We start from the raw sequence: 230,686 nt of genomic DNA on the forward strand, positions 1-230,686 counted from the left end.
AGCGGTTCCAGATGGAGCAGGGTTCGGCGACCGGCAGGGATCGCTACAATCAGGCGGCCTGATACGTCTGTTTTTTGAAGGTCAAAACCGCTCCCGGATCGCAAGGTCCGGGAGTTTTTATTCGGCCGCTGCCCGCACCGTACTGGATATCTGGTTGATATAGGCCCGCAGCGCCGCCGGTTTGACCGGTTTGTGCTGAACCGAAATCCCGTATTTTTCGGCATCGCTGCGCACTTCCGGGCTGCGGTCCGCCGTCACCAGCAGGGCAGGGATCGTCTTGCCGTAAAATGCCCTGATGAGACGGATGGCGCTGATGCCGTCGCCATCGTCCAGATGGTAATCGGCGACGATGACGTCGGGGGCTGCGGTCAAAGTGAGGAAGGGTTCCTCCAGCGTCGCCACGGAACCTGCGGGTAAAACCTCACAACCCCATCCCGTCAAGAGCAGCGTCATGCCCTCGAGGATTTTCGGCTCGTTGTCGATGCAGAGCACCCGGACGCCCTGAAGGCGGTCGCTGGCTGCGGGACTGATTGTCCCGCCATCGACTTTGGCCGGTACGAGGCGATCTGCCTCGCGCGGCAGGTGGATGCGGAAGGTCGTGCCTTTTCCCGGGGTGGAAATCAGCTGTACCGGATGGTGCAGCATGCGCGACAGCCGGTCGACGATGGAAAGGCCGAGCCCGAGGCCGGATGCCGTTCTTGCACCCTCGTCCAATCGGGCGAACTCCTTGAAGACAGTGCGAAACTTGGATGAGGGAATGCCGATACCGGAATCCGTCACCTGAATGACCACTTCGCCGCCCCGGCGGCGCGCACCGACGACCACCTTGCCCTTCAGCGTGTATTTGATGGCGTTGGACACCAGATTCTGTATCAGACGCCGCAGGAGATTGGGGTCGGAGCGGACCGTGAGCGAGGTTGGCATGACCACAAGGTCGAGGTTCTTTTCCTGCGCCATCGGCGCGAAATCGGTTTCGATGCGTTTCAGCAGCTCATTCAGCGGCACGGATGTCATGCGCGCCTTCATCGAGCCGGTGTCGAGACGGGAAATATCGAGAACCGCGCCGAGAATGGTTTCGACCGATTCCAGCGCCGAATCGATATTGTGGACGAGATCGCTTTCTCCCGATGCGCCAAGCCGTTCGACCAGCGAGGAAGAATAGAGGCGGGCGGCATTCAGCGGCTGGAGAATATCGTGGCCAGCGGCGGCGAAAAACCGTGTCTTGCCGATATTCGCCTCGTCGGCGGATGCCCTCGCTTCCGCCAGTTCGCGGTTGACGCGGGTAAGCTCCACGGTTCGCTCCGCCACGCGCTGCTCCAGCGTCTCGTTTGCCTGTTTCAGCGCCTGATCGCTCGCCACACGCTGGGTAATATCGGTGAAGGTGGCGACGATGCCCTTGTCCGGCATGGTGTTGGAGCGCACTTCGATGATGCGCTCGCCGCCCGCCAGCACCAGCGAGAAGGGCAGGTCCATGGTCAGGAAGCTGGTAATCAGCTCGTTCGTGTCGCCGTCAGGCATGTCGCCGCGTTCCTGCAGCATCGAAACGATATCCGTCAGCGGTACGCCGACCTGCCCGAATTGCTCGGGCAAATCTAGCAGCGTGCGGAAGCGCCGGTTCCAGATGGTCAGCTGCTGCGAACTGTCGAAAACCGCAATGCCCTGATCCATCTGGGCGAGCGCGGTCTGCAGCATGTCCTGATTATATTGCAGGGCCTCGCTTGCCTGATCGAGCAGCCATGCCGTGTCCGCGCTGGTATCTTCCGCCTTCTGAAGAATAATCGAAAGCACCAGGCGGGCGGAGGAGGAGCCGATGGCGCTGCCCAGCAACTGTTCGGAGAAATGGATCAACGCCATGTCCGCCGGCTGGTCGTCATTGAGCTTCCTGCCCGCCGTCTTTTCATAGGTCGCGAGTGACCGCAGCATGCGCTCCTCGCCGAGATAACGGGCGACCGCGCTTTTGAGGTCGCCGACGCTGACACGGGTTTTCCAGCCGCGTGTCGCAAATTGCGATTTCGAGTGGCGCTTGACGAAGATGCCGGACTGGATGCGCTCCACCGGCCTCGGATTGCGCGAAAGCGAGCCGAGCACGAAAGCAAGGCTGTTGACGAGCAGGCTGAGAATGACCGCATTCACGAACGGATCGGCTTCAGGCCCGTTGAACACCGTGCTGCCGGAAAACAGGAAGCCGAGAATATTCGCCGCGACCTCGGAATTATCCGGCCCACCGAAGCTTGGCAGGAACAGCAGATAGGCCCAGACGAAAAAGCCGGAACTCAGCCCGGCTATTGCGCCGCGCGCATTGGCGCGCCGCCAGAAAAGCCCGCCGAACAAGGCAGGGGCCATCTGGGCAATGGCGGCGAATGCGAGAAGGCCGATGGAGGCGAGGCCCGTGGCGCTGTCGGCGGCACGATAATAGCCATAGCCCAGAAGCAGCACCGCAAAGATTGCCGTTCTGCGGATGTTGAGCAGCGTCTTGGCGAAGTCGTCCCGATGCGGAGAACGGTTCAGCAGCTTCTGCCGCAGGAAGATCGGCATGACGATGTCGTTGGAAATCATGATCGATAGCGCCACCGAGGCGACGATCACCATCGCGGTCGCCGCCGAAAATCCGCCGATGAAGGTGATCAGCGACACGACCGGCATTTGGTGATTGAGCGGCAATTGCAGCACGTAGAGGTCGGCATCGCCATTGGCGCCGAGCGTCAGAATGCCGGCCAGCGCAATCGGCAGCACGAAGATGTTGATCGCGATGAGATAAAGCGGCAGCAGGAACCCCGCCATGCGCAGCTCCTGCGGCGTGCGGTTTTCAACCACGGTGACGTGGAACTGGCGCGGCAGCAGGATGATGGCGAAGCCGGAAAGCAGCGTCATCACGATCCAGCGGCTGACGGGCGTGTGATAGGATATGGCCCGCATGGCCTGTTCGTTATCGGAGGCGAGCTGCCATAGGTGCACGGGACCGTCGAAGAGCACGAAGAGCACATAAAAGCCGACGGTGCACATGGCGACGAGCTTGACCAGCGATTCCATCGAGATCGCCAGAATGAGCCCGTCCTGATGTTCGGTGGCATCGGTGTGGCGGGTGCCGAACATGACGGCAAACCCCGCCATGACGATGGTGACGACCAGCGGCAGATCGAGGAAATAAAGATTACCGCTGCCAATGCCGTAATCGCCAGGATCGACCATCGTCGCCACCGAGCTGGAAACGGCTTTCAGCTGCAGAGCGATATAGGGAATGGCGCCGACGAGAGCGATGATGGCGACGATCATCGCCACGGTTGAGTTCTTGCCGTAACGGGCGGCAATGAAATCCGCAACGGACGTCAGCTTTTCCGTTTTCGCCAGTTCGACGATACGGCGGATGATCGGCATGCCGATGGTGAAGGCAAGGATCGGACCGGTATAGATGCCGAGAAATTCCAGCCCCCTGTCTGCCGCAAGCCCCACACCGCCGAAATAGGTCCAGGAGGTACAATAGATCGCCAGGCTGAGCGCATAGACGAACGGACGCCCCTTGTTCGGAGCGTTTCTTTTGCGGCTCTTCCTGTCCCCATAGCTTGCAACCGCAAACAGCAGCAGGACATAAGCGAAGGCCGAACCGAATATGATCCACCCAGGAAGCACGCATCCTCCCCATGCAAGAATTCCCTGATATCAAGCATAGGCGAATTCCACGCCGTTGAGAATGAGCGCGGTCTGAGCATAAAGTTCAAGGTGAGCGTGCAAAAAAGCTAATAAATGCAATCCCGCGGATTCCAAATGAAGCCCGGACCCTATATGGTTCGACCCGTAGGGACAGTCACATAGCTTCAGCTCGCGAAGCAGGAGAGAGGGACAATCTGAATGCTTAACGAATTTAAAACCTTCATTGCCCGCGGCAATGTCATGGATCTGGCCGTGGGTGTTATTATCGGTGCGGCTTTCAGCAAGATCGTCGACTCCGTCGTCAACGATCTCATCATGCCGATTGTCGGCGCCATCTTCGGCGGGTTCGATTTTTCGAACTACTTCCTGCCGCTGAGCTCCAGCGTCAACGCCACGTCGCTCGCCGCCGCACGCGATCAGGGCGCCGTCTTCGCCTACGGCAATTTTCTGACGGTTCTCATCAACTTCCTTATCCTGGCCTGGATCATTTTCCTGATGGTCAAGGGCGTCAACAAGCTTCGTGATTCCGTTGAGCGCAAGAAGGTCGAGGAAAAGCCGGAAGCAGCACCGCCGCCGGAAGACGTCAAGCTCCTCACCGAAATCCGCGATCTGCTGAAGACGCGTTGATTGCCGCCATCGTCCCCGGCCTGATGTGCCGGCCCATGAGGCCGGCGATCTCCTGCCGGGGATGACCCATAAAGAAAATCCATGATCGCCTCACGGAATATCATGCACATGGCTGGTTCGATGCGATAAGAAGGCACCAAACGGAGTGTCTTTAATGTCCATTTTGAACAGTCTGAGTGCGCGCTCTCTGGCGGCTCCCGAGAGCGGCATTGTTGAAGTCGTGAATTATGCCCGGGGGCGGGACAATCTCCTGCCGCTGTGGGTCGGCGAAGGCGATCTGCCTAGCCCGGACTTCATCAATCAGGCCGCCATCGATGGGCTGAACAACGGCGAAACCTTCTATACCTGGCAGCGCGGCATTCCCGAATTGCGCCAGGCGCTGAGCCGTTATTATCAACGTCATTTCGCAGCATCGCTGCCGCCGGAACATTTTTACGCGACCGGTTCCGGCATGCAGGCCATCGTGCTTGCCGTGCAGGCGCTGACCTCGCCGGGCGACGAAATGGTCTATCTGTCTCCGACATGGCCGAATATCGTGGCTGCCATCGGCGTGGCGGGTGCGAAGGCGGTTCCGGTCGGTATCGATTTCCGCGACGGCCGTTGGGATCTCGATATCAACAGGCTGGAAAGCGCGATCACCGGCAAGACGAAGGCGCTTTTCATCAATACGCCCTCCAACCCGACCGGCTGGACGGCGACGCTCGACAATCTCCGCGACGTTCTGGCTCTCGCCCGCAAACACGATCTGTGGATCGTCGCCGACGAGATTTATGCGCTTTATCACTATTCCGGCAGCCGTGCGCCGTCCTTCCTTGACGTCATGGAGCCGGACGACAAGATCGTCTTCGCCAATTCCTTCTCGAAGAACTGGTCCATGACCGGCTGGCGCGTCGGCTGGCTTGTCGCCCCGCCGGCCATCGGTCAGGTGATCGAGAATCTCATTCAATATTCCACCTCAGGCGTGGCGCAATTCATGCAGCGCGGCGCTGTCGCCGCCCTCGATCACGGCGATGGTTTCGTCCGCGAAAATTACGAACGCGCTCTAACCTCCCGCGACATTCTCTGCGATGCGCTCATCGCGACGAACCGTGTGGAAACCCTGAAGCCCGACGGCGCCCTTTACGCCTTTCTCAAGATTGATGGCGTGACGGACAGCCGGGCGACGGCGCTCGATATCGTCGACAAGACCGGGGTTGGTCTTGCGCCCGGCACGGCCTTTGGCCCGGGAGGGGAATTGTTTCTCCGCGCCTGTTTCCTGCGCAACCCCAGGCAGATAGAAGACGCGGCCGAGCGGCTGGCATCCTATATCCTCGGCAGGTAAGCGTCGGCTTTCCGTTTAGTGGTTTCCCCTGCCGTGCCGGGATCGCGCTGCGGTAGGGAAATCGACAACAAAATCACAGCGAAGACCTAAAACTGCAACCCCACGGCGCAACCATCGACGTGGGGCATTTTCTGTGATATGCGCTCCTTGTTCCATTTATGAGAACATTTTCACTAATAGATAAAAAGCACTTCATTGCGCTAACCAATCGTAAGCCACCTTTTTAATGGGGCGGTGGATTGGCCGCGTAATCGCTGTGCAAGTAATCAATGATGAAGAATTATTGGCTTTGATGAGCTCAAGAAAAGCAAACAGGGAAGTAGTGTCATGGCTGTTCTGGTCACGGGTGGGGCCGGTTATATAGGAAGCCACATGGTGTGGGCTTTGCTCGATGCCGGGGAAGAGGTCGTTGTTGTCGACCGGCTTTCGACGGGGTCGCGCTGGGCAGTCGCGCCGGCGGCGCGTTTTTATCTGGGCGATGCGGCGGACCGCGCCCTGCTGGACCAGATTTTCGAAGAAAACCGATCGAGACCATTTTCCATTTCGCAGGCTCTGTCAGCGTTCCTGAATCGATCAGCCAGCCGCTCGAATATTACGAAAACAATACGGGCACGACCCGCGCCCTCGTCGCTGCGGCGGTCGCCCATGGCATCCGCAATTTCATCTTCTCCTCGACGGCCGCCGTCTATGGAAACCAGCCCTTTGATGGCCCGGTTCCTGAAACCGCGATCCTCAGCCCGGAAAACCCCTACGGCCTGTCGAAACTCGCCTCTGAAATCATGCTGCGCGATGTCGTGCAGGCGCATGATTTCAACTATGTGGCGCTGCGTTATTTCAACGTCGCCGGAGCCGACCCGCAGGGCCGCGCCGGGCCTTCGCCCACGGGCGTGGCAAACCTCATCAAAGTCGCCTGCGAAGCCGCAACCGGTCGCCGCGACCGGGTGGAAGTTTACGGAACGGACTACCCGACCGCCGATGGCACCGGCGTCCGCGACTATATTCATGTCAGCGACCTGATCGACGCCCATATGCTGGCCATGGCGCATCTGCGCGCCGGCGGCGGCACCCGCACGCTCAATTGCGGTTATGGCGTCGGTTATTCGGTTCTGGACGTCCTGCAGGCCGTGCAGCGGGAATCGGAACGCGATTTCCCGATCATCCATTGTCCGCGCCGCCCTGGCGATATTGCGACCATGGTGGCGGATTCATCGCGTATCCAGTCGGAACTGGGCTGGCGTCCCCGCTTCAACGATCTGGCGACAATCGTTCGCACCGCGCTTCAGTGGGAGGCCAAACGTCAGGCCCAGCAAAGCGACAGGATTCCGCCGGTGCGGCGCAAGCTGGCTGCAATAGGCTGAGCGGCCTACGCCTCACCGGACACGGTCTTTCTTGACGGACGCATAGAGCGCCGGCCGATCCGGTGGAGCGGCTGGGCTAAGCCAGCGATCCCGGTCGAAGAAACTGCGTGTCAGCTTCAACCCCGGCGATTGTTCGTTTGCGAGCAAAATCACGTTCAGGCGATGCGGCGCCGTCGGTTCCGGTTTTATGGAAACCGAAATACCGAAATGTTGTGCCTGATAGGGCTGCATCCGGCGTGCCGGCTCAAGCATGTCCGCCAGATCGGCCCAGCGTGTCTGTCCGATAATCATGGCGAGCGCTTCATCGAGCTTCGTCAGAACGGCCGCGCCGTCCGGTGTCTTGGGCGCAACGGCCTTCATCCGGATGGAGCGAATTTCTCCCGAGGCTTCCCCCCTGATTTCAAGAAAGAGCGATGCCCGCTCGGCCGGGTCCGATGCGTTTCCTGCCGCAAGATCGGCCATGCATTCGAAATTGCGGATGTTGACCGGGCTCGCGTGCCAGCCTCGCGGGTTGGAGAAACCTGCGGCGGTAAAGCGGTCGCAGAGCTCCTTGCCGGAAACAACGAAATCGCGGGCGAAAGATGCTCTGTCGCCCACTTGCTCGAACTTCAGCAGATGCGGCGGCAGAGAGACTTTTTGGACGGCGAGTTTCTGCCGCTTGACGGGCTTCATCTTCGGTGGCGTGGCGGATTGTATGGCGGGCGCCAGATTGAGATAGGCCAGCAGGCTTTTGAGGTGCTTCTTGTCATTGGCCAGCAGCACCGTCGCGCCTATGGCAAGGCAAACGGCCAGCACCGCAAACAGCAGCGCGCCATGGCTCACTCTCTTTTGCAAGCCTGCGTCCATCGCAAGACCTTAAGGGGCTGGCGGAAAAAGGCGTCAGCCGGTTCTGATATGGTTTTTCGGGCTGTCGGCAACCCGGTGAATATGTGGTGTGAGCGGTGGCTCTGAAAATCTTATGCAATTCACCGCCGAGGTTTCCGGCGGTGCACGGTCTCATTCGGCGTTATTTTTAGCGCCGTCCTGTCCGCCGGCGCTGCTCTCATCGTCCGCAACCGGAATGGCGTAGGAGCCGTTCAGCCAGCGGGCGAGATCGAGCGAGCGGCAGCGATCCGAACAGAAAGGATAGTCTTCGCGCGTCGAGGGCCGCCCGCATTCCGGGCATGGCTGGGATTTGCGAAGCGGGGTGACGTTTCCAGCGCCTTCGGTGGGGGACTTTGCCATGGCCTATCCTTCGAGCCAGCCCGAAGTCACCTCAAATCCTTCTCCGGAAAGAAGCGACATGGTTTCATAAAGCGGCAGGCCGACGACATTGGTATAGGAGCCGGTCAGTTTCTGCACGAAGGCGCCGGCAATGCCCTGGATGCCATAGGCTCCCGCCTTGCCGCGCCACTGGCCCGACGCGATATAAGCCTCGATCTCCCGCGTGGAGAGGCGCTTGAAGCGCACCTTGGTCTCCGCCACCTTCTGGCGGATCTTGCCGCCGGGGGTCACAAGGCAGATGCCGGTATAGACCCAATGGCTGCGTCCCGAGAGAAGATGCAGCGCCGCCGAGGCCTCTTCCGTATATTCGGCCTTGCCGACGATGCGGCGACCGACGGCGACCACCGTATCGGACCCCAGAACATAGGCGTCTTTCCACGTCTGTTCGCTTTTCAGCGCCACCTGCGCGGCTTCCGCCTTCTGCAGTGACAGACGACGGCAGAGCGTGCGCGGATGTTCGAGCTTGGCCGGCGTCTCGTCGATATCCATCGGCATCAGACGTGCCGGTTCGATACCGATCTGATGCAGCAGCTCCAGACGCCGCGGCGAGCCGGATGCCAGAACGAGCTTTTGTTTTGAATTGGTCATTGCGCTGCCCGGGCGTCCGATGCGGAAGGTGGATTACTTGAAGCGATAGGTGATGCGGCCCTTGGTGAGGTCGTAAGGCGTCATTTCGACCAGCACCTTGTCGCCGGCCAGAACGCGGATACGGTTCTTGCGCATGCGGCCCGCCGTGTGGGCGATGATTTCGTGGTCGTTCTCAAGCTTCACGCGGAATGTTGCGTTCGGCAGCAATTCGGTTACGATGCCCGGGAATTCAAGGACTTCTTCTTTTGTCATGTAAGGGTTTTCTTCCTGTTGATAGTGCCGGACATATCGAGTCCGGGAAAATTGCGCGGAAACTACACAATCCCGGCACATTTGTGAACCTCTAAAGCATCGGCTTGAAAATCGCGATTGATTTTAACAGGCCGAGGCAGTTTTCAGTCTTTTGAAAGCGTATCCGCCACCGGCTGCTGCCGCCTCGGCAGTCGTTCAGAGATCAGCTTTGCCAGATGGTCCCGCACCTCGCGATAGGCGTCGAGAATCTGCTCGCGCGTGCCTGTGATCACCGTCGGGTCCATGGTCGGCCAATAGACCACGTCGAGCGAATTCGAGCGGGTCAGCTCCAAGGCTGCGTGGTGGGCTTCCGGCGTCAATGTAATGATCAGATCGAAAAAATCATCCTCGATCTCGTCCAGAGTGCGCGGTTTGTGCTTGCCGAGCGAAAAACCCTGTTCCTCCAGCACCGCATCCACGAATGGATCGCGCTCGCCGGCCCGCACCCCGGCGGACTGGATGTAGATGCCGGGCGCCACCAGCCGTTTGGCGATGACCTCCGCCATGGGGGAACGGATGGAGTTCATGCCGCACATGAAGAGGACCGATTTGGGCGCTCGTCCCTCGTTTGGCGCTGCGGCAGGATCGATCATCTCTAACCCCGCCAATAAAGCACGCAGACAAGGGTGAAGAGGCGGCGCGCCGTGTCGAAATCTATCCTGATCTTGCCCGAAAGCCGGTCCATCAGCGTCTGCGAGCCATCATTGTGAATGCCGCGCCGGCCCATGTCGATCGCCTCGATCTGGCTCGGCGTAGAGGAGCGGATCGCTTCGTAATAGCTTTCGCAGATCAGGAAATAATCCTTGATGATGCGGCGGAACGGCGTCAGCGACAGAATGTGGGTCGCGACATCCTTCTCGTCTTCGGTGCGGATCGAAAAAACCAGCTTGGCATCGACCAGCGATATATGCAGCCGATAGGGGCCGCCATCATGGCCGAAAGGTTCGAAGCTGTTTTCTTCGATCAGGTCGAAAATGGCGACGGCGCGTTCATGCTCAACGTCGGGCGTGGACCGGCCGATGCTGTCGTCCAGTACCACGTCGCAAAGCCGGAAATCGCCTGAAGCCATCGCTTAACTTTCCGGATTGAGGCGAATGGAGACGGAACGCGCATGCGCGTCCAGTCCCTCGGACCGGGCAAGGGTGATGGCCGCGGGTGCAAGCTGTCGCAACTGCTCCGGCCCAAGCCGCAGGATCGAGGTGCGCTTGACGAAATCCAGCACCGAGAGGCCAGAGGAGAAGCGCGCCGACCGGGCCGTCGGAAGCACGTGGTTGGAGCCGCCGACATAATCGCCGATCACTTCCGGCGTATGGCGTCCGACGAAGATCGCGCCCGCATTGCGGATATGCGCCATCAGGGCATCCGGGTCATCGACGGCAAGTTCCAGATGCTCGGCGGCGATGCGGTTGGCGAGCGGAATGGCGTCGGTGAGCTTTTCGACCAGAATGACCGCGCCGAAATCGGCCCAGCTTGCCGCCGCCGTCTCGGAGCGTGACAGGCGCTTCAACTGTCGCTCGACAGCGGCTTCAACGGCCTTGCCGAGTTCGGCATTGTCGGTGATGAGGATGGATTGCGCGCCGCGATCATGCTCCGCCTGCGCCAGAAGATCGGCGGCAAGCCAGTCGGGATCATTGTCCCTGTCGGCAATGACAAGCACTTCGGAGGGACCGGCGATCATGTCGATGCCGACGGTGCCGAAGACCTGGCGTTTTGCGGCCGCCACATAGGCATTGCCGGGACCGACGATCTTGGCGACCGGTGCGATGGTTTCCGTGCCATAGGCAAGTGCGGCGACGGCCTGTGCGCCGCCGATGCGATAGATTTCTTCGACGCCCGCAATACGCGCCGCAGCCAGCACCGCCGGATTGACCGCGCCGCCATTGGCCGGCACGACCATGACGATGCGCTCCACACCGGCGACCCTGGCAGGCACGGCGTTCATCAGCACCGAGCTTGGATAGCTCGCCGTGCCGCCGGGCACATAAAGGCCCACAGCTTCGATGGCGGTCCAGCGCGAGCCGAGGCCCACGCCGATATCGTCCTCGTAAATATCATCCTTCGGCATCTGCCGCGCATGGTGTTTTTCGATACGCCGGGCAGCAAGTTCAAGCGCCTCGATGACGCTCTTGTCGACGGCGGCAAAGGCCGCATCGATCTCGTCCGCCGTGACACGCATCGAGACCTTGGTGAAATCGATACCGTCGAATTTCTGGGAATAATGGGCAAGGGCCGCATCGCCGCGATGGCGGACATCGTTGATGATGTCGCGAACGGTTGCGTTGACGTCTTCGGAAACTTCTCTCTTGGTTGTCAGGAAGGCCGCGAATTTCTGTTCGAAATCCGCCGACGCCTGCTCCAGCCAGATTGCCACGCCATTACCCTTTCATTGTCCCCGCGGGCGATCCCGCGAGGTGCACGAACTTACCGCAGAAAAATTGCGGCTCTGGTATGTGGCATAAATCGAAACGGTGACGAAAGGCAACCGTTGCAATGGCGCGGTGTGCCTATTCGCTGTCTGGATGGTGCGGTTTGGCAGCGGTTTCCCAGGCGCCGCTCACATCGGTCAATTGCGCCTCGATGCATTCGACATCGAGCGCGATGGCGCCGCCGCCCGAAAGCGTCAATTCCACGGCTCCATCAGGTCCTTCGCCGTTCTGCACAAAGCGGATGGCAAGAAGCGACAGCACCTGTTCCCTGTCGGCGCGGTTGATGCCGTGCGAGCGGACGGCCGAGACACGTTTCAGGAAAACGACGCTGCGGCAGCGTTCCGGCGGCAGGTTCTTTTTGTCAGTGCTTTCCCAGACGAAACGGTTGGCGGAAAGCGTGAATTGGCCGTGCTTCGGCTCGAAGGCAACATCCTTCAGCTTGAAGACACTGTCCTGCATATGCGTCGAGATGACGGAGAGATCTTCAGTATCCAGCGCGAGCAATTTCAGGCCGCTCATCTTTTTCTTCCTTCTTCTGCGGTGCGGACCGCTATTTCCATGACTTACATTGGAAATAGGCAGTCCGGGCCCACTCTGCAACGGGTAGAAAACGGATGAGCGGCAAAGACAGGATCAATCGCTGACGCGTTCGACCAGCGCACCGCAGCGGGTGAGCTTTTCCTCGAGGCGTTCGAAGCCGCGATCGAGGTGGTAGACGCGCGACACCATGGTCTCGCCTTCCGCCACGAGGCCGGCAATGACCAGCGACACGGAAGCGCGCAGATCGGTGGCCATGACAGGCGCACCCTTCAGGCGGGAGACGCCCTCGATGCGGGCCATCTGGCCGGAAAGCGAAATCTTCGCGCCGAGACGGGCGAGTTCCTGCACATGCATGAAGCGGTTTTCAAAGATGGTTTCGGTGATATGCGAAACACCCTGCGAACGGGTCATCAGCGCCATGAACTGCGCCTGCAGGTCGGTGGGGAAGCCGGGGAAGGGCTCGGTGACGATATCGACCGGCTGGATGCCGTTGCCGTTGCGCACGACGCGAAGGCCTGTCTCCGTCTCGCTGATCGTGGCGCCTGCAAGCCTCAGCGTGTCGAGCGCGTTGTCAAGCAGCGCTGCGCGCGTGCCTTCCAGCACCACATCACCGCCGGTCATTGCCACCGCCATGGCATAGGTGCCGGTCTCGATACGATCCGGCAGAACGCGGTGGCGCGCGCCGGAAAGCGAGGTGACGCCTTCGATGGTGATGGTGGAGGTGCCGGCGCCTTCGATCTTCGCGCCCATGGCGATCAGGCATTGCGCCAGATCCACCACTTCCGGTTCGCGGGCGGCATTGTGGATGACGGTGGTGCCGCGGGCAAGGCTTGCGGCCATCAGCATCACATGCGTCGCGCCGACGGAAACTTTCGGGAAGGTGTAAACCGCGCCGATCAGGCCGCCCTTGGGCGCTGTGGCGTTGATGTAGCCGCCATCGATCTCCATCGTTGCGCCGAGCGCCTCGAGGCCCTCGATGAACAGGTCGACCGGGCGCGTGCCGATGGCGCAGCCGCCGGGCAGGGAAACGCGGGCGCGGCCCTCACGCGCCAGAAGCGGGCCGATGACCCAGAAGCTTGCGCGCATCTTGGAAACCAGCTCGTAAGGTGCGGTGGTATCGACAATGGTGCGGCAGGTGAAGTGCACGGTGCGGGAATAGGCTTCGCCCTGGCTTTCGCGGCGGCCATTGACGGAAATATCGACGCCGTGATTGCCGAGAATGCGGATGAGCTGCTCCACGTCCGCCAGATGCGGCACGTTTTCGAGCGTCAGCGTGTCGCTGGTCAGAAGCGATGCGATCATCAACGGCAAGGCGGCGTTTTTCGCGCCGGAGATGGGAATGATGCCGTTTAGCTTGTTGCCACCCGTAATTCTGATGCGATCCATGCGTCCCTACGGGCCTGTGCCCGCCTTTCTTTATCGTGCCTTGCGGAAAGGCGCGTCCTTAGACGAATTTCCGCGGCGTTTCAATTTATGCTTGGTGAATTCTCTATGAGGATGATTCGTCCGTTTTTGCGGCAGGCAGGCCAATCGTCTCGTCCTCTTCGCCGGCACGGCGCGCGCGAACCTGCTGTTTGCGCTTTAAAAGATTTTCACGAAGCTTTTTGGCCGCCCGCGCTTTGCGCTCCGCCTCGCGCTGCCGCGCCTTTTCGCCGGGGCCCGCCTGCGGCTTGCCATCGGCCACCGGGGCGGATGCTTCCGCGGAAGCGCCGGCGGAAACCGCTGCCTTTGCCTGTTTGTCATGATGTTCGTTCATAGATTCAGCAATATCTGAAAAATGTATTTTTCAACAGGGGGCACGCTTTTTTGCCCCGCTTGATGAAGAATATCGTTTTGCGACTTGCGCTCGTCAAAAACCTATGGCAATAGGCCGCCACGCTTGATGCTGAAGCAAACGCTTCGGCACCGGATGCTGCTATAGCTCAGGGGTAGAGCACTCCCTTGGTAAGGGAGAGGCCGAGAGTTCAAATCTCTCTAGCAGCACCATTTTTTCCCAAAATATATCAATTCGTTAGCCAAAATTGGCGTTCTTTTTCTGCCGACCCGAAACGCCGCGACGCGACAGAACAAGTCGTGAATACTCGTCGAAATCCGTGCAGTATGTTCCTGTCCCGTTCTGCTCTAGGTGGGATATTGATGTCGTTAGCTTGGCAGGATAGCAGGGTCGATGCCTCGGACCACGTAGGGACGGGACGCGCGGGTCAGTCAGACTAGGCTCGTGATGGATAGAGGACTATGGCTGGTTGTGCCCCAAGCCGGGCCGCTGATTTTGAACGAAATCAGCGGCTTGTTGCGCTGTTGGACACGCCGCTTTTCCATGTGCTTATTATGGTTTTTCAAAAAGTGTCCAACACCATTTTAATGGTCTCCCACTTCCGATGCAGTTACGCCACGCATCTATTCGGTGGATAAGTCGCAAGCGTTAACGCGAATGTACATAAGCCGCCTAAAATTCAAATTGACCATGCGCGGGCCTTCGGCGCTGATAGCTCCAGTTCACAAAAATGGAGCAGCCCGTGTCTACGAATAAGCACATCGACAATCTCAACAGCTTGCGCGAACAACTAGTCGAACTGCGACGAGCCCGTGCCGAGTACGGAGTGAAAAACGATCCCGAGAATGCCGCACTGCATATCGCGGAAGTTCAGAAGCAGATTGACGCTCTGGATAAAGCTATCGAGGATGAAGCGGCGCTTTTGCCCGCTAAGGTCACCGTCAAAAAGATAAAATTATAAGAGACCGGCTCGTGGGTGGCACCGCGAGCCGCGCACTTCGTCCTGCTTTATGTGGCAGTAAAATTTATTCACCCCGAGAAACACGCCTACAACATCAAGCACTTGGGGCGCCTTATTTCTTAGAACATTTGGTGTTTTTGTTCTTCCTCATGAAGGGCGGCGCGTTGACTCCCTTGTTCACTTCGCATTGACTCAATATTGTTTTGAGATCGATATTTTGAGTACGTACTATGCCAGAACCGATAGCTGTATACGGTCTCAATCGAGTGATTTTCGACAATTCGATCTCTTTGAGCGACAATATCATACTCGATCAAGGAAGATGGTCTCTGGTGGCGCTGGTTGAGGCGATTGATCGCTTGTATTCGATACTAGCTGGGGACAGGTTGCTCAGCAATATGTACGTTGATCCCCAAATCGCAGACATGCTCCACGTCATTACCCATCACCATGGGCTGGCTGCATCCATCCTTCTAAACACTACGCCGCGAGGCAACAAGGAAACCAAAACGATCTATGATGCGAGGATCAGGCGACATCAGTACATTCAGTCCCGGCTAGGCGGCGTCCAGTTTCCTACTTTGCAAAACAGGAAGCTCCGAAATATCTTGACGCATATGGAGGATCATTTGGCTCAAGAGCTTCAGCGGCCAAATACCGCTTGGGCAATTGACATGGCCATATTAAGCGAAGACCAATTTGTAATAGAAAAGAGACCCGGAACCCTCATAGAATATTGCCGGACCTATGTCGCGAGAACTAACACGATACGCCATTTAGGCTATACAATTTCCCTCACCGATCTGCGTGAGGAAGCATCAAAGTTCTTGTACATGGTATGGGGAATGTCCCAAAAGCCGCCGCCTGAGCGACCGGAAATCCGCTACAACTTCATTGAAGGGTTTTGGGAAAAGCACTACGAAAACCTGCCATCGCCCGGTTAAGCTGCCGTTTATTTTGGGAAAAATTAGCGGTGCGTGAACTAGTTTGACACCATGCAAATGTTCAGTTTTCACCGAAACGTTCAACGCTTGACTCTCTCCTAAAATAAGAACATTCACAGAACAAAAGAGAGCAAAGAGACATGTCTGACGCTGAGAAAATCATCGTGGTGCAGTTTAAGCAGGCTCGCGGTGGCATTGCGCCGGGTGATATGCGGCCCGCCACGAGCGCAGCATCCGCTGAAAAAATGGCGAGCGCCATGGCACCGCGTCACATCGGCGTAGCGGCAAATGGAAAACCGCGCCCCTTGCGAAGCGCGGTTTCCATATCCGAATATTCTGTTGCTGCCAGAGCGGGACGAAACCGCCCGTAGCCATCGGGCGCCGCTTACTGACGGAATAGCGACAGGATATTTTCGGAGCTGGTATTGGCGATGGAGAGCGACTGGATGCCCAGCTGCTGCTGTGTCTGCAATGCCTTGAGGCGGGTCGATTCTTCGTTCATATCCGCATCCACAAGGCGACCGATGCCGCTGTCGATGGAGTCGGTGAGCTTGGAGATGAAATCTTCCTGCAGGCCGATGCGCATCTTGATGGAGCCGAGGGCGGAGGAGGCGCTGCTGAGCGACTGAAACGCGGTTTCAACGTCGGTGAGAAGATTGCCGATCGTGTAGGTCGGCGGCGTTGCACTATCGAAAAGTTTGAGATCGATGTCCCATACGGAAATGCCCGAGGCTACGCCGGCCTCTCCGATGATGCCTTTCGTGGTGTCGACCGTTGCCGGCGTGCCGGTCAGTCCAAAAATCACATTGGGTGTTTCTGTCGCGGTCGTCGTATCGATAAGCGTATAGTCGGTTTTCGTAACGTTGACGGAACCGCTGCCGTCACGGACAAAGCCGGAAACGACGGTCTTTGCGCCGGTACCCAGCAACCAGTTTTCACCGCTGAAAGACGCGCCCTGCGCAATCGATTCCAGCTGCTTTTTCAGCTGGTCGATTTCTTCCTGGATCTTCGTCTTGTCGACGCCCTCTTCGGTTGCCGCAACGATTTTCGATTTGATTTCTTTCACGACTTCGACGGCGCTTTCCATTGCAGAATAAGCGACATCGATCTTCGCCGCGCCGAGTCCCAGTGCATCCTGAACCGCGGAAAGGGCCATATTGTCCGAACGCATGGTGGTCGCGATCGACCAGTAAGCGGCGTTGTCGGAAGCCGTTTTAACGCGCAGCCCGGAAGAAACTCTGGATTGGGTGTCTTCGAGCTGGCCGCTGATCGCACGCAGGGTCTGAAGCGCCGACATGGCGGCGGTGTTTGTCAGAATACTTGTCATAATTGCCCCTCTGAGCTGGCTAAATGGGAAGGGACATTCCGGGATCGCCGGAAACGACAACGCGGCGTGATGCCTGTTAACCTCTTTTTCGTCTTGGTTAACGAGTCGTTTCGATGGCTTGATTTAGCGGTGATTTGGTTAATGAAGTCTTAATCAAGAAATTCATGAATTTTGCAGTCAATTGCACAAACAAAAACCGCGCCTTTCGGCGCGGTTGATTTTTTCGCTTTCGGTCTTCGATTAACGGAAGAGCGACAGGATGCTTTCGGAGTTGCTGTTGGCGATCGAGAGAGCCTGAACGCCGAGCTGCTGCTGGGTCTGCAGGGCCTTGAGGCGGGTGGACTCTTCGTTCATGTCGGCGTCCACGAGGCGGCCGATGCCCTTGTCGATGGAGTCGGACAGCTTGGAAGCGAAGTCTTCCTGCAGGCCGATACGCATGGAGAGCGAGCCGAGCTTGGCTGCGGCGCTCGTCATTGCCTTCAGGGAGTTTTCAACCAGCGTCAGTGCTTCGGCCATGTTGGTGGCGCGGTCTGCGGCTGCATACTGGGTGATGTCCAGTGTGTAGACGGACTGGGCGGCGACGGTCGTGAACGTTCCGGTCGTGCCGAGAATGCCGGTCGTATCGGGAACGCCTGCGGAGTCGACCGAACCGAAAAGAGTGTTGCCGGTAGCGGTGCTGTCGAGGGCGTATTTCGTGGTCGTGACGTTAACCGCACCGCCGGTGGAGCGAACGAAGCCAGCAACGACCGACTTGTCCGGGTCCGTGCCGGGCGTGGTAGCGCCGAGGGTCGAAGCGCCTACGAGCCAGTTTTCGCCGTAGAAGGATGCGCCCTGTGCGATCGATACGAGCTGGTTCTGCAGCTGATCGATTTCTTCCTGAACCTTGGTGCGGTCGACGCCTTCTTCAGTTGCCGTGACCAGCTTTGCCTTGATTTCCTTAACGACTTCGATTGCCGATTCCATACCGGCAGAAGCGGTGTCTACCTTGGCAGCGCCGAGGCCGAGAGCGTCGGAAACCGAGGAAAGCGCCATGTTGTCGGAGCGCATGGTGGTCGCGATCGACCAGTAGGCAGCATTGTCAGCAGCTTCGCCAACGCGGAGGCCGGAAGAAACGCGTGCCTGGGTGGATTCCATGTTCTGGCCGATGGTGCGCAGAGTCTGGAGCGCAGACATTGCTGCGACATTGGTAATAATGCTCGTCATAGTAGTGTGCCCCTTGAATGGCTGATTAAAGAAGGGACATTCCGGTTTCACCGGGAACGGCGCACAGCATCATGCCTGCTAACTGGCTGATTTTTAACGTTAGCTCGCCGTTTCGATGAGCTTAGGTAACGCCAGTTTGGTTAATGAATTGATAAGCGGGAAAAGAAAATCAGCATTATGAAAATTCAAAATTACAACTCTCGCGCGTGCGCGCGCGTATCCCGAAATATTTAAAAAAAAGATAAGGCCGCATCCTTATTCGGGATGCGGCCTGTCTGGTGCATTCGGTTCGATTCAGCCTATCGAACCTTTATGCTTTCTGCCCGGATATGCATTTGGTCAGCCCCCGAATGCATGTGGGAAGAAAATGGGTCCCCCAGCCCCGAAGGGCTATGAGAAGTTCAGCTCTTAGCGGAAGAGCGACAGGATGTTCTGCGAGTCGCTGTTGGCGATCGACAGAGCCTGGATTGCCAGCTGCTGCTGCGTCTGCAGAGCCTTCAGCTTGGTGGACTCTTCGTTCATGTCGGCGTCGACGAGGCGGCCAACACCCTTTTCGATGGAGTCGGACAGCTTGTCGGCGAAGTCGGTCTGCAGGTCGATACGTGCAGACAGCGAGCCGAGCTTGGCGCCGGCGCTGGTCATCTTCGTCAGGGCCGTTTCAACGGAGTAAAGAGCGTTGTCCAGGTCATCGGTGCCGACGTTGAGGTCGAGAACGGAAATCTGGGTGTAGGTCTTGGCGCCGACGGTGGTGGTTGCACCGGTAGCGTTCAGGATACCGGAGTTTGCATCGATCGTGCCCGGCGTCGCTTCGGTGTAGAGCATGGACGATGCATCCAGCGCGTAGTCCGTCGTCTTGACGCTGACATTGCCGTTGTCGTCACGGACGAAGCCGGATACGACCGTCTTGGTGGCGTTGGCGGTGGAAACGAGCCAGTTTTCACCGTTGAACGAAGCGCCCGTGCCGATCGACTTCAGCTGATCGAGAAGCTGGGTAACTTCTTCCTGAATCTTGGTCTTGTCGACGCCTTCTTCCTTTGCGGCAACGACCTTGGCCTTGATCTGGGTAACAACATCGATAGCGGCTTCCATACCGGCAGATGCGGTGTCAACCTTGGCAGCGCCCATGCCCAGTGCGTCAGATACTGCGCCGAGAGCCTTGTTGTCGGAACGCATGGTGGTCGCGATCGACCAGTAAGCAGCGTTGTCCGAAGCCGAACCAACCTTCAGGCCGGAAGAAATGCGGTCCTGCGTGGTCGACAGGTCGGAAGCGATGGAACGCAGGGTCGAGAGAGCGGCCATTGCGTTGGTGTTGGTGAGAATGCTTGCCATAATAAATGTGTCCCTTGTTTTTACGAGATACTGGAGTGGGGACATACCGGGTTTGGTATTACCGGTCGCAACGTTTCGGCTTCATGCCACTCGGTTCGGAAATGCTTAGTTTCAGAAACCAAACCCGCTGCGTGTAGAAAGAAATTCGCAGCGAAAAATTGCCCAATTATTAATTTGGAGGCCAAGAAATATTGGAAAATACTTATGGTTACTTTTTGATTTAGTTAAATGGTAATTTTTTTATTTAAAAAGATAGTTACCAAGTCGCCAGAAAAACTGGTAACCAAAGCGTAAAAACGCGCAAAACCCGCGCACCTGGGCACGCGGGGTTAAAAAACAGGGTTAACGGGTGTCAATCAGGCACAGAGGCCGTCAGTTGAACGATCTGACGAGACTGCCGACCAGCAGGTTCCAGCCGTCGATCAGCACGAAGAACAGGATCTTGAACGGCAGCGAAATCGAGGTGGGCGGCAGCATCATCATGCCCATCGCCATGGTGATGGTGGCGACGATCAGATCGATGACCAGAAACGGCAGGATGATGAGAAAACCGATCTCGAAACCGCGCCGGATTTCCGACAGCATGAAGGCCGGAACGAGCACGCGGTAATCGACGACATTGTCGGTCATCACTTCCTGGCCGCGCTCGCGGGCGATATCCACGAAAAGCTTCAGATCCCTGTCACGCGTATTGGCGTTCATGAAGGTGCGGAAGGGCTCGGCGATGCGCTGCACGGCCTGCTGTTCGTTGATCTGGTTCTGCAGAAGCGGCTGCACGCCGTCGGTCCAGGCTTTGTCGAAGGTCGGCGACATGACGTAGAAGGTCATAAACATCGCCATCGACAGCAGGATCATGTTGGACGGGGTCGAAGCCAGTCCCATGCCGGAGCGCAGGATCGAAAAGGCGATCACGAAGCGCGGAAAGCTCGTGACCATGATCAGGATGCCCGGCGCGACCGAGAGAACCGTCAGCAGGCCGAAGGTGCGGATGATCCATGCCGCGACGGAGCCGTCTATCTGCGTGTTGAACAGATCGGACGGAAATTGCTGGGCACTGGCAAGACCCGGCAAGGCAAGGAGGACGGCGATGGTTACAAGAAATCGAATCATTCGATGACAAAGGTCCGGAACATGACCTTGGATACGCGCCCTTGAGAGCGCAGGTCAACTCGTTCCTGAATGTCATCCTTAAGATATTGAAAGCCGCGCGGCCCTTCCAGCTGCTGAAGGGAAACGGTGCGGACATAGGCCATGATGTCCTGGTGGATATCTTCCGCCAGACCCACCTCGACCGGCCCCTTGAACATCAGCGCCACTTCCAGCCGCACCCAGTTCGTCGAGGGATAGGCGAGGTTGGTGGTGATGGGATCGAGCTGGACGATGCCGTTCGCCTCGGCCGAGATTTTCTCGATACCCTCTTCCTTTTTTTCGCCGTGTCCGCCGGCGGCAGCCGGGGCATGCGCCTCCGCGCCGGCGATCTTCGGCGCGATCATGCCGCCCACCAGCCAGCCGCCGCCCGCGCCGAGCAGCGTGAGGATCGCAACGCCTGCGATGGTCATGACCAGAGGGGAGGATTTTTTCTTGCCCTCAGCCTGTTCGTTTTCCATGGGTCAGTCCCGTTCCCGTGTGCCGAGGTCAGAGCGGCGAGAACAGGTCGACGACCTGTTGCCCGACCGGGGGCTGCTGCACTTCCGTCAGACGTCCGCGACCGCCATAGGAGATGCGCGCTTCGGCGATGCGCTCGTAGGAGATCATGTTCTGCGCATCCACATCCTGCGGCCTGACGATACCGCCGACATTGAGGATGCGGATTTCGTGGTTCACGCGCACTTCCTGCGAACCGCTGATGATGAGGTTGCCGTTTTCCAGAATGCCGGTCACCACGGCGGCCACCAACAGCGTCAGCTTTTCAGAACGCTTGGTCTTGCCCTTTGCCTGGGTGTCGGTGTCGGAACCGTAATTGATGCTGGAATCGGCCTTCGGGTTCCAGCCGAACACCTGCGCATCCGCCTTCCAATTCAAACCGCTGGAATTGGTGCGATTGCGCTCGGTCTCGTTGTCGAAATCGGCCTTGTCGTTGATCTGGATGTTGACGGTCAGGATGTCGCCGATGTTGAGCGCGCGCAGATCTTTGAACAGGGCGCCCTGGCTGTCGCTCCACAGCGAATAGCCGCTCGCCATGTGCTTCGGCTGCTTCGGATACATGCCCATTTGCGGCGTCTGGCTGAATTGCAGGCCGCTGCCGATCGGGCTCATCGCGGGTGCGTTGCCGATTTCCTTCAGGGTCTGGTTGTTCTGGCAGCCGGCAAGCAAAGCGAGCGGCAGGAGGAGGGCCGGAAGACGACGCGTGCTCATGAAGGATCCTTCGAAGTGTTTTTATCGGTTGCCTGCGACATGATGCCGGCGACGACAGCGGCCTTCTGCGCATCCATCTCGCTGAGGATGAGGCCCGATTGGCGCGGCGGCAGCTGCATGATGATGGCGGCCGCTATTTCCACATGCATCTTTTCGAGCTGGGGTGCGGCGGCATCGGCCTTCATCGTCTTGTAGATATCGACGAGATTGCTTTTCGCCTGATTGAGGAAGTGTTCGCGGCGGGCCAGCCAGTCCTCATATTCCGCCTTGCGGTCTTCCAGCACGGCAATGCGCTCGTTGACGTCGGACTGCAGCTTTTCCAGCTCCTGCTTTTGCAGCAGATAGCGCTGGTCGCGGGCCGCATCGGCGATGTTGGTGCAGAATTTCTGGATTTCATCCTGCGTGCTGAGTTCCGAAACCACGTTCTGCTGGCTTTCGGCGCCAGCGGCGGGAAGCAGGAAAAGCAGCGAGGCGACGGCCGCGAAGCGGACAAGGCCATTCGGGAAAGCGTTGTTCTTCCGAGTTTCCATCATTGCAGCACAAGCTCCGCCTGAAGGGCGCCGGCGGATTTGATGCCTTGCAGAATGGCGATGATACCGTCCGCCTTGAGCCCGATGCTGTTGAGACCGGCAACCAGCGTGCGAAGGTCAGGCCCTTCGACGATGGCGACCTTGCTGCCTTCCTGCAATGCCATGATATCCGTCTGCGGCTGCACGGCCGTCTGGCCGCGCGAGAAGGGCGCCGGCTGGATGACCTGCGGCGATTCCGTCACCTGCACGGTCAGCGTTCCGTAGCTGACGGCGACGCGGGAAATGCGCACATCCGCGCCGATGACGATCGTGCCGGTGCGCTCGTTGATGACGACCTTGGCCGGCGTATCCGTTTCCACGGTCAGGTTTTCGATTTCCGCCATCAGCCGGGTGAGATCCGCGACACGGGGCTTCTGCACCGCGATTTCCTGCGAATCGCGCGGTTCGGCAATGGGATCGCCATAACGGGCGCGGGCAAAGGCGTTGACGACATCGGCGACGCGCACCGCCGTCGAAAAATCCGGATTGCGCAGCTGAAGGACCAGATTGACCGAATCCTTGAACTTGGACGGCAGCTCCCGCTCGATGATCGCGCCGTTCGGCACGCGGGCGGAGGTGGTGACGCCTTGCGTCAGCGTCGCGGCATCCCCCTGTGCGGAAAAGCCGTTGACGATCAGCGCACCTTGGGCGACCGCGTAGATCTGCCCGTCCGCGCCGGAAAGCGAGGTCATGATGAGCGTGCCGCCGCGCAGCGACGAGGCGTCGCCCAGCGAGCTGACCGTCACGTCGACACGGCTGCCGGGGCTGGCGAAGGGCGGCAGATTGGTCGTCACCATCACGGCGGCGATGTTCTTGGCGTTCGACTGGCCGCCCTGCGTGGTGATGCCGAGATTTTGCAGCATCGCGCGCATGGATTGCTCGGTAAACGGCGAGGAGCGCAGGCTGTCGCCCGTGCCCTGCAGGCCGACCACGAGACCGTAACCGATCAGCTGGTTGTCACGCCCCGCCTGCAGCGATGCGATATCCTTGATGCGGGATGTATCCGCGTGGGCTGCCGGAACGGGAAGGAAGGGCTGGGCCGAAAACAGAATGGCCGCGGCCAGGATACGAAGCACTCTCATTTCGCCATCACCTGAATGGTTCCGTCCTTCATGACCGTGCCGTTGACGATGACGCCGGAATCGATGTTGCGCACCCGCACGATTTCGCCGAGCGAGCCGTCGGTCATCGGCGTTCCCGAAGCCATCAGCGTCATGTTGCCGATGGTGAAGACGAGTTTGACGCTGGTGCCGCGCACCACAAGCGAGGGTTCGCGAAGGGCGGCAACGGGGATCGTGCGTCCGGGAAGCAGGGTCTGCTTGGAGATCATGCCTTCCACTTCGCTGATGTCGCTCGCATAACCCGAGGAAATATTGGGATTGGTCACTTCCACCGGCTTTACCTGTTCGGGCGTGATCGTCTCGCCCGGATAGATCGTGCGGGTGGGAACCAGCGCCATCGGCGCCTGGGCAAGAGCGGGCGTCAGGACGCCCAGTGAAAAGGCAGACGCAAGGCATATACGGACGAGTGCCGTTCTGCTGCTGCTATGTTTCCGGCCAAACCTCATGTTCGCCTGCCTTTCCGTTCTTACTTCAGGTTCTTGCTGACAATCGAAGCCATTTCGTCAGCGGTGGTGATGACCTTGGAATTCATCTCGTAGGCGCGCTGCGCCGTGATCAGGTCGGTGATTTCCTTGACGGCGTCGACGTTCGAGCCTTCGAGATAGGACTGCTTGATGTAGCCGTAGCTCGGATCGTCAGGCACGCCGATCACCGCGTCGCCGGAGGCCGGCGTCTGGGCGAAGAGGTTGTCGCCGAGCGGCTTCAGGCCAGCTTCGTTCGCGAAGTTGGCGATGGTGAGCTGGCCGAGTTCGGTGAATTCCGTGGCATTGCCGATACGGGCGGTCACCTGTCCCGTGCGGGTAACGGTGATGTCCTGTGCATCGGTCGGGATATTGATGTTCGGAATGACGTTATAGCCATCGATCGTCACCAGATTGCCGTCGGCATTCTTGTTGAAGGCGCCGGCGCGGCTGTAGAGCGTCGAACCGTCCGCCGCCTCGATCTGGAACCAGCCCTGGCCGATGATCGCGACGTCCAGCTTGTTGCCGGTCTCGATCAGGTTGCCCTGGGTGTGGATGTTGCGCACGGCCGAGGTCTGCACGCCGAGGCCGATATTGGCGCCTTCGGGCACGATCGCCTGGTTAGCGCGGTTCGGCACGCCCTGCATGCGCTCGGTCTGGTAAAGAAGATCGGTGAACTCCGCACGCGCGCGCTTGTAACCGGTGGTGTTGATATTGGCGATGTTGTTGGCGATGACTTCCAGATTGGTCTGCTGGGCGTCCATACCGGTGGCAGCGATGGCAAGAGCTCTCATGTCAATATTCCTGCTGGGCTAGATCTGCATCTTGGTAATGTCGAGATAGGCCGACACGATCTTGTCTCGGAGTGCGATGGCGGTCTGCAGCGACTGTTCGGCCGAAAGCATGGCATCGACCACTTCACGCGTATTCGCCTTGCCCTGAATGCCTTCGAAGGAAGCGACTTCCGCCTTCTTCAGATTGTTCATCGCATCCACCGAGATATTGCCGAGAACGCTGGCGAAGCTGGCGCCCGTCTGCTGGGCGGGCGTCGTCTGCTCGCTGCCGAAAACGCTTTCCGTCAGTGAGGAAATGCCGCTTGCGCCGCGGGTGAGCGAAAGGGAACTGACTTGCTTGATACCGTCGATCATTGCGATGCCTTCAGAAGGTCGATTGTGGAGGCGACGAGGTCGCGTGTCTGGCGGATGACCTGAAGATTGGCGTCGTAGCTGCGGTTGGCTTCGCGCATGTCCGCCATTTCGATCAGGATATTGACGTTCGGCATCTTCACCATGCCGTTGCTGTCGGCGGCCGGATTGCCGGGATCGTATTCGTTAATGAAATCGCCACGGTCGACGCCGAGCTTCTTCACCGTCACGCGCTCCACGCCGCTGACGCGGTCGAGCTCGGAACCGAAAGTGATGGTCTTGCGGCGATAGGGGTCGGCGCCGGGGGTGTCGCCGGTCGATCTGGCGTTGGCGATGTTTTCGGAGACGATGCGCAGTCGTGTGGACTGCACTTCCAGGCCGCTGCCGGCAATCTTGCTCGCCGCACTCAAGGGATCCATGGCTTACCTCTTAACCGTCATCAGCATCATGCGATGGAAGGATTTGACGAGATTGGCGTTCAGCTCGTACTGCCGCTTGATCTCGCCGGTCTTGGTCATTTCTTCCGCAAGCGCGACCGAATTGCCCGATTCCTGCATGCCGATCTCGTTATTGACCGGGTTGTCGCGCACCGCGATATTGTCGCTGAGGGTGCTCTCGCCGAAGTGGGCAGGGTTGGTCCTCGCCATGCCGACCTGCTGGCTGGTGGCCTGCATGACCGCTTCGAAAGGGCTGACATCCTTGGCGCGGAACTTGGGTGTGTTGGCGTTGGCGATGTTGGTCGCCACGACTTCCTGCCGCACGCTCAGCCATTCCGCTTGGCGGGATGCCAGATCGAACAGTTGAATCGGTTGCATAGACTTCTCCATCTCGTATGGCCCGAACCTACGGGGCTAATCTTGCGTCAGACTTGCGGGGAGGGGAGAAGGCGCGGAACGGCGCAAGACGCGGATATGGATGCGGCCTGCCCAAACAAAAAAAGGCGCGCCGGCAGATGCGGCGCGCCTTTCGAACCAGAGAAAAATCTTCTATTTTTCAGGGCGATAGGTTTTCCCGGAAGACGTCTCTATCAGCCATTCGCCGTTGCGCTGCTCGATCTTCGTCAGCAACGCATTGTCCGGCAGGGTAGAGCCGACCCTCACCATATACATGCCCGAACCGTCCTCGATCAGGGCGCGCCCGTTGGAAACATGCAGCAGACGGAAGGAAGTCTGACCGGGGAAAGGCTGATCCTCGATCCCGGCTGCCAGATTGTTCTGTTTTTCCTTGCCGCCTGCGTTCACGGTCGCCGTCGTCAGCATGTCGGGCAGCTCCGCCGGCGGCGGGGTGTCTTCCTTGTTGCGGTTGGTCATGGCCATTGGCGAAACGCTGAAGACTTCCCGCGGGCCGGTATGGGGCAGATCGCGGGTGCGGTCGCCGCCCGCCACCTTCATGCCGAATTTTTCTTCGTTGAAAAACACGTACCAGGGGAAAAAGGCCGCTGCAGCGGCAAGCCCGATGCCCGTCCATGCGAGAATACGGTCGGGCGTAAAGAAAACGGGCCTGGGCAGCACGTCTTCATCGTGGCTAGTGTCGTTCCGCTTCTTGTTCACGGGTCAGCCTCTCATTCTCGGGTTTACCTGGGGCTGGCCATTCTGTGCTCCCCCGCGCAATGCGGTCGCCAGATCGGCATAGGCATCCTGCGCCGCCGGTTCGCTCGGCAGCTGTTTCAGCGTTTCATAGATGATCGGAACCTGCTTCACCGCCATGTCGAGATCAGGATCGGTGCCGGGCCGATAACCGCCGATGAGGCGAAGATCGCGCGTTTCCTCGAAGCGATGCACCAGCGCCTTGAGGCGCGACACCAGCTTTTCCTGATCCGGTGTCCAGGCCTTCTTGGCGAGACGCGAGATCGAGGCGAGCGGGTTGATCGGCGGGTAACGACCTTCTTCGGCAAGGCTGCGGTCGAGCACGATATGGCCATCGAGAATACCGCGCGTCGAATCGGCAATCGGGTCGTTGTGATTGTCGCCATCCACCAGAATGGAGACGATGGCGGTGATGGTGCCGGTGCCTTCCGCGCCCGGTCCCGCCCGCTCCAGAAGGCGCGGCAGTTCGGTGAAGACCGAGGCCGGGTAGCCGCGCGCCACCGGCGGTTCGCCCGAAGCGACCGCCACTTCGCGGATCGCATGGGCAAAGCGCGTCACACTGTCGATGATGAGAAGAACATTGTCGCCCTGATCGCGAAAATGCTCGGCAATGGTGACGGCGGAAAGCGGGGCCATCTTGCGCAGCATCGGGCTTTCATCGCTTGTCGCGACGACGGCGATGGACTTGCTCATATTCTCGCCCATCGTGTCTTCGATGAATTCGCGCACTTCACGGCCGCGTTCGCCGACAAGCGCAATCACCACCTTGTCGAAGGCGTCTGCCTTGGCGAGCATCGACAGCAGCGTGGATTTGCCCACACCGGAACCGGCGAAAATGCCGAGGCGCTGGCCGAGGCAAAGCGGCGAGAAGATATCGATTGCCCGCACACCGGTTTTAAAGGGCGTCTCCACCCGCTTGCGCGTCATCGAGGGCGGCGCATTGTTGGAAATCGAACGGCGCTCGATGCCGGAAGCCAGCGGCCCCTGGCCGTCGATGGGTTCGCCGAGCGCATTGATGGTGCGTCCGCACCAGCTGTCGTCGGGCGAGACGCGGAAGGCGCCCTTGCGGATGACGGTGTCGTGAATGCCGATCGGCTCACCGGGCTCAATGGGGCAGACATAGCAAATGTCCGGTTCCACACGCACCACTTCGCCGAGATGAATGCCGGTCGCGCTGCGATGGGCGACGAACTCTCCGAGCCGCACATGCCGTGACAGCCCGGAAACCGTATAGTGCCCGGCGGCGATGGTGCGGACATGCCCGCCATGCGCCACCGAAAACTCCGGATCGGCATAATGCCCGGCGAGGCTGGCCAGCTGTGCGAGCTTCGGTGAAATGGCGTCAGCCGAGAGCATGGATTCCGGCATTGTCATTACTCAGTTCCTCAACGCGCGCCGCCAAGCGTCTTGATGCCTTCGCCGAAGGTCGATTCGGTATCGCGCATCAGCGAGGAGATGCTTTCAAAGGCGCGGTTGACCTGGATGAGCTGGGTCATCTGGGAAATGCCGTTGACGTTCGACTGTTCGAGATAACCCTGAACGACGCCGACTTCATGATTGTTGACCACCGGAACCGGCTGGGCCACCGGCTTCACGCCGCTATTGGGATGACGCAGGAACCCTTGCGAGAAATCCGCCTGGAAGATGCCGAGGGTAGCGACGATGTTTTCGTTCTGCCGGATGGCGCCGTCGAGACCGACGGTGATCGGGCCGCCATTCGGATTGAGCTGGATCGGACCGCCGCCGGCATCGAGAACGGGATAACCGTTCGAGGAGATGAGCGCGCCGTCCGGACGCATGGTGAAACGGCCGTCGCGGGTCAGAATCTGGCCGTCGGGCGTGTCCAGCGAAAACCAGGCGTCGCCCTTGATGGCGAAATCGAAGGAATTGCCGGTTTGCTCGAAAGCGCCCTGACGGGTGGAAAGATAGTCGTTGCCCTGCGAAACGAAGGCCACCCGGGCATTCATGTCATTGTGGTTCTTGGCGACCATTTCGTCGAATTTCACTTCGGAGCCGCGGAAGCCGACCGTGTTCACATTCGCCATATTGTCGGAAATGGTGGTGAGACGGCGCTCCAGCGCGATCTGCGAGGACAGGGCGACGTATAGTCCGGATTGCATATCATTTGCCTCCGAGTTTCAGGGAGTTGATGGAGATCAGCAGGTCCGGGGAAATGCCGTAGCCGCTGGAGGAGCCGAAAACGGCGAGAGGGTCATAGGTCGTCGAGGGGTTTTGCATTTCCCACATGATGGTGAAACGCTCGAGCAGCTTGCCGACCTTTTCGGGATCCTGCAGATCCTTGATATCGATGGTTTTTTCGATGAGCGCCGCCTGTTTGTCGACATCGGCGGCGGCAAACTCGTCGGGAAGGTTGTAGGCCGTGCGAAACACCTGGGCGAGCGCGTCGTCCGCCAGAAAGTCGAGGCCGGATGTGATGGTTGACGCTTTGCGTTCGAAATAAAGGGCGAGCCGGACGCCGTTATTGTCGTCGCCCGCTTCCTGTTCCAGCGTCTGGCGGGTGTATTTGCCGATGACGCCCGATTTGGCGGCCTCGGTGGAGGTTGCCGCGGCCCCCAGGCCGGCAAAATCCAGCGACTTCGCAAAATCCGCATAACGGCTGTCGGAAAGCTTGTTGGCGAAGGCGTCCTTGTCCGAGGTGCCTTCCGTCAGCACCTTGCGGATGAAGGCCTTCGCATAGGCCATGTCCTCGAGCCCGTGGGCTTTCAGCGCGTAATTGTAAAGGCGCGTATCGGCCATGAAGTCGTCGATGGATTTCACATCGCCGATCTTTGCGCGGTAATATTCGGTCTCGCGCGCCACGTCGGGCTGCTCCGACACCCGCTCAAGCGATTTGCCGATATCCTGACTGATCAGTCTGTAGCTGGTGTAGGTGGAAGTCACTGAACCGCCGCTCTCGTTTGATCCCGATCTCAAGGCGCACGTCCGCCTTTGCCGGCATAGTGCCGTGGCTTGCTTGTGCGAAACTGGCTGGAGGCGGCAGCGCGGGAGAGGCTTTGCGGACAGGTTCACGCAAGCCACATTTTTTAGACATGGCGGCATGGAACACTGTTCGGGCGTGGTCGATCAATGAATATTGTAATTGGACTTATAATCACCTTCGGCTGCATCATCGGCGGCTATATGGCGATGGGCGGTCATCTGGACGTGCTGATTCAGCCGTTCGAATTGATGATCATCGGCGGCGCCGGTCTCGGCGGCTTCATCATGGCGAACCCCATGAAGGTCGTGAAGGACTCGGGCAAGGCGCTCGGCGAGGCCTTCAAGCATTCGGTCCCGAAGGAGCGAAACTATCTCGACGTGCTCGGCGTGCTTTATTCGCTGATGCGCGATCTGCGCACGAAATCGCGCAACGAGATCGAGGCCCATATCGACAATCCGGAAGAATCCTCGATCTTCCAGAGCGCGCCCTCGGTTCTGAAAAACAAGGAACTGACCTCGTTCATCTGTGACTACGTCCGCCTCATCATCATCGGCAACGCCCGCAGCCACGAAATCGAGGCGCTGATGGACGAGGAAATCGAGACCATCCTGAACGACAAGCTGAAACCTTACCACGCGATCACCACCATGGGCGATTCGTTCCCCGCCATCGGTATCGTCGCGGCGGTTCTCGGCGTCATCAAGGCCATGGGCAAGATCAACGAATCGCCTGAAGTGCTGGGCGGCCTGATCGGCGCCGCACTCGTCGGCACCATGCTCGGCATCATCCTGTCCTATTCGATCTGCAACCCGCTGGCGTCGCAGGTCAAGATCGTCCGCACCAAGCAGCACCGCCTCTACATCATCGTCAAGCAGACGCTGATCGCCTACATGAACGGCTCGGTGCCGCAGGTCGCACTCGAATACGGCCGCAAGACCATCTCCAACTACGAGCGGCCGTCGATTGACGCCGTCGAACAGGAGATGATGAACCCCGGCGGCGAAAACAAGGCGGCATGACGATGGCAAAAGCTGCAGCGCAACAAGCACCCGCCATCGACACCGCCCTTCTCGCAAAATTGACGGGTGGGTTGTCCGACCGCAAGACGATTGCCAAGATCGGTTCCGATATCGGCCATCTCTACAGCGAATTCCTGCCTGATATCTTCCACAGCGAAACCGGCATCGCGATCGACGTGGAATATGTCGGCTCCGAATCGGGACTGATGACCGACCTGATCGCCAATGTCGGGCGCAATGTCGCGGTTGCCGATTGTTCCCTGCGCAACTGGTGCCCCAATTTCATGATGACGGTCGGCAACGGCTTCGTCATCGCGCTCATGGAGCGCATGCTGGGCGCGTCGCCGGACATGATCGGCGAACCGGACGAGCGCAGCCTGTCCCATATCGAGCTCGACCTCGCGGCCATGGTTCTTGGCCGCATCGCGGGTGTCCTGCGCTCCGGTGTCAACGCACCGGGCGGTTTTGAGGCGGCCATCGATCCGCCCTTCAATTCCAACGGTAAAAGCGCCTTCGACGAGATGATCGCCGGCCTTTACGGCGTGACCATCCGCCTGAAGATCGATATCGGCAAGGTATCGTCGGAATTCTCGCTGATCGTGCCGCAGCGACCCCTGCTCAAGACCTCCATTGTTGCCCCCAAGGCTTCGGCCCAGGCGCTGAAGAAGCAGGAGGAATGGATGGAGATGATTTCGGAGCAGGTGAAGCGGTCGCAGGTAACGCTCGAGGCGCGCATCAAGCTCGAAACGCTGACGCTGCGGACGATCTCGAAGCTGGTGGCCGGCGATGTCATTCCGTTCCAGTCTCTGAAGCAGGACGATATCGGCGTCGAGGTCAGCGCCAACGGTTCCAAGCTCTATAATTGCGAATTCGGCAAGTCCGGCGACCGCTACATGGTTCGGGTGAAGAACAATGTCAGCACGGACGACGAGATCTTACGACATTTGATGGGTTAAAATCCTGCCCGGCCTTCGGGGATTTGGGCAGGCTGACGCAAGTTTCAAAGGGAATAATCAGCGCATGGCTACGAAGAAAACACCTGTGACCGATGATGCGGCGCTGCCGTCGTTTGAAGACGGCGGCGACCTCGACCAGGCTATCGGCGATCTGCGTGGCGTCCTCAAGACGGATGCGGAAGGTTCGCTCTCCGATTTCGGCGACTTCGGCGATTTCGGAAGCACGGACGAGGTTTCGACGGATACCGACCTTTCCGCTTTCGGTGGCGGAACGGCCGATTTCGGGATGGATGATTTTGCCGCCGCCCCGCAGGTTGCGGGCGTGAAGGCGCCGCTTGGCAGCGGATTGTCCGAAAACATGGAAATGATCATGGACATCCCGATCGATGTCCAGATCGTTCTCGGCACCAGCAGAATGCTCGTTTCGGGGCTGATGAGCCTTGAAGAAGGAGCGACGATCGCACTCGACCGCAAGATCGGCGAGCCGGTCGAAATCATGGTGAATGGCCGCCGTATTGCGCGCGGTGAAATAACGGTTCTGGAAGACGACGATACGCGCTTCGGCGTAAAATTGATTGAAGTACTGAGTACGCGAAAAGCCTGATCCCTGTGGGGACGGAGAGGAAAGACCATGATGGACTTCGAGGATTTCGGTAACCCCCTGGCAGGGAAACCGTTGTCTCAGGCCGACAAGGCGGCCGCGGTGCTTCTTGCCATGGGCAAGGGCGTCGCCGGCAAGCTGCTCAAATTTTTCACGCAGCACGAATTGCAGATGATCATTTCCTCGGCCCAGACCCTGCGCGTCATTCCTCCCGATGAGCTTGCCCAGATCGTAGCCGAGTTCGAGGACCTGTTCACCGAAGGAACGGGTCTGATGGACAATGCCAAGGCAATCGAGAGCATTCTCGAAGAGGGCCTCACCCCTGAAGAGGTGGACAGCCTTCTCGGCCGCCGCGCCGCCTTCCAGGCCTATGAAGCATCGATCTGGGACCGCCTGCAGGAAGCCGAGCCGGAATTCGTCGGCAAGTTCCTGCTGCGCGAACATCCGCAGACCATCGCTTATATTCTCTCCATGCTGCCCTCGTCCTTCGGTGCGAAGGTTCTCCTGACCATTCCGGAAGAGCAGCGCGCCGATATCATGAACCGCACCGTCAACATGAAGGAAGTCAGCCCCACGGCTGCCCAGATCATCGAGAAGCGTGTGGTCAACCTCATCAACGAAATCGAAGCCGAGCGCAATGCCGGCGGTTCCACGAAGGTTGCCGATCTGATGAACGAACTGGACAAGCCGCAGGTCGATACGCTGCTCAGCTCGCTCGAGACGCTCAGCAAGGAAGCCGCAAACAAGGTCAAGCCGAAGATCTTCCTCTTCGACGACCTCATGTTCATGCCGCAGCGCAGCCGCGTCCTGCTGCTCAACGATGTTTCGGCCGATGTTCTGACGATGGCGCTGCGCGGCGCCACGATGGAAATCAAGGAATGCGTGCTCTCCAGCATCAGCCCGCGCCAGCGCCGCATGATCGAATCGGACCTTGCGGTGCCGCAGGCCTCGATCAACACCCGCGAAGTGGCGATCGCACGCCGCGCCGTCGCGCAGGAAGCGATCCGGCTCGCCAATTCCGGCCAGATCCAGCTGAAGGAAGCCTCCGCGGAGGAACAACCGGCCGCCGCTTGAGCGGAAGCCGGTTGATAACCCGCCCTTACGGCGGAAGCGGCCATTGCGATGGCCGGTCACGGACGCTAGTTTCGGGAATGACGGCCTGCCGGGATCGGCGGGCCTTTTTTTGATCCCGGGGACGTGCCTTGGCAGACGATCAGGACAAGGACAGTAAAACAGAAGCCCCGACGGAGAAAAAACTCCGCGATGCGGCGGAAAAGGGCAATCTTCCCTTTTCCCGCGAAGTGCCGATCTTTGCCTCGTCGCTTGCCTTTTATTGTTACCTGGTTTTCTTCCTGCCCGATGGCGCCGGTCGTCTTGGCGTCACATTGAAGGACCTGTTCGGCCAGCCGGAACAGTGGGACCTCAGCACCCGGCCGGATGCCCTGTCGCTATTGTATTTTCTCGGCACCTCGATGGCCTATCTGCTCATGCCGGCGATGATCATGTTCATCGTCTTCGGGCTTGCCTCGTCGTTTTTCCAGAACCTGCCGTCGCCGGTGCTTGAGCGGGTGCGTCCGCAATGGTCGCGCGTCTCGCCGGCGAAGGGCTTCACGCGCATCTACAGCAAGCAGGGTTTCGTTGAATTCGGCAAATCCGTATTCAAGATCATGATCGTCTCGGTCATCATGTTCCTTGCCCTGCGTGGCGATTTTTACAGCCTCATCGATCTGATGTTTTCCGATCCGCAGGTGATTTTCGTCCGGGTGGTCGAGATCGTCAAAAAGATGATGGTCGTGATTCTGCTTTCGACCGCGCTGCTTGCCGCCGTCGACGTTTTGTGGACGCGCCATCACTGGTTCAGCCAGCTGAAAATGACGAAGCATGAGGTGAAGGAAGAATACAAGCAGTCGCAGGGCGACCCCGTGGTCAAATCCCGCCAGCGCTCCATCGCCCGCGACCGTGCCCGCCGCCGCATGATCAACAATGTGCCGCGCGCCACACTTGTCATCGCCAACCCGACACACTTTGCGGTGGCGCTGCGTTATGTTCGCGAAGAAGGCGACGCACCTGTTGTCGTCGCCAAGGGTCAGGACCTTATCGCATTGAAAATCCGCGAAATTGCGGAAGAAAACAATATCCCCGTTTTTGAAGACCCGCCGCTTGCACGCTCCATGTTTGCGCAAGTCTCGGTAGATAGTGTGATTCCACCAGTCTTTTACAAGGCTGTGGCTGAGCTCGTTCACCGGGTTTACGCCATGAAGTCATCGAAAATACGGGTTCAATAAAACCAATGAAAAAATCCGCCTATTCCGAACAGCGGGAAATGATCGTCGCAGAGGCGATCAACCCGATCGCCACCGAACTTCGATTGTTAGACCCGGCCGACCTGATTTCGCTGCTCCGATTCGAGTGCTACGGCAGTATCGCTGACCTCGTTTCGTCGGCTGCGGAGCTTTATTATCATCCCGGAACGATCAATTTCGGCGCCGGCGGCGAATATAAGCTCGAATGGGAAGGCGCGCCGGAGATCGTCCTCGATCTCGAACTGAAGCCGAAGGGCGCCACGGTCTATGCGCGATTGACGCTCGCCAACGAACATGCGGCGATCGAGATCAATCACGTCTCGTTTCAGAACCCTTCCGAAAATCCGGACGAGAACACCGAGTTTCTTCGTCAAAGCCTGACGGCTGCCCGATTCGTGCCCACCCGTCAGGGCGAAGCGGCTTAACCGGATCACCCGCTCCCCATTTCCGTCATGTCCGTTGCGCGCGCCGAAATCGCGGGCGCAACGGCCTCGTTCCGGTGCGTTTTAACCCGAGCTTGCCTGAAGCCTGCCGGTTTATGCGAAACCCGGCTGCGAAAGCGAGGAACGCCTTGCAAATCAGTCTCGTTGTTTGTTACCTATCGCATTAACGATTTGTTAACGAACGGCAGGTCGCGGTGGTCGGTTCAGGCCATTGCCGATGCGCATGATGCCCCTGCTCGTTGTCGGCACAGCGCCGGATTTTTTCTTAAATTTTGAGTTGGGTGGACCCCATGACCAGCATTTTGACCAATGCGGCGGCAATGGCCGCGCTGCAAACCCTGCGGATGATCGACAAGAATCTGGAAACGACGCAGGCGCGCGTGTCCTCCGGCTATCGTGTCGAGACTGCGGCGGACAACGCGGCCTACTGGTCCATTGCAACGACGATGCGCTCCGACAATAATGCGCTTTCGGCCGTGCAGGATGCTTTGGGTTTGGGTGCGGCCAAGGTCGATACCGCCTATGACGCGCTTGAAAGCACGATCGAGGTCGTCAAGCAGATCAAGGCCAAGCTCGTCGCCGCCTATGGCGTGGGCGCCGACCGCAGCAAGATTCAGGATGAAATCAAGCAGCTTCAGGAACAGCTGAAGAGCATCTCCGAATCGGCCTCCTTCTCGGGTGAAAACTGGTTGCAGGCCAGTATCAGCAACGGTGGCACGCCGCCGGTTGAAGAATCGATCACCAAAAAGGTCGTTGCATCCTTCACCCGCACTGGCTCGGGCAATGTCGGGGTCACCACCGTTGACTACACGCTCGACAGCAGCACTGTGCTTTTCGACCTCAGTGGCGGAAAGCTCGGTATTCTCGACAAGAACGCCGTTTTCGTCAGCAAGACGGAATATGAAGTCACCCAGACGTCGACGACCGCCGGCACGGCGACGGAGGCGGGTTTTGTCGTACCGAAGCTCACCGACGCAGAAATCGGCGCGCTGAATGCCGCGACGACGGATACGAATACGGATCCGAATGTCTATAGCGACGGCACCGCCAATTATCTCCGCCTTGCCGAAAATGTGTGGGTCAAGGTGACGGGGACGGATCCGTCGAGCGGCGGCACCACCGTTTCTCCCGCCTATCGCGACACCAGCAGCAATGACTGGTTTTACGATACCAGCAGCGGAGCGGCTTCCGCCGATCGTTCCCTCGGCTTTTCCGTCTCCACCCTCGATCTCGGCAATCTCGATATCGTTGCCGCGGCCATGGGCGGTTTTGCCGGCGGCGGCACGACCTATACCGACGCAGACGCCATCGACATGATGATGTCCTTCGTCGACGGGCAGCTTGAGGCGATGACCAGCACGGCTTCCAGCCTGGGTTCGCTGCAGAGCCGCATCAGCATGCAGGACAACTTCGTTTCCAGCCTGATGGATGTGATCGACAAGGGCATCGGCCGTCTCGTCGATGCCGACATGAACGAGGAATCGACCAGGCTGAAGGCGCTGCAAACGCAGCAGCAGCTCGGCATCCAGGCGCTCTCCATCGCCAACGCCAATGCGGAAAATATCCTCCAGCTCTTCAAGTAACGGGTCTGGCCGGCGTGGGCGCGCGGGGATGAATGGGCGCAGGCTTCCTGATCGAGCCCGCCTTCATCCTCGCACAAGTTTGAACACCTAACGTCGGGTCAATATGGGGCGGATCGCATGGCGTGATCCGGCCGGGAAACGTGGAAGAGACGGGCAGGGTAGCAAGGATGACGGTGGTGCCGCCAAACGGCTTAGAGCATTTCCAGGAAAAGTGGACCCCGGTTTTCCGTCCGGAAATGCGGCGAGGCTTTTGCGATTCGCGCGGGCAACGAAACATGTCTGGCCCCTTTCTCCTGTTTTGCCGGGGGCAGGCATGAGCGCGTCCATTGCACGGTTTCTCAAGGACTTCGGTGAAGCGCAACCGCAACCGGCGGCGCAGGCCTTCGGCGACCCGTTGGCCGATACAGATTTCCTGTCCGGTTTTGCCGATGGCGCTTCCGGTTTCGACGAATTTGCTCCCGTCGATGTGGAGAGCGAGAAACAGGCGGCCTATGACCGCGGCCGCGAAGATGCTACCCGCGAGATCACCGAGAAGATGCAGGCGGAGCGGGAAGAGCTGATCGCTGCCCATGCGGCCGAGCTGGAGACCCTGCGTTCGGGGCACCTCGAAGAAATCGCGGCTTCCCTGTCCCATGGTCTGCGCGAGGGTATCGACGCGATTGCGGCCAATCTCAGCGAACAGACCGCCAATATCCTTGCTCCGCTCCTGACGGAAAAGCTGTCGCTCAAGGCGGTCTCGGCGCTGGCGGATGTGGTGCGTAGCGCCATGCCGGATGGCGAAGGGGTCACGCTTGTCGTGAAAGGCCCGAAAGATTTGTTCGAGCGGCTGAAGACGCAGCCGGGCTTTGAAGAAGAAACGATGAAATTTACCGAGACCACCGATATCGATCTTTCCGTCGAGTTGGGTGAAAGCGTGTTCGTGACGCGCATGTCCGCCTGGGCGTCCAGTCTTCGCAAGGTGATGAAATGAGTGAAGGCGAAAATCACCACCACGGTAAAAACGAGATCATCATCGTCAAGCGCCACAAGGGCGGTCATGACGGCGCCCATGGCGGTGCGTGGAAAATCGCCTATGCCGACTTCATGACGGCGATGATGGCGTTCTTCCTCGTCATGTGGCTGGTCAATGCCGCCAATGAGGAAACCAAGGCCTCGGTCGCCAGCTATTTCAACCCGATCAAGCTGTCCGATGAGAAACCCTCGTCCAAGGGGCTGGAAAAGCCGGTGGACAAGGAAGAGGGCGTCCAGAAGAAGGACCAGTCCAACATCCAGGCGGAAAAGGTCACCAAAGGCTCGGCCGCGGCGACAGGCGAAGACCTGACCTCGCAGACCGGTGAACAGTCGAACTTCTCCGAAGCGGACTTTTTCGAAAATCCCTATTCCGTGCTGGCGGAAATCGCCCAGCAGGTGGGCCAGCAGGCCAATGTCAGCGCCAAGGGCGAGGGCGGCGCCGCCGATTCCGGCCCGGCGACGGGCGCAAGCGGCGGTGAAGCCTATCGCGATCCGTTCGATCCCGATTTCTGGACCCAGCAGGTGAAAATCACCCGCGCCGATCAGCCGCAGAAACCGGTTGAACAGCAGCAAGTCGCCGAGAGCAAGCAGGAGGATGCGGCCGAAAACGCTCAGGCGGTCGCGCTCAAGTCGTCCGAGACACCGGCCGACAAGGCGGAAGACGGCAAACCGATGGAAGTCGCCGCCGTTGTGCCGCAGCAGCGTCCGGATGCCGCTGAGCAGGCAGCGCTCGCACAGCCAAAGCCGGACGAGCCGCGCCAGGCGAGCGATGCGCAGCAAAAGGCCAGCGACGCCGATTGGGAAAAGGCCGACACGCTGCGCGAGGAGATCGAGAAGCAGATATCGGGCATTACCGGCAAGCTTTCCGAAGGTCTGGTGGTGACGCCGGCCGAAGGCGGATTGCTGCTCACCATTTCCGACCAGACGGAAACGCCGATGTTCAACATCGGATCGGCCGTTCCCCGGCGTGAAATGGTTCTGGCCATGGAAAAAATCGGCAAACTGCTTCAGGAGCGCGGTGGTAGCGTGGTGATACGCGGCCATACCGACGGACGGCAGTTCAAGGGCGAGGCCAATGACAACTGGCGGCTTTCCATGGATCGCGCTCACAGCGCCTATTACATGCTGGTGCGCGGCGGCCTGTCGGAAGAGCGGGTAAAGCAGGTCTCGGGTTTTGCGGACCGAGATTGCAGGTGCCGGCGGACCCTCTGGCGGACGCCAACCGCCGCATCGAAATTCTGCTTGAGGCCGATCGGGGGTGAGTGTGACGAAGACCTCGAAACGCTGGCTTCTTCTTGTGGCGACGCTTTGCGGTCTCGGCTCCGAGCCGGGCAGGGCATTTTCGCAGTCGCAAGACAATCTCATGCCCTATGCCATGCTGCGCTCCCTGCAATTCGTGCAGGATTCGGTCGCCATGGGCGACCATTCCGCCTCGGAAATGCAGCGATTTCTACTCCAGACCATCGACGAGAGGCTGAAGAGCGCGCCTTCGGCGATCTTCAAGGATCCGCGCAATGTCGATGCGGCGCTTATCTATGCGATGAGCGGCGGCAATCCGGCCACGCTGGAATTGCTGGTCGCGCGCGATGTGGATGGCAATTTCGACAGCCGCGTTGCCGATATCCTGCGCAAATACCTCTCCGGCAAGGGAACGCTGGTCGCGCAGAGCATTGCGGCCATGGTGCCGGAATATCGCGGCAAGCGGATTGGCGCATATCTTGCGCTGATCGGCGGCAATGTGACGATCCCGCGCGATCCGCTGGCGGCGCTTGGTTTTTACGATATCGCCCGGCTCGAAGCGCCGGGCACCATCGTCGAGGAGGCGGCATTGCGCCGTTCGCTCGCCATCGCGGTCGAGGATGGCGATGCGGCACGCGGCGTCGATTATGCGCAGCGTTATGCGCGGCGGTTCCTGCATTCGCCCTATGCCAGCCAGTTTGCGGACCTTCTGGTCTCGCTGGTGGTCAAGCGCGCCGATTCCATCGGGGAGGAGGCGATACAGGAAACCTTCGCCATGATGGATACCGAGAGGCAGAAGGAAGCCTATCTGCGGCTTTCCCGCCTCGCGGCGATCAGCGGCAAGGATTCGCTGGCGCGCATGGCGGCTTTGAAGGCGAAGGCGCTGTCTCCTGCGCTGCCGGGTGAGCCGGAAGTACAGGCAAATCTCTATGAAAGCCTTTCCAACATCGGCACGCCCGATGTGGTGAGCGCGATCGAAACAATAGGGCAGATTCCCGAAGCGCAGCTTTCGGATCGGGACAGGGCCTTGCGGGAGGCGGCAAGGGCGATTGCCGAGCAGGTGGTTCGTCCTCCTTCCCCGCAGTCCGGTGTCGAGGCCGACACTGCGGCCACGAAGGACACCGGGCGGAATGCGCCCGAACACGAAGCGAACGCTGCCGATGCAAGGAGCATATGGCGGGTCGAAACCCAGAAGGCTGACGATGAGGGCGACAACGTGCGGCAACTCGTGACGAGCGGTCGCAGCAAGCTCGATGAAATCGACAGCCTGTTGAAGAAAGGCGAGGGGGCACCATGATCGACGCAACCATCAACGCGATAGTGAATGCGCCGCCATCCGATCCGCGCGCCGGCAGCGCCAATGCCAGGGACGACGCCAAGGGCGGCAGTTTCGGCGATGCCCTTTCCACGGTTCGGGACGAGCGCCCGCCGCAGGCGCTGCATTCGCGGCATCAGCAGGACGAGAACCCGGCTGAAGAACAGCAGGCGCAGCCCGATGGCGAGGCGGAAAAGATGGATGTCCCGGTCAAGCGGCCCGCAACATTTCTCAATGTGATCGTCAACGAGCATGCCGGCGAAGGTCGTGCCCAGGAGACGGTGGCCGAGTTTCAGAGCGCCGTGAAAACGGCCCGCACCACGCCGGAAAACGGCAAGACCGGCAAAAAGCTCAAGGACGACGCCGACAAGGACGCCGAGGTGACGGACGATACGATCGATCCGAAGCTGGCGGAACTGCAGCTGGTGACGGCCAATGCCGCCGATATGGCGACGGCCAAGACACCGCTTGAGGAAATTGCACAGGCGATTGCCGGCAAGGCCGACCCGGTGAAATCAGACCGTCCTGAACCTGTCCGGGGCAAGGTCGAGCATTCGGACAAGGACATGCCGACAGGGATCGCACCAGCCGGTAATGAGGCGGGCTCGGCTTCGGAAAACGAGGGGGATGCCTCGGCATTCCGTTTTTCGTCTCCGCGCTCAGGCGCGGCGCGGGCTCTGGATATGAGCACCGTTCAGCGTGAAGGCCGTGTCGAGTTCGATGCACGCGAAAGCACCGGCAAGGCGGCCGACACCATAACGGTTCTCGATTCGCGGCGGTTCATCGGCCTGGCGCCCTCGACCAACGCTTCGGCCCTGACCGGCCTGATCGTCAACGATCCGGAATGGGTGAGCGCCATGCAGCCCGGTTCGTCGCTCTCCAATGCGGCGGCCCAGAGCAGCACCGGCAAGGTCGTCCATACGCTGAAGCTGCACATGACGCCGATTGAGCTTGGATCGGTGACAATGTCGCTGCGTCTTGCCGGTGACGAGCTTGCCGTTCACATGACGGTGGAGAGTGTTGCGGCCTATAAAAAGCTCCAGGAAGACAGCAAGAGCATCCTCGATGGTCTCAAGGCGCAGGGTCTGACGGTCGATAACATCACCATCAGCATCGCTTCTTCCGACAAGAGTGACCAAACGGGCACACAAGGCAACAATCAGCAAAATCAGCAGGCGCAGCAGCAGGGTCAGCAGGCCGCCGCCGGGCGCAACCGTGACGAGTCCGGAGCACGGGGCGGCCGGCAAGGCAATGGCGATAATTTGGGGGTGCATAATGAAGGCATGGATGGCGTTTCTGGCTCTGCCCGCTCTTCTGCTGACAATGGCGTCTACCTCTGAGAATGCGTCCGCTTCGGCAACGTCAGGTGTCTGTGAAAGAGAGATCCAGTCGGCGGCACGCAAATATGGCGTGCCGGAGGGAATTCTCTATTCGGTGGGGCTGACCGAAACGGGCCGCAAGGGGCGTCTCGACCCCAACGCCATGAATATCGAGGGAAAACCGGTATTTGCCTCCTCCACGGAGGAGGCTTTGACCACTTTTGACGCGGCGAAGCGCAACGGCGCCAAGCTGATCGACCTCGGATGCATGCAGATAAATCATTATTTCCATGGCGAAAACTTCGCATCCGCGCGGGAAATGTTCGATCCGCGCCGCAATGTGGAATATGCCGCCATGTTTCTGCGCAACCTTCACAACAGGCATGAAACTTGGACCATGGCGGTCGCCCGCTATCATGCCGGCCCCAACAATGACCCGGCGCAGAAGAAATATGTCTGCCGTGTCATCGCCAATCTGGTGGCGACGGGCTACGGGAAATGGACCGCCAACGCGAAAAATTTCTGCGACGGTTGACAACCTGAAATTGCTTTCAGGCGCCGCAGGACTCGTATTTTGAAATGTGGCGATAGATTGATCGAAAAAAGGCATTTCAAGCGGTTTTTTCGGAATTTTGAAATTTCTACACAAAAATTTTGTGCCATATATGGTTAATACCCACTATATATAGATCAAATCGGCACAAAATGGTTAATCAATTATTAATATCTATCGATGATTTCCTACAGTTGTCCCTGAATCGCCCGATTCGTACCAATGCCACATTGGAAAACACCACACTGATTCGGAGGCGGACGAATGATCGTAGTGGTTGATGAGCGCGAGCTCGTTAAAGACGGCTATACATCTCTATTTGGGCGTGAGGGCATTCCCTCGACCGGGTTCGATCCGGTCGAATTCGGTGAGTGGGTCTCGACGGCGGCGGAAAGCGATCTTGCGGCTGTGGAAGCCTTCCTGATCGGCCAGGGCGACCGGAGCTTTTCTTTGCCGAAGGCGATCAGGGATCGCACGACGGCCCCGGTGATCGCGGTCAGCGACCAGCCCTCGCTGGAATCGACGCTGGCGCTTTTTGACAGCGGCGTCGACGACGTCGTGCGCAAGCCGGTACACCCCCGTGAAATCCTTGCACGTGCGGCGGCGATCCGTCGCCGATTGCAGGTTATCTCGAACTTCACCGATGCTGGACCGATCCGGGTTTTCTCCGATGGCCGCGACCCGGAAGTGGGTGGTGAAGTGTTCCCCCTGCCGCGCCGTGAGCGCCGCATCCTCGAATATTTGATCGCCAATCGCGGACGCCGCGTTTCCAAGGCGCAGATTTTCAATGCCATCTACGGCATCTTCGATGACGACGTCGAAGAAAACGTCGTTGAAAGCCATATCAGCAAGCTGCGCAAGAAGCTGCGCAAGAAGCTTGGCTACGATCCGGTCGATTCCAAACGTTTCCTCGGCTACAGCATTGATTGGCAATGATTTTCATTGACCCGCGTGGTCTTTTTCAAACGCGGTATTTCCGACAGCTTCACGCAAGCCAAACGCTTTACCTTCTCCCTGAAAGATGACCACGAGGGTTTTTGAATGAGTATTTTCGGCACTATGCGAACCGGTGTGTCCGGCATGAATGCACAGGCGAACAAGCTGGGGACCGTGGGCGACAACATCGCCAACGCAAGCACCACCGGCTACAAGCGCGCATCGACGTCGTTCTCCTCGCTCGTTCTGCCCTCCTCGTCGGGCAGCTATGCGTCCGGCGGCGTACAGTCCAACGTTCGCTACAGCATTTCGGAGCAGGGCAACCTCTCCTACACCACCTCGAGCACCGACCTTGCCATTCAGGGCAACGGCTTCTTCGTGGTTCAGGACGGCGCAGGCACGCCCTACCTCACCCGCGCCGGCTCCTTCCAGAAGAATTCGGAAGGTTATCTGGAGAATGCGGCAGGCTTCATGCTGATGGGTTACCCTTACGGCGCCAACCCGCCGGCTGCGGTCGTCAACGGCTTTACCGGCCTCGAGGCCATCAATATCAATGACTTCGGTCTGACGGCGTCTCCCTCCACGCAGGGCAGCTTCCCGGCCAACCTCAACCGTGATGAGGCAATCGTTGCTGCGGGATCGCGCCCGAGTGACAACCTCGCAACGTCGACGGTTGGCAGCAAGACGTCGCTCACGGCGTTCGACAGCGGCGGTGCCAAGGTTCTTTACGACTTCTATTACACGCGCATTGACAACGATGCGTCCGGCAATCCGCAGTGGGAAGTGTCGGTTTATCGTCAGGATCAGTCGACGGATGGCGGCTTCCCCTATACGGCAACCGCGCCGGCTACGCTCGTCAAGGAAACGGTCACCCTGACCTTCGATCCCGCCACCAACAAGCTCACCAGCGGATCGGATAGCTCGATCACGATTAACGACAGCAACAGCGGCGTGGCGCAGGCGATCGAGATCGACCTGTCGCAGATGACGCAGTTCTCCTCGAAGTTCACGCCTGGCACCGCTGTTCTGAACGGTAACGGCCCAAGCCAGATCAAGGATGTCGAAATCGGCAAGGATGGCCTGGTGACGGCGGTCTATCAGGATGGCGGTCGCCGCAATATTTACCAGCTGGCGTTGGCCACGGTGCCGAGCGTCGACAATCTCAGCCCGCAGAACGGTAACGTCTATCTGCCGAGCAACGAGTCGGGTGTCGTCACCATCGGCTTCGCGCAGACCGGCAGCTTCGGTTACATCCAGAAGGGTGCGCTGGAAGGCTCGAACGTCGATATCGCCAGCGAACTCACCGACATGATTGAATCCCAGCGTATCTACACAGCGAATTCGAAAGTCTTCCAGACTGGATCGGATTTGATGGACGTCCTGATCAATCTGAAGAGATAATACTTCTCACGAGGACAGATGAATGTCGCTCACGTCAGCAATGAATACTGCGCAGTCGATTTTCAATAATACAGGTAAGCAGACGGACGTTACCTCCAAGAACATTGCCAATGTCGGCAATGCTAACTACGTCAAGCGAACCGCCATTCTCGGCACGACCATGGCTGGAGCGAGTATCGTCTCCAACGGCCGTGCCCAGAATGAAAGTCTTCTCAGGCAGACGATTTCCAGCTCTTCCCTTGCTTCCGGCCAGAGCACGGTTCTGACCGGTCTTGAGGAAATGAAGAGCATTTTCGGCGGCAACGATTATGAGAGTTCGCCGGCCACCTATATGAAGGAACTGCTGAAGAGCCTGGACGCTTACGCCGCCAAGCCGAGCGATGCCGCTCTGGCCGCAACGGCCGTCACCTCGGCTACCGATGTCGCCAGTTCCCTGAACAAGGCCTCGAGTGAATTGCAGGCGATGCGTCTGCGCGCCGACAAGGAAATCGCCCTTCAGGTCGACAAGCTGAACGGGCTGCTTGCGAAGTTCGAGGAAGCCAATAACGAGGTCAAGGCGCAGACGGCGATCGGCGGCGATCCAAGCGACGCTCTCGATCAGCGCGAGACGCTTCTGAAGGATATTTCCTCCATCATCGGCATCAATGTCGTCAATCGTCCCAACAACGATGTGGCGCTTTATACGACGGATGGCGCGACGCTGTTCGAAGTCGTGCCGCGCAGCGTCACCTTCAAGACGCAGCCGGGCTTTGATGCGACGACCACGGGCAACGCAATCTATGTCGATGGCGTAGCGCTGAAGGCAGGAAGCGGCAGCAACACGACGTCTGAGGGGTCGCTTCAGGGCCTGATGCAGGTTCGTGACGATCTGGCGCCGACGATGCAGAGCCAGCTCGACGAAATCGCCCGCGGCCTCATCACCATGTTTGCGGAAAAGCCGGCCGACGCGACCAGCGGCCTGCCGGATATGCCGGGTCTCTTCACCTACGGCTCGCCGGCGGCGACGACCATTCCGGCAGACGGGATTGTCTCTCCCGGGCTCGCTGCCAGCATTACCGTCAACCCGGCGTTAATTATCTCCAAAGGTGGCAATCCGGAATTGTTGCGTGACGGCGGTATCAACGGTACCGATTACGTGATCAATACCGCAGCGTCGGGGGGAACCGGTTTCTCCGAGCTGATCCGCAGCTATGTTACTGCTTTTGACGCGCCCATGAATTTTGCCGCGTCGACACGTATCGATACGAATACCAGCATCCTGAAATACGGCACCAACTCGATGGGGTGGCTCGAACAGGAACGTTCCGGCGCGACTTCTGCGAACGAAGCGAAAAGCGCGCTTTATGAGCGCTCCGCCACGTCCTATTCGAACAATACGGCGGTCAGCCTGGACGAGGAACTGTCGCTGCTCATGGATATCGAGCAATCCTACAAGGCCGCGACCAAACTGGTGACGACCGTTGACGAAATGCTCAAGTCCCTGATGGACATGGTGAGGTAAACGATGAAAACGTCATTCATTTCATCGCTGGCGATGCAGAACAGCATGCGCAGCACCATCCTCAAGGCTCAGCTCGAGATGACCAATCTCAATACCGAGCTGACGACGGGCAAGCATGCCGATCTCGGCGTGACGCTGGGCGCCAACACCGCCCGCAGCCTCGATCTCAATCGCGATATCGACCGCATTACCTCGTTGGTCAGCGTCAATTCGATTGCAACGCAACGTCTCAAATCCTCGCAGACGGCGCTGGACGGCATGGCGCAGGCCGCACAGGAAATTCAGAAGGTTCTTGTCCCCAATACCAGCAGCGAAGCGCCGACGCTGACGACGGTGGCCAAAACCATCTCGAATGCCTTCAACAATTTCACCAGCTTCGCCAATACGGCGGTCAATGGCGAGTTTCTGTTCTCCGGCATCAATACGGATGTGAAGCCCGTCGATGACTATTTCGCTGAAGGGTCTACCCTGAAGGAAGCCTATGAGACCGAGCTGAACGCATTCATGGCGGCGCAGACGCCGGCGGTTGGTGACATCACCGGCCTGTCCAAGACCCAGGCCGAAGCCTTCATGACCCATATCGAAGGTGTCTTCAACGGCACCACGACGGTAACGAACCCGCCCCATAGCAGCCTGACGGCCGGCCAGAACTACGATTTCTGGACGACTTTCGGCTCCAAGGCGAGCGACACCAACATGACGAGCCGCATCAGCCAGAATGAGGTCGTGGAAACCTCCAGCAACAGCAATTCACAGGGCATGCGTTATTTTGCACTGACGGCGATGACGGCGATGACCTTCCTCGACGAAAAGGTGGATAGCGGCGTTCGCGAAATGGTGGCGACCAAGTCGGTGACCAATATCGGCACCGCCATCAGTGGCCTGAACCAGCAGCAAAGCCAGCTCGGCCTTTCCGAAAGCCGCGTTTCGAAGGCCAATGATTCGCTGGCAGCCCAGAAGAAGATCATCGAAACGCATCTGCTGGATATTGAGGGGATCGATACCTACGAGGCGAAGACCCGCCTCGATCTGCTGCAGCAGCAGATTGAAATCGCATACAGCCTCACGTCGCGTCTGCAAAAAATGAGTCTGGTGAACTACCTCTGATGAACAGGGGTGGCGGCAGATAAAGGATACATGAATGTACCAGTTTTCCTACGCCGAAATCATGGAGGATGGTGTCGCCAACGCGAAGGATCGCGAGCGGCAGGCGTTGACAAAATCGATCGACCTTCTGGTGGAGGCAAGGGATTCCTCTTCGCAGCGCCACACGATCGAAGCGCTTTTTTACACTCGACGGGTCTGGATCCGCTTCATTGAAGATCTCAAGCAACCCGACAACCAGCTTGCCATGGAGCTCAGGGCCAATCTGATTTCCATCGCGATCTGGATATTGAAAGAGTGCGAACTGATCCGGAAACGTCAGTCGACGAATTTCCAGGGCATAATTGACGTGACAACCATCATCAGGGATGGACTGAAATGAAAAGTACACTTCGGATTTCGCTGAAATCGGGCGAAAAGATTTTTATCAACGGCGCGGTTCTGCGTGTGGATCGCAAGGTGGCGCTCGAATTCCTGAACGATGTCACGTTCCTGCTTGAAAACCACGTTCTGCAGCCCGATCAGGCGACGACGCCGCTCAGACAGCTTTATTTCATCGCGCAGATGATCCTCATCAACCCGGAAGGGCGCGAACAGTCCACCAACATGTTCCGCAAGTCGGTCAGCATGCTGCTGAACTGCTTCCAGCATGACGAGGTTCTGGCGGAACTCAAGCGGATCGACGGGCTGGTTGCCTCGGGCAAGGCTTTCGAAGCGCTGAAGGCCATTCGCGGTCTCTACCCGATCGAGGAAAAAATCCTCAACAATCAGGAAATGACCCCCGCAACGATCGAACAGATTCGCAAGGAGATCGCACCATGGCGGTAGATGCAGTCACTTCGGCAGCGTCAAATCCCTGGGCCAATGCCGGGGCGAGCAGCTCCGACAGCAGCGCGGCGTCGCTGAACTACGACAGCTTCCTGAAGCTCCTCATCGCGCAGATGAAGAACCAGGATCCGACCAGCCCGATGGATGCCGGCGAGCAGATGTCGCAGCTCGCAAGCTTCTCGCAGGTCGAGCAGACCATCAAGACCAACACCCATCTGAAGAGCATGCTGCAGGCGGAAGCCCTGACGCGCGCCTCCGATCTGGTCGGCAAGACGGTCAAGAGCGCCGACGATACCGTCACCGGCGTGGTGAAGGAAGTCGAGGTCTATTCGGACGGCGTTGTCGCCATCACCGAAGCTGGTGACAAGGTGCTGCTGCAGGCCGGCGTGACCTTCTCCAACGGCCCGATTACGAGTACATCTGATAGCGGAACCGATTCGGATAGCGCGACTGGTTCCTGACATTGAAAAGGCGGCATGACGCCGCCTTTCCGGATTGAGGATGCGACGATGAACGAGGCCGATGCGCTTGACATCATGCAGGCGGCTGTCTGGACGGTTCTCGTCGCGGCCGGTCCCGCGGTTCTCGCCGCCATGATCGTCGGTGTCGTCATCGCCTTCATTCAGGCCCTGACCCAGGTTCAGGAAATGACGCTGACCTTCGTTCCCAAGATCGTCACGATCATGCTCGTTCTCGGCGTCGCCGCCCCCTTCGTGGGCGCGCAGATATCGCTCTTTTCCAATCTCGTCTTTTCCCGCATCCAGTCCGGCTTCTGACGCCTTCCGCTGCGGATGCCACCTTCGCGCAAGCTTCAGCCGCTAGGGATAGGCGGAAAGCATCGGGCCGAATTGCGTGCGCTTTTCGAAAACCGTTGCTACGGAACCGTGCGGCGGCTTCTCCGTCGCCCTTCTCATGAAGAGACAGGACGAATTTATGGCGCAACCACCAGTCATCTCCTTGCCCAAGGTCAGTCCGAGCACGCGTGACATCGGTTTCGCACTGGGCATCGTGGCGATCCTCTGCGTTCTCTTCCTGCCCATTCCGGTCATGCTGGTGGATATCGGTCTGGCCTTTTCGATTGCGCTTTCGGTCCTCATCCTCATGGTGGCGCTCTGGATTCAGCGACCGCTGGATTTCTCGTCCTTCCCGACCGTGCTGCTGATCGCGACGATGATCCGCCTGTCGCTGAACATCGCGACGACGCGCGTTATTCTCTCCCACGGCAATGAAGGGCCGACGGCGGCGGGCGGCGTGATTGCGGGCTTCTCCAGCCTCGTCATGTCCGGCGATTTCGTGATCGGTCTGATCGTCTTCCTGATCCTGATCACCGTCAACTTCATCGTCATCACCAAAGGTGCGACGCGTATCGCCGAAGTCGGCGCGCGTTTCACCCTGGACGCCATTCCCGGCAAGCAGATGTCGATCGATGCGGATTTGTCCGCCGGCATCATCGACGAAAAGGAAGCGCAGCGCCGCCGCCGCGAGCTGGAAGAGGAAAGCTCCTTCTTCGGCTCGATGGACGGCGCCTCGAAATTCGTGCGCGGCGACGCCATCGCCGGCCTCATCATCACCGCGATCAATATTTTCGGCGGCATCATCATCGGTTATTTCCGCCACGGCATGCCCATTGGCGAAGCGGCCGACGTTTTCGTCAAGCTTTCGGTCGGTGACGGTATCGTTTCGCAGATCCCGGCTCTGATCGTATCGCTGGCCGCCGGCCTTCTGGTCTCGCGCGGCGGCACCGCCGGCTCGACGGACCAGGCCGTCGTCAATCAGCTCAGCGGTTATCCGCGCGCGCTGATGGTCTCGGCCATGCTGATGGGACTGCTCGCGATCATTCCGGGCCTTCCCTTCCTGCCCTTCATCTTCCTTGGCGGCATCATGGCCTTCGGCAGCTGGTATATTCCGCGCCAGGCGGAGGCCGAAAGCGCGCTGCGGCGTCAGGAAGAGGAGAACAAGGTTCTCCAGACCACCGAGGCGGAAAAGGATTCGGTCAAGCAGGTGCTGAAGACGGCCGAGATCGAACTGGCGCTCGGCAAGCAGGTCTCCACCCGCCTTCTTGGGGCGCATCAGGAACTGGCCTTCCGTGTCGGCAAGATGCGCAAGAAATTCGCGACCCAATACGGTTTCGTCGTACCCGAGATCAAGGTCTCCGACGACATCATGATCCCGGAAAAGGCCTATCAGATCCGCGTTCACGGCACGACCATCGCGTCCAGCAACCTGCGCGTCGGCGACGTTCTTGTCGTGACCGGGGCAGGGCGCAAGCCGAGCATTCCCGGCGACGAAATCCGCGAACCCGCTTTCGGCATGCCCGCCGTCTCGATTCTCGAAACCTTCACCGAGGATCTGAAGCGCGAAGGCTTCCATCCGATCGACAACGTCTCCGTGGTGCTGACGCATCTGAGCGAAGTCATCCGCAACAACCTGCCGCAGCTCCTGTCCTACAAGGATGTGAAAATCCTCATCGACAGGCTCGATCCGGAATACAAGAAGCTGGCCGACGAGATTTGCTCGTCGCATATGTCCTATTCAGGCCTGCAGGCGGTGCTGAAACTGCTGCTTGCCGAACGCGTATCGATCCGCAACCTGCATCTCATTCTCGAAGCGGTCGCCGAACTTGCGCCGCATGTGCGCAAGACGGAACAGATCGTCGAACATGTGCGGGTGCGCATGTCGCAGCAGCTCTGCGGCGATCTTGCCGACAATGGCGTGTTGCGCGTCCTGCGCCTCGGCAACAAGTGGGACATGGTCTTCCATCAGGCGCTGAAGCGCGACCAGAAGGGCGAAATCGTCGAATTCGACATCGATCCCCGCCATCTCGAGGAGTTTTCCGAGCAGGCATCCAAAGTTATCCGTGAATTCATGGATCGCGGCCTGCCCTTTGTCCTTGTAACCTCGCCGGAAACGCGGTCCTATGTGCGCATGATTATCGAGCGACTCTTTGCGACCCTGCCGGTTCTTTCGCATGTGGAACTGGCCAAGGGTCTCGAGATCAAGATTCTGGGCGCCATTTCATGATAACCGACCCGCAGGGGACAATCATTGCATTGTTCCTTGCCATCTGCCGTATCGGCGCATGCTTCATGACCATGCCGGGCTTTTCAAGCTCGCGCATTTCGCCGCAGATTCGCATGCTTCTGTGCGTCGCGGTGTCCATGGCGCTTCTGCCCGTGCTGTGGGACACGATCTATCCGAAAGTTTCCGGTGCAAGCCAGGGCACGGTCGTCGGTCTCATCTTTACCGAGGTCGTCATCGGTTCGATGTATGGCCTGATCGCCCGGTTCTACACTCTCGGTTTCCAGTTCACCGGTGCGCTCATCGGCGCTTCCATCGGTCTCAGTGCGCCGGGCGGTGCCGATGTCATCGAAGACGTGCAGGAAAACCAGATATCCAACTTCATCACCTTCGGCGGCCTGCTGGTGCTGTTCATATTCGATTTCCACCACATCGTCCTCAAGGCGCTGGTGGATTCCTACACCGCCACGCCGGTCGGCGCGCTGATTAGCGGCCAGAAGATGCTGATTACGCTGACCGACACGCTCAGGGCCTCCTTTTCGATCATGCTACGGCTTGCCAGCCCCTTCGTGATTTACGGCTTGATGTTCAACGTCGCGGTCGGCCTCATCAACAAGCTCGCGCCGCAGATTCCGGTCTTCTTTATCTCGACTCCCTTCGTTCTCGCGGGTGGTCTTTTCATGCTTTACCTGTCGGTCGCGGCCCTCATCCGCCAATTCGTGGATGGTTTCGGCCCGGTCTTCATCGGCTTTTGATCGGGGGAAATGCGATGGCTTCGGACAAGCGCTCTGCCAAACTCAAGCGTCTGGTAACCGTCCAGCGGCACATGGAAAAAATGGCCGAGGTGGAACTGGCCGATACCACCCGCACACGGGCGGAAGTTGCGCAATCCATGGAGAACGTGCTGGAGGCCATGAGTTCCATGGAACCGGTGCATCAAACATTTTCCCGGCACTATTCGGACCGCTACGGCCGTCTCGTCGTCCAGGACCGCCAGCTTGAGGGCGTTCAGCAATTTCAGGAAAACAAGGTGCTGAAGGAAAAGACCAAGGCTGACCGGCTCGAGGACAGGATGCACCTTGCGCGCGATCTTGAGGACCGCGAGGCCGACGATAATGCAATCTATGATTTGTTAGAAATTACGAATGTTTCCCACACACCAGCCTCCAGCAAGGTTGGCGATCCATAGTCTGTCCCATTGTTGCATCGCGGGCGTTTTTGAGGACGTCTCCGGCGATGTTTCTTGATTGAGCGGATGCGCCGGCTTTCTGTGCCGCCCATTCGTCAGCTCGGGAGATCTGGACGTGGCGATATCGGTGATAAGTGATCTGGTGATGGATGTGGTTCGCGCTGCGGACCCCCAGGAAGTTCAGGTCGCCCAGGAAAAACTCAAGGCGAACAAGGCGGCTTTTGCCGCAACCAGCCTTGCCGATGCCGGCAAGGGTTTTGGCGCCGCGGTCGAGATGCTGGATGGCGCCTCCTCGAAGGCTGGTCTCGGCGACACCAATATTCGTGCCGCCCGCACCGAAATCCCGGAAACATACCGCAAATATGAAGCCTCGGTTCTCCAGACCTTCGTGGCCAACATGCTGCCGAAAGACAGCGAGGAAGTTTACGGCAAGGGCAATGCCGGCGAGATCTGGAAGAGCATGATGGCCGAACAGTTTGCCGACACGATTTCCAGAAATGGCGGCGTCGGCATCGCGGAACAGGCCTACAAGGATGCGCTTCGGAAGGCTGAAAGCAAAGGCATTACCGACGTATCGATGAATGAAAAAGACAATAATGCTGCAATTCGGATGGTGGCGGAGTTCGAGCGGCAGGTCCTCGGCGTTTCCAATGAGAAAACGGACGAGGCTTGAGAATGAAAAACCTTAACGAGGAGACAAGCATGGACCTTATGTCGAACGACCACCGTATCCAATCCGTTCTCGGCCGCCTTGAGATGATCATCGACAACGAGAACGACAATATCGGTAAGGACCCCCAGTTCGACTTCAAGGTCTCCAACGCCCACAAGAGCCGTTGCCTCTATGAGCTGACGATGCTGTTCCGCGATACGCCGCGCGAGGAAATCGCCGCCGGTTACATGGAGCAGGTCAAGGGCATCAAGTCCAAGCTCGCCACCAATGCCAGCCGTGTCGAGGCGCATCTGAATGCGGTTCGCGCTGTCGCGGACCTCTTGAAGAACGCGATCCAGGAAGCCGATACGGACGGCACCTATTCGCAGGAACAGTTCATGTACGGCGCAGCCTCCTGATGTTGAAACTTCTTCTCACTGGCGTCTGGGTTTGCGCCGTCACGCTCGGCGCGGTGTATTTTTCCGTCCAGTTGGCGACGGCGCCCGCGCCGGATGAGGCGGGGGCAAAAAAGGCCAATCTGCAACTGGTCAAGGGCGAAAGCATCACTATCCCGGTCATCAATGATGGCGGGGTGAACGGCTATTTCCTCAGCCGTATTTCGCTGCGCGTCGACAAGACCAAGATGGCGAAGATCGAGCTGCCGGCAACGCAGCTGATGACCGACGAACTGTTCACGCTGCTTGCGGGTTCTTCCATGGTCAATATCGCCAATATTTCCACCTTCGATCCCGAAGCCTTCAAGCAGCGCATCCGCGAGGGGCTGAACAAGAGGCTCGATGACGAGGTGGTCGAGGATGTGCTGATCGAACAGCTCGATTATCTGTCGAAAGCCGACATCCGCGAGCAGAACGGCAATGGCACGCCCCGTTCGGTCAAGCTCGTCGAGGGCGAGAAGGCCGAAGCCGGGAAAGAAGCGGCGCCAAGCCACTGACGACCAGCAGGCGAGGGGCTCTGCAGGACAGGGGATGCGGAGCATCCTTCTGGTTAATTGTCCCTTGCCGCATCCCCAAGCATTCTAGAGATTGCTTTCAAGCTAAATTCAACCTGCACCTGTATAACAAACCCATGAACCACCATCCCGCAGGCCATGCGTTGGATCGGTGGCGATGGGTTTGGCATTTGGGGGTTGGTAATGAGTTTCGCGTCAGGTTTCGCGCGGCCGGAATCGCAACGGAATATCCACGGACTGCGCGTCTGTGATCTCGACTGGAATGGGGCGCTGGAATTGGTCAGCGGCAAGGCGTCTGCCTGTGAAGGACACACGATGCTGTCCTTTCTCACCATCGAGAAGGCGAAGCTTTCGCTCAAGGACAACGCCTACCGGCAGATTCTGGAAAGCTGCCTGCTTCTGCCGCAGGGCAAAGCAATGAGGGCCGCCGCGCGCAACGAGAATGGTGAGCCTCTGCCTGCGCCCATCGATGGCGTCGCCTTTGTGATGGCGCTTCTGACCTATATGGCCGTGCCGAAGCGTATCGGTGTGGCTGGAGATGATGCCGCGCAGATCGGCGAGGTTCTCGCCAGGTTGCGGGCGCACGCGCCCTGGCACGATTTCGTCATGCTGAACCGCGATGCATCGGGCGTTAAGGTGGATGTTCTGCTGGCGGGAATGTTGAAGGAAAACCAGGAGACATGGCTGCACCGCACCGTCAGCCGCGAGAATGCACGGGTCACCATCGCGGTTGGTCCCCTGTTCAAGGTTCTGTCGTCGGAAGTGGCCGGCATGCCGGAAATTTTCCGCAAGCTTCATATGAGCTGGCTCTACAGCCTCTGCGCCGAACCCTGGCACATCGCGCTCGGCAAGAGCTGAGGCCGTTCCCGCAGGCGTTGCGTTAACCATTTGTTTGCCACGATCCTTTAACCTCTCGTAAGGTTTTGACAGTCGCCCGTTGCGGGCGGCACCGAGGGCGGCAGACGGCTTCAGATGGTTGATGACAATCCGGACATGATGGCGATCCGCCTTGACGAGGATGATGTCGCTGCGCCCGTATCGCAATGGCGCAGACATTGTCGGCGGCTCCTGACGTCCGGCTGCATCGTCGCCGCCACCGTTGCCGGGGCAGCCCTTCCGCTTCTGCTCGTCGATTCGGGCTTTCGCGGTTATGTTTCGCAGGCCCGGATCGAGGTCTCCCAGACCGCTTATGACGCCCCCGACGCCGCCCGTTTTCTCGCGATGGCGCGTCGTACGCTGCTTTCACCCTCCGGGCTCGACCGGATAACCGCCGATCTCAAGCTGAAGTCCGCCGATATGGTCGGCGTTCGCAATCAGGGCGAGCTTGGCCTGCTTTTCGACCTTCTGACCGGTGCGGATGCGCGTCCGCTGTCCGAGCGGGAGGCGCTGAACGGTGCGGTGGGCGAAGCGATCCGGCTGGAACTGACCCCGGATGAAAATACGCTGACCGTGACCGGCAAGGCCGCAACGCCGGAAACCGCCATGCGGCTGACCGATTATCTTTCGATGCGCGTGATCGCCGATGGCAAGGCCGGCACCATGACGCCCGCCATGCGTGAGACGGAGAGGGCGCGGACAAGGCTCGATGAGGCGGAAGCGGCGCTGAACGGTTTCCAGATGCGCCACGGTGACGCCGTGATGGCCGAGGCGCAGCAACTCGAACAGCAGCTTCGCGACGTAAACGACAGTCTGGCGCGAACCACCCGCCAGCAATTGTCCATTCAGGCCGATCTGACGGCGGCTTCGGCGCTGAAGCCGAATGATGTCTTTGCGAAGCCTCTGCCGGCCGGCGTGGGTTTTTCGGCGCTTGAGGATATCAGGCAGAAACACTCGACCGCCAGCATGGCGCTTGCTGCGGTTTCGGTCGATTACGGTCCGAAACACCCCCGCCGCATCGCCGCCCAGAATGCGGTGGATGCCGCACAGGCGCTTGCCGCCCCCGCATTGCGGCAATTGCTGGAAGGCCTGCGGGCGGATGAAAAGCGCATCTCTCAGGAGATCGTGACCGCCAATGGCGAGCAAAAGAAATACCTCGACCGCCTGAGCCAACTCGGTGTCGCCCCCGGCGAGTTTTCCAGATTGCAGGGCGAACTGGAAACGGCGCGAAATGTCTATCTCGAGGCAAGCGAACGCCGCGACCTGTCCGCCTCCGCCACGCCCGCAGTCGAAACCCGTTTGACCAAGAAGGCCGCACCCGGCGAGTTGACCCGCGATCTGACGCAGGCCGCCATGCTGGCCGGCGGCGGTGCATTGATCGGCCTGCTGGGCAGTCTTTATCTCCTGAGCTACCGTCGCCATGACGAGGAAGAGGAGGGCGCATTGCTCATCGAAGAGGACGTGCAACTTCCGTCCTCCGTCGAGCCGTCGTTCGAGTCTCTGCAGATTTCCGAATTCGAACCGATCGAGCCGGCTGTGTTCGACGATCTGCAGGATCTTGCCGCAGAGGACAACATCGAGCCGGAAGAAGACGGCTTTGCCGATTATTACGGCGAGGCCGTCAATGACGACGACGACATGCCGCTGGACGAGCGCGTGCGGCAGGTCCTGATGGGCAACCGCACGGTCAGGAGTGCTGATCCGGCCTCTTCCGGACTTCCACCGCTTCTGGCCGAAGCCCTCGCCGGGAACTTCGACCATGCCCAGGCCGAAGCTGAGGAACTGATGGAATTGCGACGCGAACTGGCGTTCCTGAGAGAGCGTCTTGCCGATTACGCCGATCGCCGCGAAGACTACCGCAAAACAGCCTGAAAACGCCGCATTTTCGCTTGCATTCCTGCGAAGGGGGCACCATACGGAGCCTACGTAACCCAGCAGGAGCAGGACGCATGGCAGTTGTGATTGACGGGAAGGCGAAGGCGGCTTCGGTAACGGAGGCGGTCCGCAAATCGGCAGAAGCGCTTGAGGCGGAAAAGGGCGTAAAGCCCGGTCTCGCGGTTGTCATCGTCGGCAACGATCCGGCCAGCCACGCTTACGTGAACTCCAAGAGCAAGATGGCCAAGCAATGCGGTTTCAACTCCATCCAGCACACGCTGCCGGAGGAAACCACGCAGGCCGCACTCCTCAAGCTGGTCGGCGAACTGAACGCCGACGCTTCCATTCACGGCATTCTGGTGCAGCTGCCGCTGCCGAAGCACTTCAATTCCGATGAGATCATCCAGTCGATCCTGCCCGAAAAGGATGTGGATGGCTTGAGCGTACTCAATGCCGGCAAGCTCGCGACCGGCGATCTCGCAACCGGTCTCATCTCCTGCACGCCTGCCGGCGCCATGCTTCTGGTACGCGGCATTCATGGCGAAGACCTTTCCGGCCTCAACGCCGTGGTCATCGGCCGCTCCAACCTGTTCGGCAAGCCGATGGGCCAGCTTCTGCTGAATGCAAATGCCACGGTGACCATGGCGCATTCCCGCACCAAGGATCTGGCCGGTATCTGCAAGACGGCGGATATTCTGGTCGCGGCGGTCGGTCGCGCCGCAATGGTGAAAGGCGACTGGGTGAAATCCGGCGCGACCGTCATCGATGTCGGCATCAACCGCATCCCCGCTCCGGAAAAGGGCGAAGGCAAGTCGAAGCTGGTCGGCGATGTCGCCTATGACGAGGCGAGCGCCGTTGCCGCCGCCATTACGCCCGTTCCGGGTGGTGTCGGCCCGATGACGATCGCCATGCTGATGGCCAACACCGTCATCGCCGCCCATCGCGCGCAGGGACAGGCCGCGCCGAAGTTTTAAGCCTGTCGCGTTCAATCGAACTACACGGCACAGGAATTTTTGTGCGCTGCCCCCTCACTTCCGTCATTCCGGCCTTGAGCCGGAATCCAGCCGACGCGCGTCTGCGCGGCGAGACGACTCTTTTCAGCCCAAGGACTTGGGCTGGCTGGATACCGGCTCAAGGCCGGTATGACGGCCGGGGGATGGAGGCCAGCCTTTAAGTTTTCGGAGCCGGCCCCGTCGAGGCGCGCACCACAAGTTCCGCCTTCCAGAGTTCCTGATGCGGTTCCGTCTGGTTAAGCTTGATCCGGTTGATCAGGCGTTGGCCCACGCGCACGCCCGCCGCCCGGAGTGACGAGCGGGTGGTGGTGAGCGGCACGGAGAAATTATCCGGCTTCAAAAGCGGCAGCACGTCGTCATGGGCGATCAGCGAAATATCCTTACCGGGTTTCAGGCCGCGCTGGTTGAGCGAGCGGATCGCGCCGAGCGCAAGCGCGGTACTGGCGCAGAGAATGGCGGTCGGTTTTTCCGGGCGTGACAGCAGCGCTTCCATGCCGAGATAACCTTCCTCGTCGGTCATGCTGCTGTGCCGCTTGTTGTTCGCATGCAATGTCAGGCCATTTGCCGAAAGCGCCTTTTCCACCCCGAGACAGCGCCGATAGGTGAAATCATAACCCTCCGGACCGTTCAGAAGTCCGATCCGCGTGTGGCCAAGCTGGAGGAGAAGCTGGGTCGCATCGCGGAAGGCGCCCTCGTTGTCCACGTCGAGATAGGGATAATCCTCCTCCACGCCGACAGAGCGGCCATGCACGAGGAAGGGCAGGGAGAGCGATTGCATCATGGCGATGCGCGGGTCGTTCTTCTTCATATAGGCGAGATAGATGCCATCGACGCTGCCGCTTGCGGCAAGCCCCCGCAGGGCTTCGCGTTCCTTTTCCGGCTCGGTCGGCATGATGACGAGATGAAAGCCGCTGCGCGATGCTTCCTCACCGAGACCGCTCAGGAATTCGCCGAAATGCACGTCGGAACGATGGTGTTCGCCAATCGGCATGACAAGCCCGATGGAGCCGACCTTGCCCGTCGCCAGCCGTTGCGCTGCCGCATTCGGGCGATAGCCGGTCTTTTCGGCAGCCTCCATGACGCGGCGGCGCGTTTCGGCGCTGACTTCCGGATAGCCGTTGAGCGCCCTGCTGATGGTCGTCTGCGAAATGCCCAGCAGTTGCGACAACTGTTTCAGGTTCATGTCTCTCATTTCCTCCATGCGCGCGCCCGAGAATACGGCAAAGCCTCTCCTCAATTCCCAAAGCGCTTTAGATTTTTACCAGCCTCCACCGCATTTCTCAATCGAAAAGGATAGCCGCCTTCCGAATTAAATATGACTATTCATAAGGCGCTGCAACGTTTCCGCAGAAAGAGCCTCTTGACTCCGTCTTGATGACAATGAGATGAATAGGCAGCCAAAGCGCTTTGATTGGAGAGGACGCTTTGAGCCTTTTATGTGATGGGAGGTAAATCACATGCAGAAGACTCTTTTGGCGACGGCTGCCGTCATGGCTTTGCTGTCCGGTGCGGCCTTTGCCGCCGACCTGAAGTTTGCACCCGGCGGCGACGCCAAGTTCAACTGGAAAAGCTACGAGGACTTCAAGGCGGCTCATGCCGATCTGAAAGGCCAGACGCTGACGATTTTCGGCCCCTGGCGCGGTGAAGACGAGGCCCTGTTCCAGTCGGTGCTCGCCTATTTCGCCGATGCGACCGGCGTGAATGTCCGTTATTCCTCGTCGGAAAATTACGAGCAGCAGATCGTCATCGACACGCAGGCGGGTTCGCCGCCCAATATCGCCATCCTGCCGCAGCCCGGCCTTCTGGCCGATCTGGCCGCCAAGGGCTTCCTCGTGCCGCTCGGCGACAAGACCGCCGACTGGGTCAAGGAGAATTACGGCGCGGGCCAGTCCTGGGTCGATCTCGGCAGCTACAAGGGCAAGGACGGCAACAAGGCCTATTTCGCCTTCCCTTTCAAGGCGGACGTGAAGTCGCTCGTCTGGTACGTGCCTGAGAATTTCGAGGAAGCGGGCTACAAGGTGCCCGAGAGCATGGAAGATCTGTTCAAGCTGACGGACCAGATCGTTGCCGATGGCGGCACGCCCTGGTGCATCGGCCTCGGCTCCGGTGGTGCAACCGGCTGGCCGGCAACGGACTGGGTGGAAGACCTGATGCTGCGCACGCAGCCGCTCGACGTCTACCAGAAATGGACAACCAACGAGGTCAAATTCACTGATCCGGCCGTGGTCGAAGCGATCAACGAATTCGGCAAATTCGCCAAGAACGAAAAATATGTGAGCGGCGGCGTCGCGGCCGTGGCCTCCACCGACTTCCGCGACAGCCCCAAGGGCCTCTTCGACATTCCGCCGAAGTGCTACCTGCACCATCAGGCGTCGTTCATTCCGTCCTTCTTCCCGGAAGGCACCAAAGTGGGGACGGATGCGGATTTCTTCTACATGCCGACTTACGCGTCCAAGCCTGATCTCGGCAAGCCGGTTCTCGGCGCTGGCACGCTGGTCACCATCACCAAGGAAGCGCCTGCCGCCAAGGCTTTCGTCGAATTCCTGCAGACCCCGATCGCCCATGAAGTCTGGATGGCGCAGTCCAGCTTCCTGACCCCCTATAAGGGTGTGAATGTCGATGCCTATGCCAATGAGCAGATGAAGCGACAGGGCGAAATCCTGACGACCGCGACAAGCTTCGGTTTCGACGGTTCCGACCTCATGCCCGGCAAGATCGGCGCCGGCGCATTCTGGACCGGCATGATCGATTTCGTCGGCGGCAAGTCCGCCGATCAGGTCGCGAGCGATATCCAGAAGGCTTGGGACGGCCTGAAGTAAAGATATCGGATCAGGCCCGGCGGTTTGCTGCCGGGCCCTTACCAACGGCGCTGCCCCGACGACTACATAAATCAGCGCGGCGCGGAGAGGATCAAGGGAGGGAACATGGCTCAACAACTCGTTTCGGCCATCGGCGTGATGGTGGCGGGGGTCTTTGCCTGCGCTGCCTATTACTGGCTATCCGACAAGGTGCTTCAGGCGATCTTTCCGGTCCGCTCGGGAGACGTGCTGCAGGCATCCCGCAACCTCAATCGCCGCGCGGCGGTCCGGCCCTGGCTGTTCATCGGCCCGGCTTTGATCCTCCTGCTGGTCTATCTGGTCTACCCCGTCATCGCCACGCTGATCCTGTCTTTCTATGACCGGACCGGTAGCGAATTCGTCGGTCTCGCCAATTATCGCTGGGCGTTTTTCGATGCCGGTTTCCGCCAGTCGATCTTCAACAATATTCTCTGGCTGGCCGTCGTGCCGGCCGCCTGCACCTTCTTCGGTCTCGTCATCGCCGTCATGACCGATCGCATCTGGTGGGGCAACATCGCCAAATCCATTGTCTTCATGCCGATGGCGATCTCCTTCGTCGGCGCCTCCGTCATCTGGAAATTCATCTATGAATACCGCGCCGAAGGTCAGGTGCAGATCGGCCTCTTGAACGCCATCGTCGAGTTTTTCGGCGGCAATCCCGAAGTCTGGATTTCCATGCCCTTCTGGAACAATTTCTTCCTGATGATCATCCTCATCTGGATCCAGACCGGTTTTGCCATGGTCATCCTGTCGGCAGCGCTGCGCGGCATCCCGGAAGAAACCATCGAGGCGGCCGTCATCGACGGGGCCAATGGCTGGCAGATCTTCTGGAAGATCATGGTTCCGCAGATCTGGGGCACCATCGCCGTCGTCTGGACGACGATCACCATTCTCGTGCTCAAGGTCTTCGATATCGTGCTGACCATGACCAACGGCCAATGGAACACCATGGTTCTCGCCAATCTCATGTTCGACTGGATGTTCCGCGGCGGCGGCGACAGCGGCCGAAGTGCGGTCATCGCGCTCATCATCATGGCGGCCGTCACCCCGATCATGGTCTGGAACATCCGCCAGGCGAACCGCGAGATGGAGGGCCGCTGAGATGAATATTTTCAAACGCCTTCGCCGCGTCGGCCTGCCGCGCCTCATCGTCCATGCCAGCGTTCTGGTCGTCGTGCTGCTCTGGCTCCTGCCAACGCTCGGCATTCTCGTCAGCTCGCTGCGCGACAAGGACCAGATCACGGTCTCCGGCTGGTGGACGGCCTTCTCCAGCTCCGAACAGACCTCGGCAGTGCGCCTCGCCGATGCTTCGGTGCAGAAGCAGGACGGCAACCGCTACGTGATATCGGGCAATGTTTTCGAAAGCGGACAGGGCGGCAAGGTTGCAGCCTTCGGCGTTCGCGTACAGGAACCCACGGCGTTCAAAGCCGGCGAGGCGGCCGATATCGGTGACGGCGAAACACTGCTCGTTAATACGGACGGCAGCTACGAATATAGCAAGGCCTCGAGCTTTGAAGGCTCTCGCGGCAAGCGCGTCTATATCTCCGTCGCGACGCCGCCCGTCTTCACGCTCGACAATTACCGGACGGTCCTGACCTCGGAAGGCATCGGCCAGTCCTTCGTCAACTCTCTGACCGTAGCCGTGCCGGCAACCGTCATCCCGATCCTCATTGCCGCCTTCGCCGCCTATGCGCTGTCATGGATGAGCTTCTCCGGCCGCAATCTGCTGATTGCCATGGTGGTGGGCCTCATCGTCGTGCCGCTGCAAATGTCGCTGATCCCGCTTCTCAGGCTCTATAATGAAATCGGCACCATCTTCGGCGTGCCGTCCAAGACCTATGCCGGCATCTGGCTGGCGCATACCGCCTTCGGCCTGCCGCTCGCTATCTATCTGCTGCGCAACTATATTTCCGGCCTGCCGAAGGAGATTATCGAAAGCGCCCGTGTGGATGGTGCGAGCGATTTTGAAATCTTCGTCAAGATCATCCTGCCGCTCTCCTTCCCGGCGCTCGCCTCCTTCGCCATCTTCCAGTTCCTGTGGACCTGGAACGACCTGCTCGTCGCCATGGTCTTCCTCGGCACGCAGAAGGACGAGCTGGTGCTGACCGGCGCCTTGAACGCGCTGCTCGGTTCGCGCGGCGGAAATTGGGAAATCCTCACCGCCTCGGCCTTCGTCACCATCGTTGTGCCGCTCTGCGTTTTCTTCGCCCTTCAACGTTATCTCGTGCGTGGCCTGCTCGCAGGCTCCGTCAAGGGAGGCTGATTATTCCATGAACGCCCATACCAGACAGGACACTTCCATGACCGCTTCGGTGACTTCCGCTTTGACGCCCAACAAGGACTGGTGGCGCGGCGCTGTTATCTATCAGATCTATCCGCGCTCCTATCAGGACTCCAATGGCGACGGCATTGGCGACCTCAAGGGCATCACCGACCGTCTGGCGCATATCGCCAATCTGGGTGCCGACGCGATCTGGATCTCGCCCTTCTTCACCTCGCCGATGAAGGATTTCGGTTACGACGTCTCGAACTATGTCGATGTCGATCCGATGTTCGGCACGCTTGCCGATTTCGACGGCCTGATCGCCGAGGCCCATCGCCTCGGCATCCGCGTCATGATCGACCTTGTGATGTCGCACACCTCGGACCAGCACCCGTGGTTCGTGGAAAGCCGCGCCAGCCGCAGCAATTCGAAATCGAACTGGTATGTCTGGTCGGACAGCAAGCCGGACGGAACACCGCCCAATAACTGGCTGTCGATCTTCGGCGGTTCCGCCTGGCAGTGGGATCCGACCCGCATGCAATATTACATGCATAACTTCCTGACCTCGCAGCCGGACCTCAACCTGCATAATCCGGAAGTGCAGGAAGAACTGTTGAACATCACCCGCTTCTGGCTGAAGCGCGGCGTCGATGGTTTCCGCCTCGACACCATCAATTTCTATTTCCATGACCTTGAGCTGCGCGACAACCCGGCGCTGGCGCCGGAGCGCCGCAATGCCTCCACCGCCCCGGCGGTCAATCCCTATAACTTCCAGGAACATCTCTACGACAAGAACCGCCCGGAAAATATCGCCTTCCTGAAGCGCTTCCGCGCGGTGCTGGACGAGTTTCCTGATATCGCCGCCGTCGGCGAAGTGGGTGACAGCCAGCGCGGCCTCGAAATCGTCGGCGAATATACATCCGGCGATGACAAGATGCAGATGTGCTACGCCTTCGAATTCCTGGCGCCCGACGCGCTCACCCCGCAGCGCGTCGCCGATGTGCAGGCGGATTTTGCGAAAGCCGCACCGGAAGGCTGGGCCTGCTGGGCCTTCTCCAACCACGATGTCGTGCGCCATGTCAGCCGCTGGGGTGAGCATGTCGAGGACAAGGACGCCTTTGCCAAGGTGCTCTCGGCACTGCTGATGACACAGCGCGGTTCCGTCTGCATCTATGAGGGCGAAGAACTCGGCCTCACCGAAGCGGACATTGCTTTCGAAGATTTGCAGGATCCCTACGGCATCCAGTTCTGGCCGGAATTCAAGGGCCGCGACGGTTGCCGCACGCCAATGGTGTGGGATGCCGGTCATGCCCAGGCGGGCTTCTCGACGTCGGAAAAGACGTGGCTGCCCATTCCGGCCGAGCACAAGCAGCGCGCCGTCAGCGCCCAGCAGGGCAACGAGGCTTCGGTGCTGGAACACTACCGCCGTTTCCTGACCTTCCGCAAAAAGCACCCCGCTTTTGCAAAGGGCGGCATCGAATTCCAGCCAGTTGAGGGTGAAGTGCTGAGCTACACCCGCACACTCGGCAACGAAACCGTGCTTTGCCTCTTCAATCTGTCCGCAACGCCGGCAAAGGCCACGCTGCCGGAAGGGAACTGGGAGGTTCTCGAAGGCCACGGCTTTGCAGGCGGTCTTGAAGGCAGAAGCTTAGAACTTCCGGCATGGGGCGCATTCTTCGCCCGTTACGCCTGACAGAATAGGGAGGAACACCCATGACAAGTCTCGTTCTCAAGGATATCCGCAAATCATACGGGCAGGTGAAGGTCCTGCACGGCATCGATCTTCAGATCGAACAGGGCGAATTCATCGTTTTCGTCGGTCCCTCGGGCTGCGGAAAATCGACGCTGCTGCGCATGATCGCCGGTCTGGAGGAAATCACCGGTGGCGAGATGTATATTGACGGCCAGCTCGTCAATGAAATCCCGCCCTCGCGGCGGGGTATTGCCATGGTGTTCCAGTCCTATGCGCTTTATCCGCATATGACGGTTTACGACAACATGGCCTTCGGCATGAAGATCGCGAAAGAGAACAAACAGGAGATCGACCGCCGCGTTCGCGCCGCCGCCGAAATCCTGCAACTGACGCAATATCTGGAGCGTCTGCCCAAGGCGCTCTCCGGCGGCCAGCGCCAGCGTGTCGCCATCGGCCGCGCCATATGCCGCAACCCGAAAGTCTTCCTGTTCGATGAGCCCTTGTCGAACCTCGATGCGGCGCTGCGTGTCGCCACCCGCATCGAGATCGCCAAGCTCAACGAGCAGATGGCCGATACCACGATGATCTACGTCACCCACGACCAGGTGGAGGCGATGACGCTGGCGGACCGTATCGTCGTTCTGAATGCCGGTCGTGTGGAACAGGTGGGTGCGCCGCTCGAACTTTACGAAAGGCCGGCCAATCTCTTCGTGGCGCGCTTCATCGGCTCGCCGGCCATGAACATCATTGCTGCAAAGATCACCGGAACCGGCGAAAAGACCTCCATCGAACTTGCGGGCGGCAAGACGCTCGCCGTTTATGTTCCCACGCCCGCAACCGAAAAGGGCAAGGCGGCGAGCTTCGGTGTGCGGCCGGAAGATTTGAGCATCGTCACCGGGGACGATTATCTTTTCGAGGGAAAAGTCGCGATCGTCGAGGCGCTCGGTGAAGTGACGCTGCTTTATCTCGAAGCGCCCAAGGGGCAGGAGCCGATCATCGTCAAGGTGCCGGGCATCGTTTCCGTCGGCAAGGGCGAAACCCTGCGTTTTGCCGCACCGCAGGAAAAGCTCCACCTCTTCGACGCCGAGGGCAAGACCTATCGCAACTAATTGCCGTCGATACCGAAACCGTGCCCCGGAACCTCCTCGTTCCGGGGTTTTTTCCTGATCGTTTGCCGCTGTGGAAAAATGTCGGAAATGTCCCGCTTCCGGTCTGTTTAAGCCTGCGCTGATATGAATTGTTAAAGACTATGACCTAGTCTCAATCCATTGATCGAGCATGGGAGTCTGGGCGTGCAGAGCGGTACGGGTGTCATCAGGAACCATTACCTGAGCAAGGAAGAATCCTTCATGTATGACCGCGAAAGCCGGTTTCGCATGGAAGATACCATGAACGCCGCGCGCATCGAATATACCGAAAAGGCCGTGATGCACATGGCGGCGCGCCGCTGCGATGTCATCCGCATCTCCCAGACCGAAGCGGTGCTGGCGCTGCTGACGAAATATAACCTGCCGAACCAGTTCTATCTCGATATTCCCGACGCCCGCATCACCAAGATCGGCTGCGTGATGTTGCGCGTCAACGCCAACAACACCATCCACGTCCGTTTCCTGCGCATGCTGACGCAGAAGGAACTGGACCGCATTTTTGTGTTCAGCACGCATCCGGCGCATAGAGACCGGAAGCTCGATATCCGGTCGTTCTGAAGTCCTCTCGACCATTGGCAAAAATGGTCTGGCCGGTTGTTTTAACGGTTTGCGTTGTTGTGGCCGTCTCCTGTCGTTGCTAACTATTATCATCGGATGGTATAGGTGAAGGCAGAGAGGATATCGGCATGGCAAGCAGTGCAAATCTCGGCCGTCACCTTGAAGGCTATGTTTCCGATCTTGTGAAGTCGGGACGCTACAACTCGCGCAGTGAAGTACTGCGGGAGGGCGTTCGGCTGGTTGAAGAGCGTGAAAAAAGGCTGGCGGCTCTCGATTTGGCGATTGCGCGCGGTATCGCCGATGCAGATGCCGGACGGACTACACCAGTAGACGATGTTGCCTCTCAACTCAGCGCCAAATACCGGAAGATGGCGGAAGAACGCGGACTGTGATCGTTGTTCTCACCAACGAAGCCAAGGCAGACCTGGAGCGTATCGGCGATTTTATCGCGGCCGATAATCCGCGACGGGCGGAAACATTCATCGCCGAACTGCTGGACCGCTGTCTGAGACTGGCGGAAATGCCGCAAGCCTATCCTCTGATACCCCGTTATGAGCAAAGCGGCATTCGCCGTCGTCCCTATGAAAACTATCTTGTTTTCTATCGCGTCACCCAAACGCGTGTGGAGATTTTGCACATTCTGAATGGTGCCCAGGATTACGAATCCATTCTCTTCCCGCAGTCCTAATTCGTGCCGTACCACTTAAATCGTGGCACAACCGCGCGGCAATGAATCAGTCGTCTGTGGAACAGTGAGGAGGACTGTCACCGCCTGCGGCATATGCGACCTTAAGAAAGCCCACCCAGAACCGTCTGCTTCAGCTTCACATCCGGGACCTCGGTGAACGCAAGGTCGCTGCGGCCGAAATAGGATTTCTGGTTGGTGGCGGACCAGTCGTTGCAGACCAGCTTGTAGCGCTCTTTGTTTTCCGGCTTTTCCGGCATGGCGTAGAGATAGTCGCCGGTGCGCGCGGCGAGCGGAATGTCGCCATCCTGATTGCAGCGCTCGAGGATTTGGGCGAGCGCCTCGCCATCCACTTCCGCCACCATCAGCTTGCCGTCGAAACGCAGCGAGGCGTTGAAATCGTAGCGGCGAATATCGCCCTCGGGCAGGCCGGCACCAAACGAAGTGTGGCCGATGAAGCCGACATCCGCACCGGTTTTTGCGGCGATGAGTTGCGCCACACGGCGGCCCGCCTCATCGACGGTCATTGCCTTCGCGGATTTGCCGACGATTGCCCGTTCTTCTGCGGTCAGGTGCTTTTCGAGTGTCTGTTCGATCAGGGTCTTGAGAGCCGATGAGCTGGGAGCGCTGCGATCGATCGTAACGGTCTCGATGGCCGAAGCCTTGCCGGGAGCCGCAATCGTCGCCACCGTCATGGAGGTGCACCATGAGCCGGTATGGACATAACGGGTGGCGCCCTGTTCGTGTACGAAGTTCAGATGGTCATGACCGCCGACCAAGAGGGTGCCATCCGGCAGCAGCGGCAGTATATCGCGGTCGGCGACGACGCCGGCATGGCTGAGAACGATGTTGATCGCATCCGCTTTGACGATCCCCGGCAAATTGGCCTTCGCCCATTCGACCGGCTGCGGAATATCGAGCATCTCGCGCGTGGCCTTCGGATAGGTGTTGATCGCATTGGTGGCGAGACCCGCCACAACGATCTTCCGTCCGCCGACGCTTACTTCGGCGCTGGCCGCCGCATAGGGTTTTCCGCTGCGCTTGTCGATGATGTTGGAAAGCACGGTGATGCCGAGGGCCTGCGCGCGGGTGACGAAATTGGAAAGGTCGTTGTCGATATCGGACTCATGATTGCCGATATTGATGACGGTGGGGGCGAGCTTTGCGAGCGCCGCCAGGAAGGTCCATTCGATTTCGCCGGCCGAACGGGCGGCCACCGCATTGCCGATCTCGAAAAGATCGCCGTTCAGCAAGATGATATGAGGCGCCTTGTCGGCGGCGATGCGCGTTTCGATGGCCGCGAGAAGCTGGCCGATACGCTCATAGGCCGAATGCAGGTCGGAGATGACGATTGCACGCAGCGCCACGTCCTGCGCCATAGCCGGCTTTGCCGCCACCATCAGCGGCAGCAGGGCGGTGCCCGCCATAAGCTTCAGCACATCGCGGCGTTTGCTCGAGAAAATCGTCATATCAGGTCCCATCATCCGAAACTGCACCGCCGTCCCGCGGCCGGCTGAGAAGGCCCTAAAGGGCGATCATCACAGCCGCATGACAAGTCTGACGTTTAAGACGTGGGAAATAAAGCGGTTTCTGCGTCAGCTCTCCGCGATGAGGCGTGCATTCAGGCGATGCCGCAAAGTGGGGTTGAAAGGCGAAAGCCGCATCCGGCCTTCGCCCATCAAAAATCAATGGAACAGAACGCTGGCGCCCTGATCGGCCGGACCGGCATTGCGGCGGAAGGGGGCGAAAAGCTCGCGGCCCATGCCCCATTCATTGCCGGAAAGATCGGCGCGCGCCGGTTCGCGTTTCGCGAGTTCAGCGGCCGAAACGAGCACTTCCAGCGTTCCTGAAATGGCGTCGAGACGGATGATGTCGCCATCGCGGATAAGCGAGATCGGGCCGCAATCGGAAGCTTCCGGCGTGACATGGATGGCGGCCGGCACCTTGCCGGAAGCGCCGGACATGCGCCCGTCGGTCACCAGCGCCACCTTGAAACCGCGATCCTGCAGCACGCCGAGCGGCGGTGTCAGACGGTGCAGCTCGGGCATGCCATTGGCCTTCGGTCCCTGGAAGCGGACGACAGCGATGAAGTCGCGGTTGAGCTTGCCGTCCTTGAACGCGTCCTGAAGCTCCTGCTGATCGTGGAACACGATTGCCGGCGCTTCGATGATGTGGCGTTCCGGCTTGACGGCGGAAATCTTGATGACCGATTTGCCGAGATTGCCGGTCAGCATCTTCAGACCGCCGGTCGGCTGGAACGGGGTCTCGATGCTGGAAAGCACCTTCGGGTCGTGGCTTTGCTCGGGCGAGGGCTGGCGGGTGACGGCGCCCTTTTCATCGAGCTTCGCATCCACGGTATAAGCTGAGAGCCCCTGTCCGAAGACGGTGCGCACATCGTCATGCACGAAGCCCTGTTTCAAAAGCTGCTTGATGAGGAAGCCCATGCCACCGGCGGCGTGGAAGTGGTTCACATCGGCAAGACCGTTGGGGTAAACGCGGGCGAGCAGCGGCACGATGTCGGAAAGATCGGAAATATCCTGCCAGGTGAGGATGATGCCGGCGGCGCGCGCCATGGCGATCAGATGCATGGTGTGGTTGGTGGAGCCGCCCGTCGCATGCAGGCCGACGACGCCGTTGACGACGGATCTTTCGTCGATCATCTCGCCTGCCGGCGTGAATTCGTTGCCCTGCGCGGTAATCGCCAACGCCCGCTTCGTTGCCTCGCGCGTCAGCGCATCGCGCAGCGGCGTGCCGGGATTGATGAAGGAGGAACCGGGCATATGGAAGCCCATGATTTCCATAAGCATCTGGTTGGAATTGGCGGTGCCGTAGAAGGTGCAGGTGCCGGGGCCGTGATAGGATTTCGATTCCGCTTCCAGAAGCTCGGCGCGGCCGACCTTGCCTTCGGCATAAAGCTGGCGGATGCGGGATTTCTCGTCATTCGGCAGGCCGGATGTCATCGGGCCGGCGGGAACGAAGACGGCGGGCAGATGGCCGAAGGCGAGGGCTGCGATGACGAGGCCGGGCACGATCTTGTCGCAGACACCGAGATAGACGGCGGCGTCGAACATGTTGTGGGAGAGGCCGATGCCAGCCGCCATGGCGATGGCGTCGCGGGAAAACAGCGAAAGTTCCATGCCGGGCTGGCCCTGGGTCACGCCGTCGCACATGGCGGGAACCGCGCCTGCCACCTGGGCTATACCGCCCGCTTCTTTGGCCGCATCGCGGATGATCGCCGGGAAGGTCTCATAGGGCTGGTGCGCCGAGAGCATGTCGTTATAGGCGGTGATGATGCCGAGATTGGGAACCCGGTCGCCGGCAAGGATGTCCTTGTCGGCGGGGGAACAGACCGCAAATCCATGCGCGAGATTGCCACAGGAAAGTACGGAACGGTGAACGCCTTTTGAGACCTGCAGCCGCAGCCGCTCGAGATAGGTCTCGCGGTAGGGCTTGGAACGTTCGACGATGCGGGCGGTGATGGCCTGAATGCGGGAATCGGCGGACATGGGCGTTCATCCTGTTCGTTGGTCGGCAACCGGCGTTCCGGGAGGTGAACGGCCGGTTGTCGTGTTTCAGTCTTCATGTCTTCGGGGCGCTTTTCGCGGGCCGCAGAGGCGGCAACCGCGTTGGCTTATGGCGCCCAGTATATATCCACGGGCGTTTCAGCGCGGTTCAGCACGGCGCGGATCGGCATTTCATCCTCATCCTCGCCCGACTGTGCTTTTTCCAGCGTCGCCTTCTTGGCAGCACCTTCGATATGCAGCACCAGAAACTCGGCATCGTGCAGGCTGGAGAAGTTGAAGGTTAACCGCTCCTCTCCCGCATTCTCCGCCGCCATGGTCAAAACGCCGCGCGGTTCATCGAGGTCCAGCGCTTCGTAGAGATTGTCTCCACCGGGGAAGAACGATGCCGTGTGGCCATCCGTTCCCATGCCGAGAATGACGACATCGAACGGGTCGCAGATCGCCTCGGTCTTGACGGTCGCAAGCGTCGCGGCATCTTCCGGTGAGGCCGCCGGCTGGAACAGCGGCACGAAATAGGCCGACTTCGCCTTGTCCTGCAAAAGGTTCTCGGCGACGAGGCGGTGGTTCGAACGGTCGCTTTCCGGCGGCACGAAACGTTCGTCCACCAGCGTCACGCTGATATTGGGCCAATCCAGATCGTGTTTGGAAAGCGCCTGAAAGAACAGCTTGGGCGTCGAACCGCCGGAGACGGCAATGCTTGCCGCACCGCGATCCTTCGTTGCTGCATCGAGGCGCTTGGCAACCTCCGCCGAAAGAGCGGTTGCCAGTTCGGCGGCGGTGTCGAAGACGTGGATCGTTTCGCTCATCGCCAGGCCCTCAATCGGCATCGTGCCAGGTGCGGCCGTCGCGCTCGATCAGTGCGATCGAGCCGCTCGGACCCCAGGTGCCGGCGGTATAACCCTGCACGCCCTGTCCCAGATCTTCCCAACTCTTGAGAATGGGGTCGATCCAGTCCCACGCGGCCTCGACCTCGTCGCGGCGCATGAACAGCGTCTGGTTGGAGCGAATGGTGTCCATCAACAGCCGCTCATAGGCATCGGGGCTGCGCACGTTGAAGGCTTCGGCAAAGCTCATGTCCAGCGAGACCTGACGCAGGCGCATACCGCCCGGGCCGGGGTCCTTGATAAGCAGGGACTGCTTGACGCCTTCATCCGGCTGCAGGCGAATGACCAGCTTGTTGGCTTCGATCTTGCCGGCTGCATCGTCGAAGATCGAATGCGGGATCTGCTTGAAGGTGACGACGATTTCCGAAACGCGGGTCGCGAGGCGTTTTCCTGTGCGGATGTAGAAAGGAACGCCGGCCCAGCGCCAGTTGGCGATTTCAGCCTTGATGGCGACGAAGGTTTCGGTGTTGGAAACGCCGCCTTCCAGCTCTTCCAGATAGCCCTTGACCGGGCCGCCTGCGGAAGCGCCGGCGCGATACTGGCCGCGAACCGTCTGCTTTTCACATTGCTGGTGTCGATCGGCTTCAGCGAGCGCAGAACCTTGAGCTTTTCATCACGCACGGCTTCCGCATTCATGGATGCGGGCGGCTCCATGGCGACAAGGCAAAGCAGCTGCAGGATATGGTTCTGCACCATGTCGCGCAGCGCGCCGGCCTTGTCGTAATAACCGGCGCGGCCTTCAAGGCCGACCGCTTCGGCAACGGTGATCTGCACATGGTCGATATGGGCGGAATTCCACAGCGGCTCATAAAGCGCATTGGCGAAACGCAGCGCCATCAGGTTCTGCACCGTCTCCTTGCCGAGATAGTGGTCGATACGGAAGATCTGCTCTTCCTTGAAGACGTGGCCGATGGTGTCGTTCAGTTCCTGCGCGGAAGCCAGATCGCGGCCAATCGGCTTTTCAACGACGATACGGGTCGAGCGGGTGATGAGCTTGTGCTCGCGGATCTTGTCGGCAATATCGCCGAAAATGCCGGGCGCAACAGCCAGATAGAAGGCGCGCACGCGCTCCTTGCCTTCGTCCAGCAGCTTCTTCAGCACGTCCCAGCCATTATTACCCTTGGCATCGACTGGCACGTAGAAAAGCCTGTTCAGGAAGATGGCGACCTGCGCATCGTCATATTCGCCGGCCTTCAGGTGCTCCTTCAGCGCGTCCTGCGCGAATTTGCGATATTCCTCGTGGGTCATGACCGAGCGCGACGCACCGATGATGCGGGTCGGCTCCGTGAACTGGCCTTCGACCTGCCGGTGATAAAGGGCCGGCAGAAGCTTGCGCTCGGCAAGATCGCCCGTGCCGCCGAAAACGACACAATCAAAAGGTTCAACAGGAATGATCTGACTGCTCATATCGATTCTCTCGATCTTCAAAGGTTGGGGCATCAATAATCTAATCGATTTAAAAATGCCAGACTCAGTTATGTGAAATTATGAATTTTGCTTCCGGCAACTCGTCCGCCGCCGGCAACAGTCTGTAAACATTGGCCTAAAACCTGTCTCGCAACGCGTACCAGGAGAGCGCCAGAAAAAGCAGCGGCGCGCGCAGCGACGCCCCGCCGGGGAAAGAGGGCACCTTCAGCTGCGCGAAGGGCGCCAGCATGTCCTTTTTGCCGAGAACGAGATCGGCATAGAGCTTGCCGCAATAGTTCGACAGCATCACCCCATGGCCGGAATAACCGCCGATGGAGGTGACGCCGGGCATGACGTCGCGCACGAAGACTTTGCGTGGCAGGGTAATGCCGACGGAGCCGCCCCAGGAATGGCTAATCTCTATATCTTTCAGCGCAGGATAGATTTCCGCGATCTGCCGGCGAATGTGGCTTGAAATATCGCGCGGCGTATCGGCCGTATAGGCTTCGCGGCCGCCGAACAGCAGCCGGTTGTCGGCCGTCTTGCGGAAATAGCGCACCACGAACCGCGAATCCGCCACGGCTTCCCGGTCGGGAATGATGTCGGGAAACGCATCCAGCGGCACGGTGGCACCGATGAAGGAACGGATCGGCATGATATGGGCGGCGGTGACCGGTTCCAGATTGCCGATATAGGCATTGGTGGCGATCAGTACCCGCGGCGCGGTGATCGTACCGAAAGGCGTGTCGATGATGGTCTTGCCGCCCGCCTGGCGGATGGATTTCGCCGGCGTCATTTCATAAATGCCGGCACCCGCCGCTTTCGCAGCCTTCGCCAGCCCGACCAGCAGCTTCAGCGGGTGGATATGGCCAGTGCCGGTATCGCGCGTGCCGCCGAAATAATGGGTGGAGCCGACACGTTTGCGTGCTTCTGCGCGTTCCATGTAGGAAATATGCGGATAGCCATAACGGTTGTTCATCGCATCGACACTGCGGCGGTAATCGTCCTCGTAAGCGGCCTTGTGCGCCACATAGAGCTGCCCGGGAAGATATTCCATGTCGATGCCGCGGCTGACGGCGAAGCCGCGCAGGTAGTTTTTGGCGTCCTCGGCAATGTCGAACAGCAGCTTCGATTGCTCGAAGCCGATCTCTTCTTCCATCTCGTCGGGGAAGGAACGCTGGCCGGTGCCGAATTGCCCGCCATTGCGGCCGGAAGCGCCATCGCCGAAGCGATGCGCTTCGATGAGGGCGACGGAGACGCCGTTTTCGGCAAGGTTACAGGCGGCCTGAAGGCCGGTATAACCGCCGCCGATGATGGCCACGTCCACCTCTTTCGACCCGTCGAGAGCGGGATAGTCCGGCCGCTCGCCAACGGTTGCCTGATACCAGGAAATTCCCGGCGCAATCGGGCTTTGCCATGTCATGCTCGGGGTTCCTCACACGTTGAGAAGCAGGAATTCCCGCTCCCAGGGGCTGATGACCTGCATGAAGGTCTCGAACTCCCCGCGTTTCAGACCGGCATAGAGGCCCACGAATTCATGGCCGAACACCCGGTCGAACTGCTCTTCGCCTTCCAGCAGCGCCACGGCTTCCAGAAGACCGCGCGGCAATTCGATGGAGCCTTCATTGGCCGTATCGGCGGTGGGTTCGGTCGGCTCGATATTGTTGACGATGCCAAGCCAGCCGCAGCCGAGCGAGGCGGCAAGCGCGAGATAGGGATTGGCGTCCGAACTCGGCAGGCGGTTTTCGACGCGCCGCGCCTGCGGGCCGGAAATCGGCACTCGGAAGGCGGTCGTGCGGTTGTCGTAACCCCAGGCATTGTTGACCGGGCAGGCCATGTCGGGCGTCAGGCGGCGATAGGAATTCACATAGGGTGCCAGCATGACGAGCGCGTTCGGTACATAACGCTGCATGCCGCCCACGAAGGAGAAGAATTCTTTCGAAGGGCTGCCATCGGCATTGGAGAAGATATTGCGGCCGCTGTCGATCTCCACCACCGACTGGTGGATGTGCATGGCCGAACCCGGCTGGCCCTGCATGGGCTTGGCCATGAAGGTGGCGTAGATGCCGTGCTTCAGCGCCGCCTCACGGATGGTGCGCTTGAACAGGAACACCTGGTCGGCAAGCTCGATCGGGTCGCCATGGCGCAGGTTGATCTCAAGCTGCGCCGGGCCTTCCTCGTGGATCAGCGTATCGATCTCGAGGCCCTGTTTTTCGGAGAAATGATAGATGTCGTCGATCAGTTCGTCGAATTCGTTGATGCCGGCGATGGAATAGCTCTGCCCGCCGACGATGGAGCGGCCGGAGCGGCCCTTCGGCGGATGCAACGGATAATCCGGATCGTCATTCATGGCGACGAGGTAGAATTCGATTTCCGGCGCGACAACCGGCTTCCAGCCCTTTTCGGTATAGAGCGAAAGCACATTCTTCAGCACGTTGCGCGGTGTGTAGGGCACGAAATTGCCCTCGGCATCCACCACGTCGCAGATCACCTGCGCGGTCGGATCCGTTTCCCAGGGCACGACGGAAAGGGTGGAAAGATCGGGCACCAGCTTCAGGTCGCTGTCGCGCGGCTCGTAACGGAAATTCGCGGTCTCATCAGGATATTCGCCGGAGATCGTATGGCGGTAGAGCGCGGATGGCAGGGCAAGCGAGGTATCGCCCGTGAATTTCGCCGTCGGCATCATCTTGCCGCGCGGAACGCCGGCAAGGTCGGGCGTGATGCATTCTATGTCTTCGATCCCGCGCGCCCGCAGCCATTGCGCGGCTTCGCGCCAGGAGGAAACGCCACGGGGGGAGGAAAGGTCGAGGGGAGGTGTCTTTGCCATGGTTGCCTGTTTCTTCGGGCGGAGCATGGTTTTCTTGGCGGGCATGTATCACCGGGTCTGTGTTTCGACTGGCGCCATCATAACCGTAGTTTGGCAATTGGCGAGGGGGAAAGCGCCATTGACAAGCGGCGGCACTTCGAAAAGAGGAAAGGAAACGGATCGGATGGAATGATGACAGAGAAATGTGACGTGCTGATTTTGGGGGCGGGCGCCGCCGGCATGATGTGCGCCATCCGCGCCGGCCAGCGCGGCCGCTCCGTCGTCATTCTCGACCATGCGAAGGCGCCGGGCGAAAAGATCCGCATCTCCGGCGGCGGCCGCTGCAACTTCACCAATATCCATGCCGGGCCGAAGAATTATCTCTCTGCCAATCCGCATTTCGCCAAATCCGCGCTCGCCCGTTACACACCGCGCGATTTCATTGCCCTTGTCGAAAAACACCGCATCGGCTGGCATGAAAAGACGCTCGGCCAACTCTTTTGCGATGACAGCGCCAAGGACATCATTCGCATGCTGCTTGGCGAAATGCAGGCGGTGAATGCGAAGCTGCGGCTCGAAACGTCAGTTTCGGCCGTCACCCATGATGGCGCCCGTTTTCGCGTCACGACATCCGGCGGCGTCATCGAGGCCGAGAGCCTTGTCGTTGCGACGGGCGGCAAGTCGATCCCGAAAATGGGCGCGACCGGTTTTGCCTACCAGATCGCCGAACAATTCGGCCTCAAGCTCATCGAGACTCGTCCGGGCCTCGTGCCGCTGACACTCGATCCCGCCTCGCTGGAAAAGCTGAGCCCGCTTGCCGGTGTCGCGGTTCCGGCGGAGGTCGATCACGGTAAAACCTCGTTTGAAGAAGCGCTGCTCTTCACCCATCGCGGTTTGAGCGGTCCTTCCATCCTGCAAATCTCATCCTACTGGCGCGAGGGTGATGTGGTCCGTCTGAAGCTTGAGCCGCATCGCGATATAGCTGCGCTGCTAAAGCAGGCGAAACAGAAGAACGGCCGCCAGTCGCCCCAGACGGCTCTGTCGGAAATCCTGCCGAAACGGCTTGCCCAGCACGTCGTCGAACAATCCGGTCTCAGCGGCCATCTGGCGGATATGTCCGACAAGATGCTGGCGAAACTGGCGGGCGAGGTGCAGGACTGGCAGATCAAGCCCGCCGGTTCGGAAGGTTATCGCACGGCGGAAGTCACGCTCGGCGGCGTGGACACGACCGGCCTCGATTCCCGCAGCATGGCGGCGAAGTCCGTGCCCGGCCTCTATTTCATCGGCGAATGTGTTGATGTGACCGGCTGGCTCGGCGGTTATAATTTCCAGTGGGCCTGGGCGTCCGGGCAGGCGGCCGGCGAATTCGCGTGATCGTCTCTGGCCGTGGAAAAGTTCGGACCTCTCTCCTTCGTCATGCCGGACTTGATCCGGCATCCAGCCACGGCGCGTCTGCGCCGTGAAGAGTCTTTCGCGATCAAGGACTTGATCGCGCTGGACCCCGGAACCAGTCCGGGGTGACGGAGTGCGGATGTGACCTGTTCGCCAACTCAATTTCAGTTGGTAAAGTTGTGGCCCTTCCTCGCTCTTTTAATAATCTGTTAATGGGCGTGGAGTCATCCTGACCAAATGCCAGCAAAGCCGGATCGCTCAATGATCCCGCTGCACATGAAGTCGTGCTGGAGGCCTTAACAGGGCATGGGTCGGTTGAGTTTTTCGTCAGGAACCCGCGCATGAACAGATCTGCACATCGCCGCCCTCGCGCCATTGCCATCGCCCACGTCGAAAGCGAGAGCCGACAACTGGCCTTTCGCCTGAGCCTCATCGCCGCCGGTGCTCTGGCAGCCCTGATCGCCCTCTTTCACTGATCCGCGGCTCTTTGCCTTCATTCGGCTCACAAGCGCGCTGAAAAGCCGCCACGGCCGCGATGCCTCGGCCATATCGGCATAAAATTTCTCTTCCTGCAGAATGGCTTCGTGCCGTGTGCGCGGCTGCTGGTTTTCGATGATAATGCGGGCTGCAAAAATCGCGTGCATGTCGCTCTCCTTCTAATGCGGAGGGCCATGATGCACGCCGTTTTTTGATTTATCTGCACAAGAAAATGCGCTACGTTTTTCACCTATGAAAAACGTCACCTGGGATTCCTATCAGCTTTTCCTCGATGTGTCACGCAGCGGCGGCCTGACGGGTGCTGCGGCGCTGACGGGCTTGAGCCCCGCGACGGTGGGGCGGCGCATGGTCGAGCTGGAGGAGCGTATCGGCAAGGCGCTGTTCCAGCGCAGCCAGACGGGATACGCCCTGACGGCGGATGGCCGTACGCTGTTCGACCGGCTTCAGGCGATGGAGAATGCGGCAAGGGATATCGAGGGATGGCAGAAGGCGTCGTCGGCCTCGTCTGTCGTGCGCATCGCCGTCGGCACCTGGAACGCCTGGCTGCTGACCGGAAATTTCTCCGCCATATGCACCGATCGCGACGATTTCCGCATCGACCTTTTCATCGCCGAACAGAGGGCGTCTCTGGCCCATCGCGAAAACGATATCGGCATCCGCGCTTTCGAGCCGCAGGAAAAGAACCTTGCGGCCATCCGAACGGGGGAAGTGGCCTATGCGCCCTACAGGCTGCGCAACGCCGCCGTTTCCGTCGCCGACCGCTGGCTGGCGGTGGCGGAGGAAAACGCCATTTCAACCTATCTGCGCTGGCCGCATGAAAATCGTAACAACGAGATCGTGGTAACGGTGAACCGGCCGACGGCGCTTCTCGATCTGGTGCTGGCCGGGGCGGGGGTCGCGGTTCTTCCCTGTTTCGTGGGCGATGCGGATGCGCGGCTCGCTCGGGAAGGCGAAGAGCTGGAGAGCCTTCGCCACAATCAATGGATCGTCATGAACAATGACGATCGCCACCGCCGTGATATCAGGACGGTGGCGGATCGGATGACCCGTCTGATCAAGAGCCACTCCGATCTTTATGCCGGACGCAAGAGCCGCCCGGCATAGAAAGGAGGCCGTTTCAGGCGGCGGCACTTCCCTGCGCGACGATGACGGGGATAAGCAGATCCCCCCAGTTGCCGCCGCCGCCATGGTGGCGGGCCGAGCGGACCAGCTCGACGGAAACGCCGGCCTCGACAGCTTTCATGACGGCCTGGTTGAGGCGGTGCAGATCGTTGGCCAGCATGCGGATGGCGGCCTGCTGATCCTGCGTCATGGCGGAGGATTGTTCCTCGGCGCGTTCCTTGACGTGGGTCTTGATGGGGTTATGGGCATTCATGGCATTTCTCCTCTCATTATTGGTTGGGGTTCTTGATCCGGTTTGCAAGCCCTTCCCGTCACCGGGAAGGGCAGTTTTTCGATTTTATTCGGCCGCCGGGCGGAACTGGTCGTGCTCGGTGGATTCCTTCATGGCTGTCGTTGACGACGTGCCGCCAGAGATTGCCAGAGACACGGCGTCGAAATAGCCGGTGCCGACTTCGCGCTGGTGCTTGGTGGCGGTGTAACCATTGGCCTCGGCTGCGAATTCCGCTTCCTGAAGCTCGGAATAGGCCGCCATCTGCCGGTCCTTGTAACCGCGCGCCAGTTCGAACATGCCGAAATTCAGCTGGTGGAAACCGGCCAGCGTGATGAACTGGAACTTGTAGCCCATCGCGCCCAGCTCGCGCTGGAACTTGGCAATCGTCGCGTCGTCGAGGTTCTTTTTCCAGTTGAACGACGGCGAGCAATTGTAGGCGAGCTTCTTGCCCGGATGCACCTTGTGCACGCCTTCCGCAAACCTGCGCGCCTGCTCGAGATCCGGCTTGGAAGTCTCGCACCAGATCAGGTCGCAATAGGGCGCATAGGCCACCGCGCGGGCAATGCAGGGCTCAAGACCGTTCTTGACCTGATAGAAGCCCTCGACGGTGCGGCCGGCATCGTAATCCACGAAGGGACGGTCGCGCTCGTCGATGTCGGAGGTCAGGAGCTTCGCGGCCTCCGCATCCGTGCGGGCGATAACCAGCGTCGGTACACCCATGACATCGGCCGCAAGCCGCGCCGCCGTCAGATTGCGGATATGCGCCGCTGTCGGGATCAGAACCTTGCCGCCGAGATGGCCGCATTTCTTTTCCGATGCCAGCTGGTCTTCATAATGAACACCCGCAGCACCAGCCTCGATAAAGGCCTTCATGATTTCGAAGGCGTTGAGCGGCCCGCCGAAACCGGCCTCCGCATCGGCAACGATCGGCGCGAACCAGGTGTCGACCGAAAGGCCCTTGCCTTCCGCCGTCTCGATCTGGTCGGCGCGCTGCAAAGTGCGGTTGATGCGCTTGGCAAGCTCCGGTGCGGCATTGGCCGGATAAAGCGACTGGTCCGGATACATGGCCGACGCCGTATTGGCATCCGCCGCAACCTGCCAGCCGGAAAGATAGATCGCCTTCAGCCCGGCGCGAACCATCTGCATGGCCTGGTTACCGGAAAGCGCGCCAAGCGCGTTGACGAAGTTTTCCTCGTTGATCAGCTTCCACAGCCGGTTCGCGCCCATCTCGGCCAGCGAATGGCGGATTTCGACGGAGCCGCGCAACCGCTCCACGTCGGCGGCGGTGTAGGTGCGCTCGATGCCATCGAAACGTCCCTGCGGTGCGCCCGGAACAAGTTTGTAAAAATCCGTCATACTTCTCTCTCCCATGATAAATGCGGTTTCCGTAACGGGCCCTCTTCAACATCATGTGGCGCCGTTTGATGTGACTACATTTACATTTTTCGAGATTTGAGTGCCAGAACAAACATAAAAACAGTGACTTGAAAGAGGTTATCCTGTAGTGTGCATGACAGGGTGGAGATGTAAAATTGTAAATTTTGTAAAATTCCTGCATCCCGCGAATTTGTAATAGATTTGTATGAGTCGCAGGCACGGGGAGGTGAGGCGGTGTCGGAAAACAAGATTTTTGCAGGCCCGCGCGTGCGCCGCATTCGCAACGGTCTTGGGTTGACGCAGACGGCCATGGCCGAGGCGTTGGCGATTTCGCCGTCCTACCTCAATCTCATCGAGCGCAACCAGCGGCCGCTGACGGTGCAGCTGCTTTTGAAGCTTGCCTCCGTCTACAAGGTCGATCTGGACGACCTGCAGGGCGAAAGCGCCGGTTCCGCCGGGCAGCTGCGCGAGGTCTTCGCCGATCCGTTGCTGGCGGGTGAGGTGCCGTCGCCGCAGGAGCTGATCGAGGTTGCCGATGCCGCGCCCAATGCGGCAAGCGGTGTCCTCAAGCTTTATCGCGCCTATAGGGAACAGGCGCAGCGCCTTTCAGACCTCTCCGATCTTCTGGCGCGGGAAGGGCATGAGACGGCGCTCTCCTCCACCCGCCTGCCGATCGACGAGGTGCGACATGTCTTTGAAAACCGGCCGGCCTATTTCCATGCCATCGATGCGGCGGCGGAAGAACTCCACAAACACCTGTCGGCGGGCGACGATCTCGCCTCCGGGCTGAGGGCATGGCTTCAGAAAAACCACGGTATCGTGGTCCGCACCCTGCCGGTTCATGCCATGCCGAATCTCAGGCGGCGTTATGACCGCCATTCGATGCGGCTGTTTTTATCCGAACGCCTGTCGCAGCCGGACCAATTGCGGGAAATGGCGATGGAGACCTGTCTTCTGGCGCTTCGCGAAGAAATCGGCACGGAGCTCGAAGGGCTCGGTCTGGAAGGGGAGGAGGCGAGGCGCATCGCCCGCTTCGAACTGGCGCGTTATGCCGCCCATGCGTTGATGATGCCCTATGGCGCATTCCTCAGCGCCGCCCAGCGGGCGAAATACGATCTCGAGGTTTTGCGGTCGCGCTTCAACGTCTCTTTCGAACAGGCGGCCAACCGCCTCGTCAGCCTGCAACGGCCGTCAGCCGCGGCGATCCCGTTTTTCCTGATGGAGATCGACAATGCCGGCAACCGTTTCCGCCTTGCAGGGGCCAGCGGTTTTCCAAGGGCGCGTTTTGGCGGCCTCTGTCCGCGTCTCAACATCCATGCCGCTTTTGCCCAGCCGGGACAGGTGCTGGTGGAAGCGGTGGAGATGCCGGATGGCGACGCGTTTCTTACAGTGTCGCGCACGCTGGAAGGTCCGCAGGCGGGTTTCGGCGAAAGGGTGCGGCGAACGGCCGTGCTTCTCGGCTGCGATCTCGCCCAGGCCGGAGACACCGTCTATGGCCCCGCCGCTTCGGGTGCCGCGCCCGTCGCCGTCGGCCCTTCGTGCCGGCTGTGCGAAAGGCAGGGCTGTCTGTCGCGGGCGGAAGCGCCGCTGACGCGGCCGCTCGGGCTCGATGAAATGGTCACCGGTCTCAGTGTTTTCGACTTCCAGTAGGTGTTTCCAGTCGCTTTTTTGTGGCCGGAACACATTTGGTTGAAAATGCTGTGCTGCACATTTCCCGCTTGCTCCCTTTTGTTTTCCTTTCTAGTCTCTCCCAAAAAAGGGGATCACGCTCCCATCGTGAGGATGCGTTAACAGGAGACATCATGAAAAACCGTTCTCTCCGCCTGACCTTGGCTCTCACCACCGCGCTCGTTGCAGCAGGCTCGGCAATGGCCCAGGAGAAGGTCGTCCACGTCTATAACTGGTCGGATTATATCGACGAATCGATCCTTGCCGATTTCACCAAGGAAACCGGCATCAAGGTCGTCTATGACGTTTTCGACAGCAACGAACTCGTGGAAACCAAGCTTCTGGCCGGCAGCTCCGGTTATGATGTCGTGGTGCCGACCGGGCCCTTCCTCGCCCGCCAGATCAATGCCGGCGTGTTCCAGAAACTCGACAAGTCCAAGTTGCCGAATCTGAAGAACATGTGGCCCGAGGTTTCCGAGCGTCTGGCCAAATACGATCCCGGCAACGAATATGCCGTGAACTACATGTGGGGCACCACCGGCATCGGCTATAATGTCGCCAAGGTGAAGGCCGCTCTCGGCGATGTTCCGGTCGACAGCTGGGATATTCTCTTCAAGCCGGAAAATGCCGAAAAGCTGAAATCCTGCGGCATCAATATTCTCGATGCGTCGGACGAGACCTTCGCCATCGCCATGAACTATCTCGGCAAGAATCCGGATAGCAAGGAAACCGCCGATCTCGAGGCGGGCGGCGACGTCTACATGAAGATCCGCCCCTATGTGAAGACCTTCAACTCCTCCGCCTATATCGATGAACTGGCGAATGGCGACAGCTGCATCACCATCGGCTGGTCGGGCGATATCCTGCAGGCGAAAAGCCGCGCCGAGGAAGCCAAGAACGGCGTCGAAGTGAACTACGTCATTCCGAAGGAAGGCACCTATATGTGGTTCGACAACCTTGCCATCCCGGCGGATGCCAAGAATGTCGAGGAAGCCCACGCCTTCATCAATTATCTGATGCGGCCGGAAGTCATCGCCAAGGCCTCCAACTATGTTCAGTATGCGAATGGCAACCTCGCCTCGCAGGCGCTGATGGATGAGTCCGTCGCCAAGAACCCGGCGGTCTATCCCGATGCCGAGACGCTGAAGAAGCTCTTCACCATCTCGCCTTACGGACCGAAGGAACAGCGCGTCCTGAACCGCGTCTGGACGCAGATAAAGACCGGCAGCTGACACTTCCGCCCGCTGGTTGAGGAACGGCCGGCGGGCCTGTTTCTCTGATCCTTTGCCGGCAGGTTCCGTTACCTGCCGGCGTCGCCCGCCTCAAAGCATCGGACCGAAAGTCGGAAAATCCGATGCTCAAATCTACAAGACCAACGGGATTTGAGGGTAGGGTGAATGGCGAAAACTCTGGGGCCGGTCAAACGCAAATTTAGCCCTTGGGACAATCCCGATGCGGTGCCCTTCATCCGCTTTGAAAACGTCACCAAACGTTTTGGCGATTTCGTCGCCGTCAACAATCTGACGCTCGATATCTATGAACGCGAGTTCTTCTCGCTGCTCGGCCCCTCCGGCTGCGGCAAGACAACGCTGATGCGCATGCTGGCCGGTTTCGAAGAACCGACCGAGGGCCGCATCCTGCTGCAGGGCAAGGATATTTCCGGCGTGCCGCCCTATAAGCGGCCCACCAACATGATGTTCCAGTCCTACGCGCTTTTCCCGCATATGTCGGTGGAAAAGAACGTCGCTTTCGGTCTGGAGCAGGACGGTCTGCCCAAGGCGGATATCGCCGCCCGCGTCGAAGAAATGCTGCGGCTCGTCAAGCTCACGGAATTCGCAAGGCGCAAGCCAAGCCAGCTTTCAGGCGGCCAGCGGCAGCGCGTGGCGCTTGCCCGCTCGCTTGCCAAGCGGCCCAAGGTGCTTCTGCTGGATGAACCGCTCGGCGCGCTCGACAAGAAGCTGCGCGAGGAAACGCAATTCGAACTGATGGACATCCAGACCAATCTCGGTCTCACCTTCCTCATCGTCACCCACGACCAGGAAGAAGCGATGACGGTCTCGGACCGCATCGCTGTCATGGACAAGGGCAATGTCGTGCAGGTGGCGACGCCGGCCGAGATCTATGAAGCGCCGAACAGCCGCTACGTGGCGGATTTCATCGGCGATATCAATATTTTCGACGCCAATGTCGTCGCCAATGCTTCCGATATCGGCAAGCCCGGTCTGGTGACGCTGGATTGCGAAGGGCTGAAGGTGGCGGTGGAGCAGGAATGCGCCGCTGCGACCGGCAGCCAGGTGGCTTTCGCCATCCGCCCGGAAAAGGTCCGCATCTCGCTCGACCAGCCCGGCGATAGCAGCATCAATTCCGCTTATGGCGAGGTCTGGGATATCGGCTATCTCGGCGACTTCTCCGTCTTCATCGTCAAGCTTGCCGATGGCCGCGTCATTCGCGCCGCGCAGGCGAATGTTTCGCGTCTCGTCGATCGCCCGATCACCTTCGGCGATATGGTGTGGCTGAACTGGAAACCGGATTCAGGTCTTGTCCTGACACGCTGAGGGAGGCTTTCATGGCGATCACCACTCCCGAAAACCGGCAAAGCCCCTGGCGCTGGCTGGTCGTCGCGGTTCCCTATTTCTGGCTGCTGCTATTCTTCGCAGCACCGTTTTTCATCATCTTCAAAATCTCGCTGTCGGATACGGCGATCTCCATGCCGCCCTATACGCCGGTTTTCGAAGGGTTTTCGAAGCTCGGCGCGTTCTTCTCCGAACTGGATTTCGAAAATTACCTCTTCCTGACGGAAGACCCGCTCTACATCGACGCCTATCTGTCATCGCTGCGCATCGCCTTCATCTCCACCTTCCTGCTTCTTTTGATCGGTTATCCCATGGCGCTTGCCATGGCGCGCGCGCCGTCTTCCATTCGCCCGACGCTGGTGATGCTGGTGATCCTGCCGTTCTGGACCTCGTTCCTGATCCGCGTTTACGCCTGGATCGGCATTCTGAAGCCGGAAGGCCTGTTGACGGTGCTGTTCCAATGGCTCGGTTTTCTCGGACCCGACCAGCAGGTCAATATTTTCCGCACCGAGACGGCGATCTTCATCGGCATCGTTTATTCCTATCTGCCCTTCATGGTGCTGCCGCTCTATTCGGCGCTGGAAAAGCTCGACAATACGCTGCTGGAAGCGGCGGCCGATCTCGGTTGCCCGCCATGGAAAGCCTTCTGGAAGATCACCTTCCCGCTGTCGCTGCCGGGCGTCGTGGCCGGCTCGATGATCTGCTTCATTCCGATAACAGGCGAATTCGTCATCCCCGATCTGCTCGGCGGCGCCCAGACGCTGATGATCGGCAAGACGCTGTGGACGGAATTCTTCGGCAACCGCGACTGGCCCTTGGCCTCCGCCGTCGCCGTGCTGCTGCTACTGTTGCTGGTGGTGCCCATCGCCATCTTCCAGAACCAGCAGAAGAAGGTGGGGTGAGACCATGAAGCGCGGAAAATTCGACATCACCGTCCTCACCCTCGGTTTTGCCTTTCTTTATATCCCGATCATCATCCTGATCGTTTATTCCTTCAATGCCTCGAAGCTCGTCACCGTCTGGGGCGGTTTCTCGCTGCAATGGTACCGCTCCATGTGGTCGAACCAGGGGCTGATGGATGCGGCATGGGTGACGTTGCGCGTCGGTATCCTCAGCGCTACCATCGGCACCATTCTCGGAACGCTGGCGGCGCTGTCGCTGACGCGGTTCGCGCGGTTTCCGGGCCGGGTGCTGTTTTCCGGCATGATCTATGCGCCGCTCGTCATGCCGGAAGTGATTACCGGCCTGTCGCTGCTGCTGCTCTTCGTGGCCGTCGGTGTGGATCGCGGTTTCTGGACGGTGGTTATCGCCCATACGACTTTCACCATGTGTTACGTGGCGATCGTCGTGCAGTCGCGGCTCCTGACCTTCGACCGCAGTCTCGAGGAAGCTGCGCTCGATCTCGGCTGCCCGCCGGTCAAGACCTTCTTTCGCATCACCCTGCCGCTCATCTTCCCCGCCGTCATTGCCGGCTGGATGCTGGCCTTCACCCTGTCGCTGGACGATCTGGTGATCGCCAGCTTCGCCACCGGCCCCGGCGCAACCACGTTGCCGATCAAGATTTATTCGCAGGTTCGCCTCGGTGTGACGCCGGAAATCAACGCCATCTGCACGATCCTGATCGGGCTTGTCACCATCGGCGTGATTGTCGCCTCCATCGCTTCCAAACGCACCGAATTGCAGCGGATGCGGGACGAACACGCGGCGGCGCGGAACTGATCGAATATCCTGCGTCGATTTTTACGCGTTACTGTTGAAATCGCGAGAAAAGTAGAAACTGTTAATTTAGTTTCGGCGCTTTACGGTCTCAGAATAGGAATTTTCGTCGGTAATTGATCGATTTTGGTTTTAACCGCTTGTTAATAGGAGTTGGCGGAAAGTAAACCCAACGCAGGGCCGTCAAATTTTTGATAGCCGGGACTGATAATTTCCATCTGGCGAGATTGTCCCCCTTTCTCTCGTTGAAAAGCACAACTCATCCAGGCGGCCGCAAGGCCGCCTTTCTTTTTGCCGCAAAGGCCCGTGCCACTCAGCGGTTTTCCGGATGATCCATCGATTTGGAGACGAGCAGCACGGGAATAAGCCCGGCAATGATGATGATGATCGCCGGCACGGCCGCATCCTGCACCCTTGAACGCGACGCATCCTCATAAACCAGCGTGGCCAGCGTGTTGAAACCGAAAGGCCGGAGCAGGATCGTGGCCGGCAATTCCTTCATGGATTCGATCAGGACGAGCAGAAAAGCCGTCAGCGCCGCTGGCCGCATGTTGGGCAACAGCACCTTGAACAGCGTCTGCGCCCGGTTGCGTCCAAGCGTCCGCGAGGCCATGTCGATATGCGGCGAAAGCTTCTGGAAACCGGCATCGAGCGTGCCTTCCGCCATGGTCATGAAGCGCACGGCGTGGGCATAGATGATGGCGAAGGCGGTGCCGGAGAGCAGCAGCCCGGTGGAAAAGCCGAAATGTGCGCGGATGAAGCCATCGACGCCATTGTCGAGACTGGCTAGCGGAATGAGCACCCCGATGGCGAGCACGGTTCCCGGCACGCCATATCCCATGGAGCCGAAGCGGGCGGCCACCTTCGAGGTGCGTGAGCGCTCGGTGCGGATGGCATAGGAAAACACGAAAGCAGCAACCAGCGTCACGAAGGCGGCGGAAAGCGAGACTTCGAGACTGTGTCCGAGCGCTTTCAGAAGCTTCGGCGCAAACAGCGCATCGAGCCTCCTGGCGGCGTAACCGCCCAGCACGATGACGGGAATGAAAAAGCCGCTCGCCACGGGAACGAAACAGAAAAGGCTCGCACCCCAGCGCCGCCAGCCGTTGAGCGCTTTCAGCCGGTGGCGCTGCGCCATGCTTGTCGCTTTCGGCGCGCCGAAGCGCTGTTTTTCCCGCGCATTGCGTTCGATGACGATCAGCGCACCGACGATGACGAGGATGACGGCGGCGATCTGCGTCGCATTGGCGAGATTGCCGCGATTGAGCCAGGTTTCGTAAATGGTGAAGGTCAGCGTCTGGACACCGAGATACTCGACCGCGCCGATATCGTTCAGCGTCTCCATCAGGACCAGAGAAAGCCCGATGGCGATGGCCGGCCGGGCCATCGGCAATTGCACGGAGAAGAACACGTTCAGCGGTTTTGCGCCAAGCGTGCGGGCCGCTTCGGCCGCAAACCGCCCCTGCATGGAAAAGGCGGCGCGGGCCGAGAGATAAACGTAAGGATAGAGGACCGAACTCAGAACGATCACCGCACCGCCGAGCGAGCGTATGTCCGGAAACCAGTAATCGCGGATGCTGTGATAACCGAAAGCGGCGCGCAACGCGCTCTGCACCGGGCCGGTAAAGTCGAGAAACTCGCCGAACGCATAGGCGGCGAGATAGGAGGGGATGGCGAGCGGCAGGACAAGCGCCGCGGACAATAACCGCCGCAGCGGAAATTCGAATGTGGTGACAAGCCAGGCGCAGACGATGCCGAAGAAAGCCGTCGTCGCGGCCGTCATCCCCAAGAGCAGGAAGGTGCGAAACCCGGCGCGCGGCAGGACATTGGCGAGCAGATGCTGCCATCCTTCCGTACTGCCGGTCAGCGCCAGCCAGAAAATTGCCAGAATGGGCATGGCGGCAATGGCCGCGACGATGACCGCCGTGATGGGCAACACCGAGAAGCGTCTTGATGCCGGAAGGGAAACCGTCATGGACATGCCAGTCTACTGTCGTGCAAAGGCCTCAACCGGCGACCATTGTGCCGGCGGCTTCCGCATTGCTACGCCCGCATGGCCTCAGTTGGCAAGAACCCGCTGCGACGGAAAGGTGATTTCCACCAGCGTGCCTTCATTCGGCGTGGAGGTGATGGAGAAATTCGCCCGGTTGGCGTCCACCATGGCCTTGGTCAGCGGCAGGCCGAGCCCGGTGCCGTCGCCGCGCACGCGCTTGCCGGAGGAGGCCACCTGCCGGAACGGCTTCATGGCCTGTTCCAGTTCCGCCCGTGTCATGCCGATGCCGGTGTCGCGAATGCGCAGCGATACGCTGCCATTGGCCTCGTAGGCGGTGGATACCACGATCTGGCCGCCGGACGGCGTGAAGCGGATGGCGTTCGACAGGATGTTCAGCACGATCTGCTTGATCGAGCGCAGATCGGCGACGATCTGCGGCACGGATTGCGCAAGTGCGGTGCGGATGATGACGCGCTGGTTGTTGGCCTGCGGCTGCACCAGCGAGACCGCCTCGGCCACCGTTTCATTGAGCGGCACGGCGACGAAATCCACATCCATCTGCCCGGCCTCGATCTTGGAAATATCGAGCAGATCGTTGACGATGTCGAGCACATGCCGGCCGGAACGGCCGATATCATTGGCATATTCCACATAACGCGGATGGCCGATCGGCCCGAAACGTTCGGTCGCCATCATGTCGGCAAAGCCGATGATGGCATTGAGCGGCGTGCGGATTTCATGGCTGACGCGCGCCAGGAAATCGGTCTTGTGGGCATTGGCGGTTTCCGCCGCCCGCTTGGCGTTGCGCAGTTCTTCTTCCGTGCGCTTCCACTGGGTGATGTCGCGGATCACGGCGCAATAGCCATGCGAGGATTTTAGCCGGCCGATGGTCATGAACAGCGGCAGGAAGCCGCCGGATGCTTCGCGGCCGATCACTTCGCGGCCGTCATTCAGCACGCTGGCGACACCGTTATTGGCAAGGCCGGAGAGATAATCCAGCACGGCGCGCTGGCTCTCATGGGCAAAGAGCGTAACAAAAGGCTTGCCGGCAATTTCACCATTGTCATAGTTGAACAGCGCGCTGGCGGAACGGTTGAGCGAGCGGATTTCGCCTTCGTCTCCCAGAAGCACCACCCCGTCGGTGGCCGTTTCCAGAATGGAATGAAGCTCTTCCACCTCGCCCTGCAACAGGGAGAGGCTGCCTGCCTCCGCATTTTCGGTATCGCTGGCAGCAATATTTTCGTTGGCGGCCGCAACCGGCGCCTGCTTTTCCTCAAACGGCACCAGCGACAGCATCAGCGCCTTGGTTTCTTCCCAGCGGATGGATTGCAGCCGCGCCTTGACGGGAATGATGTCGTTGTCAGAGCTGACGACCACCATGCCGCCTTCGTTGTCCGGCATGTCCTCCAGCTCCTGCCGCTGCAGCAGCGCTTCCAGACCGCCCACCTCTTCGAGTTCGGCGAGAGAGCCATAGCCCGTCAATCGCAGGAAATCCGGGTTGGCGTGGATCAGCCTGTCGCCGGCATGCACCAGAAGCGCCACGGGCATCTGGTCCAGTGTCTCGGCCGTCAAGGCATTCGCGGGGCGAACGGACGGGCTGACCATGGCGGCGGCAATATCGGCAGCTGGCCGCTCGTCGGCCGCAGGCTCCTGCTTTTCGTCGGAACCGCTTTCATCTACGGGTGCGCGAATGGCCGCAGGCCGCTCGCCACGAACATAGTCGGCGAAAAGATCGTCTTCCTCCGCCGATTCGGTTTTCCTGTCGTCATTTTCCGTATCGGAGGGCGCGCTTTCCGAAGCATCCGCATCGATATCCTGCTGAATATCCTGCATGGTCGGCTCAGCGGAAATGGCCTCCGCATCCGTTGCCCGGTCTTCTTCGGAAGCAGCATCCGCCGGCGCCAGGGCCCGGCCGATTTCGCGGAAGGCGGCCTGCTCGCCTGCGGTCAGCCCCTCGCGGGAGCGCGAGCGGCGCTCCTCCAGATGGACGACCTTGTCGGAATAGGCCGGCTCCAGCGCGGGCGCCGCAACCGGCGCTTCGAATTCCGGCGGGGTATAATCATGGTGCTGTTCTTCGGTCGAAACCACGTCCGATGCATCATCCGCCGCATCGGCCTCCGTTGCCGGGACCTCGTCCTCAGCGATGGAACCGGCGTCTTGCGCCGCGTCGTCATCTTCATCGATAAAGGCCAGCAATTCGTGGCTTTCATCCTCAATAGTGGGCTGCGGCAGGGCTTCCGCCGGATCGGCCTCTTCGCCGTTGAGGAAGGTCAGGCCGGTGGCATGCGGGTCTTCGGCGGCATCGGCAAGCCGCACGATGCCGAAACCGCGGAAACCGTCGAATTCGCGTGAGCGCGTATAGGTGGGCAGGGCGGCAAGATCAATCGGCACCATCAGCGATGTGCCTTCCACCGGCCAATAGATCGTCTTGCCCGACCATGTGTCGCGACGGCCGAGAAGCTCGCGGATCTTGCCGTCGGGATCGAGATTGAACAGGGCCGCGACATCGGCAAAGCCCATGCCTTCCACGGCAGCCGCCTTGGCGCCCACAGCCTCTGCAAATTCATGCGAGATCGAGCTGAAGCGCCCTTCCGCATCGATTTTCCAGACGAAACGGGAAGCGCGCGCACCGGCATTGAAAACAAAAGGCTGCGCTTCTGCGCCAGCGCCGATGTCCGTTTCCTCGGTCTCCGCCTCCGCCGTTATCTCCTCATCCGCCGCAGGAGCAGCTTCTGACGGCGCGGTTTCGACGATTCCATCGTCCGCGACTGCGTTTTCTTCGGCCCGGGCTTCTTCGGCAGGGGCATCGGCGATTGCCCGCTCGCTTAAGGGAGCCTCTGCTTCATCCTCATCGAGTTCGAAAAGATCGGCGATGTCGTCGGTCATCGCCACATGCGCAGCCGCGTCGGCGTCCTGGGCGGAAAGCGCCGCCGGGGTCTCCGCTCCGTTTTCCGGCGACGACAGAAGGCTGTTCTCATCCTGCTGCGCTGCCTCTTCCTCTTCGGGATCGCCCGGCAGTTCCTGCACCTCTTCCACATCCTCGATGCCAGCGACGGCATCGAGCACGGAATCGAAGGAGGTTGCAGCGGCAACAGGCGCGACCTCCGCAACCGGCAGGGCGGGCTCGGCGGCGGCTGGCGTTTCCTGCGGCCTGTCTTCTGCGAAACCGTTGACGGGATCGAGTGTGCCCAGCGCGGTTTCGACCACGAACATCAGGTTCAGTTCGGGCGATGCCGCGATCTGGCCGGTGGCGGCGGGCAGGTAACCCTTGCCGGTCGGCACCGGCCGCTTGACGAGATGGCCGGACTGTCCGGCTGCCATTTTCACCAGTGTCCGTGCGGTATGCGGCGTGATGCCCAGCGACGAAAAGCCGGGCGAGGCGGCGACGATCTCGTTCTCGCCGTTCAGAACCGCCATATGGATATCGGGGTCGTCGAAACCTTCGATCATGCGCCGGGCGCATTCCGCCGTGTCGGGTGCGACTTGGTCGGTGAGGGCGGAAAACAGGATGGCGGGCTGGCTGGGTTCGGCCTCGATGATTTCCGCGCGCGCGGTAACGGCAAGGCTGCGGAAACCCGACGTGATGCGAATGGTAAACGGCAGGCTGTCGCCCGCTTTGGAAAGCCGCGCCGCCGTGGCCGCCAATTGCCGGAAGGTCACGTCCTGCGGTTTCGGGCCCTGTTCCAGAAAATCATAGACCATCGGCGTGCCGAACAGCGCCGCGCCCCGGCCATTGGCCCAAAGGGCGTTTTTAAGGTCGAGCGAGAACAACGCCATGGCCGCGCCGCGCCCGAAACCTTCACGCACCCGTTCATGCACTGCGATATCGATAAAGGGATACTGGACGGCGGGCATGTCGAAACCTATTCTGGCACTACCGGACCTTGCGGGCTTTTCGGCTTCCTCATGAAGCTCTAAACGTAAACCCGCCGAGGCATCACGTTAACAGAATTTTAAATAACTTCACAGCGCGGTCCGGTCCACCATCCGCCGGATGAATCGCCAAATAGAGTTAACATCAACAGGCCGCTGCGGCCTCTTTATGTCAGCCCGGCCCATTGAAAAGCACTTGCCTTTCTCAGCCTTTTTTCGCAAAATTCGAAGAGGCACTTGCAAATGGGGAAAACACCTTTTATGTCACCCCCCGTGACGCCGCTTCGGCGTTTCATGTGCGGTTGTAGCTCAGTTGGTTAGAGCGCAGGTTTGTGGCACCTGAGGTCGGTGGTTCGACCCCACTCAACCGTACCATTCCCCTCTCCCGATAAGTCTATTTGTCACAGTGACTTACCGGGAGAGGGGAGTTTCCCCTATATATATATGTTGTCCATGAGCTTTGTTGGGCTCGTCGCGAAGCGAGCAGAAATGCCGTTCCCGCATTGCCTCGCTGATCGGGTCCGTCACAACGGCAGTGAATTCATCTCCGTCAACGCAACAGGTCCAATCGGCGCATCTGGCGTTCGATCAGCGTCTCGACTTCCTTCACGGCGAGCGCGCTCAGCGGTGCGCCTGGGCGGCGCTGGGTCGCGCTGGCGATGGCGCCGCGTTTTGCCAGAACATGTTTTCGCACGGCAAGGCCGAGACCGGGCTGTTGTTCATAGCGCATCAGCGGTAGATAGGCATCGAACAAGTCCTGCGCGGTTTCGTATCTGCCCTCATTGCTGAGACGGACGACATCCACCATCATTTCCGGATAGGCGAAACCGGTCATGGCGCCATCGGCGCCGCGCTGCATTTCCTCAGTCAGGAAAACACCGGCATTGCCGCACAGGATGGAGGTGCGGCGACGGCCTTTGGCCTCCGCTTCGCGCAGGTCGGTGATCTTTTGCAGGCCCGGCCAATCCTCATGCTTGAGCATGACGATGCTCGGATGGGCCTCGAAGATGACGCCGAGCGTTTTTGCGCTTATCTGAACGCCGGTGGAGAGCGGGAAGTCCTGCAGCACCACAGGCACGTCGGCGCCGACAGTCTCGACGACGTTGCGGTAATAGGCGACGATCTGCTCATCGGTCCGCAGCGCGGGTGGCGGAGCGACCATGACGCCGGCAGCTCCCAGATCCATGGCTGCCTTGGTCAGTTCGCCGATGGCGGCAAGGCCGGGCGCGGAGACGCCGACCACCACGGGTTTTCCTTCGGAACGCTTCAGCGTCAGCTTCGTGACTTCGATCGATTCCGCCTGGGTGAGCTTGGGTGCTTCCCCCATCATGCCGAGGATCGTCAGCCCGTCCGCGCCTTTTTCATAATAGAAGTCGACCATGCGGCCGATGCTTTCGCCATCGAGCGAACCGTCTTCGGCAAACGGCGTGCAGGCAATGACGAACACACCCTTGGTACTGGAATTTATGAGCGACATGACATGTTCCTATTTGAGCCGCCTGTGTTGCAAGGGTTCTGTTCCAACCCGTGGAATTGACCGCAGCGGAGCCGGGTCTGGGGTATGCCGGCCCTGCGCATGAGAGCGCGTTGGCCGGCAAGCCGTTTGCGTCAGTTACTCGCCAGCATATCCGGAACGATCGAAACGATTTCCGGGAAGACGGCGATGAGCAGGACGAAGGCGCACATGATGAAGAAGAACGGCATGGTCGCGCGGGTAATGCGGGCCATGCTGTCGCCGGTCAGGCGCTGGATGACGGTGAGGTTGAAGCCGACGGGCGGCGAGACCTGCGCCATCTCCACCACGATGACGATGAATATGCCGAACCAGACCTTGCTGTAACCGGCCGCCATGACCAGCGGCAGGGTGATCGGCAGCGTCATGACGATGCAGCCCAGCCCTTCCATCACCGTGCCGAGGATGATGTAGAAGATCAGGAGCACGATGATGAGCATGAATGGCGAAAGGCCCCAGCCCTCGATGATGCCGGCGATATAGCGCGGCATGCCAAGATAACCGATGACGGTCGACAGGAACATCGCGCCGACCATGATGAGGCCGATCATGGCGCAGGAATCGGCCGCCTGTTTCGCCGCCTGCATGAGGTTCGAAAGGTTCAGCGTCTTCTGGAAAGCGCCGACAAGGATTGCGCCGCCGACGCCGACTGCGGCTGCTTCCGTCGGTGACGCGATCCCGCCATACATCGAGCCGACCACGCCGATGATGAGCAGCAGCAGCGGTCCCAGATCCTTCAACGCCACCAGCTTTTCGATGAAGGTGGTGGGCGCGAGGGCCTCTCCGACAAGGGCCGGATTCATCAGCGCCCGGATGCCGATATAGCCCATATAGGATGCGGCCATCAGCAGGCCCGGCAGGATGCCCGCTATGAACAGCTTCAGGATCGATTCCTCCGCCATGACCCCATAGATGATCATGATCGTCGATGGCGGGATGAGAAAGCCCAGCGTTCCCGCCCCCGCAAGGCTGCCGGTGATGAGGTCGCGGTTATAACCACGCGAAATAAGTTCCTTTGCGGTGATGCGCCCGACCGTTGCCGTGGTGGCCGCGGATGAGCCGCAGACGGAGGCAAAGAGCGTGCAGCCGAGAACGGTGATATGGGCAAGCCGGCCGGGTACATGCCGAAGCCAGGGGGCAAGGCCGGAGAACAGCGCCTCTGAAATCTTCGTTCGGAACAGGATTTCCGCCATGAAGATGAAGAGCGGCAGGGCCAGCATTTCCGGCGAAACCAGCGTGTTCCAGGTTTGCTGGGCCAGCAGTTTGAAAAGCGGCAAAGCGGGGCGATAGAGTGCGGCCAGCGCCGCCCCCGTGCCGACGAGGCCAAGGCCGATCCAGACCCCCGTACCCAGAATGAGCGTCATCAGGCCGAGCAGGCTGAAGGTGATCTTTCCCATGGTTTATTCCAGTCCCGGGCCGGTTGAAAGTGTTTCGCCGCGAAGAAGCCGCAGAAACTGAGCCAGCATCTGCAAATTCAGGATGATCGCGCCGATTGCGAGTGCGCTCTGCGGATAGACGAGCGGAATGCGGATGACCGACGAGGAGGTCGAACCGCGCAGCGCGGACAGAACGGCCATGTCCGTCAATGCGACCGAAAGCGCAATGCAGATAACAAGGCCGACAAGGCATGCCACCATGTCCAGCCGTCTTGCGCCGGTTGAAGAAAGCGCCTCGCCTATTGCGGTGACGCGGACATGCGAACCGGATTTCAGCGCGCTGGCGCCGGCGAGCATGAAGCTCGTGGCCATCAGGTAAGCGGCGACATCCCAGGCGAATGGCAGGGAGTAGCCGGCAAGGTTTCTGAGAAGGATTTCGCAGGCGATGAGAATGAAAATGCCGAGGAGAGACAGGGCTGCGAGCAGGTTTGCAGCCTCCGTCAACCGGTCGATCGGCGTTATGATGGCAGCGAATGCGGGATTGGCTGGATTTCTCATGATGTTTCTCCGGAGTGCGCAGAAGGAGGCGGACAGCCGGCCGGGATTGCCGGCTGCCCTTTCATTTCCGACGGGAGAAAGTCAGTTGCGCGCCTTCAGATAGGCTTCGACATAGGGCGCGGCATCGGGCACGCGCTTGAGAAAATCGTCCCACAACGGCTTGGCGCGCTCGATGAGGGCGGCCTTGAGTTCGGGAGAAGGCGACGTGACGTTAATGCCCTTTTCCTTCAGGGTGGCGAGCTTGGTTTCGTCCTCGGCCCGGCTGACCAGCCAGAATTCGCCTTCGAGTTTCTTCGATGCCTGTTCGATCGCCGCCTGATTTTCAGGCGACAGGGCATTCCAGGCATCGAGATTGACGGTGACGATGTTGGAAGATGCCTGCCAGTTGAAGGTGCTCATGTTTTTCATGAACTCCCAGAAAGCGCCGTCGACACCGGACGAAGAGGAGGTCGTGACACCGTTGATGGTGCCGGCGGCCAGCGACGGCACGACTTCGCCCCATGGCATCTGAACGGGAAGAGCGCCAAGGGCGTGGAAGAAATTATGGCCGTTGGCATCAACGACACGGATCTTGAGGCCGTTGACGTCTTCAATTTTTTCGATCGGTTTCGGCGCATAGACGGCCTGTCCCGGCCACGGCACCATGTAAAGCAGCTTCTGGTTCATCGAGGTTGCGACTTCCTCGATCTTGGGGCGGAAGAATTTGTGCAGCAGCGCAAGGTCAGGCATCGTCGGGGCCAGATATGGCAGCGTCTCGACACCCAGTACCGGCGCTTCACCCACCTGCTGGCTCATCAGAATATCGGCGATGGGAACGATGCCGTCGCGCACGGCGGTCATGCCTTCCGGGCCCTTGATGCCAAGTGACCCGCCGGAATGCACGGTGATGGCGACCTCGCCATTCGTGACGGTCTTTACGGTTTCAGCGAATTTTACCGCGTTCTTGGTGTGAAAATTACCTTCCGGCCACACGACCGACATGTCCCAGGCCGTTTCGGCGGTCGCGGAGGTTGCAAAGCCGGCAATCGTCAAAGCCAGCCCGGCGAAAATTGCGTTTTTCATGGTTGTGATCCCCTCACTTATTGTGTCCGGCTCGCCCTGTCCCTTGGCGACAGGACGGCGCGGTTATTTTCGGTATACAGCACGTACTCCGAATGAAGGGGACTATATGGGCGTTTTTTGAGCGGCGCAATAAGGTGATTAATCTTTGTTCGATTTCGAGCGGATTCCCTTGCCGCCAGCCTTTGCGGTGCTGGCGTCAGTGGAATGCATTTCAGGGAAATTACCGAAAAGGGGCGGATCGGCAGGCAAGGAGTTGCCGCTGTGTGCCGACCAGGGGCCAGGCGTGCGGAGCCGCCGGGGGTGCGGCGGCTCGCTGAATGCGGGCTGAAAATCAGATCGCCGATGCGAGGCGGGTCTTTATGTAAAGCTCACGCAATGTCTTCGAGACCGGGCCGGGCTTGCCGTCACCGATGATGGCTTCGTCGATCTTGACGACCGGCATGGCAAAATTTGTCGCCGATGTGATGAAGGCTTCGGCTGCATCCTTTGCCTCATCCACCGTAAAGGCGCGCTGTTCGACGGCAATTCCGGCGCCCTGCGCAAGATCGAGAATGCTTCCGCGGGTGATGCCGTGCAGAAGTGCGTTGGAAAGTTCGCGCGTGACCAGCGTGCCGTCCTTTTTGACGATATGCGCATTGGCGGCGCTGCCTTCGGTCACGAAACCATCCTCCACCAGCCATGCATCGTCCGCTCCGCGTTTCAGCGCTTCCATCTTGGCCATCGAGGGGTAGAGAAGCTGTACCGTCTTGATGTCGCGCCGCTCCCAGCGCCAGTCCGGCATGGTGGCGATGGCAATGCCGGTTTCCGTGCGCGGATTGTCCAGCACGGGTTTTGCCTGGGTGAACAGGGTTATCGTCGGGGTGGCATTGGCGGGAAAAGCGAAATCGCGATCCGCCACACCGCGGGAGATCTGCAGATAGATCAGGCCTTCGTCCATGTGGTTGAGGCGGACGATTTCACGGTGAACGGCCAGAAGTTCCTCCGCTTCGAGCGGGCAGGTCAAGCCGAGTTCGGCGAGCGAGCGCTGAAGACGGGCGCTGTGGCCGGCATAATCGATCAGCTTCCCGCCGATCACGGCGGTGACTTCATAAATGGCGTCCGCGAACAGAAAGCCGCGGTCGAAAACGGAAACCTTGGCGTCGGCTTCGGCAAGCCAGTCGCCGTTCAGATATACAATGCGTGTCAATGGAACGTCCCCGGATCAGGTGTTTGGTGTGGCGAAAGGAGCAAATTGCAGCCCGTTTCGGGCGAGCGATGAACGAAGGGCGCGCGCCATATCCACGGCGCCGCGCGTATCGCCGTGAACGCAGATGGTGGCGGCTTCCACCGGCAGTTTTTTTCCGCCCGTTGTCGGAATTACGCCGTCGCAGACCATGGACAGAACCTGATCCACGCTCTGGTTGGGATCGTGGATCACTGCACCCTGCATCTGCCGGGAGGTGAGCATTCCCGCATCGTCATAGGTGCGGTCGGCATAGACTTCGCAGGCAACGCGCAGCCCCGCTTTTTCGGCGGCCTTCATGGTTTCCGAATAGGGCAGCGTAATAAAGACCAGTGACGGATCCACCGCCTTGATGGCCCGGATGCAGACCTGCGCGAGATCTTGATCGACGGCGGCCATGTTGCCCAGCGCCCCATGGGTTTTGACATGGGTGATGGGCCAGGAAAGCGCAGCCGCCATGCCCTGCATCGCGGCGATCTGGTAGATCAACTGGGCCTCCACATCCTCGGGACGTTCGCCAGATATACGGCGGCGGCCGAAGCCGTAAATATCCATGAAAGACGGGTGGGCGCCAACAGCGATGCCCCTTGCCTTGGCGGCGAGAATGGTGTCGCGCATGACAACCGGATCGCCGGCATGAAAACCGCAGGCGATGTTTGCCGTGGTAATCAGCTCCATCATCGCTTCGTCTTCGCCCATGGTCCAGGCCCCGAAGCTTTCTCCCATATCGCAGTTCAGATCGATCGTCGCCATAGCCCCTCTTTCCGGGCGAGATGTTGCCCGGTCCCGTCCAGTTTATACGCGTGATATCAGGCAGCACGCATTCATTGCATCTTTTCATTGACATACAATTGGTATACTGAAATAGCAAGGAAGGATTGGCGGGAGAATCGAATTCGCATGCGTGGACGTGAGGGAGTGTAATCGATGGGCGGCAAATTTCCGCGCATTCTTGCTTGTGGTGACAGCGCCCTGTCCGTTGAACTCGCCGACACCATCGATGAAGCGGTGAGCGAGCGCATCATCGCGCTTGCGGCAAATCTCGCTGCAACGCCCGTGGAAGGCATCGAGGAACTGGTGCCGACCTACCGGTCCCTCATGGTCATCTATGACCCATCCGTCATTCGCGGCCACGCGCTTGACCGGGAGTTGCACCGGCGCCTGATGACGCTGACGGTGAACAGCGTTCCGGCCAGACGTTTCGATGTGCCTGTGGTTTATGGCGGATCGGTCGGGCTCGACCTGCAGGAACTGGCGGACATGAAGGAAACGACGCCTGCCGCCCTGATCGAGCTGCACGCATCCGCTGAATATCGTGTCTATATGATCGGTTTCGCGCCGGGTTTTGCCTATCTCGGCGGCCTGCCAGAACAATTGCATACGCCGCGTCTTGCCACGCCGCGTCAGCGGATCGAGGCAAGTGCGATTGGAATTGGCGGCAAGCAGGCAAGCATCAATTCCGTGCCGGGGCCAAGCGGATGGCGCTTCATCGGCCGCACGCCGCTTCGGCTTTTCGACCCGCATCGCCCGGAGCCGTTTCTGTTGCAGGCCGGAGACCGGGTCCGTTTTCGGCCGGTGAGCGAAGACGAGGCCGCAGAGCTTGACCGGGCGGTCGCCGCTGGCCAGCCCGTCATGGAGGCGCAGCTTTCATGAGTTTTCTCGTCATCCAGCAGATAGGGCCGATGGCCACCGTTCAGGATCTCGGCCGCAGGGGATTGAGCCATGCCGGCGTTTCCGGTTCAGGCCCGATGGATATGCCTTCTTTCCGAATTGCGAACGCGCTGGTCGGCAATGTCGAAAACAGCGCGGCAATAGAATTTGGCGGCACCGGGGGCAGCTTTTCCGTTTTGCGGCCGGCACGCATCGCCGTGACCGGAGGCGCCGTCGATATCCGTCTCGGCAAACGAAAGCTGTCGCCATGGGAGAGCTATACTCTTTTGCCCGATGAGGTGCTTTCGATCGGCGCCCTGCGCGATTGCGTCTGGGGCTATCTCGCCGTCTCCGGCGGCGTGGATACCGTGCCTGTGCTCGGTTCGCGTGCCACCCATGTGCGAACGGGTCTCGGCGGTTACGAAGGGCGTCGTTTGCAGGCGGGTGATCGTCTGCCGCTCGGCCGGGATAATCCCGGCGCCAATCTGGCGCTCCGGCAACTCTGGCGGCGGTCCGGCGGTCCCGTCCGAATTGTTCCCGGCCCACAGGACGACTATTTCTCTGCCGAAACCCAGCGGGCTTTCCTGAAAGCCTCTTTCATCGTTTCTCCGGCCCGGGATCGCATGGCGCAGATGCTGGACGGACACGCCGTTCATGCCGAAGGCGGGCACGATATCGTCTCCGACGGAACCTGCGCGGGATCGATACAGGTCCCGGCGTCGGGACGGCCCATCGTGCTGATGGCGGAGCGCCAGACGACAGGCGGCTATCCGAAAATCGCAACGGTCGCCACCGTCGATCTGCCCCGGCTTGCCCAGGTTCCGAGCGGCCGACATGTCTCTTTCGCGGCCATTTCACGGGAAAAAGCCGAAGAGCTTCTGATTGCGGAGCGCACGGCCTTGCGCGAACGCCTGGCAAATCTGGTAGAAAAGCCGGAAAAGGATGATGTTTCAGGAGGTATGCCATCATGAATCAGCCACTTGCCAAGCAGGCTTATGGGAAGATCATCGAAATGATCCTGTCCGGTGCGCTGACGCCGGGTGACGCTTTGCAGGAAGCGAAACTGGGTGATCTGCTGGACATGTCCCGGACGCCCGTGCGTGAGGCGATCAAGCGGATCGAGGCCGAGGGTCTCGCCACGCAGGAAGGACGGTTTCTCAAGATCCGCCGGCTGAAGGCGGAAGAGGTCGAGGAGATTTTCTTCCTTCGTCAGGTGCTGGAGACCCATTGCGCCAGACAGGCGGCGATGGCCCGGCCGGAGCTTGGCGAGCTGGAAGCCCGGATACGACATTTGCAACAGCATGGCCCCGGCGAGGACGACGAGCAGCGCCGCGTGGACGATGCTTTTCACCGGACGCTCGCCCTTTCCACGGGCAGCGAGATGATGGTGAGCACGATCGAGGATTTGCGCCGCCGTACCTGCATGTTCGACCATGCCCAGGTGCCGGATCGTTTTCTGAAAAGCTGCGACGAACATCTGGAGATGATTGCCGCCCTGCGCGCCGGCGACGGGGAACGGGCAGGCTCGCTCATGGCCCGCCACATCGTTCACGCCCGCGACGCCATTCTTGAGAAACTGGAACAATTTCCCGAAAGGAACAGGGACGCATGAAATGCCTTATTGTCCAGCCTATTCATGCCGACGGCCTCGCCCTTCTGCGTGAGGCGGGGGTTGAACCGGTTTTGTGTCCAAAACCGGACATGGCGACCGTGGCCGCAATGATCAAGGGTTGCGATGCCGTCATCACGCGTGATGCGGGCCTGTCCGCATCGGCCATCGAGGCTGGCGACAGGCTGCGGGTCATCGCCGTTCACGGCACGGGCCATGATGCTGTCGACAAGGAAGCGGCGACGGCGAAGGGCGTTCTGGTCTGCAACACCCCCGGCGCCAATGCCCGCTCGGTTTCCGAGCTGGCGCTCGGTCTGGCACTCGCCGCCGCAAGACGTATTCCCGCTGCCGACCGCAGCGAAAGGGCCGGGGTTCATGGCTTTCGCGAGACGGAGAGTTTTTCCGAATTGTCCGGCAAGACCGCCCTTATCGTCGGCTGGGGGGCGATTGGCGCCGGGCTCGGCCGGATGCTGAAGGCCGCTCTGGATATGCGGGTGCTGGTCTATTCGCCGCGGGTCGCCGATCTCGATGGCTTCGAACGGGCTGACAGTCTTGAAGACGGGCTGAGGCAGGCCGATCTGATTTCCCTGCATACGCCGCTCCGTGCGGAAACACGCGGTCTGTTCGGAGAACAGGCCATTTCAGCGGTGAAACCGGGCGCGATACTTATCAACACAGCACGGGCGGGACTGGTGGATGAGGCGGCCCTTGCCCGCGCCATCGAAACCGGCCGCATAGCCGCAGCCGGGCTGGATGTTTATTCGCCTGGTGCGCCGACAGGCCCTCTGGCCGCCGGCGGCCGGGTGATTTTCACACCGCATCTCGGCGGCACGACGCTGGAAGCGCTTCGCCGCGTGGCTCTCGGCTCTGCAAGGCATGTTTTGACGGCGCTTGCGGGCGAACGCCCGGTCACCGCGCTCAACGCGCCGCAGGAGATAATGGCATGACGCAAGCCGTGATCGCAGAGACGGTCAACCGTCTGCTGGACCGCATCAATGCCATTTCAGCGGAAGGTCCCGGTTTTACCCGGCCTTCCTACAGCGCTCTGGAAAGCGAAGCGCATCAGGTGATTGCCGAAGAATGTGAAGCCCTTGGCCTCACTGTTACGCAAGATGCGGCGCTGAACCTGTTTGCCCGGCTGCCCGGCAGAGACCGGCAGGCCACGCCGCTTTATATCGGCTCGCATCTCGATACCGTGCCGATGGGCGGCGCCTATGATGGCACGGCAGGTGTGGTAGGCGCCATGGCACTCGTCACCGCATTCGTGAAAAGCGGGCAGGCCCCGCCATCAGATATTGTCGTGACGGTGACGAGAGCGGAGGAGAGCGTCTGGTTTCCAGTCTCCTATATCGGGTCCCGTGCGGCGCTTGGCCGGCTCACGGCGCCGGAAATGCAGGCGCGCCGCGCCGACAGCGGCAGAACACTCGCCGAGCACATGAAAGAACTCGGGGGCGATCCGGACGCCGTCCTGCGCGGGCCGGGACTGCCGCCGGCGCGCTTCGTCGAATTGCATATCGAGCAGGGGCCGGTGCTCGACAATGCCGGCGAGGCTTTTGGCGTCGTCGATGGCGTGCGCGGCGGCCTGCGTTACCGTGAAGCACGGATTGAAGGGGTGTGGGCCCATTCCGGCGGCGCGCCGCGTGATGCGCGTTCGGATGCCGTTTTTGCTCTGGCGGATCTCATCGTCGCCATGGACAGGGCCTGGGAAGGAATTCTGGCGGAAGGGCACGATCTTGCCGTTACCGTCGGCCGGGTGGATGCGGCAAGCAGTGAACATGCTTTCGCCAAGGTTCCGGGCCGGGTGGATTTCTGCATCGATATCCGCAGCGCCGACGATGCGGTGCTGGACCGGGTGGATGGCATTTTCCGACAGGAAATCGAGAAGATCGAAAAACGAAGGGGCGTGCGCGTCGTCACCGGCGTCCAGTCCCGCAGCAAGCCCACCCGTCTGTCCTCCGCGCTTGGCCGGCAGATAGCCGCTGCGGCCGAACGGACCGGCATCTCGCCCCGGCAGATGTTATCGGGCGGCGGGCATGATGCGGCGGCATTTGCCCAGGCGGGATGGGAATCGGTGATGGTCTTTCTGCGGAACTGGAACGGCAGCCATAACCCGGATGAGGCCATGGATCCGGCCGATCTGGCGCATGCCGTTGATATTCTGCAACAGACCTGGTCGGCTCGGTAAAGGGGAGAGAGCATGAGCGAAAAGGAAACATTGACCCAGCAGGCCTATACGGATGTCAAACAACGCATTCTGGAGGGCAAGTTCAAAGCCGGTGACGTTCTGACGGAGAGAGCCCTGGCGCTCGAATCCGGCATTTCCCGCACGCCGCTGAGGGCGGCAATCTCCCGGCTTGAAAAAGAGGGCGTGATTTCGCGGCTTGCCAATGGCGCATTGATGGTTCGGCCCGTCACGGTGGAGCAGCTGCTGGAAATCGTGCAGATACGGCGCTTGCTGGAGAGCGCTGCGGCGGCACGCGCCGCTGAGCGTCCCTTTCCCGAGGCGCTCGAACATTCGCGGCAAATCATGCAGGCTTATGCGGATGGCAGGAACGTGGCCTTCGATCAGTTCTGGCTGGACGACGACCAGTTTCACGAGGCCGTGGCCGCTGCCGCCGGGCTTGAGCTTCTGCCTGCCATGCTGACCGAAATGCGCAGTATCGCCCGACGTTGCACCATCACCCGCACGCATGACCGTTTTGCCGAGCAGGCACGCGAACATATTGCGGTTATCGACGCCATCGAGGCGCAGGATCCGCAGAGGGCTTCCGCCGCCATGGAGGCGCATTTCGAAAGCGTGAAAAGCCGTTTTCTGGGGTGGCTGAGCCGCCCCTGAAACCGGCAGCCGCCAACGCTTTTTCTTTCTTCATTCCGGTCTTGAGACGCTTTTGCCAGCTTCTCATGCAAAAGCCGAGCACGACGATATGGACAGTTTCATGCAGGAATTCGCCGATTTGCAGGGGTGTGACGCCTCTTTCCCCAGGGAGGAGTTCGCCGCGAGGCAAGATCGTGCGCGCGCCGCCATCCGCAATGCGGGTCATGAAGCGCTCGTCGTCACCGGTCCTGAAAACATCTACTGGCTGACCGGGCGGCAGACGGCCGGATACTTTGCTTTCCAGGCGCTGATCATGCCGGTGAATGGACAGCCGACGCTTCTCGTCCGGCAGCTTGAACTGGCAGGATCCATCGCCAATACCTGGCTGGACGACGTCGTCGCCTATCAGGATGGCGGAAACCCGGCGGTCGCCCTGGTCGATCTCTTGAAAAAGCGGCATATCGAGCGGCCGGCCATAGAACTGGACGGCTGGTTTGTTTCTCCGGTACTTGCCGCAAAAATCGCGGAGCAGATGGGTGTTGCGTCCATCCCGGACGGTTCCTCCATTCTTTCGCCGCTACGGACGATAAAGTCCGCAGCCGAGCTGGAGGCCATTCGGCTGGCGGCGGGTTATACCGAGGCGGGGCTTTCGGCCGGTATTGCCGCCTGCGCCGCCGGAACCGACGAAAACGCGATAGCCGCCGCCATGCTGGATGCCGCCACAAGGGCGGGCTCGGAAGTCATGGCCATGGAACCGCTCGTATCTTCCGGGCCGCGCAGCGGTTTGCCCCACATGACCTGGAGACGCCGCAAGCTTGAGAATGCGATGCGGTTTTTCTGGAGCTCGCCGCCTGCCATGCGCGCTATCACGCCGCGCTGATGCGTACCGTGTGGATCGGTTCTCCGCCCGCCGAAGCCCGGCGAATGATGGATTGCGCTTTGAAAGCCCTCGATGCGGCGCTGGCCGCCATTCGGCCCGGTGTTTCATGTGCCGAACCCCATGAGGCCGCGCAACGTGTGATCGACGCGGCAGGTTACAATGCCGCCTTCCGCAAACGCATCGGTTATTCCATGGGAACCGCTTTCGCGCCGGACTGGGGCGAAGGCGCGCTGTTGAGCCTGTTTACCGGCGTCGACAGGATAATCGAACCCGGCATGGTGTTCCACCTGCCAGCCACCCTGCGCAGCTATGGCGTTTGGACGGTTGGCGCATCCGAAACGGTCATCGTGACAGAGACGGGGGCGGAACCTCTTTCCAGCCTGCCGCGTGACCTGACCATCCGCTGATGGCCCGATAGCGGCCATTCCCCTTTAAAAATTGAAAGGAGTCCGAAATGCGTTCACTTTTTCACCTTGCCTATCACGTCACCGACCTCGACGAAACGCGTCGCTTTTATGGTGGCGTTCTCGGCTGCGAGGAAGGCCGTTCCACCGATACCTGGGTGGATTTCGACTTTTTCGGCCACCAGATATCGATGCATCTGGGCAAACCGTTCGAGGTTACCCGGACCGGCAAGGTCGGCAATCACATGGTGATGATGCCGCATCTCGGTGTGGTCCTGCCTCTCGATGACTGGTTCGCGCTTTCGAAGCGTCTGGAAGATGCCGGCGTGGCCTTCGATATTCCGCCGGTCGTCCGCTTTGAAGGTGAGTCGGGGGAACAGCGCACCATGTTCTTCTTCGATCCGAGCGGCAATCCGATCGAGGTGAAGGGCTTTAAGGATTTCGACGGCGTTTTCGCCCACTAAAATAAAAGACAAGGGCGGCGGCTGATGGCCGCCCCCGATGAACTCTGTAGCCGCATGCCGACCGTCGCCTTGCCGGAAAATTACCACCAGTGGCTGGGCGAACGGGTCAGAAGCTCGTTGCCGTCGCGCCCGACGATGATGATGTCCTCATAAAAAGCCGCGCCGACACCGTCGAGCGAAAGGAAGGATTCGATACCGAACACCATGTTTTCCTCGGCGATATCTTCAGGTTGCGACATGCTGGTTGAAATTCTCGGCTGTTCGAAGCCGAGACCGATGCTGTGACCGTAGAACGGGAAGTTCTTCATGATGGCGGATACCGAGCCGCCGAAGGCCTGCGTCAGGCGGTCGCCCTCAGCGGCAATATCGATGAGCTTCACGCCCGGCCGCATCATGTCGGAAAGACGATGAACGATATTGGCCGCAGCTTCGATCAGCCGTCGCTGGTCCGCTGTCGGTTTGCCGCATATGCCGGTGCGGCCGGGGTCGAGATAATAGCCCTGAAAAAATGCCGCATGGATGGTGCCCGTGACGATGTCGCCGGGCTTTGGTGTGTCCGCGCTATAGCCGGTCAGGGGAAAACGCTGGTCGAAACCCAGCGTTTCGCCATGGTTGCAGCCGATCATCTGCAGCCGGCCGCCGCGCCGCACCACTTCACGGGCCGCCTCTCCCGCCGCTTCCTGCTCGGAAAGGCCGCCGGTCAGGCCTTCCATCAACCTGTTCAGGCCGGCCGTCGCGCCTTCGCCGGCAACGCGATAGCACTCCAGTTCCTTCAGGCTTTTGATGCGCCGGACGGAGCGGATCAGATCGTCCTCGGCTACCCACTCTATGTCTGGAGCGTCCTGAAGCAATTGCTGGTAATATTTGACGGGGATGAACTGCGTGCCGACGATTGCGACACGCCCTTTGATACCCCTTTCGACCAGGGCTTTCGCCACGCTTCGGAAAGGATGGCTGGAACAATGCGTATCGCGGATCGAGACGAGATCGGTGCGCACTTCCGGCTCATCGATATGAAGCTGCGGCTCGCGGCCCTGCTGTAGAATGATCCCGGAAAAGGACCGGGCGGTCCATATCAGGGAATCCATGCCGCCGCTGATGGCGTAGTGGTTGGAAAGATAGAGTATGTCGCCGCAATTGTCCGTGGTGCCGCCACCGCGGCCGAAGACCACCGCTGTTTCATAGCCACGGCGCTGCATTTCCCGCAAAACCCGCTGCCAGCGGCTTTCATATTCCTCAATCGTAAAATACCGGATCACGCGTTCCACTCCATTCAATCTGCTGTTCTGCCGGGCGGTCTTCGCGCGCCGATCCACCGGGACCTGCGGCAAACTCGGGCAGCATTTCCATCAATGCGCGATCCTCCCGGAGAAGCCCGCATTTGCGGATTACGACCGAAAGACTGCGGGGTCGGATTTTTAGGTACACCAAACGTATCCCGTGATTGATGGCAGTGCAAGCGAATGATGCGGGAGGGGTAAATGACGAAATTTTGTGCATTTTGCTGCTCGATTTATCGCCGTTTAGCTCAATATATTTGCTATAAATATTTGAAAATCTTTATTGAATTCCGTTGGTATACTGAATATAAATTGTTTCGACCGAGCGGCATCGATCCGGGTCTATCGCCTGCTTGCCGCCGTCTCACCGGTTTCAGCATTCCTTCCAACGGTGTCCGATGACTGAAAATGTGCAGAATTTATTGGCAGGTCATGGCGCAGCCTATCGTATGCTGGCCGGCGAGGTCGCCATCGTTACGAATTCCCACGGAAACCAGGTCGTGGATGCGTGGGCTGTTGCGGCAGCCGATCCATCTGAGATCAGCTCGATGGATCATACGCGCTCGGTAAACAGCAATATCTTCATCGAGCGCGGCATGGGTGTCTTCAGCAACCGCAGAAGGGCCATGATGACGCTGGTGAGCGACAGTGCCGCCCTGCGGCATGATACGCTGCTCTGCCCATGCAATGCGGATCTTTACCGGCAACTGGGATGCGAGGGTTTTCATCGCAGCTGTTCCGGAAATTTCCATGAGGCGCTGGCGGAGAAGGGTCTTGCCGTCGCCCAGACGCCGGCGTCTCTCAACCTTTTCATGAATGTGGCGGTGAACGCCGATGGCAGTCTCGACCGTCGCCCGCCGGCGTCCGCGGCGGGGGATCATGTGGCGCTGAGGGCCGAGATGGATCTGCTGCTCGTGCTGTCCGCCTGTCCGCAGGACATTACCGAGATCAACGGTGTGGACCGCACGCCAAAGGATGTCGCGGTGCAGATCGTCGATGAATACAAGGAGACGACCCCATGACCGGACCGGTTTTGAACCTGCGGGATATCCGCAAGAGCTTCGGGGAAAACGAGGTTCTGAAAGGCGTCTCGCTCAGTGTCGAACCGGGTGAGGTGGTATCCATCATCGGCGCGAGCGGTTCGGGCAAGAGCACCTTCCTGCGTTCGATAAACGGTCTGGAAATGCCCCAGTCGGGTTATCTCGAATTCGAGAACCTGTCTTTCGATTTTCGGCCGGAATCGCGATTTTTCCCGACGCCCTCGCAGCTGCAGGCCCTGCGCGCCCGCGTCGGCATGGTGTTTCAGAGCTACAATCTCTGGCCGCATATGACGGTTCTGGAAAATGTCATCCATGCTCCGGTCCGGCTGCTGAAACGACCCAAAAACCAGGCTGTCGAAGAGGCGGAGGCCCTGCTTTCCCGCATCGGCCTTTATGAGAAACGCCACAGCTATCCGGCACGCCTGTCCGGAGGCCAGCAGCAGCGCGTCGCCATCGCCCGGGCGCTGGCCATGAAACCGCGCCTGATGCTTTTCGATGAAGTGACCTCCGCACTTGATCCCGAACTTGTCCATGAGGTGCTGGTGCTGATGGCTTCGCTGGCCGCGGACGGCATGACCATGCTGCTGGTGACCCATGAAATTGCCTTTGCGCGCGACGTTTCATCGCGTGTGCTCTTTTTCGACAAGGGTGTCATCGCTGAAACCGGCGCGCCCGACATTCTTCGCAATCCGCAGAGCGATCGCCTGCGGCAATTTCTTCACCGCATTTTGCATGACCAGCTTGCCCCCAGCGGCGCAGCAGATGGCGCCGGGGGAGCGTGACGACGATGGCGAATTTTATCGACGAAGTGCAGCTTTACGGTCCGGGCTTTCTGCTGGCTGCCTGGACGGTGTTCTGGCTGACGATCCTGACCATTATCGTCAGCTGGGGCTGCGGCCTGCTTGCGGCGCTCAGCCATCGTTCGCCCTGGCGCGCGGTGCGTGCCGCCTCCGCCTTCTATGTCTGGTTCGTTCGCGGCACGCCAACCCTGATCCAGGTCTTCATCATCTATTTCGGCCTGCCGCAATTCGGCGTGAAGCTCTCGCCCTTCACTGCCGGCGTGCTGGCGCTCGGCGTCAATAGCGGCGCCTATGTCGCGGAAATCATCCGGGGAGGCCTGTCCGCCATCCCGCGCGGGCAGACGGAATCGGCTCTGGCGCTGGGGTTCAGCCCGGCCGAAACCATGTGCAGCATTATCCTGCCGCAGGTATTCCGCATCATCCTGCCTTCGGTCACGAATGAAGCCATTTCGACGTTGAAGAATACATCGCTGCTGTCGACGATCACCGTCGTGGAACTGACGCTTTATGCCCAGACGCTGATTGCCGCAACATTCAGGCCTTTCGAGTTCTACATCGCCGTGGCCGTCATCTATCTCCTGCTTACGACGGTGCTGACACAGCTCGCAGCCTTGCTGGAACGCCGTTATGCCCTTTCAAGCTGAGGCCCCGACGGTTCTCAGCGATGCCTGAAATATCCGGCGGAGCGATCCGCAGGATCGACTGCGGGTGACGCCAATGCCGCCTGACGAACAGGAAAATGCAAAAAATCAATAAGGGAACGAGTCATGAAATTCAAATCTATCGCATTTGCCGTCGCCGCACTCGCTGCGACCATCACCAATGCTCCGGTCTTTGCCGCAGAGCTTGAATTGCTGGAGCCCGGGAAGCTGCAGGTTGCAACGGAAGGGACCTTTTCGCCCTTCAGCATGCGTGCCCCGGATGGAACGCTCGACGGTCTGGAAATCCGCGTGATGAAGGAAGTGGCAAAGCGCCTCGACCTTACCTACACGCCGGTTCTGATCAAATGGGACTCCCTGCTGGTCGGTCTTCAGGCGGATCAGTACGATATCATCAGCGCTTCGATGGATATAACCGAAGAGCGGCAGAAGCGCGTTACCTTTGCCAATGGCTGGCTGGAATCGGGCGGTCGCATCGTCGTCCAGAAAGGCTCGGCCATCAAAAGTGCCGCTGATCTCAAGGGCAAGACCGTCGGTGCGCTCGTCTCTTCCACCTTCGCAAAAATCGCCGAGGAAAAGGGTGCGGTCGTCAAAGGATACAAGGCTGAATCGGACGCGATGCAGGACCTCGTCAACGGCAATATCGACGCGACCATTACCGATGCGATCGCCGGTGCATGGGCGATCAAGAACTCCGGCCTTCCCCTCGAAATGACGCCGGATTTCGTCAGCCACGTCCAGAAAGGTTTCGCCATCAAGAAGGGCAAGCCCGAGCTGGTGAAGGCGGTAAACAAGGCGCTCGCCGACATCGTGGCCGACGGCACCTATGCGAAGCTGACCGTGGAACTCGTGGGTTTCGATCCGGCACCGAAAGACCCGATCAAGAGCCTCGAATAAGCGCCCGGTCGCTGCTTTTTTAGTCCCGTGCCGCTTCAGCCCTTCAAGCTGAGGCGGTGCTTTTCCCGATCATCTATCCGAAGACGGGAGATAATCGCGCCTGGGCCTTCAGCATTCCACCTGCTGGACGGCAAATTCCCTGAACCGTTCGGCAAGCGACGTCGAGACCGTTCCGTCGGTGACCACGATGTCGATGTCCCGCCATTCCGCGTAGCGTGCGGGAAATATCCTGTCGTGTTTGGAATGGTCGGCGACCACCATCGAGCGTGCCGACCGCGAAAGCATGGTCCGGTAAACCAACCCGCATTCAAGAAGCGCGTCGGTGGGACCGTCGGGGCCGAGGCCGGAGGCGCCCAGTATCGCGAAATCGGCATTGAATTCCTGAAGATACGATACCGCATGCGCGCCGATGGTGGCGCCTTCTGTCGGATGATATTTGCCCGGCAGCATCACGACGTCGATGGTGGGATTGATGGCGAGGACCGTGGCAACACCAAAGGCATGGGTAATGACGGTGATGTTCTTCATTTCCGTGGCAATACGCCGGGCGACATGAACGGTGGTCGCTCCCGAGCCGATCATCAGCACCCGTGCGTCCTTGAGCAGCGGCACGGCGGCGCGGGCAATGCGTTCACGCTCGGAAACAAACAGTGCATGTCGTTCCGTGACGGAGGGTTCGGTGCCGAGGGAGCGCACCGCCCCGCCATAGGTGCGGTTCAGCAGGCCCTGATCGGTCATCTCGTCGAGATCGCGACGGATGGTTTCGGTTGAAACCGCCAGCATCTGGGCAAGTTCGGCGACGCGCAGGCTGGGCGACTGGTCGAGTTCGCTGAGAATCCTGTTCTGCCGCGTCGATTTCGGTTTCTTCATCTATGCCTCGTCTCATCCCGCTTTGCTCAACTGCTTTTTGGCAGCATAGCGGGTGGCCTGCAAGTCCGGCAGCGGAGCGCAGGCTGTTTCAGCCGTAGCCGCTTTTGATTCAGGCCGCCATGCGCCTGCGTCGCAAGAGAGTGCCGATCAGCCCGCCACCGATCAGGAGCGCCGCCGCCGAAAGCGTGCTCATCGTGCCGAGCGCCGGCACCATCGGCGTGTAACCGGCAACCATCTTGGAATAGAGCCATTTCGGAACGGTGGAATCGACGCCGGCCGTATAGAGCGACAGCGGAAAATTGCCCCACGAGAGCAGGAAGGCGAAGAGCGCGCCGGACCATATGCCGGGCCAGAGGATCGGTAACGTCACCTCACGCAGAATGAACCAGCGGGAGGCGCCGAGGTCGCGGGCGGCTTCCTCCAGCGTCGTGTCGAAACCATAGACCTGAATGGCGATGACCAGCGTTACCACCGGCACAATCCAGACCAGATGGGCAATGACGGCGGTGATCCAGCTCGGATTGACGCCGAGCGCGTTGAACCACAGGAGCAGCGCCAGACCCAATACCGGCTGCGGAAAGAATACGGGCAGGAGAATGACCTTCTGGTAGAGTTTGCGGCCTTTCCAGTCGTAGCGGGCAAAGGCGAGCGCGCCGAAAAAGGCGAAAACGATCGAAACGAAGGTGACGATGGTTGCGATCAGCAGCGAGTTCGAAACCAGTGTCTGTATTTCGAGAGAATCGAGAGTTTTTCCCCACCACTCGCCGGAGAATATTTTCACCGGGAAAACAAAATATCGTCCCTTGGCCAAGCCTGCGAGTGCGCCGCAGAGTATCGGCAGATAAACGACGATCAGAACAAAGGCCGTCCAGAGGCGAATAGCCAGACCGGTTTGGATTTGCGCACGGGTTTCCATGGGTTACCTCCGGCCGAGAATGCGGTCGAGATCGAGCTTCGACAGCACGAAAAGCGACAGGCCGCTGACGATGACGACGAGGATGAGAGCGAGCGCCGACCCGAGCGGCCAGTTCTGCGCATAGGTGAAGGCCACCTCGATATCCTGGGCGATGGTGATGACGGATTGCCCGCCGAGGATTTTCGATTCCGCCACCGCACCCGCGCCCAGCACGAAGGTCAACAGCATGCCGATCAATATGCCGGGCATGGCGAGCGGCAGCTCGACCTCGCGCCAGATCATGAAACGGCGCGCGCCGAGATCGCGGGCGGCATCGACCAGATCTTTCGGCACCATGGCGATGCCCAGTGTCATGGGAAAGAGCATGAAGGGCAGGTAGACATAGAGCATGCCGAACAGGATGGCGCCCTGCGTGTAGAGCAGTTCCGGGCCGCCGGAAAAGCCAAGATATTTCATCAGCCCGTCGAAAACGCCATTCTTGATGAAGAACAGCACCCAGCCATAGAGCCGCACATTTTCCGACACGAAGAGCGGGAAGACGAAAAGCACGGAAACGAGACCCGCCCATTTGCCGAACAGGCGGTTGAGACCATAGGCGATGGGATAAGCGACGATGGCAAGCCCGATGACGGTGGCCAGGGCATAGGCCAGCGACCACGCGAACGAAATCCAGACGGTGTTGGCCGGATTGAAGATCGTGGTGAAATTTTCAAGGGTGAAGGAGCGGAAGGCATCGAAGCTCTTCGGTGTGGCAAAGGCATAGGCAGCAACGGCCAGAAGCGGCGCAAGAAAACCGAGGCAAAGCAAGGCGAGCACCGGAGCGGCGGCCAGAAGGCCCGGCTCCACCTTGATACGTTGCGCCGGCGTTTCCGCAAGATTGCTGCTGCCTTGTCCAACTGCGATGGCCATGGTCAGCCTCCCACCACGATCGCATCTGCCGCATCCCAGCCGATCGTCACCCTGTCGCCAGCCGCAACCGCTGCGCCGCGTGCCGCCTCGACCAGGTAGATGTGCTCGCCGGCATGGATCTGATATTGGATGCGCGAACCCAGCGAATATTCATTGTAAATGGTGCCGGCAATGGTGTTGTCGGCCGAGGCGCCGGGCGACACGAAGCGCATGGTTTCCGGCCGCACGATGACGGTTGCCTTTTCGGCCACACCCTCGGGAATGCCGGATACGGCCAGCACCTTGCCGCCGGCGGTCATCCAGCCGGTCGCGGTGCGGGTGATGTCGAAACTGTTCACCTCGCCGAAGAATTCCGCCACGAAACGGTTGGCGGGGCGGGTGTAGATTTCCTCCGGCGCGCCGATCTGCACCAGCTTGCCGCGGTTCATCACGCCGACGCGGTCGGACATCACCATCGCTTCTTCCAGCGAATGGGTAATATAGACGAAAGTTTTGCCGCTGACGCGATGCAGGTCCTTGAGTTCTTTTTCCAGCGCCTTTTTCAGCTTGTAATCGAGGGCCGACAGCGGCTCGTCGAAAAACAGAACATCGGGATCATAGGCGAAGGCGCGCGCGAGAGCCACGCGCTGCTTTTCACCGCCCGAACAGCGCATGACGTTCTTGCCATAGTAATTTTCCGGCAGCCGCACCATGCGCATCAGCGCCAGCGCACGGGTCTTGCGCTCGGCGGCGGGCATCTTGCGCACCTTGAGCGAAAACTCGATATTTTCCCCCACCGTCTTGTGCGGGAAAAGCGCCAGAGACTGGAAGACGAGGCACGTCGGACGTCTGTCCGCCGGCACGTCGTTGATGAGGTTGCCGCGCAGCGTGATGTAACCCTCACTTGGCCGCTCCATACCGGCCAGCATTCGCAGAAGCGTCGTCTTGCCGGATCCGGACGGGCCGACGATGGAGACGAATTCGCCTTCCTTAAAATCGACGTCGATGCCATCCACGGCAGCGAAATCGCCAAAAACCTTGCGAACGCCGACGAGCTGCAGCACCGGTCGCGATTTCGCTGCCGTATCGAAGGACGGAATGTCGGGGGAGGTCAATGCGAAAGCCATGTCCATACTCCGGACGGAGGCGCGCCTTCCGCTCTGGAAAACACGCTTTCCTGTTTCATTGAGAATTCAAATATCCAGTCAGCCGCGCAGGCGCTTGGCCGCGGTCATCAGTTCCAGCGCCTTGTCGTAATCCGGTACGATGTCGTATTCGACCGACCTGGCCATTTCCTCTTCCAGGCTGTCCCACTGGATGGCTTCCAGCTCATCCTTGGTGAAAAGGTCGAAGCACTTCTTGTTGCCCATCTGCGAGACCGGGTTGAACGTACCCTCGGCAAAGGCGACCGCATGCGCCACTTCCGGGTGCTGCACATATTTCAGAAAATCGCTGGCGAGCGGTGAAATGTCGGGATTGTTGACGATCGAGGTGATCTCGATCCAGGCGATGCCGCCCTTGCCCTCGATCGGCCCCTTCAGCGGCGTGACGGCGCGCAGGTTGAGATAGCCATCGGCCCGGGCCGGCGAAACGGAATAGGTGCCGCCCGTCAGGTGCAGGTCGATCTCGCCGGAAACCAGCGCCTGGTTCAATGCCGCACCGTCTCCGACCATTTTCGCACCCTTGAACACCTTCTCCGCCGTTTGCGCGAACAGTTTCATTTCCTCTTCGGTGTGGGTCTTGAACGGATTGATGCCGGCGACCATGAAGATGCCGAACACGTTCCAGTCGTCGGATTCGAGAATGCCGTAACTGCCGGCAAGGCCTTCGTCATTGAACAGGTTCCAGCCCTGTTCCTCCGCCGTGACGCGGCTGATCTTGTCGGTGTTGACGACGAAGGAATAGGGCCCGAAGCGTTGCGCCATGCCCAGCAGTTCCTTGCCGTCCTCGCTCATCGCCCAGGGATATGGCGCCTTGAATTGCGGCAGCATCTCATCGAAAAACGGCTCGAATTCCGCTTTTGGCAAAGGCTTGATCAGGCCGGCCGGCGCCATGACCTTGCGCGCCCAGGGATTGTTGACGTTGATGAGGTCCCAGATTCTGGTTTCGCCGGCGCGAAGCCGGTTGATCATCGTCGGATCGTTGGTCAGCGACTCCGCCTTGACCGTCGCGCCCTTGGCCGAACGGTAGGGGTCGAGCACCTGGGCGGAATTGTACCCCTCCCAACACAGGATATTGAGTTCCTTGTCCCGCGTGGCGGCGAAAGCGCTGCCGGCGTTCGCGAAGGGGGCGGTCAATGTCGCCGCACCCATGGCCTGCATGAAATTGCGTCTCGTCAGTTCCATTTCGCTTCCCCTTTTATTGCGCTGTCGGCACCAACTTTTGATGTTGGAAGTGTGTCGTAAAAATGTGTTATTTACAACATTTATTTTTTCCTTCATTTTGTTTTCGAAGATGTGGCGCTCATGAGAATAGGCGGATATGTGCCGGGTATCCGAGAATGACAGGGACATAAAAGCCATGTTTTTCAGGGAATTTCCGGGGGTTTGAATTGACTGACGAGGTTTTGTGCAAACGCGGCATTGTCGCAAAGGCAAATGCTGCAAATATTGGCAACTGCCACAGGAAGGTACATAAAAATGTTGAAGTCTCTACAGGGCAAAACCGTTATTGTCACCGGCGCCAGCCGCGGCATCGGCAAGGGAATTGCCAGACGTTTCGGTGAAGCCGGGCTCAATGTGCTGGTCGTCTCGCGCAGCCAGGCGGATGCAGACGGGGTGGCTGCGGAAATCGGTCCGAACTGCGCCGGTTTCGCCGCGGATGTGTCGACGCCGGAAGGGGCCGAGGCGATGGTGCGGGCGGCGGTCGAGCGCTTTGGCGGCGTCGATATTCTTTGCGCCAATGCCGGTATTTTTCCAGCCGCAAAGCTTGGAGAGATGACGCCTGCCGATTTCGATCACGTCATTTCCACCAATCTGAAGAGTACGTTCCTTTCGGTCTCGGCGGTGCTGCCGGAAATGACAAGGAAGGGAGAAGGCTGGATCGTCATCACCTCATCAATCACCGGGCCGGTTACGGGTTATCCCGGCTGGTCGCATTACGGCGCCTCGAAGGCCGGCCAGCTTGGTTTCATGCGCACCGCCGCCATCGAACTCGCGCCGAAAGGCATCACGGTCAACGCCGTCCTTCCCGGCAACATCTTCACCGAAGGGCTGGAGGGCATGGGCGCGGATTATATCGCCTCGATGGAAAGCTCGATCCCTTTGAAGCGGCTGGGCACGGCGGCCGATATCGCCAATGCGGCGCTATTCTTCGCCTCTCAGGAGGCGGCCTATATTACCGGCCAAACGATCACCGTCGACGGGGGCCAGATCCTGCCGGAATCGCCCGGCGCTCTGGCAGCCATGTAAAAACGAAAACCCCGCAAAACCTTTGCGGGGTTTTCCTGTCGATCCCATCACGGCACGTTCAGCGGTTGCCGAGAATCTCTGACAATACCTCTGAAAAATAATCGGCATCTGCTTTCGAGAAGCAGAGCGGCGGGCGGATTTTCAGCGTTGCGCCGTGCTTGCCGGCCGCGCCGATCAGGATGCCCCTTTTCTTCATTTCGTTGATGACGTGGATGGCAAGCGCCGTATCTGGCTCGCCATTATCGTTGCTGACAAAATCGAGGCCGATGAACAGCCCGGCGCCCCGTATATCGCCGATTGCCGCATGGCGGGACTTGAGGTCGCCGAGACTGCCGGCGAAATACGAACCGACACTATCGGCATTGCCCATCAGTCCCTCATCCGCGATCACGTCGAGAACCGCAAGACCCGCTGCGGCGGCAACAGGATTGCCCCCGAATGTATTGAAGTAACCGGTCTCCTCGCAAAAGCGTTGGAGCAGATCAGGGCGAGTGACGACGCCGCCCATCGGGAAACCATTGCCCATGGGTTTGCCCATGGTGACGATATCAGGGGTTATGCCGTGGCGCAGGAACCCCCAGAGCCCGAAACCGGTGCGGCCGAAACCGGGCTGAACCTCGTCGGCGATGAACAGCCCGCCGGCATTGCGCACCGCCTCCACGGCGGGTTTCAGAAAATCGGCCGGATCTGCATAGATGCCGTCGCTCGAGAAGATGGAGTCGACGATCAGCGCCGCCACACCGTAACCCGCTTTCTTCAGGTCGGCGATGGCTGCTTCGACATTTGCCGCAAAGGTCGCTGCGACCGTGGACGGGTCCCCGCCCGATGGGGCCGGAACGGTGCGCACGAAAGGCGCGGGCTGGCGTTTCCTCAACGCTGAAGGCGAGATTTCCGTCACCAGCGCCGTGTTGCCATGATAGGCGGTCTCGGTGACGATGAAGCCTTCGGCGCCTGAGCCGATGCGTGCGATACGCAGGGCGAGATCGTTGCTTTCCGATCCGGTGCAGGTCATCACCAGATTGGAAAGATCCTCGGGATAGGTCGCAAGCAGCCGCTCCGAATAGGTCTCGACAATACGGGTAAGATAACGGGTGTGAATATTGATCCTGGCCGCCTGTTCGGCAATGGCGGCGACGACGCGCGGATGACAATGCCCGACCGAAGGAACATTGTTGTAGACATCGAGATATCTACGTCCGCTGGCATCATACATATAGGTGCCTTCCGCCCGCACCATCTCGATAGGCTGTTCGTAGAACAGCACGGAAGATGCGCCGAATGTGGCGGAGCGGCGTCGGACCCGTTCGGAAAGATCTTCAGGAAAGCCATCCATGCGGCCGGCGTCGAACCTGTTCAGCGCCAGGATTTCTTTGAAGGGAGCGGCGGTCATGGGGATCCTTTCACAGCGATGCGAGATAACGGTCGGCGAGCGCAACGGTGCCATCCGTATAGGCGGCGCCCAGCGATTGCGCCGTCGGCGTTTCCGAATGTGAGGCGATCCACGCCGTCAGTTGCATGCGCCTCAGCATGATGAACATGGGTAAGGCCGCCACCTGTTCCGCAGCCAGCGGTGCGACTTGGCGATAACCCTCCAGCCAGGCATCCATCAGTTCGGGAATGTAAGGCTCGTGCTCCATGAAGCTGATGGCTGCGGCGAAGTCGTAGGCGAACCACGAAAGTCCGCAATCGTCGAAATCGATGACGCCGAGCCTTTCCCCTTCGACGAGCAGGTTCGCTGCCCGCATGTCGCAATGAACGAGGCCGAAACGATCGACACCGTAGCCAAAGGCCGCCGTGCCCCTTTCCAGTTCGAGATAGGTCCGTTCAAGTGTCGCGCTGCCATCCGCCGTCAGGCCGAGGGCTGCGCGCCAGTCCCCCCACCAGGCGGATGGGCCGATAATATGTTCGAAGTCCCACAATTTTCGAACGAAACCTTCGGGCCTTTTCCAGCGGCGGCTATGGTCGTGGAGGCGGGCATTTATCCCGCCCAGCACGCCATACCATTTCACGAGATCGGTTTCCGCATCCGGTTCCCTGCCGGACATGAAATCGAAGGCGACGGCAAAACGACGGGTCTCGCCGTCGGAAAAAGATTGCAGAAGCCTGCCGTTACGGGACGCCATGACTTTCGGCGTCTTCACCACCCCGTCGCTGCGCAGGGCCTCGGTCCAGGCGAGTTCGGAAAGGATCTCCGCCTCGCTGTGATAGTCGGGCCGATGGACCCGCACGATCACATGACGTCCCGCCGGATCGGTGACCCGGAATGTTGCGTTTTCCGATATGGTCAGCAGCTCGACCCGCGCATCGGGATCAATATCCCAACTCGGTATAAGGCTGGCGACCCCGTCAGCCAGACGCGTCAGGAATTGATCATCATACAACATATGCGTGATTCCAAGCTTCGTTAATGTGGAAATCCAACACTAAAAATGTGGAACATGCAACATAATTTATAATCTGAAAAAGTCCGCCTCCCGGTTTGCCAGGGCAAGGAGCGTTCAGGGTCGAACAGGCGAAGATAATATCGCCTGTTCGATCTGGCGTCTCCGATGCCCGGAACGGCGATTGCGATGAAACCGGACTTAGCCGTTTCGACGTCCTCGGCCCCAATACATTCCGGCTCGCGCAGTCAAAAGCATCACCGTTGCTCGCCGGAGGATGCCCATATATTTTGAGAAAATGTCACGCATGGCTTTTCCTTTCTTCTTGTTTGATCGACCGGATATAGGCGCGCCACCCTCCAAGGCCTGTCACTTCCACAGCACCCTTGAGCGCATAGGGTTCGCACAGGAAGCCGGAGATTTGTGATCCGTCGTCCAGCGTCACCTTGCCGATGCCAAGGGGAGCGGGAATGTTCTGCACGAAACGTCCGAAGGCTTCGGGCGTCACCCTCCAGACCTCCACCTCCAGCCCCGCGCCTTCGAAGCCGGGCTCCCGCAGCAGGCCGGGTTTCGGTGGAACGGTATTCGGCAAGACGAACAGCCGGTAGTCGCCGGCCGTGCGGCAGGATTTCATCAGCCGGCCGCCGGGGCCTGTGAGTTCGCGATTGAGCGGCATGCCGGTGAGATGGGCGCCGACAACGACAATCGGCACCAGCCCGTCATCGGTATCCGCCACTTTCGAAGCTTCCGGCAGGGCAGCCCTGCGGTCCTTGCCCATGCCCGACTGCAATGCGCGGTGCAGCATATCGGCAAATGGTGCCAACGCATCGTCGGAAAAGGCCGGGCCGAACAGGGTGACACCCGCCGGCAAATGATCCGCGGCATCGAAGCCCGCGGGAACAGCGATGGCCGCATAACCGAACAGATTGGCGAAATTGGTATATCGCCCGAAATGGCCGTTCTTCGCGATCGGATCTGCGCGCATCTCCTCCACCGTGTAGGTGGTCGGCGATGTCGGCAGCATCAACACGTCGGCTTTCGCCCATTCCGCCGACGCCTTCTGGCGAAGCGTCTCAAGCCCGTATAGTCCCTCGAAGGCGTCGACGGCATCGTATCGCCTTGCCCCCTCGATGATTGCCCTTACGGTGGGATCGAAATCGCCGGCATTGGTCGCCAGGAAATGCTTCACCGCCGCCAGACGTTCGGCCACCCATGGGCCGTTATAGAGCAGCTCGGCGGCCTGACGGAACGGCGCATAGTCGAAGGGGACGATGTCTGCGCCGAGCATTTTTGCTTTTTCGATAGCCGCGTCATAAAGCGCCTCGAAAGCGGCATTGCCGAAGAATTCCCGTTCCCCGGGCTCAAGCACACCAATGCGCAGCCCGGCAGCCGGCAGGGCGGCCGGCTTTGCCCTGCGCGAGAAGGGATCGCCGGGGTCATAACCCTCCATGACCCTGCGCACCTCCACGCCGTCGCCCACCGTGGCGGAAAAAATGGTCACGACGTCCACCGAGCGGCATGCGGGTACGACGCCGACATTCGGCACCAGTCCGGGTGTTGGTTTGATACCGACAATATTGTTGAAGGCGGCGGGCACGCGGCCGGAACCGGCCGTATCCGTGCCGAGCGCGAAACTGGCAAGGCCAGACGCCACCGCCACGGCGGAGCCGGAGGACGAGCCTCCCGACACATAGGCCCTGTCGAACACCGATCGCGGCGCGCCGTGAGGCGAGCGTGTGCCGTTCAGCCCGGTGGCGAACTGGTCGAGATTGGTCTTGCCGATGACGATTGCACCTGCGGCCTTCAGCCGGGCGATGACGGTCGCATCCTGCTGCGGCCGGTAGGCAAAGGCCGGGCAGGCGGCCGTCGTCGGCAGGTCGGCCACGTCGATATTGTCCTTGACGGCAAAAGGCACGCCCCACAGCGGCAGGCTGTTTGCTCCGGGCGCGCGGGCCAGGAGGTCGCGGGCGGCGGCGCGCAGATCCTCGTCCGGCGTCTTCGTTATGAAGATCGCCGGATCGTCTGACGCCTCGATGCGAAGAATTATCTCCTCGACGAGATCGAGCGGGCTCAGCCCCTTTGCATAGGCGGCTTTCAGCGAGGCGATATCGAGAATGATCGGCAACATTACATGGCCTCCAGAACGACCAGCACGTCGCCGGCCCTGACATTGCGGCCCGGCCCGGCGCGGAGATCGCGCACCTTGCCCGCGGCGTGCGCGTTGACGGTGATTTCCATCTTCATGGATTCGATGATGGCGAGCGTTTCTCCGGCCGCCACCTTCTGCCCTTTTTCCACCAGCACCTTCCAGACATTGCCCGGCACGGCACTTTCAATGCCGAAGCAGCCGTCGGGAATATCGCCCCCGAGGCCGGGACCGACGCCTTCATCGACAACGAAACTATCGAGCCCCTGATCTTTCCAGCGTTGGCGTTCCGCCTCGAAGGCGGCCTGCTGGCCCGCCTTGAATGCGCCGATTGCAGCGGCATTCTTCTGAAGCTCCGCCTCGTAATCCGCATAGGAAAACTCGCCCTCTTCGATACGGACGGGATAACCCCCATGGGGAAAGGCGGCGCGGGCTTCGGTCAATTCGCCGTGGCTGACGGGAAAGAAACGGACCTGATCGAAGAAATCGAGCAGCCAGGGTTTGTCCTTGCCGAAGACCGGGGTTTGCCGCCACGTATTCCACATCTGGATGGTGCGCCCGAAGAGCTGATAACCGCCCGGCCCCTCCATGCCGTAGATGCACATATAGGCGCCGCCGATGCCGACGGCGTTTTCCGGCGTCCAGGTGCGCGCCGGATTATATTTTGTCGTGACGAGGCGATGGCGCGGGTCGAGAGGCGTGGCAACCGGGGCGCCGAGATAGACATCGCCAAGCCCCATGACGAGATAGGAGGCGTCGAAGATTTTGTCTTTGACCGCCTGTTCGTCATCCAGACCGTTGATGCGGCGGATGAATTCAATGTTCGAGGGGCACCAGGGCGCATTGGGGCGCACCAGCTCCTGATATTTGCGCATCGCCAGCGCCGCATCCGGATCGTCCCACGACAGCGGCAACCAGACGGTGCGGCTCGGCACCTTCACCGAGTGAACGGAAGGCATGCCGCTTTCGATTTCGGAAAGAAGGCCGAGCAACCGGCCACGCGTCACATGCGATCCATCGTAGTGAATTTGCAGCGAGCGGATGCCGGGGGTCAGGTCTATCAGGCCGGGAACGCCGGCTTCCCGCACCGCCTGCATCAAAAGATGGCTGCGAAGGCGCAGGCTGACATCGAGTTGCATCGGCCCATATTCGACCAGCAGGTTGTCATCGCCCTGCCGGCGATAAACGACCGGAACCTCGCCGTCATCGCGACGGCCGAGAATGGGGGAGCCGGCATTGTCGCCAATGCGTTTGACGATGGGACCGGCAATGGGATCTTCCGCCCGCGCAACCGGATGAAAGCGGATCTTGTCGCCCGGTTTGAACTGTCCCATCTTCCATTGCTCATCCGCGGCAATCACCGCCGGGCAAACGAAGCCGCCGAGGGACGGGCCGTCTGGCCCGAGAATGATCGGCATGTCGCCCGTAAAATCGATGGCGCCGATGGCATAGGCATTGTCATGGAGGTTCGAGGGGTGAAGCCCGGCTTCCCCGCCGTCCTCGCGCGCCCATTTCGGCGCAGGGCCGATGAGGCGTATACCCGTGCGGGCAGAATTGAAATGCACCTCATATTCGGTCGCAAACAGGGTCTCGATATCGTCCTCAAGGAAAAAATCCGGCGCGCCATGGGGCCCGTAGAGCACGCCCACCGACCATTCGCGGGTCAGGTCGGCAGGTTCGGAGGCGGCTTTCGCATCGGCCTGGGGGGCGCGGGCGATGCGAAGAACGTGGCCGGCGCGCAAGGTGCCGGTGGCGTTGCCGCCGAACTGACCAAGCCCGAATGTGGCGCGCGAGCCGAGCACGACTGGCGCGTCAAAACCGCCGGCCACCGCCAGATAGGCCCGCTGCCCCGCACCGCCGATCTGGCCGATGGTAAGCGTCTGCCCGGCCCTGACCGTGATCGGGGTGTTATGCGGAACGGGTTCGCCGTCGCATGTCATCGGCATTCCCGCGCCGGCAAGCGCTACTGTCACATCCGCAAAGAACTTGAGCACGGGACCGGAAACGGTGATTTCCAGAGCCGCGGTGTGGTCGTGATTGCCGACCAACCGGTTCGCATGACGGAAGGAACGTTCGTCCATCGGTCCGCTCGGCGGCACCCCGACATGCCACAGGCCGAGACGGCCGGGCAGCTCCTGAAGGCTCGATTGCGCTCCCGGTGCAATGACCTCGACGACATCCGGCACGAAGGGAAAATCCTTCAGCGCCGTGGTCGCGACATTCCCGGTCCGGAAAAGGCTGGAGCCGGCAATCGCCCTGAGATAGTCGAGATTGGTCTCGATGCCTGAAATCGCGGTGTGCGACAGGGCGGCGCCGAGACTAGCGATCGCTGCGTTGCGATCCGCGCCCGTGACGATGATCTTGGCCAGCATGGGGTCGTAAAAAGGCGTTACCTCCGTGCCGGTCTCTATCCAGCCGTCGACCCGGACATCTTCGGGAAAAACCACCTCGGTCAGAAGACCGGCGCTCGGGCGAAAATCGGCATGCGGCATTTCCGCATAGACACGCGCCTCGATGGCCGCCCCCTTCGGTATCAGCTCCTCTGCGCCGGTCAGGACATCGTCGCCGGCGGCCTGACGGATCATCCATTCCACCAGATCGATGCCGAAGACGGCTTCGGTCACCGGGTGCTCCACCTGCAGCCTCGTATTGACCTCCAGGAAATAGAATTCCTCGCGGGTCGGATCGTAAATGAACTCGACCGTGCCGGCGGAGCGATAATTCACCTGTCTCCCCAACGAGACGGCCGCCGCGTGCAGGCGCGCCCGAACCTCATCGGAAAGCCCGGGGGCGGGTGTTTCCTCGATGACCTTCTGGTTGCGGCGCTGAAGCGAGCAGTCGCGTTCGCCAAGTGCGATCACCCGTCCCTTGCCGTCGCCGAATATCTGCACTTCGACATGGCGGGCCTTCGCCACGAACCGTTCCAGATAGACGCGGGCGTCGCCAAAGCTCGCTTTCGCCGTGCGCTGCACGCTCTCGAAGGCCGCTTTCAGCGCGGTGTCGTCGGCGCAGAGCTGCATGCCGATGCCGCCGCCGCCGGCGGTGGATTTCAGCATGACCGGATAACCGACGCCTTCCGCGGCGGCGAGCGCCTCTTTGACCGAGCCAAGCAGGCCGGATCCCGGAAGCAGCGGCACACCGCTTTTCTGCGCCAGTTCCCGGGCGGTGTGCTTCAGGCCGAAATCGGCGATGTTTTCCGGTGTCGGGCCGATGAAGACGATGCCTTCAGCCGCCAGCCTTTCGGCAAAGCCGATATTTTCGGAAAGAAAGCCATAACCGGGATGGACTGCTTCCGCGCCCGTCTTTTTGCAGGCGGCAATCACCGCTTCGACATCGAGATAACTTTCTGCGGAGGGCGCCGGCCCGAGGCGTATCGCTTCGTCGGCCGTCAATGCCGCCCTGGCGAAGCGGTCGGCATCGGAATAAACCGCCACGGAGGCAATACCCATGTCCCGCAGCGTTCTGATGATGCGGACGGCGATTTCGCCACGATTGGCGATGAGAACTTTCTTGAACATCGGCTCAATCCTCCCCGTTCCAAACGAGCACCCGGATCGGCGTCGGATCGAAACCATTGCAGGGATTGTTGATCTGCGGGCAGTTGGAGATGACCAGCAGCACATCCATCTCGGCCACCAGTTCGACGTAGTCGCCGGGCGAGGAAATGCCGTCCACGATGGTCATGCCGCCATTGGGCGAGATGGGCACATTCATGAAAAGGTTGATATTGGAAACGACATCGCGTTTGCCCATGCCGTATCTGGCGACCTCGGCGATGAAATTGTCCCGGCAGGCATGAAGATATTTCGTCCCGTGGCCGAAACGCACCGTGTTGCTTTCGCAGGAGCAGGCACCGGCAGAGGTATCGTGACGGCCGCAGCTGTCGGCGGTCACGGTCAGCATCACACGGCCTTCGCTCGACATGATTTTCGTGCCGGTCGAAATATAGGCCGCGCCCTGCGCCCGCACCGTATCCTGACTGGAGTAGCGTTCGGAAAAGTCTCGAGCATTGTAAAACAGCGTATCGATGGCCTGCTGGCCGTAAGTGTCCTCGATGCGAACCGTGGCGCCCTTGCGGATGAAGGTGGAGAAGGGTTTTTCAGCCGGGACGTAGTGGTTTTGCGCTGCATTTTCAGATGTGCGCGACGAAACGGTTTCAATGAAATCGGTCATGTTCGTTTCTCCCGGCTCAAAGGTTGGAAAGCGCGTTGTTCTCGAAACCGCGCACGGCCTCGGCGGTGGCGGTCCGGCACAGGTCGTCGGCGGCAACCGGAGCGGCCGCAAGGCGGGTGACCGTCACCGGGTTCGGCGCATAGGCCGGGTTGGGATCGAGCGGATGCGGGCAATTGGAAAAACCGACCAGCATGTCCATTTCCGCACGCAGCTCAACATAGTCCCCGCCATTGAGGAGGGCCGGGTTCCAGAAAAACCGGCCTTCGGCATCAACACGCACGGGCGCGAAAAGCGTCAGCGCGGCGGGAATGTCACGGCGCTCGAGGCCGAGCTTCATCGCCAGCTTGATGAAGTTATCGCGTGTGTCGCGCAGATGTTCGCCCTCATAACGGGCGTTGCTCTGCGCGTTCGAGCCGCCGACAAGGCAATCATGCGCGCCGGAACTGTCCTCGGTAATCGAAAACATCACACGCCCCATGTCGGAAAAGATGACGCGGCCTTTGGAAAGCCCCGTCGTCCACTGCACCTTGATCGTGTCGGGCAGATTGATGCGTTCCGAGGTGTCGGCGGCATTCCAGGCGATGAGCGCAATCGAAGAGAAGCCGTGGCTGAGGCTGATGCGCAGCACCTCTTCCCTGCGCAGCCTGGTCGTCCAGTACCAGCCGCCGGGAATGATTTCGCGGTGAAGGATTGTCGTTTCGTCGAGCGTGGGTTCGGGCAGGAGGCTGAAGCCGGGCAGCGCCTTGGGCGCGAATTCCAGCCCCTTTTTCTGGTGATCTTCATAACGGGCGCGGTTGGCGGCGATTTCTTCGGGCGAACGTCTTTGGTGCATAAGGTGCTCCATGGCGGTTGAGTTCGGGTCGTCCCGGTGTCTGCCCTTGTTTGCCGGGTCGTCCCGGCGGGCCGTCGGAAGCAATTCCGGCAGGGGTGTTGAGCCGCCCTCTATCCGCAACTGCGCAGTCGACATCAGGGCTTGGCCCTGATGCATATCGTTTCAGGCGGCAACGCCGCCGGCCCGGCGTGGCGGCCAGATCGAAATGTCGCGGGTGACCGTTGCGCCATAGCGCAGCTTTTCCTCCGGGCGGTCGCGTGGGCGCTCGAAAGCGATGACGCGGGTGGCAAGCGTGAAGGCCTCGCGCATGTCGTGCGTCACCATCACCACCGTCATCTGCGCTTCGTTCCACAGCCGTTTCATCAGCTGGTGGATTTCGGCGCGAATGCCCGGATCAAGTGCGCCGAAGGGTTCGTCGAGCAGCAGGATTTTCGGCCGCATCAGTAGCGTCTGCGCAAGCGCCAGGCGCTGCTGCATGCCGCCGGAAAGCTGGGCGGGATATTTGTCTTCCGACCCTGAAAGGCCGACATCGGCGATCATGGTGCGAGCCTCGTCTATCGCGGCCCGGCGGGCGGCGCCGAACAGCCTGCCGCTGACGGGCGACGCGGCAAGCTCCTTGCCGATCAGGACGTTACCGAGCACGGTCAGATGCGGAAAAACCGAATATTTCTGGAACACGACGCCGCGGTCCGGTCCCGGTTCGTCGGGCAGCGGTTTGCCGTCGAGAAGGATCGTGCCGCGGCTCGGCCGCTCCTGGCCGAGGATCATGCGCAGGAAGGTGGTCTTGCCGCAGCCGGACGGACCGACAAGCGCGACAAATGCGCGGGATTCGATCTCGAGCGAAACATTCTCGAGCACGATCTGATCGCCATATTCCTTCCAGACATTGTCGATGGTGAGCGTGCTCATGCCTTGTTCTCCGTTGCCGACCAGGGAAAGACGGCGAGGCGCAGCCGGTCCAGCAGCCAGTCGGTCAGCACGGCGATAAGCGTGATCCAGATGACATAGGGAAAAATCACATCCATCGCGAGATAGCGGCGAACGAGGAAGATGCGATAACCGAGCCCCGCATCGGACGAAATCGCTTCCGCCGCGATCAGGAAAAGCCAGGCCGGTCCGAGCTGGAGACGCAGACAGGTGATGAGCCGCGGCAGGACCTGCGGCAGCACCACGCGCAACGCGATCTGCCATGAGTTTGCCCCGAGCGTCTCGGCCTTGATGATCTGCTCGCGCGGCAGTTCGACGGCCCTGAGCGCCAGATCGCGGATCATCACGGGCGCCACACCGATGACGATGAGTGCGATCTTGGAAATTTCGCCAAGGCCGAGCAGGATGAAAAGGATGGGCAAAAGCGCCAGCGGCGGCACCATGGAAATGGCGCCGACGAAAGGCGAAAGCAGCGATCGTGCGTAAGGCAGCATGCCGATCAGCATGCCGATGGCCAACGCCATTGCGGTCGCTATTCCCAATCCCGAAAACAGGCGGACGAGGCTTGCGGCCGTATCCGTCCATAGAAGAATATCACCCGTGCGGGCATCGGGGATGACGGCCAGCCGGTTGATGGCGTCGGCAAGGCCGGCAAAGCCCGGCAGAAGCTTGTCATTGGCGTTTTCGGCAAGCCGGGCCGCCGAGCCGACCGTGTAAGCGATCAGCACGGCCGCAAAGGGCAGGACGGCAAGTCCAAGACGGGCGCCGTTCGAAGGACGCGAATTGATCCAGCGCATGGGAAACTCCGGGGTGATGGCAGGGTGGAAGACCGCGCCGGTGCGCGGTGCGGCTGGTCCTCAGAGCATCCCCTTGGCCGCTTCGGCCATGTAGTCCGTCGTGAAGCGGAACTTGACGTTGGACGTATCGCCGCGGACGGCCCCGTCCGGAAACGCGATGCCGATCGCATCCGCCGATGACGCGCCGTTGCCAAGCAGGCCCTTGTCGAACAGGAAGTGCCGCACCCGGTCCATGGTCTTCGGCAGGTCCGGCGAAGCCGTGAAGGCGACCGCGTCCGCCGGCTTGTCGAACAGCTTGGTGGCCGCCATCTGGGCTTCGAAACCGGCAAGATCCGTGCCGGATGCCTTGCCCATCGCCTCACGCGCCGCCTTGCCTTCCGCGCTCTCGGCGGTCATCACCTTCATCGTATCGTACCAGATGCCCGCGAGCGCCTTGCCGAAATCGGGATTATCCTTCAGCACATCGGTATGGGCGACCATCAGATCGATGATCTCGCCGGGGACTTTGGAACTGTCGAAAACCTTGTTGGCCGAGGAATTCTGGAGAATGGTCGAAACCAGCGGATTCCACGTCACGACAGCGGAAACCTCCGGTGTCTGATAAGCGGCGACCATGTCCGCGTCGGACGTATTGACGACTTTCACATCGCGTTCGGATGAGCCGATGGTTTCGAGCGCCCGTGCAAGCAGATAGTGCGACACGGAAAACTCCACGAGATTGATGTTCTGGCCCTTGATCTCGGCAAGGTCTTTTTTGTCCTTGAGGATGACGGCATCGTTTCCATTGGAGAAATCGCCGACGATGACGGCGGTTGTATCGACGCCGCCGGCAGCGGGAATCGACAGGCCGTCCATATTGGTCAGCGTCACGGCGTCATAGGCGCCCGCCGTATACTGGTTCATCGATTCCACATAGTCGTTGAACTGCGTGACCTCGATATTGATGCCGTATTTGTCGGCCCATTTCTTGACGATGCCATGGTCGGCGGCATAACCCCAGGGCATCCAGCCGACATAAATCGACCAGGCGACCTTGAAATCCTTTTTGGGCGCAGCATCCGCTGTGGAAACCAGCGGGAGCGCAAGAAGGCCCCCCAGCGCGGAAATGGAAATGATCGTTTTGAAAGTCTGCATTGGTATTCCCCTTTTGCTTGTTCTCAAAAAGGGATCGGCATAGACCAACGCCGCCAATCCCTTGGCTAACGAGGTCTCCCGGGCTTTTGTCCCGCCGTGCATCCGTGCGAGATTTCTCCTCGCACAGTGGCTGCTCTCGGACCAGTCATGCAAACCTGCACCGGAACCCTAGCGGCCAACTCGGAATAAACGAAGCAAACCGCGTGCCAGATTGGATTTCGGGCTTTGCCGCGCGATTTCGTCAAAATGCGAAGAAGAGTGCCCGATTTGTGTTCTTGCCGATGGGCTTTCAAGCATATTTTTTAGGCGCGGCTTCGGCCAGCCGCTATGTCGTGACTTTCATCAGGCTATTCCGTCACCATCGTCATCGCAGAATTGCCAGCGGGCAACAACGCAAAATAACAGCGTTGACTTTCGTGAAATATCACAACATTCTAGTTAGCGGATGAGGAAGCATGTCCGGCGGTGGAGGAAACGTCCGTCGGATATGTATAAGGATGGAGGATCCAAATGGCTTATCTGCATTCAAGACGTGGAATTGTTCGCGGCGCCCTGGCGTCCGTGCTGCTGGTCTCGGCGCTATCGGGCACGGCCTTTGCGCAACAGGCGAAAGAGAAGATCACATTTGCCGCGGCGATGTTCTCCGAGGCAGGCCGCGGTGACCGCGCCAAGGCGTGGGTTCAGAAATTCAATGAAAGTCAGGACAAGATCGAGGTCGAGCCGATCGCGATCCCGTTCTCCAGTTTCGCCAACACCGTCTTCACGCAGATGGGTGGGGGCGGCGGCCCGGATCTGGTTCGTTTCGACCAGATCGACTATTTCGCAGCCGTCCCGTCGGGGCGCGTTCTTTCCCTCGAAGGCCTTATAGATCCGTCGCAGTATAAATTCATCGGCCCCGACAAATATCTCGCGGTGAACGGCAAGCGTTATGGCGTGATCTTCGATTCCACCGGTTACGGGCTTCTTTACAACAAGGATATCGTCAAGGGCGCACCGCCCACGACATTCGAGGATTTCCTCAAGGTTGCCAAGGAAACAACGGGTGACGGCAAATATGGTTACGCCTATCGCGCCACGATGGCAGAACGGGCCGGTTTCTGGCAGGACGTCTGCAATTTCGTCTACGGATTTGGTGGCCGCTGGAGCGACGCTTCCGGCAATCTGACGGTAAACAGCCCTGAAGTCATCAAGGGTATCGAGGCCTATAAGGCGGTCTACGATCTCGATGTCATTCCGAAAGGCGCCGATGCCGCCACCTACCGGCGCATGTTCTGGGAAGGCAAGATTGCCATGAATGTCGACAATGGCGGCGTTGCGGCGATCTTCCACCAGAATTCCCCGAACCTTCCCTTTGCCGCCGCACCTTCTCCCTTTCCGACGCCGGCTCAGGGCCTGATCATGACCATGCTGTCGATCAACGCCAATACCAAGCACAAGGATGCGGCCGTCACCTTCCTGAAATGGGCGCTGGAGCCGGAAAATCAGCAGGGCCTGCAAAAGGCCATGGGAACCATCGTCGGCACGGTGACGCAATATTCCGCCGAGGATCTGGCGGCGCAACCCTGGCTCACCGTTTACGACAAGCAGGTCGAAACGGCGGTCCCGCAACTCGTCATGGGGCTTGAGACGAAGACGCCGGAAATCCAGCAGATCGTGCTCGAGAGCGTGCTGAAGGTTCTTCAGGGCGGGGAAAACCCCAAGGACGCCATGGATGCCGCGCAGCGGCTGATCGAGCGACGGGTGCTGCGCCGCTGATGCGGCGCAGATTTTACCTGCAATTTTCACAAAGCGAGTAATGTCGATGCGATCATCCGGCTCACGCAGCGGGATCGAGGGCAGCCGGTGGACACCTTATTGGTTCGCCGCGCCTGTCGCCCTTTATCTTCTGCTGTTTCAAATCTACCCCTTGCTGCAGGAGTTGAAGCTCAGCTTCACATCGACTTCGCTGCTGTCTCCCGACGACCAGCTCTTTGTCGGTTTCGAAAACTATCTCTACATCTTCGAAACCAGCGATTTCGCGCAGGTTCTCTGGGTCACGCTGATCTATACGATCCTCTGCGTCGTACTGGCGATCGGTTTCGGTCTCGGTACGGCGCTGCTTCTCAACAACCCCTTTACCGGACGCGGCATTGCCCGCGCACTGGTAACGGTGCCATGGGCGGCGCCGCCGGTTGCCGTTGCACTGATCTTCACCTGGATGCTCAACTCCCAATATGGCGTGTTCAATTATGCGCTGCGGGTGCTGGGCCTGCCGTTTTCCAGTGAAAACTGGCTGGACAATCCCTCGCTTGCCCTGCCTGCCATCATGATCACGACTATCTGGCAGATCTTTCCGTTTTCTTCAGTCGTCATTCTGGCGGCTCTGCAGGGCGTTCCATCGGAAGTGCGCGAAGCTGCGATTATCGATGGAGCCGACCGGTTCAACGTCTTCAAGACGGCTGTATGGCCTACCATCCAGCCGACCGTGCTGTTGCTCGCCCTCTTCGTCACCATCTGGTCGCTGCGCCGTTTCGATCTGATCTGGCTGATGACGCAGGGAGGTCCGATCGGCGCGACCAATACGCTGGTGATCGAGCTCTACCGCCAGGGCTTCGTCTATCGCGAGCTCGGCAGCGCTGCCTCCATCGGCATGGTGGGCCTCGCCATCGCGCTTGTCGTGACAATGATCTACTTCAAGATATCGCAGCGTGCGGAACGTGCGCAGGGGAGACGCGCATGAAAACCTCTCCCTGGCAGCACAGCCTGCGCATGATCAGCGTCCTTGCCCTTCTCGGTGTTGCTGTCTTCCCGATCTATTGGATGTTGGTGACATCGCTCACCACGTCTTCGGAGCTTTTTGCCGCAACCCCGCAGTTCCTGCCGTCGTTTTCGGAATTGAATGTCTATCAGGACGTGTTCAAGACCATACCGGTTGCGACATGGCTGAAAAACAGCGTGATCGTTGCTTCCGGCACGACGGTGCTGAGCATTGTGCTGGCGATCCTGCCTGCCTATGCGCTCTCCCGTTTCCGGTTCGCCGGTCTCGCTCTTCTCGGCTTCGTGCTGTTTGCCACCCAGATGCTGCCCGAAGCCATGCTGGTCGTGCCGCTCTACGCCATCTTCGGCGATCTCGGGCTGCTCAATACTTTGACCGGCCTGATCCTCGCCAACACCGCCTTTACGGTGCCGGTCATCGCCTGGATTCTCAAAGGAGCCATCGATGCGGTGCCGATCGAGGTTGAAGAGGCTGCCCGTATGGAGGGGTGCTCCAAACTCGACGTGGTGCTTCTGATCGTGGTGCCGCTGATTGGGCCGACGCTCGCCGCCGCCTCGGTCATCGCATTCTTCAACGGCTGGAACGAGTATGTTTTCGCCCAGACGCTCATCAGCAGCGAAAGTCTGCGCACCGCCTCGGTGGGGCTCGCGGGTTTCGTCGGCGAATTGTCGACGCCAGTGCATTCCGTCATGGCCGTCGGCTTCATCTACACGCTGCCTGCTGTCCTGTTTTACCTTCTTGTCCAACGTTATGTCGTGGCCGGTATGACGGCTGGCAGCGTCAAGGGCTGATAAAGGATCTTTGAAATGGCATCCATTACCCTGAAAAGCGTCAGCAAGAGTTTCGGCGCAAAGGACGTTATCCGCAATATCGATATTGCCGTTTCGGACGGCGAGTTTCTGGTGCTGCTCGGCCCTTCGGGCTGTGGAAAATCGACGCTTCTGCGCATGCTGGCCGGTCTTGAAAGCATTTCCGGCGGAGAAATACTGATCGGCAGCCGCCGCGTCGACAATCTGCCGCCAAGCGACCGCGACATGGCCTTCGTTTTCCAGTCCTATGCGCTCTATCCGCATCTGACCGTGCGCAGGAATATGACGTTTCCGCTGGTGATGAAACAGTTCCGCTGGTGGCATCACCTGCCGATCATCGGAGGCCTTGTCAGGCGGCGGATCGAGAATTCGCCGCAGGTGAAGGAAATGGTGCAGCGCAATGCGAAGATACTGGGCCTGACCGAGATGCTGGACCGGTTTCCGCGCACCCTGTCGGGCGGGCAGCGGCAGCGTGTCGCGCTAGGCCGGGCGATGGTGCGGCAGCCCGAAGTCTTCCTGATGGATGAGCCGCTCTCCAATCTGGATGCCAAGCTCAGGACGTCGATGCGGGCGGAAATTTCCAAGCTGCATGCCGATATCGGCGGTACATTCGTTTATGTGACCCACGATCAGGTCGAGGCCATGACGATGGGAACCAAGATCGCGCTGATGCGCGACGGTGTCGTTCAGCAATTCGGTTCGTCCCGCGAAATCTATAGCGATCCGGCCAATACCTATGTCGCGCGCTTTATCGGCACGCCGCCGATGAACCTCATCGAAGCCGATGCGGCAAGCGGTGTCGTCAGCGTCGGTGGCATTGCGCTGGCATTGCCGCAGGGCCTGTCGGCAGCGGTCAGGGAGGACGGCAAGGTTCTGTTCGGCATCCGCCCGAATGCGATCCGGCTGACGCCCGAACGTCAACCCGGCAGCGTCGAAGGCACGGTGACGCTGGTGGAGCATATCGGCGCCGAATCCGTCATTGCGGTCACGCTCAGCAATGCCCGCACGGCGCATCGCGAGGAAGGCGAACTGGACGCCGTCATGGTCACCGAACAGGGGTACACCGGGCTTAAAGTCGGTGATCCGGTTTCGCTGGCGTTCAACCTCGATGACGCCGTTCTGTTTTCCGCCGAAACCGGCCTGCGGCTACGCGCATAATCTTCAGCACCGGAGCCGGATCATGAAGAACGCAAGAGGCGATACTTCACAGCGAGATCAGCGATTCCAGGCTGGAATCGAGGATGGATGGATCGATGTCCCTCTCGAGGGCATCGAACATCCGGTCGACATAGTCGATCAGCTGGTCGGACGCCTCGACGGCCAGCGCGACATTCCGCTTGGCGATTGCCTCGAGTATGCCGATATGGCTCTGGATGCTTCCGGCCAGGCTTTCCGCGCCGCCGATATTGCGGTGATGGATCAGGCCGATGCGCCGGAACAGGGTGTGGAGCGGCCGCAGCGTATGCTCGAGGAACGGCTCTCCCGCCGCCAGCAGGATCAGCTTGTCGATGCGGCGGTCGAAAATATTGAAATCGCCGATCGCCATCGTGTCGCGCTGGTCTTTCAGAATGCGGGTGATGTGCAGCATCTGCGAACGGTGCGTGGACGTGGAGTGCTCGGCGGCCAGCGACACGACAAAACGCTCAAGGTCGCGCCGCAAACGCAGAAGCATTCGCTCGCGGGCGAGGTCGATGGGCGCGATCTGCAGGCCATGACGGGGCTGAATGATCACGAGCGTATCGGCGGCCAGCCGGCTGACCGCCTGATGCACGGGCGTGCGGCTCAATCCGGTCTCCCTCTGCAGGTCTTGAATGGAAAGGAAGCGGCCAGGCTTGAGTTCACAGGTAATGATCAGGTGCTCGATGCGCTCATAGGCAAGCTCCGTCAGGTTGACGCTGTTGCGTCTCTTCTTCTCCTGCGGATTGCCGTCCTCATCTTTCGTCCCGTTCTTGTCTTCACCGGTCATGCTTCATTCCTCGAGATTCTGCCTGACGTTACCGTTCCGCCTCGTCAGTTGCAAAACGCAATGACAGGAAATTTCTCAATATTTCAGATTTCCAGAATTTTCAAAGGAAGCACCGGCGCGGCGAGAAAGCTTTTCGCCAGCGTGAGGCACCATCAAACCAAAAATTGTCTCGCTTGAAGGCTGCTCAGGCACCGTCACAGCGAAATCAGGAAGGAAAATTCGATGTTAGGCGTTATCATTCACGCTCAGAAGGATCTGCGGATCGAACCCGTGGCCAGCATCGCCCCGGCTGCCGGTCAGGTTCGGATTGCCGTCAAGGCCGGAGGCATTTGCGGTTCCGATCTTCATTATTACCTGCATGGCGGTTCCGGCAGCATCCGCGTGCGTGAGCCGATGGCGCTCGGCCACGAGATGGCCGGCAGTATCGAGGAATGCGGCGCCGGTGTTTCGCATCTGGTGCCGGGCATGCGGGTGTCGGTCAATCCGAGTTCTCCCTGTTACGAATGTGAATATTGCCGGGAGGGCGCCCATAACCAGTGCATGAACATGCAGTTCATGGGCAGCGCCATGCGCCTGCCGCATGCGCAGGGCGGTTTTCGCCAGAGCATCACCGTCAGCGCCGCCCAGGCAATTCCGATTGCCGAGACGGTTACCATGGCGGAAGCGGCCATGGCTGAGCCGCTCGCCGTTGTTCTGCACGCCATGAAACAGGCGGGGCCGCTTCTGGGCAAGCGTGTGCTGGTCACGGGCTGCGGTCCGATAGGGGCATTGTGCGTGCTGGTGGCGCGGAATGCGGGCGCTGCGGAGATCATCGCGACGGATGTGGGCGAATTCCCGCTGCAGGTCGCGCGTAAACTCGGCGCGACAGCGGCTCTCAACATGGCGACGACGCCGGAAGCGCTTGCGCCCTACGCCACGGGCAAGGGTACGGTCGACATCTTGTTCGAGGCCTCGGGCAATCAGGCTGCGCTCAACGGCGCACTCGCAGCCATCCGCGCCGGCGGCATCATCGTCCAGCTCGGGCTTGGCGGCGATGTTACATTGCCGATCAACGCCATCGTCACCAAGGAATTGCAGCTGCGCGGCACCTTCCGTTTCGACAGTGAGTTCCAGCAGGCCGTCGATTTGATGAACTCCGGCCGCATCGATCTGACACCGCTCGTAACCCATACTTTGCCGTTTCAGGAGGCGAATGACGCGTTCATGCTCGCCACTGACAGGTCGCGGGCGATGAAGGTGCAATTATCGTTCTGAGAGACACCATGGGTGCGGCGATCCGCTTCGATGGCGGAGATGAAGGCAACTATCATGAAGATCACAAAACTCACCACCTATATCGTTCCTCCACGCTGGATGTTCCTCAAGATCGAGACGGATGAGGGCATCACCGGCTGGGGCGAGCCCGTGGTCGAAGGCAGGGCTCTGACGGTTCAGGCTGCCGTGCATGAGCTGGAGGATTACCTCATCGGCAAGGATCCGTTCCTGATCGAGGATCACTGGACGGTCATGTATCGCGGCGGGTTTTATCGTGGCGGTGCGGTCCATATGAGCGCGATTGCCGGGATCGACCAGGCGCTCTGGGATATCAAGGGCAAAGCGCTCGGCCAGCCGATCCACGCGCTGCTCGGAGGCCAGTGCCGCGACCGGATCAAGGTCTATTCGTGGATCGGCGGCGACCGTCCGAGCGACGTGGCGAACAATGCGCGGGCCGTCGTTGCCGCGGGCTTCAAGGCGATCAAGCTGAATGGCGCCGAAGAGCTGCAGATCGTCGACGGCAACGACAAGATCGACGCCATCGTCGCGACCATAGGCGCCGTGCGCGATGCGGTGGGGCCGCATATCGGCATAGGCGCCGATTTCCACGGCCGGGTTCACAGGCCGATGGCCAAGGTGCTGGCGAGGGAACTCGAGCAGTTCAAACTGATGTTTATCGAAGAGCCGGTACTTTCGGAAAATCTAGAGGCGCTGAAGGAAATCGCCAATCATTGCTCGGCTCCGATCGCGCTCGGCGAGCGGCTTTATTCACGTTGGGATTTCAAATCTGTCCTCTCCGGTGGCTATGTCGATATTATCCAGCCGGATCTTTCGCATGCGGGCGGAATTACCGAATGCCGCAAGATTGCGACGATGGCGGAGGCCTATGACGTCGCCCTTGCGCCGCATTGCCCGCTTGGGCCGATTGCTCTGGCCGCCTGCCTGCAAATCGATGCTGTCAGCTACAACGCGTTTATCCAGGAACAGAGCCTTGGCATTCACTACAATCGGGGCAGCGACCTTCTGGACTACATCACCAACAAGGATGTCTTCCGTTACGAGGACGGGTTTGTCGAAATACCGCAGGGTCCCGGTCTGGGTATCGAGGTTGATGAGGCGCATGTGATCGAAATGGCGAGGCAAGGCCATCGCTGGCGCAATCCGCTCTGGCGTCATCAGGATGGCAGTCTCGCCGAATGGTAAGCGCAGCGATGAGGCAGGCTTTTCGGACTGACGATTCTCTCCGTTGGAACCAGTGCATCGGAGAGCTGACGAGAACCGCCTTTGGGACTGGAGCATGTTTTCTTGTGAGAGATAAGTAGATGGTCCTGTCCATGCAATTTGGAAACGAAACGACGGGCAGACAGAAATGGAAGCAATGATGAAAATAACTGCGATCAAGACTTTTCGAGCAGAAGAGTTCTCCAATGTTCTCTGGGTGCATGTGGAGACCGATCAGGGCGTTACCGGCCTCGGCGAAACCTTTTATGGGGCGGCGGCCGTCGAGGCCCACATCCACGATACGCTGGCAAGCCGGCTGGTGGGCCGTAACCCGCTTCATATAGAAGCCCTTCACCGGGAAATGCTCAACCTGCCGATGGCCCATGCCTCGACGGGGGCGGAACATCGGGCGGCTTCCGCAGTCGACATCGCGCTGTGGGATATTTTCGGCAAGGTATGTGGGCAGCCTGTCCACCAGATGCTGGGCGGGCTCTGCGTGGAGAAGATGCGTGTCTACAATACCTGCGCCGGAAGCCGCTATGTGCGGACGAAGAAGATCAAGCCGGTCGATACATGGAATTTGGGTGAGGAAGCCGGTCCTTACGAAGACCTCGACGGTTTCATGAACCGGGCGGGCGAACTGGCGGAAGATCTCCTGTCGAACGGGATCACGGCCATGAAATCTGGCCGTTCGATCCTCCGGCGATGGAAAACCGCGGTTTGTTCATCACGGCGGAACAGATGAAGACGGCGATCAAGCCGTTCGAGCTGATCCGCAAGGCCGTCGGCGACAAGATGGATATCATGGTCGAGTTCCACTCGCTGTGGAACCTACCGGTTGCCAAGCAGATCGCGCGGGCGCTCGAGCCGTTCAAGCCCACATGGTACGAAGATCCGATACGGATGAATTCGCCGCAGGCGCTTGCCGAATACGCGCATTCCACCGATGTGTGGACCTGCGCCTCCGAAACGCTCGGCACCCGTTTTGCCTATAAGGACTATCTCGACCGCGACGCCGCTCATGTCGTCATGGCCGACCTGTGCTGGACGGGCGGCCTGACCGAGGGCCGCAAGATCGCGGCCATGGCGGAAACCTATCACCGGCCTTTTGCCCCGCATGACTGCATCGGCCCGGTCGGGTTCGCCGCCGCCATCCACATGAGCTTTTCGCAGCCCAACACGCTTATCCAGGAAAGCGTGCGCGCCTTCTACAAGGGCTGGTATCGCGAACTGGTGACGGAGGTTCCGCGTATCGAGGGCGGCTTCGTTTATCCGATGGAAGGCCCCGGTCTCGGCACTGAACTGCAACCGTCCTTCTTCGAACGCTCGGATCTCTCCGTCCGCGTCTCTGAACTCTGAGGGGAATCGTCATGAGCGTTTCACTATTCGATCTCAGCGGCAAGACGGCACTGATCACCGGTTCGTCCCGCGGTTTGGGGCGGGCCTTTGCCGAGGGGCTGGCGAATGCCGGCGCCCGGGTGATCCTCAATGGCGTCGACGCCACCCGACTGGAAGAGGCGGCTGCGGCGATGCGCTCGACAGGTCGTGAGGTGCTGACGGCGGCGTTCGACGTGACCGACGAAGCCGCTGTCATCGCAGCCTTCGAGCGGTTCGACCGGGACGGTATCCGGGTGGATATCCTCGTCAACAATGCCGGCATCCAGTTCCGCAAGCCGATGCTGGAGCTGGAGAGCGCCGACTGGCGAAGGGTGATCGACACCAATCTGACGTCGGCCTTCCTCGTCGGCCGGGAGGCGGCCAGGCGAATGGCGGAGCGCGGCTCCGGCAAGATCATCAATATCGGATCGCTGACCTCCGAACTCGCCCGGGCAACGGTTGCGCCTTATACCGTGGCGAAAGGCGGCATCAAGATGCTGACCAAGGCCATGGCGGCCGAGTGGGCCGAAAAGGGCATTCAGGCCAATGCGATCGGCCCCGGCTACATGATCACCGATATGAACGAGGCCCTGCTCGCCAACCCGGAATTCGACGCCTGGGTCAAGGCGCGTACACCGGCGCGGCGCTGGGGGCGTCCGGAAGAACTGGCGGGAACCGTCATCTATTTTGCGTCCGCCGCATCCGACTACGTCAATGGCCAGATCGTCTATGCCGATGGCGGCATGATCTCCGTGTTGTAGGCGAGCGCCAGCAATTCGTTTCGTCACGCTTGGGGAGAGCGTGACGGGTTCAAGCAAAACCAGCGGAGGAGCAGCATGAAACTCTTATCGATGAAGCGTGCACTCGGCGCGGGCGTCACGCAACCTTGGTGACGTGTGAGCCTCTGCCACACGCCGCCCGGCAAAAACCATTTGGCTAAAATCGCTTGCGCTGGTATTGTCCGCCCAACGAAACCTTATGAAAGCCAGCAGCATAGCGTCTACGCTTGTGCGCGGCGAAATGGACAAGACAGTGATCGACCCCGGAAACGGCCCAAAGCCGTCGGAACAAGGGGCGTCGGTGGCGAACAAAGGGAAAGCGAAGCGATCCCGCCGTGGCAAGAAACACAAGCGTGACGGTCAGCTCCGTGACGCTGCTGTGCTGTCGCATGATGTTGCCGCGGATGTTCCGGCCGGTTCCTCCTATGTATCGGCTCTTGAGCCGGATGCCGAGCCGCGCAAGAGAAAGCGCCGCAGGCGCTCTCGCGGCAAGGGTGCGTCTCAGCAGGCTGCCCCAGCTTCCACCGTGCAGACGCAGGCTCCAGCCGCAACAGATGCTGCCAATCCATCCTCCGTGCTGCCGGGCGCAGGGCGAAAGTCGCGCCACCGCAAGCGTGGTCACCGCGATCCACGCGGTCGCGATCCACAGGGCCGTCCGCTGGTTCCCACCCATGCGCCGAAACATGTCGGCAAGCAGAATGGCCGCGCCAATGGGGCCGGGCAGGAACCGCATCGGCAATCTGAAATATCCGCGCGCCATGCAGGCCGCCAGCATGAGCATGGCCAGGAGCCGCCGGCGGATATGTATGCCGCGCTCGATCTCGGCACCAATAATTGCCGCCTATTGATTGCGCAGCCGACGCGGCCCGGCCAGTTCCGGGTCGTCGATGCCTTTTCGCGCATCGTTCGGTTGGGCGAGGGGCTGGTGTCGAGCGGCCGGCTGTCCGACGACGCCATGGATCGAGCTGTCGAGGCGCTGAAAGTCTGCTCCGCGAAACTTTCCGGTCGCCCGATCAGGCGCATGCGGCTCATCGCGACCGAGGCCTGCCGCGCTGCGTCGAATGGCGAAGAGTTTCTGGCGCGGGTTACGCGGGAAACGGGACTGAAGCTCGAAATCATCAGCCGCGAGACGGAAGCCCGCCTTGCGGTGTCTGGCTGCGCCTCCCTCGTTGGGCGCGAGGCGCGTTCGGTCGTGCTGTTCGATATCGGTGGCGGATCGTCGGAAATCGCCGTCATCAAGGTCGGGGAAAACCGCTCGAACCGGCTCGCCAATCACATCACCCACTGGACCTCGTTGCCGGTCGGTGTCGTTACGCTTTCGGAACGCCATGGCGGGCGCGATGTGACGCCGGACGTCTTCGCCGCCATGGTGCGGGAAGTCGAAGGGCTGCTCGATGCCTTCCATTGCCCGCCTCTCGCGCCGCAAACCCATCACGAGGATTTTCACCTGATCGGGACCTCGGGCACGGTCACGACGCTTGCCGGCGTCCACCTCGATCTGCCACGATACGATCGCCGCAAGGTGGATGGCCTGTGGTTGTCGGACGCCGAGGTGACGGCGATGCAGGACAAGCTGCTCGCATGGGATTTCGCGGGCCGCGCTGCCAATGCCTGCATCGGGCCTGACAGGGCCGATCTGGTTCTGGCCGGCTGCGCCATTCTCGAGGCCATTCGCCGCCGCTGGCCGGCACGCCGCATGCGCGTGGCGGATCGCGGCCTGCGCGAAGGCCTGCTGACGGATATGATGGCGGATGACGGCGCATGGCGGCGCAACCGCATTAGGCGCATGCAGATGACACGGCAGGACAGGACGGAAGGTTTGACATGAGCAAGGCGCCGACAAGCACCAATCGCACCGGCCGAAAGATCGGCCAGAAGGTCAAGAAGACCAAGCTCAAGGCCTCGTCGCGCCGTTGGCTTGAACGTCATATCAATGACCCCTATGTCCAGCGCGCCAGGCTTGAGGGCTATCGCGCCCGCGCCGCCTTCAAGCTTCTGGAAATCAACGACAAGCACCAGATATTGAAGGGTGCGACCCGCATCATCGATCTTGGCGCCGCCCCCGGCAGCTGGTCGCAGATCGCTTCCAAGGTGACGGATTCGACCGAGGACGATATCCGCGTCGCGGCCATCGATTTCCTCGAAATCGATCCCATTCCCGGTGTGAAAATCCTGCAGCTCGACTTCCTCGATCCCTCCGCGCCGGAAAAGCTGATGGAGGCCGTTGGCGGCACGCCCGATCTGGTGCTGTCGGACATGGCCGCACCGACCACCGGGCACCAGAAGACCGACCATATCCGCACCATGCATCTGTGCGAAGTCGCGGCCGATTTCGCCGTTCAGGTGCTGGCGGAAGGCGGCCACTTCCTTGCCAAGACCTTCCAGGGCGGCACGGAAAAGGCATTGCTGGATATGCTGAAGAAGAACTTCAAGCAGGTTCTCCACATCAAGCCGGCATCCTCACGCTCGGAATCGGTGGAAATGTTCCTGCTTGCCAAGCACTTCAAGGGCCGCAAGAGCGAGCCGACCGACGCATCCGAAGCCGAAGAGGCTTCCGAAGACTGATCACTCTGCCGGTTGTGAGACCTTGCCGCGGTGGCCGGAGACGGCCGCCCCGGCATTGCCGTCCATACGGATGATCGGCACGATGGCGAACAGCGATACCAGCGCCACGATGGTAAAGGCGATGTGGAAATCGGCGAGCTGCAGATGCGTGCCGGACATCATGCTGCTGACTTCCAGAATGGAGGCGGCGAAAGCCACGCCCAGCGCCAGGCTGATCTGCTGCAGCACCGACGCCATCGAGGTCGCCTGGCTGGCCTGACTGTCCTCGATATCGGAATAGCTGAGCGCGTTCGATCCGGTGAAGAAGAAGGACCGGGCAAATCCCGCCGTGACGAGGAAGATCATGATCAGCGGATAGGGCGTTTCCGGTGTGAAGAAGCTGTTGGCGAGCGTCGTGCAGGCGCCGACGATGCCGGCCCCGATCAGTGTCGAGCGGAATCCGGTTGCCGCAAACACTCGCTTGGCCATGAATTTCGTGGTGATCGCGCCGATTGCGCCGGCAAAGGTGATCATGCCCGACTGGAACGGATTAAGCCCGAAACCGATCTGCAGCATCAGCGGCATCAGGAAGGGTATGGCGCCCGTGGAAATGCGGAAAACGGTGCCGCCGACGGACGCCGCCCGGAAGGTCGCGTTCTGGAAAATGCGGAAATCCAGAATGGGGGCAGGGTGGCGCGCGGCGTGGCGCAGATAAAGAAAACCGCAGATGAAACCGATGATCGTCGAGGCGATGCCGATGGCCGGTGGCAGCGCGGGCAGGCTGACGACGGAGAGGCCGAACACCACGCCGGAGGCGGCGATGCCTGACAGCACGAAGCCCTTGCCATCCATCGGCGGCGGGTTGGTGGTTTCGATTTCCGGCAGGAAGATCGTCGAGAGCCAGATGCCGATGACGCCGATCGGCACATTGATCAGGAAAATCCAGTGCCATGAAAAATAGGTGGTGATGAAGCCGCCGATGGGCGGGCCGGTGAGCGGCCCCACCAGCCCCGGAATTGTCAACAGCGCCATGGCGGAGACGAGTTCGCTGCGCTTGGTCGTGCGCAAAAGCACGAGGCGGCCAACGGGCGTCATCATCGCCCCGCCCATGCCCTGCAGGAAACGCGAAAGCACGAATTCGAACACCGAGGACGATACCGCGCAGCAGATCGACCCCACCACGAAGACGCCGATGGCGAAACGGAAGATTTTCTTCGCGCCGTATTTGTCGGCCATCCAGCCGCTGATCGGAATGAAGATCGCCAGCGCCACCATATAGGCTGTCAATGCGAGCTTGAGCGTGATCGGGCCGACATGAAGGTCGGCGGCAATTGCCGGCAGCGAGGTGGCGATGACGGTGGAGTCCATCTGCTCCATGAAGAGAGCGACTGCCAGGATGAGGGGAATGATGCGGTTCATGAGGCTGCCTGCGGCTTTCCGCTGCGACAAAGGATATCGCCGTTCCTCCTACGCCTGATAAGCGGGCTTGCCAACACGTTAATTATCAATTTCTCAAGTTCCGATCAAACCTGCGTGAGGCCGGTTTTCTTGCAACTTTATCGCTCTATTGTCCGTTGGCTTGGTTCAGTTGGCGATCACGGCCAGTTGGCGATATCGGAGACAAGATAATGACCCAATCCTTGAGCATGAGCAGACGCGGCCTCATCGGTGCGGCGGGCGCAAGCGTTCTCGGTGCGCCGCTGTTGATGGCGCGCACGGCAACGGCCCAGACCAACCAGCCGCAAACCTCCATGGAGATAGAACACGCGATGCCGCCTGAAACCAATCGCTTCAAGCTCGGCAATTTCGAAGTGCTGGTGGTGAAGGATGGTGCACGCGCGGCCCCCAATCCCGGCGAGACCTTCGGCACCGACCAGTCGGCGGAGACGGTCGGAAAATTGCTGGAAGACAATTTTCTGCCGAAGGAGCAATTCGTCAATTCCTTCTCGCCGGTCCTCGTCAATACCGGCACCGATCTCGTGCTGTTCGATACCGGTTTCGGTGAGGCCGGGCGCGGTGCGGGCAATGGCCGGTTGATCGAGGGCATGGCGGCCGCCGGTTATACGCCGGAAGATGTGACCGTGGTGGTGCTGACCCACATGCATGGCGACCACATTGGCGGGCTGATGGAAAAGGGCGCTCCGGCTTTTTCCAAGGCGCGCTACGTGTTCGGCCAGGCGGAATATGATTTCTGGACGGATGAGAAGCGCGTGGGCACGCCTGCCGAAGGCGGTCACAAGGGCGTTCTCACGAACGTCAAGCCGCTGGCGGAAAAGGCGACCTTCATTGGCGACGGCGCCAGTGTCGTATCCGGGATCACCGGCGTGGCGGCCTTCGGTCATTCGCCGGGCCATATGATCTTCCGTGTCGAATCGGAAGGCAAACAACTCATCCTGACGGCGGATACGGCCAATCATTTCGTCCTTTCCCTGCAGAAGCCAGACTGGGAGGTGAAGTTCGACATGGACAAGGCGGCAGCCGCCGCGACCCGCAAGAAGGTCTATGACATGATCGCCACCGACCGTTTGCCTTTCCTTGGGTATCACATGCCTTTCCCGGCGGTCGGTTACGCCGAAAAGCTGGATACCGGCTATCGTTTCGTGCCGAAATCCTATCAGTTCGACATCTGATGCATGTCGCGCAAAAGTGTTAAACAGTTTTGCGATAACGACATGCATAAAAACAAGCAGTTAAAGCGCTTCTTGTGGAGCAGGGATCCACACGACGCGCTATAATATCTGCTGCAATGCAGCAACAGAGAAAGCCCGGAAGGTTATTCCGGGTTTTTTCTATTCCCTTCCTGTCATGAACGTGTTACCAGCCCTCGCCAACTTCCAAGCAATCCTTGCAGGGCGCCGGGGTGAACTTTTCGTTCCGGGACGGCCACGCATTTTCAGTATGAAGGAATTTGGTCATGGCACGCATCATTCAAACACCCACTGGTTTGGACGCTCTCACATTTGACGATGTGTTGCTGCAGCCCGGGCATTCCGAAGTCATGCCGGGGCAGACGAATATCGCCACCCGCATCGCCCGCGATATCGATCTCAACCTGCCGATCCTCTCTTCCGCCATGGATACGGTCACCGAAGGCCGTCTCGCCATCGCCATGGCCCAGGCCGGCGGCATCGGCGTCATCCATCGCAACCTGACCCCCATCGAACAGGCCGAAGAAGTCCGGCAGGTGAAGAAGTTCGAAAGCGGCATGGTCGTCAACCCGGTCACGATCGGCCCGGATGCGACGCTTGCCGAAGCACAGGCCTTGATGAAGGCGCACGGTATTTCCGGCATTCCGGTGGTTGAAAATGGCGGTGCCGGTGGCCACAAGAATGGCCGCCTCGTCGGCATTCTGACCAACCGCGACGTGCGGTTTGCCTCTGATCCGCAGCAGAAAATCTATGAGCTGATGACCCGCGAAAACCTGGTCACGGTCAAGGAAAGCAGCGTCGATCAGCAGGAAGCGCGCCGCCTGCTGCACAAGCACCGCATCGAGAAGCTGCTGGTTGTGGATGCCAAGGGCAATTGCGTCGGCCTCATCACCGTCAAGGATATCGAGAAGTCGCAGCTGAACCCCAACGCCACCAAGGATGCGCAGGGCCGCCTTCGCGCCGCTGCCGCCATCAGCGTCGGTGCTGACGCCATCGAGCGCGCCGAGCGCCTCATCGATGCCGGTGTCGACCTTCTGGTTGTCGATACCGCGCATGGTCATTCGCAGCGCGTGCTGGATGCCGTCTCGCAGGTCAAGAAGATGTCGAATTCGGTTCGCATCATCGCCGGCAATGTCGCCACCGCCGACGGCACCAAGGCGCTGATCGATGCCGGCGCCGATGGCGTCAAGGTCGGTATCGGCCCCGGCTCCATCTGCACCACCCGCATCGTCGCCGGCGTCGGCGTTCCGCAGCTCGCTGCCATCATGTCGTCGGTTGAAGTCGCCAACGCGGCTGATATTCCTGTTATCGCCGATGGCGGCATCAAGTTCTCGGGCGATCTGGCCAAGGCAATCGCCGCCGGCGCTTCCGCCGTCATGATCGGCTCGCTCTTGGCCGGCACGGATGAAAGCCCGGGCGAAGTGTTCCTTTATCAGGGCCGTTCCTTCAAGGCCTATCGCGGCATGGGCTCCGTTGGCGCCATGGCGCGCGGTTCGGCCGACCGTTATTTCCAGGCCGAAGTGCGCGACACGCTGAAGCTCGTTCCGGAAGGCATTGAGGGTCAGGTTCCCTATAAGGGCCCGGTTTCCGGCGTCCTGCACCAGCTGGCCGGCGGCTTGAAGGCTGCCATGGGTTATGTCGGCGGCGGCAACATCAAGGAATTCCAGGAACGCGCCACCTTCGTTCGCATCTCCAGCGCGGGCCTGCGCGAAAGCCACGCCCATGACGTGACGATCACCCGCGAAAGCCCGAACTACCCCGGCGCGGTTTGATCTTTCGAGGCGAATCCGTAAAAGGATACTGAGTATTTGGCGCTCCCCGATTCATGCCGGATCGGGGAGCGTTTTCATGATTGGAGAAGAAAGCATGTCACCCACGACCGCAATGTTCTGGCCGATGATCGCCCATGTCTTTCTGGTCTTCTGGCTTTACGGGCTTCTGATCGTCCGGCGCAACAAATACACCTTCAAGGATCGCGAATCGGCGATCAAGCTGCGTGACCGGGGCGAGGAGGCGCGCGAAAGCCATCTGGTGAACCGCAACATCGCCAATCAGTTCGAACTGCCGGTGCTGTTTCACATCGCCTGCCTGCTGCTCTACATCACGGATGCGGACAATATCGTCACCGTCGTTCTGGCATGGCTGTTCGTGCTCTCGCGTTATGCCCATTCCTATGTCCACGTCACCAGCAACCGCCTGCGTCAGCGTGGCGCATTGTTCGGCATCGGCTTTGCGCTGGTCGTCTGCCTGTGGGCATGGCTCGCCATATGGTTGGCGCTGGAGTAAATCAGCACCGTGAGGTTGCCTCATAAGTGAGACAATCCCGCCTTGCAAAATGCTCCGATTTGCGATGGGTCAATTCCATGACGCCCCATCCCCGTTAATCTCTGCCTGCCGTCGAGGATTTCAGGCGAACAGAGATTAGGGAGTATGTCATGGCTAAGACAATGAAGGCAGCCGTCGTCCGCGCGTTTGGAAAACCGCTGACCATCGAGGAAGTGGCGATACCGGATCCCGGCCCCGGTGAAATTCTCATCAACTACAAGGCGACGGGCATTTGCCACACCGACCTGCACGCCGCAACCGGCGACTGGCCGGTCAAGCCCAATCCGCCTTTCATCCCCGGCCACGAGGGCGTGGGTTATGTCGCCAAGATCGGCGCTGGCGTCACCGGCATCAAGGAAGGCGACCGCGCCGGCACGCCTTGGCTCTACACCGCCTGCGGATGCTGCATTCCGTGCCGCACGGGCTGGGAAACGCTTTGCCCGAGCCAGAAGAATTCCGGCTATTCCGTCAATGGCAGCTTTGCCGAATATGGCCTCGCCGATCCGAAATTCGTTGGCCGCCTGCCGGATAATCTCGATTTCGGCCCGGCCGCACCGGTGCTCTGCGCCGGCGTCACCGTCTATAAGGGGCTGAAGGAAACCGAGGTCAGGCCCGGTGAGTGGGTGGTCATTTCAGGCATTGGCGGGCTTGGCCACATGGCCGTGCAATATGCCAAGGCCATGGGCATGCATGTCGTTGCCGCCGATATTTTCGACGACAAGCTGGCGCTTGCGAAAAAACTCGGAGCCGATGTCGTCGTCAATGGTCGCGCGCCTGACGCGGTGGAGCAGGTGCAGAAAGCGACCGGCGGCGTCCATGGCGCGCTGGTGACGGCGGTGTCGCCCAAGGCCATGGAGCAGGCTTACGGCTTCCTGCGCTCCAAGGGCACCATGGCGCTTGTCGGCCTGCCGCCGGGCTTCATCTCCATTCCGGTGTTCGATACGGTGCTGAAGCGCATCACGGTGCGCGGCTCCATCGTTGGCACGCGGCAGGATCTGGAGGAGGCGCTGACCTTCGCCGGCGAAGGCAAGGTGGCGGCCCACTTCTCCTGGGACAAGCTCGAAAACATCAACGATATCTTCCACCGCATGGAAGAGGGCAAGATCGACGGCCGTATCGTCGTGGACCTCGCCGCCTGATGTGAAAACTGGCTGGCGGCGCTCACGCAAATGTGTGACGCCGCTTGCCCCCGCCTCGTTCCCCGCGGGGCGATCTGCGCTATCCTTCCGCATCCGTGCGTTCAAGGAGGATAGAGCGATGGACAAGCCCAAGATCACGCAGGCCATGATCGACGCTTACGATGAATATACCCATCTCAGCCTCGATCGCCGCAAATTCATGGAAAAGCTCACCGTACTGGCCGGGTCTGGTGCAGCGGCGGCGGCCATCGCCCCGCTTCTTTCGGCCAACAGCGCCCGTGCGGCGGTCATCGCGGCCGATGACGACAGGATCGTCGCCGAGGAGGTGACCTATCCCGCCCCCGGCGGCGAGATGAAGGGTTACCTCGTCACGCCGAAATCCGTTTCCGGCCCCATCGGCTCCGTCATCGTCATCCACGAGAACCGTGGCCTGAACGACCATATCCGCGATGTGGCAAGGCGTGTGGCGCTCGCCGGTTTCAGGGCGCTTGCCGTCGATTTCCTCTCACCGCAGGGCGGCACGCCCGCCGATGAGGAGAAGGCGCGGCAGATGTTCAGCGGTCTCGACATGGACGCGACCGTCGCCAATGCCGAAGCGGGCCGGGTATGGCTTGCGGCGCGGCAGGGGGCAAATGGCAAGGTCGGTGCTGTCGGTTTCTGCTGGGGCGGCGGGCTGGTCAACCGTTTCGCCACCAAATCGGCAGGTTTGAATGCCGGCGTCGCCTATTACGGCCAGCAGGCCCCGGCGGCCGATGTGCCTGCCATCAAGGCGCCGCTGCTTTTGCACTATGCGGGTCTCGACGAGCGCATCAATGCCGGCATCGATGCCTATAAGAAGGCGCTGGAGGAAAACGGCAAGACCTTTGAAATCTTCGTCTATGACGGCGTCAACCACGCCTTCAACAATGACACGTCCTCGGCGCGCTACGACAAGGCGGCTGCCGATCTCGCCTGGAGCCGGACGACGGAGTTCTTCAAGAAATATCTGGCGTGATGGGGGTTTTGGGCGCGCATTGTCTGCGAACCGGAGGTGCGTGGGGCTTCACCCCCCTCTGCCCTGCCGGGCATCTCCCCCTCAAGGGGGGAGATCGATCTGCCGCGATGTTTCGTCCATCTTGAAGATTGAGAATGAAGTGACAAGGGGGCCTCTTGCCGATCTCCCCCCTTGAGGGGGAGATGCCCGGCAGGGCAGAGGGGGGGTAAGCTCCACGCGCCCTCAATCCGCTAATCTAAACGCCCCCAGCCCCACGCTTCAAATGCTCGTCAAGCCTCGGCATGATCTCCACGAAATTGCAGGGCAAGTGGCGATAATCGAGCTGGGCTTTCAGAATACCGTCCCACGCATCCTTGCACGCACCCGGCGAGCCGGGCAGCACGAAGATGAAGGTCGCGTTCGCCACGCCGCCGGTTGCCCGCGACTGGATGGTGGCGGTGCCGATCTTGTCATAGGAGATGCGGTGGAAGAGGGCGGAAAACCCATCCATGCGCTTTTCGAACAGCGGCTCCAGCGCTTCGGGCGTCACATCGCGGCCGGTAAAGCCGGTGCCGCCGGTGGTGATTACCACATCCACGCCTTCAGAGAGCGTCCAGTCGCGCACCGTGCCGGCAATCGCTGCCTTGTCATCAGGCACGATGGCGCGGGCCGCGAGCCTGTGGCCCGCTTCCTCCAGCCTTGCGACGAGCGTATCGCCGGATTTGTCGTTCTCCAGCGTGCGGCTGTCCGAAACGGTCAAAACCGCAATGCCAAGGGGAATGAAGGGTCTTTCGCCTGCCATGGCCTTATCCTCGAAGTGTCTGATTTTCAAATGGTCCGCGTCGCCTGAAAATACCAGCCGGGGCGCCTCTTCCGAAGCGATGTTTCCGCTTTCCTGGCCGCTTCAAGGGAATGAAAAATCCCGAAACAGGTTGCCCCCGAACCGGACATGCGCACAAGCGCAGCACCTTCCTGCGACAGCAACCCAATGATTTCCCCGATCTCTGGCAGAAGCGCCTGAGCCGGCGGTTGCAGATCGTTACGGCTTTGGGCGAGAAAATCCATCCAGCCGATTGTCGCAGAGGCGGGCAGGGGTGGATTGGTCTTGTTCTGCAATCGCCGGAAAATCTCCGGCGTCGAGACGGCCTTCAGCGGATTGGCCAGAACCATGGACAGTTCCGGTAGATCGGTAACCGGTTCGATGTCCTCGCCGATGCCGCGCGCGATCAGGGATCGGCTCTCAAGGCACATCGGCACATCCGCCCCGAGCGTCAGCGCCATGGATGCAAGCGTATCCGGTGCGATCCCGGCACGCCAGTGCCGCAAAAGCCCCCGCAGTGTCGCTGCCGCATCCGCCGAGCCGCCGCCGATACCGGAAGCCACCGGCAGGTTCTTTTCAAGATGAATGGCGACCGGGGGTGCCGGTTGACCTGTCGATGCGAGCGCATCGCGCAACAGGTCCCTGGTGCGGGTGACGAGGTTATCGCCGCCATTGCCCGCGCGCAAAAGATCGCCGAAAGGGCCGGAGATGGAGAAACTGTCGGCATCGGCGTCGCGAATACGGATCGTGTCGCCGGCTTCGGTAAAGGTCACCAGCGTTTCGAGCAGGTGATACCCATCCGCTCGCTGGCCGGTCACATGCAGCGCCAGATTGATCTTGGCCGGGGCCGCCTCGATGGTCTCGGTGGCCCCGGAAATCTCATGCCCGCGCATGCGGCGTCAGGATTTCTTGTCCGGAGTGGCAGCCGGTGCCGGTGCCGGAGGAGCCGGCGGCGCCGGCGCGACGTCCTTCTTGGCGGTATTTTCGGCATCTTTTTCCACCGGCGGCAGGCCGCTGGCGATCTTTTCCTTCACCTTGGCCTTGTCCACGTCGTCGCTGTCGCCGATCAATGCGCGGTTCCACTGATAGACCGCCTCGATCTTGCGGCCGACCCGCCAATAAGCGTCGCCCAGATGGTCGTTGATGGTCGGATCGCCGGCTTTCAGCTCGATCGCCCGCTCCAGTTCGGTCACGGCTTCATCGAAAGCGCCGAGGCGATAATGCGCCCAGCCGAGCGAATCGACGATATAGCCGTCATTCGGCCGAAGCTCGACGGCGCGGCTGATCATCTTCATGCCTTCATCGAGATTGATGCCCTTGTCCACCCAGGAATAGCCCAGATAGTTCAGAACCTGCGGCTGCTCCGGGTTCAGCTCCAGCGCCCGCTTGAAATTCGGTTCGGCCTTGTCCCATTCCTTCAGCCGCTCATAGGCGATGCCGCGCTGGAAGAAGACGGACCAGTCGGATTTCTGCGGCACAGAGCCGATTACCTCGATGGCCTTGTCGTAGTTCTCGGCCATCGCCTTATAGTCCTTGGCGTCCGAAAGCACGCTGCCATAGGCGAGATAGGAACGGATATCCTTCGGATCGGATTCAAGCAGGGACTGGAGATGCTTGCGCGCCTCGTCCACCTTGCCGGTCTGCGCAAGCGTCAATCCGAGCTGCAGCTCGGAAATGCGATACATCGGCGAATCCTTCGGCACCTCGCGGTAGAAGGCGATGGCGCGGTCAGGCTGTTTCAGCGCTTCGGAGAGGCCGCCGAGAAGGATGAGCGTATCCGGGCTCTTCGGATCGAGCGCGCGCGATGTCTGCAGATAAAGCGTGACGATTTCTTCCGCACCTTCGCGGTTCAACGCACCGGCGATGGAGAACATGACGCTGGCAGCGCCCTCCACGGCATTGGTAATCTGCTGCTCGGGCTTGTCACCACTCTCGATGGCCTGTCGAAGCGCCTTGAGCGGTGCGTAATTCGGCGCGAAAGTATCACCAACCGCAATCGCGTCCAGCGCCTTCTGCTTGTTGCCGGCGGAAGCTTCGAGCCGGGCAAGCGCCATCACGGCGCGCATATAGGTGTCGGAGGCGGTTGCCCCGCCTTCGCGGTCCGTCACCGCTTCGTTCAGGCTCTTGCGGGCGGCCTCGTTATTACCGGAAACAAGGGCGATGGCCGCCGCATTGTATTTCTGGAAGATCGAAATCCAGCCCGGGCCCTTCATGTTGTTGACGAGCGCCAGCGCTTCCTTCGGCTTGCCGGAGCCGGCACGCGCCCATGCCGTCAAAAGCGTGTTGACCATGCGGTCGAGATCGTTCGGGCCGGTATATTTCAGGATCTTCTCGGCCTTGGCGAATTCCTTGTCCTTGATGGCGTCGAGACCGCGCACGATGGTCGTCACGCGCTCCACCGAGGTATCGTCCTTCATCGAATCGGCGATCTTGGCGCCGGCCTCGAAATTGCCGCTCAGAAGTTCGGCGATCATCAGCCGCTGGCGGATTTCCGTATTGGCCGGGTCGAATTCCAGCGCCTTTTTGTAAAGCGAAATCGCGGTGGGATAATCCTGATCGACATCGGCATTGCGCCCGGCGAGGAAGGCGCCGGAAAAGGTGTTCACCTTGCCGGGATCGAACGTGACGGCCTTGTCTTCCGGTGTCGCCTTCGTCTCCGCAAAGCCGGGGCTTGCACCCGCGCCGATTGCGAGAGCAGCGGCAAGAGCCGCGCTGCAGAGAAGACGGAGTGCTGGTTTACGCCGCATGAGGGAACCTTTGCCTTTGTGCAGAAGCACGGAAAAATCAGTTTCCATTGTTGGTCACGATAGAATGGCTTTTTTGAAGCAACGCCGCAAGAAATTATGGCCCCGGCCACAATCACGCCTTGCGGAGAAGCTGGCCCGAAACATTGGGCGGATGGTTTTTTCCATCCGCCGTTCGCCCGGCCTGCGGCGTCAGTTCAGACGCTCGATGCAGAAGTCGATCACTTCCAGAAGCGCATCTTTCCAGGGGCTCTGCGGCAGCGGTGCGAGCGCATCGCGGGCGATGGTGCCGTAGTGCGTGGCGCGGCCGATCGTATCGCCAAGACCGTTGTATTTGGTGATCAGGCCCAGCGCCTTTTCAAGGTTCTCGTCGCTGCTTTCACCCTTTTCGATGGCATTGCGCCAGAAGGCGCGCTCATCCTGCGTGCCGCGACGATAGGAGAGGATGACCGGCAGGGTGATTTTGCCCTCGCGGAAATCGTCGCCGGTATTCTTGCCGAGATCGGCGGATTTGCCGCCGTAGTCCAGCACATCGTCGACAAGCTGGAAGGCGAGGCCGAGATTCATGCCGTAGGATTTCAGCGCGCTGCGGGTCGCCTTGTCGGTCTTGGCGACGATGGGGCCGACTTCCGCCGCCGCCGCAAAAAGGGCGGCGGTCTTGGCGCGAATCACCTGCAGATAATCGTCTTCCGTCGTTTCCATGTTCTTGGCGACCGAAAGCTGCAGCACCTCGCCTTCGGCGATCACCGAGGCGGCGGTGGACAGCACGTCGAGCGCATCGAGAGAGCCCACATCCACCATCATGCGGAAGGCCTGGCCGAGCAGGAAGTCGCCGACGAGAACGCTCGCCTGGTTGCCCCAGATGGTGCGGGCGGTGGATTTGCCGCGGCGCAGATCGCTTTCATCCACCACATCGTCATGCAGAAGCGTTGCCGTGTGCATGAATTCGACGCTGGTGGCGAGCTTGATGTGGTTGTCGCCCTCGTAACCGAACATCGAGGCGGAGGCGAGCGTCAGCATCGGCCGCAGGCGCTTGCCGCCGGAAGAGATGAGGTGGTTGGCCACCTCGGGTATCATCTGGACATCGGAACCGGCCTTGGAAAGGATAAGCTGGTTCACCCGTTCCATGTCGGGGCGGGTCAGGTCGACAAGCGGCTTGACGGATGCGAGTTTGTTTTTGCTTTCTTCAAGCGGTATGACGACGCCCAAGGGACAGGACTCCAGTTCGAATTTGAATTCGACAATAAAAACTGACGCCTTGCGCGGCAAGGGGCGAATTGCCGCTAGCCATTCAAAAAGATGGGAATTTAAGGTCTATCCATGCGTGAACTGATCCGTACCAACGATGCCGTGCTGCTCTCCTTCGCCGAAAGCCTGATGAGGGATGCCGGCATCCATTGCCTCATCGCCGATCAGGCGATGAGCATTCTGGAAGGATCGCTCGGTCTTTTGCCGCGAAGGTTTCTGGTGGAGGAAGATCGGGCCGATCAGGCCCGCCGCATTCTCATCGATGCCGGGCTCGGCGACGAGTTACGCAACGAAGAGGCTTGAGCGGCGGTGGGCGACGGCATTTCCGAAACGATCGACGCCTTTCACCGGGGCCGGTTTCACATCATCCAGCCGAAGGGCAGGGGACACCGGGCCGGCATGGACGCCATGCTCCTGGCCTCGCTGGTGGCGGATGAGCGTGCCTGCCGGATAGCCGATCTCGGCGCGGGCGCGGGAGCTGCGGGCATGGCGGTTGCGGCGCGGCTCGAAAAGGCCGAGGTGACGCTGTACGAACGCTCGTCGGAAATGGCGAAATTTGCCCGCCGCAGCCTCGAACTGCCCGAGAATGCTGCTTTTTCTGCCCGCGTCAGCGTGCGCGAAGCCGATGTGACCCTGCGGGCGAAAGCACGCGCCGAAGCGGGGTTGCCCGACGATCATTTCCATCACGTCATCATGAACCCGCCCTATAACGATGCGGGCGACCGCCGCACGCCGGACGCCCTGAAGGCCGAAGCGCATGCCATGACGGATGGCCTGTTCGAAGACTGGATCAGGACCGCAGGCGCGATCATGGTGCCGGGCGGGCAGCTTTCTCTGATTTCAAGGCCGCAATCGGTGGCGGAAATCATCGCCGCCTGCGGCAGTCGTTTCGGCGGCCTCGAAATCACCCTCATTCATCCGCGCCCTGGCGAGGACGCGGTGCGCATGCTCCTCACCGCCATCAAGGGTTCACGGGCGCGGCTGTCCTTCCGCGCGCCGCTCATCATGCATGAGACCGGTAGCCATGCCTTCACCCCCTTCGTGGATGACCTGAACAATGGCCGCGCCGCCTATTCGCGTAATGTAAGGGCAATCCGGCCCGCGTCATAAATATCGCCGTTCCGCCGGCCGTAAACCATTGTGTTTTCCGGGGCGATACATACATCCCTGACGAACGGATAAATGCTGCGAGGATTGAGTAGTGGGTTTTCTGAAGTATCTGGTGCCGAAACGCTTTCGTAAAAAAGAGCTCGTCATCCCGGTGGTGCGCATGCACGGCGCGATCATGGCCGGCGGCAACCAGTTCCGCCCCGCCCTCAATCTCGCTTCTTATGCGCCGCTTCTGGAAAAGGCCTTCGCCGTCAAGGATGCCCCGGCTGTCGCCATTTCGCTCAACTCGCCCGGCGGTTCGCCGGTGCAGGCGCGGATGATCTATAACCGCATCCGCCAGCTCGCCGAGGAAAAGGAAAAGAAAGTCCTGATCTTCGTGGAGGACGTTGCAGCCTCCGGCGGCTACATGATCGCGCTTGCCGGCGACGAGATCATCGCCGATCCCACCTCCATCGTCGGTTCGATCGGCGTCGTTTCCGGCGGTTTCGGTTTTCCGGAAATGCTGAAGAAGATCGGCGTGGAGCGCCGTGTCTATACGGCCGGCGAGAACAAGGTCATCCTCGATCCCTTCCAGCCGGAAAAGGAAGGCGATATCGATTACCTGAAGTCGCTTCAGGTCGAAATCCACAATGTTTTCATCGATATGGTCAAGATGCGTCGCGGCTCGAAACTGAAGGGCGACGAGGCGATCTTCTCCGGCCTGTTCTGGACCGGCATGCGCGGTCTCGACCTCGGCCTGATCGACGGGCTGGGCGACATGCGCGAGGTTCTTCGCCGCCGTTACGGTGAGAAGGTCAAGCTCCAGCTCGTCAGCGGCGGGCGCACTTTGTTCGGTAAAAAGGTGCCGGGCGTGAATGCTGCTCTGGACGTAAATGCCGAAAGGCTGGCCGCCGGTGCGGTATCGGGGCTTGCGGAAGTTGCCGAAGAAAAGGCATTGTGGTCGCGTTTCGGTCTATGATGTCTCGGGAATAAAGCCTTATGGCGCAGCTCATTACAATTCTTCTTCTGGTGGTGGGATCCGTCATCCTTTACCGCCGCTTCGTCCGAGACGCGGAAAAGCTCTCGGCGAAATCGAAACAGCGCGAGAAGGAACGCGAGACCGGCGCCATCGGCACGCTGATCAAGGACCCGGAAACCGGCGAATACCGCGTGAAGCGCGAGGATGAGACGTAATTTTCCTGTAACGCAGAATTTGCTATAGTCGCTTTCAAGTAAGGAGACCGTCATGCGTGTCACGAAATGGGGCGATAGTCTTGCGGTCCGCATTCCGGCGGATGTCGCGGAAGCCTTGCACATCAAGGAAGGCGATGAGGTGGATGTTTCTGTACCGACACAGGAACCGTCTGCTTCTATTTCGCAGGAAGAGCGCGAAAAGATACTGTCTTATATTCGCGCTCAGCGTTGGCAGCTACCGCCCGGGTGGAAATTCGACCGCGAAGAGGCAAATGAGCGTTGAGCCATTTGCCCTTTCTCGACACGAATATCTTCATTTACGCCTTTCTGGATGACGAACGTTCATCCAAGGCCCAAGAGATCGTTTCGAAACCTTATGTGACGAGCGTTCAGGCATTCAATGAATTTGCCAGTGTAGTCCGGCGGAAGTGGCCTCAAAAATGGGGCGAAATCCGCAGATCGCTGGATGGTCTCCGTCGAATGGCTGTGACAGTCGTTGAACTCGATGTGCAGTTAAATGCGAGCGCCGTGGATCTTGTCGATAAATATAACTTCGCCTTCTATGATGCATTGATGGTAGCAGCAGCCCTGGAGGCTGAAAGCACCGTATTCCTCTCGGAAGACATGCATGACGGTCTTACCGTTGACGGGCGAATGAAGATCGTCAACCCGTTCACCGCCCGTCTCCACGCATAAAACCTTGACCCTCACGCCATGCCGTGGCACCAGTCCGCATCCGAAGTAAGTCAATGCTTACTTGTCCTCCTAACGCCGCGATGACTGCAATGACCGATGTTCCCGACCATATGAACCCGAAGCGTTCCTTTCAGGCGCTTATCCTGACGCTGCACAATTACTGGGCCGACAAGGGCTGCGCGGTGCTGCAGCCCTACGATATGGAAGTGGGCGCGGGTACGTTCCATCCGGCGACGACGCTGCGCGCGCTTGGGCCCAAGCCATGGAAGGCCGCTTACGTGCAGCCGTCGCGCCGCCCGTCTGACGGTCGTTACGGCGAAAACCCCAACCGCCTGCAGCATTATTACCAGTATCAGGTCATCCTGAAGCCCAACCCTTCCAACCTGCAGGAACTCTATCTCGGCTCGCTGAAGGCGATCGGCCTCGATCCGCTGCTGCATGACGTGCGCTTCGTCGAAGACGACTGGGAAAGCCCGACGCTCGGCGCCTGGGGTCTTGGCTGGGAATGCTGGTGCGATGGCATGGAAGTGTCGCAGTTCACCTACTTCCAGCAGGTCTGCGGCATCGAGTGCTCGCCGGTCGCGGGTGAGCTTACCTATGGTCTGGAGCGTCTCGCCATGTATGTTCAGGGCGTCGACAATGTCTATGACCTGAACTTCAACGGCCGCGAAGGCGAAGAGAAGATTTCCTATGGCGACGTCTTCCTGCAGGCCGAGCAGGAATATTCCCGCCATAATTTCGAATTTGCCGACACCGCCATGCTGCATCGCCATTTCATCGACGCCGAAAAGGAATGCCAGGCGCTTCTCGCTGCCGGTGCGCCCGGCGATAACGACAATCAGCGCCTGCACAAATGCGTGTTCCCGGCCTATGACCAGTGCATCAAGGCCAGCCACGTCTTCAACCTTCTGGATGCACGCGGCGTAATTTCGGTCACGGAACGCCAGAGCTACATCCTGCGCGTGCGCACGCTGGCGAAAGCCTGCGGCGAAGCTTTCCTGCTGACGGATGCGGGCGGGCTGAACTGGAACAGGGCCGCCTGAACGTTTATGTAAGGCGGGGAAACAGTCTAACGTGCGGACGCCATTACGGTGTTCGCGCCTCTTGAGGAGGGGTCGGGAATGTTCATCACGCTGGCAATCATCGCGGCAATCGCGCTTTATGTCGTCTTCATCTATAACGGCCTCGTCAAGGCGCGGCAGATGAAGGAAGAGGCGTGGTCGGGCATCGACGTGCAGCTGAAGCGCCGCGCCGATCTCATTCCCAACCTCATCGAGACCGTGAAGGGTTACGCGGCGCATGAAAAGAGCACCTTCGAGGAGGTGATCGCCATGCGTAACCGGGCGCAGGCCGTGCCGGCGGGCGATGTCGAGGGCCGCGCTCAGGCGGAAGGCCTGCTGTCGCAGGCGCTTGGCAAGCTCTTTGCGCTTGCCGAAGCTTATCCCGATCTCAAGGCCAATACGAATTTTCTGGAATTGCAGCGTTCGCTGGAAACCATCGAAAGCGAAATCCAGATGTCGCGCCGTTATTATAATGGCGCCGCCCGCGATCTCAACGTCAAGGTGGAAAGCTTCCCCTCCAATCTGGTTGCAGGCCAGTTCGGCTTTGCCAAGGCGCCCTATTTCGAGATCGAGAACCCGGCCGACCGCGCCGTGCCGACAGTGAAATTCTAAGCGCACTGCTCCTCCGGCGGCTTAAGACCTCCCGTTCAAATTCCGATAATCCGGCTCTTCGCCGCATTCTTTGACAAGACGACAATCATGATCGAACTGACCATCACCCCGCCCGACCACCCGCTTTCCGGCAAGGTCGAGCCGCCCGGCTCCAAGTCCATCACCAATCGTGCGCTTCTCCTGGCTGGTCTTGCCAAGGGCAAAAGCCGGTTGACCGGCGCACTGAAAAGCGACGACACGCTTTATATGGCCGAAGCCCTGCGCGAGATGGGCGTCAAGGTCACCGAGCCTGATGCCACCACCTTCGTGGTGGAAGGCACTGGTGTATTGCAGCAGCCGGAAAAGCCGCTTTTCCTCGGCAATGCCGGCACCGCCACACGCTTCCTCACCGCTGCTGCCGCACTTGTCGATGGCGCCGTCATCATCGATGGCGACGAGCACATGCGCAAACGCCCGATCATGCCGCTGGTGGAGGCCCTGCGCTCCCTCGGCGTCGAGGCGGAAGCGCCGACCGGCTGCCCACCCGTCACCGTCTGCGGCAAGGGCACAGGGTTCCCGAAGGGCAGCGTCACCATCGACGCCAATCTTTCCAGCCAATATGTGTCGGCACTTCTGATGGCCGCCGCCTGCGGCGACAAGCCTGTCGATATCGTCCTCAAGGGCGAGGAAATCGGCGCGAAGGGCTATATCGATCTCACCACCTCGGCCATGGAAGCCTTCGGTGCGAAGATTGAGCGGGTCAGCAATGCCATCTGGCGCGTGCATCCGACGGGTTATACGGCCACCGATTTCCACATCGAGCCGGATGCCTCCGCCGCCACCTATCTCTGGGGTGCAGAGCTTCTGACCGGCGGCGCAATCGATATCGGCACGCCCGCCGATAAGTTCACCCAGCCGGACGCCAAGGCCTACGACGTCATGGCCAAGTTTCCGCACCTGCCCGCCGAAATCGACGGTTCGCAGATGCAGGACGCCATTCCGACCATCGCGGTTCTGGCCGCCTTCAACGAGACGCCGGTGCGTTTCGTCGGCATCGCCAATCTGCGCGTGAAGGAATGTGACCGTATCCGCGCCGTCTCGCTCGGCCTCAACGAAATCCGCAATGGTCTGGCGCATGAGGAGGGCGACGACCTGATCGTGCATGCCGATCCGGCTCTTGCGGGCCAGACGGTCAAGGCCTCCATCGATACCTTTGCAGACCACCGCATCGCCATGAGCTTTGCGCTGGCGGCGCTGAAGATCGGCGGCATTGCCATCCAGAATCCGGCCTGCGTCGGCAAGACCTATCCCGGTTACTGGAAGGCGCTCGCCTCGCTGGGTGTCGACTATACCGAAAAGGAAAGCGCTGCCGAGCCGCAGCACTGAGCCATTGAGGAGGGACCGCCCGTGAAGACCATCGCCGCAAGACTTCTCGCGCTGTTCGTCTTCCTGGGCGCGGCCTTCCCGGCCTTTGCGGAGGAATTCATCCGCTCCTACCATTCCGTCATCGAGGTGGCGGCGGATGGCAAGCTGACGGTGACGGAAACCATCACCGCCCGCGCGGAAGGGCAGAACATCAAGCGCGGCATCTTCCGTGATTTCCCGATTTATGCGCTGGATGCGAATAACCGCCGTACCAAGGTGGATTTCAACGTCGTTTCGGTGGAGCGCGATGGCGCGCCGGAAAACTGGCGCACCGAGAATATCGATGGCGGCATCCGCATCTATACCGGCAGCGCCGACCGTTTTCTGCCGACCGGCGAGCATATCTTCCAGATCACCTACACCACCGCCCGGCAGATTCGTTATTTCAGCGACTATGATGAGCTGACCTGGAACGTCACCGGCAATGGCTGGCAATTCCCCATGGGCGAGATTTCTGCCACCATCACTCTGCCGCAGGGCGTCAGGGCCACCGATACAGCGGTCTTCACCGGTCCGCTTGGTGCGAAGGGCAAGGATGCGCGCATTCTGAACGAAGGCAATGAGGTATTCTTCGCCTCCACCCGCCCCTTCACAGTGGGCGAGGGCATGACGGTCGCCGTCAAGCTGCCCAAGGGCGCGATTGCCGCACCTGACACTTCGCAGGAGGCGGGCTGGTGGCTGCGGGATAATCTCGCCATTCTGCTTTCGGGCGGCGGGCTTTTCGCCGTGCTGCTCTATTACCTGCGCGCCTGGTTCGCCGTCGGCCGCGATCCGGCGAAGGGCGTGGTCGTGCCGCGCTGGGATGCGCCGGAGGGGCTTTCGCCGGCTCTGGTCAATTACGTCGATAACAGGGGCTTTTCCGGTGCCGGCTGGACGGCGCTCTCTGCCTCCGCCCTTGACCTTGCGGTAAAGGGTTATGTCGTTCTGGAAGACCTGAAGAATTCGATCATAATTCGTCGTACCGAAAAGGCAACCGCCACCGATCTGCCCACCGGCCAGAAGACGCTGCTTTCCTCCATCGGCGGCTCGGGCGAGACGCTGACTATCGACAAGGCCCATGGGGCGGAGGTGGAAAAAGTTGGAAAACAGTTCCGCGCGGCGATAGAAAAAGAACATCGCGGCAAATATTACCGCAGCAATGCCGGTTACACCGTCTTCGGCATCTTCCTTAGCATCGCCCTCATCGTCGCAACGCTGGTGTTTGGTGATCTGGATGAAAGCGCCATTGCCGCCGTGCTGGTCTTCGGCTTTTTCGCCTTCTTCTTCAGCATCCTGTCGATCGGCATCGGCCGCCAGTTTTCGCGCGGCGCACCGCTGCGCAAGCGGATCGGCGGCATCGTCATGCTGGCCTTTGCCGGTTTCGTGGCCTTTTCCGCCATTGGCGGCATCGCCACGCAAATCCTGCTGGATGTGACGCATGACACCAAGTCGCTGGCGCTGGCCGCCATCGGCGGCATCGTGCTCACCAACGCGCTGTTCCTGTTCCTGATGGGCGCGCCGACGCCGCTTGGCCGCAAGCTGATGGACGGCATCGAAGGCCTCAGAACCTATCTGACGCTGGCGGAAAAAGATCGGATGAACATGGCTGGTGCGCCCGCCATGTCGCCGCAGCATTTCGAGACATTGCTGCCCTATGCCGTGGCGCTCGGCGTCGAAAAACCGTGGAGCCGTACCTTCGAGGCCTGGCTCGCAACGGCCGCTGCCGGTGCCGCAGCGGCAAGTTATGCGCCCGGCTGGTATGCGGGCAGCAATTACGGAACCTTTGGCGACAGGATCGGCGGCTTTTCCACCTCCATGGCCAATACCATCGCCTCCACCATTCCCCAGCCCGTCAGCTCCTCCGGCTCCAGCTTTTCGGGCGGTGGCGGCGGCGGTTTTTCAGGCTCCGGCGGTGGTGGTGGTGGCGGCGGCGGCTGGTAACGCCGGCCGGCGGTAATTTAACCGAATGCCTTGGTGACTTTTGCCGCGTTGCTTGCTAAGCCGACCGCAAACGTCCGACAACAGATAAAGTCCTGATCCCATGCCCGATCTTCTGCTTGAACTCCGCTCCGAGGAAATCCCCGCCCGCATGCAGCGCAAGGCGGCGGGCGATCTGAAGAAACTCGTCACCGATGCCTTGGTGGAGAGAGGGCTGACCTATGAGGGTGCGCGCGAATATTGGACGCCGCGCCGCCTGACGCTGGATATTCGCGGCCTCAACGCCCGCTCCGCCGATGTGCGCGAGGAAAAGAAGGGCCCGCGCACCGATGCCAATGAAAAGGCCATCGAGGGCTTTCTGCGCGGCGCAGGCCTCAATGATATCTCGGAAGCGCAGGTCGTTTCCGATCCGAAGAAGGGCGATTTCTACATCGCCATCATCAACAAGCCCGGCCGTCCGGCGGAAGAGATCATCGCGGAAGTGATGCCCGGCATCATCCGCTCCTTCCCCTGGCCGAAATCCATGCGCTCCGGCCCGGCCTCCATGCCGAAGGGATCGAGCTATGCCGGCATCGAAGGCAAGGGTTCGGAAAGTCTGCGCTGGGTGCGGCCGCTGCAATCCATCGTCTGCCTGTTCGGCCCCGAGCACGATGAAACGCAGGTCATTCCTTTCGTGATCGACGGCATCGTCGCCGGCAACGTCACCTATGGCCATCGTTTCCATGCACCCGGCCCGATCACCGTGCGCCGTTTCGAAGATTATGTCTCGAGTCTCGAAAAGGCGAAGGTCATTCTCGATGCCGAGCGCCGCAAGGATATCATCCTGCACGACGCCAAGGATCTGGCTTTCGCCAACGGTCTTGAACTGGTGGAAGATGAAGGCCTGCTGGAAGAAGTCTCCGGCCTCGTCGAATGGCCGCAGGTGCTGATGGGCACCTTCGAGGAAGACTACCTGCAGATTCCGGCGGAAATCATCCGCCTCACCATCAAGACCAATCAGAAGTGTTTCGTCACTCGCAATCAGGGTGCGGAAGAGGGCCTTTCCAACCGCTTCATCCTGATCTCGAACATCGAGGCGAGCGATGGCGGCAAGGAAATCATCCATGGCAATGGCAAGGTCGTGCGCGCCCGCCTGTCGGATGCCCGCCACTTCTGGAACCGCGACCAGGGCGATCTGCCCGATCTGGAAACGCTGAAAGATTCTGCTGCGAAATTCAACCTCGATCTCAAGAAGCCGCTCGATCAGCGCATGGCCAAGCTCGATGCGCTGAACGTCACCTTCCATGCCAAGCTCGGAACGCAGGGTGAGCGCGTGGCCCGTATTCGCGAACTGGCGAAGGCGCTGGCCCCGGTTGTCGGCGCCGATGCCGATCTGGTGGACCGCGCCGTTGTTCTGGCGAAAGCCGACCTGCGCACCGAAGCCGTCGGTGAATTCCCCGAGCTTCAGGGCCTGATGGGCCGTAAATATGCGGCGCTGCAGGGCGAAAACGAAAGCGTCGCGGCGGCAATCGAAGACCATTACAAGCCGCAGGGTCCCTCCGACCGTCTGCCAGCCGACAAGGTAGCGATAACGGTCGCTCTGGCCGACAAGCTCGATACACTCGTTGGTTTCTGGGCCATCGACGAGAAGCCGACCGGCTCGAAGGATCCCTTCGCGCTGCGCCGCGCGGCGCTGGGCGTGGTGCGTATTCTGCTTGAGAAGAACGTGCGGCTTCCGCTGCTGAGCGTTGCGAAGGACCCGGACCTTCTCTCCTTCTTCCACGATCGCCTGAAAGTCTATCTGCGCGACCTCGGCGCGCGTTACGATCTGATCGACGCCGTTTTGACGCCGGAATCCGACGATCTCCTGATGATCGCCCGCCGTGTCGAGGCGCTCACCGCCTTCATCACCGGCGAGGATGGCCGCAACCTTCTGGCAGGCGCCAAGCGTGCAACCCAGCTTCTGGCCGCCGAGGAAAAGAAGGGCACCGTGGTGGCGAACAGCGTTTCGGAAGAGCTGTTGAAGCTCGATGCCGAAAAGGCGCTTTATGCGGCGATCAAGACCGCATCTGCCGACGCTGCGAAGGCCGTTGCGGGCGAGGATTTCCGCTCCGCCATGCAGGCGCTTTCGACGCTTCGCGCACCGGTCGACAGGTTCTTTGAGGACGTGCTCGTTAATGACGAGGATGCGGCCATCCGCGCCAACCGTCTGGCGCTGCTGAAGGCTATTCGCGAAGCGACCGGAACGGTTGCGGATTTCTCGAAGATTACGGGGTGAGGGGTTTCGGGGTAGCCAGGTATGTCAGCGTGCTTGGTTCACCCCCCTCTGTCCTGCCGGACATCTCCCCCTCAAGGGGGGAGATCGAATCGCGGCAGCCTCTCGATCACCTCTAATCTTGCGAATTTTTGCGGGGAGCCTTCCTCTTGCCGATCTCCCCCCTTGAGGGGGAGATGCCCGGCAGGGCAGAGGGGGGTATTTTCGGCCTCCACGCTTGCCGGGATCGTTTTAGATTGACCCACACCACCCCCAAAATCCTCATCAGCGCCTGCCTCCTCGGCCAGCCTGTCCGCTACGACGGCAGAGGCAAACCCTTCTCCCACCCGGCGATAGACCGCTGGCGGCAGGAGGGCAGACTAGTCACGATCTGTCCGGAAATGGCGGGCGGCATGCCTGTGCCGCGCCCGCCGGCGGAAATCGAGAAGGGTGCCTCCGGTGTCGATGTGCTGGAGGGCCGCGCCCGCGTGCTGGAAATGACCGGCGGCGATGTCACGGCGCAATTTATCGCCGGCGCGGAAAGGGCGCTGGCCTTCGCCAGGGCCAATGGCTGCACATACGCGCTTCTGATCGACGGCAGCCCGTCCTGTGGGTCGGTTGCAATCTATGACGGTTCGTTTTCTGGCGTCAAACACGCAGGCAATGGGGTGACGGCGGCGCTGCTCGAAAAAGCCGGTATTGCCGTATTTTCACCTGCTGATATCGATCGTCTCGATGCGCTGACCCGCTGAAATGAGGCGCTGCAAATACGGCATCGCCTGCTTCCCGAGGTGGTAAATACTCCCTGCCGTCATCCTCGCCCTTGAGGCGAGGATCCACAATGCAATCTGGCCATGGGTCCTCGGGTCGAGCCCGAGGACAACGCTGAATATGTAGGGAACGTTTTGGAGAGCACATAAAAATGCCGGGTCTGTGCCCGGCATTTTGTTTCAATCGCATGAGACCGTTCGTGGTCACCCCGCCATGCGCATCTGCTCTGCCATGCCATGAAGCTGGTGGCCGGAGGAGACGCGGAAGCCGCGGATGAGGTTCAGCAGCTCTTCGGTGTCCACGGCGAGCGCTTCCGCCGAAGCCGTGGTTTCTTCCGCCATCGCCGCATTGTGCTGGGTGGCGACATCCAGCTGGTTGAGCGACGAGGAGATCGAGCGCAGCGTCGTATCCTGTTCGGCAGCCGAATGGGCGATCTTGCTGACGATCTCGTTGGCGGATTTGATCTGATCCGAGATGCGTTTCAGCGCATCGCCGGCCTCGCCGACAAGGCGCACGCCGTTTTCCACCTGGGCGGAAGAGCGGGCGATCTGGTCCTTGATCTCCTTGGCGGCGGCGGCGGATTTCTGCGCCAGTTCGCGCACTTCCTGCGCCACCACGGCAAAGCCCTTGCCGGCCTCACCCGCACGCGCCGCTTCCACACCGGCATTCAGCGCCAGAAGGTTGGTCTGGAAAGCGATGTCGTCGATCACGCCGATGATGTTGGAAATCTGGTCGGAAGATTGCTCGATACCGCTCATCGCCGTAATCGCCTCTTCCACCACCCGGTCGCTGCGCATGGCTTCGGAGCTGACGGTGGTGACGCGCTTGGCGGCGTCGGCCGCCCCTTCCGCCGTCTGGCGCACCGCAACCGTCAATTCATCGAGAGCGGCCGAGGTTTCTTCCAGATTGGCAGCCTGCCGTTCGGTGCGCTGTGAAAGCTCGTTGGAGGCCTTGCGGATTTCTTCCTTGGAGCCGCCGATGTCGATGCTCTTGGAGTTCACCTTGGCCATGGCGGCGTCGAGATGGATCAGGGCCTCGTTGAAATTGTCGCGTAGCGCCGCATAACGGTTGCCGAGATCGCCGCAACGTACGGTCAGATCGCCGCCCGCCAGCTTTTCCAGCGCCTCGCCGATGGTGGTGACGACACGCGCCTGCAATTCCGCCTCGTCGCGCTGCATGTCGAGATTGTTCTGGCGCTCCGCATTGAGCTGTCGCTGCTGTTCTTCCTCACGGCGCTGCATGGCATGGCGCTCACGCACCTTGTCCTGAAGCGAGGCAGTGGCCTTCGCCATCATACCCACTTCGTTGGTCAGGCCGGTATGGGGAATGGCGAGCGAGACGTTCTCATTGGCCACTTCACCGAGCGCACGGTGAATATCGCCGAGCGGCTTCGAAATGCCACGGATGACGTAAAAGGCGGCGGCAAGCGCCAGTACGAAGATGGCGGCACCGATGGACAGCGCCTTCATCACCTCGCCGCGAACCTGCGCGTTCAGATCGTCGATATAAACGCCGGTCACGACCACCACCTGCCACGGCTCGAAGGCAAGCGCATAGGAGCTTTTGGCGTAGTCATTGCCTTCCATGCCGGGCTTCGGACCGTAAAAATCCGTCTGGCCGCCGCCATTGCGGCCAAGCCGCACCAGCTCGTCGCGATAGGCGAAACCCTTGCTGTCCGGCTTGCCCTTGAAGCTCTCACCGACGCGCTTGGCATCGGGATGGAACTTCATCGTCACGTCGTAGTCGTAACCAAACAGATAACCGTCCGGCGTGAAGCGCATGGCGCTGACAGTCGCGTAAGCCTGTTTCATGGCCTCGTCGCGCGAAAGCGTCCCGGCCTTTTCCTTGTCGTGGAAGGATTGCAGGATGGAGATCGCCGATTGCACCTGCGTCCGCAGCATGCCGTAGCGTTCCTCATAGATAGCATCGGTGGCGGATTTCAGCTGGTAAAACGTCGCCACGGCGAAGGCGGCCATCAGGGCCACCACGAGAACGATCAACTGACGGGAAATGGAAAGGTTCTTCATGGGCGCTCACAAGCGTTTGGGATCGCGCGCCTGAAAACGCCGCGCGGTACCGATGTTTCGGAGAAGGGAGAGGCGCATGATGCGCGATAAAAGGGCCAAAAAGCGCGTGTCCGCGCCGTGGCCTCATCCTGTGCTGCATCGCACTATAGACGCACTTAGCGGCTAAAAATTTGAATAAATATTTAATTAGCGAAAGCTTTATCAGGCCCGACAGGCAGAATAAGCGGGGATGAAAGCAATATTCCCCGAATGGTTGCGGCCCCATTTCGGGAATGCAGCGATGACGCGATTATTTGACCTTCGTCATGAAATGCGTCATCGGCCGGTCAATTGCCGCGCAATTTGAAATCCGGGAACTGGGGGGCGCCGATCACCGAGGCGCTGGCCGGTTCGGCTGCGTTTTCGGTGGAGATTTCCTTGACGGCTGCCGTGGTCGTCGTCACGTCGATGCCGGCCGGTGTCGAAACCGTCTCAGCGGGATGTGCCACGGGTTCTGCGTCGTCATAGGTCGCGATGGCGCTGCTGGAAGTTTCCGCCATCCATGCGGGATTGGTGCTGACGAAGGTGACGGGCGCACCGCCAAGCCAGGCTTCGGTGCGCAGCAGGGTGCGCTTGCCGTCGACTTCGCGCATTTCCGTGTGCTGCGTGCCCGGCTCAATGGAGGGAACGGCATAACCCTGCGCCACGGCTTTGCCCTTCATTGGCTTGCAGCCCGCGCAATCGCGACGAATGAAGCTGCCATTGGCCACATGCACGCCGTTTATATATTCGATGGAAGACGCCATCGCCGACCCGCCGGTCAGCGCGACAATCGCTGTCAGAAAAAGACGACGCATCGAAAAACCCCCGAAATGACGGCGCGGCCTCGTGATCGAGACACAGTGCGCCATTCAATGTTCCGGCAAGTATTACCGATGTTTCGTTTCCATCGGGTCAGCAAACTTGGTAAAAATTGAACGAAATATTCGCGTCCAATCCCGTTTGCCTTAAGGATCAGGCCTTTTCGCGCGCGACGGCCTGCCAGCCGATATCGCGACGGCAAAAGCCGTTTTCCCACTCTACCTTGTCGGCCAGCGCATAAGCGCGGGCCTGCGCTTCCGTGACGGTCTTTCCAAGGGCGGTGACATTCAGCACGCGTCCGCCCGTCGCCACCAGCCCGCCGTCCTTCAGCGCGGTTCCGGCATGGAACACCTTCGCCTCTTCGCTGGCCTCGGGAATATGGGCGATCGGCGTGTTCTTGTCGTAAGCACCGGGATAGCCCTTCGAAGCGAGAACGACGGTCAGCGCCGCATCGTCGCGCCATTCCGCCTCCACCTTGTCCAGCGTGCCGGTGGCGGTGGCATAGAGGATCGGCAGCAGATCGCTTTTCAGGCGCATCATCAGCACCTGGCATTCGGGATCGCCGAAGCGGACGTTGTATTCGATGAGTTCCGGGCCCTTGGCGGTAATCATCAGGCCGGCGAAGAACACGCCGGAGAAGGGATTGCCATCCTTGGCCATGCCCGAAATCGTCGGCTCGATGATCTCCTTCATGGTGCGCGCCACCATGGCCGGTGTCATCACAGGAGCGGGGGAATAGGCACCCATGCCGCCGGTATTCGGGCCGGTATCGCCATCGCCGACGCGCTTGTGATCCTGTGCGGTGGCGAGCGCCAGTGCGGTCTTGCCATCGGAAAGGCAGAAGAAGCTGGCTTCCTCGCCGTCGAGGAAGGCCTCCACCACCACTTCGGCGCCGGCTGCGCCGAAAGCGCCGTCGAAACAGTCGTCGATGGCGGCAAGCGCTTCGGCTTCCGTCATCGCAACGGTCACGCCCTTGCCGGCGGCAAGCCCGTCGGCCTTGATGACAATCGGCGCGCCCTGTTGACGAACATAATCCCTAGCCGGTTCGGAGGTCTTGAAACGCTGGTAAGCGCCGGTCGGAATATCGTAGCGCGCGCAGAGATCCTTGGTGAAACCCTTGGAACCCTCAAGCTGGGCGGCTGCCTTTGAAGGGCCGAAAGTGGCGATGCCGGCGGCACGCAGATCATCCGCAAGACCGGCAACCAGCGGCGCTTCCGGGCCGACGACGACGAAGTCGATTGCCTTTTCTTTCGCAAAGGCGATGACGGCTGCGTGGTCTTCCACGTCAAGCGCCACCAGCGTCGCATGGTCGGCAATGCCGGGATTGCCGGGAGCGGCATAAAGCTCATTGAGCAGAGGAGACTGGGCGATTTTCCACGCCAGCGCATGTTCGCGTCCGCCGGAACCGATCAACAGAACTTTCATGGTCAATACCCCTGCAAATTCGCCAGTAACCTTGTGGGACGGGCGTTAAGGGCAGGGGGGCGAAAGGTCAAGGAGAAAGCGCCGCAAATGCCCGTCTTTCCCTTGAACGCTGCCTTTCCTGTGGAATCGTTGCCGCCTCTTGTTGTCACGCCACAATCAGACATTATGTTCGCCGCTCCAGACGTGACAGCAGAGAACCTCATGACCGCAGACAATGCCCGCCTCGCCTCGCTCATCGCCTCCGAAATCAACGCCCGCCCCGATCAGGTGAAGGCGGCGGTAGCCTTGCTGGATGAGGGCGCGACTGTTCCCTTCATCGCCCGTTACCGCAAGGAAGTGACGGGAGGGCTGGATGACACGCAGCTTCGAACGCTTTCGGAACGTCTCGTCTATCTGCGCGAACTCAATGCGCGCCGTGGCTCCATCGTGGAGTCCATCACCGGCCAGGGCAAGATGACCGATGAACTGATGGTCAAGATCATGCAGGCGGGCACCAAGGCGGAGCTGGAAGACCTCTATCTGCCCTATAAGCCGAAGCGCCGCACCCGTGCCGAAATCGCCCGCGAACGCGGTCTCGGCCCGCTGGCAGAAGCCATCTGGGATAACCGCGCCGCCGATCCGGCGAAACTGGCGGAAGCTTATGTTCAGGGCGAGGTGGCCGATGTGAAGGCGGCACTCGAGGGCGCGCGCGACATCGTGGCGGAAACCATGACGGAAAATGCCGATCTGCTCGGCCGCCTGCGCGATTACATGCGCCAGAACGCCACCTTCCGCGCCAAGGTCGTGGATGGCAAGCAGGCGTCGGGCGAGAAATTCTCCGACTATTTCGATCATTTCGAGCGCTGGGCGACGGTGCCGGGCCACCGGGCGCTGGCCATGCTGCGCGGCTGGAACGAGGAAGTGCTGACGCTGACAATCGATGTGGATGCGGACGATCCCTCACCGGTGAAACCCGCACAGCGCACCATCGCAGCCGCCTTCGATATCCGCAATGCCGGTCCCGCCGACCAATGGCTGATGGAAGTGGCAGGCTGGACGTGGCGGGTGAAGCTCTCCATGTCGCTCTCGCTCGATCTGATGCGCGAATTGCGCGAGCGTGCCGAAGAAGAGGCGATCCATGTTTTCGCCCGCAATCTCAAGGATCTGCTGCTGGCCGCACCGGCCGGCTCCCGCGCCACCATGGGTCTCGATCCGGGCATCCGCACCGGCGTCAAGGTGGCAGTGGTGGATGGCACTGGCAAGCTTCTGGATACCAGCACGGTTTATCCCTTCCCGCCGAAGAACGATGTGCGCGGCACGCAGGCGGAACTTGCTGTCCTCATCCGCAAGCACAATGTCGAGCTGATCGCCATCGGCAATGGCACCGGCAGCCGCGAGACGGAAAAGTTGGTCGCCGATCTTCTGGCGCAGATGCCGGCTTCGGGTGCAAAGCCCACCAAGGTCATCGTCTCGGAGGCGGGCGCTTCGGTCTATTCCGCTTCGGAACGGGCGGCGGCTGAATTCCCCAATCTCGATGTTTCGCTGCGCGGCGCCGTCTCCATCGCCCGCCGCCTTCAGGATCCGCTGGCGGAATGGTGAAGATCGAGCCGAAATCCATCGGTGTCGGTCAGTACCAGCATGACGTCGACCAGGGCCGCCTCAGCCGCTCGCTCGATGCTGTGGTGGAAGATGCGGTGAATGCCGTCGGTGTCGATCTCAATACCGCCTCTTCGCCGCTTCTGGCGCGGGTGTCCGGCCTTGGCAGCTCGATTGCCGATGCCATCGTCGCCCATCGCGACCAGACCGGCCCCTTCGCCAGCCGCAGGGAACTGCTGAAGGTGCCGCGCCTTGGCCAGCGCACCTTCGAGCAATGCGCCGGCTTCCTGCGCATCCCGAACGGCAAGGAACCGCTGGATGCTTCCTCGGTTCATCCGGAAGCCTATGGCGTGGCGAAAAAGATCGTCGCCGCCTGCGGTCGCGATCTGCGCTCGCTGATGGGCGACAGCGCTGCGTTGAAGGCGCTCGATCCGAAGAAATTCATCGACGAGCAATTCGGCCTGCCGACCGTGAAAGACATCATCGCCGAACTGGAAAAGCCCGGCCGCGACCCGCGCCCGAGCTTCAAGACCGCGACCTTTGCCGAGGGCGTGGACGAGATCACCGATCTGAAACCGGGCATGCTGCTGGAAGGCACCGTCACCAATGTCGCCGCCTTCGGCGCTTTCGTGGATATCGGCGTGCATCAGGACGGGCTGGTGCATGTCTCGCAACTCGCCGACCGTTTCGTGAAGGACCCGCATGAGGTCGTCAAGGCGGGCGATGTCGTCAAGGTGCGGGTCGTGGAAGTGGATGTGAAGCGCAAGCGCATCGGTCTCACCATGCGCAAGGATGGCGGCGAGGCAGCGCCGCAGCCGATGCGCGAGAAGGGCAATGCCAGCGCCATGCGGCACGCCACATCCAAACCGAAAGAGCGCAACGAGGGGTCGCAAACCGGTGGTGCGCTTGCCGCCGCTCTGGCTGAAGCCATGAAGCGACGCTGACCTCCGGTTGAAATGATTTTTTACCAAAAAGCCCCGCCGCACACCCCGGCGGGGCTTTTTGCTTGATGAAATCGTTCAATTTTTTTGAAATAAGACTATCTTGAAACTTGTGCCGAAAGGAATACGGTCAGCGAAATTGATAAGTGAGACTTAGCAATTGGGGGTGCCATGGCGTCGTCTCTGCATGTTCTTCTCGAAAAGATAATCAAGACCGGTGATCTCACCGTCAACAGCCCGGGCGGCAGCCGCACATTCGGCGACGGCGCGGGAAAAAAGGTGGTTCTGAACTTCACCGACGAAGCCGCCATGCAGGAGATCGCCGCCGATCCGGCGCTGAAGCTGGCTGAAATGTATATGGAAGGCCGGGCGAAGGTCGCGGAAGGCGACATCTACGATTTTCTGGCGCTGGTCAAAGGCAATACACTGAGCGAGGCCCTGTCCTTCGGCATGATCTGGCGCGGCATGGCGCGCATCATCGCCGCCCGCATCAAGATGCATCTGCCGGTCAACCACAATAAGAGCAACGTCGCCCATCATTACGATCTGAGCGCCAAGCTGTTCGATCTCTTCCTTGATGAGGACTGGCAATATTCCTGCGCCTATTTCAATCCGCCCGGCATCAGTCTCTACGAGGCGCAGGTTGCCAAAAAACGGCACATCGCCGCCAAGCTGATGACCGAGCCGGGCCAGAGCGTGCTGGAAATCGGCTCCGGCTGGGGCGGCATGGCGATGTATATTGCCGAAAGCGCCGGTGCGGATGTGACCGGCATCACGCTCAGCGAAGAACAGCTGCGCGTTTCCCGCGACCGCGCCGCCAAACGCGGCCTTGCGGCAAATGTCCGTTTCGAATTGCAGGACTACCGCTACCTGCCGGCTTCGAAAAAATACGATCGCATCGTCTCCGTCGGCATGTTCGAACATGTCGGGCCGACCCATTATCGCGATTATTTCGACAAGGTGGCGGAGGTGCTGGACGACAAGGGCGTGATGGTGTTGCATTCCATCGGCCAGCCCTATCCGGCGCTGGCGACCAATCCCTTCATCGAAAAATATATTTTCCCCGGCGGGTATATTCCCTCGCTTGCCGAGGTGCTGCCGGCCATCGAAAAATCGCGGCTGCTGGTGAAGGATATCGAAATCCTGCCCATGCATTACGCCCATACGCTTCGCCATTGGCGCGAGCGTTTCGTGGCGCGCAGGGCCGAAGCGGTAGCGCTTTATGACGAACGCTTCTTCCGCATGTGGGAGTTTTATCTGGCGGGCTCGGAAATGGCCTTTACCCACGAAAACTTCCACATTTTCCAGATCCAGATCGCCAAGGATCGCGATGCCGTGCCGCATAGTCGCGACTACATTGCGCAGAACGAGGCGAAGCTGCTGGAATTCGAGAAGACGCGCGCGCCGCTGGAGAAGGTGACGTTCTGACGAGGGCGTGGGTAACGGGCGACCGAATTGTGGTGATTGTTGACAAACGTCTCCGCAATCTCGGCGTCATCCTCGGGCTTGTCCCGAGGATCTATCCACGTTGTTTAAAGTCCGTCGGTTGCAGATGCTCGGGACAGGCCCGAGCATGACCGCGCTGGTTAATGGAATGGAAAGACAATCCCTCTAAGTCTACGGACACCTGTCTGTATTGCGTTTCTGGGGTGCTTTCATGTTCAAGCCATCAGCGGCCGCCGCCGCCTGTGTTCTGTCGCTTTTTGCCGTGGGCAATGCCCATGCGGAAGGCTGGTTTTCCGGCGACTGGTATCTGAAGCTCGGCGGTGCGGGTTTCACCGCACCGAAATATCAGGGCGACAACAAGAATGAATTCGGCTTCTCGCCCATCATTTCGCTCGGCCGTCAGGGCCAGGGCGCGCGTTTCACCTCGCGTAACGACAGCGCCTCGATTTCGCTTCTGGATAACGGCCCGATCAGTATGGGTCTTGCCGGAAAGCTGGTGTCCCCGCGTGACGAGGGCGACTCGTCCGATCTGAAGGGCATGACCCGCATCAAGCGCGGCGGCGAGCTTGGCGGTTTCGCCGAAGCCTATCCGACCGACTGGCTGCGCGTACGCGGTGAAGTTCGTCAGGGCATCCGCAGCCATAGCGGCGTAGTCGGCGATGTCGCCGTCGATGCCTTCACCGATATCGCCCCCGGCATCCAGATTTCCGCCGGGCCGCGTGCGACATGGGTGAGCAGCAAATACAATGAACGCTATTACGGCGTAAGTGCCGCGCAGACGGCTGCAGGCGCGCCATCGCCCTATAGCCCCGGCGGCGGCCTGCATTCCGCCGGCATCGGCGCCGCCATCACCTGGAAAGTCACCGAAAACGCCGAAGTCGGCTCGTTTGCGGAATATCGCCGCCTGACCGGCGATGCCGCCGACAGTTCGCTGGTGCGCGAGCGCGGCTCTAAGAACCAGTTCATCATCGGCGTTCAGGCGAGCTACAAGTTCAATTTCTCGCTGCCCTGACAAATAGCCGAGATATCGTCCTGCAAAGCCCCGTCGCGAAACCGCTGCGGGGCTTTTCTGCATATGCGGCCGGGTGCTGAAATCCATTCCGATTTTCCCGCCGATGCTGTAGAACCATCCCATGGTTCACCACAGCGATTTGTCAGATCGCGTCTCCGACGCGCCATCCAATAACTGGGTCTATCGGATTTTGCCGAGGCCCCTCTGGCCCTATGCGCAACTGGCCCGGTGGGATCGCCCCATCGGCTGGCAATTGCTGATGTGGCCATGTTTCTGGTCCGCAGCCCTTGCGGCAAATGTCGCGATGGCGAGCGGCGGCTTTTCCTGGGCGACGCTGATCTGGCATCTGGTGCTGTTCTTCATCGGATCGGTGGCGATGCGCGGCGCGGGTTGCACCTATAATGACCTCGCCGACCACAAGATCGACATGGCCGTGGCGCGCACCCGTTCGCGGCCGCTGCCTTCCGGCCGCGTGAGCCGGTCGCAGGCCAAGCTCTTCATCGTCCTGCAGGCGCTTGCGGGGCTTGTCGTGCTCCTTCAGTTCAACAGTTTCGCAATCGCCACCGGCATATTCTCGCTGATCTTCGTGGCGATCTATCCCTTCGCCAAGCGCTTCACCAACTGGCCGCAATTTTTCCTCGGCCTTGCCTTTTCCTGGGGTGCGCCGATGGGCTGGGCGGGACAGTTCGGATCGATCGCCTGGCCGGCTGTCCTGCTTTATGTCGGCTCCATCGCCTGGACGATCGGTTATGATACAATCTACGCCCATCAGGACAAGGAAGACGACACCGCCGTGGGCATCGGTTCAACCGCCCTGCTGTTTGGCGAGAACACACATCGCTGGCTGGTTTTCCTTTATGGCACAGCCCTTGTCATGATGTTCCTGTCGTTCTGGGTCGCGGGTGTTAACGTCATTGCCTATAGCGGCCTTGCCGCCGCGGCCATCATGCTGTTCCGGCAGGTCTGGGTGCTTAATATCGATGACGTCGATCAGTGCCTCGTGCTGTTCAAATCCAACAACCGCGTCGGCGTGCTGATTTTCGCGGGCCTCATCCTGCCGCTCCTGCTGGCGTAAGCCTGTGAAAACACGAAATGAAAAAGCCCGGCCGCGTCATCCGCGCCGGGCTTTTTTGATTTGTCTGGCTGAAGATTATCAGCTGCGGGCGATGATTTCCTTGCCCTCGATCTTCATGCTCATGCCCAGCGAACCGGTGGAGCGGCGAACGAGGAAGCGGGGGCGACGCTCCGCGAAATAGGAATGGCGGCGGCGCGGGCGGGTATTCTGGGTGCGCACCTTGCCGAGATGTTCTTCCAGCGGACGGGCGACGCCATCGGCTTCCACCATCAGCATGGGAATACGGTAGGCCTCGGACCAGCTGCGCCAGTCGGCGGCGATATCGCAGAGATCGTGGGCGACGAGAAGCGGAACGCAGAGATCCGGATCGTCGTGGTGCAGCTCCAGCGTCACCGTTACCTGTCCGTCGCCATGGTCGATGGCGCGGGCGGCGACGCCCTTGAAGGCGCGGGCTGGCAAAGCGAAGGACAAAGGCAGGCCGGAAGAGGACAGAACCTTTCGCAGAACGGCGCCCCGTTCATCGAGAGTGACGGCGACATCGGTCGCGCCATTGCCTTTTCCATAAGTGACCTGTTGCGGAAAACGTGCCGGGTCGAGTCTGAGAGTGGCGACGGCCCAGTCGGGCTTCAGAACGGTCTTGGTCATGTTTATTCTACCCTTGTTTTACCTGAGAGCCGGTTTCCGGTCTTCTCATCGGGACTTTTCGTCCTCTGATGTCGGGAGAATATCCGCCGCATGTTCGAGACTGCTTAAAAATCGCGGTTAAGAAAACTTTGCATTCCCAAATGGTTAGCAAAACACACTGTGGCATGGTTTCGCTTAGGTAAAAGGGATTGGGACAATGCGGTTTTTATCCCGGTCGAAATTGTGCTCTTTCAAGCTCCGGGCAAGGCGTCTCCCGCATAGTCAGGCAAAGGCTTGCCGTGCGTCCCGATGGAGGCGCGATGGGTGGATTGAAAACCGGAGCATTCGGCGTCTGAAGCGACGCGCGGGTCTCCAGGGGGCATTCGGATGGTATCGACTTATCTCAGCTACGACCTCATCAACCGCGATATGAAGGCAAGCCTGTCGCGCGTGTCGCAGCAGGGGCTCATCGAGCGGCAGACGACATATTACAAGGAAAACATCGGCAATGTGAAAAGCGTCGATGAGTTCCTCGACAATTACCAGCTCTATTCCTATGCCATGGATGCCTTCGGTCTCGGCGAGATGACCTATGCCAAAGCCTTCATGAAAAAGGTGCTGGAAAGCGATCTGAACGACCAGAACAGCTTCGCCAACAAGCTCACCGACGAGCGGTATCGGGAATTCGCCGCAGCCTTCAACTTCACCACATCGACGAAGACGGTTCAGACGGAAGCGCAGCTCGACAAGATGATCGGGCTTTACGATACGTCGATAACCGATCTCGATGACAGCCTTGCGGAAGAGACCCGGTATTACAAGGCGATTGTCGGCACGGTAACCAATGTCGATCAGCTGCTGCGCAACGACCGCACCCGCGCCTATATCTTTCAGGTCTTCGGCATCGATGAGAAGACCTATTCCTATGCCCATATCAAGGGATTGATGACGAGCGACATCAACGATCCCGACAGTTACATCAACCAGAAATACGGCACGGCCTATAATGACGCGGTCGAAAAACTGACGATGAAGGGCAATATCGAGCTGCACGCGCAGGTCACTGCCCGAATTACCGCAATCGATACCGAACTCGCCGACACCGGTTTGACGGCCGAGGAGCGCACGGAGCTGGAGGCGGAAAAGGTGACGCGCCAGGACCAGCTGACCCAGCTTGAGGCGGTATTGCCGCCGCAGGGTGAGTGGGAAGCGAAGCTCGCCGCCATCAAGGCCGAGCAGACGACGCTCACCAGCACCGTCACGCAATATAACAAGATGGCGCAGCTCGCCACCGCCTTCGAGTTCAAGAACGACGGCACGGTGACCGCCGGTCAGGCGCAGACGGCGGATAATCTCAAGGCCCTGACGGATGCCTATATCGGCAGCGCCCCGCGTGTGACGCCGACCGTCGCCACGCTGAACCGGGATTATTTCGAATCGAAGATCGGTTCGATCAAGACCGTAACCGAACTGACCTCGGATACCCGGCTTCTCAACTATATCAGGACCGCATTCGACCTTGACGACCTCACAGTCGTCACGGCAACGATCCAGAATATCCTGACCAGCGATCTGAGCGATCCGAGCAACTACATCGCGACCGTCGGCAAGAACGACAAGCGTTATATCGCCTTGAGAAATGCCTTCAATTTCCAGACCGACGGAACGCTGGCAGACGGCACGACACCCCAGACGACGGCACAGACCGCGACCACCACCAGCGGTTATATGACCTATTATAACGACAAGGATGATGCCGCCGACGAGAAGGCGCTGAAGCTGTTCAAGAGCGATATAGCCAGCGTCACATCCGTCAAGGATTTCATCGACAGCAGCGCGGTCTATACCTATGCGCTGAAAGCCGTCGGCCTCGATCCGACCAAGGTGAATTCCGCCGATATCCGCAAGGTCCTCACCAGCGATCTGCAGGATAAAAAGAGCTTCGTCTACACGCTGAAAGACGAGCGTTATGTCAAGCTGGCGGAGCTGTTCAACTTCGCCTCCGATGGCAGCGTCGGCACACCGGTTCTGGCGCAGTCGGAAATCGAGATGCAGACCATGTCGGCCGACTACATCAAGAAAAAATCGGCTTTCGGCACGGAAAAGGACAAGGAAACGGCGACGAAGGAATCGGAATATTTCACGGCCGAGATGCAGAAGATCAAGACGCTCAAGGAATTCCTGAGCAATGATCGCCTGACGAAATTCGCGATGGAATCGCTCGGCATCGATCCCGAAAGCGTGACGAAGGAACAGCTCGAAAAGGCCTTCACCTCGAAGCTCGACGACAAAGACAGCTACGTCAACAAGGAGATGGACCCGGTCTTCCGCCGCCTCGTCACCGCCTTCAACTTCAATACCGACGGTACGCTTCTTCACGAGGACCGCAGCCTGATCCAGACGCGGCGCGGCCTTTACGAGACGCTGGACAATTATCTCACCCAGACGCTGGAAACGCAGGCGGGCGAAGAAAATGCCGGTGTGCGCCTGGCGCTCTATTTCCAGCGTATGGCGGCCGGAACGACGTCCTATTACTCGATCCTCGCCGACACGGCGCTCCAGAGCTTCATCAACACCACTTTCGGGATTCCGGACGAGCTCGCCAATGCCGAGGTCGATACGCAGGTGACGATGATGAAGAAATATTTCGACATCGAGGATTTTCAGGATCCGGAAAAGGTCAAGAAGCTGGTCGCCCGTTTCACCATCATGTACGACAATCAGCAAAACACCACCGATCCGATCATGACGCTCTTCAACGGCAGCGGTTCGGTGGGCATCAGCGCCGATACGCTGCTGGCGGTTGCCACGCTGCGGGCGCGGTAGCACAGAAAGCGCGGACGAGCGACGGGAGGATCGGGGTTAGCCGGCTTGAGGCTGATGACAAAGCCTCCCGCATAGACGACGCCATCCCCGCGATTTGTGCTATCCTCTTACCACCCCGGCAGCATGTGCCCGGCGCGCAGACGCGGCATCTTGGGGTAGGTCTTCACATCGCTGTCCATTTCGTCGGCAACGCTCATCGGCGAGATATTGTCGAGGCAGGCGGTGATGTGGTCGGTGATGGCGTTCACCAGCGAAGGGGAGAGGCCGGGCCGTTTCATCAGGCCGATCTGCACCGGCGGCAGGGGCGGGAAGCCGTCCGCGGCGGTCAGAACCTTCATGCCGGTGCGCAGCGCCGATTCCGGCAGCACCGAGACGGCCATGCCCGCCAGAACGGCGGCGGCGACGACGGTGGAAGACCAGCTCGTGAACAGGACCTGATAGTCCCGCCCATCGGCATCGAGCGCCGAACAGGCAAGCTGGCGCCAGTGGCAATCGCGCCGCCCGACGGCGAGCGGCACGGGTGCATCGTCCTTCAGCGGGTGGTTGGCGGAAGCGACCCAGCAGAGCGGCTCGGTCCGCACCACATCGGAGGAGCGGGCACGGGGGTTGTGGGTGACGAGCGCGATATCCAGCTCGCCGCGCGCCATTTTTTCGGCAAGGCTGACCGAAGGTTCGCAGACGATATAAAGCTCGACATTGGGATGGGTCTTGGCGAAGCGCCCGATGATTTCGGGCATATAGCGGTCGGCATAGTCATCGGGCGTGCCGATGCGCAGCATGCCTTCCAACCGGTTGTCGTCGAAGGCGGCGATCGCCTCATTATTGAGGCGGATGATGCGGCGGGCGTAATTCATCAGCTTTTCGCCCTCCGCCGTCAGGCGGTTGCCGCGCCCGTCCTTGGCGAAAAGCTGCTTGCCGATCCGTTCTTCCAGCCGTCGCATCTGCATGGAAACGGCGGATTGCGTCTTGAAAACGCGGTCTGCGGCCTTGGTGAAGCTGCCCGTATCGACGATGGCGATGAAGGTATGCAGCTGGTCTATGTCGAGAGGTGCGGACATGGATGGCCATCCATCAGAATGATTGATGCCTCACATTAGAAACATTCGTTGGACTGATCAATAGTCTTGCGACATTTTGACACCCAGCAAATCAATATCAACCCCGGGCCGGCGAAATGTCAGGCCCCCAACCCGAGGCAGCTTCTCGCGCGTGGTGCGCCGGGGGCGGTGCCGCATCGTGCCGTTACGAAAGGATAAGTGTCATGCGCACGGCAGAACGGAGAATGGAACTGGAACTCGCAACCTCCCGGCAGAACGATACGCTTCGTCGTGTCGCTGGCCTCTTTGCTTTCCGCGTCAAAACGTTCTTGCAGCGCATCTACAATCGTATCGTGGCCAATGGCCTCACGGAACTCGATGACCGCCTTCTGGCCGATATCGGTCTGGCGCGCTCGGATGTGAGGGATGCGCTCAATACCGGCCTGCTCGAGGATCCGACCGCCCATCTGACCCGCGCCGCACGCAACCGCGCGGTGACCCGGTTCAAGACCGTTTAAAGCATTTCCGGGAAAGGCGAGCCCCGGTTTTCCGTCCGGAAATGCACCAAAACGTTCCAGAACGTCCAGGCAATTCCGGCAGACCTCCAGCCGCCGGAATTGCTTTCGAACGGAAAAGTTTTCCCCGCAGGGTGATTTGCCAATAGCCCTGCCTTTGCCCGGTGTCAGGCCCCTCGGCCGCGCCGGGCTTTTTTAATGGCGGGGCAATTTTCTCAATACTGATATTCTTCGAATACCGGCAGCACGGAGCCGCCCCAGCGACCGTTGTAAAGCGCAAGCAGGTCTTCGGCGAGCGTGGTCTTCTTGGCCAGAACTTCGTCCAGCGACGACAGGAACACGGTCTCGTCCTGGCCTTCGCCGTTCAGGCGCTTGCGGTTTTTGAGGCCGGTGCGGGAAATATCGAGCACCTCGCGGGCGAGACCGAGAAGCGGCTTGCCGGCGATCTCGGCGGAGAGACCCTTGGCCGGAACGGCATCGCGAAGGGCGATGACCTCATCGAAGCTCCAGCCGGCGGTCAGCGCATCGGCAGCGGTCAACGCCTCGTCATCGTAGAGAAGGCCGACCCAGAAAGCGGGAAGGGCGCAGATGCGTCTCCAGGGGCCGCCATCCGCGCCGCGCATTTCCAGAAAGCGCTTCAGGCGCACATCCGGGAACAGGGTGGAAAGATGGTTCGTCCAGTCGCCCATGGTCGGCTGCCAGTCGGCGATTTCGCCCTTCAGCGCCCCGTTCATGAACTGGCGGAAAGTGACATGGGTGCAATCATGATATTTGCCGTCGCGCACGATGAAATACATCGGCACGTCGAGCGCCCATTCCACATAATCCTTGAAGCCGAAGTCATCGCTGAAGGTGAAGGGCAGCACGCCCGAGCGGCGATTGTCGGTGTCGCGCCAGATATCGCCGCGCCAGGACAGGAGGCCGTTCGGCTTGCCTTCGGTGAAGGGCGAGGAGGCGAAGAGCGCTGTTGCCAGCGATTGCAGCTTCATGGAAACGCGCATCTTCCGGCGCATGTCCGCTTCGGAGGAGAAATCGAGATTAACCTGAATGGTGCAGGTGCGGTACATCATGTCGAGACCCTTGGTCCCGACCTTCGGCATATAGCGCGTCATGATCGCGTAACGCGATTTCGGCATGCGCGGCGTTTCGTCGTAGCTCCACAGCGGGCTGCCGCCGATGCCGAGGAAACGGATGCCCATCGGCTCGGCCACTTCGCGCAGCGTCGCCAGATGCTGGTTGGATTCCTTGCAGGTCTGGTGCAGGTTTTCGAGCGGCGCACCCGACAGCTCGAACTGGCCGCCCGGCTCGATGGAGATGGCGCCCATGCCGCGCTGCTCGCCAAGGCCGATGATGTTTCCGCCGTCCATGATCGGCTCCCAGCCGAGCTTTTCCTGCATGCCCTTCAAAAGTGCTGAAATGCTGGCTTCGCCGAAATAGGGAACGGGACTGTTATCCTCGCGGAAAAACGCGAATTTTTCATGTTCGGTGCCGATGCGGAAGTCGGCTTCAGCTTTGCAACCGCCCGCCAGATAATCTGTAAGCTCCGTAACGGAGGAGAGGGGGGTCTGGTCGGTCGTGTCGCGTGCCATGGCTTACCTTGTTATGACGTCTCTGTTGCGGCGAGGCATATGATTGGCAGATAGGGCCGGATCGTATCCGGAGGCAAATGAATTTCTTTTAAAGATGCATGAAGCGCAATGGGGCCATTCAATTCCAGTCGCCGATCGCCGCCTGAATGACCGCGAGCGCGGCGACGGCGGCCGTATCGGCCCTCAGGATACGCGGCCCGAGCGGAATGGGGGTAACGAAGGAAAGGCCGCGCAGAAGTTCTCTTTCTTCCTCGGAAAACCCGCCTTCCGGGCCGACCAGCAGGGCAAGTTTGCGCTCCGTGACGGCTTGCAGGATCGGCAGCGGATTTTGCCCCGCATCGCCTTCGTCGCAATAGATGATGCGCCGGTCGTGGGGCCAGCTCTCGAGCATGTCCTTCAGTTTCACCGGCTCGACCACCTCGGGCAGAGACAGTATGCCGCACTGCTCGGCGGCTTCGATGGCGTTGGCGCGCAGTTTTTCGGTATTGTGGATCTTGCCCTGAACATGCTGCGTCATTACCGGCTGCAACAGGCCGGCGCCCATCTCCACCGCCTTCTGCACCAGATAATCCATGCGCCCGACTTTCAGCGGCGCGAAAAGATAATGCAGGTCCGGGGCGTTCGGCTGGGGCCGTGTCTGCTCGAGGGGGACGAGCACGATCTTCTTGCGGCTCGGAAAGGCAAGTTTCGCTTTCCATTCGCCGTCGCGACCGTTGAACAGCAGGATTTCCGCACCGTCGGTCATGCGCAGCACATTGGCGAGATAATTGAACTGCTCGGCTGTTGCCTCCTGCGCGACGCCTTCGGCAAGGCTGGCTTCGATATACAGGCGTTGCATCCGGAAATTGGCGCGCATGGGATTCTGTTTCAGGTTCAGAGAAAGAGGGACGACATGAGCCAGTAGAGCAGCGCCGCAAGCGCTGCACTGGAGGGAACGGTGACCAGCCAGGCGGCGATGATCGTCATGAAGTGGGAGCGGCGGACGAGATAACGGCGGCGTATCTCGGAAGGATTGTCGGCATATCTTTCGGACCGGCGGGGCCTGCCGTCACCAGCCTGAACGAGCTCCTGCCGCCGCCGCGACGATTGCGTGTACCATTCGCGGAAGAAACCGACGCCGAACACCGCGCCGATTGCCGTGTGGGTGGTGCTGACCGGCAGGCCGAAGCGTGAGGCAACGAGCACGGTGAGCGCCGTGGCCACGGAAACGCAGAAGGCGCGCATCGGATTGAGCTTGGTGATCTGCTCACCGACGAGGCGGATAAGGCGCGGGCCATAAAGAAGAATACCGCAGGAAAGCCCGAAGGCGCCGACCAGCATCACCCACATCGGTGCGCGGGCGGACGTGCTCACCGCCTCGTCATGCAGGGCCCGCACGATGGCAACGACTGGCCCGATGGCGTTCGAAACGTCATTCGCCCCATGGGCGAAGGACATCAGGCCGGCGGCGAGAACCAGCGGCCACTGGAACAGGATTCGAAGCGACTGGTTGCGGTTTTCCAATCCTTCCGATTGTTTGCGGATGATCGGCACGCAGAGCCGCCAGACCACGAGCCCGGTCACCAGCCCTGTGAGGCTAGCATGGCCAAGCGACACATGCATGAGCTGCCGCAATCCGACCCAGATGAGATAGGCCGTGAAGACGCCCGCCATCAAACCGATAAGAACCGGAACCCACAGCCGAGCGGAGGTGAGCTTGTCCTCGCGGTAGATGATGAATTCCTTGATGAAAGCAAGGATGGCGACGGCGATGATGGCGCTGATGAAGGGCGCCAGAACCCATGCGAAGGCAATGCTGCCGAGCGAAAGCCAGTCGACCGCCTTCGCCCCGTAGGCGGCCATTCCCGCGCCCGCAACCCCGCCCACCACCGTATGGGTGGTGGAAATCGGCGCCTTGGTCCATGTCGAGATATTGACGAGAAGGCCGGCGGCGAGAAGCGCCGACAACATTGCCCATGAAAAGGCGGTCCTGTCGGGAATGGTCCCGATGTTGATGATGCCGCTGGAAATGGTCTCGACGACGTTGCCGCCGGTGATCAGCGCGCCGGCAATCTCGCAGATGGCGGCGACGATGAGGGCGGCGGCAAGCGGCATGGCTTTGGCCCCAACCGCCGGGCCGACATTGTTCGTGACGTCGTTCGCGCCGATATTGATCGCCATATAGGCGCCGATGGCGACGGCGGCGATGATGATGACCGAACCCGCGGTGCCGGTGACGAAGACGCCGGCGAAGATGGCCGCCAGGATAACGAACATGAACCCCGCGCCAAGGCCGGCAAGCTGCTGCGTGACATGCAGCGTCGCCTCTTCGACACGGGTAATCTTGTCGAGATCCTTGTCGAGCGTCGGTTTCATATTCGATGGCGGCTTGATTGCCATTCAGACCTCGTTTGCCAGCATTCCCTTTCGTCCGGCAGTGTCGCAGGTTGAAGGCAATTTTACAGAAAGACTGTTACATCTCGCACATCTTTCCAAAAGGAAAGACGATAAAAGCCATGTTGGAAAAACAAACTGCACATTGCCACGTTCGGGGCGGGCGCGCTATTTCGAATGCGTCATCCGCTTGTCGAAAGCGAGCATCAGCGCTTTCAATTCCGGCTCGTTGACGCGTTTTCCCGCCTCCTGGGGGCTGACCCATTCCAGCCGTCTGGATTGTTTTTCGGGAAAGCTTTCCTGCATCTCCGAAACTTCGAGCAGATGCACCTGAACCCTGCACGGCACGTTGACGCCGCTGTTCAGCTTTTTCTCGTATTCGTAATAACCGAAGGGCGCCTTTTCCACCGTGCCTTTGACACCGGCTTCCTCATAGGCTTCCTGCTCGGCCACCGCATGGGCCTTCTTGTTGGCCATGGGCCAGCCCTTGGGAATGACCCAGCGTCCCGTATCCCGGCTGGTCAGCAGCAACACTTCCGGCTCCGGATTCTTCTTGGACAATCGATAGCACAGCGCCGCATATTGCTGTCGCGGCGGTCTGCGCAACATCAAGCCAACATCTGTCGCCAATCGATTCAAAATCTTCAATCCGAATAGGTCCTTCTTTGCCCGCTAATGATAATTGCTAATATAGATATCCCGTAAATTCCGCCAATCCCTCATGACCCATAACCCACTACTGTCTTCATGCGGATGAAGCCTGTAAGCCCGGAAAATGCGGAAGATGTGCGAACAGGGCTTCGACCGGGCGGCTTCCCGGCCAAACAGCCGATTGCGGCAGTACCGTCTCTGTCTGCTTTCACGTCCTGAAACGCAAAACCGCTATGAATAATCGCCGGTATTGCGTCTGTCGGGATTTAATCCCCAATGCCGGAGGCCTTCGATAACGCCGTCGGCTTCCGTCGCACGCGCCTGGAAAAAGCGATTGTCGAGACCCGCCAGTGAGACAAGCTCCGGCAATGCATTGCCCACGATCACGCCGCGAATATCATTCAATTCGAACATCGCCCGATCATTGCCAGTATCGCCCGCGACCGCTGATTCGTCGAGGCCGATGCGCAATTGTCCACATAACCATGCAAGCGCTGCACCCTTGTCAGCGGCCTTCGGCAATATGTCGAGATCGCGGTCGCTGGAATAGACGATGCGGGCATCGATATCGGCGGCCACAAGCGCTGCTTCGATCTCGCCAAGCGCGACATCATCAGCGCCGTGCAGGAACCAGCTGGATTTCAGGCCGTGCTGATAGCGCTCCTCCTGCATCGTCACGCCCGGCACGCCGGCCATCACGTCACCAATCCTCTGCGGATCGAAACCGGTGCCGAGAGAGGTTTTATAGGCGCTTTCGAGTTCGCTGCGCTCTTTCGCGTGCAGCATGGTGCCGACCCCGCCGATGATGTAGTCGGGCTGCGGCAGCGGTACCTCTTCGATAAGCGCAAGCTGGTCGTCGATCAGCCTGCCGCTGTTGAAAACCAGAAGGGGACGTTGACCCTCCGGCAACGAATTCCAGAAATCGCGGAACCGGCGCGTGGCGTCGTTATCGCCGACGACGGTTCCGTCGAGATCGGTGGAAAAAAGGCGAAGCGGTCTCAATCGCCGTCGTTCCATGGTTCGGCCCAATCGGCTTCTTCCAGAACCGGCATCATGGTCCTGCCTTCCACAAGGGCGAGAAGCTGCTGGGCAATGCCGGTCCATGTGAACAGGCTGCGCGCCTTGTGCGCCCCCATGCGGGAAAGCCGCCCGTAAAGCCGCTCATGCTTGAACGGCTTCATCATGGTGATGCCGAGGTCTTCCTTGTCGAAAGGATCGGCAAACAGCGCATGGCGGCCATAGCTGATGGCCCGGAACAACCCGCCATGGGTGGTGACGACGGTGGGCGTGCCGCTCGCCATCGCCTCGATCGCTGTCATGCCGAAGGGTTCATAGCGGCTTGAGAGCACGAAGAGATCGGCGGCGCGATAAATATCCGGCAGATCCTCATCCGTGACGTAACCGGAAAAGGCCACCTTGTCTTCGAGACCGAGCGCTTTCACCCGCTCCTTCAGCTGGTTGAGGATCGTGGTTTCCTGCTCGTCCATGTTCTCGCCGCCGACCGCCAAATGCAGCCGGGCTTCCGGTTCGCGTTCGGCAAGAACGGAGAAACCGTCGATCAGCAGGTCATAACCCTTGTTGGTGGCAAGGCGTCCGAGCGCCAGCACCGTCTTGCCCTCGAAACCGAAACGCTGCCGGATCATCTGCCGCGTCGCATCGGAAACCGGGAAGAAACGGTTGTCGTCATAACCCGGCGGGATCATGTGGATATGCTTGCGCTTCAGACCGTAATCCTCGATCAGAACGTCGAGCTGTACCGGTGTCGTGGCGATCACCATGTCGCAGCTGCGGTAGATGATCAGCTCGTGCTGGATACGTTCCCTGAAGTTGAATTCCAGTTCGAACGTATCGGCCTTTTCCGGATAGTCGGTCTCCATCTGGCGCTTTTTCCAGATGCCGAGCGAATGCGGCGTGTGCAGATGCGGGATTTTCAGCGCTTCGGACAGCCGCTGTCCGGCCACGCCCGCATCCCAATAATGGCTGTTGATGAACGAATAATTCAGATCGTTTTTCTTGATGAAACGCAGCGCATTTTCGCACCACTCCATCAGGTGCCGGTGCAGATATTCCTTGGGAATGAAATCCCGTCCGCCGCAGGGAATGCGCACCACGCGGACGCGCTCATCGACCTCATCGAATTCCGGCTGGTCTTCGAAGCGGCGGGTGTAAAGATCGACAGTATAACCGAGCTGGCCGAGTTTGCGTGCAAGCTCAAGCACATAAACCACCTGTCCACCGGTGTCCGCAGCACCCAGCGGCGGGTGCGCGGCGACATAGCCATGCGTCGATATGAGAGCTATCCGCGGATAGCGTTCAGTTTCGCTCGTGGTCGTCATGGGTCCCATCTTGGTAAATTTTTCCAATTAACCCGATAAAAAGACCAAAGAGCACAAAAGGTTCCATCAAAATCTGAAAAAACCGGTTGCCGCATTTCGCCGGAGGGCGTTTTCAGCTGCTGCGCTGCTGCTGCCTCAAGCGCGAAATCCGGTCCCATTCCCGCGCCTGGTGGGCCTTGGATGTCGTCTCCACGATGAAGTCGATATGGGTCTCCGCCGCCGCTCTTGCCGCGGCCGCATCGCCGGCGGCAATCGCATCGTGGATGGCGATATGTTGCCTCAGCACCTCGTCATGGGCGCCGGCAACAGTGAAGATGAGGTGGCGATTGTAGAAGATGTCGTCGCTCAGAAGCCGATAGCAGGACCGCAACGTGTGCATCAGCACGATATTATGCGCCGCCTCGCCAATGGCGTTGTGAAATTCCACATCGCCCGCAAGCTCCTCTTCGAAATGGCCCGCCTCATGCGCTTCCCGCATTCTGTCCACGACGGCGGCGAGGTTGCGCCTGTCCGGTTCCGTCGCCCGCTGTGCGGCAAGTTCGGCGGTCATGCCTTCGATATAGCGGCGATATTCGAGGAAATCCCGCGTCGCCCGGCTGTGGCGGGTAATCAGCGCGCTCAAGGGGTCGGAAAAAACCGGGCCGACAATATCGGCGACATAGGTGCCGCCGCCATGCCGGCTGGTAAGAAGGCCACGGGTCTCAAGCTCCTTCAGCGCTTCCCGCAGGATCGGCCGCGAGACATCGAGTCGCTGCGCCAGTTCGCGCTCGCCGGGCAGCCTGTCGCCATCCCGCAATATGCCGTCGAGGATCAGTTCCTCGAAACGTAAGATCACCTCCTGCGATGTGCGGCTGTGCTCGATGCGCGCAAAAAGCGTTTCGTCCATCGCAGAAGTCTCCGGCGAAATCCCGCCCCGTATTTCGATGGAGGGCAAATTATCAGCGAAGCATCGTACTGGTCAAATATTCTATCCAGTTCCACGCCTCATCCGTGCCATGCCTGCGGCAACACGGCATCTGCCTTTTCGAATTGGCTTTTGTTAAAGCAGCAGCAGGACAGGGTGACGATGGCGGATTTTTCCGCCAGGTGGATCAAAACAATGACAGCGGCTTCGATTGCGGTGTTTTCATCGTGATCAATGTTTTAATAAAACCAGCGCAACAGGCGGGGACGATATTGCAATGGCCAAGGGTAGATTTGCTTTCGCAAGCGCGCCGGAAAGATCGCTGGCGCTCGGGGAGGTTCATGCGCGGCCGACGGTGCTTCTCGCACCCTCGCGCATCATCGTCCAGCTCGCCTTCATGATGGATGGCGGTTCGGCCGTGCATCACTCGGTCATCGCGGAAATGTCGCGCAGCCGCGGTGTTGCGCCGCCGGAGCGCGATGCTCGCCACCATGCCATGCCCTGGGGGCAGGGGACCTTGCGCTGGGAGCGGCATACCGAATTTTCGACCTGGTTCTGGGATGGCCCCGCGCCGGAAAAATTCGGCGGAGAGATTGCCGGCGATCCCTTCGGCGACGGCTTTTCGCCACCCGGCTCGCTGATCTCGGGCGTGCGGCTGGAAATCCGCCCGGAAAATGGCGTGGCGTCTCAGGCGGAGACGATCTTCGAGCCGACCAGCCTCTGTCACAGCGACGTGCGCGACGGTCAGGCGGCGATCCTCACCGATTTCCGGCAGGATCGCGACGGGCTGACGCAGATATTGGTGATCGACCGGGGCTTGAGCGATTACAGCCGCGGCGCACTGGTGCAGCGGCTGTTGGATATCGAGACCTATCGCACCCTTGCCATGCTCGGCCTGCCGATGGCGCAGACGCTTTCGCCGGAAATCCGTCGCATCGAAGATGGCCTGACCGGCATCACCCAGCGCATGAAAAACGGCGCGCGCGACGAGGCCGATGCGCTGCTGGCGGAAATGACCCGGCTTGCGGCCGAACTGGAAGCCAATGCCGCGCTCAGCCTCTATCGTTTCGGCGCCAGCCGCGCTTATGACGGCATCGTGCGCGAACGCATCCGGGCGCTTGCGGAAACCCCGGTGCAGGGCCACGAGACCATGGGCAGCTTTCTGGAACGGCGCATGGCGCCGGCCATGCGGACCTGTCAGTCGGTGGAGGAGCGGCAGGCCAACCTGTCGCGCAAGCTCTATCGCGCCACGGCGCTCGTCCGAAGCTGGATCGACGTGGAACTGGAACGGCAGAATACGGTGCTGCTCAACACCATGAACAAGCGCGCCGCCATGCAGCTTCGCCTGCAGCAGACGGTCGAAGGCCTCTCGGTCGCCGCCATTTCCTATTATGTCGTCGGCCTCATTGGTTATCTCACCAAGGCGATCAGCCATGATGTGCTGCCGCTCGACCCTGCCGTCGTCACCGGCATCTCCGTTCCCTTCGCGGTTCTCGGCGTCTGGTGGGTGGTGCGCCGCATCCGCCGCTCCCATGCCGAGGGCGGGCACTGAGGGGTAAGTTTCCCTCATTCCTGTGCTTGTCACAGGAATCCAGCCGACGCGCGTCTGCGCGGCGAAAGGACTCTTCTCAGCCCAAGGACTTGGGCTGGCTGGATCCCTGTGACGAGCACAGGGATGAGGGAGTGGACCCGTTTCAGCCCTGCTCCCAATAGGGTGAAGGCCCATAGAGCCCGGCCAGATAATCGATGAACAGCCGAACCTTCGCAGGCAGGAACTGCCGGCTCGGATAAACCGCCGAGAGCGTCACGTTTCGCGATCCCTCATAACCCGGCAGAACCTGCACCAGCTTGCCGCTGCGCAATTCATGGCCGATATCCCAGGTGGAGCGCAGCGCAATGCCGAGCCCCGATATCACTGCCTCGCGGATCACCTCGCTGGAATTGGTGATGAGCATCCCTTCCGGGCGAATGCTCATCGCGCCGCCCGGTCCTTCCAGCCGCCAGACATCGTTATTATGGGCCGGCAGGCAGCGGTGCTTTTTCAAATCCTCGATTGTCGCCGGCATACCATGGGCCGCAACGTATTCCGCAGAAGCGCAGAGTACGCGGCGCACTGGCGCCAGCCTGCGGGCCACAAGGCTGGAGGAATTGAGATCGGCGATACGGATGGCCAGATCGTAACCACCCTCGATGATGTCGATGAATTCGTCGCTCAGCACCAGATTGACCGAAAGATCAGGATGCCGCTCCATGAAACCTTTCAGATGCGGCGCGATATGCATGCGCCCGAAGGAGGTCGGCGCGGAAACCTTCAGCGTGCCGTTGACCGTATTGGCGCGGCCGGACACGAAATCCTCGGCCTCCTCCAGCCCTTCCAGCACGGCAAGCACCCGCTCGTAAAAGCCCTGTCCCGCCTCGGTCAGCGAGATTTGCCGTGTGGTGCGCTGGAAAAGCCGCGCGCCGAGTTTTTCTTCCAGCCGCTTGATGCGCTTGGAAATGACGGCGGGCGAATAACCAAGCTCCCTTGCGGCCAGCGACATGCTGCCGGAGGCGGCAACGCTTGCGAAGACTTCCAGATCGCCCAGATTCGTCATAGTTGCCCTCGATTGTTTCCGGAATGGAAAAAATCCATAACATTTGATTGCGTCGTTTCAAAGTGGTAAAGAAAGAATACCAGTTGGTGAGATGGCATGGAGGAGGGGCGGTGACGCAGCCGATCAAGTTTCTGGAGCCGCGCGCGAAAGTCGTCGCAGGCCGCGACCGCATCATAGCGGACCTCAAGGATATTTTGCCGGCGGACTGTCTTGTGCACGAACCGCGCGAACTTGTGCCTTTCGAAACCGATGCCTTCGTTTCCTATCGCCGCCTGCCGCTGGCCGTGGCGTTGCCGAAAACGACGGAAGAAGTGGCGGCGGTGATGAAATATTGCCACCGTTACGGCATTCCCGTCGTGCCACGCGGGGCCGGCACCTCGCTCTCCGGCGGCGCGATCCCGCAGGAGGATGCGGTGGTGATCGGCCTTTCGAAGATGGCCTCGATCCTCGAACTGGATTTTTATAACCGTACGGCGCGGGTGCAGGCGGGCGTCACCAATCTTTCCATTTCCGATGCGGCCGGCGCGGAAGGTTTCTTTTATGCACCGGATCCCAGCTCGCAGCTTGCCTGTACCATCGGCGGCAATATCGGCATGAATTCCGGCGGCGCGCATTGCCTGAAATATGGCGTCACCACCAATAATCTGCTCGGTGTGAAAATGGTGCTTGTCGATGGCACAGTGCTGGAATTGGGCGGCAAGCACCTCGATGCTGCCGGCTACGATCTGCTCGCCCTCGTCTGCGGCTCGGAAGGCCAGCTCGGTATCGTGACGGAAGCGACGGTGCGGCTGATCGCCAGGCCGGAAGGCGCGCGACCGGTGCTGTTCGGCTTCGAGACGTCGGAGGAGGCCGGCTCCTGCGTGGCCGATATTATCGGCGCGGGCATCATCCCGGTCGCCATCGAATTCATGGACAAGCCGGCCATCGAAATTTGCGAGGCCTTCGCCAAAGCGGGCTATCCGCTGGATGTCGGCGCGCTGCTGATCGTCGAGGTCGAAGGCTCCGAGGCGGAAATGGACGCCATGCTGGCCGACATCGTGGCGATTGCCCGAAAACATGGCGTGAAGACGGTGAAGGAATGCCAGTCGGCCATGGAGGCGGCGGCGATCTGGAAAGGCCGCAAATCCGCCTTCGGCGCAACCGGCCGCATCGCGGATTATATCTGCATGGATGGCACCGTGCCACTCTCCCAGCTTTCCTATGTGCTGAAAAAGACGAGCGAAATCACCGACCGCCTCGGCCTGCGCGTCGCCAATGTCTTCCATGCCGGCGATGGCAACATGCACCCGCTTATCCTGTTCAACGCCAACGATCCGGAGGATGCGGCCCGCGCGGAAGAGGCAGGCAATGAAATATTGAAGCTCTGCGTCGATGCCGGCGGCTGTTTGACCGGCGAACATGGTGTGGGCATCGAAAAACGGGATTTGATGCGCCACCAGTATGGCGAGGCCGATCTTGCCCAGCAGATGGCGGTGCGTGCGGCTTTCGATGAGGGCTGGCTGATGAACCCTTCCAAGGTGTTTCCGCTGGAGGGGAGGGGATGATGGGTGTGAATTTTGTGACGATGGTGGGTGTGGTTTACCCCCCTCTGCCCTGCCGGGCATCTCCCCCTCAAGGGGGGAGATCGACTCGCCGCGACTTCCCGCTCAATTCTCGAACGGTGCGATTGAAACGATGCGCCAGCCTCTTGCCGATCTCCCCCCTTGTGGGGGAGATGCCCGGCAGGGCAGAGGGGGGTATCCCTCGCGCAAACGTCGCTGTCCGATGCCCGGAGCCCGCCGCCCCATGCTGACCCCCTACGCAGAAACCCAGGTCGCCGACATCATCCGCGACCACGCCGCCCGAAAAGCTGCGCTGAAAATCATCGGCGGCAACACCCGCTCCGGTTTCGGCAATGCTGTCGCAGCAGATGAAGCACTCTCTTCCCGCGCCATGAACGGCATCGTCTCCTACCTGCCCGCCGAAATGGTGATGACCGTCAAGGCCGGCACCCCGCTCGCCACCGTCGAAGCGGCTCTCACTGAAAACCGCCAGATGATGGCCTTCGAGCCGATGGATCACCGCCCGATCATGGGTACCGAAGGTGAACCGACCATCGGCGGTGTCTTCGCCGCCAATGTTTCCGGCCCCCGCCGTTATGTGGCGGGTGCGGCCCGCGACAGCCTGCTGGGTATCCGTTTCGTCAATGGCAGCGGTGAGGTCATCAAGGCCGGCGGCCGGGTGATGAAGAATGTCACCGGGCTCGATCTGTCAAAGTTCCTGGCCGGGTCTTTCGGCACGCTCGGTTTCCTCACCGAAGTCACCTTCCGCGTGCTGCCGAAACCGCCTGCGGAAAAAACCGTGGTCGTTTCCGGGCTCGACGATGAAGCGGCGACGCGCATCATGGCGGCGGCGATGGCGATGAGCGTCGAGGTTTCGGGCGCGGCGCATCTGCCGGAAAGCGTTCGTTCCCGTTTCATCGATGGCGGATTGCCGGATGGCCCGGCGACTATCCTGCGGCTGGAAGGGCTCTCCGCCTCGGTGGAGGCGCGCACGGCCAAACTCCTTTCCGTTATGGACCGGGTCGGGCCGTGGGCGCTGCTGGAGGGTAAGGAGAGCGGACTTTTGTGGCGTCAGGTGCGCGATGTCGCGCCCTATGCCGGACAGGCGGCGAAGCCCTTGTGGAAAGTATCGGTCGCGCCTTCGGTGGGTCATCAGCTTGTCGCGGCGCTGCGCATGGAAGCGGGCATCGACGCCTTTTACGACTGGCAGGGCGGCCTCGTCTGGATGCAGATGGAGGCGGACCCCGAGGCGAATTTGCTGCGCGGCGCGATCCGGGCGCTCGGCGGCGGCCATGCAACTTTGGTGAGGGCAAGCGATGCGGTGCGCGCCACGGTCGCTGCCTTCGAACCGCGCCAGGCGGCGGAGGCGCTGCTTTCTGCGCGTATCGGGGAGAAGCTCGATCCGGCGGGCATCTTCAATCCCGGCAAGATGGCCGTAACGATGGAAGGGGCCGTCTGAACCATGCAAACATCCTTCACGCCCGAACAACTGGCCGATCCGCATGTGGCGGAATCCGAAAAAATCCTGCGCAAATGTGTGCATTGCGGCTTTTGCACCGCCACCTGTCCCACCTATGTCACGCTCGGCAACGAGCTGGACAGCCCGCGCGGCCGCATCTACCTCATCAAGGACATGCTGGAAAACAGCCGCCCGGCAGACCGCGAGGTCGTCACCCATATCGACCGCTGTCTTTCCTGCCTTGCCTGCACCACCACCTGTCCCTCCGGCGTGGATTACATGCATCTGGTCGATCATGCCCGCGCCCATATCGAACAGACATACAAGCGTCCCTTCATGGATAGGCTGATCCGCAATCTTCTGGTTGCCGTCCTGCCCCATCCCGCCCGTTTCCGGCTGGCCCTGCATCTGGCCCGGCTGGCGCGGCCTTTCTCCGGTCTGCTTGCCAGGGTTCCGGCGCTGAAGCCGCTGCAATCCATGCTCGCTCTCGCCCCCGCCGCCGTGCCTGCGGCCTCCGCATCAACCCGTCCGGGAGAGCGGCCGGCCGAGGGCGAGAAGCGTGGACGCGTTGCGATCCTCACCGGCTGCGCCCAGCCGGTGCTCGATCCCGGCATCAACGAGGCGACGTTGCGCCTGCTTGCGCGGCTCGGCATTGAGGTCGTGGTGCCGAAGGGGGAGGGCTGCTGCGGTTCTCTGGTGCATCATATGGGGCGCGAGGAAGAGGCGCTCGCCTCGGCAAGGCGCAATGTCGATGTCTGGACGCGCGAGATGGAGAGTGGTGGTCTCGACGCCATCATCATCACCGCTTCCGGCTGCGGCACCACCATCAAGGATTACGGTCACATGCTGCGGCTCGATCCAGCTTACGCCGAAAAAGCCGCGCGGGTCTCGGCTTTGACGAAAGACATCACCGAATATCTCGCCACCCTCGATCTGCCGCAAGGGCAAAGCCAGGGTCTCACGGTCGCCTATCATTCTGCCTGCTCCATGCAGCATGGCCAGAAGATCACGCTTGCGCCGAAACAACTCCTGAAGGCGGCGGGTTTTACCGTGCGCGATCCGGCGGAAGGGCATCTCTGCTGCGGTTCGGCCGGTACCTACAACATCCTGCAGCCGGAGATTTCCGCCAGGCTCAAGGCGCGCAAGGTGAAGAATATCGAGGCCACCCGGGCGGATGTCATCGCCACCGGCAATATAGGCTGCATCACGCAGATCGGAACCGGCACGGATATGCCTATCCTGCACACGGTGGAGCTACTGGACTGGGCCTATGGCGGGCCGAAACCGGCGAGGCTTTCGGTTTAGATCGTGGTGCGCTCATAGGGCAGTGATCCAGCGCGCCATAACATGTGGCGCAAAGATTGGGTCGTAAGGGCTTTCTTTGTCCCCTCCTCATCCCTGTGCTTGTCACAGGGATCCAGCCAGCCCAAGTCCTTGGGCTGAAGAGACTCTACCCGCCGCGCAGACGCGCGTCGGCTGGATTCCTGTGACAAGCACAGGAATGAGGGAAGAGAGCTAGAACTTATACGCCACGCCGAAATTCACCGCATTGGTAATGATATCGGTCTTCAACGAGCCGCCATTGTCGATATCGACGTCGACGAAGGAATAGGTGCCCTTATATTCCACGAAAGTCGACCAGTTGTCGGTGATGCGGTAGCTGAGGCCGGCCTGCGCCTGCAGGGTTGCGCCGCCGAACTGGTATTCGAAGGTCTTGCCTGACGGGCGATATACTTCCACATGCGGCACGTTGATGCCGACGCCGGCGCCCACGTAAGGCGTGATCGGCAGCGATTCCAGCGGAAAACGGTAGAGCGCGTTGAGCGTCAGAAGGTTCAGGCCGTCGGTGAATTCGAAATGCGACCAGCCGGAGCGGGCAAGCGTCTGGTCGTCGGCATAGACCTTGTCATGGGTAAAATCGAGTGAGATGCCGAAATTCCGCAGCTGGCCCTCATCGAACCAGTAGGTGCCGCGCACGCCCCAATAGGGCGGATTGGAAAACGACTTGCCTTCCCATCCGGCCCGGAAATCCGGCCCGTCGGAAACCTTCACATCGCTATGCGGCGCGCTTTGCCAGCCGCCATAACCGGAAATTTCAAATTCGCCCGCGATTGCGGTAGAGAAGGAAACGCCGCTGAACAGCAGGGCGCAAACAAATAAACTATGGCGCGGCATGAAGTGAATCCAGATTGATATCAGTAATTCACCAAACCGTTTTTTGATAACATTTGAATGACAGAAACGAAAAACGGGCGGCCGATTGACCACCCGTTTTAAGGCCGTTCCATCATCCCCCTGAGAGAGGTCCGGCTCCTGGCGTCCCCCGCCAAGTTTCATTCCAATGAAGTGAGCCGGATTGTACCGCCGCAAGGCGGCAATTCAAGCGGATACGCCGCCACACCGGCCCTGAAGCGGCCGGAATGGCTGAACCGTTGCCATCATATCACTATGACCTTCGTTCCGACGCTAACGCGCTCGTAAAGATCGGTGACATCCTCGTTGCGCATGCGGATGCAGCCGGAGGAATTGTTGCTGCCGATCGTCCACGGCTGGTTGGTGCCGTGGATGCGATAAAGCGTCGAGCCGAGATACATGGCGCGCGCGCCCATCGGGTTCGCCGGACCGCCTTCCATGAAGGCCGGCAGATAGTGTCCCTTCCTCGCCTCGCGGCTGATCATTTCCTTCGGCGGGGTCCAGCTCGGCCATTCCGCCTTGCGGGTTACCTTATGAGTGCCGGCCCATTCGAAACCGGGCTTGCCGACGCCGACGCCGTACCGCCGGGCCTTGCCATCGGCGAGCACGAGATAGAGGAAACGGTTCGGCGTATCGATGACGATGGTGCCGGGTTTTTCATTGGTCGGGTAGGTGACGATCTGCGGCAGGAATTGCGGCGCGATCTGGGTGCGCACCGGCGCGTTGGGGCGGACGGCGGCATTCTGCACCCGTGCCGGGCGTTGCGATGTGACGCCGGAGCTGGGGCGCTGCGGCATGGCGGCCTGGCGCTGCTGGAAGAACGGCTGGCGTGCGGCAGGCGCGCGCGGATAAACCACTGGGCGGACATTGCCGCGACCGCCGAGCTGGGTGACCCAGGGGGCCGAAAGATCCGGGCTGACGACGACGGGCGGGCGCTCGCGATAACGCTCATTGGCCATGGCGGCCGGGGCGGCAAAGGTGGAAACGAGGCTCAGCGCCAGAAAAACGGACTTCATCGTCATCGGGTGGACTCTCTCTGCGGGATGTCGCAACTATGGATTTGCGGGACTGTTCGCCCGCTTTGCCGGACACGTTCGCACCTCGACGCCAGCGAATCGTAAATGGATGTTCATTAAAAAGCGCTTGATTAGGGAAAGCTGGATTTAAGGTTAGCACCCGGTTTTGAAACGTGGTGAATGAGTGGTAAGTGCCGGGTCTGAACCGGTCACGGGCGGGAGCGGAAAAGGGTGGTTGCGGAATGAATGAAGCGGGACTTGAAACGGGTGCGGATGGCCTTGTCCGGTGTTTCTGGCAGCAGGGACTTGCGGATTACAGCCGTTACCACGACGAGGAATGGGGTTATCCCGTCACCGACGATCGCCGCCTTTTCGAGAAGATCTGTCTGGAAGGTTTCCAGTCCGGCCTTTCCTGGCTGACGGTTCTGCGCAAGCGCGAGGCGTTCCGTCTTGCCTTCGCCAATTTCGAATTCGAAAAAGTGGCGGAATTCGGTGAGGCCGATATCGAGCGTTGCCTAGCCGACAAGGGCATCATCCGCCATCGCGGCAAGATCGTCTCGACCATCAACAATGCCCGCCGCGCCATGGAGTTGCGCGATGAATTCGGTTCGCTCGCCCGTTATTTCTGGGGTTTCGAACCGGCCGCCGCAGAAAGGCCGCAAAGGCTGGACTATGCGACGTTAAGGGCCAACCCCACCAGCGACGCCTCCATTCGCCTCTCGAAGGACCTGAAGAAGCGGGGCTGGAGTTTCGTCGGCCCGACGACCGTCTATGCATTCATGCAGGCCATGGGTATGGTCAACGATCATATCGAAGGCTGTCATTGCCGCCAGCCGATAGAGGCCATGCGGCGGGAGTTTGTACGTCCATGAAGGTAACCTCCCTTCTTCTGGCTCTCACCATGGCCATGGCCGCCGTGCCGCATGCTTCCTTCGCGGAAGGCCGCAATGTCGACGGTATCTGGCTCGATGACGGCGAAAGGCTGAAGCAGGTGGCGCTGCCGCCGGCCGGGCCGCTGAAGCTTGACGGCTGGACGCGGCGCGGGCGCGGCGATGTCTATCGCCTGAAGGTGAAGGCCGGGCAGACGGTGAAGATCGAGCTTGCCGCCTCCAGCGAATTCGTGCTGATGGCGGTCTTCGATTTTTCGACGCCGGATGAGGACGCGATCTTCTTCAGCGATTCCGAAGGCAAGGTCGCAACCCTGACGCCGAAGGCGGATACGGAATGGCTGATCCGCCCGACGCTCATCCTGGGATCGCCGCGCCGCGGTCTCGGTGCGCATTACACGCTGACGGTCAGCACCGGGAAATAACAGCCCGCCTTTTGTTTAAGCCGCCTGGGTCAGCACAATCAGGCCGAAACTCAGAACACCAAGCAGCACGAGCGACAGGCTGGCGGCGACGATGACCTTGCCGCCGGCATGGCGAAGGCTGCGAATATCGACCGAAAGGCCCAGCGCCGCCATCGACATGATGGTGAGGATGTTGGAGAGCGAGGCGACAGGGCCGATCAGAGCCTCGGGAATGAGGCCGAAGGACCGGGCCATGATCATCAGCACGAAGGCGATGATGAACCACGGAACCATCTGCTGCAATCTCAGGCGTTCCGTGCCGGACTGGCCATGGATGACGGAGAGGGCGGCGATCACAGGTCCCAGCATCAGCACACGGATGAGCTTGACGATAGTGCCAGTCTGCACGGCGATTGCGCCGAGCGGGGCTGTGGCGGCCAGAACCTGCGGCACGGCATAGACCGTCAGGCCGGCGAAAATGCCATATTGGGTGGCGTCGAGACCCAGAAGCTGCGGCAGAAACGGCATCAGCAGCACGGCGACGACGCCGAGAACTGCCGTGAAGGCAATCGAGGCGGCAACATCTTCCGGCTTGGCGCCGATGGCGGGCGCTGCGGCGGCAATCGCGGAATTGCCGCAGATGGAATTGCCGCAGGCAATCAGCGTCGCAAGCTTGGGCGGCAGACCGAGCATCCGCCCGGCGGCATAGCTGACGATCAGCGACAGGGCGACGATCAGCGCAATGCCGCCGATCAGCAAACCGCCGGCACCTTTGAGGATGGAAAGGCTCAAGGACGCGCCGAGAAGCGCCACCGCGATTTCGAGCAGCGTCTTGGCGCTGAATTTGATGCCGGCCGAAGCGACCGCGGGCAGCGACACCAGCGAACGCAGCAGCGTACCGATCAGAATGGCGAGCACGAGATCGCCGAGCCATGCATGGCCTGCAAGCCGCACCTGAAAGCGCTCCGCCAGAATGGCGGCGCAGCTGACCGCCGCGCAGAGAAGAATGCCCGGCAGAAGCGGGGTGAGCCAGCGACGCGAAAACTGAAAGGGATGGGTAAGGGTGCGATGTTGTGCCATGGCCAGACAATGCCGCAGCCGCCTGTTTTATTCTATCAAATAATATGGCATATATTATTCGATAAAATCGAATGAAAAACCATGACCTTCGAACAGCTCCGCATTTTCATCGCCGTCGCCGAACGCGAGCACCTCACAAGGGCCGCCGAAGCCATCGGCCTGACTGCCTCCGCCGTCAGCTCCGCCATCAAGAATCTCGAGGCCTTTTACAACGTCGAGCTTTTTCACCGGGTCGGTCGCAACATCGAACTGACCGAAAGCGGCCGGGTGTTTCTGGGTGAAGCGAAGGCGACATTGGCGCGTGTGCGCAATGCCGAATTGATTCTCTCCGAAATGGGCGGGCTGACGCGCGGCGAAATCACCGTCTGCGCCAGCCAGACGATTGCAAGCTACTGGCTGCCGCCGATTCTGATGCAGTTCAAGAAGCTCTATCCGGGCGTGACCGTGCGGCTGGATATCGGGAATACCAAGACGGTTACCCAGGCCGTGCTCGACGGTCTGGCCGAGGTCGGTTTCATCGAAGGCAGGATCGATGAGCCGGCTTTGATGGTGCAGCCCGTCGTGTCCGACAAGCTGCTGGTCGTCACCGGTTCGGCGCATCCTTTCGCGGATGGCCGTTATCTCACCGCGCTCGATATGCTCTACGGCACCTCATGGGTCCTGCGCGAACAGGGTTCCGGCACCCGCTCCGCCTTCGAGGCGGCGGTGCGGCAGATGGGGGTGGACCCCGGCGAGCTTTCCGTCATGCTCGAACTGCCGTCCAACGAGGCGGTGGTGATGGCGGCACGCTCCGGCGGCGCGGCCACGGCAGTCTCCGCCTCCGTCGCCTCGCTGTTTTTGCGGCAGGGATTGCTTGTCCGAGCCGGCATCGATCTGCCTGCCCGAAACTTCGCTTTGCTGCGTCACAAGGAACGCCATACCAGCCGGGCGGCCATGGAGCTGGAGCGCCTCAGCCGTGCGGCCTCGGAGGACTACAAGGCCGGGCTTGCGGGGTTGTAGCAGAGTGGCGAGTGGCACCGTTGGCATGGGAAGGCCGCCGCTTGTTTCTTCTCCCCGCGGGGGAGAAGTCCGCGGCAGCGGGATGAGGGGGCGACGGTAGAGATAGACCGAGAGCTTGCCCCCCCATCCGACCCTTCGGGCCACCTTCTCCCCGGCGGGGAGAAGAAAAGGGGAGCGCCGCAACCGGCGTTCCCCATTCGTCAGCATCAATTACTTGCCCTTGGACTTCAGCCAGGCCTTCATCATGGCGATCTCGCCTTCCTGCGCCTTGATGACCTCTTCGGCCAACTTGCGGATTTCCGGGTCCTTGCCGTATTCGAGCTGGACCTTGGCCATATCGATTGCGCCCTGATGGTGCGGGATCATGCCGCGCACGAAATCGACATCGGCATCGCCGCTATAATCGATGGCCATATCGCCATGCATCTTCTTGCTGGCTTCCATGAACGCCTTGGTGGACGCGCCGTCGCTCATAGTGCCTTTTGACATGTCATGTCCGGCATGGCCGCCCGCTTCCTGCGCGAAAAGCGGCATGGCGAAGACGGTTGCGAAAGCGGCGGCGAGCGTGATGGTCTTGATAGACATGGATTATCCTTCCTGTGTCTGACGGATTTTTCGAAGATGGGTCTGAAAAAATCTGGGGTCAGGCGCGGGGAGGCGGTAGCGGCGGCGCGAAAGCCTTGCCGTCAAAGACGATGCCGCGCTGCGGCTTCGGATAGGCGAATGCCATCCGGCCGCTATCGGCGAAGATCGTTCGCGGAACCACGATCAGGCAGGCGGCGCAGGAACCGGGATGTGCGGCATCGTCACCATGCGGGCAGCAACCGCTCGCTCCCGCTCCATGAGCCCCATTCTCCGCATGCGCCTGAGATCCTTGGTCCCGATCCGCGGCTCGATGCGAATGGACATCGTCATGTTTCATCGGCACCTGCGAGGAAGCTGCCATGCCTGTGGCCATCGGCATGCTCATCGCCATCTGCGCCGGCATTGCGCCGTATAGCAGGCAGGCAAGGAACATCAATGTGCGGACCACCTGGGACATGGCGTGAATTTACCGCTGGAATTATGGAATAAGCATGACGATCAGGTCAGTTCACGCGCGATGACGTGATGCACGATGCGATAATCCCTGCTTTCCTCGCCAAACGGGGCAAGCGGCCATTCCCATGCGGCGGCGGGGGCAGGAAGCTCGATGCCATGCAGCAGGTCTTCGTGCTGGTGCAGGTTGCCGTCTTTGCCGATGACGTCGAAGGAGGTGTCCGTTATCAGGCAGGCCTTGCAGGGCAGGCCAGCCAGCGCTTCCAGATGGGTGTGAATGAGCTTCGGCAGAAGATGGTCCGGGGCATTTGCGATCTTTTCCCGCTCCAGCCGGTGGCGTGCGCCGGTGCCGATCTGTGACAGGAGATTGGCCGATACCACGAGATCGAGATAGGGCACCCGCCGCAGGAAATCGAGCGGTTCCGCCGGCCGGCCGGCGAGAACATCGTCAAAACCGGAAAGATCGCGGTTGGCGATGCGGACATTCTTTTTGGCATTGAGGCGCAGCTTCGCCTGCACGCTGGCGAGATGCACCAGATCGACCAGCACGACGGTATCGAACATCGCCACCAGCGCATCATAGGGCACATCGCGCAACAGGCCCGAGCCCAGCACAACGGCCGTTCGCCGCTGCTTCAGCTTTCGGGCCGATTGCAGCACGAATTGCCGGCTGTTGTTTTCATGCTCCGCCCAGGCTTTGGCGCAGCGGTTGGCGCGCGCCCAGAGGTTGACAGAATAGCGGATATGCGGCCGGAATTCTTTCGGCGTGACCGCGCGCGTGGCGGCATATTGCAGGGCTTCGAGGATCATGAATGCCTAACGGTAGATTTAACGGCGATGGCCGATTTCGACCACCAGCACGACGAGCTTGTGATCCTGTATATCGCAGATGATACGGTAATCGCCCACCCGGTAGCGCCAGAAATTTCCGAGCTCGGAGCCTTGCAGGGCGGCGCCGGTCCTTCGAGGGTTACCATCTTTGGCAATGCGGTCCGCTAGAAAAGAAACGATGCGATTGGCATCGCCTTTCGTCAAATTGCCCAGCTGTTTGACAGCAGCGCGCTGAAACTCAATTTTCCAAGTCCAGATCACGCATCACTTCTTCCAGAGTATAGGTGCGTTCTTTATTGGCGATGCGCTGCCGCGTTGCCTCTTCCGCAAGATAGAGATCCTCCATATCTTCGATATGTTTCTCGATCGCCTCGCGGATGTAATAGGCGGATGTGCGGCCGGTGCCCTCGGACAGCGCCTTCAGCCGCTCATAGGTCTCATCAGGCAGGCGTATGGCCGTCTGTTTGCTCATGGGTCGCGTCCTTCCCGATCCGAATTGGGATACATGCATCCCATATAGCCCGCTTGGCTGCGTGAGCCAGTAAAACCGGAGCCTTTGCGGCTTGCCGCACCGGGCTTCATCCTCTAATACACCGGCTTGATTTCAGGAAAATATCGGATCGGCCCCATGAGCGAAAAAGCAAAAAAGCCTCAGAAACTGAAAGCCCGCCTGCCGCGCGGCTTCGTGGATCGCTCGGTTGCCGATATTCATGCCACCAATGAGATGATCGAGAAGATCCGCAGGGTCTACGAGCTTTACGGCTTCGATCCGGTGGAAACCCCGCTGTTCGAATATACCGATGCGCTCGGCAAATTCCTGCCCGATAGCGACCGCCCGAACGAAGGCGTGTTTTCGCTGCAGGACGATGACGACCAATGGATGAGCCTGCGCTACGATCTGACCGCGCCGCTCGCCCGCCATGTCGCGGAAAATTTCAACGAAATCCAGCTGCCCTACCGCACCTATCGCGCCGGTTACGTGTTCCGCAATGAGAAGCCCGGCCCCGGCCGCTTCCGGCAGTTCATGCAGTTCGATGCCGATACGGTGGGCGCCGCCGGCGTGCAGGCAGATGCCGAAATGTGCATGATGATGGCCGATACGCTGGAAGCGCTCGGAATTCAGCGCGGCGACTATGTCATTCGCGTCAACAACCGCAAGGTGCTCGATGGCGTCATGGAAGCCATCGGCCTCGGCGGGGAGGACAATGCCGGCCGTCGTATTGAAGTAATGCGAGCGCTGGATAAGTTAGACAAATTTGGCTTGGATGGAGTTCTGCAGCTGCTTGGTGACGGACGCCGTGACGAAAGTGGCGACTTCACTAAGGGCGTAAAACTTGAGCAGAAACAGAAAAATCTCCTAGCCTACTTTGTGCAACTCCGTCATCTCCATATGACGAAAATCCACAGACGACGGCATTGAACCCCGTTTTTGATTTTGTGGCTCCGGACGCTCCACCTACTTCCGCTCCTATCTCCAAAGATATGATTACGGCTATGGAAGAGAGCATGTATGGCCAAAACGCAGTTTTCATGGATGGCGTCTCGGATTTTAAAACTATGGCCTCATTATTTGAGGCAGCCGGATATGATGATGGCAGAATTATTATTGACCCGTCGATTATTCGCGGCCTCGAATATTATACCGGCCCGGTCTATGAAGCCGAGCTGACATTCGACGTCACCAATGAAAAGGGCGAAAAGGTCGTGTTCGGCTCTGTCGGCGGCGGCGGCCGTTATGATGGCCTCGTTTCGCGCTTCATGGGCCAGCCGGTTCCGGCCACGGGCTTCTCGATCGGCGTTTCGCGCCTGATGACGGCGCTGAAGAACCTTGGCAAGCTCGGTCAGGTCAAGCCGCTTGCCCCCGTTCTCATCACCGTCATGGATGGCGATGTGGAGAGCATGGGTCGTTACCAGCGCTTCACGCAGGCGCTGCGCGCCGAGGGCATCCGCGCCGAAATGTATCAGGGCAACTGGAAGAAATTCGGAAACCAGCTGAAATATGCCGACCGCCTCGGTTCCCCCATCGCCATCATTCAGGGTGGTGATGAGCGCGCCGAAGGTGTGGTGCAGATCAAGGATCTGATTGAAGGCAAGCGCCTCTCCGGCGAGATCGAGGACAATGCCAGCTGGCGCGAGGCGCGCGTGGCGCAGGTCAGCGTGCCGGAGGCCGATCTGGTGGCGAAGGTCCGCGAGATTCTGGAGCATCAGGCAGAGGACGTTCGCCGCGCCGCCGAAGGGCGCTGAAGCCATGGCGATCCTTGCGCTCGACCATGTTCAACTGGCGATGCCGGCGGGCCGTGAGGATGAGGCGCGCGCTTTTTATGGCGGCCTGCTCGGTTTTGCGGAGCAGGCAAAGCCCGCCAATCTGGCCGCGCGTGGTGGGTGCTGGTTCAGCCGGGGTTCGATAAAACTGCATCTCGGCGTCGAGCAGGATTTCCGCCCGGCGAAGAAAGCCCATCCGGCCTTTCTGGTCGATGATATGGTAGCCTTGCGAAAAACACTTGAAACAGCAGGCTACCATGTGGTTGAGGATGAGCCGCTTGAAGGGTATCACCGGTTTTATGTCCATGATCCCTTCGGAAACCGCATCGAAATGATGCAGCCGCTCGAACCGTGACGAAAAGTACCGTTCCATGCCCCTGATCGACATGCCGGAATTTTCCGGAGAGCTACTGGAAGAATTCGCCGCGCGCCGCACGAGCCGCGTGAACACGCCGGTCATCCAGCCCGCCGAACCGTTTCTGGATATGGCAGGCGAGGATTTGCGCCGCCGCATCTTCATGACGGAGAGCGAAACGGGTGAGAGCCTGTGTCTGCGCCCCGAATTCACCATCCCGGTCTGCCTGCGCCACATCGAGACGGCAACCGGCACGCCGAAGCGTTATTCCTATCTCGGCGAAGTCTTCCGCCAGCGCCGCGAAGGTGCCAACGAGTTTTATCAGGCCGGTATCGAGGATCTTGGCGATACCGATATCGCCGCCGCCGATGCCCGTGCCGTCATTGACGCCACCGGCATTCTGCAGCGCCTGCTGCCGGGCCGGGCGCTTGCCGTCACGCTGGGCGACCAGCAGGTGTTCGAGGCGGTGGTTGCAGCGCTTGGCCTGCCGCTCGGCTGGCAGAAGCGGCTGGTGCAGGCCTTCGGCGACATGGCGCAGCTCGACGCGCTGCTGGAAAGCCTCGTGCATCCCAAGCCGATGACCGGCCTCGATGCCCGGGTCGCCGGCCTGCTGGCGACAGGCGACGAGGCGGTGCTGGTCGATTATCTCGATACGGTGATGCAGGAAACCGGCTATTCCACCAATGCCAGCCGCGCGCCGCAGGAAATCGCCCGCCGCCTGCGGGAAAAACTGGCGCTTGCCGCCACGCGCCTGCCGGATGAAAGCTTCGCGCTGCTCAAACAGTTCCTTGCGCTGAAGGCGCCGTTGCCGCAGGCCTCGCAGGTTCTGGCCGATTTTGCCGCAAAGGCGAAGCTGAAACTGGATGGCGCGCTGTCCGCTTTCGATAAACGTGTCGCAGCGCTTGCCAATGCCGGTGTCGATCTCGAAACCGTCACCTATGGCGCGGCCTTCGGTCGTCCGCTCGATTATTATACCGGCCTCGTTTTCGAGGTGGTGGAAGCGGGCGGAGACAGTGTGCTGGCCGGTGGCGGCCGTTTCGACCGGCTGCTGACCCTGCTCGGCGCACAGGAAAAAATCCCGGCCGTGGGCTTCTCGCTCTGGCTGGATCGCATCGAAGCGGTGCGCGGGAGCGACAAGCCATGATTACCATCGCATTGCCCTCCAAGGGCCGGATGAAGGAAGACGCCTCCGCCGTTCTGGAACGCGCCGGGCTGAAAGTCGCGGCCGTCGGCAATGACCGCTCCTATCGCGGCCGCATCGAAGGGCGCGACGATATCGAGATCGCTTATCTCTCGGCCTCCGAGATCGCCCGCGAGATCGGCGCTGGCACCGTGGATTTCGGCGTAACGGGTGAGGACCTCGTGCGCGAGGGACTGACCAATGCCGATGCGCAGGTGGAGTTCTGCGCCCGCCTCGGTTTCGGCCATGCGGATGTCGTGGTCGCCGTGCCGGAAATCTGGCTGGATGTGGACAGCATGGCCGATCTTGGCGATGTCGCTTCGGAATTCCGCGCCCGTCATGGCCGCAGGCTCGCCATCGCCACCAAATATTGGCGGCTGACGCAGCAGTTCTTTTCGCGCCAGCACGGCATTCAGCTTTATCGCATCGTTGAAAGCCTTGGCGCGACCGAGGGTGCACCGGCGGCGGGGCAGGCGGATATCATCGTCGATATCACCTCGACCGGCTCGACGCTGAAGGCCAACCACCTGAAAATCCTCTCAGACGGTATCATTGTTCGCTCGGAAGCCTGCTTTGTGCGTGCCCGCAAGCCTGAACATGAGGGCGATGCGGCGGTTCAGGAGATCGCCTCGCGCATAAGGGCGGCGGTCTGACGATAGAAAACAAAAAAGCCGCCGGAGCGATCCGGCGGCTTTTTTGTTGGTCGATTTATTTGGCTTATGCGTGGGCAACAGCCACGCCGCGCTTAGCGTCGACGGAATAGGCGCCGGGGCCGAAGGCGGCAAGCAGGATGTAAGCGCCGGCAAGGGTGATGTTCTTCACCATCATGATGCCGTTCAGCGTGTTGATCCAGCCAAGAGCCGGCTCAGGCCAGCCGGGAACGGCAACGGTGCCGCTGTGGAACACCAGACCGGTGAAGACGCAGAAGACGGCAAGCGCCCAGGCAGCGATTTTGGTCTGGAAACCAGCGAGAATGGCAAGACCGGCAACGAGTTCGAACAGGCCTGCAATATAGGCAAGCGCGGTTGCGGCGGGCAGGCCGGCACCCGTGATCATGCCGGCCGTGCCGGCCGGATCGACGAGCTTGCTGAAGCCCGACGTGATGAAGATGAAGGAAAGCAGAATACGGGCGATGAGAACGAGAACGTTCTGGCTGCTGGACATGGATATCTCCGGTAAATAGTCGGCGTGTCGCCGGTTGAACTGCAATGTCTGGAGATATCAATGACCGAAAATCATCCGCCCATAAAGATGAACAATAGAAGACAAATCGTCTTCATTTTGTGAACGGTACTGAGCGTCTCTCCCGCTATGTTCAGGCGGCGAAGCGAATATCCTCAAAGCGCGGAAACAGGAAAAGCCCTGATATGCGCCCTTGCTGCCCGTCTTCGAAGCCGGAAGATTCACCCATGCAGATGACCGGCTGCCGCATCGCCGGCAAGATGGAGAGGCCGGTTGAAAAACAGAAACGTGAGGGGGCGGTGGAAACCTGCTCGAAAAGTTCCAGAACGCGGGCGTGGTCAGCGCGGTCGTAACAGCGGACAAGGCTGAGCAACCCGCACTCGCCCGGCGGCAGGCCGTGCATGAACGATGCGTGTTCGCCGAGCCGGATGACGCCACTGGAAAGATCGCTACTCCACTCCTCCGACATGAAGAAATGCGACAGGGTCCGGGGATCGGGCGCGGTTGTTACCGCCGCAGGCAGAGCATCGTTGCGTCTTGATATTTCAAACAAATCGCGCCCCCGCATGAACACGTGCCAGCGCCGCCACTTCAAGCGCCACTGCCAGGTTGAACCTTTACCGCCACCCGCAGTCGAACGTGTTTGCCACCCATCGAAACCCCTTCGACGCTGGCCGCCCCGTCGCGGAACCCTTACGGGGGGTGACTTATAGTTTATTTTCCCCTACCTACAACAACCAGCCAGTGAGAAAATCAAAAATATTATGTATTTCTTCTTCAAAATCGCGAGATATGCGAAAAAGCACAACTAAATAGCGCACTTATAAGCCGGTCCGAGTGGAAATCGGCCCCGTATGGGGTGGTGATTCGCTCTTGAATGTGTCCCATTATTGCATAGGGCTGCAAAAAATAGCCGGATAAAATCATGCCTGTTCCAAAACGGGACAATACACGAACCTTTCCGCTTTCGGCCTTCAGAATTGTGCAACCTGTTGATTTCATGAGGCATCTCTCGCGAGAGCGCCGGCGTCATCCTCGGGCCTGTCCCATTGCTGTCCGATTTAAATTCCGGACGGCCGGCAGCCTTTTTAAAGACAGTAATGGAGGGTCAACATTCCCTCGACGTCATCCTCGGCCCTGTGCCGAGGATCTAATCACGTCGAATAAAATCAATCGGTTGCAGATCCTCGGGACAGGCCCGAGGATGACGCCGATAAGATGTGCCGCCTTCCGTCAATCACGCATGGGCGGCAAAGAAAAAGGGCGGTCCGAAGACCGCCCTTTCTTAATTCCGGTGACAGGACTGATTAGAAGTCCATGCCGCCCATGCCGCCGCCCGGCATTGCCGGCATCGGAGCGTCCTTCTTCGGAAGCTCGGCGATCATGGCTTCGGTGGTGATCAGCAGCGAAGCAACCGAAGCTGCGTTCTGCAGAGCCGTACGAACAACCTTGACCGGGTCGACGATGCCGAGCTGGATCAGGTCGCCATATTCGCCGGTCTGGGCGTTGTAGCCGTAGTTGTCTTCGTTCTTCTCGAGGATCTTGCCGACAACGATGGAAGCTTCGTCACCTGCGTTGTCTGCAATCTGGCGAACCAGAGCCTGCAGGGCGCGGCGGATGATGTTGATACCGGCTTCCTGGTCGTCGTTTTCACCCTTTGCGGTGATCTTCGTGGACGAACGCAGCAGGGCAACGCCGCCGCCCGGTACGATGCCTTCCTGAACGGCAGCGCGCGTCGCGTTGAGAGCGTCGTCGATGCGGTCCTTCTTTTCCTTCACTTCGACTTCCGTCGAACCGCCGACGCGGATAACGGCAACGCCGCCAGCGAGCTTGGCAAGACGTTCCTGCAGCTTTTCGCGGTCGTAGTCGGAGGTGGTTTCTTCGATCTGGGCCTTGATCTGGGCAACACGGCCTTCGATGTCGGACTTCTGGCCGGCGCCGTCAACGATCGTGGTGTTTTCCTTGGAGATCGAAACCTTCTTCGACTTGCCGAGCATGTCGAGGGTAACGTTTTCGAGCTTGATGCCGAGGTCTTCGGAAATGACGGTACCACCGGTCAGGATGGCGATGTCTTCCAGCATGGCCTTGCGGCGGTCGCCGAAGCCAGGAGCCTTGACGGCAGCGATCTTGAGGCCGCCACGCAGCTTGTTGACGACGAGCGTTGCAAGAGCTTCGCCTTCGACGTCTTCAGCGATGATGACGAGCGGCTTGCCGGTCTGAACGACGGCTTCGAGAACCGGCAGCATGGCCTGGAGGTTCGAAAGCTTCTTTTCGTGCAGGAGGATGTATGCGTCTTCGAGGTCCGCAACCATCTTTTCCGGGTTGGTCACGAAGTAGGGCGACAGGTAGCCGCGGTCGAACTGCATGCCTTCGACGACTTCGAGTTCGGTTTCAGCGGTCTTGGCTTCTTCAACGGTGATGACGCCTTCGTTGCCGACCTTCTGCATTGCTTCAGCGATGTCGAGACCGATCTGACGCTCGCCGTTTGCGGAGATCGTGCCGACCTGTGCAACTTCTTCCGAAGTGTTGATCTTCTTGGCCTTGGCCTGAAGGTCCTTGACGACTTCTGCAACAGCAAGATCGATGCCGCGCTTGAGGTCCATCGGGTTCATGCCGGCAGCAACTGCCTTTGCACCTTCGCGAACGATGGCCTGGGCCAGAACCGTTGCGGTGGTGGTGCCGTCACCGGCGATGTCGTTGGTCTTGGAGGCAACTTCGCGAACGAGCTGTGCGCCCATGTTCTCGAACTTGTCTTCCAGTTCGATTTCCTTGGCGACCGAAACGCCGTCCTTGGTGATGCGCGGAGCGCCGAAGGACTTGTCGATAACGACGTTACGACCCTTCGGGCCGAGGGTTACCTTCACTGCATCAGCGAGAATGTCGACGCCCTTGAGCATCTTTTCGCGCGCTGAGCGGCCGAATTTGACTTCTTTGGCTGCCATTTTCAAAACTCCTGGTTTCGAACGGCCGGAATGGATCCGGCTTGAAATTTAAGGAAACGATGGGTTCGGCGAAATCAGCCGATGATACCCATGATGTCGGCTTCCTTCATGATCAGAAGGTCTTCGCCGTCGAGCTTGACTTCGGTGCCCGACCACTTGCCGAACAGGACGCGATCGCCAACCTTGACGTCGAGAGCGACGACCTTGCCGGCCTCATCGCGAGCGCCGGAACCGACGGCGACGATTTCGCCTTCCTGCGGCTTTTCCTTGGCGGTATCGGGAATGATGATGCCGCCCTTGGTCTTTGCTTCGGATTCAACGCGACGAACCACGACGCGATCGTGAAGCGGGCGGAAATTGGTGCTTGTCATTGCCTAATCCCTCGATCAAATGACTGCGCGAGCTTTTGGCGCTCGCCTGATGGGTGTTAGCACTCTCCTTTATCGAGTGCCAGCGGAACCGAGATAAGGAGGGCGTCTGCCGGAGTCAAGAACGCCCTGTCTGAAAAATTTCATGGCTTATGGTTATCAGCGTTCCATGACAGAAATTTCCCATGTGCGGATGCGCGCCATGACGACATTCTTTTCGCGCGATGCGCGTCGCATCCATCTACGGGACATTTGTGTTCATGCTGCGTCAGGCGGGGCCGAAGACCGGTCACTCACCGCTTTTTTCCTTGCCATCGGCGTCCCGCTTTGCGATGTGACGCACACCCTCTTCTCGCATCCGGAAAGCATCTCATGGCCCACCGCATTCTCACTCTCGGCGAAATCACTGATGGGTTCGACGTTATTCTTTCGGATGTCTGGGGCGTGCTGCACAATGGGGTGAGCGCCTTTCCGGATGCGGCGGTTGCGCTGCGGGAAGCGCGCAAGGCTGGCAAGACGGTGGTGCTCATCACCAATTCGCCGCGTCCCGCCCCCGGCGTCATCGCCCAGTTGCGCGTTCTCGGCGTGCCTGATGAGGCCTATGACCGTATCATCACCTCGGGCGACGTTACCCGTGGTCTGATCGCGGAAGGCCCAAAAAAGGTCTTCCTGCTCGGCCCGGAGCGGGACATGCCGCTGCTGGAAGGTCTCGATGTCGAATGTGTCGGCGAGGCGGAAACGGAATCCGTGGTCTGCACCGGCTTCTTCGACGACGAGACGGAGACGCCCGAAGACTATACCGAAATGCTCAAGGGCTTCATTGCCCGCAAGGTGCCGATGATCTGCGCCAACCCCGATCTGGTGGTGGAACGCGGCGAGCGCATCATTCCCTGCGCCGGCGCCATGGCCGCCTATTACGAACAGCTCGGCGGCGAAGTCCGCATTGCCGGCAAGCCGCATGCGCCGATCTATGAAGCCTGCTTAGCTGCGGCCAAGGAAGTGCGCGGCGCCTTCGCCAAGGATCGCGTGCTCGCCATCGGTGACGGCATGCCGACGGATGTGAAGGGCGCGATTGCGAGCGGTCTCAACCTTCTCTATATCAGCGGCGGCATTCACGCTGCCGAATATACGCTGAACGGCCAGACGGACGAGGCGCTTCTGAACGCCTATCTCAAGGGGCAGGGTGCAGCTCCCGGCTGGTGGATGCCCCGTCTCGCCTGAGGATATCTCGCCTGAGGAATAGCTGGCGCAGGAATGGATCGATTGCCATGACCGTCTTTCACCGCAATGAAAAAAAGGAGCCGCTGCCGGAAGCTCTTCGTGGCGGCGTCATCGCCATCGGCAATTTCGACGGCGTGCATCGTGGCCACCGGGCTGTGCTGGATCGTGCTCTGGAACTGGCGGAAGCCCGTGGCGTTCCCGCGCTGGTGCTGACCTTCGAGCCGCATCCCCGTTCCGTCTTCCGTCCCGACACGCCGGTCTTTCGCCTCACGCCCGCGCCGCTCAAGGCGCGCATCCTTGAGGCCATCGGTTTCCGCTCCGTCATCGAATATCCCTTCGACCGGGAATTTTCGCAGCGCTCGGCGGAGGAATTCGTTCAATCCATCCTGGTCGACTGGCTTCATGCCAGCGCCGTCGTCACCGGCTTCGATTTCCATTTCGGCAAGGGCCGGGAAGGCGGCCCGGCATTCCTGATGGAGGCCGGCAAACGCCATGGTTTTGACGTGACGCTGGTGGATGCCTTCCGCGACGAGGGTGCGGATGTCGTCTCCTCCAGCCGTATCCGCTCGCTTCTGTGCGACGGTGATGTGGCAGGCGCCGCAGGCCTGCTCGGATACCGCTTCACGGTGGAAAGCGAGGTCATTGGCGGCCAGAAGCTGGGGCGCACGCTGGGTTATCCCACCGCCAACATGGCGCTCGCCCCGGAAACGGAACTGAAGGCCGGCATCTATGCCGTGCGGTTCCGTCGCCCCGATGGTTCTATCCACGATGGCGTGGCAAGCTTCGGTTATCGTCCGACCGTCACAGAAAACGGCGCGGCGCTGCTCGAAACATTCGTCTTCGATTTCTCCGGCGATCTCTACGGCGAGGTCTGTTCGGTCTCCTTCTTCGGGCACCTGCGCGATGAACTGAAATTCGATGGCCTCGATCCGCTCGTCGCCCAGATCAGGCGCGATGAAGAAGAGGCGAGAGCGATGTTATCGGGCGTGCGCCCGCTCAGCGCGTTGGATGCGAAGATTGCGTTTTGATCTGATGAGACCTGTCAGCCCATATTCCGGGCTATATTGCCGTCGCTTTTCTCTTCCTTTTTGCCGGAAAACCGCATAAACAACCGGCCATGTCCCAATACCGGTTGAAGTTTACAGTTCAGATTGGCCGAATTATTGGCCCGGCCTTCCGCCCGCTCTGACGAGCCGGAAGGTCCGGGATTTTGGCGCTTGTCATGGCATTTGTCATGGCGCTTTCCGTATTTGCCCCTCTTTGAAATTGAGACGGCGCGACCGACACGGCGCGCAACAACGGTACGATTATGAGCGACACCGCAGAAAAACTGGACTACTCCTCCACCCTCTATCTGCCGCAGACGGATTTTCCGATGCGCGCTGGCCTGCCGCAGAAGGAACCGGAAACGGTGAAGCGCTGGCAGGAGATGGGCCTCTACAAGCGCCTGCGCGCCTCCGCCGCCGGCCGCGAAAAATTCGTGCTGCATGACGGCCCGCCCTATGCCAACGGCAACATCCATATCGGCCATGCACTGAACAAGATCCTGAAGGACGTCATCACCCGCTCTTTCCAGATGCGCGGCTACGACGCCAATTACGTTCCGGGCTGGGATTGCCACGGCCTTCCGATCGAATGGAAGATCGAGGAAGCCTATCGCGCCAGGGGCAAGAACAAGGACGAAGTTCCGGTCAACGAATTCCGCAAGGAATGCCGTGACTTCGCGGCCGGCTGGATCAAGGTCCAGTCGGAAGAGTTCAAGCGTCTCGGCATCGAGGGCGACTTCGAAAATCCCTACACGACGATGAACTTCCACGCCGAAGCCCGCATCGCCGGCGAACTCCTGAAGATCGCCCGCACCGGCCAGCTCTATCGCGGCTCGAAGCCCATCATGTGGTCGGTGGTCGAACGCACGGCGCTGGCGGAAGCCGAAGTCGAATATGCCGATGTCGAGAGCGACATGATCTGGGTGAAGTTCCCGGTTGTCAGTGTTGCAAGACCCAAACAGGCTGAGGTTCATGGAATATCCGCAGAAGAAATGGCGGGGCGTCTAGCTGCCACTCTCACTTGGCCAAATGAAAAAGTTTCTATCGTCATCTGGACGACCACGCCGTGGACCATCCCCGGCAACCGCGCCATCGCGTTTTCGTCGCGGGTCGAATATGGCCTCTACGAAGTCGAAAGCGCGCAGAACGATTTCGGTCCGCAGCCGGGCGAAAAGCTGATCTTCGCCAAGAAGCTCGCCGATGAGGCCGCAGCCAAGGCAAAGCTGACCTTCAAACTCGTTCGCGACGTGAAAACCGAAGAACTGGCCGCCATCATCTGCGCCCATCCTTTGGCGTCGCTTGGCTATGATTTCCCGGTTCCACTTCTCGAAGGCGATCACGTCACCGACGATGCCGGTACGGGCTTCGTGCACACCGCGCCGAGCCACGGCCGCGAGGACTTTGACGTCTGGACCGCGCATCAGCGTGAGCTGGAAGCGCGTGGCGTTTCGTCGGCCATCCCGTTCCCGGTCGGCGATGACGGTTTCTACACCGAAGACGCCCCCGGTTTCGGCCCGTCCGCCGAAGGCGGCGCTGCCCGCGTCATGGACGATAACGGCAAGAAGGGCGATGCCAATGACCGCGTCCTCAAGGCGCTGATCGCGGAAAACAACCTGTTTGCCCGCGGCCGCCTGAAGCACAGCTATCCGCATAGCTGGCGCTCCAAGAAGCCGGTCATCTTCCGCAACACGCCGCAATGGTTCGTCTATATGGACAAGGAACTGGGCGATGGCACGACGCTGCGTTCGCGCTCGCTGAGCGCTATCGACGACACCCGCTTCGTTCCGGCTTCTGGCCAGAACCGCCTGCGCGCCATGATCGAAGGCCGGCCCGACTGGGTCCTGTCGCGCCAGCGCAGCTGGGGCGTGCCGATCGCCGTCTTCGCCGATGAGAAGGGTGAAGTTCTGATCGATGAGGCCGTCAACGCCCGCATCCTCGAGGCCTTCGAGGCCGAAGGTGCGGATGCCTGGTTCGCCGAAGGCGCCAAGGAACGTTTCCTCGGCAATGACCACGACCATGCCCGTTGGCAGCAGGTCATGGACATTCTCGACGTCTGGTTCGACAGCGGCTGCACCCACACCTTCACGCTGGAAGACCGCCCGGACATGAAGTGGCCGGCGGATGTCTATCTGGAAGGTTCCGACCAGCATCGCGGCTGGTTCCACTCGTCGCTGCTCGAAAGCTGCGCGACGCGCGGTCGTGCGCCCTATAACGCCGTTGTCACCCATGGTTTCACCATGGATGAGAAGGGCGAGAAGATGTCCAAGTCCAAGGGCAACGTGGTTTCTCCCCAGGAAGTCATGAAGGACGCCGGCGCGGATATCCTGCGCCTGTGGGTCATGACCACGGATTATTGGGAAGACCAGCGCCTCGGCAAGGCCATCATCCAGACCAATGTCGATGCCTATCGCAAGCTGCGCAACACCATCCGCTGGATGCTCGGCACGCTCGCCCATTACAAGGGTGAGGAGATCGCCTATGACGATCTGCCGGAGCTGGAAAAACTGGTGCTGCACCGCCTGTCCGATCTGGATAAGGTCGTGCGCGAAGGTTATGACGGCTTCGAGTTCAAGAAGATCGCCCGCGCGCTGGTGGATTTCGCCAATGTCGAGCTTTCGGCCTTCTATTTCGATATCCGCAAGGACACGCTTTATTGCGACGCGCCGTCGTCGCTGAAGCGCCGGGCGGCCCTGTCGGTCATCGCCAAACTGTTCGATTGCCTTGTCTCGTGGCTCGCGCCCATGCTGCCCTTCACCACCGAAGAGGCGTGGCTTTCGCGCTACCCGGATGCGGAATCGGTGCATCTCGTCCAGTTCCCGGAAATCCCGGCCGAGTGGAAGAACGATGCGCTGGAAGCGAAGTGGGAAAAAATCCGCAAGGTCCGCACGGTCGTCACCGGCGCGCTGGAAGTGGAACGCCGTGAAAAGCGTATCGGCTCCTCGCTGGAAGCTGCCCCTGTCGTGCACATCGCCGACGCCGATCTTCTGGCGGCGCTGAAGGGGCAGGATTTCGCCGAAATCTGCATCACCTCGGCCATCTCGGTAGTTGGGGATGAAGGCCCGGCCGATGGCTTCCGCCTGCCGGAAGTGGCAAAGGTCGTGGTCGAGCAGAAGCTGGCGGAAGGCGCAAAATGCGCCCGTTCCTGGCGCATCACCACCGATGTCGGTTCCGATCCGGCCTATCCGGAGGTTTCCGCCCGCGATGCGGCCGCGCTGCGAGAGCTCGCAGCCCTCGGATGATCCGAAGCTGCGCATCGTTCCTGTCGAAACCCGATTCCGGGTTTCGGGCCGATGTGCGATGAAAATGACCGGATGAATTGCGCTTTGCCTCTTCATCCGGTACACCTGCCTGAAAATGGCCGGATTTGCACGGCAATGCGGGCTGCCGCCTGCCGAAAGACGATGTCTGGCGAAGTGGGACGGACGGCTGGAAGGGTTTCAATGAAGACGATGCAGGGTAATGCGCAGGGTTTGGGCATGTTTCGCACGGTTGTTGGCGTCACGACGATAGGCGTGCTGCTGGGCGCCTGCACGAGCCCGACCTACGGTACGGGCAAGACGGCGGCGGAACAGCTTGTCGACGATCTCGGCAACGCGACCTCGATCACCGGCAACGATCAGGAAAAGCGCAACCTGAAATACAGCCCGCGCCCCGGCCTCGTCGTTCCCGCCCAGGCCCGTGCCGAACAGCTGGCAGAGCCGCAGCAGAACATGGCAAGCCGCGAAAACAATCCGCAATGGGTCGAATCGCCGGAAGAAACCCGCGAACGCCTGCGCGAAGAGGCGGATGCCAACAAGAACAACCCGCATTATCGTTCGCCGCTGCTCGCCGGCAACGGCACCGCCGGCCAGATGACCGAAACCCAGAAATGGGAAGCCTTCCGCAAGGCCAAGGCCGATGCCCAGGGCGGCTCCGTCGTCAACGCCCAGCGCAAGTTCCTCACCGATCCGCCGGCTGAATATCGCAGCGTCCCGCAGGATCAGCTGACCGATCTCGGCGAACCGGAGCAGAAGAAGGAAAAGCGCCGCAAGAAAGAAGCGGCCGTGGCAAACACCGGCAAGAGCTGGTGGAACCCCTTCCAGTAATAACGAATGGCTGACGGCCTGCGGGAAAGCTTGCGTCTCCCGCCGGTCGCTCAATCGTCGAGACGTTTCTCGCGAAAAAATTGCCGCAGGATTTCCGCACTTTCGCTTTCCGCCAGTCCCGAATAGACATCCGGCGCATGGTGGCATGTCGGCTGGCTGAAGAAACGCACGCCACTCTCCACTGCGCCGCCCTTCGGGTCTCGCGCGCCATAATAGAGCCGGCGGATACGGGCGAATGAAATCGCCGCAGCGCACATGGTGCAGGGCTCCAGTGTCACATAGAGATCGGCGCCGGGCAGGCGTTCCTGCTCCAGCGCTTCGCAGGCCATGCGGATCACGGCGATTTCGGCGTGAGCCGTCACATCGTTCAATTCACGGGTGCGGTTGCCGGAACGGGCGATGACGCGGCCGTCCATAACCAGTACAGCGCCGATCGGAACCTCCTGCCGCTCAGCCGCGGCACGGGCTTCCGAAAGCGCCAGTTCCATGAAATGCGTCCTTTCGGCCATTGCGTTTCAATTTCCTCTTAACCCTTGTGCTTGGACCTGATAGGACAGCCCAAACAACAGGCAAACAGCAAATGACTTTTAAAGACAAGCCGAAGCGTGACGGCGGCAAGACATTTAGCCGCGACAGGAAGCCGAAAGGCCCCGGCAAGCCCGCCGCAGAGCGCGAAAAGAAACCGACCGAGGCAAAGGTCGCCCCGGTGCCGGAAACCGTTGGCGCTTCCAAGCCCGAGCGCATTTCCAAGATCATGGCGCGCGCCGGTGTGGCCTCGCGCCGCGATGTCGAGCGCATGATCATGGAAGGCCGCGTGTCGCTGAACGGCGTCAAGCTGGATACGCCGGTGGTCAACGCCACGCTGTCCGACAAGATCGAAGTGGACGGCATGCCGATTCGCGGTGCCGAGCGCACGCGACTGTGGCTCTACCACAAGCCCGCCGGTCTGGTGACGACCAATTCCGACCCGGAAGGCCGTCCGACCGTTTTCGACAATCTGCCGGGTGAACTGCCGCGCGTTCTGTCCATCGGCCGTCTCGATATCAATACCGAAGGCCTGCTGCTGCTCACCAACGATGGCGGTCTTTCCCGCGTGCTGGAACTGCCGACCACCGGCTGGCTGCGCCGTTACCGCGTGCGCGCCCATGGCGAGGTCGATCAGGCCGCGCTCGACAAGCTGAAGGAAGGCATTGCCGTCGACGGCGTGCTCTACGGTGCAATCGATGCCACGCTCGACCGCACCCAGGGCCACAATGTCTGGATCAGCATGGGTCTGCGTGAAGGCAAGAACCGCGAGATCAAGAACGTGCTCGGCGCGCTCGGTCTCGAGGTCAACCGCCTGATCCGCGTTTCCTACGGTCCGTTCCAGCTCGGCGATCTCGCTGAAGGCAAGGTGCTGGAAGTGCGCGGCCGCATGCTGCGCGACCAGCTCGGCCCGCGTCTGATCGAACAGGCCGGCGCCAATTTCGACGCGCCGATCTACAATGCGCCCGTTGAGGATGAAGAAGACGACACGCCGAAGCGGCCCGTAAAATCCGAATGGGCGAAGAGCGATGCGCCGGAAGGCAAGCCGCGCTTCGAAAAGAGCGGCAAGCCGGAAGACCGCCGCGAAAAGGCGCTCGGCCGTCTCGACACCAAGCGCGGCGACAAGCCGGCCGGCAAGTTCGGCTCCAAGCCCGCCGGGAAATTTGGCGCCAAGGGCCGCAGCGAGGATGAAGGCGACGACCGCCGCCCACGCCAGGCCGCCGGCACCAGCCGCACGGCCAATGTCTGGATGGCGCCCGGTGCAAGGCCCACCCGTGACGGCAAGGAACGCAAGTCCTCCGCCCGCGCGGAAGCCGAAAACCTCTTCAAAAAGCCTTCCGCCCAGGACGAAGCGCGGCGCAACGTCGTCCGGCATGCGGATGCCGAGGGCGAGTGGATCCGTTCGGATTCCCCCCGCGAAGAAGAAGGTGGTCGCGGACGCGGCGACCGCCCGCGTGGCGAAAAGAGCTTCGGTGATCGTGGTGGACGCGGTGGAAAGCCGTTCGGCGACCGGCCATTCCGCGACAAGCCGCGTGAAGAAGGTGATCGCCCGCGTGGCGACCGTCCGCGCGGTGAAAAGAGCTTCGGTGACCGCCCGGCACGCGGCGGCAAACCTTTCGGCGACCGGCCGTTCCGTGACAAGCCGCGCGAAGAGGGTGACCGCCCACGTGGCGAAAAACCTTTCGGTGATCGTCCGTTCCGCGACAGGCCCCGTGAAGACGGTGACCGCCCACGCGGCGAGCGCCCGGCGGGAGACAAGCCCCGTGGCGGCAAGCCGGCCGGTAAACCCGGATTCGGCAAGCCATCTTTCGGAAAATCGGGCGAGCGTGGTGAACGTTCGGGTTTCTCGGGCAAGAGCAAAGGCCCCGGTGGTCCCGGCGGCGGCAAGCCGGGCGGCAAAGGCCCGGGTGGCAAACCTTCTGGAGGCAGGGGAATGACACGTAATGCGGATCGTAGGCGGTGAGTTCCGCGGCCGGAGTCTGGCCGCGCCGAAATCGAATTCCATTCGTCCGACCATCGACAGGACGCGGGAAAGCCTCTTCAATATTCTGAGCCATGCCTATCCGGAAAGTCTGGATGGCACGCGCGTTCTGGACGTTTTCGCCGGAACCGGTGCGGTCGGTCTGGAGGCGCTTTCGCGCGGCTGTCGCGTGGCGCTCTTCGTCGAAAACGGCGTGGAGGGCAGGGGGCTGCTCTGGGAAAATATCGATGCGCTGGGTCTGCATGGCCGCGCCCGTATCCTGCGGCGTGACGCCACCAAGCTCGGCGGCGTCAACAATATCGAGCCCTTCGATCTTCTCTTCGCCGATCCGCCCTATGGCTATGGCCATGGCGAGAAGGCTTTCGCGGCCGCCCATGGCGGCGGCTGGCTGAACCCCGGCGCGCTTGCCATTCTCGAAGAGCGCGGCGATGTGACGGTCAAGGTCGATCCGGTTTTCAAACCGCTCGAAAGCCGCATCTTCGGCGATACGAAAATGCATTTCTACCGTTACGAGCCCTAAAGCATTTCCAGCAAAAGTGGAGCCCGGTTTTCCGTCCGGAAATGCGACATAACAAAGAGTTAGAGTGTTTTCGCGATTCGAAGAAAAGCGAAAATGCTCTAACAGCAGCGTTTCCCGTCACGCCACGGTCTTGTCTTGTTTGCGCAATAGGCAGAGTCTTTGCCGTGGAAAGAATTTGGGTATTCGCATGGAGCAGGGTGTAAACGAGAGCATAACGATCGTCCGCGCCGGGGAAGAGGTTCTCGAAGGTGACGGCGCGGGCGGCCATGAGCCGACTTTCGGACTGGCGCTCGGCGGCGGCGGCGCACGCGGCATCTGCCACATCAACGTCATCGAGGCGCTGGACGAACTCGGCATCCGGCCCGTGGCGATTTCCGGTTCGTCCATCGGCTCCATCATCGGCGCGGGCAGGGCGGCCGGCATGACCGGCCGGGAAATCCGTGAATACACGCTTGAACTGATGGGACGAAAAGGCTCGGTCGCCAACCGGCTCTGGAGCCTCGGCCCGGCATCGATGCGCCATGCGGTGGACGGTTTTCGCCTTGGGCAGTTCAACCTCGAACTCATCCTGCACGCCCTGATGCCGCAGGCTCTGCCGAAGGATTTTTCCGAGCTTGCCATTCCGCTCAAAGTGATAGCCACGGATTATTACGCCCAGACCGAAGTGGTGGTGGAACGCGGCGAGATCATCCAGGCGCTGGCCGCATCTGCCGCCATTCCCGCATTGTTCATGCCGGTGCGTATAGATGGCCGCATCATGATCGACGGCGGCATTTTTAATCCGGTGCCCTATGAGCATCTGCTGGACCGCGCCGATATCGTCATCGGCGTCGATGTCGTCGGCGGCCCGGAAGGCGACGGAACCACCATGCCGAACCGGCTGGACAGCCTGTTCGGCGCCAGCCAGCTGATGATGCAGGCGGCGATTGCCCTGAAACTGCGGCTACGCCCGCCGCATATTTTCCTGCGCCCGCCCGTGCACCGTTTCGGTGTGCTGGATTTCCTGAAGTCCGAAGAGGTGCTGAACGCATCGGCCGGCATCAAGGACGATCTGAAACGGCAGATCGACATGCAGGTGGAACTGTTTCACCGCGGGCAGGGTGTGGAGGCGTGACAAGTGAGGCGAGTTTTCTTCTCCCCGAGGGGGAGAAGGTGGCCCGAAGGGCCGGATGAGGGGGTACCCTCTCCGAATATCGCTACCCTTGCCCCCTCATCCGCTGCCACGGACTTCTCCCCGGCGGGGAGAAGAAACAAGTGGCGCTCGCCCAGTCACTAAGTTGAACTCAATTCACAGCGAAACTTCCGTCTCGCTGTCCTCCGCATCCTCTTCTTCTTCCCACTTTTCCGCCTTGGTCTTCGGCTTCATCAGCGGTTCGGGCTTCACCTCGCGCACCGGCTTGTTGTGCAGCATCTGCCGGCCGGCGGCGAGGCCTTCCACGGCCTGTAGCTGAAGCCGCTCCTCGTCGCGTTCGCGAATGTCGTCGGCAATCGCCAGCGCCCTTTCGCCGTCCATATCCAGCCCCTCCAGAATGCGCCTGCCGAACAGGAGGCCCGATTCCAGCGTCTCGCGGATTTCATATTCCACGCCCTTTTTCCTGAGGTCGAGGGAATGCACGCGGTCATAGGAGCGGGCATAGATGCGCACGCTCGGAAATTCCGACTGGATCATATCGATGATACGGTCGGTCACCTCCTTCTTGTGGGTGCAGACCGCAACGAGATCGGCCCGCTCGATGCCGGCGGCGATCAGCACGTCCTTGCGGGTGCCATCGCCGAAAAAGATGCGGAAGCCGAAACGGGCGGCCTGGCGCACGCGGTCGGCCGAGCTGTCGATGACGGTTACGTCGCGCCCGCCGGCGAGCAGGATCTGCGAGGCGATCTGGCCGAAGCGGGAAAAACCGATCATCAGCACATCCGCGCCCGCGCCGTCGAAATCCTCTTCCAGCTTGTCCTCGTCCGCATCCTCCGCCGTCAGCCGGCGTGAAATAACCGCCAGAAGCGGCGTCAGCGCCATGGAAAGCGTGACGACGGCAACGAGGATCGAGGCCGTCGCCTGCGGAAACAGCCCGGAGGCGGCAGCCGTAGTGAAGAGCACGAAGCCGAATTCCCCGCCCTGCGCCAGAAGCAGCGCGATGCGGCTCGATGCATAACGCGACGAGCCGGCGATGCGGCAAAGGCCATAGATCAGGGCTGCCTTCACCGCCATCATCGCCGGTACGGCGATCAGGATGAGCAAAATATGCTCATAGACGATATGGATATGCAGCGACATGCCGACCGCCATGAAGAATAGCGCCAGAAACAGGCCGCGAAACGGCTCGATATCGGCTTCCAGCTCATGCCGGTAGGAGGATTCCGACAGCATCAGCCCCGCCAGCAGCGCGCCCATGCCCATCGACAAGCCCACCGCCTCCATGATGGCGGCGGCGCCGATGACGACGAAGAGGGCGGCGGCGATCATCACTTCCCTCGCACCGGTGCGGGCGATGATCTGGAACATCGGCGTCAGAAGATAACGCCCGGCCAGCACCATGCCCGCCACCGCAAGGACGGAGGCGATGAGATCGGACACCATCGAATCCGTCGGCACATCCGGCCGGTTGGAAAGAATAGTGACGAGGGCAAGAAGCGGCACGATGGCGAGGTCCTGAAACAGCAGGATGGAGAAGGAGCGATTGCCGTGCCGCGTATTCATGTCGCCGTCATCGGCAAGGATTTGCAGCGCAAAGGCGGTGGAGGAAAGCGCAAGGCCGAAACCGGCGACGAGGCTGCCGCGCCAGTCGATCAGCCCTGCCCACCAGGCAATGGCCGCCAGCACGCTGCCCGTCACCAGCACCTGCGCCATTCCCAGCCCTAAAATATCGCGCCGCATCTGCCAGATGCGCGACGGCTTCAGTTCCAGCCCGATGATGAAGAGCAGGAAAACCACGCCCAGTTCCGAGACGTTGAAAATGTCCTTCGCATCCGTGACCAGATGCAGGAACGGCCCGATGATGATGCCCGCCACCAGATAACCGAGCACGGTGCCAAGCCCGAGCTTGCGGAAAACCGAGGCCGCGATGACCGCGCCGGCCAGAAGCAGCAGGGGTTCGGAAAAGAGAGCGTCGTGCTCGGTCATGCGGGCGGACTTTCGAATAGGGTGGCGACAATACCGTCCGAATGGAGAAAGCGGCGTTTCGCCCTTGATGCGGGGTTGCTGGCACAATAAATGGAACAGGAATGAAAGGCCAACTCATGTCCTCAGAAATAGATTCTTCCAAACTTCTCGATCGCGCCAGCCAGCTTGTCGATCTTGCCCGCGCCGCCGGTGCGGATGAGGCGGATGCCGTTGTCGTCCGCTCCCGCTCGCAATCGGTCGGCGTGCGGCTCGGCAAGGTGGAAAGCACCGAATCCTCCGAAAGCGACGATTTTTCCCTGCGCGTCTTCGTTGGCCGACGGGTGGCGAGCGTTTCGGCCAATCCGGGCTTCGACCTGAAGACCTTGGCGGAGCGGGCCGTGGCCATGGCGAAGGTTTCGCCGGAAGACCCCTTTGCCTGCCTTGCGGACAAGGAACGGTTGGCCACTTCCTATGACGATCTTCAGCTTTTCGATGCGACGGAAGTGTCGGCGGATCAGCTGCGTGAGGCAGCCCTTGCTTCGGAAGAGGCGGCGCTGGCCGTCAAGGGCGTCAGCAATTCCTCGGGCGCCGGTGCATCGAGCGGCATGGGCGGCCTCGTTCTCGCCACCTCGCACGGTTTTTCCGGCAGCTATATGGGCAGCCGCTTCAGCCGTTCCGTCAGCGTCATTGCCGGCGAAGGCACGAAGATGGAGCGCGACTACGATTTCGACAGCCGCCTTTATTATGCCGATCTCGATGCCGCCGAAGAAATCGGCCGCCGCGCCGGTGAAAAAGTGGTGCGCCGTGTCGGCCCGCGTCAGGTCGATACCGGCAGCAACATCACTGTGGTTTTCGATCCGCGCATCGCCCGCGGTTTCGTCGGTGCGATTGCCGGCGCCATCAACGGCGCGTCCGTTGCCCGCAAGACCAGCTTCCTGCGCGATAAGATGGGCCAGCAGGTTCTGAAAAAGGGTCTTTATCTTACCGACGATCCGCAGATCGTGCGCGGCCCGTCCTCGCGTCCCTTCGATGGCGAGGGCGTGCGCGGCGAGAAGATGACGATGATCGAGGACGGTGTTCTCAAGCACTGGTTCCTGTCCACTTCGGCCGCGCGGGAACTCGGCCTTGAAACCAACGGTCGCGGCGTGCGCGGCGGCACGGCGGTTTCGCCGGCCTCCACCAATCTGGCGCTGGAGCCGGGGGATCTCTCGCCGGATGACCTGCTGAGACAGGTCGGAACCGGCTTTTACGTCACCGAGCTGATCGGCCACGGCGCCAATATGATCACGGGTGAATATAGCTGCGGGGCGAGCGGTTTCTGGATCGAGAACGGCGAAAAGACCTTTGCGGTTTCCGAGGTCACCATCGCCTCGAACCTGAAGGACATGTTCATGCGGGTCACGCCGGCTAACGATATCGACCGCAAATACGGCGTCGCCGCCCCGACGCTCGCCATCGAAGGCATGACGATCGCGGGCAAGTGAGACGGCCTGCGGGTTGTTTTCGCCGGCACTTTGTGTGCAAGTGCGAAGAGAAAAACGGGCGCGCCGTTTGAGGCGCGCGGAAAAGACGGCAAAATGAACGATATGGCTGAGGCCCGCTGGGCCTCCGATCTGAGGCTGGTCCTCGAAGCCGCCCGCAAGGCGGGCGAGACGGCCCTCGGTTTCTTCCGCAAGGATCCCGAGGTCTGGTGGAAGAATGGCGGGCTTTCGCCGGTCAGTGCGGCCGACTACGCCGCCAATGAAATCCTCGAAACCATCCTGCGCTCTGCCCGGCCGGATTACGGCTGGCTTTCCGAAGAGACGGATGACGATACGGACAGGCTTTCCCGTTCCACCGTCTTCGTCGTCGACCCCATCGATGGCACCCGCGCCTTCATCGGCGGCCGGGACACCTGGTGCGTCAGCGTTGCGGTGGTGCATGAGGGGCGGCCGGTGGTCGCGGCCCTTGTCGCCCCGGCGCTTGCCGAGGAGTTCACGGCATTTGAAGGCGGCGAAGCGCTGAAAAACGGGGCGCCCGTTTTTGCCGCGCGCGAAAACGCCGGTATCTTCCATCTGGCGGCGCCCGAAGACGTGATCGCGCATCTGCCGGAAGAGGTGCGGGGCGGCGTCAAGCGCATTCCGCACGTGCCCTCGCTCGCCTACCGGCTGGCCATGGTGGCGGATGGCCGTATCGACGGAACGCTGGTCAAGGCGAACTCGCACGAGTGGGATCTCGCCGCCGCCGACCTCATTCTGGAGAAGGCCGGCGGCCGGCTGGTCGGGCTGGATGGAAAACCTCTGATGTATAATCGCCGGCAGGTGAACCACCCCGCATTGTGCGCCGCAGCAGATTATGCGCTGCCTGCACTTTTGAAAGCGTTTTCACATCTGTCTGACAGTTGACGTTTGCCGGGAAATCCCGCAGATGAATGCCTCTCTCAGAGTTTAAGAAAGAGACAAAGACATGACGGAATCTGGCAAACAGAAACAGCTGCTGCACCTCGTATTCGGCGGCGAACTGGAAAACCTTCAGGATGTTCAGTTCCGGGATTTGAAGGCGCTCGATATCGTCGGTATCTATCCGGACTATGCTTCCGCGCTCACCGCATGGAAGTCCAAGGCGCAGATGACTGTCGATAACGCTCATATGCGTTATTTTATCGTGCATATGCATCGTCTTCTCAATCCGGACGACAAAATTTGAGTCCTTTTGCCCTTGCGTTGTAATACTATTGGGTGAAAGCGAGTTTTCCCGTGATTCCTGCGCGAGCGGCGCAGGCCGGGAATACCGGGGCGAGAAAATGTGATCGCGCTTTCGTTTCCGATGACAAAAAATGACGCAATTTGAGAAGAAGTAGGCGGCGATAACAACAAGAACAGGGGAAGGGCATTGCGCGGAATGATCAAGGGCAGAATGTCATGAGCAGCCGTATCGCACGTTTCGCTCTTTCCGGTTACCGCATTGCCGGTATCGCCGCTTACCCGTTCGCGAAACCCTATCTTTCCTATCGGGCGGCGAAGGGCAAGGAAGACAAGCGCCGTCGGCTCGAACGCTTCGGTTATGCGAGCGCCGAGCGTCCGCGCGGGCCGCTGGTCTGGTTCCATGCTGCAAGCGTGGGCGAAACGCTGGCGCTTATTCCGCTGATCCGCGAAATTCGCAAGCGCGACATCTTCGTGCTTTTGACCACCGGCACCGTCACGTCGGCCGAACTGACCCGCACGCGGCTCGGCGACGATGTGATCCACCAATATGTGCCGCTCGATATCAAGATCGCGGTCAACCGTTTCCTGACCTACTGGGCGCCGGATGCCGCCATCACCGCTGAATCGGAAATCTGGCCGGTGACGATGATGGAGCTGGAACGCCGGCACATTCCGCAAATCCGGGTCAATGCGCGCCTCTCCGACCGTTCCTTCGACCGCTGGAAAGCCCGGCATGACATTGCTGAATCGCTGTTTTCCAAGCTGGCGCTGGTAGTTGCGCAGTCCGATCTCGATGCCGAACGCTTCCGCGATCTCGGCTCCTGGCCGGTGGTGATTTCAGGCAACCTCAAGGGTGACACCGACCCGCCGCCCTGCGACGAGGCGCTGCTGGAGAGCTATCGCGAGCAGGTCGGCAATCGCAAGACATGGGCCGCCATCTCCACTTTCGACGGCGAAGAGAAGGCTGCCGCCACCGTGCATGCGGCGATCAAGTCGCGCAATGGGCAACTGACCATCATCGTGCCGCGCCATCCTGAGCGCGGCGACGATGTCGAGGCGATGCTGAAGGGCATGAATCTTTCGGTCGCCCGCCGCAGCCGCAATGACGTGATCACCCCGGAAACCGATATTTTCCTCGGCGATTCCATCGGCGAAATGGGGCTTTACCTGCGCCTGACCGAGCTTGCCTTCGTCGGCCGCTCCTTGACTGCCGAGGGCGGGCAGAACCCGCTGGAGCCGGCGATGCTCGGCTGCGCCGTCCTGTCTGGCGCGCATGTGCAGAATTTCCGCGAGGCCTATCAGAAACTGATCCGCGCCGGCGGCGGTCGCATCATCCGCGATGTGGAGATGCTGGCCAAGGCGGTGCACTATCTGCTGGTCAACGACAATGAGCGTTACAAGATGATCGATGCGGGCAACCGGGTCATCCAGGATATGCGCGGCGCGCTGTCCTCCACCGTCAAGGCGCTGGAACCCTATATCAATCCGCTCACCGTTTCCGCTAAGCTGCAACCGCGGAGCGCCATCGGTTCATGGTAGCGGATATCGAACTCAACGCGGCGCAATCGATCGCCGCAGTCCTTTTCGACAAGGACGGCACGCTTCTGGGCTATGACGCCAGCTGGGGTCCGGTGAACCGCGAACTTGCGGCGATTGCCGCCAAGGGCGATCCCGTTCTTGCCGACCGGCTTCTTTCCGCCTGCGGCATGGACCCCGTTACCGGTCATGTCGTACCGGACAGCCTTCTGGCCGCCGGCAATACGGCGGAAATCGCCGCTGGTCTGGTTGCCGCCGGTTCGCCCTGCGATGTCGGGGAGCTGACGGCGCGCCTCGACCGGTTGTTCACCGAGGCGGCGGATAAATCCGTACCCGTCACCGATCTCAAGGCGTTTTTCGCAAGGTTGAAGGCGCGCGGCTACAAGCTCGGCATCGCCTCCAGCGACAATGAAAACTCCATCCGCCAGACGGCCATCCGCTTCGGTTTCGAAAAGGATGTCGATTTTGTCGCGGGATATGACAGCGGTTACGGCACCAAGCCGCAGCCCGGCATGGTTCTCGGTTTCTGCGAGGCGATAGGCTTTCCGCCGGAACGCGTGGCGGTGGTCGGCGACAATAATCACGATCTGCACATGGCGAAGAATGCCGGTGCCGGTTTGCGCATCGCCGTTTTGACCGGAACAGGCTCGCGCGAAAGTCTCGGCGCTGACGCCGATTATTGTTTCGACGACATTACCGCGCTTGAAGCGCTTTTACCGGAACGGGCTCTCTGAACCCGGTGGAATTTCCGCCGGGCCGGGTGCGGCTCCATCAAACCCGTTTATTCCATTTTTGCAATTTACGGTTTTTTCTGGCAAACAACCTCCTGACATGTGACGGGCGAACGGAATGCCGTGGGCGACGCGGCCGGGAGCGGGAATAGATGGTTTCTGAAGCGCCGCCGTTCTGGTGGCAGAAAGCGGGATGGCAGGCGTGGCTCCTGTCTCCTTTCTCGCTTCTTTACGGCAAGATCGCCGGCCGGCGGATGCGAACGGCGAAGAGGGCAAGCGTTGCCGTTCCGGTCATCTGCATCGGCAACTTCACCGTGGGCGGCGCCGGCAAGACGCCGACGGCGATGGCAATTGCGAGAGCCGCCGTCGCAAAGGGCCTGAAACCCGGATTTCTCAGCCGCGGTTACGGCGGCACGCTCGACGTCACCACCCTTGTCGATCCCGGACAGCACCGCTCGGCCGATGTCGGCGATGAGCCGCTGCTCCTGGCGCGAGAGGCGGTCACGGTCATTTCCCGCAAGCGGGTGGAAGGCGCACACCGGCTGGTGAAGGAGGGCGTCGATCTCATCATCATGGATGACGGTTTCCAAAGTGCACGCCTGACGCTGGATTACGCGCTCGTCGTCATCGATACGATGCGCGGCATCGGTAATGGCCATCTCGTGCCGGGCGGCCCGGTGAGGGCGCCGCTTGCCGAGCAGATGCGGCACATGACCGGGCTCCTGAAGGTCGGCAGCGGCCATGCGGCCGATGCCCTGGTCCGGCAGGCGGCAAAGGCCGCCAAACCCGTCTTCGTGGCGGCGATCACGCCGCAGGAGCCGCAGGATTTCAGGGGAAGACGCGTGCTGGCCTATGCGGGCATCGCCGACCCCGCCAAGTTTTATCGAACCGTCGAGGCGCTCGGCGGCGACATCGTGCTGCAGCGCGCTTTCCCGGATCATCATCATTTTAGCGACGATGAGATCGCCGATCTTCTACAGGACGCCGGTAAAGAGAACCTGCAACTGGTGACGACGGCCAAGGACGCCGTGCGGCTTAACGGACACCACGGCCGGGCGGAAGAATTGCTGTGGAACAGCCTGGTGATCGAAATCGACATGGTGTTCGACGACCCCAACGCGGCCGCGACGATCATCGATACGGCGGTGAGGAACTGCCGTGCGCGCCTGCTGCGGGACAATGCGCGGACGTCGCTTTAGAGTACCGAAGAAGATAAACCGCCGTGCACCCACTTCTCCTCATTCCTGTGCTTGTCACAGGAATCCAGACGACGCGCGTCCGCGCGGCGGGAAGAGTCCTCTCAGCCCAAGGACTTGGGCTGGCTGGATCCCTGTGACAAGCACAGGGATGAGGGGAGGCACATGCGCTATACTCAACGCGCCGCTTCCCAACTCACGCCGGCAAATTGCCAGCCTTCTTTTCGGCTTCCAGCGAAGCCGCCGCATCCACATAGGCCTCCTGCCGCGCCACGCTCCAGTAGCGCAGCTCATCGAGCGGAATGCTTTTGCCGGTGATGGCGCAGATGACGTGCGAGCCGGTCTGGACGATGCGGAAATCACCGTCGAGATATTCGATGACGGCGAGGCGGTTGCCGCCTCCTTCAAATCTGTTCATCCGTTTTCGTCTCCTGCTCTGTCCCGTCAGGGCACCCAGTCCGAAACGGCGCAGCGTTTTCCTGAACAATTTGGTGCTCCAGTATCTCAAATTTATATAGCCCGGCGCGGCGCAAGGCCAGCCCCGCCTGCTTGCGGCGTCAGCTACGGCCGAAGAGCCGTTCTATATCGGAAAGTTTCAGTTCGATATAGGTCGGACGGCCGTGATTGCACTGACCGGAACCCGGCGTGTTTTCCATCTGCCGCAGAAGCGCGTTCATCTCCTCCGGCCGCATGCGCCGGCCGGAGCGCACGGAACCGTGGCAGGCCATGGTAGCCGCGACATATTCCAGCTTGTTGGCAAGCGTTGAGGCTGCGTCCCATTCGGCAATCTCGTCGGCAAGCTGGCGCACCAGCCCCTGCACATTGACTTCGCCCAGCATGGCCGGCGTTTCCCGGACGGCGACGGCGCCCGGCCCGAAACGCTCGATGACGAGCCCCAGCGCATCGAAACCGGCGGCGTGATCCATCAGCCGGTCGCAATCCTCTTCCGGCAGGTCGATGATCTCGGGGATGAGCAGCACCTGCGAAGGCGGCCGCCTGGAATGCAGCGCATTGCGCATCTGTTCGAACACCAGCCGCTCATGCGCGGCATGCTGGTCGACGATGACGAGGCCGTTTTCCGTCTGCGCGATGATGTAGTTCTCGTGGAGCTGCGCCCGCGCGGCTCCGAGCGGATAAAGCACAGGTTCCGGCGAGGGGCTTGCGGTGGTCTCGTCAGTGTCCCGAGGCTCGGCCCGCGCCGTCGGCATGGTGATGTCGGAAAAGCGTGACTGCACCGCCTCTGCAAATTGCGCTCCGCCTGAAATCGCAAGCGGGCGGGAGGGCGAGGTGGCGGCGGACCACGGCGCGGGGGCTGCCATGGAAGGCGAGGGCCGGAGGCCGGACGGGCTGTAGCCGGGGCGGAAGGCGTTCATCATCTGGCTCGCACCCGTCGTTGCGGCCCTGTCGCCGTCACGCGTCAGCGCCTGCCGGATCGCGCCGACGATCAGCCCGCGAATGAGGCCGGGATCGCGAAAACGCACGTCGGATTTTGCCGGGTGCACGTTCACATCCACAAAGGCGGGGTCGAGCGTGATGGACAGCACCGCGACCGGATATCGCCCATGCGGCACGGTTTCGGCATAGGCGCCGCGAATGGCGGATAAAAGCAGCTTGTCCTGCACCGGGCGGCCATTGACGAAGACATATTGATGCGCCGAGTTGCCGCGATTGAAGGTCGGCACGCCGGCAAAACCGGTCAGCGTCACATCCTCGCGCCCGGCATCGATCTCGATGGCGTTGTCCTTGAACTCGGCACCGAGGATTTGCGCCATGCGGCCAAGATGATCGTCGCCGGTCGAAGGGATTTCGAGCGTCGAGCGGTCGGTGCCGGAGAGCACGAAACGGATATGCGGAAAGGCGATCGCCATCCGTTTGACGACCTCGGTGATGGCGGCGGCCTCCGCCCGTTCCGTTTTCAGGAATTTCAACCGCGCCGGCGTGGCGAAGAACAGGTCGCGCACCTCGACGATGGTGCCGGCATTCGAGGCGGCGGGCCGCACATCGGACACCTTGCCGCCGGTAACGGAAATCACCGAACCCTGTTCCGCGCCCTGTTGGCGGCTGGTAATCGTCAGCTTGGCGACGGAGCCGATGGAGGGCAGCGCCTCGCCGCGAAACCCGAGCGTGCGGATATCGTCCAGCGTATCGGAAATTTTCGAGGTGCAGTGACGCCGGACCGCAAGCTCCAGATCGGCAGGCGACATGCCGGAGCCGTTGTCGGTGATCCGCACCAACCCCTTGCCGCCGCCCGCCGTGGCGATTTCGATCCGGGTCGCGCCCGCATCGATGGCGTTTTCCACCAGTTCCTTCGTGGCGCTGGAGGGTCTTTCGATGACCTCGCCGGCGGCGATCTGGTTGATGAGGGTTTCTGAAAGCTGCTTGATGGCCATGATCGTCATTTTCGCGGATTCGCCGTGGCTTCGAAAGCAAAAAACTCGAGCTGCGGAAATTTGCACATGTTTTGCGGCCTGTCCGGCATTCGATCAT

At 60.3% G+C, this 230,686-nt stretch carries 209 protein-coding genes, 2 tRNA genes, 8 pseudogenes and 1 riboswitch (1 of these 220 running past the window's edge); of the genes and pseudogenes, 123 read left to right on the top strand and 96 right to left on the bottom strand.

Going from position 1 to position 230,686, the window contains the following annotated elements:
• Positions 1–62, top strand: the 3' portion of a protein-coding gene (locus tag L904_RS02255; protein ID WP_035262787.1) for a methyl-accepting chemotaxis protein. The gene continues 1,786 nt to the left of window position 1, outside the view; only the last 62 of its 1,848 coding nucleotides appear in the window; the start codon falls outside the window, past its left edge; its stop codon occupies positions 60–62.
• Positions 63–117: 55 nt separating this feature from the next.
• On the opposite strand, the gene L904_RS02260 is transcribed toward L904_RS02255, so the two are convergent.
• Positions 118–3,627 carry a hybrid sensor histidine kinase/response regulator gene (locus tag L904_RS02260; RefSeq protein WP_035262784.1) on the bottom strand — a complete coding sequence of 1,170 codons (3,510 nt, stop codon included), beginning with the start codon at positions 3,625–3,627 and terminating at the stop codon, positions 118–120.
• Between the two features lie 219 nt (positions 3,628–3,846).
• On the opposite strand from L904_RS02260, the gene mscL reads away from it, so the two are divergent.
• From mscL to galE, 3 genes and pseudogenes are all read left to right on the top strand, one after another.
• Positions 3,847–4,275, top strand: coding sequence for a large conductance mechanosensitive channel protein MscL (gene mscL, locus L904_RS02265; RefSeq protein ID WP_003522754.1), 429 nt, complete (start codon positions 3,847–3,849; stop codon positions 4,273–4,275).
• A gap of 154 nt (positions 4,276–4,429) precedes the next feature.
• Complete coding sequence (locus L904_RS02270; RefSeq protein WP_035262781.1) at positions 4,430–5,596, top strand: pyridoxal phosphate-dependent aminotransferase; 1,167 nt, start codon at positions 4,430–4,432, stop codon at positions 5,594–5,596.
• Positions 5,597–5,923: 327 nt separating this feature from the next.
• Positions 5,924–6,954, top strand: a pseudogene (galE, locus tag L904_RS02275) (UDP-glucose 4-epimerase GalE).
• Between the two features lie 12 nt (positions 6,955–6,966).
• Here galE and L904_RS02280 read toward each other — a convergent pair.
• From L904_RS02280 to L904_RS02325, 10 genes are all read right to left on the bottom strand, one after another.
• Positions 6,967–7,800, bottom strand: a complete 834-nt coding sequence (locus L904_RS02280) for a DUF6030 family protein (protein ID WP_035262775.1) — start codon at positions 7,798–7,800, stop codon at positions 6,967–6,969.
• Positions 7,801–7,950: 150 nt separating this feature from the next.
• Positions 7,951–8,178, bottom strand: a complete 228-nt coding sequence (yacG, locus tag L904_RS02285; protein ID WP_035262773.1) for a DNA gyrase inhibitor YacG — start codon at positions 8,176–8,178, stop codon at positions 7,951–7,953.
• A gap of 3 nt (positions 8,179–8,181) precedes the next feature.
• A complete protein-coding gene (locus tag L904_RS02290) occupies positions 8,182–8,805 on the bottom strand; it encodes a Maf-like protein (protein ID WP_035262770.1) in 624 nt (207 codons plus the stop codon).
• Positions 8,806–8,838: 33 nt separating this feature from the next.
• The gene (infA, locus tag L904_RS02295) at positions 8,839–9,057 is read right to left on the bottom strand and encodes a translation initiation factor IF-1 (protein WP_003503453.1); all 219 of its coding nucleotides are present in this window, start codon (positions 9,055–9,057) and stop codon (positions 8,839–8,841) included.
• A gap of 143 nt (positions 9,058–9,200) precedes the next feature.
• Positions 9,201–9,689, bottom strand: a complete 489-nt coding sequence (locus tag L904_RS02300; protein WP_004432476.1) for a low molecular weight phosphatase family protein — start codon at positions 9,687–9,689, stop codon at positions 9,201–9,203.
• Between the two features lie 2 nt (positions 9,690–9,691).
• On the bottom strand, positions 9,692–10,165 hold the full coding sequence (locus L904_RS02305) for a UPF0262 family protein (RefSeq protein ID WP_004432477.1): 474 nt from the start codon (positions 10,163–10,165) through the stop codon (positions 9,692–9,694).
• 3 nt (positions 10,166–10,168) lie between these two features.
• The gene (gene hisD, locus L904_RS02310; RefSeq protein WP_035262767.1) at positions 10,169–11,467 is read right to left on the bottom strand and encodes a histidinol dehydrogenase; all 1,299 of its coding nucleotides are present in this window, start codon (positions 11,465–11,467) and stop codon (positions 10,169–10,171) included.
• A gap of 133 nt (positions 11,468–11,600) precedes the next feature.
• Positions 11,601–12,041, bottom strand: coding sequence for a DUF2948 family protein (locus L904_RS02315; protein ID WP_004432481.1), 441 nt, complete (start codon positions 12,039–12,041; stop codon positions 11,601–11,603).
• Between the two features lie 114 nt (positions 12,042–12,155).
• Positions 12,156–13,448 (bottom strand): UDP-N-acetylglucosamine 1-carboxyvinyltransferase, encoded by a 1,293-nt coding sequence (gene murA / locus L904_RS02320; RefSeq protein WP_004432483.1) that lies wholly within the window; start codon positions 13,446–13,448, stop codon positions 12,156–12,158.
• Between the two features lie 103 nt (positions 13,449–13,551).
• A complete protein-coding gene (locus tag L904_RS02325; RefSeq protein ID WP_004432485.1) occupies positions 13,552–13,818 on the bottom strand; it encodes a hypothetical protein in 267 nt (88 codons plus the stop codon).
• A 155-nt stretch (positions 13,819–13,973) separates the two neighbouring features.
• Here L904_RS02325 and L904_RS02330 point away from each other — a divergent pair.
• The 4 genes from L904_RS02330 to L904_RS28585 all read left to right on the top strand — a co-directional run bounded on the left by L904_RS02330 (position 13,974) and on the right by L904_RS28585 (position 16,112).
• Positions 13,974–14,048: transfer RNA gene (locus L904_RS02330), tRNA-Thr, on the top strand.
• 530 nt (positions 14,049–14,578) lie between these two features.
• A complete protein-coding gene (locus tag L904_RS02335) occupies positions 14,579–14,797 on the top strand; it encodes a hypothetical protein (RefSeq protein WP_155246277.1) in 219 nt (72 codons plus the stop codon).
• A gap of 230 nt (positions 14,798–15,027) precedes the next feature.
• A complete protein-coding gene (locus L904_RS02340; protein ID WP_020810653.1) occupies positions 15,028–15,741 on the top strand; it encodes a hypothetical protein in 714 nt (237 codons plus the stop codon).
• A gap of 140 nt (positions 15,742–15,881) precedes the next feature.
• Positions 15,882–16,112: a hypothetical protein gene (locus L904_RS28585; protein ID WP_020810652.1), complete on the top strand. Its 231-nt coding sequence runs from the start codon at positions 15,882–15,884 to the stop codon at positions 16,110–16,112.
• A 14-nt stretch (positions 16,113–16,126) separates the two neighbouring features.
• Here L904_RS28585 and L904_RS02345 read toward each other — a convergent pair whose 3' ends face one another.
• From L904_RS02345 to L904_RS02425, 17 genes and pseudogenes are all read right to left on the bottom strand, one after another.
• Complete coding sequence (locus tag L904_RS02345; protein ID WP_020810651.1) at positions 16,127–17,068, bottom strand: flagellin; 942 nt, start codon at positions 17,066–17,068, stop codon at positions 16,127–16,129.
• Positions 17,069–17,308: 240 nt separating this feature from the next.
• On the bottom strand, positions 17,309–18,271 hold the full coding sequence (locus L904_RS02350; RefSeq protein WP_020810650.1) for a flagellin: 963 nt from the start codon (positions 18,269–18,271) through the stop codon (positions 17,309–17,311).
• Positions 18,272–18,679: 408 nt separating this feature from the next.
• Positions 18,680–19,600 (bottom strand): flagellin, encoded by a 921-nt coding sequence (locus tag L904_RS02355; RefSeq protein WP_020810649.1) that lies wholly within the window; start codon positions 19,598–19,600, stop codon positions 18,680–18,682.
• A 372-nt stretch (positions 19,601–19,972) separates the two neighbouring features.
• Positions 19,973–20,710 carry a flagellar type III secretion system pore protein FliP gene (gene fliP / locus L904_RS02360; protein ID WP_020810648.1) on the bottom strand — a complete coding sequence of 246 codons (738 nt, stop codon included), beginning with the start codon at positions 20,708–20,710 and terminating at the stop codon, positions 19,973–19,975.
• Positions 20,707–21,207, bottom strand: a complete 501-nt coding sequence (locus L904_RS02365; protein ID WP_035259607.1) for a flagellar basal body-associated FliL family protein — start codon at positions 21,205–21,207, stop codon at positions 20,707–20,709. Before L904_RS02365 ends, fliP begins: the two co-directional genes overlap by 4 nt.
• A 28-nt stretch (positions 21,208–21,235) precedes the next feature.
• Positions 21,236–21,955, bottom strand: a complete 720-nt coding sequence (flgH, locus tag L904_RS02370) for a flagellar basal body L-ring protein FlgH (protein ID WP_020810646.1) — start codon at positions 21,953–21,955, stop codon at positions 21,236–21,238.
• Entirely contained in the window at positions 21,952–22,488 is a 537-nt protein-coding gene (locus tag L904_RS02375; RefSeq protein ID WP_004432496.1) for a MotE family protein, read from the bottom strand. Before L904_RS02375 ends, flgH begins: the two co-directional genes overlap by 4 nt.
• Positions 22,485–23,540 (bottom strand): annotated as a pseudogene (locus L904_RS02380) (flagellar basal body P-ring protein FlgI); the annotation flags it as partial. The pseudogene L904_RS02380 and the gene L904_RS02375, both read right to left, overlap by 4 nt.
• A gap of 62 nt (positions 23,541–23,602) precedes the next feature.
• Complete coding sequence (gene flgA / locus L904_RS02385) at positions 23,603–24,091, bottom strand: flagellar basal body P-ring formation chaperone FlgA (protein ID WP_004432498.1); 489 nt, start codon at positions 24,089–24,091, stop codon at positions 23,603–23,605.
• A gap of 20 nt (positions 24,092–24,111) precedes the next feature.
• Positions 24,112–24,900, bottom strand: coding sequence for a flagellar basal-body rod protein FlgG (gene flgG, locus L904_RS02390; RefSeq protein ID WP_004432499.1), 789 nt, complete (start codon positions 24,898–24,900; stop codon positions 24,112–24,114).
• Between the two features lie 18 nt (positions 24,901–24,918).
• Positions 24,919–25,254 (bottom strand): flagellar hook-basal body complex protein FliE, encoded by a 336-nt coding sequence (locus L904_RS02395; RefSeq protein ID WP_020811276.1) that lies wholly within the window; start codon positions 25,252–25,254, stop codon positions 24,919–24,921.
• Positions 25,251–25,670 (bottom strand): flagellar basal body rod protein FlgC, encoded by a 420-nt coding sequence (gene flgC, locus L904_RS02400; protein WP_020811275.1) that lies wholly within the window; start codon positions 25,668–25,670, stop codon positions 25,251–25,253. The genes L904_RS02395 and flgC overlap by 4 nt, the downstream gene beginning before the upstream one ends.
• Before the next feature lie 3 nt (positions 25,671–25,673).
• Complete coding sequence (gene flgB / locus L904_RS02405; protein WP_004432502.1) at positions 25,674–26,066, bottom strand: flagellar basal body rod protein FlgB; 393 nt, start codon at positions 26,064–26,066, stop codon at positions 25,674–25,676.
• Positions 26,067–26,237: 171 nt separating this feature from the next.
• On the bottom strand, positions 26,238–26,762 hold the full coding sequence (locus tag L904_RS02410; RefSeq protein ID WP_233283552.1) for a hypothetical protein: 525 nt from the start codon (positions 26,760–26,762) through the stop codon (positions 26,238–26,240).
• 42 nt (positions 26,763–26,804) lie between these two features.
• Entirely contained in the window at positions 26,805–28,211 is a 1,407-nt protein-coding gene (gene fliI / locus L904_RS02415) for a flagellar protein export ATPase FliI (protein ID WP_020811273.1), read from the bottom strand.
• 11 nt (positions 28,212–28,222) lie between these two features.
• Positions 28,223–28,957, bottom strand: a complete 735-nt coding sequence (gene flgF / locus L904_RS02420; protein ID WP_004432506.1) for a flagellar basal-body rod protein FlgF — start codon at positions 28,955–28,957, stop codon at positions 28,223–28,225.
• Between the two features lies 1 nt (position 28,958).
• A complete protein-coding gene (locus L904_RS02425) occupies positions 28,959–29,738 on the bottom strand; it encodes a DUF1217 domain-containing protein (protein WP_035263933.1) in 780 nt (259 codons plus the stop codon).
• A 186-nt stretch (positions 29,739–29,924) separates the two neighbouring features.
• Between L904_RS02425 and motA the strand changes: the two genes are divergently transcribed.
• The 29 genes and pseudogenes from motA to L904_RS02570 all read left to right on the top strand — a co-directional run bounded on the left by motA (position 29,925) and on the right by L904_RS02570 (position 57,444).
• A complete protein-coding gene (gene motA / locus L904_RS02430) occupies positions 29,925–30,797 on the top strand; it encodes a flagellar motor stator protein MotA (protein ID WP_004432509.1) in 873 nt (290 codons plus the stop codon).
• A complete protein-coding gene (locus L904_RS02435) occupies positions 30,794–31,753 on the top strand; it encodes a FliM/FliN family flagellar motor switch protein (RefSeq protein ID WP_035263931.1) in 960 nt (319 codons plus the stop codon). The genes motA and L904_RS02435 overlap by 4 nt, the downstream gene beginning before the upstream one ends.
• 64 nt (positions 31,754–31,817) lie before the next feature.
• Positions 31,818–32,357 (top strand): flagellar motor switch protein FliN, encoded by a 540-nt coding sequence (gene fliN / locus L904_RS02440; RefSeq protein ID WP_035263929.1) that lies wholly within the window; start codon positions 31,818–31,820, stop codon positions 32,355–32,357.
• A gap of 27 nt (positions 32,358–32,384) precedes the next feature.
• Entirely contained in the window at positions 32,385–33,428 is a 1,044-nt protein-coding gene (gene fliG / locus L904_RS02445; RefSeq protein WP_020811423.1) for a flagellar motor switch protein FliG, read from the top strand.
• Positions 33,429–33,556: 128 nt separating this feature from the next.
• On the top strand, positions 33,557–34,639 hold the full coding sequence (flhB, locus tag L904_RS02450) for a flagellar biosynthesis protein FlhB (RefSeq protein ID WP_004432517.1): 1,083 nt from the start codon (positions 33,557–33,559) through the stop codon (positions 34,637–34,639).
• A 5-nt stretch (positions 34,640–34,644) separates the two neighbouring features.
• Positions 34,645–35,082, top strand: a complete 438-nt coding sequence (locus tag L904_RS02455) for a hypothetical protein (RefSeq protein ID WP_004432518.1) — start codon at positions 34,645–34,647, stop codon at positions 35,080–35,082.
• Positions 35,083–35,390: 308 nt separating this feature from the next.
• Positions 35,391–36,683, top strand: coding sequence for a flagellin (locus L904_RS02460; RefSeq protein ID WP_020811422.1), 1,293 nt, complete (start codon positions 35,391–35,393; stop codon positions 36,681–36,683).
• Between the two features lie 313 nt (positions 36,684–36,996).
• The gene (locus L904_RS02465) at positions 36,997–37,653 is read left to right on the top strand and encodes a hypothetical protein (RefSeq protein WP_035263927.1); all 657 of its coding nucleotides are present in this window, start codon (positions 36,997–36,999) and stop codon (positions 37,651–37,653) included.
• A pseudogene (locus L904_RS26650) lies at positions 37,650–38,956 on the top strand (MotB family protein). Before L904_RS02465 ends, L904_RS26650 begins: the two are co-directional and overlap by 4 nt.
• A complete protein-coding gene (gene motC / locus L904_RS02475; protein WP_020811497.1) occupies positions 38,953–40,230 on the top strand; it encodes a chemotaxis protein MotC in 1,278 nt (425 codons plus the stop codon). Before L904_RS26650 ends, motC begins: the two are co-directional and overlap by 4 nt.
• Positions 40,227–41,588 (top strand): flagellar hook-length control protein FliK, encoded by a 1,362-nt coding sequence (locus L904_RS02480; protein WP_020811496.1) that lies wholly within the window; start codon positions 40,227–40,229, stop codon positions 41,586–41,588. The genes motC and L904_RS02480 overlap by 4 nt, the downstream gene beginning before the upstream one ends.
• Positions 41,536–42,102, top strand: a complete 567-nt coding sequence (locus tag L904_RS02485) for a lytic transglycosylase domain-containing protein (RefSeq protein WP_031234122.1) — start codon at positions 41,536–41,538, stop codon at positions 42,100–42,102. Before L904_RS02480 ends, L904_RS02485 begins: the two co-directional genes overlap by 53 nt.
• 282 nt (positions 42,103–42,384) lie before the next feature.
• Positions 42,385–43,056, top strand: coding sequence for a response regulator transcription factor (locus tag L904_RS02490; protein ID WP_004432529.1), 672 nt, complete (start codon positions 42,385–42,387; stop codon positions 43,054–43,056).
• A 105-nt stretch (positions 43,057–43,161) separates the two neighbouring features.
• On the top strand, positions 43,162–44,457 hold the full coding sequence (locus L904_RS02495) for a flagellar hook protein FlgE (protein WP_035263923.1): 1,296 nt from the start codon (positions 43,162–43,164) through the stop codon (positions 44,455–44,457).
• A 22-nt stretch (positions 44,458–44,479) separates the two neighbouring features.
• Positions 44,480–45,958, top strand: coding sequence for a flagellar hook-associated protein FlgK (flgK, locus tag L904_RS02500; protein ID WP_035263921.1), 1,479 nt, complete (start codon positions 44,480–44,482; stop codon positions 45,956–45,958).
• A 3-nt stretch (positions 45,959–45,961) separates the two neighbouring features.
• Positions 45,962–47,065 (top strand): flagellar hook-associated family protein, encoded by a 1,104-nt coding sequence (locus tag L904_RS02505; RefSeq protein ID WP_004432535.1) that lies wholly within the window; start codon positions 45,962–45,964, stop codon positions 47,063–47,065.
• A gap of 34 nt (positions 47,066–47,099) precedes the next feature.
• On the top strand, positions 47,100–47,444 hold the full coding sequence (gene flaF, locus L904_RS02510) for a flagellar biosynthesis regulator FlaF (protein ID WP_004432537.1): 345 nt from the start codon (positions 47,100–47,102) through the stop codon (positions 47,442–47,444).
• Entirely contained in the window at positions 47,441–47,890 is a 450-nt protein-coding gene (gene flbT, locus L904_RS02515) for a flagellar biosynthesis repressor FlbT (protein ID WP_004432543.1), read from the top strand. Before flaF ends, flbT begins: the two co-directional genes overlap by 4 nt.
• On the top strand, positions 47,881–48,351 hold the full coding sequence (gene flgD / locus L904_RS02520; RefSeq protein WP_020812913.1) for a flagellar hook assembly protein FlgD: 471 nt from the start codon (positions 47,881–47,883) through the stop codon (positions 48,349–48,351). Before flbT ends, flgD begins: the two co-directional genes overlap by 10 nt.
• Before the next feature lie 48 nt (positions 48,352–48,399).
• Positions 48,400–48,666: a flagellar biosynthesis protein FliQ gene (fliQ, locus tag L904_RS02525; protein ID WP_003503352.1), complete on the top strand. Its 267-nt coding sequence runs from the start codon at positions 48,400–48,402 to the stop codon at positions 48,664–48,666.
• 157 nt (positions 48,667–48,823) lie between these two features.
• Complete coding sequence (flhA, locus tag L904_RS02530) at positions 48,824–50,911, top strand: flagellar biosynthesis protein FlhA (protein ID WP_004432552.1); 2,088 nt, start codon at positions 48,824–48,826, stop codon at positions 50,909–50,911.
• Entirely contained in the window at positions 50,908–51,663 is a 756-nt protein-coding gene (fliR, locus tag L904_RS02535; protein ID WP_020812910.1) for a flagellar biosynthetic protein FliR, read from the top strand. Before flhA ends, fliR begins: the two co-directional genes overlap by 4 nt.
• Before the next feature lie 14 nt (positions 51,664–51,677).
• Positions 51,678–52,097: a hypothetical protein gene (locus L904_RS02540; protein ID WP_004432556.1), complete on the top strand. Its 420-nt coding sequence runs from the start codon at positions 51,678–51,680 to the stop codon at positions 52,095–52,097.
• A 115-nt stretch (positions 52,098–52,212) separates the two neighbouring features.
• Positions 52,213–52,770, top strand: a complete 558-nt coding sequence (locus L904_RS02545; RefSeq protein WP_035236043.1) for a rod-binding protein — start codon at positions 52,213–52,215, stop codon at positions 52,768–52,770.
• 29 nt (positions 52,771–52,799) lie between these two features.
• Positions 52,800–53,168, top strand: a complete 369-nt coding sequence (locus tag L904_RS02550) for a hypothetical protein (protein ID WP_026363659.1) — start codon at positions 52,800–52,802, stop codon at positions 53,166–53,168.
• The gene (locus L904_RS02555; RefSeq protein ID WP_004432561.1) at positions 53,168–53,701 is read left to right on the top strand and encodes a flagellar basal body-associated FliL family protein; all 534 of its coding nucleotides are present in this window, start codon (positions 53,168–53,170) and stop codon (positions 53,699–53,701) included. The genes L904_RS02550 and L904_RS02555 overlap by 1 nt, the downstream gene beginning before the upstream one ends.
• Before the next feature lie 201 nt (positions 53,702–53,902).
• Complete coding sequence (locus L904_RS02560; protein WP_020812908.1) at positions 53,903–54,577, top strand: WecB/TagA/CpsF family glycosyltransferase; 675 nt, start codon at positions 53,903–53,905, stop codon at positions 54,575–54,577.
• Between the two features lie 114 nt (positions 54,578–54,691).
• Positions 54,692–56,467, top strand: a complete 1,776-nt coding sequence (locus tag L904_RS02565; protein ID WP_020812907.1) for a GumC family protein — start codon at positions 54,692–54,694, stop codon at positions 56,465–56,467.
• 77 nt (positions 56,468–56,544) lie between these two features.
• Positions 56,545–57,444, top strand: a complete 900-nt coding sequence (locus tag L904_RS02570; RefSeq protein WP_020812906.1) for a bifunctional methylenetetrahydrofolate dehydrogenase/methenyltetrahydrofolate cyclohydrolase — start codon at positions 56,545–56,547, stop codon at positions 57,442–57,444.
• A 196-nt stretch (positions 57,445–57,640) separates the two neighbouring features.
• Here L904_RS02570 and L904_RS02575 read toward each other — a convergent pair whose 3' ends face one another.
• Positions 57,641–58,666, bottom strand: coding sequence for a LacI family DNA-binding transcriptional regulator (locus L904_RS02575; protein WP_020812905.1), 1,026 nt, complete (start codon positions 58,664–58,666; stop codon positions 57,641–57,643).
• A 274-nt stretch (positions 58,667–58,940) separates the two neighbouring features.
• Between L904_RS02575 and L904_RS02580 the strand changes: the two genes are divergently transcribed.
• From L904_RS02580 to L904_RS02615, 8 genes are all read left to right on the top strand, one after another.
• On the top strand, positions 58,941–60,302 hold the full coding sequence (locus L904_RS02580) for an ABC transporter substrate-binding protein (protein ID WP_020812904.1): 1,362 nt from the start codon (positions 58,941–58,943) through the stop codon (positions 60,300–60,302).
• Between the two features lie 105 nt (positions 60,303–60,407).
• The gene (locus L904_RS02585; RefSeq protein ID WP_004432574.1) at positions 60,408–61,421 is read left to right on the top strand and encodes a carbohydrate ABC transporter permease; all 1,014 of its coding nucleotides are present in this window, start codon (positions 60,408–60,410) and stop codon (positions 61,419–61,421) included.
• Between the two features lies 1 nt (position 61,422).
• Positions 61,423–62,583: a carbohydrate ABC transporter permease gene (locus L904_RS02590; protein ID WP_020812903.1), complete on the top strand. Its 1,161-nt coding sequence runs from the start codon at positions 61,423–61,425 to the stop codon at positions 62,581–62,583.
• Positions 62,584–62,620: 37 nt separating this feature from the next.
• A complete protein-coding gene (locus L904_RS02595) occupies positions 62,621–64,276 on the top strand; it encodes an alpha-glucosidase family protein (protein ID WP_031234459.1) in 1,656 nt (551 codons plus the stop codon).
• A gap of 20 nt (positions 64,277–64,296) precedes the next feature.
• Positions 64,297–65,385 (top strand): ABC transporter ATP-binding protein, encoded by a 1,089-nt coding sequence (locus L904_RS02600; protein ID WP_020812901.1) that lies wholly within the window; start codon positions 64,297–64,299, stop codon positions 65,383–65,385.
• Between the two features lie 240 nt (positions 65,386–65,625).
• Positions 65,626–65,982, top strand: coding sequence for a hypothetical protein (locus L904_RS02605; protein ID WP_035236048.1), 357 nt, complete (start codon positions 65,626–65,628; stop codon positions 65,980–65,982).
• A gap of 128 nt (positions 65,983–66,110) precedes the next feature.
• Positions 66,111–66,374, top strand: a complete 264-nt coding sequence (locus L904_RS02610; RefSeq protein ID WP_020812900.1) for a type II toxin-antitoxin system ParD family antitoxin — start codon at positions 66,111–66,113, stop codon at positions 66,372–66,374.
• The gene (locus L904_RS02615; protein WP_020812899.1) at positions 66,371–66,670 is read left to right on the top strand and encodes a type II toxin-antitoxin system RelE/ParE family toxin; all 300 of its coding nucleotides are present in this window, start codon (positions 66,371–66,373) and stop codon (positions 66,668–66,670) included. The genes L904_RS02610 and L904_RS02615 overlap by 4 nt, the downstream gene beginning before the upstream one ends.
• Positions 66,671–66,771: 101 nt before the next feature.
• Here the strand turns inward: L904_RS02615 and L904_RS02620 are convergent, their stop codons facing one another.
• The 6 genes and pseudogenes from L904_RS02620 to L904_RS02645 form a co-directional block, all read right to left on the bottom strand.
• Complete coding sequence (locus L904_RS02620; RefSeq protein ID WP_020812898.1) at positions 66,772–68,136, bottom strand: metallophosphoesterase; 1,365 nt, start codon at positions 68,134–68,136, stop codon at positions 66,772–66,774.
• Positions 68,137–68,352: 216 nt separating this feature from the next.
• Entirely contained in the window at positions 68,353–70,173 is a 1,821-nt protein-coding gene (gene edd / locus L904_RS02625) for a phosphogluconate dehydratase (RefSeq protein WP_020812897.1), read from the bottom strand.
• A 125-nt stretch (positions 70,174–70,298) separates the two neighbouring features.
• Complete coding sequence (gene pgl, locus L904_RS02630) at positions 70,299–70,997, bottom strand: 6-phosphogluconolactonase (RefSeq protein WP_020812896.1); 699 nt, start codon at positions 70,995–70,997, stop codon at positions 70,299–70,301.
• Positions 70,998–71,007: 10 nt separating this feature from the next.
• Positions 71,008–72,482: pseudogene (gene zwf, locus L904_RS02635) on the bottom strand (glucose-6-phosphate dehydrogenase).
• Between the two features lie 136 nt (positions 72,483–72,618).
• On the bottom strand, positions 72,619–73,905 hold the full coding sequence (locus tag L904_RS02640; RefSeq protein WP_020812301.1) for an FAD-binding oxidoreductase: 1,287 nt from the start codon (positions 73,903–73,905) through the stop codon (positions 72,619–72,621).
• A 12-nt stretch (positions 73,906–73,917) separates the two neighbouring features.
• Positions 73,918–75,354 carry a glutamine synthetase family protein gene (locus L904_RS02645; RefSeq protein ID WP_035260676.1) on the bottom strand — a complete coding sequence of 479 codons (1,437 nt, stop codon included), beginning with the start codon at positions 75,352–75,354 and terminating at the stop codon, positions 73,918–73,920.
• A 123-nt stretch (positions 75,355–75,477) separates the two neighbouring features.
• On the opposite strand from L904_RS02645, the gene L904_RS02650 reads away from it, so the two are divergent.
• Positions 75,478–76,662, top strand: a complete 1,185-nt coding sequence (locus L904_RS02650) for an NAD(P)/FAD-dependent oxidoreductase (RefSeq protein ID WP_035260674.1) — start codon at positions 75,478–75,480, stop codon at positions 76,660–76,662.
• A 314-nt stretch (positions 76,663–76,976) separates the two neighbouring features.
• Here L904_RS02650 and L904_RS02655 read toward each other — a convergent pair whose 3' ends face one another.
• Positions 76,977–77,324 (bottom strand): hypothetical protein, encoded by a 348-nt coding sequence (locus L904_RS02655; protein WP_059762444.1) that lies wholly within the window; start codon positions 77,322–77,324, stop codon positions 76,977–76,979.
• A gap of 85 nt (positions 77,325–77,409) precedes the next feature.
• On the opposite strand from L904_RS02655, the gene L904_RS02660 reads away from it, so the two are divergent.
• Entirely contained in the window at positions 77,410–78,282 is an 873-nt protein-coding gene (locus tag L904_RS02660; RefSeq protein WP_035263040.1) for a LysR family transcriptional regulator, read from the top strand.
• 13 nt (positions 78,283–78,295) lie between these two features.
• Here L904_RS02660 and L904_RS02665 read toward each other — a convergent pair whose 3' ends face one another.
• Both L904_RS02665 and aceA read right to left on the bottom strand, forming a co-directional pair.
• On the bottom strand, positions 78,296–78,553 hold the full coding sequence (locus tag L904_RS02665; RefSeq protein WP_003493954.1) for a hypothetical protein: 258 nt from the start codon (positions 78,551–78,553) through the stop codon (positions 78,296–78,298).
• A gap of 84 nt (positions 78,554–78,637) precedes the next feature.
• The gene (gene aceA / locus L904_RS02670; RefSeq protein ID WP_003503303.1) at positions 78,638–79,927 is read right to left on the bottom strand and encodes an isocitrate lyase; all 1,290 of its coding nucleotides are present in this window, start codon (positions 79,925–79,927) and stop codon (positions 78,638–78,640) included.
• Between the two features lie 255 nt (positions 79,928–80,182).
• On the opposite strand from aceA, the gene L904_RS02675 reads away from it, so the two are divergent.
• The 5 genes from L904_RS02675 to L904_RS02695 all read left to right on the top strand — a co-directional run bounded on the left by L904_RS02675 (position 80,183) and on the right by L904_RS02695 (position 85,908).
• Positions 80,183–81,598, top strand: coding sequence for a short-chain fatty acyl-CoA regulator family protein (locus tag L904_RS02675; protein ID WP_035263043.1), 1,416 nt, complete (start codon positions 80,183–80,185; stop codon positions 81,596–81,598).
• A 152-nt stretch (positions 81,599–81,750) separates the two neighbouring features.
• Positions 81,751–82,848, top strand: coding sequence for a polyamine ABC transporter substrate-binding protein (locus tag L904_RS02680; protein ID WP_004432613.1), 1,098 nt, complete (start codon positions 81,751–81,753; stop codon positions 82,846–82,848).
• Between the two features lie 165 nt (positions 82,849–83,013).
• A complete protein-coding gene (locus tag L904_RS02685; RefSeq protein ID WP_035263045.1) occupies positions 83,014–84,171 on the top strand; it encodes an ABC transporter ATP-binding protein in 1,158 nt (385 codons plus the stop codon).
• 11 nt (positions 84,172–84,182) lie between these two features.
• Entirely contained in the window at positions 84,183–85,091 is a 909-nt protein-coding gene (locus L904_RS02690; RefSeq protein ID WP_004432616.1) for an ABC transporter permease subunit, read from the top strand.
• A 4-nt stretch (positions 85,092–85,095) separates the two neighbouring features.
• Complete coding sequence (locus tag L904_RS02695; protein WP_004432617.1) at positions 85,096–85,908, top strand: ABC transporter permease; 813 nt, start codon at positions 85,096–85,098, stop codon at positions 85,906–85,908.
• Positions 85,909–86,218: 310 nt separating this feature from the next.
• Here the strand turns inward: L904_RS02695 and L904_RS02700 are convergent, their stop codons facing one another.
• Entirely contained in the window at positions 86,219–87,883 is a 1,665-nt protein-coding gene (locus tag L904_RS02700; protein ID WP_035263047.1) for an iron ABC transporter permease, read from the bottom strand.
• Between the two features lie 78 nt (positions 87,884–87,961).
• Positions 87,962–91,750 carry an ATP-binding protein gene (locus tag L904_RS02705; protein WP_035263048.1) on the bottom strand — a complete coding sequence of 1,263 codons (3,789 nt, stop codon included), beginning with the start codon at positions 91,748–91,750 and terminating at the stop codon, positions 87,962–87,964.
• A 316-nt stretch (positions 91,751–92,066) separates the two neighbouring features.
• Here L904_RS02705 and L904_RS02710 point away from each other — a divergent pair.
• Positions 92,067–92,143, top strand: a tRNA-His gene (locus tag L904_RS02710).
• A gap of 175 nt (positions 92,144–92,318) precedes the next feature.
• Here the strand turns inward: L904_RS02710 and L904_RS02715 are convergent.
• From L904_RS02715 to L904_RS02740, 6 genes are all read right to left on the bottom strand, one after another.
• Positions 92,319–93,245, bottom strand: a complete 927-nt coding sequence (locus L904_RS02715) for a dihydrodipicolinate synthase family protein (protein ID WP_035263051.1) — start codon at positions 93,243–93,245, stop codon at positions 92,319–92,321.
• Positions 93,246–93,376: 131 nt separating this feature from the next.
• Positions 93,377–94,678: a TRAP transporter large permease gene (locus tag L904_RS02720; RefSeq protein WP_035263052.1), complete on the bottom strand. Its 1,302-nt coding sequence runs from the start codon at positions 94,676–94,678 to the stop codon at positions 93,377–93,379.
• Between the two features lie 3 nt (positions 94,679–94,681).
• Positions 94,682–95,215, bottom strand: coding sequence for a TRAP transporter small permease subunit (locus L904_RS02725; RefSeq protein ID WP_051671891.1), 534 nt, complete (start codon positions 95,213–95,215; stop codon positions 94,682–94,684).
• Between the two features lie 81 nt (positions 95,216–95,296).
• Entirely contained in the window at positions 95,297–96,277 is a 981-nt protein-coding gene (locus tag L904_RS02730) for a TRAP transporter substrate-binding protein (protein ID WP_035263055.1), read from the bottom strand.
• Between the two features lie 331 nt (positions 96,278–96,608).
• On the bottom strand, positions 96,609–97,463 hold the full coding sequence (locus L904_RS02735) for a D-amino-acid transaminase (RefSeq protein WP_035263057.1): 855 nt from the start codon (positions 97,461–97,463) through the stop codon (positions 96,609–96,611).
• Between the two features lie 15 nt (positions 97,464–97,478).
• Positions 97,479–98,252, bottom strand: coding sequence for a LamB/YcsF family protein (locus tag L904_RS02740; RefSeq protein WP_035263060.1), 774 nt, complete (start codon positions 98,250–98,252; stop codon positions 97,479–97,481).
• A 174-nt stretch (positions 98,253–98,426) separates the two neighbouring features.
• Between L904_RS02740 and pxpB the strand changes: the two genes are divergently transcribed.
• From pxpB to L904_RS02780, 8 genes and pseudogenes are all read left to right on the top strand, one after another.
• Entirely contained in the window at positions 98,427–99,152 is a 726-nt protein-coding gene (gene pxpB, locus L904_RS02745) for a 5-oxoprolinase subunit PxpB (protein ID WP_035263061.1), read from the top strand.
• On the top strand, positions 99,149–100,120 hold the full coding sequence (locus L904_RS02750) for a biotin-dependent carboxyltransferase family protein (protein ID WP_059762443.1): 972 nt from the start codon (positions 99,149–99,151) through the stop codon (positions 100,118–100,120). Before pxpB ends, L904_RS02750 begins: the two co-directional genes overlap by 4 nt.
• Entirely contained in the window at positions 100,117–100,761 is a 645-nt protein-coding gene (locus tag L904_RS02755; protein WP_004432638.1) for a GntR family transcriptional regulator, read from the top strand. The genes L904_RS02750 and L904_RS02755 overlap by 4 nt, the downstream gene beginning before the upstream one ends.
• Positions 100,758–101,705, top strand: a complete 948-nt coding sequence (locus tag L904_RS02760) for a hydroxyacid dehydrogenase (protein ID WP_035260018.1) — start codon at positions 100,758–100,760, stop codon at positions 101,703–101,705. The genes L904_RS02755 and L904_RS02760 overlap by 4 nt, the downstream gene beginning before the upstream one ends.
• Positions 101,702–102,943: a Zn-dependent hydrolase gene (locus tag L904_RS02765; RefSeq protein WP_035260015.1), complete on the top strand. Its 1,242-nt coding sequence runs from the start codon at positions 101,702–101,704 to the stop codon at positions 102,941–102,943. Before L904_RS02760 ends, L904_RS02765 begins: the two co-directional genes overlap by 4 nt.
• A gap of 12 nt (positions 102,944–102,955) precedes the next feature.
• Positions 102,956–103,594 carry a GntR family transcriptional regulator gene (locus L904_RS02770; protein ID WP_035260012.1) on the top strand — a complete coding sequence of 213 codons (639 nt, stop codon included), beginning with the start codon at positions 102,956–102,958 and terminating at the stop codon, positions 103,592–103,594.
• Positions 103,595–103,694: 100 nt separating this feature from the next.
• Positions 103,695–104,860, top strand: a pseudogene (locus tag L904_RS02775) (M24 family metallopeptidase).
• A gap of 47 nt (positions 104,861–104,907) precedes the next feature.
• Complete coding sequence (locus L904_RS02780) at positions 104,908–105,321, top strand: VOC family protein (protein ID WP_059762442.1); 414 nt, start codon at positions 104,908–104,910, stop codon at positions 105,319–105,321.
• Positions 105,322–105,401: 80 nt separating this feature from the next.
• Here the strand turns inward: L904_RS02780 and L904_RS02785 are convergent, their stop codons facing one another.
• Complete coding sequence (locus L904_RS02785; protein WP_035260860.1) at positions 105,402–106,580, bottom strand: Xaa-Pro peptidase family protein; 1,179 nt, start codon at positions 106,578–106,580, stop codon at positions 105,402–105,404.
• Between the two features lie 419 nt (positions 106,581–106,999).
• On the opposite strand from L904_RS02785, the gene L904_RS02790 reads away from it, so the two are divergent.
• From L904_RS02790 to L904_RS02805, 4 genes are all read left to right on the top strand, one after another.
• On the top strand, positions 107,000–107,623 hold the full coding sequence (locus tag L904_RS02790) for a DUF1989 domain-containing protein (RefSeq protein ID WP_035260849.1): 624 nt from the start codon (positions 107,000–107,002) through the stop codon (positions 107,621–107,623).
• Positions 107,620–108,423, top strand: a complete 804-nt coding sequence (locus tag L904_RS02795) for an amino acid ABC transporter ATP-binding protein (RefSeq protein WP_004432658.1) — start codon at positions 107,620–107,622, stop codon at positions 108,421–108,423. The genes L904_RS02790 and L904_RS02795 overlap by 4 nt, the downstream gene beginning before the upstream one ends.
• Positions 108,424–108,428: 5 nt before the next feature.
• Positions 108,429–109,085 carry an amino acid ABC transporter permease gene (locus tag L904_RS02800; RefSeq protein ID WP_035260852.1) on the top strand — a complete coding sequence of 219 codons (657 nt, stop codon included), beginning with the start codon at positions 108,429–108,431 and terminating at the stop codon, positions 109,083–109,085.
• A 123-nt stretch (positions 109,086–109,208) separates the two neighbouring features.
• Positions 109,209–109,997: a transporter substrate-binding domain-containing protein gene (locus tag L904_RS02805; RefSeq protein WP_035260854.1), complete on the top strand. Its 789-nt coding sequence runs from the start codon at positions 109,209–109,211 to the stop codon at positions 109,995–109,997.
• A gap of 108 nt (positions 109,998–110,105) precedes the next feature.
• Here L904_RS02805 and L904_RS02810 read toward each other — a convergent pair whose 3' ends face one another.
• The 5 genes from L904_RS02810 to L904_RS02830 all read right to left on the bottom strand — a co-directional run bounded on the left by L904_RS02810 (position 110,106) and on the right by L904_RS02830 (position 115,016).
• The gene (locus tag L904_RS02810; RefSeq protein ID WP_035260856.1) at positions 110,106–110,867 is read right to left on the bottom strand and encodes a DeoR/GlpR family DNA-binding transcription regulator; all 762 of its coding nucleotides are present in this window, start codon (positions 110,865–110,867) and stop codon (positions 110,106–110,108) included.
• Positions 110,868–110,976: 109 nt separating this feature from the next.
• Positions 110,977–111,783 carry an ABC transporter permease gene (locus L904_RS02815; protein WP_035260858.1) on the bottom strand — a complete coding sequence of 269 codons (807 nt, stop codon included), beginning with the start codon at positions 111,781–111,783 and terminating at the stop codon, positions 110,977–110,979.
• Between the two features lie 3 nt (positions 111,784–111,786).
• Positions 111,787–112,692: an ABC transporter permease gene (locus L904_RS02820; RefSeq protein WP_051671855.1), complete on the bottom strand. Its 906-nt coding sequence runs from the start codon at positions 112,690–112,692 to the stop codon at positions 111,787–111,789.
• Between the two features lie 2 nt (positions 112,693–112,694).
• Positions 112,695–113,798 (bottom strand): ABC transporter ATP-binding protein, encoded by a 1,104-nt coding sequence (locus tag L904_RS02825; RefSeq protein WP_035260864.1) that lies wholly within the window; start codon positions 113,796–113,798, stop codon positions 112,695–112,697.
• A gap of 78 nt (positions 113,799–113,876) precedes the next feature.
• Complete coding sequence (locus tag L904_RS02830) at positions 113,877–115,016, bottom strand: PotD/PotF family extracellular solute-binding protein (protein WP_082707599.1); 1,140 nt, start codon at positions 115,014–115,016, stop codon at positions 113,877–113,879.
• A 294-nt stretch (positions 115,017–115,310) separates the two neighbouring features.
• Between L904_RS02830 and fabG the strand changes: the two genes are divergently transcribed.
• The gene (fabG, locus tag L904_RS02835; RefSeq protein WP_059775489.1) at positions 115,311–116,081 is read left to right on the top strand and encodes a 3-oxoacyl-ACP reductase FabG; all 771 of its coding nucleotides are present in this window, start codon (positions 115,311–115,313) and stop codon (positions 116,079–116,081) included.
• A 58-nt stretch (positions 116,082–116,139) separates the two neighbouring features.
• On the opposite strand, the gene L904_RS02840 is transcribed toward fabG, so the two are convergent.
• From L904_RS02840 to L904_RS02880, 9 genes are all read right to left on the bottom strand, one after another.
• Complete coding sequence (locus L904_RS02840) at positions 116,140–117,471, bottom strand: aspartate aminotransferase family protein (protein ID WP_035260133.1); 1,332 nt, start codon at positions 117,469–117,471, stop codon at positions 116,140–116,142.
• 10 nt (positions 117,472–117,481) lie between these two features.
• Positions 117,482–118,465, bottom strand: a complete 984-nt coding sequence (locus tag L904_RS02845; RefSeq protein ID WP_035260131.1) for a phosphotransferase enzyme family protein — start codon at positions 118,463–118,465, stop codon at positions 117,482–117,484.
• 298 nt (positions 118,466–118,763) lie between these two features.
• Positions 118,764–120,590 (bottom strand): allophanate hydrolase, encoded by a 1,827-nt coding sequence (gene atzF / locus L904_RS02850; protein ID WP_035260128.1) that lies wholly within the window; start codon positions 120,588–120,590, stop codon positions 118,764–118,766.
• Positions 120,590–124,126: an urea carboxylase gene (uca, locus tag L904_RS02855; protein ID WP_059762440.1), complete on the bottom strand. Its 3,537-nt coding sequence runs from the start codon at positions 124,124–124,126 to the stop codon at positions 120,590–120,592. The genes atzF and uca overlap by 1 nt, the downstream gene beginning before the upstream one ends.
• Before the next feature lie 4 nt (positions 124,127–124,130).
• The gene (locus L904_RS02860) at positions 124,131–124,781 is read right to left on the bottom strand and encodes an urea amidolyase associated protein UAAP2 (protein WP_035263168.1); all 651 of its coding nucleotides are present in this window, start codon (positions 124,779–124,781) and stop codon (positions 124,131–124,133) included.
• A gap of 16 nt (positions 124,782–124,797) precedes the next feature.
• Complete coding sequence (locus tag L904_RS02865; protein ID WP_196248062.1) at positions 124,798–125,613, bottom strand: urea amidolyase associated protein UAAP1; 816 nt, start codon at positions 125,611–125,613, stop codon at positions 124,798–124,800.
• A 162-nt stretch (positions 125,614–125,775) separates the two neighbouring features.
• Positions 125,776–126,522 carry an ABC transporter ATP-binding protein gene (locus L904_RS02870; RefSeq protein ID WP_004432675.1) on the bottom strand — a complete coding sequence of 249 codons (747 nt, stop codon included), beginning with the start codon at positions 126,520–126,522 and terminating at the stop codon, positions 125,776–125,778.
• On the bottom strand, positions 126,519–127,337 hold the full coding sequence (locus L904_RS02875; RefSeq protein ID WP_035263172.1) for an ABC transporter permease: 819 nt from the start codon (positions 127,335–127,337) through the stop codon (positions 126,519–126,521). Before L904_RS02875 ends, L904_RS02870 begins: the two co-directional genes overlap by 4 nt.
• A 60-nt stretch (positions 127,338–127,397) precedes the next feature.
• Positions 127,398–128,471: a putative urea ABC transporter substrate-binding protein gene (locus tag L904_RS02880; RefSeq protein ID WP_035263173.1), complete on the bottom strand. Its 1,074-nt coding sequence runs from the start codon at positions 128,469–128,471 to the stop codon at positions 127,398–127,400.
• A 73-nt stretch (positions 128,472–128,544) separates the two neighbouring features.
• Positions 128,545–128,654: riboswitch (guanidine-I (ykkC/yxkD leader) on the bottom strand.
• A 327-nt stretch (positions 128,655–128,981) separates the two neighbouring features.
• On the opposite strand from L904_RS02880, the gene L904_RS02885 reads away from it, so the two are divergent.
• Genes L904_RS02885 through L904_RS02900 form a run of 4 tightly spaced genes read left to right on the top strand, consistent with a single transcriptional unit; the run spans position 128,982 to position 133,193 of the window.
• The gene (locus L904_RS02885; RefSeq protein WP_035263175.1) at positions 128,982–130,226 is read left to right on the top strand and encodes a sugar ABC transporter substrate-binding protein; all 1,245 of its coding nucleotides are present in this window, start codon (positions 128,982–128,984) and stop codon (positions 130,224–130,226) included.
• Between the two features lie 40 nt (positions 130,227–130,266).
• On the top strand, positions 130,267–131,190 hold the full coding sequence (locus L904_RS02890) for a carbohydrate ABC transporter permease (protein WP_196248063.1): 924 nt from the start codon (positions 130,267–130,269) through the stop codon (positions 131,188–131,190).
• Positions 131,187–132,017 (top strand): carbohydrate ABC transporter permease, encoded by an 831-nt coding sequence (locus L904_RS02895; protein ID WP_004432685.1) that lies wholly within the window; start codon positions 131,187–131,189, stop codon positions 132,015–132,017. Before L904_RS02890 ends, L904_RS02895 begins: the two co-directional genes overlap by 4 nt.
• A 15-nt stretch (positions 132,018–132,032) precedes the next feature.
• The gene (locus L904_RS02900) at positions 132,033–133,193 is read left to right on the top strand and encodes an ABC transporter ATP-binding protein (RefSeq protein WP_035263177.1); all 1,161 of its coding nucleotides are present in this window, start codon (positions 132,033–132,035) and stop codon (positions 133,191–133,193) included.
• Between the two features lie 46 nt (positions 133,194–133,239).
• Here the strand turns inward: L904_RS02900 and L904_RS02905 are convergent, their stop codons facing one another.
• Positions 133,240–134,001 carry a GntR family transcriptional regulator gene (locus tag L904_RS02905; protein ID WP_035263179.1) on the bottom strand — a complete coding sequence of 254 codons (762 nt, stop codon included), beginning with the start codon at positions 133,999–134,001 and terminating at the stop codon, positions 133,240–133,242.
• 222 nt (positions 134,002–134,223) lie between these two features.
• Here L904_RS02905 and L904_RS02910 point away from each other — a divergent pair, with 222 nt between their 5' ends.
• The 6 genes and pseudogenes from L904_RS02910 to L904_RS02935 all read left to right on the top strand — a co-directional run bounded on the left by L904_RS02910 (position 134,224) and on the right by L904_RS02935 (position 141,197).
• Positions 134,224–135,255: an L-idonate 5-dehydrogenase gene (locus L904_RS02910; RefSeq protein WP_035263181.1), complete on the top strand. Its 1,032-nt coding sequence runs from the start codon at positions 134,224–134,226 to the stop codon at positions 135,253–135,255.
• A gap of 54 nt (positions 135,256–135,309) precedes the next feature.
• Complete coding sequence (dgoD, locus tag L904_RS02915; RefSeq protein WP_035263197.1) at positions 135,310–136,458, top strand: galactonate dehydratase; 1,149 nt, start codon at positions 135,310–135,312, stop codon at positions 136,456–136,458.
• Between the two features lie 178 nt (positions 136,459–136,636).
• Positions 136,637–137,835 (top strand): annotated as a pseudogene (locus tag L904_RS02920) (mandelate racemase/muconate lactonizing enzyme family protein).
• Between the two features lie 11 nt (positions 137,836–137,846).
• Positions 137,847–138,614, top strand: coding sequence for an SDR family oxidoreductase (locus L904_RS02925; protein WP_004432705.1), 768 nt, complete (start codon positions 137,847–137,849; stop codon positions 138,612–138,614).
• 217 nt (positions 138,615–138,831) lie between these two features.
• Positions 138,832–140,460, top strand: a complete 1,629-nt coding sequence (locus L904_RS02930; RefSeq protein WP_035263183.1) for a Ppx/GppA phosphatase family protein — start codon at positions 138,832–138,834, stop codon at positions 140,458–140,460.
• Positions 140,457–141,197 carry an RlmE family RNA methyltransferase gene (locus L904_RS02935; protein ID WP_035263185.1) on the top strand — a complete coding sequence of 247 codons (741 nt, stop codon included), beginning with the start codon at positions 140,457–140,459 and terminating at the stop codon, positions 141,195–141,197. Before L904_RS02930 ends, L904_RS02935 begins: the two co-directional genes overlap by 4 nt.
• Here the strand turns inward: L904_RS02935 and L904_RS02940 are convergent, their stop codons facing one another.
• Positions 141,198–142,595 carry an MDR family MFS transporter gene (locus tag L904_RS02940; RefSeq protein WP_035236057.1) on the bottom strand — a complete coding sequence of 466 codons (1,398 nt, stop codon included), beginning with the start codon at positions 142,593–142,595 and terminating at the stop codon, positions 141,198–141,200. It lies immediately after the preceding gene.
• A 209-nt stretch (positions 142,596–142,804) separates the two neighbouring features.
• On the opposite strand from L904_RS02940, the gene L904_RS02945 reads away from it, so the two are divergent.
• The 5 genes from L904_RS02945 (at position 142,805) to L904_RS02965 (ending at position 148,282) form a co-directional block, all read left to right on the top strand.
• A complete protein-coding gene (locus L904_RS02945) occupies positions 142,805–143,806 on the top strand; it encodes an MBL fold metallo-hydrolase (protein WP_035263186.1) in 1,002 nt (333 codons plus the stop codon).
• Positions 143,807–144,090: 284 nt separating this feature from the next.
• Positions 144,091–145,596, top strand: a complete 1,506-nt coding sequence (guaB, locus tag L904_RS02950; protein WP_035263188.1) for an IMP dehydrogenase — start codon at positions 144,091–144,093, stop codon at positions 145,594–145,596.
• A gap of 112 nt (positions 145,597–145,708) precedes the next feature.
• Positions 145,709–146,110 (top strand): MAPEG family protein, encoded by a 402-nt coding sequence (locus tag L904_RS02955; protein ID WP_035263190.1) that lies wholly within the window; start codon positions 145,709–145,711, stop codon positions 146,108–146,110.
• A gap of 149 nt (positions 146,111–146,259) precedes the next feature.
• Entirely contained in the window at positions 146,260–147,288 is a 1,029-nt protein-coding gene (gene adhP / locus L904_RS02960; RefSeq protein ID WP_004440101.1) for an alcohol dehydrogenase AdhP, read from the top strand.
• Between the two features lie 118 nt (positions 147,289–147,406).
• Positions 147,407–148,282 carry a dienelactone hydrolase family protein gene (locus L904_RS02965; RefSeq protein ID WP_035263192.1) on the top strand — a complete coding sequence of 292 codons (876 nt, stop codon included), beginning with the start codon at positions 147,407–147,409 and terminating at the stop codon, positions 148,280–148,282.
• Between the two features lie 235 nt (positions 148,283–148,517).
• Here L904_RS02965 and moaB read toward each other — a convergent pair whose 3' ends face one another.
• The 4 genes from moaB to L904_RS02985 form a co-directional block, all read right to left on the bottom strand.
• A complete protein-coding gene (gene moaB / locus L904_RS02970) occupies positions 148,518–149,063 on the bottom strand; it encodes a molybdenum cofactor biosynthesis protein B (RefSeq protein ID WP_059760674.1) in 546 nt (181 codons plus the stop codon).
• Between the two features lie 26 nt (positions 149,064–149,089).
• Positions 149,090–149,974 carry a 4-(cytidine 5'-diphospho)-2-C-methyl-D-erythritol kinase gene (locus L904_RS02975; protein WP_035261916.1) on the bottom strand — a complete coding sequence of 295 codons (885 nt, stop codon included), beginning with the start codon at positions 149,972–149,974 and terminating at the stop codon, positions 149,090–149,092.
• A 6-nt stretch (positions 149,975–149,980) separates the two neighbouring features.
• Entirely contained in the window at positions 149,981–151,828 is a 1,848-nt protein-coding gene (locus L904_RS02980; RefSeq protein ID WP_080707282.1) for a tetratricopeptide repeat protein, read from the bottom strand.
• Between the two features lie 189 nt (positions 151,829–152,017).
• Positions 152,018–153,034, bottom strand: coding sequence for a polyprenyl synthetase family protein (locus tag L904_RS02985; protein WP_035261923.1), 1,017 nt, complete (start codon positions 153,032–153,034; stop codon positions 152,018–152,020).
• Between the two features lie 111 nt (positions 153,035–153,145).
• On the opposite strand from L904_RS02985, the gene L904_RS02990 reads away from it, so the two are divergent.
• From L904_RS02990 to L904_RS03045, 12 genes are all read left to right on the top strand, one after another.
• A complete protein-coding gene (locus L904_RS02990) occupies positions 153,146–153,376 on the top strand; it encodes a DUF2007 domain-containing protein (RefSeq protein ID WP_020813603.1) in 231 nt (76 codons plus the stop codon).
• A 6-nt stretch (positions 153,377–153,382) separates the two neighbouring features.
• On the top strand, positions 153,383–154,183 hold the full coding sequence (locus tag L904_RS02995) for a tRNA1(Val) (adenine(37)-N6)-methyltransferase (RefSeq protein ID WP_020813604.1): 801 nt from the start codon (positions 153,383–153,385) through the stop codon (positions 154,181–154,183).
• A 91-nt stretch (positions 154,184–154,274) separates the two neighbouring features.
• Positions 154,275–155,141: a S49 family peptidase gene (locus L904_RS03000; RefSeq protein ID WP_020813605.1), complete on the top strand. Its 867-nt coding sequence runs from the start codon at positions 154,275–154,277 to the stop codon at positions 155,139–155,141.
• Positions 155,142–155,161: 20 nt separating this feature from the next.
• Positions 155,162–155,356 carry an NfeD family protein gene (locus L904_RS03005; protein WP_020813606.1) on the top strand — a complete coding sequence of 65 codons (195 nt, stop codon included), beginning with the start codon at positions 155,162–155,164 and terminating at the stop codon, positions 155,354–155,356.
• A 52-nt stretch (positions 155,357–155,408) separates the two neighbouring features.
• A complete protein-coding gene (locus L904_RS03010) occupies positions 155,409–155,639 on the top strand; it encodes an AbrB/MazE/SpoVT family DNA-binding domain-containing protein (RefSeq protein ID WP_020813607.1) in 231 nt (76 codons plus the stop codon).
• Entirely contained in the window at positions 155,636–156,052 is a 417-nt protein-coding gene (locus L904_RS03015; RefSeq protein ID WP_020813608.1) for a PIN domain-containing protein, read from the top strand. The genes L904_RS03010 and L904_RS03015 overlap by 4 nt, the downstream gene beginning before the upstream one ends.
• Before the next feature lie 80 nt (positions 156,053–156,132).
• Positions 156,133–157,095, top strand: a complete 963-nt coding sequence (locus tag L904_RS03020) for a glycine--tRNA ligase subunit alpha (protein ID WP_020813609.1) — start codon at positions 156,133–156,135, stop codon at positions 157,093–157,095.
• A gap of 78 nt (positions 157,096–157,173) precedes the next feature.
• Positions 157,174–157,725 (top strand): LemA family protein, encoded by a 552-nt coding sequence (locus L904_RS03025; RefSeq protein WP_020813610.1) that lies wholly within the window; start codon positions 157,174–157,176, stop codon positions 157,723–157,725.
• 87 nt (positions 157,726–157,812) lie between these two features.
• Positions 157,813–159,090, top strand: coding sequence for a 3-phosphoshikimate 1-carboxyvinyltransferase (gene aroA, locus L904_RS03030; protein WP_020813611.1), 1,278 nt, complete (start codon positions 157,813–157,815; stop codon positions 159,088–159,090).
• 21 nt (positions 159,091–159,111) lie between these two features.
• Entirely contained in the window at positions 159,112–161,049 is a 1,938-nt protein-coding gene (locus tag L904_RS03035; RefSeq protein WP_035261921.1) for a DUF2207 domain-containing protein, read from the top strand.
• Positions 161,050–161,149: 100 nt separating this feature from the next.
• A complete protein-coding gene (gene glyS, locus L904_RS03040; RefSeq protein ID WP_020813613.1) occupies positions 161,150–163,303 on the top strand; it encodes a glycine--tRNA ligase subunit beta in 2,154 nt (717 codons plus the stop codon).
• A gap of 233 nt (positions 163,304–163,536) precedes the next feature.
• Entirely contained in the window at positions 163,537–164,031 is a 495-nt protein-coding gene (locus L904_RS03045; protein WP_020813614.1) for a DUF523 domain-containing protein, read from the top strand.
• A 222-nt stretch (positions 164,032–164,253) separates the two neighbouring features.
• On the opposite strand, the gene L904_RS03050 is transcribed toward L904_RS03045, so the two are convergent.
• From L904_RS03050 to purD, 3 genes are all read right to left on the bottom strand, one after another.
• Positions 164,254–166,077 (bottom strand): methyl-accepting chemotaxis protein, encoded by a 1,824-nt coding sequence (locus L904_RS03050; protein ID WP_020813615.1) that lies wholly within the window; start codon positions 166,075–166,077, stop codon positions 164,254–164,256.
• A gap of 326 nt (positions 166,078–166,403) precedes the next feature.
• Positions 166,404–166,913, bottom strand: coding sequence for a plant virulence effector HPE1-like domain-containing protein (locus tag L904_RS03055; protein ID WP_031234591.1), 510 nt, complete (start codon positions 166,911–166,913; stop codon positions 166,404–166,406).
• Positions 166,914–167,070: 157 nt separating this feature from the next.
• Positions 167,071–168,342: a phosphoribosylamine--glycine ligase gene (gene purD / locus L904_RS03060; protein WP_020813617.1), complete on the bottom strand. Its 1,272-nt coding sequence runs from the start codon at positions 168,340–168,342 to the stop codon at positions 167,071–167,073.
• A 201-nt stretch (positions 168,343–168,543) separates the two neighbouring features.
• Here purD and L904_RS03065 point away from each other — a divergent pair.
• From L904_RS03065 to ubiA, 4 genes and pseudogenes are all read left to right on the top strand, one after another.
• Positions 168,544–170,861: pseudogene (locus tag L904_RS03065) on the top strand (Tex family protein).
• A 168-nt stretch (positions 170,862–171,029) separates the two neighbouring features.
• Positions 171,030–172,286 (top strand): cyclopropane-fatty-acyl-phospholipid synthase family protein, encoded by a 1,257-nt coding sequence (locus L904_RS03070; RefSeq protein ID WP_035261408.1) that lies wholly within the window; start codon positions 171,030–171,032, stop codon positions 172,284–172,286.
• A gap of 229 nt (positions 172,287–172,515) precedes the next feature.
• Positions 172,516–173,316: a MipA/OmpV family protein gene (locus L904_RS03075; protein WP_031234593.1), complete on the top strand. Its 801-nt coding sequence runs from the start codon at positions 172,516–172,518 to the stop codon at positions 173,314–173,316.
• A 121-nt stretch (positions 173,317–173,437) separates the two neighbouring features.
• On the top strand, positions 173,438–174,391 hold the full coding sequence (ubiA, locus tag L904_RS03080; protein ID WP_020813621.1) for a 4-hydroxybenzoate octaprenyltransferase: 954 nt from the start codon (positions 173,438–173,440) through the stop codon (positions 174,389–174,391).
• A gap of 78 nt (positions 174,392–174,469) precedes the next feature.
• Here ubiA and L904_RS03085 read toward each other — a convergent pair whose 3' ends face one another.
• Positions 174,470–175,036, bottom strand: a complete 567-nt coding sequence (locus L904_RS03085; RefSeq protein ID WP_003503226.1) for a DUF6101 family protein — start codon at positions 175,034–175,036, stop codon at positions 174,470–174,472.
• A gap of 366 nt (positions 175,037–175,402) precedes the next feature.
• On the opposite strand from L904_RS03085, the gene L904_RS03090 reads away from it, so the two are divergent.
• On the top strand, positions 175,403–177,841 hold the full coding sequence (locus tag L904_RS03090) for a DUF1217 domain-containing protein (RefSeq protein ID WP_035261410.1): 2,439 nt from the start codon (positions 175,403–175,405) through the stop codon (positions 177,839–177,841).
• A gap of 107 nt (positions 177,842–177,948) precedes the next feature.
• Here the strand turns inward: L904_RS03090 and L904_RS03095 are convergent, their stop codons facing one another.
• The gene (locus tag L904_RS03095) at positions 177,949–178,899 is read right to left on the bottom strand and encodes a LysR substrate-binding domain-containing protein (protein WP_004432791.1); all 951 of its coding nucleotides are present in this window, start codon (positions 178,897–178,899) and stop codon (positions 177,949–177,951) included.
• Between the two features lie 203 nt (positions 178,900–179,102).
• Between L904_RS03095 and L904_RS03100 the strand changes: the two genes are divergently transcribed.
• Positions 179,103–179,396: a DUF1127 domain-containing protein gene (locus tag L904_RS03100; protein WP_004432794.1), complete on the top strand. Its 294-nt coding sequence runs from the start codon at positions 179,103–179,105 to the stop codon at positions 179,394–179,396.
• Positions 179,397–179,608: 212 nt separating this feature from the next.
• Here the strand turns inward: L904_RS03100 and L904_RS03105 are convergent, their stop codons facing one another.
• The 7 genes from L904_RS03105 to L904_RS03135 form a co-directional block, all read right to left on the bottom strand.
• Entirely contained in the window at positions 179,609–180,982 is a 1,374-nt protein-coding gene (locus L904_RS03105; RefSeq protein ID WP_035260815.1) for a glutamate--cysteine ligase, read from the bottom strand.
• 118 nt (positions 180,983–181,100) lie between these two features.
• Positions 181,101–181,838 (bottom strand): 16S rRNA (uracil(1498)-N(3))-methyltransferase, encoded by a 738-nt coding sequence (locus L904_RS03110; RefSeq protein ID WP_020812665.1) that lies wholly within the window; start codon positions 181,836–181,838, stop codon positions 181,101–181,103.
• 17 nt (positions 181,839–181,855) lie between these two features.
• Positions 181,856–183,361 (bottom strand): inorganic phosphate transporter, encoded by a 1,506-nt coding sequence (locus L904_RS03115; protein WP_020812664.1) that lies wholly within the window; start codon positions 183,359–183,361, stop codon positions 181,856–181,858.
• A 162-nt stretch (positions 183,362–183,523) separates the two neighbouring features.
• Entirely contained in the window at positions 183,524–183,964 is a 441-nt protein-coding gene (locus L904_RS03120; protein ID WP_004432806.1) for an NUDIX hydrolase, read from the bottom strand.
• A gap of 273 nt (positions 183,965–184,237) precedes the next feature.
• Entirely contained in the window at positions 184,238–185,008 is a 771-nt protein-coding gene (locus L904_RS03125) for an HAD family hydrolase (RefSeq protein ID WP_031234403.1), read from the bottom strand.
• Positions 185,005–186,351 (bottom strand): glycosyltransferase family 1 protein, encoded by a 1,347-nt coding sequence (locus tag L904_RS03130; RefSeq protein WP_162144093.1) that lies wholly within the window; start codon positions 186,349–186,351, stop codon positions 185,005–185,007. Before L904_RS03130 ends, L904_RS03125 begins: the two co-directional genes overlap by 4 nt.
• A gap of 103 nt (positions 186,352–186,454) precedes the next feature.
• The gene (locus L904_RS03135; protein WP_020812660.1) at positions 186,455–187,228 is read right to left on the bottom strand and encodes a FadR/GntR family transcriptional regulator; all 774 of its coding nucleotides are present in this window, start codon (positions 187,226–187,228) and stop codon (positions 186,455–186,457) included.
• A gap of 295 nt (positions 187,229–187,523) precedes the next feature.
• On the opposite strand from L904_RS03135, the gene L904_RS03140 reads away from it, so the two are divergent.
• Positions 187,524–188,798 carry a DUF3422 family protein gene (locus tag L904_RS03140; protein ID WP_020812658.1) on the top strand — a complete coding sequence of 425 codons (1,275 nt, stop codon included), beginning with the start codon at positions 187,524–187,526 and terminating at the stop codon, positions 188,796–188,798.
• Between the two features lie 142 nt (positions 188,799–188,940).
• Here the strand turns inward: L904_RS03140 and L904_RS03145 are convergent, their stop codons facing one another.
• Entirely contained in the window at positions 188,941–189,840 is a 900-nt protein-coding gene (locus L904_RS03145) for a LysR family transcriptional regulator (RefSeq protein ID WP_020812657.1), read from the bottom strand.
• A 110-nt stretch (positions 189,841–189,950) separates the two neighbouring features.
• Between L904_RS03145 and L904_RS03150 the strand changes: the two genes are divergently transcribed.
• The 3 genes from L904_RS03150 (at position 189,951) to glcF (ending at position 194,145) form a co-directional block, all read left to right on the top strand.
• Entirely contained in the window at positions 189,951–191,384 is a 1,434-nt protein-coding gene (locus L904_RS03150; protein WP_031234401.1) for an FAD-binding oxidoreductase, read from the top strand.
• 241 nt (positions 191,385–191,625) lie between these two features.
• On the top strand, positions 191,626–192,840 hold the full coding sequence (locus L904_RS03155; protein WP_020812655.1) for an FAD-binding protein: 1,215 nt from the start codon (positions 191,626–191,628) through the stop codon (positions 192,838–192,840).
• A 3-nt stretch (positions 192,841–192,843) separates the two neighbouring features.
• The gene (gene glcF, locus L904_RS03160) at positions 192,844–194,145 is read left to right on the top strand and encodes a glycolate oxidase subunit GlcF (protein ID WP_020812654.1); all 1,302 of its coding nucleotides are present in this window, start codon (positions 192,844–192,846) and stop codon (positions 194,143–194,145) included.
• A gap of 210 nt (positions 194,146–194,355) precedes the next feature.
• Here glcF and L904_RS03165 read toward each other — a convergent pair whose 3' ends face one another.
• A complete protein-coding gene (locus L904_RS03165; protein WP_031234400.1) occupies positions 194,356–195,015 on the bottom strand; it encodes an outer membrane beta-barrel protein in 660 nt (219 codons plus the stop codon).
• 263 nt (positions 195,016–195,278) lie between these two features.
• The gene (locus L904_RS03170; RefSeq protein ID WP_031234399.1) at positions 195,279–196,055 is read right to left on the bottom strand and encodes a L,D-transpeptidase; all 777 of its coding nucleotides are present in this window, start codon (positions 196,053–196,055) and stop codon (positions 195,279–195,281) included.
• Between the two features lie 236 nt (positions 196,056–196,291).
• Here L904_RS03170 and L904_RS03175 point away from each other — a divergent pair, with 236 nt between their 5' ends.
• Positions 196,292–196,921: a DNA-3-methyladenine glycosylase I gene (locus L904_RS03175; RefSeq protein ID WP_003524902.1), complete on the top strand. Its 630-nt coding sequence runs from the start codon at positions 196,292–196,294 to the stop codon at positions 196,919–196,921.
• Positions 196,918–197,361 carry a hypothetical protein gene (locus tag L904_RS03180; RefSeq protein WP_020812651.1) on the top strand — a complete coding sequence of 148 codons (444 nt, stop codon included), beginning with the start codon at positions 196,918–196,920 and terminating at the stop codon, positions 197,359–197,361. Before L904_RS03175 ends, L904_RS03180 begins: the two co-directional genes overlap by 4 nt.
• A gap of 15 nt (positions 197,362–197,376) precedes the next feature.
• On the opposite strand, the gene L904_RS03185 is transcribed toward L904_RS03180, so the two are convergent.
• Positions 197,377–198,420, bottom strand: coding sequence for a YeiH family protein (locus tag L904_RS03185; protein ID WP_020812650.1), 1,044 nt, complete (start codon positions 198,418–198,420; stop codon positions 197,377–197,379).
• Positions 198,421–198,501: 81 nt separating this feature from the next.
• Between L904_RS03185 and L904_RS03190 the strand changes: the two genes are divergently transcribed.
• Positions 198,502–199,419 (top strand): LysR substrate-binding domain-containing protein, encoded by a 918-nt coding sequence (locus tag L904_RS03190; protein ID WP_020812649.1) that lies wholly within the window; start codon positions 198,502–198,504, stop codon positions 199,417–199,419.
• A gap of 210 nt (positions 199,420–199,629) precedes the next feature.
• On the opposite strand, the gene L904_RS03195 is transcribed toward L904_RS03190, so the two are convergent.
• From L904_RS03195 to L904_RS03215, 5 genes are read right to left on the bottom strand one after another with little or no spacing between them, the layout of a single operon-like run.
• Positions 199,630–200,004, bottom strand: coding sequence for a DUF305 domain-containing protein (locus L904_RS03195; protein ID WP_020812648.1), 375 nt, complete (start codon positions 200,002–200,004; stop codon positions 199,630–199,632).
• 58 nt (positions 200,005–200,062) lie between these two features.
• Positions 200,063–200,461 (bottom strand): hypothetical protein, encoded by a 399-nt coding sequence (locus L904_RS03200; protein WP_245267384.1) that lies wholly within the window; start codon positions 200,459–200,461, stop codon positions 200,063–200,065.
• Positions 200,462–200,502: 41 nt separating this feature from the next.
• Complete coding sequence (locus tag L904_RS03205; protein WP_020812645.1) at positions 200,503–201,267, bottom strand: hypothetical protein; 765 nt, start codon at positions 201,265–201,267, stop codon at positions 200,503–200,505.
• 18 nt (positions 201,268–201,285) lie between these two features.
• The gene (locus L904_RS03210; protein ID WP_031234397.1) at positions 201,286–201,549 is read right to left on the bottom strand and encodes a type II toxin-antitoxin system RelE/ParE family toxin; all 264 of its coding nucleotides are present in this window, start codon (positions 201,547–201,549) and stop codon (positions 201,286–201,288) included.
• Entirely contained in the window at positions 201,527–201,760 is a 234-nt protein-coding gene (locus L904_RS03215; protein WP_020812644.1) for a DUF6290 family protein, read from the bottom strand. The genes L904_RS03210 and L904_RS03215 overlap by 23 nt, the downstream gene beginning before the upstream one ends.
• A 156-nt stretch (positions 201,761–201,916) precedes the next feature.
• Here L904_RS03215 and hisS point away from each other — a divergent pair.
• The 4 genes and pseudogenes from hisS to hisG all read left to right on the top strand — a co-directional run bounded on the left by hisS (position 201,917) and on the right by hisG (position 205,738).
• Positions 201,917–203,532 (top strand): annotated as a pseudogene (gene hisS, locus L904_RS26675) (histidine--tRNA ligase).
• A 4-nt stretch (positions 203,533–203,536) separates the two neighbouring features.
• On the top strand, positions 203,537–203,905 hold the full coding sequence (locus L904_RS03230) for a VOC family protein (protein ID WP_031234396.1): 369 nt from the start codon (positions 203,537–203,539) through the stop codon (positions 203,903–203,905).
• A gap of 16 nt (positions 203,906–203,921) precedes the next feature.
• Positions 203,922–205,049, top strand: coding sequence for an ATP phosphoribosyltransferase regulatory subunit (locus L904_RS03235; RefSeq protein ID WP_020812641.1), 1,128 nt, complete (start codon positions 203,922–203,924; stop codon positions 205,047–205,049).
• Positions 205,046–205,738 (top strand): ATP phosphoribosyltransferase, encoded by a 693-nt coding sequence (gene hisG / locus L904_RS03240; protein ID WP_020812640.1) that lies wholly within the window; start codon positions 205,046–205,048, stop codon positions 205,736–205,738. Before L904_RS03235 ends, hisG begins: the two co-directional genes overlap by 4 nt.
• Positions 205,739–205,802: 64 nt before the next feature.
• On the opposite strand, the gene L904_RS03245 is transcribed toward hisG, so the two are convergent.
• From L904_RS03245 to groES, 4 genes are all read right to left on the bottom strand, one after another.
• Positions 205,803–206,249, bottom strand: a complete 447-nt coding sequence (locus L904_RS03245; RefSeq protein ID WP_020812639.1) for a DoxX family protein — start codon at positions 206,247–206,249, stop codon at positions 205,803–205,805.
• Positions 206,250–206,400: 151 nt separating this feature from the next.
• The gene (locus L904_RS03250) at positions 206,401–206,835 is read right to left on the bottom strand and encodes a hypothetical protein (RefSeq protein WP_020812638.1); all 435 of its coding nucleotides are present in this window, start codon (positions 206,833–206,835) and stop codon (positions 206,401–206,403) included.
• Positions 206,836–207,574: 739 nt separating this feature from the next.
• Positions 207,575–209,209, bottom strand: a complete 1,635-nt coding sequence (groL, locus tag L904_RS03255; RefSeq protein WP_035261005.1) for a chaperonin GroEL — start codon at positions 209,207–209,209, stop codon at positions 207,575–207,577.
• 74 nt (positions 209,210–209,283) lie between these two features.
• Positions 209,284–209,580 (bottom strand): co-chaperone GroES, encoded by a 297-nt coding sequence (groES, locus tag L904_RS03260; RefSeq protein WP_003494080.1) that lies wholly within the window; start codon positions 209,578–209,580, stop codon positions 209,284–209,286.
• A 369-nt stretch (positions 209,581–209,949) separates the two neighbouring features.
• Between groES and L904_RS03265 the strand changes: the two genes are divergently transcribed.
• From L904_RS03265 to L904_RS03280, 4 genes are all read left to right on the top strand, one after another.
• On the top strand, positions 209,950–210,798 hold the full coding sequence (locus L904_RS03265; protein ID WP_003503178.1) for a TIGR01459 family HAD-type hydrolase: 849 nt from the start codon (positions 209,950–209,952) through the stop codon (positions 210,796–210,798).
• A gap of 47 nt (positions 210,799–210,845) precedes the next feature.
• Positions 210,846–211,826, top strand: coding sequence for a bifunctional riboflavin kinase/FAD synthetase (locus L904_RS03270; RefSeq protein ID WP_035261003.1), 981 nt, complete (start codon positions 210,846–210,848; stop codon positions 211,824–211,826).
• A 401-nt stretch (positions 211,827–212,227) separates the two neighbouring features.
• Positions 212,228–215,083, top strand: coding sequence for an isoleucine--tRNA ligase (ileS, locus tag L904_RS03275; protein ID WP_371259814.1), 2,856 nt, complete (start codon positions 212,228–212,230; stop codon positions 215,081–215,083).
• A gap of 201 nt (positions 215,084–215,284) precedes the next feature.
• Positions 215,285–215,929 carry a hypothetical protein gene (locus L904_RS03280; protein WP_035261000.1) on the top strand — a complete coding sequence of 215 codons (645 nt, stop codon included), beginning with the start codon at positions 215,285–215,287 and terminating at the stop codon, positions 215,927–215,929.
• 50 nt (positions 215,930–215,979) lie between these two features.
• Here the strand turns inward: L904_RS03280 and L904_RS03285 are convergent, their stop codons facing one another.
• The gene (locus L904_RS03285; protein WP_020811783.1) at positions 215,980–216,438 is read right to left on the bottom strand and encodes a nucleoside deaminase; all 459 of its coding nucleotides are present in this window, start codon (positions 216,436–216,438) and stop codon (positions 215,980–215,982) included.
• A 71-nt stretch (positions 216,439–216,509) separates the two neighbouring features.
• Here L904_RS03285 and L904_RS03290 point away from each other — a divergent pair, with 71 nt between their 5' ends.
• From L904_RS03290 to L904_RS03300, 3 genes are all read left to right on the top strand, one after another.
• Complete coding sequence (locus L904_RS03290; RefSeq protein ID WP_035259741.1) at positions 216,510–218,417, top strand: pseudouridine synthase; 1,908 nt, start codon at positions 216,510–216,512, stop codon at positions 218,415–218,417.
• On the top strand, positions 218,398–218,955 hold the full coding sequence (rsmD, locus tag L904_RS03295; protein WP_035259743.1) for a 16S rRNA (guanine(966)-N(2))-methyltransferase RsmD: 558 nt from the start codon (positions 218,398–218,400) through the stop codon (positions 218,953–218,955). Before L904_RS03290 ends, rsmD begins: the two co-directional genes overlap by 20 nt.
• Before the next feature lie 187 nt (positions 218,956–219,142).
• Positions 219,143–220,069: a patatin-like phospholipase family protein gene (locus L904_RS03300; RefSeq protein WP_020809543.1), complete on the top strand. Its 927-nt coding sequence runs from the start codon at positions 219,143–219,145 to the stop codon at positions 220,067–220,069.
• 174 nt (positions 220,070–220,243) lie between these two features.
• On the opposite strand, the gene L904_RS03305 is transcribed toward L904_RS03300, so the two are convergent.
• Positions 220,244–222,073 carry a monovalent cation:proton antiporter-2 (CPA2) family protein gene (locus L904_RS03305; protein WP_020809542.1) on the bottom strand — a complete coding sequence of 610 codons (1,830 nt, stop codon included), beginning with the start codon at positions 222,071–222,073 and terminating at the stop codon, positions 220,244–220,246.
• 116 nt (positions 222,074–222,189) lie between these two features.
• Between L904_RS03305 and L904_RS03310 the strand changes: the two genes are divergently transcribed.
• From L904_RS03310 to lpxK, 6 genes are all read left to right on the top strand, one after another.
• Positions 222,190–223,536, top strand: coding sequence for a TldD/PmbA family protein (locus tag L904_RS03310; protein WP_031233645.1), 1,347 nt, complete (start codon positions 222,190–222,192; stop codon positions 223,534–223,536).
• A 93-nt stretch (positions 223,537–223,629) separates the two neighbouring features.
• Positions 223,630–224,436 (top strand): 3'(2'),5'-bisphosphate nucleotidase CysQ, encoded by an 807-nt coding sequence (locus L904_RS03315; RefSeq protein ID WP_020809540.1) that lies wholly within the window; start codon positions 223,630–223,632, stop codon positions 224,434–224,436.
• A gap of 61 nt (positions 224,437–224,497) precedes the next feature.
• A complete protein-coding gene (locus L904_RS03320; protein ID WP_003521023.1) occupies positions 224,498–224,737 on the top strand; it encodes a DUF4170 domain-containing protein in 240 nt (79 codons plus the stop codon).
• Between the two features lie 215 nt (positions 224,738–224,952).
• The gene (gene waaA / locus L904_RS03325; RefSeq protein ID WP_020809539.1) at positions 224,953–226,275 is read left to right on the top strand and encodes a lipid IV(A) 3-deoxy-D-manno-octulosonic acid transferase; all 1,323 of its coding nucleotides are present in this window, start codon (positions 224,953–224,955) and stop codon (positions 226,273–226,275) included.
• The gene (locus L904_RS03330; protein WP_020809538.1) at positions 226,269–227,006 is read left to right on the top strand and encodes an HAD family hydrolase; all 738 of its coding nucleotides are present in this window, start codon (positions 226,269–226,271) and stop codon (positions 227,004–227,006) included. The genes waaA and L904_RS03330 overlap by 7 nt, the downstream gene beginning before the upstream one ends.
• A 149-nt stretch (positions 227,007–227,155) precedes the next feature.
• Entirely contained in the window at positions 227,156–228,202 is a 1,047-nt protein-coding gene (gene lpxK / locus L904_RS03335) for a tetraacyldisaccharide 4'-kinase (protein WP_020809537.1), read from the top strand.
• A gap of 193 nt (positions 228,203–228,395) precedes the next feature.
• Here the strand turns inward: lpxK and L904_RS03340 are convergent, their stop codons facing one another.
• Together L904_RS03340 and mutL are read right to left on the bottom strand one after the other, a co-directional pair.
• Entirely contained in the window at positions 228,396–228,617 is a 222-nt protein-coding gene (locus L904_RS03340) for a DUF2093 domain-containing protein (protein ID WP_020809536.1), read from the bottom strand.
• A gap of 139 nt (positions 228,618–228,756) precedes the next feature.
• A complete protein-coding gene (gene mutL / locus L904_RS03345) occupies positions 228,757–230,589 on the bottom strand; it encodes a DNA mismatch repair endonuclease MutL (RefSeq protein ID WP_031233644.1) in 1,833 nt (610 codons plus the stop codon).
• Positions 230,590–230,686: the final 97 nt, after the last annotated feature.

Source organism: Agrobacterium sp. LY4, from assembly GCF_001526585.1.
Classification (GTDB): Bacteria; Pseudomonadota; Alphaproteobacteria; order Rhizobiales; family Rhizobiaceae; genus Agrobacterium; species Agrobacterium leguminum.

Bases quoted from the DNA above. Each gene is read 5' to 3' on its own strand.
- mscL (WP_003522754.1), top strand. From the start codon at position 3,847: ATGCTTAACGAATTTAAAACCTTCATTGCCCGCGGCAATGTCATGGAT.
- L904_RS02270 (WP_035262781.1), top strand. From the start codon at position 4,430: ATGTCCATTTTGAACAGTCTGAGTGCGCGCTCTCTGGCGGCTCCCGAG.
- L904_RS02280 (WP_035262775.1), bottom strand. From the start codon at position 7,800: ATGGACGCAGGCTTGCAAAAGAGAGTGAGCCATGGCGCGCTGCTGTTT.
- yacG (WP_035262773.1), bottom strand. From the start codon at position 8,178: ATGGCAAAGTCCCCCACCGAAGGCGCTGGAAACGTCACCCCGCTTCGC.
- L904_RS02290 (WP_035262770.1), bottom strand. From the start codon at position 8,805: ATGACCAATTCAAAACAAAAGCTCGTTCTGGCATCCGGCTCGCCGCGG.
- infA (WP_003503453.1), bottom strand. From the start codon at position 9,057: ATGACAAAAGAAGAAGTCCTTGAATTCCCGGGCATCGTAACCGAATTG.
- L904_RS02300 (WP_004432476.1), bottom strand. From the start codon at position 9,689: ATGATCGATCCTGCCGCAGCGCCAAACGAGGGACGAGCGCCCAAATCG.
- L904_RS02305 (WP_004432477.1), bottom strand. From the start codon at position 10,165: ATGGCTTCAGGCGATTTCCGGCTTTGCGACGTGGTACTGGACGACAGC.
- L904_RS02315 (WP_004432481.1), bottom strand. From the start codon at position 12,041: ATGAGCGGCCTGAAATTGCTCGCGCTGGATACTGAAGATCTCTCCGTC.
- murA (WP_004432483.1), bottom strand. From the start codon at position 13,448: ATGGATCGCATCAGAATTACGGGTGGCAACAAGCTAAACGGCATCATT.
- L904_RS02325 (WP_004432485.1), bottom strand. From the start codon at position 13,818: ATGAACGAACATCATGACAAACAGGCAAAGGCAGCGGTTTCCGCCGGC.
- L904_RS02340 (WP_020810653.1), top strand. From the start codon at position 15,028: ATGCCAGAACCGATAGCTGTATACGGTCTCAATCGAGTGATTTTCGAC.
- L904_RS28585 (WP_020810652.1), top strand. From the start codon at position 15,882: ATGTCTGACGCTGAGAAAATCATCGTGGTGCAGTTTAAGCAGGCTCGC.
- L904_RS02345 (WP_020810651.1), bottom strand. From the start codon at position 17,068: ATGACAAGTATTCTGACAAACACCGCCGCCATGTCGGCGCTTCAGACC.
- L904_RS02350 (WP_020810650.1), bottom strand. From the start codon at position 18,271: ATGACGAGCATTATTACCAATGTCGCAGCAATGTCTGCGCTCCAGACT.
- L904_RS02355 (WP_020810649.1), bottom strand. From the start codon at position 19,600: ATGGCAAGCATTCTCACCAACACCAACGCAATGGCCGCTCTCTCGACC.
- fliP (WP_020810648.1), bottom strand. From the start codon at position 20,710: ATGATTCGATTTCTTGTAACCATCGCCGTCCTCCTTGCCTTGCCGGGT.
- L904_RS02365 (WP_035259607.1), bottom strand. From the start codon at position 21,207: ATGGAAAACGAACAGGCTGAGGGCAAGAAAAAATCCTCCCCTCTGGTC.
- flgH (WP_020810646.1), bottom strand. From the start codon at position 21,955: ATGAGCACGCGTCGTCTTCCGGCCCTCCTCCTGCCGCTCGCTTTGCTT.
- L904_RS02375 (WP_004432496.1), bottom strand. From the start codon at position 22,488: ATGATGGAAACTCGGAAGAACAACGCTTTCCCGAATGGCCTTGTCCGC.
- flgA (WP_004432498.1), bottom strand. From the start codon at position 24,091: ATGAGGTTTGGCCGGAAACATAGCAGCAGCAGAACGGCACTCGTCCGT.
- flgG (WP_004432499.1), bottom strand. From the start codon at position 24,900: ATGAGAGCTCTTGCCATCGCTGCCACCGGTATGGACGCCCAGCAGACC.
- L904_RS02395 (WP_020811276.1), bottom strand. From the start codon at position 25,254: ATGATCGACGGTATCAAGCAAGTCAGTTCCCTTTCGCTCACCCGCGGC.
- flgC (WP_020811275.1), bottom strand. From the start codon at position 25,670: ATGGATCCCTTGAGTGCGGCGAGCAAGATTGCCGGCAGCGGCCTGGAA.
- flgB (WP_004432502.1), bottom strand. From the start codon at position 26,066: ATGCAACCGATTCAACTGTTCGATCTGGCATCCCGCCAAGCGGAATGG.
- fliI (WP_020811273.1), bottom strand. From the start codon at position 28,211: ATGACAATGCCGGAATCCATGCTCTCGGCTGACGCCATTTCACCGAAG.
- flgF (WP_004432506.1), bottom strand. From the start codon at position 28,957: ATGCAATCCGGACTATACGTCGCCCTGTCCTCGCAGATCGCGCTGGAG.
- motA (WP_004432509.1), top strand. From the start codon at position 29,925: ATGAATATTGTAATTGGACTTATAATCACCTTCGGCTGCATCATCGGC.
- L904_RS02435 (WP_035263931.1), top strand. From the start codon at position 30,794: ATGACGATGGCAAAAGCTGCAGCGCAACAAGCACCCGCCATCGACACC.
- fliN (WP_035263929.1), top strand. From the start codon at position 31,818: ATGGCTACGAAGAAAACACCTGTGACCGATGATGCGGCGCTGCCGTCG.
- fliG (WP_020811423.1), top strand. From the start codon at position 32,385: ATGATGGACTTCGAGGATTTCGGTAACCCCCTGGCAGGGAAACCGTTG.
- L904_RS02455 (WP_004432518.1), top strand. From the start codon at position 34,645: ATGAAAAAATCCGCCTATTCCGAACAGCGGGAAATGATCGTCGCAGAG.
- L904_RS02460 (WP_020811422.1), top strand. From the start codon at position 35,391: ATGACCAGCATTTTGACCAATGCGGCGGCAATGGCCGCGCTGCAAACC.
- L904_RS02465 (WP_035263927.1), top strand. From the start codon at position 36,997: ATGAGCGCGTCCATTGCACGGTTTCTCAAGGACTTCGGTGAAGCGCAA.
- L904_RS02480 (WP_020811496.1), top strand. From the start codon at position 40,227: ATGATCGACGCAACCATCAACGCGATAGTGAATGCGCCGCCATCCGAT.
- L904_RS02485 (WP_031234122.1), top strand. From the start codon at position 41,536: ATGGCGTTTCTGGCTCTGCCCGCTCTTCTGCTGACAATGGCGTCTACC.
- L904_RS02490 (WP_004432529.1), top strand. From the start codon at position 42,385: ATGATCGTAGTGGTTGATGAGCGCGAGCTCGTTAAAGACGGCTATACA.
- L904_RS02495 (WP_035263923.1), top strand. From the start codon at position 43,162: ATGAGTATTTTCGGCACTATGCGAACCGGTGTGTCCGGCATGAATGCA.
- flgK (WP_035263921.1), top strand. From the start codon at position 44,480: ATGTCGCTCACGTCAGCAATGAATACTGCGCAGTCGATTTTCAATAAT.
- L904_RS02505 (WP_004432535.1), top strand. From the start codon at position 45,962: ATGAAAACGTCATTCATTTCATCGCTGGCGATGCAGAACAGCATGCGC.
- flaF (WP_004432537.1), top strand. From the start codon at position 47,100: ATGTACCAGTTTTCCTACGCCGAAATCATGGAGGATGGTGTCGCCAAC.
- flbT (WP_004432543.1), top strand. From the start codon at position 47,441: ATGAAAAGTACACTTCGGATTTCGCTGAAATCGGGCGAAAAGATTTTT.
- flgD (WP_020812913.1), top strand. From the start codon at position 47,881: ATGGCGGTAGATGCAGTCACTTCGGCAGCGTCAAATCCCTGGGCCAAT.
- fliQ (WP_003503352.1), top strand. From the start codon at position 48,400: ATGAACGAGGCCGATGCGCTTGACATCATGCAGGCGGCTGTCTGGACG.
- flhA (WP_004432552.1), top strand. From the start codon at position 48,824: ATGGCGCAACCACCAGTCATCTCCTTGCCCAAGGTCAGTCCGAGCACG.
- fliR (WP_020812910.1), top strand. From the start codon at position 50,908: ATGATAACCGACCCGCAGGGGACAATCATTGCATTGTTCCTTGCCATC.
- L904_RS02540 (WP_004432556.1), top strand. From the start codon at position 51,678: ATGGCTTCGGACAAGCGCTCTGCCAAACTCAAGCGTCTGGTAACCGTC.
- L904_RS02550 (WP_026363659.1), top strand. From the start codon at position 52,800: ATGGACCTTATGTCGAACGACCACCGTATCCAATCCGTTCTCGGCCGC.
- L904_RS02555 (WP_004432561.1), top strand. From the start codon at position 53,168: ATGTTGAAACTTCTTCTCACTGGCGTCTGGGTTTGCGCCGTCACGCTC.
- L904_RS02560 (WP_020812908.1), top strand. From the start codon at position 53,903: ATGAGTTTCGCGTCAGGTTTCGCGCGGCCGGAATCGCAACGGAATATC.
- L904_RS02565 (WP_020812907.1), top strand. From the start codon at position 54,692: ATGGTTGATGACAATCCGGACATGATGGCGATCCGCCTTGACGAGGAT.
- L904_RS02570 (WP_020812906.1), top strand. From the start codon at position 56,545: ATGGCAGTTGTGATTGACGGGAAGGCGAAGGCGGCTTCGGTAACGGAG.
- L904_RS02575 (WP_020812905.1), bottom strand. From the start codon at position 58,666: ATGAACCTGAAACAGTTGTCGCAACTGCTGGGCATTTCGCAGACGACC.
- L904_RS02580 (WP_020812904.1), top strand. From the start codon at position 58,941: ATGCAGAAGACTCTTTTGGCGACGGCTGCCGTCATGGCTTTGCTGTCC.
- L904_RS02585 (WP_004432574.1), top strand. From the start codon at position 60,408: ATGGCTCAACAACTCGTTTCGGCCATCGGCGTGATGGTGGCGGGGGTC.
- L904_RS02590 (WP_020812903.1), top strand. From the start codon at position 61,423: ATGAATATTTTCAAACGCCTTCGCCGCGTCGGCCTGCCGCGCCTCATC.
- L904_RS02595 (WP_031234459.1), top strand. From the start codon at position 62,621: ATGACCGCTTCGGTGACTTCCGCTTTGACGCCCAACAAGGACTGGTGG.
- L904_RS02600 (WP_020812901.1), top strand. From the start codon at position 64,297: ATGACAAGTCTCGTTCTCAAGGATATCCGCAAATCATACGGGCAGGTG.
- L904_RS02605 (WP_035236048.1), top strand. From the start codon at position 65,626: ATGTATGACCGCGAAAGCCGGTTTCGCATGGAAGATACCATGAACGCC.
- L904_RS02610 (WP_020812900.1), top strand. From the start codon at position 66,111: ATGGCAAGCAGTGCAAATCTCGGCCGTCACCTTGAAGGCTATGTTTCC.
- L904_RS02620 (WP_020812898.1), bottom strand. From the start codon at position 68,136: ATGACGATTTTCTCGAGCAAACGCCGCGATGTGCTGAAGCTTATGGCG.
- edd (WP_020812897.1), bottom strand. From the start codon at position 70,173: ATGTCCGCCGATTCCCGCATTCAGGCCATCACCGCCCGCATCGTCGAA.
- pgl (WP_020812896.1), bottom strand. From the start codon at position 70,997: ATGAGCGAAACGATCCACGTCTTCGACACCGCCGCCGAACTGGCAACC.
- L904_RS02640 (WP_020812301.1), bottom strand. From the start codon at position 73,905: ATGACATGGCAAAGCCCGATTGCGCCGGGAATTTCCTGGTATCAGGCA.
- L904_RS02645 (WP_035260676.1), bottom strand. From the start codon at position 75,354: ATGCCCGCCAAGAAAACCATGCTCCGCCCGAAGAAACAGGCAACCATG.
- L904_RS02650 (WP_035260674.1), top strand. From the start codon at position 75,478: ATGATGACAGAGAAATGTGACGTGCTGATTTTGGGGGCGGGCGCCGCC.
- L904_RS02655 (WP_059762444.1), bottom strand. From the start codon at position 77,324: ATGCACGCGATTTTTGCAGCCCGCATTATCATCGAAAACCAGCAGCCG.
- L904_RS02660 (WP_035263040.1), top strand. From the start codon at position 77,410: ATGAAAAACGTCACCTGGGATTCCTATCAGCTTTTCCTCGATGTGTCA.
- L904_RS02665 (WP_003493954.1), bottom strand. From the start codon at position 78,553: ATGAATGCCCATAACCCCATCAAGACCCACGTCAAGGAACGCGCCGAG.
- aceA (WP_003503303.1), bottom strand. From the start codon at position 79,927: ATGACGGATTTTTACAAACTTGTTCCGGGCGCACCGCAGGGACGTTTC.
- L904_RS02680 (WP_004432613.1), top strand. From the start codon at position 81,751: ATGAAAAACCGTTCTCTCCGCCTGACCTTGGCTCTCACCACCGCGCTC.
- L904_RS02685 (WP_035263045.1), top strand. From the start codon at position 83,014: ATGGCGAAAACTCTGGGGCCGGTCAAACGCAAATTTAGCCCTTGGGAC.
- L904_RS02690 (WP_004432616.1), top strand. From the start codon at position 84,183: ATGGCGATCACCACTCCCGAAAACCGGCAAAGCCCCTGGCGCTGGCTG.
- L904_RS02695 (WP_004432617.1), top strand. From the start codon at position 85,096: ATGAAGCGCGGAAAATTCGACATCACCGTCCTCACCCTCGGTTTTGCC.
- L904_RS02700 (WP_035263047.1), bottom strand. From the start codon at position 87,883: ATGTCCATGACGGTTTCCCTTCCGGCATCAAGACGCTTCTCGGTGTTG.
- L904_RS02705 (WP_035263048.1), bottom strand. From the start codon at position 91,750: ATGCCCGCCGTCCAGTATCCCTTTATCGATATCGCAGTGCATGAACGG.
- L904_RS02715 (WP_035263051.1), bottom strand. From the start codon at position 93,245: ATGTCGCTCATAAATTCCAGTACCAAGGGTGTGTTCGTCATTGCCTGC.
- L904_RS02720 (WP_035263052.1), bottom strand. From the start codon at position 94,678: ATGGGAAAGATCACCTTCAGCCTGCTCGGCCTGATGACGCTCATTCTG.
- L904_RS02725 (WP_051671891.1), bottom strand. From the start codon at position 95,215: ATGAGAAATCCAGCCAATCCCGCATTCGCTGCCATCATAACGCCGATC.
- L904_RS02730 (WP_035263055.1), bottom strand. From the start codon at position 96,277: ATGAAAAACGCAATTTTCGCCGGGCTGGCTTTGACGATTGCCGGCTTT.
- L904_RS02740 (WP_035263060.1), bottom strand. From the start codon at position 98,252: ATGGCGACGATCGATCTGAACTGCGATATGGGAGAAAGCTTCGGGGCC.
- pxpB (WP_035263061.1), top strand. From the start codon at position 98,427: ATGGGCGGCAAATTTCCGCGCATTCTTGCTTGTGGTGACAGCGCCCTG.
- L904_RS02750 (WP_059762443.1), top strand. From the start codon at position 99,149: ATGAGTTTTCTCGTCATCCAGCAGATAGGGCCGATGGCCACCGTTCAG.
- L904_RS02755 (WP_004432638.1), top strand. From the start codon at position 100,117: ATGAATCAGCCACTTGCCAAGCAGGCTTATGGGAAGATCATCGAAATG.
- L904_RS02760 (WP_035260018.1), top strand. From the start codon at position 100,758: ATGAAATGCCTTATTGTCCAGCCTATTCATGCCGACGGCCTCGCCCTT.
- L904_RS02765 (WP_035260015.1), top strand. From the start codon at position 101,702: ATGACGCAAGCCGTGATCGCAGAGACGGTCAACCGTCTGCTGGACCGC.
- L904_RS02770 (WP_035260012.1), top strand. From the start codon at position 102,956: ATGAGCGAAAAGGAAACATTGACCCAGCAGGCCTATACGGATGTCAAA.
- L904_RS02780 (WP_059762442.1), top strand. From the start codon at position 104,908: ATGCGTTCACTTTTTCACCTTGCCTATCACGTCACCGACCTCGACGAA.
- L904_RS02790 (WP_035260849.1), top strand. From the start codon at position 107,000: ATGACTGAAAATGTGCAGAATTTATTGGCAGGTCATGGCGCAGCCTAT.
- L904_RS02795 (WP_004432658.1), top strand. From the start codon at position 107,620: ATGACCGGACCGGTTTTGAACCTGCGGGATATCCGCAAGAGCTTCGGG.
- L904_RS02800 (WP_035260852.1), top strand. From the start codon at position 108,429: ATGGCGAATTTTATCGACGAAGTGCAGCTTTACGGTCCGGGCTTTCTG.
- L904_RS02805 (WP_035260854.1), top strand. From the start codon at position 109,209: ATGAAATTCAAATCTATCGCATTTGCCGTCGCCGCACTCGCTGCGACC.
- L904_RS02810 (WP_035260856.1), bottom strand. From the start codon at position 110,867: ATGAAGAAACCGAAATCGACGCGGCAGAACAGGATTCTCAGCGAACTC.
- L904_RS02815 (WP_035260858.1), bottom strand. From the start codon at position 111,783: ATGGAAACCCGTGCGCAAATCCAAACCGGTCTGGCTATTCGCCTCTGG.
- L904_RS02820 (WP_051671855.1), bottom strand. From the start codon at position 112,692: ATGGCCATCGCAGTTGGACAAGGCAGCAGCAATCTTGCGGAAACGCCG.
- L904_RS02825 (WP_035260864.1), bottom strand. From the start codon at position 113,798: ATGGCTTTCGCATTGACCTCCCCCGACATTCCGTCCTTCGATACGGCA.
- L904_RS02830 (WP_082707599.1), bottom strand. From the start codon at position 115,016: ATGGAACTGACGAGACGCAATTTCATGCAGGCCATGGGTGCGGCGACA.
- fabG (WP_059775489.1), top strand. From the start codon at position 115,311: ATGTTGAAGTCTCTACAGGGCAAAACCGTTATTGTCACCGGCGCCAGC.
- L904_RS02840 (WP_035260133.1), bottom strand. From the start codon at position 117,471: ATGACCGCCGCTCCCTTCAAAGAAATCCTGGCGCTGAACAGGTTCGAC.
- L904_RS02845 (WP_035260131.1), bottom strand. From the start codon at position 118,465: ATGTTGTATGATGATCAATTCCTGACGCGTCTGGCTGACGGGGTCGCC.
- atzF (WP_035260128.1), bottom strand. From the start codon at position 120,590: ATGTTGCCGATCATTCTCGATATCGCCTCGCTGAAAGCCGCCTATGCA.
- uca (WP_059762440.1), bottom strand. From the start codon at position 124,126: ATGTTCAAGAAAGTTCTCATCGCCAATCGTGGCGAAATCGCCGTCCGC.
- L904_RS02860 (WP_035263168.1), bottom strand. From the start codon at position 124,781: ATGACCGATTTCATTGAAACCGTTTCGTCGCGCACATCTGAAAATGCA.
- L904_RS02865 (WP_196248062.1), bottom strand. From the start codon at position 125,613: ATGCACCAAAGACGTTCGCCCGAAGAAATCGCCGCCAACCGCGCCCGT.
- L904_RS02870 (WP_004432675.1), bottom strand. From the start codon at position 126,522: ATGAGCACGCTCACCATCGACAATGTCTGGAAGGAATATGGCGATCAG.
- L904_RS02875 (WP_035263172.1), bottom strand. From the start codon at position 127,337: ATGCGCTGGATCAATTCGCGTCCTTCGAACGGCGCCCGTCTTGGACTT.
- L904_RS02880 (WP_035263173.1), bottom strand. From the start codon at position 128,471: ATGCAGACTTTCAAAACGATCATTTCCATTTCCGCGCTGGGGGGCCTT.
- L904_RS02885 (WP_035263175.1), top strand. From the start codon at position 128,982: ATGGCTTATCTGCATTCAAGACGTGGAATTGTTCGCGGCGCCCTGGCG.
- L904_RS02890 (WP_196248063.1), top strand. From the start codon at position 130,267: ATGTCGATGCGATCATCCGGCTCACGCAGCGGGATCGAGGGCAGCCGG.
- L904_RS02895 (WP_004432685.1), top strand. From the start codon at position 131,187: ATGAAAACCTCTCCCTGGCAGCACAGCCTGCGCATGATCAGCGTCCTT.
- L904_RS02900 (WP_035263177.1), top strand. From the start codon at position 132,033: ATGGCATCCATTACCCTGAAAAGCGTCAGCAAGAGTTTCGGCGCAAAG.
- L904_RS02905 (WP_035263179.1), bottom strand. From the start codon at position 134,001: ATGACCGGTGAAGACAAGAACGGGACGAAAGATGAGGACGGCAATCCG.
- L904_RS02910 (WP_035263181.1), top strand. From the start codon at position 134,224: ATGTTAGGCGTTATCATTCACGCTCAGAAGGATCTGCGGATCGAACCC.
- dgoD (WP_035263197.1), top strand. From the start codon at position 135,310: ATGAAGATCACAAAACTCACCACCTATATCGTTCCTCCACGCTGGATG.
- L904_RS02925 (WP_004432705.1), top strand. From the start codon at position 137,847: ATGAGCGTTTCACTATTCGATCTCAGCGGCAAGACGGCACTGATCACC.
- L904_RS02930 (WP_035263183.1), top strand. From the start codon at position 138,832: ATGAAAGCCAGCAGCATAGCGTCTACGCTTGTGCGCGGCGAAATGGAC.
- L904_RS02935 (WP_035263185.1), top strand. From the start codon at position 140,457: ATGAGCAAGGCGCCGACAAGCACCAATCGCACCGGCCGAAAGATCGGC.
- L904_RS02940 (WP_035236057.1), bottom strand. From the start codon at position 142,595: ATGAACCGCATCATTCCCCTCATCCTGGCAGTCGCTCTCTTCATGGAG.
- L904_RS02945 (WP_035263186.1), top strand. From the start codon at position 142,805: ATGACCCAATCCTTGAGCATGAGCAGACGCGGCCTCATCGGTGCGGCG.
- guaB (WP_035263188.1), top strand. From the start codon at position 144,091: ATGGCACGCATCATTCAAACACCCACTGGTTTGGACGCTCTCACATTT.
- L904_RS02955 (WP_035263190.1), top strand. From the start codon at position 145,709: ATGTTCTGGCCGATGATCGCCCATGTCTTTCTGGTCTTCTGGCTTTAC.
- adhP (WP_004440101.1), top strand. From the start codon at position 146,260: ATGGCTAAGACAATGAAGGCAGCCGTCGTCCGCGCGTTTGGAAAACCG.
- L904_RS02965 (WP_035263192.1), top strand. From the start codon at position 147,407: ATGGACAAGCCCAAGATCACGCAGGCCATGATCGACGCTTACGATGAA.
- moaB (WP_059760674.1), bottom strand. From the start codon at position 149,063: ATGGCAGGCGAAAGACCCTTCATTCCCCTTGGCATTGCGGTTTTGACC.
- L904_RS02975 (WP_035261916.1), bottom strand. From the start codon at position 149,974: ATGCGCGGGCATGAGATTTCCGGGGCCACCGAGACCATCGAGGCGGCC.
- L904_RS02980 (WP_080707282.1), bottom strand. From the start codon at position 151,828: ATGCGGCGTAAACCAGCACTCCGTCTTCTCTGCAGCGCGGCTCTTGCC.
- L904_RS02990 (WP_020813603.1), top strand. From the start codon at position 153,146: ATGCGTGAACTGATCCGTACCAACGATGCCGTGCTGCTCTCCTTCGCC.
- L904_RS03005 (WP_020813606.1), top strand. From the start codon at position 155,162: ATGGCGCAGCTCATTACAATTCTTCTTCTGGTGGTGGGATCCGTCATC.
- L904_RS03010 (WP_020813607.1), top strand. From the start codon at position 155,409: ATGCGTGTCACGAAATGGGGCGATAGTCTTGCGGTCCGCATTCCGGCG.
- L904_RS03020 (WP_020813609.1), top strand. From the start codon at position 156,133: ATGACTGCAATGACCGATGTTCCCGACCATATGAACCCGAAGCGTTCC.
- L904_RS03025 (WP_020813610.1), top strand. From the start codon at position 157,174: ATGTTCATCACGCTGGCAATCATCGCGGCAATCGCGCTTTATGTCGTC.
- aroA (WP_020813611.1), top strand. From the start codon at position 157,813: ATGATCGAACTGACCATCACCCCGCCCGACCACCCGCTTTCCGGCAAG.
- glyS (WP_020813613.1), top strand. From the start codon at position 161,150: ATGCCCGATCTTCTGCTTGAACTCCGCTCCGAGGAAATCCCCGCCCGC.
- L904_RS03050 (WP_020813615.1), bottom strand. From the start codon at position 166,077: ATGAAGAACCTTTCCATTTCCCGTCAGTTGATCGTTCTCGTGGTGGCC.
- L904_RS03055 (WP_031234591.1), bottom strand. From the start codon at position 166,913: ATGCGTCGTCTTTTTCTGACAGCGATTGTCGCGCTGACCGGCGGGTCG.
- purD (WP_020813617.1), bottom strand. From the start codon at position 168,342: ATGAAAGTTCTGTTGATCGGTTCCGGCGGACGCGAACATGCGCTGGCG.
- L904_RS03070 (WP_035261408.1), top strand. From the start codon at position 171,030: ATGGCGTCGTCTCTGCATGTTCTTCTCGAAAAGATAATCAAGACCGGT.
- L904_RS03075 (WP_031234593.1), top strand. From the start codon at position 172,516: ATGTTCAAGCCATCAGCGGCCGCCGCCGCCTGTGTTCTGTCGCTTTTT.
- ubiA (WP_020813621.1), top strand. From the start codon at position 173,438: ATGGTTCACCACAGCGATTTGTCAGATCGCGTCTCCGACGCGCCATCC.
- L904_RS03085 (WP_003503226.1), bottom strand. From the start codon at position 175,036: ATGACCAAGACCGTTCTGAAGCCCGACTGGGCCGTCGCCACTCTCAGA.
- L904_RS03090 (WP_035261410.1), top strand. From the start codon at position 175,403: ATGGTATCGACTTATCTCAGCTACGACCTCATCAACCGCGATATGAAG.
- L904_RS03095 (WP_004432791.1), bottom strand. From the start codon at position 178,899: ATGTCCGCACCTCTCGACATAGACCAGCTGCATACCTTCATCGCCATC.
- L904_RS03100 (WP_004432794.1), top strand. From the start codon at position 179,103: ATGCGCACGGCAGAACGGAGAATGGAACTGGAACTCGCAACCTCCCGG.
- L904_RS03105 (WP_035260815.1), bottom strand. From the start codon at position 180,982: ATGGCACGCGACACGACCGACCAGACCCCCCTCTCCTCCGTTACGGAG.
- L904_RS03110 (WP_020812665.1), bottom strand. From the start codon at position 181,838: ATGCGCGCCAATTTCCGGATGCAACGCCTGTATATCGAAGCCAGCCTT.
- L904_RS03115 (WP_020812664.1), bottom strand. From the start codon at position 183,361: ATGGCAATCAAGCCGCCATCGAATATGAAACCGACGCTCGACAAGGAT.
- L904_RS03120 (WP_004432806.1), bottom strand. From the start codon at position 183,964: ATGTTGCGCAGACCGCCGCGACAGCAATATGCGGCGCTGTGCTATCGA.
- L904_RS03130 (WP_162144093.1), bottom strand. From the start codon at position 186,351: ATGGGACCCATGACGACCACGAGCGAAACTGAACGCTATCCGCGGATA.
- L904_RS03135 (WP_020812660.1), bottom strand. From the start codon at position 187,228: ATGGACGAAACGCTTTTTGCGCGCATCGAGCACAGCCGCACATCGCAG.
- L904_RS03140 (WP_020812658.1), top strand. From the start codon at position 187,524: ATGGCCAAGGGTAGATTTGCTTTCGCAAGCGCGCCGGAAAGATCGCTG.
- L904_RS03145 (WP_020812657.1), bottom strand. From the start codon at position 189,840: ATGACGAATCTGGGCGATCTGGAAGTCTTCGCAAGCGTTGCCGCCTCC.
- L904_RS03155 (WP_020812655.1), top strand. From the start codon at position 191,626: ATGCTGACCCCCTACGCAGAAACCCAGGTCGCCGACATCATCCGCGAC.
- glcF (WP_020812654.1), top strand. From the start codon at position 192,844: ATGCAAACATCCTTCACGCCCGAACAACTGGCCGATCCGCATGTGGCG.
- L904_RS03165 (WP_031234400.1), bottom strand. From the start codon at position 195,015: ATGCCGCGCCATAGTTTATTTGTTTGCGCCCTGCTGTTCAGCGGCGTT.
- L904_RS03170 (WP_031234399.1), bottom strand. From the start codon at position 196,055: ATGACGATGAAGTCCGTTTTTCTGGCGCTGAGCCTCGTTTCCACCTTT.
- L904_RS03175 (WP_003524902.1), top strand. From the start codon at position 196,292: ATGAATGAAGCGGGACTTGAAACGGGTGCGGATGGCCTTGTCCGGTGT.
- L904_RS03180 (WP_020812651.1), top strand. From the start codon at position 196,918: ATGAAGGTAACCTCCCTTCTTCTGGCTCTCACCATGGCCATGGCCGCC.
- L904_RS03185 (WP_020812650.1), bottom strand. From the start codon at position 198,420: ATGGCACAACATCGCACCCTTACCCATCCCTTTCAGTTTTCGCGTCGC.
- L904_RS03190 (WP_020812649.1), top strand. From the start codon at position 198,502: ATGACCTTCGAACAGCTCCGCATTTTCATCGCCGTCGCCGAACGCGAG.
- L904_RS03195 (WP_020812648.1), bottom strand. From the start codon at position 200,004: ATGTCTATCAAGACCATCACGCTCGCCGCCGCTTTCGCAACCGTCTTC.
- L904_RS03200 (WP_245267384.1), bottom strand. From the start codon at position 200,461: ATGTCCCAGGTGGTCCGCACATTGATGTTCCTTGCCTGCCTGCTATAC.
- L904_RS03205 (WP_020812645.1), bottom strand. From the start codon at position 201,267: ATGATCCTCGAAGCCCTGCAATATGCCGCCACGCGCGCGGTCACGCCG.
- L904_RS03215 (WP_020812644.1), bottom strand. From the start codon at position 201,760: ATGAGCAAACAGACGGCCATACGCCTGCCTGATGAGACCTATGAGCGG.
- L904_RS03230 (WP_031234396.1), top strand. From the start codon at position 203,537: ATGGCGATCCTTGCGCTCGACCATGTTCAACTGGCGATGCCGGCGGGC.
- L904_RS03235 (WP_020812641.1), top strand. From the start codon at position 203,922: ATGCCCCTGATCGACATGCCGGAATTTTCCGGAGAGCTACTGGAAGAA.
- hisG (WP_020812640.1), top strand. From the start codon at position 205,046: ATGATTACCATCGCATTGCCCTCCAAGGGCCGGATGAAGGAAGACGCC.
- L904_RS03245 (WP_020812639.1), bottom strand. From the start codon at position 206,249: ATGTCCAGCAGCCAGAACGTTCTCGTTCTCATCGCCCGTATTCTGCTT.
- L904_RS03250 (WP_020812638.1), bottom strand. From the start codon at position 206,835: ATGCGGGGGCGCGATTTGTTTGAAATATCAAGACGCAACGATGCTCTG.
- groL (WP_035261005.1), bottom strand. From the start codon at position 209,209: ATGGCAGCCAAAGAAGTCAAATTCGGCCGCTCAGCGCGCGAAAAGATG.
- groES (WP_003494080.1), bottom strand. From the start codon at position 209,580: ATGACAAGCACCAATTTCCGCCCGCTTCACGATCGCGTCGTGGTTCGT.
- L904_RS03265 (WP_003503178.1), top strand. From the start codon at position 209,950: ATGGCCCACCGCATTCTCACTCTCGGCGAAATCACTGATGGGTTCGAC.
- L904_RS03270 (WP_035261003.1), top strand. From the start codon at position 210,846: ATGACCGTCTTTCACCGCAATGAAAAAAAGGAGCCGCTGCCGGAAGCT.
- ileS (WP_371259814.1), top strand. From the start codon at position 212,228: ATGGGCCTCTACAAGCGCCTGCGCGCCTCCGCCGCCGGCCGCGAAAAA.
- L904_RS03280 (WP_035261000.1), top strand. From the start codon at position 215,285: ATGAAGACGATGCAGGGTAATGCGCAGGGTTTGGGCATGTTTCGCACG.
- L904_RS03285 (WP_020811783.1), bottom strand. From the start codon at position 216,438: ATGGCCGAAAGGACGCATTTCATGGAACTGGCGCTTTCGGAAGCCCGT.
- L904_RS03290 (WP_035259741.1), top strand. From the start codon at position 216,510: ATGACTTTTAAAGACAAGCCGAAGCGTGACGGCGGCAAGACATTTAGC.
- rsmD (WP_035259743.1), top strand. From the start codon at position 218,398: ATGCGGATCGTAGGCGGTGAGTTCCGCGGCCGGAGTCTGGCCGCGCCG.
- L904_RS03300 (WP_020809543.1), top strand. From the start codon at position 219,143: ATGGAGCAGGGTGTAAACGAGAGCATAACGATCGTCCGCGCCGGGGAA.
- L904_RS03305 (WP_020809542.1), bottom strand. From the start codon at position 222,073: ATGACCGAGCACGACGCTCTCTTTTCCGAACCCCTGCTGCTTCTGGCC.
- L904_RS03310 (WP_031233645.1), top strand. From the start codon at position 222,190: ATGTCCTCAGAAATAGATTCTTCCAAACTTCTCGATCGCGCCAGCCAG.
- L904_RS03315 (WP_020809540.1), top strand. From the start codon at position 223,630: ATGAACGATATGGCTGAGGCCCGCTGGGCCTCCGATCTGAGGCTGGTC.
- L904_RS03320 (WP_003521023.1), top strand. From the start codon at position 224,498: ATGACGGAATCTGGCAAACAGAAACAGCTGCTGCACCTCGTATTCGGC.
- waaA (WP_020809539.1), top strand. From the start codon at position 224,953: ATGAGCAGCCGTATCGCACGTTTCGCTCTTTCCGGTTACCGCATTGCC.
- L904_RS03330 (WP_020809538.1), top strand. From the start codon at position 226,269: ATGGTAGCGGATATCGAACTCAACGCGGCGCAATCGATCGCCGCAGTC.
- lpxK (WP_020809537.1), top strand. From the start codon at position 227,156: ATGGTTTCTGAAGCGCCGCCGTTCTGGTGGCAGAAAGCGGGATGGCAG.
- L904_RS03340 (WP_020809536.1), bottom strand. From the start codon at position 228,617: ATGAACAGATTTGAAGGAGGCGGCAACCGCCTCGCCGTCATCGAATAT.
- mutL (WP_031233644.1), bottom strand. From the start codon at position 230,589: ATGGCCATCAAGCAGCTTTCAGAAACCCTCATCAACCAGATCGCCGCC.